Here is a 171,562-nt window from a genome sequence, read left to right as displayed (position 1 = left end):
TCCTCGGCGTCGAACGGCCTCCAGCCCGTCGCGGTGGCCGCGGCGAGAAGGCGAGCGGGGTCGTGGACGTGCACCTCCAGCAGGCTGATCGTGCGGACGACCGGCCCGGGGAAGGCGTCGAGGCGGGCGTCGCCCGGCGTGCGGCTCTCGAGGTCGTCACCGAGGCCGGCCGAGCCGCCGCGGCCCCGCCGCAGGGACTCCCACGTGGCGGCCAGCTCGGGAGCGTCGGCCCAGGTCCCGTTCACGACGTCGGTCAGCGTACGACGGAAGGAGGCGGCGGGCGCGTCGGGCAGAGCCGCCGCGATCCGCTCCGACTCAGCGCGGGCGGCGGGGCCCAGGCCGTTCTCCAGCACCGAGGAGAGAAGGTAGGCGGCGTGCTGAGCGAGGGCGGGATCGGTGCAGGTCAGTACGGCATGCAGGGTCGCGGGCCGGCCGCAGCGCTCGACGAGGGCGTACACCCTGCTCTTGGCGCGGGTGTGCTCGCAGTGGAAGCGCGAGGAACGGCAGAGGTCATGACGGGTTCTCCAACAACGTGAGGTACGTGGAAAACCGCTGGTGGGCGCGGTACGGCCACGCCCCCTGACGGAGAAGTCCTGCCCGCTGGTGCTGCTGGTACGGCCAGCTGCCCGGTTCGATGTACGCATCGCACCGCTTGGGTGTCGTTTCGGGCGCTAACCGCCCGTCGGGGGTGCGTCCGAGCGGAGGGCCTTGCTTTTCTATGCGCCCCAGGAGTGGTTGAGGTGGGTGGCTACTGCGGCTTGGGCGGCTTCTGCTGGGCCGGTGGCTATTGCGTTCAGGAGGTCTCGGTGTTCGGTGATCAGGCGGTCGCGGTCCTTGTAGACCTCGCGTAGGCGGACCACTCCGAGCTGGGTTTCGGCGGCCAACGCGCTGTAGAGGCGTTCCAGGCGGGGGCTGCCCACCGCCTCTATCAGTGCCTGGTGCAACGCCATGTGTTCGGCCACTATCGCGGACCACGGGGCTTCTTCCGGGAGGGATTCCAGCCTTGCCAGCGCTGAGTCCGCGGCCTCCACTCTTCGGCCGGCCAACGCTCTGGCCATCAGGTCTTCCAGCGGGCGGCGGACGTACATGAGGTCGCTCAGATCCTCCAGGGTTACCAGGCGGACCTGGGCGCTGCGGTTGCGTTCGCGGCGGAGCAGGCCCTCGTGGACCAGTACGGCCAAGGCCTCGCGGACCGTCGGGCGGGCCACGCCATAGGTGGCCGCGATCTCCTGTTCGGGGAGGGAGGTGCCGGGTTCCAGCTCGCCGGACAGGATTCGGCCGCGTAGCGCTTCGGCCAGCGCGTCGACGGTGGACACGGGTCTGAACGGCACCATGGCACTCTAGCGGCTCACCGTACGGGGTTCGGGAAGGGCTACGGTCACCAGGCTGATCGCCAGCAGGGCGAGGCCGAGGATGGAGAGCAGGGCCAGGTGTTCGCCCAGGACCACCACGCCCAGGAGTGCGGCCACGGCGGGTTCGGCCAGTGCCAGGGTGGCGGCTATGGCGACGGGGGTGGTGCGCAGGCCTCTGCCGTACAGGAAATAGGCGAATGCGGTGGTGCCGAGGCCCAGGTAGAGGACGGCCGCCAGGTTGGCCGGGGTGGTGAGCCAGTCCACGCCTTGCCACAGGAGGACGGGGAGCATGATCGCGGCTGCGCCGCCGAACAGGACGCCCATCACGGCGTTGGACGGCAGGCCGCGGGAGATGGCTCGGGCGGCGGTGACCGCGTAGTAGGCGTAGAGGAGGCCGCCGGCCAGGGCGAACAGGATGCCGGAGAGCACCTGCCCGCCGGCCTGGGCGTCGCCGCCGCCGGCGATCAGGGCCGCGCAGCCGGCGATCGCGGCGGTCGTGGCGGCTGACCAGCGTGCGCTGGGGCGTTGGCCATGGAGCAGCCAGGACAGCAGGCCGGTGAAGACGGGGCCGCTGCCGATGGCGACGACGCTGCCGATCGCGACGCCGGTGCGGCTGATGGCCGCGAAGAAGCACAGCTGGTACGCCGCCACCGCCACCGCGCCCAGCAGAAGGCTTGGGCGCAGGGCGGATCTCAGCTCCGATGCGGCCAGCAGGGCCAGCGCCGCGCCGCCGATGACCAGGCGGGCGGCGGCCAGCGCCACCGAGTCCGCGGAGACGAGGAGGCCGGCGGTGCCTGCCGTACCCCAGAGGACGGCGGCGCCGACGACGGCGGACGGACCATTGCGCATACCAGGATTGTCTGACAAACAGACAATCCTGTCCAGGGGATCAGGTGGCGGGAGTGACGTCGCTGATCTACGCTCAGGTGCGTGGACAGCGAGAGTCTGGCCGCGGCCGCCCTGCTCTCGGCGCTGAGCCGGGCCGCGGGAACCCTCGCCGAGCTGCGTCATCCGTTCGTGCGCAGCGCCCCGTTCACCTACCTCGCCCCACCCGCCGGCGCGGTCGCGGGCACCGTCTTCACGCTGCCCGACGGGCGGGAGGTGCGCTTCGCCGTCTCGGTCGCGGTGGCCGACGGCGCGTACCGCGTGGACGGCGAGGTGATCGCGGAGGACGAGCCGCTGGTCGAGCTGCCGCGCACCAGCGTGCCGACGCTGGAGGAGGCGCTGGTCCTGCTCGATGAGTACACGATCGAGGTGGCCGGGCCCGCGGTGCGGCTGCTCGACCGGTTATTGGAGGATCTGCGCTAGTCGGTGGCCAGGCGGGCGTGGCGTTCGACGTCGTAGCGGACGCCGTCGTAGCTGAGCTTGGCGCGCTCGATGCCCTCGGCCGGGAATCCGGCCTTGAGGGCGACTTTGCAGGAGGCGGGGTTGTTGACGCGGTGGCCGAGTTCGAGGCGGAACAGGCCGCGCTCCTTGAACGCCCACTCGGCCAGCATGGAGGTGGCGATGGCGGCCACGCCCCTGCCGCGGGCCTCGGGGATGGTCCAGTAGGAGACCCAGCCGTTGAGGTGGCGGTCGATGCCGGTGACGGCGACGTTGCCCGCGACCTGGCCGTCCAGTGTCACCGCGAACGCGTGCCCGACTCCTTCCCAGGCGGCGATCCAGCCTTGGGCGTCCTTGAGGGTGACCATGGGCCACGGCGCCTGCCTGCGCATGTCCTCGGACTGGAAGGCTTGGAGTACCACGGGGGCGTCCGCGTCCCGCCACTCTCGCAGCTCTATCCCTGTCAAGAAATATCCCCCCTACTACCGACTTATACGGATATACCCCATCACAGGCGTTGACTTGAGCGGTCGCTCAGCCCCATCTACCCTGGGAAACCCAACGAGGAGACCGATGTCCACCACCACCCGCGCCAAGCTGCTCGACGCGGCCCTCGCGACGCTGCGCGCCCAGGGCATCGCGGGCGTCTCCGCCCGCACGATCGCCGCCACGGCCGGAGTCAACCAGGCGCTGGTGTTCTACCACTTCGGCAGTGTCGACCAACTGCTCGCCGAGGCGTGCGAGAACGGCTCCACCGAGCGGGTGGCCCACTACCGCGAGCGCTTCGCCGCCGTCACGACCCTGACCGAACTGCTCGAACTCGGCCGCGCCATCCACGACGAGGAGCAGGAGTCCGGCAACATCGCCGTGCTCGCGCAACTGCTGGCCGGCAGCCAGACCGACGACAAGCTGGCCCCCGCGACCGCGGCCGGACTCAACCTGTGGGTCGTGGAGCTGGAGCGGACGCTGGAGCGGGTGCTGCGCGAGACGCCGCTGGCCGAGCTCGTGGACGTGTCCGGGCTGGCGCGCTCGGTCGCCGCCGCGTTCATCGGGCTGGAACTGTACGAGGGGGTCGACGCCGACGGCGCCGCGAAGGCGCTGGACTCGCTCGAACAGCTCGCCGTCCTGGTGAGCGTCCTGGACGAGATGGGCCCTCTGGTACGGCGGGCCGTACGCGGCCGGCTGCGCAAGGCGGCGACCCGCGGATGATCGTGCCGGAGGTCCGCCGCTACCTCTCGCTCGCCGATCGCCTGCTCCCTGGCAGGATCACCGGCTTCTACGTGGTCGGATCCACCGCCCTGGGCGCCTTCCGCCGGGGCCGCAGCGACATCGACTTCGTGGCCGTCACCGAGGGCACGATCAGCCTGCCCCGCCTGCGCGCCCTGCAGTGGACGGCCAACACCCCGGGCGGCCTGCGCCAGCTGGCCCGCGGAAACTGGGCGATCCCGGGCACCGTCAACGGCGTGTTCGTCCCTCGCGAGGAACTCACCCGGCCCGTCACCCAGATCAGGCCCGTCGCCTCCCACAGCGGCTCCGACTTCAGCGCCGGCGCCGCCTTCGACGTGAACCCGGTCACCTGGAAGACCCTGCGCGAGCACGGCATCGCGGTGCGCGGCGCCGAGCCGGCGGAGCTGGGCCTCGACCCGGAGCCCGCGCGGCTGAAGGAGTGGAACCTCGCGAACCTGCGCGGCTACTGGAAGGGCCTGGCGGAGCGGACGGCCCGCCGCGCGAAGCCGTCGCTGATCGGCCGGAGGACGGGCATGGCCTGGACGGCGCTGGGGCCGCCCCGGTTGCACCACACGATCGCCACCGGCGAGGTGATCTCGAAGGAGGCGGCCGGCGAGTACGCGCTCGACGTCTTCGACGCCCGCTGGCACCCGTTCCTGCGCGACGCCCTCGCCTACTGGCGCGGCGGCCCGCCCGCCGCCGTGCGCCCCCGCGAGGCCGCGGGCTTCGTCCTCGACGTGATCGCCGACGCCGAGCGGCTGTCGAGCGGCGGCTCGGGGCTCGGGTAGTCCTTCAGCTCGATGTCCGTGGCCGCCCGGTCGCCGATCTTCGTCATGGCCCGCAGCAGGAAGCGGTACTTGAAGATCCAGTTGCGCATCCTGATCCCGCGCCTGGTGGTCGGCGCCAGGAAAGTACCGGCGTTGCCGTCGCGCGCGATCTTGGCGTAGCCGAGGAAGGCGTCCTCGTAGGCCTGGTAGGCGGCCCGGTACTCGCCGCCGGTCGCGGCCAGCTCGCCCGCCAGCACGTACGCCGCGACCATCGCCAGACCGGTGCCGAACCCGCCCAGCGTGTTGCCATAGGCGGCGTCGCCGATCAGCGCCACGCGGCCCTTGGTGTAGTGGTCGAGACGGACCTGGCTGATGGAGTCGAGGTAGACGTCCGCCGCCGCGGCCACGATCTCCGCGCCCCGCCAGCCGATCCCGCGGTAGGCCTCCACCAGGACCCGCTTCATGTCCTCGGCCGAGTGGCGGTCGAAGGACAGCTCACCGGCGGCGAAGACGAAGAACGCCCCCGCCTTCGGCCCGCCCGAGGCGATCATCCGCCCCGGCTCGTTGTACATCTGCGCCGGCCCGTCGAACCGCTCCGGCAGATCGGCCAGCGCGTAGTAGTGGCCGAGATGGGTGACATAGTCGGACTCGGGGCCGAAGGCCAGCCTGCGGACGTTGGAGTGGATGCCGTCCGCGCCCACGACCAGGTCGTAGGTGCGCGGCGCGCCCCGCTCGAAGGTGACGTGCACGCCGCCCCCGGTCTCGGTCAGCGAGGTGATGGAGTCGCCGAAGACGTAGCGCGCGCCGGCCGCCACGCTGATGTCGTACAGGATGCGGGACAGCTCGCCGCGCTCGATCTCGAGGTCGCCGCCGGTGAAGGAACCGGGTATCACCGCCAGCTCACGCCCGGCGGCGTCGACGATCTGCTGGTCGGTGCCGCCGGTCTGGTGCCGCGACACCTCCCGCAGGATGCCCGTGCGCTCCAGCACGAGCCGGTGCGTCTCGCCCTTGAAGTCGACGGCCTGGCCGCCGGGACGCAGCGCGGGCGACTTCTCCACGACGGTCACGTTGAAGCCGTAGCGGGCCAGCCAGTAGGCGAGGGCGGGGCCGCCGATGCTCGCGCCGGAGATGAGGACGTTGCTGTTCTTCATGTCCACGAGCTTCGGCGGGGGCGCTGACAGTCCGGCGACGGCCGGCTGACGGTCACGACAGCACTGTCAGCGCCTGGTCCCTGCTCAGCGCCGCGCCCTTCGCGTACTGCGCGGCGAACCGCTCGGCGCCGATCGCCCGCGTCGCCGCCGCGGCCACCTCGGCCACGGCGCGGTCGCCGGTGACCGCCGTGCCGCGCAGCGTCGCCGCCGCGCCCAGGAGGTAGGCGGCACGCTCCGCCCTACCGTCGAGAAGGGCCAGGTCGGCGTGGCCCTCGACCACGGTGGCCAGGTCGCCGGCGAGCGACCGCGAGATGCCCGTGAGCGCCTCGGCGTGCAGCGCGCGTGCTCGCGCGTGGTCGCCGTCGCGTGCGGCCAGGCGCGCGAGGGCGGTCTGCGCGTGCGGACGCAGGCCCTCGGTGGCGAAGACGCCGGGCTGGGCGACGGCCAGCGCCCTCTCGTAGTGTTCGCGGGCCGCGGCCGGGTCGCCGCGCCGCTCGGCCAGCTCGCCCAGCGTGAACTCCACGATCGCCGGCCGCCCGGTCACGCGCGCCAGCTCGGCGGCCCTGGCCAGGTCGGCGGCGGCGGCGTCCTGGTCGCCCTCGCGCAGCAGCCCGCCGGCCCGGCGGCACAGGATGTCCACGACCTCGTCGTCCGCGCCCAGCTCGCCGATCAGGTCGAGTGCCCGCTGCCACAGCTCGCGCGCCCGCGCCCACTCGCCGCGCCAGCTCGCCAGCGTCGCCAGCGACTCCAGGCCCTGCGCCATGCCCCACCGCTCGCCCAGGGCGGTGAAGCTGGCCAGCGCCGACTCCAGCCCGCGCTCGGCCTCGGGCAGCCGCCCGTCGAGCTGGTCGACCAGCGCCTCGCCGAGCACGGACACCGCCCTGCTCCACGGCTCGGGACCGAGCATCCGCCCCCGCCGCCTCCGGTCGACGCCGGGAGCGCCGGGCCCGGCGACCATGCCCCACAGGACGGTCCCGAACGGGTAGCGCAGCGTGCGGTCCAGCACGTTCATGATCGCCTCCGCCCGCGCCCACTGCTCCTGCCGCACATCCGGTACGGCCAGCAGCACGCACAGCACGTACTCCTCGACCAGCTCGGCAGGAGGCTCACCCACCCGGTCAAGCAGTTCCCGCGCCGACGCGGCGGCCTGCCCGCGCCGGCCGCTCAGGAACCAGTAGGCCGCCTGCGCCCCGACCAGCCGCAGCCCCGTTCCCGGATCGTGGCGTACGGCATGCCGCAGCGCCGCCTGGAGGTTGGCCTGCTCGGCGGAGAGCCGGGCCAGCCAGTCGAGCTGCTCGGCCCGCAGCAGCCAGGGGTCGGCTTCCCGCACCAGTTCCAGGAAATAGGCGGCATGCACGTCGCGGGCGGGATCGCCGGCCTCTTCCAGCTTCTCGGCGCAGAACAGACGGACCGTCTCGAACATCCGGTACCGCCCGTCGGCCGCCTCCACGAAGGACTTGTCCACCAGGTCGGCCAGCACCTCGCCGTCGCCGCAGACCCGCTCGACGGCCTCCAGCCCGGCCCCGCCCGCGAACACGCTCAGCCGCCTTGCCACCACCTGCTCCTCGTGGCTGAGCAGGCTCCAGCTCCAGTCGACGACGGCGCGCAGTGTCCGGTGCCTGGCCGCGGCGGTCCGGTCGCCGCGCGAGAGCAGCTTGAACCGGCCGTGCTCGGCCAGCCGCGCGGCGATCTCCGCCACGGTGAAGGAGCGCAGGCGCGCCGCCGCCAGCTCGATCGCCAGCGGCGAGCCGTCGAGCGCCGTGCAGATCTCCACGACCTCGGGCCCCGGCTCGAACCCGGGACGCACGGCCGAGGCCCGCTCGGTGAACAGCCGCACGGCCGGGGCCCGTGCCCACTCGCCCGGCTCCGCGCCGGCGGCCGGCAGCGCCAGCGGGGCCAGCGGGACCAGTACCTCGCCGGTCAGCCCGAGCGGCTCGCGGCTGGTGGCCAGGACGGACAGCTTCGGGCTGGCGTCGAGCAGCCGCCTGGTCAGCAGCGCGGCCGCGGCGACCACGTGCTCGCAGTTGTCCAGGACGAGCAGCAGGTCCCGGTCGGCCAGCGCGGACACGACCCGTTCGACGGGGTCCGGCGGCTGGAGCAGCCCCAGCCCGGTCTCGCGCACGCCCAGCGCGCCCATCACCGCGTGCGGGACCAGCCCGTCGTCGGCCACCGCCGACAGGTCGACGAAGCAGACGTCCCGGCCACCCCGGCGGGCGGACTCCACCGCCAGGCGCGTCTTGCCGGTGCCGCCCGGCCCGGTGATCGTGACCAGCCGGGCGTCGGCCAGGTCGGCGAGCCGGTCCAGCTCGGCCTCGCGGCCGACGAAGCTGGTCAGGGGAGCGGGCAGCCGGCGGCTCGCGCGGGGCGCGTCGGCGCGTAGCATCGCCACGTGGAGTCCGGCCAGCTCGGGTGAGGGGTCGGCGCCCAGCTCGTCGGCGAGCAGCCTGCGTCCCTCCTCGTAGACCTCCAGGGCCGCGGCCTGCTGGCCGCCCGCGTGCAGCGCGCGCATGAGCTGGCCGCGCAGCCGCTCGCGCAGCGGGTGCGCGGAGACGAGTTGCCTCAGGGAGCCGACGGAGGTGCCCGCGGGGAGGGCCAGTTCGGCCTCGATCAGGTCTTCCGTCGCGGCCAGCCGTACCTCGTCGAGGCGGGCGATCTGCGCGCCGGCGTGGGCCACTTCCGGCAGGGCGGGGCCGCGCCACAGCGCGAGGGCCTGCCGGAGCGTGGCGGCGGCGCGTTCGGGCTGGGCGGCGGCCAGTAGCGCGCGGCCCTCGGCGGCCAGGTGCTCGAAGCGGTGGGCGTCGACGTCGTCGGGGTCGACCGCGAGCCGGTAGCCGCTGCCGTGGAACTCGATCAGGTCGGGCGGGAGCTGCCGCCGCAGCCGGGAGACGTGGGCCTGGATCGCGTTGACCGCCCCGGCCGGCGGGTCCTCGCCCCACTGGCCGTCGATGAGACGCTCGGTGCTGACCAGCCTGCCCGCGTCCAGCAGGAGGAGAGCCAGCAGCGCTCGGGGACGGGGACCGCCGAGCGCGACGGGTTCGCCATCCTCGCCCCTGACCTCCAACGGCCCCAGGACTCCGAACCGGGGAGCCGACATGCCCCCAGCCTACTGACTGCTATAAATCCCCAATGGCGAAGTTCGGTGGTGTCGTGCGCCTCGGGTTGTTCCGTGTCGCCGCTCCCTGGCTCAAACGCGGACGCGCGGCACGCAAGGGCCGCCGCCCGCAGATGGCGGCCGGGCCGGGCCGGGTTCCTTCCAGGTCGCCGGGTCGTGGTCCCGTGCCGCTGGCGAACCTCCGCCCACGGCAGGTCGACGAGCTTGAGCGCGCCACGGCGCCGCTGACGGCCGCGCAGCAGGCCGGGATGCGCCAGGCGCACCAGGAGATCGCCCGTCTCCAGCGGGAGGCGGCCGGGAAGCCGTTGTCGTACATCAGGATCCGGCAGATGCTGCAGCACATCAACCCGACCAACAGCCGCAGAAACTGTCCCGAGACGGCCCTGGCCGTGGACGACGTGCTCGCCAGGCGGGTGGCGGTCGCTGGTCCGCTCCCGGGCTCGCCGATGCCCCAGGCACGGGGCATCTACCAGAGGAGGGCGATCGAGGGCACGACGCGGAACGACTCCCTCGACGCCGCGGAAAGCACGATCGCCGCCAACCCGGGATCGCGCGGCATCATCATGGCGAGCCGCGAGAACGGCAACGCGCACATCTACAATGTCGCCAACATCAACGGCAAGGTGACTTACCTGGACGGGCAGTACAAGCTGATGTCGCCGACGAATCCGCACACCCAGTTCAGCTCGTTCGAGTTCTTCCGCACCGCGTGAGGAGGCGGCCACCGATGATCAGCAGAGAGGCGGCCGAACGCGTCGCGCGCGACTTCGTCGCCAGGGAGTTCCCGGACCTGGAGGGCGCCGAGGAGGTCGCGGTCGACGACGCGGCCACGATCGAGAAGCCCTACGGGTGGCTGTTCACCTATACGACGGTGTCCTACCTGCGTACCCGTGACCCCGGCGAGGGTCTGGCCGGCGCCGGGCCGCTGCTGGTGCTGCGCGAGGACGGGCGGATCATCGACTTCCCGTCCTTCCACACCCGCGAGTCCGCGCTGGAGGCCTACGAGAGCGGGAAGGCGCCCTGAGCCTCAGCCGCCGATGACCCCGTTCATCGCGATGGTGACGCACAGGTCGAGCAGGCGGCCGGTGATCTCCATGATGATCGGCATGCGCGCCGTCGAGGCGCCCATCGTGGCAGGGGCCGCGGCGATGGCGATCTGGAGCTGGATGACGAGCTGGATCAGCTGAACGATGAAGTTGATCTTCAGGATGAGGACGATCGCGGCCAGGATCATCAGCCCGAGGCCGATGACGCCGGCGCCGGTCGTGCCGTCGCGCAGGTTGCCCTGGGGGGAGTCCTCGGCGTTCCACGCCTGGCGGAAGGCGGTGACGCCGTCGCCCTTCTGCTCCGTCCACACCCCGGCGGCCGGGGTCTCGCTCTTGTTCACCGCCGTGCCCATGTCCCGGCCCAGCGCCATCCAGGCGAGGCCGATCTTGAACAGGTACTCCTCGTCGGTCATCGGCCAGTGGCGGCCCAGCGAGTACATGACCTTGCCGAGCCCGGCCGGAGGCTGCATCCCCATGACGTCTACCCGAGCAGCTTCTTGACGTTGTTGACCTCGATGAGATTCAGTTCCTCGCCCATTTTCTGGTTCGCCCCCATGGTCTCGATGTCCGCGGCGACGGCCTTCAGATCGTCGGTGTTCTCGCTGTAGGAGCCGAACGCCATCTCGTGGATGGCCGCGTAGACGGCGCCGATGAGCATGCCGAGGTCGTCGCCGCCGAGTGCGCCGCCGTCGCCTTCGACCTCGCGGCGGAAGTTGTCCAGCTGCGCCCGCAGCTCGTCGGCCGAGGTGCCGACCTCGCCGGCGGCGCCCTGCGTCCGCGCGGGTCTGTGCAGGCTGTCTTCCACGGCCACCTCCTAGTCCGGACTCCGGACGCTGGACATGATGTCGCGCAGCGCCCGCGTGGCCCGGTGCATCTGGTCGAGGCTGAGGTCCTGGAGCTGGCGGGCCCGCTGGTCGAGGTCCTCGCGGTACACGCCGGTCGCCGCCTCGCTCTCGGCACGCTTGGCCCGCAGGTCGGCGAACGCCTCGTTGACGGCGGTTCGCAGGTGCTCGGCCAGCTCGTGCGTACCGGCGGACATCGCCTTCGCGCCGATCTCCAGTGCCTCCAGGCGGCCGTCGGCCGCGAGCGCGCGTACCTGGCCCTTGAGCGCGAGGCCCTCGCCGCGCGGCGGCTCGACCGGCCGCTGCTGTCCCTCGGCCGCCGTGTCCAGGAAGGTCTGGGCGAGTTCGAGGAGCTGGTCGAGGCCGAGGCTGCGCGCGTCCGCCGCGCCCTCAACCCGGGTACGGCCGTGCAGCTCGGCCATCGCCGAGGCGATGCCGCGGGAGATCGTGTCCATCTGGAACAGGGCCTCGTCGCGCGCCTGGCGCAACATCTGTGACATGGCCGCCAGATCGGGGACGTCCGGGGCGCTGCGGGCGCCTTGCACCTGCTCGATCGCCTCGTTGACGGTCCTGAGCACCAGCTCCGCCACCTCGCCCGGCGGCAGCCGGAGAAGGCGGGGGTCCAGCCTGATGTCCTCGACGGCGCCGCGTGCGACGGTCACGCGTACCCGGCCGTCCTCGCTCGTGCCTTCGCCGTACGGCGCCGCGCCCGCCGCACCCGTGCGCAACGAGTCGATCAATGCGCGGGTGTCGGCCGTCAGCCGATCGAGTTCCGTGTCGTCAAGAGGCTCCGGCACCGGACAGACAATACCTCAGCCTGACAAAGGCCGCTTCTCGCTCTCGATACGGCAAATGTCGGACGGCTCTGCTAGACCTGTTGGCATGGGCGTAACCGTTGACGAGTTCCTGGAGATGCTGCGGCGGCTGCCCGAGCACAAGCTCGGCGACGGCGGCGACTGGACCAGCATGAAGGTCCACGGACGCGGGTTCGGCTACCTGTGGGAGCGCACGGAGACGGTCGGGCTCAAGGCCACCATCGAAGAGCAGCTCGCGCTGGTGGCCGAGCGGCCCGAGGTGTTCGAGGTGCAGTTCACCGCGGGGCGGTTCGGCTGGGTCGTCGTGCACCTGGCCCGGATCGACGCCGACGAGCTGTGGGAGCTGGTCGCCGAGGCGTGGTGCCTGACGGCGCCGCAGGAGATGGTGACGGCGTTCGAGGCCACGCTGGGGCTCGTCGACAGCCCGTGATCGCCGGTACGCGGTTCACGGTGGTCCCATAAGCACCTATAAGCGCAGGCCCTTGCGGGACGTGGCCCCGAGTCGCGAGAATCGCGCCCATGCACGGCAACCCGATGCCGGACTCCTACGTGTACGTCACCGAGGAGGGCGTCACCCGTCACTACGCCGACGGCAGCGTCGAGGCGCTGGCGTGGGAGGACGTGGTCGAGGTGCGGGTTGTCACCGAGCCCGGGGCCGACGTCCTCTATATCCTGCTGGATCGCGACGGCGAGGGCTGCGTCGTGCCGAGGTCGGCGACCGACGCGACGTTTCTGGCGCGCCTGCGGTATCTGCCGGACTTCGATCTTGATCGGCTGGCCGTCGCGGCGGAGTCTGTGCAGGACGGGGTTGTGGTCGTGTGGCGCAGTCCGGATCCGCCGTCCGCATTGCCAGATCTTGAGTATGACTAGCTCCTGAATTCTGGCGCTATCGCTGGGTTTCCAGTGGTCAAACAGGCATTTCTCCTGTTCCTCGCTGCATCTTTGGATCGTTCCGTCAAGGTCAGAAATCTGCTCCCTGGCGTCCGATTGTGGACATAGTGCGTTATTCCCCAGCATGGAATCGATCTTTACTCTTTAGTGGGGGCCGCCGCCCTTGAGTTCATGTGGGATGTGGGTAAACCCATGCGCTTCAAGGAACGTCACGTTATTGCGGTGCCGAGAGTTGCAGGTGGGGTGTTATGAGGGTGGGGATAGGGGAGTCCGATGTCGTGCTCCTCCATGCCGTGCCGCGTCACGCATCCAGTATCTGGACGCGGGCGTATCTACGGCTCTTATTACTGGGCGACGTCGTCTGCGCGGTGGTCTGCTGTGCCTTCGTGTTCGGGGTGCGGCTCGGCTTCGGCGCGTACATCCCGGCGGAGGAGTTCGCGCTGGGCATCGGGCTGCTGGTGGCCTGGCCACTGGCCCTGATGCTGGGCGGCGCGTACCGTCAGCGAGCCCACGGCGAGGGCACTGACGAGTTCCGCGCGGTGTTCAACGGCGGTGTCGGGCTGATGGCCGCGGTGGCCATCGGCGCCTACGCCACCCAGACGGCCGTCGCCAGAAGTTTCGTCATGGCGACGCTGCCGCTGGCCGTCATGGCCACGCTGTACTTCCGCTACCGCATGCGCAAACGCCTGCACAGCAGGCGGGCGGTCGGCGACTACATGCGCCACGTCATCGCGGTCGGCCACCGGGAGGCGGTGATCGACCTGGTGGTGACCTTCCGCCGCCAGCCGCACCACGGCATGGTGGTCGTGGGCGCGTGCCTGCCGCCCGGCACGCTGGACGCCGATCTCGAGGGGACGCCGGTGCTCGGCTCCTTCGCCGACGTGGCCGACGTCGTGGCCGAGGTCGGGGCGGACGCCGTCGCGGTGCTGGCCTGTCCCGAACTCGACGGGACCACGCTGCGCAGGATGGCGTGGAGTCTGGAGACGGCCAAGACCGATCTGTTCGTGGCTCCGGCGCTCATGGAAGTGGCCGGGCCGCGCATCAGCATCCGGCCGGTCGCCGGGATGCCGCTGCTGCACGTGGAGCATCCGGAGTTCGGCGGGGCCAAGCGGGTGGTGAAGAACGCCTTCGACCGGGTGGTCGCGGCGCTCGCGGTGCTGCTGCTGTCGATTCCGCTGCTGGGCATCGCGCTCGCGATCCGGCTGACCAGCCACGGGCCCGCGTTGTTCCGCCAGACGCGGGTGGGCAGGGACGGCACGACCTTCAAGGTCCTGAAATTTCGGACCATGGTGGTAAACGCGGAGCAACTCAAGGACACGCTTCTCGACGAGAACGAGTTCGACGGCGTGCTCTTCAAGATTAGGAACGATCCACGGATCACCCGGGTGGGCGCCTTCCTGCGCCGATACTCCATCGACGAGCTGCCCCAGTTGCTCAACGTCGTCGCCGGGGACATGTCGCTGGTCGGCCCGCGCCCGCCGCTGCCGGAAGAGGTCGCCAAGTACGGCATAGACGTACGGCGGCGCCTGGTCGTCAAGCCGGGCATGACCGGGTTGTGGCAGGTCAGTGGCCGTTCCGACCTAACCTGGGAGGAGTCGGTACGGCTCGACCTCAGGTACGTCGAGAACTGGTCGCTCATTCTCGACCTGCAGATCCTCTGGAAGACCTGGTCGGTCGTCACCCGTGGAGAAGGGGCCTACTAGCCGTGAAAGCACTCGTCCTCGCCGGAGGGTCGGGGACCCGGCTCAGGCCGATCACCCACACCTCGGCCAAGCAACTGGTGCCCGTCGCCAACAAGCCGGTCCTGTTCTACGGGCTGGAGGCGATCGCCGCGGCGGGCATCCGGGAGCTGGGCATCGTGGTCGGTGACACGCACGCCGAGATCGAGGCGGCGGTCGGCGACGGCTCCGCCTTCGGGCTGGAGGTCACCTACCTGCGGCAGGAGGCGCCGCTCGGGCTGGCGCACGCGGTGCTGATCGCCCGCGACTTCCTGGGCGGCGACGACTTCGTCATGTACCTGGGCGACAACTTCCTCGTCGGCGGCATCAACGACATCGTGTCCGGATTTATGGCCAAAAAGCCGGACGCGCAGATCATGCTGACCCGCGTCGGCGACCCCCGCCAGTTCGGCGTCGCCGAACTCAATCCCGACGGCGGCGTCAAGAGCCTGGAGGAGAAGCCGCAGCACCCCAAGAGCGACCTGGCCCTGGTCGGCGTCTACCTCTTCACCGCCACCGTGCACGAGGCGGTGGCCGAGCTCAAACCGTCCTGGCGCGGCGAGCTGGAGATCACCGACGCCATCCAATGGCTCATCGACCGCGGCTACCACGTCGAGTCCACGACCGTCACCGGCTACTGGAAGGACACCGGCAACGTCGAGGACATGCTGGAGGTCAACCGGCTGGTGCTGGAGTCGATGGAGCCGACCGGGCAGGGAGAGGACGTACAGGGGGAGAGCGTGGACAGCGAGCTCATCGGCCGGGTGCGGCTGGAGGCCGGCGCCCGTGTGGAGCGCTCGCGCATCGTCGGGCCCGCCGTCATCGGCGCCGGCGCGCGCGTCACCGACAGCTACGTCGGCCCCTTCACCTCGATCGGCGCCGACTGCGTCATCGCCGACAGTGAGATCGAGTACTCCATCGTGCTGCCCAGAGCCTCCATCGAGGGCGTACGGCGGATCGAGGCCTCGCTCATCGGCCACGACGTCCAGGTCACCCCCGCCCCGAACACCCCCAGAGCCCACCGCCTCGTGCTGGGCGATCACAGCAAGGTCCAGATCAGCTCATGAAGATTTTGATTACCGGGGGTGCGGGGTTCATCGGCTCGGCGTACGCGCGCATGTGCGTGGACGACCGGGCCGAGATCACCGTCCTCGACAAGCTCACCTACGCCGGCGACCGGCGCAACCTCGACGAGGTGCGCCACACGTTCGTGCACGGCGACATCTGCGACGGCGCCCTGCTCGACGAGGTGGTGCCCGGCCACGACCTGGTGGTGAACTTCGCCGCCGAGTCGCACGTGGACCGCTCTATCGACGGCGCCGCCGAGTTCGTGCGCACCAACGTGCTCGGCACCCAGACGCTGCTCGACGCCTGTCTCAGAGCCGGTACGCGCAAAGTGGTCCAGGTCTCCACCGACGAGGTCTACGGCTCGGTGGACATCGGCTCGTGGACCGAGGACGCGCCGTTGCAGCCCCGCTCGCCGTACGCGGCGGCGAAGGCCGGCGGCGACCTGATCGCCCGCGCCTACGCCATCACCCACGGCCTGGACGTCTCCATCACCCGCTGCGGTAACAACTACGGCCCGCGCCAGTACCCGGAGAAGCTCATCCCGCTCTTCGTGACGAACCTGCTCAAGGGCAGGAAGGTCCCGCTGTACGGCGACGGCGGCAACGTCCGCGACTGGGTCCACGTGAGCGACCACTGCGCCGGCATCCGGCTCGTGGCGGAAAAGGGCGAGCCGGGCGAGGTCTACCACATCGCCGGCACCGCCGAACTGACCAACGTGGAGCTGACCGGACGCCTGCTCGACGCCTGCGGCAGGGACTGGGACATGGTCGAGTACGTGAGCGACCGCAAGGGCCACGACCGGCGCTACTCGCTCGACGACTCGAAGCTGCGCGCGCTCGGCTACCGGGCCGAGGTCGCCTTCGACCAGGGCCTGAAGGACACCGTCCGCTGGTACGCCGAGCACGGGGACCGGTGGAACGACTGATGCGCTGGCTGATCACCGGTGGCGGCGGCATGCTCGCCACCGACGTGCTGGAGCGGATCGCGCTCACCGGGGAGCCGGTGATCGCGCTCACCCGCGCCGACCTCGACCTGTGCGAGCCGCGCGCGGTGCGCGACTTCGTCTGCGCCTACCGGCCCAGAGTGGTGGTCAACTGCGCCGCCTGGACGGCCGTGGACGACGCCGAGAAACACGAGGACGAGGCCATGGCGGTCAACGGCAGGGCGGTCGAGGTGCTGGCCGCCGCCTGCGTGCGGGCCGGGGCGCGATTAGTGCAGCTTTCGACGGACTATGTCTTCGACGGGCGGTCGGCGCGGCCGTACCGGGAGGATGACGAACCGAACCCGCTCAACGCCTACGGGCGCGGCAAGCTGGCCGGCGAGGTCGCCGCCGCCGGTCACTACGTGGTCAGGACCGCCTGGCTGTACGGCTCGGCCGGCCGTAACTTCGTCAAGACCATGATCCGCCTGGCCGGTGAGCGCGAGTTCGTGAACGTGGTCGACGACCAGCGCGGCCAGCCCACCTGGACCGCCGACCTGGCCGACTACCTCGTCCGGCTGGCCCAGTCGGACCAGCCGCCGGGCGTCTACCACGGCACCAGCGCCGGCGAGACCACCTGGTACGGCTTCGCCCGCGAGATCTTCACGCTGCTCGGCACGAGCCCCGACCGGGTCAGGCCGATCACCACGGCCGACTACCCGATGCCCGCCGCGCGCCCGGCCAACAGCCTGCTCGCCTGCACCAGAGGCGAACCGCTGCGCGACTGGCGGGCCGCACTGCACGCCGCCTGGCCGGTGCTGGCCACGAGAGCTGGTCGTCAGTGCAGTCCCGCGTAGAACTTCTGGCACGCGACGTAGGAAGGCAGGAGCCCGGACTCCAGCGCCGCCTTCAGCGTGGGCGCGGCCGCGTCCTTGTCCGACAGCAGCGGCTCGTCCACCGGCCACGTGATGCCCAGGTCGGGGTCGAGGGGGTGGACGCCGTGCTCGCCGCCCGGGTTGTAACCGGAGGAGCACAGGTAGAGCACGGTGGCCTGCTCGCTCAGCGCGAGGAAGGCGTGGCCGAGCCCTTCGGCGATGAGCACGGCCCTGCGCTCGTCGGAGTCGAGCCGCACGGCCTCCCAGCGGCCGAAGTCCGGGGAGCCCTCGCGCAGGTCCACGACGACGTCGAGGATCGCGCCGGACACGCACATCACGTATTTCGCCTGTCCGGGAGGTACGTCGGCGAAGTGCACGCCCCGCAGGACGCCCGCCTTGGATACCGAGCAGTTGACCTGCACGGTGTCGAAGGGCCTGGGCAGGTCGGCGGTTCGGTACGCCTCCAGGAAGGCGCCGCGAGGGTCGGCGTGGACGCGCGGGGTGAACTCCCACGCACCGTCGATGCTCAGGGGCTTCATGGGGCGCAGCATCACACAAACACTCCTGAAAGGGCTAGGTCGAAATGACCACCGTCTCCTCCGCGGGCAGCAGTTGTAACGATCCGTCCGCCATGTCCGACGAACACGCGGGAGTGAGCTGACATGATCGTTTGCCGTCTGTGCGGGTCGGGTGCGATGGCCGGTGTCGTGGACCTCGGCGCGACGCCGCCGTGCGAGCTGTTCCTCACCGCCGACCGCCTCGACCAGCCCGAGCAGACCTTCCCGTTGCATCTGCGGGTGTGCACCGACTGCTGGCTGGCCCAGCTCCCGCCGCTGATCACCCCCGAGGACACCTTCACCGAGTACGCGTACTTCTCCTCCTACTCCTCCTCCTGGGTCGAGCACGCCCGCCGCTTCGTGGACGGGCTGACGCTCTGGCCGGACTCGTTCGTGGTGGAGGTGGCCAGCAACGACGGCTACCTCCTGCAACACGTGGTCGAGCGCGGGGTGCGCTGCCTGGGCATCGAGCCGTCGGCCAACGTGGGCGCGGCCGCGGTGGAGAAGGGCGTGCCGACGCTCACCGAGTTCCTCTCGCCCGAGGTGGGGCGGCGGGTGCGCGAGGAGCACGGTCCCGCCGACGTGGTCGTCGCCAACAACGTCTACGCGCACATCCCGGACGTGGTCGGCTTCACCCGGGGCCTGCGGGCGCTGGTGGCCGACGACGGCCTGGTCGCGATCGAGGTGCAGCACCTGCTCACGCTCATGGAGCTGAACCAGTACGACACGATCTACCACGAGCACTTCCAGTACTACACCGTCGCCTCGGCGCAGCGCGCGCTGGCCAGTGGCGGGCTGACGCTGGTGGACGTGGAGCTGCTGCCGACGCACGGCGGCTCGATCCGGCTGTGGGCGAAGCCGTCGGGAGAGCCGTCGGAGCGGGTGGCGGACGTCCTGGAGAGGGAGAAGGCCGCCGGACTGCATGAGATCTCCGGGTACGCGAACTTCGCCGCCCGCGTCGCCAAGGTCCGGCGCGACCTGCTGCGCTTCCTCATCGACGCCGCCGACGCGGGCAAGACCGTCGTCGGGTACGGCGCGCCGGGCAAGGGCAACACCCTGCTCAACCACTGCGGCATCCGGCCGGACCTGCTGGCGTACACGGTGGATCGCAACCCGTACAAGCACGGCAGGTTCACCCCCGGTAGCCGTATCCCGATCCTGCCCCCGGAGGCGATCGAGACCGACCGGCCGGACTACGTGCTGGTCCTGCCGTGGAACCTGCGTGACGAGCTGGTCGAGCAGCTCTCCTTCGTCCGCGAGTGGGGTGGCCGGCTGGTCTTCCCGATCCCCAGGCTGGAGGTCGTCGAGTGAAGGTCGTCCTGTTCTGCGGAGGGCGCGGCACGCGTATGCGGCACGAGGGCGTGGGCGGCGACATCCCCAAGCCCATGCAGCTCGTCGGGCCCCGGCCGCTGCTGTGGCATGTGATGCGCTACTACGCGCACTTCGGCCACAAGGACTTCATCCTGTGCCTGGGCTACGGTGCCCAGCACATCAAGGACTTCTTCCTGACCTACCAGTTCGCGCTGCGCGACGGCACGATCGAGATGCTGGAGACGGACATCTCCGACTGGCGCATCTCGCTGGTGGACACCGGCCTCGACTCGCCGATCGGCGAGCGGCTGCGCCGGGTGCGCGAGCGGCTGGACGGCGATGAGATGTTCCTGGCCAACTACGCCGACGTGGTGGCCGACGCGCCGTTACCCAAGATCATCGACAGTTTCGCCGCCTCCGGCGCCGGCGCGTCCATGATGGTGGTCCCGCCGACGTCCAACACCTTCCACGTCATCGAGATGGGCGAGGAGGGCCTGGTCGGCGGCATCACCCCGGTCAGTGAGATGCCGCTGTGGATCAACGGCGGCTTCTTCGTGCTGCGCCAGGAGATCTTCGACCACATCCCGGAGGGCGGCGACCTGGTCGCCGACGGCTGCATGGAGCTGGCCAAGCGCGGCCGTCTCCTGGCCTACCGGCACCGCGGCTACTGGCGCCCGAGCGACACCGTCAACCAGCGTCTGGAACTGGACAACTCGTGGAGCCGGGGCGAGCGCCCGTGGGCACTGTGGGAAGCATGATCGGACTCAGGCCGGGCCGTACCGGGCGGATCGTGGCACTCGGCGCCCATTGCGACGACCTCGCGATCGGCGCCGGCGCCACGCTGCTCACGCTGGGCGCGACCCGTGTGGACGCGCTCGTCCTGTCCGGCGGCGGCACGTCCAGGGAGGACGAGGAGCGGGCCGCGCTGAAGGCGTTCTGCCCGGAGGCCGAGGTGCACGTCACCGTCCTGGACATCCCGGACGGCCGGCTGCCCGCCCACTGGGAGCGCGCCAAGGACGCGCTGGAGGACCTGCGCGCCGCCACCGACCCCGACCTGATCCTGGCCCCCTGGACCGGCGACGCCCACCAGGACCACCGGGGCCTGGCCCAGCTCGTGCCGACGACGTTCCGCGACCACCTCACGCTCGGCTACGAGATCGCCAAGTGGGACGGCGACATGGGCCGCCCCAACGCCTACCATCCGATCGCGCCCGAGCTGGCCGAGCGCAAGACAGATCTGCTCCACCTGCTCTACCCCTCGCAGCGCCGGCGTGCCTGGTTCGACCGCGAGGCCTTCCTCGGCCTGATGCGCCTGCGCGGCATCGAGTGCAACAGCCGCTACGCCGAGGCCTTCCACGTGAACAAGCTGACGATCGACCTGGCTGGAGACTGACATGCGGGTACTTCTGACCGGACACCAAGGCTATCTGGGCACCGTGATGGCCCCGGTCCTGCGCGCGGCCGGCCATGAGGTGACCGGCCTTGACTCGGGCCTGTTCGCCGACTGCGTGCTGGGCCCGGCGCCGGACGACCCGCCCGGCCACACCGTCGACCTGCGTGACGCCGGGCCCGAGGTCTTCACGGGCATCGACGCGGTGGCCCACCTGGCGGCGCTGTCGAACGACCCGCTGGGCTCCCTGGCGCCACAGTTGACCTACGACATCAACCACCATGCCTCGGTACGGCTGGCCGAACTGGCCAAGGCCGCCGGCGTGCGCCGTTTCCTCTACGCCTCCACCTGCTCGGTCTACGGCGCCTCCGGCGGCGACGGCCTGGTCAACGAGGACGCCCCGCTGAAGCCGGTGACCCCGTACGCCGAGTCGAAGGTACGCGTGGAGGAGGACCTGGCCAAGCTGGCCGACGACGACTTCTCGCCGGTGTACATGCGCAACGCCACCGCCTTCGGCTTCTCGCCCAGGCTCCGGGCCGACATCGTGCTGAACAACCTGGTCGGGCACGCGTTCCTGACCGGGGAGGTGCGCGTGCTGTCGGACGGTACGCCCTGGCGGCCGCTGGTGCACGCCCTGGACATCGCCCAGGCCTTCGCCCTCGCGCTGGTCGCGCCGCGCGGGGCCGTACACGATCAGCCCTTCAACGTCGGCACCGAGCGCAACAACGTGACGGTGGCCGAGATCGCGCGGGAGGTCGCGGACGCGGTGCCCGGCTCGCGGCTGACGATCACCGGCGAGGCGGGCAACGACCCGCGCTCCTACCGCGTGGACTTCGCCAGGATCCGGCAGGCCATGCCCGGCTTCGACGCGGGCTGGACCGTGGCCGCGGGAGCCGCCGAGCTGGTCGAGGCCTACCAGCGGCACGGCCTGGACAAGCACGCCTTCGAGCGCCGCTTCACCCGTCTGGCCCGCCTGGCCGACCGGCAGGGCGCGGGGACGGTGGACGGGACTTTGCGCCCGTGAAAGACCTGGTTGAGCGCCTTTATCCGATCTGCCGCAGCATCACCGGCGACGGCGTCCGCGAGACGCTGGCGATCATCGGCGAACACCTGCCGCTGACGGTCTCCGAGGTGCCGACCGGCACCCAGGTGCTCGACTGGAACGTGCCGCAGGAATGGAACATCCGCGACGCCTGGATCAAGGACCGATCCGGCCGCAAGGTGGTCGACTTCCGGGAGCTCAACCTGCACGTGGTCGGCTACAGCGTGCCCGTGCGCGGCACGTTCACGCTGGAGGAACTGCGCCCGAGGCTGCACACGCTGCCCGGCCTGGTGCCCTACCGCACCAGCTACTACAGCCAGACGTGGGGCTTCTGCCTCACGCAGGAGACGCTCGACGCCATGGACGAGGGCCCCTACGAGGTGCTCATCGACTCCACGCTGAGCGACGGCAGCCTGACCTACGCAGAGCACGTCGTTCCCGGCGAGCTCGACGATGAGGTGCTGATCTCCTGCCACACCTGCCACCCGTCGCTGGCCAACGACAACCTGGCCGGCATCGCGGTCGCGGTCGAGCTGGCGAAGAGCCTGGTCAGCCCCCGCTACACCTACCGGTTCATCTTCGCGCCCGGCACCATCGGCGCGATCACCTGGCTGGCCCGCAACCGCGGGCGGACCGAGCGGATCAAGCACGGCCTCACCCTGGCCTGCGCCGGCGACCCCGGCCCGCTCACGTACAAACGCAGCAGGCGCGGCGACGCCCCGATCGACCGGGCCGTCGCCCACGTGCTGCGCGAACGGCCGCACACCCTGCTCGACTTCTCGCCCTACGGCTACGACGAACGCCAGTACTGCTCGCCCGGCTTCAACCTGCCGGTAGGCGGTCTGACCAGGACCCCGTACGCCGGCTACCCCGAGTACCACACCTCGGGCGACAACCCGGGCTTCGTCACCGAGGAGGCCATGGCCGACACCCTCGACACCCTCGAACAGGTGGTCGAGGTCCTGGAGGGCAACCGCGCCTACCTCAACCTCAGCCCGTACGGCGAGCCGCAACTAGGCCGGAGGGGCCTCTACGGATCACTGGGCGGAAGGAGTGACACGAAACAGGCCCAGATGGCGATGTTATGGGTGCTGAACCTCTCCGACGGCGAACACACCCTGCTCGACATCGCCGAGCGCGCGAACCTGCCGTTCTCGGCGGTGGCCCAGGCCGCTGTCGCGCTGCATGGCGCGAGCTTGTTGAAGGAGAAGACGTGATGGAGCTCCGGGTCGGGGACCTGGTGGAAGTTCGGAGCGAAGAAGAGATCCTGGCCACCCTGGACGATCGGGGCGAGCTGGACAGCCTGCCGTTCATGCCGGAGATGCTCAAGTACTGCGGGCAGCGCATGACCGTGCACAAAGTGGCGCACAAGCTCTGCGACACGATCGAGAAGGGACGCATGCGCAGGATGGAGCATGCCGTACATCTGACCGGGGCGCGCTGCGACGGCGGCGCGCACGGCGGGTGCGGGACGGCCTGCTCCATCTACTGGAAGCACGACTGGCTGAAGAAGGTCACGCCCGCGGATCCGGAGGGGGCGGCCAGGCCGGCGCCGAAGCTGCTGCCGCTGCTGGACGCCAACACGCTGAAAGGTCCCGACCGCTTCGCCTGCCAGGCCACCGAACTGCTGCGGGCGGCGCCGACCTGCGTGCGTTTCAGCGACGTCAGCCAGTACGTGACCGATGTGAAGACCGGCAACGCGGGCGTGCTCGCGACCGTGCGCACGATCACGGTCGGCCTGTTCAACCACTGGCAGCGCTTCTCCCGCAAACTGCCCAGGCCGCTACGCATCAAGAACGGCATCAACTGGGGTTTCGTGCCGCCGGGCACGCTCAAACGCACCCCGTCCGGCGAACTCGACCTCAAGCCGGGCGAGCTCGTACGGGTCCGGCCGAAGGCCGACATCCTCGCGACGTTGGACGCCAACCGTAACAACAGGGGCCTGGGTTTCGAAGAGGAGATGGCCAGGCACTGCGGCAAGGTGACCAGGGTCCGCTCACGGGTGGAGGTCTGCGTCGACGAGCGTACAGGCGAGTTGCTGACCATGAAGAGCCCGTGCATCACGCTCGAGGACATCGTCTGCGCGGGCGCTTACAGCGTCAACTGCCCGCGCGAGTTCGTGCCGTTCTGGCGGGAGATCTGGCTGGAACGTGTCAACGAGAGCGAGAACCATCCGTGACATCCATAGGTCAGCAGGCCGGGCGTGGCTTGCGCTGGGGCCTGGTCGGGAATCTGATCACCCGGGCCGGGTCGTTCACCATGGGCCTGGTTCTGGCCCGTCTGCTGACCCCCGAGGACTTCGGCGTGTTCGCGGTGGCCATGGCCGCCACCGCGTTCGTCATGACGGTCAAGGACCTCGGCATCATGGCCGCGGTCGTGCAGTGGCGTGGCAAGCTCGAAGACGTCACGCCGACCGCGACCCTGCTCTCGTTCGTCTCGGCGATCATCCTCTACGGGATCTTCTGGCTCGGCGCCCCCTACTACGCCGCCGCCTCCGGCGCGCCGGAGGCCACCGGCGTGGTCCGGCTGCTGACCGCGATCATCCTGGTGGAGGCGTTCACCGCGGTACGCAGCGCGGCCATGCTGCGCCGCTTCGAGCAGGACAAGCTGACCACCGCCATCGCGATCGGCTTCGTGGCCAACGCGGCCGTGGCCATCTCGCTGGCCAAGGCGGGCGCGGGGGCGTACAGCTTCGCGTGGGGCCAGGTCGTGGCGGCGGTCATCACCGGCGTGATCGTCTTCTTCTGGGCCAAGCTGCCCGGCAGGATCGCCTTCGACCGGCCGATCGCGGTCAAGCTGATGAAGTTCGGCCTGCCCTCCGCGGCGGGCGTCGGGCTGGAGAGCGTGCTGCTCAACGCCGGTTACATCGTGGTCGGCGCGGTCATGGGCCCGGACTGGCTCGGCTACTTCCTGCTCGCGTTCAACGTCTCCAGCTGGGTGCCCGGCCTGATCGGCAACGCGATCAGGAACGTGGCCATCCCCGGGTTCTCCCGCCTGGCCGAGGACGGCGGTGAACGCCTGTCCGACGGGGTACGGCGGGCCACCCCACTGCTCTACACCGCGATCCTGCCGTTCGCCGTGATCATGGCGACCCTCGCGCACCCGCTCATCGACCTCCTCTATGGCGAGAAGTGGGGCCAGTCGGCCGGCGTGCTGCGCTGGCTGGCGGTGGTCATGGTGGTGAGGATGCTGGTCGCGCTGACCTACGACATCCTCACCGCGCAGGGCGCCACCAAGGCGACCGTCTGGATGAACCTCGGCCACGCCTTCGTGCTGCTGCCCGCGCTGATCGCCGGCGCGCATCTGGACGGGATCAGGGGCGCGGCCATCGGCCAGGCGATCGCGTCGGTCGCCGCGGCGATGCCGCTGGCCGTGTTCTTCCTGCGCAGAGCGGGCGTGGACCTGGGCGGCATCCTGCCGTCGCTGCTGCGTCCGACGCTCGCGGCTGTGCTCGCCACCGCCACCGCGTACGTGATCGAGCGTTTGGTGAGTGCTCCTGCGGTGGTCGAGCTGATCACCGCCGGCGGCGCCGCCATGCTCGTCTACACCCTTGTCGTCGTGCCCGTTCTCAGGAAGATGCCCTCTTTCGGGAAGAAGGAAGTCGCGTCATGACCGTCTCCATCGGCCTGCCCGTCTACAACGGCGCCGAGCATCTGGCCGAGACCGTGCGATCGATCCTGGCCCAGGATCACACCGACATCCAGCTGGTCATCTCCGACAACGCCTCCACGGACGGCACACAGGAGATCTGCCGCGAGCTGGCGGCGGGCGACGAGCGCGTGCTCTACCACCGTCAGCCGCGCAATCTGGGGACCATCCCCAATTTCATGACCGCGATGGAGTTGTCGACGGGCGAGTACTTCCGCTGGATCGGCGACGACGACCGGATCGAGCCGAACTACGTCTCGCGCGTGCTGCGCGAGTTCGAGCGTGACCCGCGGGTCGTCCTGGTGACGCACCAGACCGCGTACACCACGGAAGGCGTGACCACCACGGCTCGCTACGAGGGCACCGAGCTGGGTTCCGACGACCCGGTCGAGCGTTTCGCCGAGCTTCTGCGGCTGCTGACCGAGAGCTACACGATCATCGACCCGCTGTACGGGCTCATGCGGCGCGACGTGGCGGTGAGCATCCCGCGGCCGATCCTGGTGCGCGAGGACGAGCTGGCGGCGGCCCGCTACGCCCTGGCCGGGCCGTGGGCGCACGTCAACGAGGTGCTGGCGGCCCGGATCTGGATTCCGGCCCGCATGGTGAAGATGTCCAAGCGGCACGAGCTGCCGACCTGGCGCGGCGTCTTCGCCAATGTGATCTTCACCCGCGAGCTGCTGCGCGCCGCCGAGGAGGCCGGGCTCGACGCCGACCAGCGCCGGCGGGCGCGGGCCGCGGTCTACAAGCACTACGCGGCTCGGCAGCGGATGTTGCTGCGCCGCCGTACGCGCCGTCTCATGCGCCTTATTCCGGGCATGTAACGGATCGCCCCATATTGCCGAGGTATATAGCAATTAATTGGGGCGGGGAGCACGAGAAAGTTCAACCCATGACGTCAGTCTTCTCCAGCAGCACTTTTGACGACGACGCTCGCCGGGATCTCATCTTCAAGGGGGAGATCTTCACCTTTCCGGCCACGGCGGCCTCGACCGAGCTGATCGGGTTCGCGCGAGAGCTGATCGACGAGGCCTTCGCGGGCCGGGACCCGGAGACCGCGCAGTTCGACATGCCCGTGGAGGAGTTCGCCGGACTGCTGTCCGATCTGAAGCCGCGGTTCATCCACCACCCGCGGTGCAAGGAGATCCTGCCCAGGATCTTCGAGGAGATGGGCATGAACCTGGAACGTACCTACTTCGACGTCCCCCGATTACGGACGTCCACCTCCGACCGCTACCTCGACTCGGGCATCTCCTACGCCTACCACGCCCACCGCGACTGCTGGTATTCGGCGCCCTTCAGCCAGGTCAACTGGTGGATCCCGGTGTTCGAGGTGGTGCCGGAGAACGTCATGGCCTTCCACCCGCGCTACTTCGACCGGCCCGTGGCCAACGGCAGCGCCCGCTACGACTACGGCGAGTGGAACCGCGTCGGCCGGCCCACGGCCGCGCGCCACATCCACTCCGACACCCGCGAGCAGCCCAAGCCGGAGGAACCGCTCGACCTGCAGCCCGAGATCAGGATCGTGCCCGAGCCCGGCGGGATCGTGATGTTCTCCGGCGCGCAACTGCACTCGACCGTGCCCAACACCTCCGGGCGCACCAGGTTCAGCGTCGACTTCCGGACCGTGAACCTGGACGACGTGCTGGCCGGAAGGGGCGCCCCGAACGTGGACGCCGAGTGCAGCGGCACCACGCTGGGCGATTTCATGCGGGCGAGCGACCTTGAGCGGATACCGGAAGCCGCGCGTGCTATGTAACGACAAGCCCCATTGGAACGATGAAATCGTGTTGGGGGCCTGCGTCCCGGGCACTGAGGGGGAGACCGGCACGTGAATTTCTGGAAGGCGCTCCTGCGCCTCCTCCTGCAGAAGCGCATTGGGATCCCAGTCGCCCTGGCCGCCGTAGGCGTCGCGGCGGCGACCTTCGCCGTCATCCCGGTCCGCTACATGTCGAGCACCATCATGATGGTGTCCCCGCCGGTCAACGGCGGCATCGTCAACCGCAACGCGGTCAACCCGGGCGGCGGCGGCAACCCGCTGCTCATCCAGACCGAGGGGCTCAGCACCGCCGTCGCCACGCTGGTGCTCGCGCTGAGCGTCGAGGAGACGCGGGCCGAGCTGGGCGCGCCCAAGGACGGGCCCACCGAGCTGGTCGTCAACGACGGCAGCACCAGCCCCCGGCTCATCGGCATGGACGGGCCGTTCCTCTACGTGGAGGCCACCAGCACCTCGGCCAGGGCGTCGGCCGACGTCGTGGCCAAGGCGCGTGAGCGGCTGATCCGCGAGCTCGACGGCCGGCAACGGGAGCTGGGCGCGCCGACGGCCACGTACGTGGTGCTCATGGACATCGTGCCGCCCACACCGCCCGAGTCGGACGCCATGGACAAGTTCATGGGCGCCGCGATGGGCTTCGTGATCGCGATGTTCCTCGGCATCAGCATCGTGTACGGGCTGGAGCGCCGTCGTGCCCGGCGGCGGGTGGCGCGGGCGCCGGCCGTACCGGAGAAGGAACTGGTGGTCCACGCGCAGATTCCGGACAGACGCCCGGAGCCCGTCGCGGACGAGGACGACATGCCGACCGACTCCTTCCCCGCCGTGGTCGCGGAGGAGACCTCCAACGGCAACGGCAAGGCCAAGGCGGAGGAGCCGGAGGACGACAGCGAGCCCGAGGACGCCGTGGCCACCGAGCGCGGCGGCTGACGGGAGCGCCATGGACTTCTGGAGCACGATCGGCGTGCTGTTCCGGCGCTGGTACGTGGTGCTGCCCGCGTTCGCGCTGGCGATCTTCGCCTCGCTCGCGGTCTACCGCACGGTGCCGGTGCAGTACGCGTCGAACGCCGTGATCGCCCTGACCCTGCCCAAGAACGGCGGGGTGCTGCCGTACAACCCCAAGGAGCCCAACCCGGAGCTCAACCCGCTGATCGTCACCGAGCGCGGGCTGACCGCCACGGCCTCGATCCTCATCGCCGCGCTCAACTCGCCCGACGTGGCCACCGAACTGGGCGCGCCCCCCGGTGGCGCGGTCGAGCTGAGCGTCAACAACGGCAGCAGCAACCTGGAGGCGATGGCCAACGGGCCGCTGGTGTACATCGAGGTGGAGAGCCCGTCGCCGGACCTGTCGCGTGAGCTGGTGCAGCGGGTCAGCGCCCGCGCGCGGGTGGAGCTGCGCGAGCGGGAGATGCAGGTCGCGGCCCCGGCCACGACCTACATCGTGGTCACCGACGTCGTGGCGCCCACCGCGCCTGAGCCCCGGCTGGCCCGCAAGTCGCGGGCCATGGTCGTGGCGCTGGCGCTCGGCGGCATGGCCGCGCTGACCTCCGCCTACGCCGCGGAGAGCTTCGCGCTGGCCCGGCGCAGGCGGGTGGCCAAGGACGCGGGCCTGCCCGAGGTGGTCATGCCCGAGCGGGTGCCCTGACCATGGCCATCGACTTCCGGCCCACCGGATTGCCCAGCCTCAACGGGCACCGGCCGGTGCAGGTGGCCGACATCGACGGGATGTTCGCCGGCCCGCGCGCCGACGGGGCCACGATCGCCTGCATCTACATCGTGATCCTGCTGACGACGCCGGCCGCGCTCATCGTGCGCGGGCTGCCGCTGTCGGTCACGCCGGCGGCGATCATCGGCATGATCGGGCTGGTGCTGTGGCTGATCACCCAGCTGACCACCACGCTCGGCGCGGCCAAAGGCCGCAACATGGCACGTTCCGGCCTGTTCCTGTTCTTCACCGCGAACCTGGTCAGCTACGGCTACGGCACCTACCACTGGCTGCCCTCCGACGAGCTGAACCTGGCCGACCAGAACCTCTTCCTGCTGCTGGCCAACCTGGGCATCGGGCTGCTGGTCTGCGACGGCGTACGCGGGATCGAGCGGCTGAACCTCGTGCTGAAGGCGGCGGTGGCCGGTGGCGCGATCATCGGCGTCATCGGCGCCATCCAGTTCGTGACCGGCTTCGACATCACGCGCTACCTGGTGCTGCCCGGACTCCGGCTGAGCTGGGAGGACCTGTACGTCTTCGAGCGCGGCTCGGTACGCAGGGTCGCCGCGACCACCGCGCACCCGATCGAGTTCGGCGTGATCAGCGCGATGCTGCTGCCGATCGCCGCGCACTACGCGCTGCGCGCCAAGGCCCTGGGCCAGCCGTACCTGCGCTGGTGGGCGTGTACGGCGATGATCGGGGCCGGGCTGATGTTCTCGGTCTCGCGCTCGGCGGTGCTGAGCCTGGTGGCGATCGGCGCGGTGCTGGTGTGCGGATGGACGTGGAAGCGGCGGCTGCGGGCGCTGGCCGTGCTCGCCGGCTTCCTGGCGGTGATGAAGGTGGCGGTGCCCGGCCTGCTGGGCACCTTCCTCGACCTGTTCGTCAACTTCTTCACCGACTCCAGCGTGCAGTACCGCACGCACGACTACGGCATCGCCATCGCCGAGATCGAGCGACATCTGTGGCTGGGGCGCGGCACCGGTAGCTGGTATTTCCCGAAATATCAGGTGTTCGACAACCAGTACATGCAGACCGCCATCGACCTGGGCCTGATCGGCACCGCCATCTACGTGATCATGATGGCGCTGGGCATCGCGGCCGGGCTATGGGCCAGAAGGCTCAGCAAGGACCCGCACGTCCGCGACCTCGGACTCACACTGGGCGGTGTCATGCTGGCCCCGATCGTGGCCTCGGCCACCTTCGACCTGCTCGCCTTCGCCACCGTGACCGGCCTGATGTTCCTGCTGATCGGGGCCTGCGGCGCGCTGCTGCGCGTCGCCAGGCAGGAGGCTCAGCCCATACAGTCCAGCGGCCCGACCACCCCGGTCACCCGGTAGGCGTCGTCGATGGTCACGAGCTTGTTGTCGCGCCAGTCGACGGTGGCGCACTCGACCTCCGCCGGTTTGTAGTCCCAGGTGTTGTCGACGAGCAGGTTGTTGCGGAAGATCACGTACCCGCCGATGTCCCAGAGCTGGATGCTGAACGTGCCGCCCATCAGCAGGTTGTTGGTCATCACGACGTTCTCCGCGTCGGGGTTCTGCGTGCGCGGGATGAAGATCGGCGCGTTGTGGTCGACGACGCCGCGCTGGTCGATGGTGTTGTGGTCGAAGAACAGGTTGCTTCTGCCGTAGTAGCCCTGGATGCCGTCGGAGTGGTCCTTCGGGTTGGAGCACAGGTCGATGAAGGAGTCCTGGACGACGATGTTGTCGCCGGAGAAGCGGATGCCGTCGCCGTGGTTGCGTACGTGCACGCGGACCGCGGTGAACTCGCCGTCCCCGATGCCGGGCAGGCTGTCGCAGCCCTGCTCGGGGCCGACCGTGCTGTCGCTGATCGTGAAGCGCTTGAGCTTCCTGTCCTTCTCGTTGAGTATGCGGCCGTCGATCACGCTGTTGGTGATCACCACGTCGTCGGCCAGGACGACCAGGTCGCCCTTGATGTGCACGCGGTCGAGCCGCCGCCCGGCCATGTCGACGCGGTGGGCCTGGCCGCTGTCGTTGAGCACGGCCTCGGTGAGCTTGGTGCCGGGCGGCACGCCGGTGCAGGCGGCCGTCGGGTGGTCGGGGCAGGCGCGCCCGTCGGGCGCGACGACCTGGCGCGGGCCCAGCGCGGTCGGCCTGCTCGTGGCCTTGGGCGTCGGCTGCGGCTTGCCGGTGCCGGTCAGCGGGGAGGCGCTCGGCGACGGGTTCGCCGAGGCGGTCACCGTGACGGTGACGGTCGGCCCGCCCCGCGGGGTCAGGGCCCCGCTCGACGGCACCTGGCCGCCCGCGGCCGTGCACGCCGCCGTCATCACCAGCGCGGCGAGCACGGGCAGGACCTTGAACAACCGTCGCATCGCAGCCACTCCTTCAGGTCAGGCGGTCGAGCAGTCCCGCCCACGATCCGGCGGCGAGGTCACGCGCGCTGACCGCCGCGGCGGGCAGCGGCCAGTCGATCTTGAGGTCCGGGTCGTCGTAGCGGACCGAGAGGTCCTCGGACGGGTCGTGCTCGCGGTCGATGCGGTAGCAGACGTCGGTCTGCTCGGTCAGGGCCTGGAAACCGTGCAGGAATCCAGCGGGCACGTAGAGGGTCACGAAGCTCTCGTCGTCGAGCGTGACCGCCTGGCTCCGGCCGAACGTCGGCGAACCCGGCCGGATGTCGACGAGCATGTCACGGACCGCCCCTCGCGCACATCTCACCAGTTTGGCCTCACCGCGCCCGGCCCGCCCGTGCATTCCGCGAATCGTGCCCCGGCGCGAGCGCGACTGGCTGTCCTGCACGAACGCGGCCGGGTCGATGCCGTGCTCGGCCGCGAGCACCGCGTCGAACGTCCGCGTGAACAGGCCCCGATCGTCACGGTGCGGTGTCGGAACGAACAGCAGGACCCCGTCCAGGGCGGTCCGCTCTACTCTCATGGTCGGCCTTCCGAAGGGAACGACAGGTGAATCCCGTCGCCAGCATCGTCATCCCCGCGCACAACGAGGAAGCGGTCATCGCGGCCGGACTCGACCGGCTGCTCGGCGGCGCGGCTCCGGGCGAGTTCGAGGTGATCGTGGTGGCCAACGCCTGCGCCGACGCCACCGTATCGGCCGCCGCGCGCCCCGGCGTGCGGGTGCTGGAGACGCCGGTTGCGGGCAAGGCCAACGCGTTGCGGATGGGCGACGCCGCCTGCGGCGCCTTTCCGCGGATCTACGCCGACGCCGACGTGGGGCTCGACGCGGACTCCGCCCGCGCGCTCGCGGCCGCGCTGGCCCGGCCGGGCGTGCTGGCCGCCGCGCCCAGGCCGGTCTGGGATCTGGAGGGCGCCACGTGGGTGGCCGGGCGGGTGCACCGCGTGCACGACGCGCTCGTGGCGCCGCACCGCGCACTGGCCGGCGTCGGCGTCTACGCGCTGGGCAAGGAGGGGCACGCCCGCGTCTTCCCGCTGCCCGACGTGCTGTCCGACGACGGCTGGGTGCACGCGAGCTTCGCGCCGCACGAGCGCGTGGTCGTGGACGGAGCGAGCTCGGTGGTGCGTCCCGCGCGCTCGGTCCGCGCGCACCTGCGCCGCCGCGTGCGGGTGCGGCTGGGCAACCGGCAACTCGCCGACCTCGGCCGGCCGGTCAACGCTGTGCCGCTGCGGCTGGGCGATCTGGGCGCGCTGCTGCGCGCCGGCCGGGTGAGCGTGCTCGACGCCGGCTGCTACCTCGCCGTCCTCCTCGCCGACCGTCTCCTGACCCGGGTACGGCGCGGCCGCCCCGCCGACTGGGGAACCGACGCCAGCAGCCGCTGAGCTCATGACGAGGCGACGGCGGCCTCGTAGGCGGCCAGCAGCGCGGTACGCGAGTTCGCCCAGGACAGCGGCCCCGACACCCGGGCCTGCCCGATCTCGCCCATCCTGCGGCGCTCGTCCGGGTCGTCCAGCAGCAGCGCGATCAGCTTGGCGAACTCCGACTCGTCGTTGGGCGGCGCGTACCGGGCCGCCTCGCCCGCCGAGACCCTGGCCTCGCGCAGGTCGAAGGAGACGATCGGCCGGGCCATCGCCATGTACTCCATGATCTTGTTCATCGTGGAGACGTCGTTGAGCGGGTTGAGCGGGTCGGGCGCCAGGCAGACGTCCGCCGTGGACAGATAGCGCAGCAGGTCCGCGTCGGGGATGCGGCCGGTGAACTCCACCACGTCCTCCAGCCCGAGCGTCCTCGACAGCTCGACCATGGCCTCGAACGTGTCGCCGCCGCCGACGAAGACCGCGTGCCAGTCGTCGCGGCCCAGCTCGTCACGGAGCTTGGCCAGGGCGCGCAGCGCGTAGTCGACGCCGTCCTGCGGTCCCATGACGCCCAGGTAGCACAGCAGGTGGGGGCGGCCCTTTTTCAGCTCGGGCTCGGGCGGTACCTGGTGGAAGCGCTCGACGACGGGGGCGCTGCGGACGACGAAGACGTCCTCCGGCCTCTTGCCGCCGCGGGTGAGCGCCACCTGCCGGTAGGACTCGTTGGTGGCGATGACGACGTCGGCGACCCGGTAGGTGGCCCTCTCCAGGGCGCAGACCGCCCGGTAGAGCAGGTCGCGGCCGCGGGTGAAGCGGGACTCGTACAGCTCGGGGATGAGGTCGTGCTGGTCGAAGACGTAACGGCTGCGCCAGCGCAGCTTGGCCAGGAGGGCGATGAGGAAGAAGAAGTCGGGCGGGTTGCAGCCGTGGACGACGTGGACCGGGCCCACGCGCCTGGACAGGCGTAACGTGTGCCACAGGGCGGTGCCGTACTCCTTGAGGTAGCCCTTGGGGCCGCCGGTCGCGGCGGTCAGCGGGTAGCGGTGGATGGTGATGCCGTCGATGACGGCGTACGGCTCGGTGTCCTGTTTGGCGCCCTGCGGGCAGATGACGTGCACCTCCCAGCCCGCGTCGCGCAGCGTCGTGCTCTCCTGCCAGACGCGCCGGTCCATCGGCACGGAGAGGTTCTCGACAAGGATCAGCGCTTTCCTACCAGCCAAGGCCCACGTATCCAGGTTCAGCCCGCCGCCGCTCGGCGTCGGGCAGGCGGACGAGGTCGATGACCGGGCGGTCCCCGGCGCGCGTGAGCACGTCGAGCACGGCCTGGTCCTTGCAGCCGACCACGCACACCTCGGCGTGGTCGAGCACCTCCTGCGCGGAGTCGGTGAGCAGGTCGGCCAGGTGCGGCAGGCGCTGCTCGACGTAGGCGCGGTTGGCGCCCATCAGCCGCGACAGGGTGACGTTCGCGTCGTAGATGCGCAGGTCGTAGCCCTTGCCGAGCAGGTGCTCGGCCATCTCGACGAGCGGGCTCTCGCGCAGGTCGTCGGTGCCGGGCTTGAACGACAGCCCGAACAGCCCGACCTTGCGCCGGTCGGCGCCGATGACCAGGTCGAGCGCGCGCCGCAGGTGCGCCTCGTTGGCGGGCAGCACGTGGGACAGCAGCGGTACGGAGACGTCGGCCCGGCGCGCGGCGTAGACCAGGCCGCGCAGGTCCTTGGGCAGGCAGGAGCCGCCGAAGGCGAAGCCGGGGCGCAGGTAGGCGGGGGAGACGTTGAGCTTCGTGTCGGCCAGGAAGATGTCCATGACACGGTGGGAGTCGATGCCGAGGGCCTGGGAGACGGCGCCGATCTCATTGGCGAAACCAATTTTCACCGCATGGAACGCGTTGTCGGCATATTTCGTCATCTCGGCGACGGGAATCGGGACGCGGAATACCTCACCCGGTAAATCCCGGTATAACGCGGCGACCAGATCGCCCGTCTCGCGATCGGATTCCCCGATCACCGTTTTCGGCGGGTCGAAGAAGTCGCGCACGCTGGTGCCCTCGCGCAGGAACTCGGGATTCACCGCCACCCCGAAATGTGTCCCCGCCTTCAGGCCCGAGGCGCGCTCCAGAATCGGGACGAGCAGGTCCGCGCAGGTGCCCGGCAGCATGGTGCTGCGGAAGACGACCGTGTGCCTGCGCGTCCCGTCGATCGCCCGCCCGATCTGCTCGGCCACACGCTCCAGGAAGGCCGTCGACAGGCTTCCGTTCGCCGCCGACGGCGTTCCCACGCAGATCAGCGAGAGGTCGCTGGCCGCCAGGGCCGCGACCGCGTCGGTGGTGGCGCGCAGCCTGCCATCCTGCACCACCTCCCGCGTGAGCTCGCCGATCCGCTCCTCCACCACGGGCGCGAGCCCGCGGGAGATGAGCTCGACCTTCTCCGGATTGACGTCCACTCCGACGACCTCGTGGCCCATCGAAGCGAGACACGCGGCCGAGACGCAGCCGACGTATCCGAGGCCGAAGACGCTGATCCTCATCTGCCCTCCAGACAAGCAAGGGCAGCGCATCCCCCCGCCCACGTCTCGGATATCGATACCTGCGCTTGGAACGTTACGAGAGGCGGCAGGTCGTGATATTTACGGGTGATGAGCGAGCTCGTAGTAACTCGCAAGAGGCTGGATTCACTGACCGGGTTACGGTGGATCGCCGCCTTCGCGGTCTTCGGTTTCCATATCCACGCGGCCGGGCTCACCAGCGACCCGGCGTTGAAGGCGGTGCTGTCCGCCCTTTTCTCCGCGGGCGCCGCCGGTGTCCCCTTCTTCTTTATCCTGTCCGGGATGGTGCTGACCTGGTCGGCGCGGCCCGGCACCTCCTCCGGCGTCTTCTGGCGGCGCAGGGCGGCGCGTGTCCTGCCCAACCACGTCCTGACCTGGCTCGCCGTCCTGGCGTTGCTGGCCGTCTCCGGCGCCGCCGTCTCCGCCGGTCCCGCGCTGAGCGGGCTGGTGCTGCTGCAGAGCTGGGTGCCGGTCGAGGCCTACTACTTCGGCGGCAACACACCCGCCTGGTCGCTGTCGTGCGAGCTCGCGTTCTACGCTGCCTTCCCGGTGCTGCTGCCGTTGCTGCGACGGGTGCCCGCGCATCTGCTGGGCTGGGTGGCGGGCGGGATACTCGCGGGCATCTGGGCGGTGCCGCTGCTGTCGCAGCCGATGGGTGACGAGATCGCCTACTGGTTCGTCTGGATCTTCCCGGTCACGCGGGCACTGGAGTTCGCGCTGGGCATCGCGCTGGCGTTGCTGGTCGCCTCCGGGCGCTGGCGGGGGCCCGGCCTGCCGGTCGCGGCGGTGATCGCGCTGGCCGCCTATGCCACGGTGCCGTTCGTGTGGGAGCGCTGGGGGTGGGTGGCCTGGACGGCGGGGCCGTTCGCGCTGCTGATCGCGGCCGCGGCGACCAGTGACAACCTGGGGGAGCGGGTCTCGTTCCTGGCCTCGCGGCCCATGGTGTGGCTGGGGGAGATCTCCTTCGCCTTCTACCTCGTCCACCAGCCGGTGATCAGAGTGGCGGGGCGGCTGGTCGGTGGCGACCGGCCGGTTCCCGTCGTGCTGCTGGCGGTGGCGGGCATGCTCGCGCTCGCGCTCGCCGCCTCGTGGGCGCTCTACCGGTATGTCGAACGGCCGCTGGAGCGGCGGCTACGTTAGGCGGCGCTTCATCCGGCTCAGCGTGGGCCTGACCCGCTCCAGGGCGGTGCGGGCGGCCCGCCGTACCGGATTGCGGGTGACCAGACCTTGACCTACGGTCGTCTCGCCCGTCTTGGCGCGGCGTTTGTACTCGTCGTCGCCGCGCCCGAGGTCGATGCGCTCCACGCCCAGGGACGGCGCCGCCAGCACCAGCTCACGCAGCAGGATCCAGCCCGGTGCCAGCTTGGCGTGGCCGGGGTCGTAGACGGGGAACCACCAGTGCAGCACCCCGCCCGACCTGATCCCGAAGTGCGCGGCCAGCAGGTGCGGGCCGGCGTGCAGGGTCGACAGGATGCCCGAGAAATCCGGCTCGCGCGTGTGCAGGAGCAGCTTGAGCAGGTCCGTGCGGCCGGGCTCGGCGAAGTAGTCGCGCGCGCCCGTCGCCCGGTACTGGGCCCGCTTCAGCTCGATCACCTGAGCCAGCGCGTCCTCGTCCAGGCTGTCGGCGGCGAAGCGCACCGGCCCCAGCTCGCGCCCGGCCTTGGCCGCGCGCCTGCGCGCCTGCCCCATGTTGTCCTTGCCCGCCTTCGACGCGCGCGCGAGGTAGCCGTCGAGCCCGCCCCCTACCTCCACGTACGGCGAGGCCCGCCGCGTGACCGTCCACCGCTCGAAGCCCGCCACCCCCTCCACCAGGTGGTCGAACTCGAACCCCGTCACCCCCTTGCCGAGCAGCCGCAGCGGCTCGAAGGCGGTCCCCGGCACCAGCAGCGGCCCCTGGAAGTCGGCACCCGGCCACCCGGCGGGACGCAGCGTCGAGCCGATCCGATGGCAGGCCAGCAGCGCGTCCTCGCCCACGGCCACGTGCACGGCCCGGCCGCTCGCGTGCACCGCCCCGGCGAAGCGCGGATGGAAGAAGGGACTGTCCAGCGCCGGATTGGCCGCGCGCAGCCCGTGCCAGGTGTCGAGCTGTTCCAGCGTGAGCTCGTGGAAGGGCAGCAGCCTCATTGCGGCAGGCTCTTCCAGCGCCGGGACGGCCGCAGCAGCCAGGCCACGCACTCGCGCGAGGTCCTGCGCCCGGTCAGCGCCCGCGCCGCCTCGCCGAGCAGCACGATCAGGAAGTACAGGCCCCCGGCCAGCGGGCCGCGCCGGCGCCGGAACAACGTCACCTTGTTGATCATCAGCAGCGCCGCCAGCGACGGGTTGACCGCCGAGTCGCCGCCGATGTGCTCGATCACCGACGCCGGCTCGTACCAGGTGGCCCAGCCGTGGTCGGCGGCGCGCAGGCAGTACTCGGTCTCCTCGCTGTAGAGCAGGAACGACTCCTCCCACGGACCGAGCTCGGCCAGCATCTTCGCCGACATGCACAGCGCCGCGCCGGTCGCCCAGGCGACCTCGCGCGCTTCGGCGTACTCGCTCGGGTGCGTCACCAGCTCGCCCAGCCTGCCCAGCCGGCCCGCCCTGATCCCGCCGATGGCCGCCTCCACCGCGGCCCGGCCGATCGACGGCATCCGCCGCAGCGACGGCTGCAGCGAGCCGTCCGGATTCACCATGTACGGCGCCGCGATCCCCCGCCAGGCCGCCTCAGCCAGCGGCAGGATGGACCCCGGCCGCAGCCGGCAGTCCGGGTTGATCAGGTAGACGGCGTCCAGTTCCCCCAGGTCGAGCGCGGCGACGGCGGCGTTGAAGCCCGCCGCGTACCCCGCGTTCGAGCCCACCTCCACCACCCGCGCCCCGCCCGCCTTCGCCAGCGCCACGCTGTCGTCCTTGGAGGCGTTGTCGGCCACCACCACGTCGATGAGCTTCACGCCCTCCGAACCCGCGACGATCGAGCGCAGGCAGCCGTCGATCACGTCGGCGCTGTTGTAGGTGACGATCACCACCGCGATCCGCTTCAACGGCGTGTCCTTTTGTAGAGGCGGGCGCCCAGATCGCGCAGCGACGTCCCGGCGTGCAGGACCCGCTCGATCCACGCGCTGTCCAGATCGTGCTTGAGGCTGGTGCGCGCCTGCAGCCAGCCGCCGGGCCTGGCCCGCCCGCCGTCGCTGGTGTACGCCCGGCTCACCCCCGCCCGCCGGAGCCTGGCCAGCACGCGGCGGTCGTAGGAGCCGAACGGGATCGCCACCCGCGACACCCGGCGCCCGGACACCTCGCTCAGCACCGCGTGCGCCTGGGCCAGTTCCTGCTCTGCCTCGCGCGCCGAGACGCGCCGCCAGTCGCGGTGCGCCCAGCCGTGTGAGCCCACCCGCATCCCGGAGGCCACCAGCGTCCGCACCCCGTCCTCGTCCAGGCGGCCCGGCTTGCCGAGCTCGCCGGCCAGCACGAAGAACTCCGCCTGCAGTCCCCGCTCCAGCAGCCTCGGCAGCGCGATCTCCAGGTCGGAGGCGTTGCCGTCGTCGAAGGTGATCCGCACGTCGGGCCGGCCCACCACCGCGTCCATGACCTGCTCGAACCGTTCCACGCTCACCCAGGTCAGATCCTCGCCCGGATCGAGCGCCCGGCGGGTCTCGCCGATGCCGTGCACGGTCAGGTTGACGACCGAATCCCCCACATGCCCCTCCCAGGTCAGCTTTAGGTAATCGGGCGGCGGATGGCCCCGTTACACCGCGGCCAGCAGTTTTTGCAGGTGCAGGCCCCTGTTCACGTCGATCTCATGGGGACGCCACTCGCGCACCGCCGCGGCGAACTCCGCGCGCAGCGCCGCCCTGGTCGGCCCGGAGTCGCCGGCCAGGTCGGCCAGGTCCAGGCGGAGCTCGCCGTGCGGGCCGTACATCTCGTAGACCGTGCGCTTGCCGACGCCCGGCACCTGGCCCGACAGCGTCAGCTGGCTGACCGCGCCGCCCTCGTGCAGGCAGGTCAGCATGTGCACGGCCGAGCCGGCCGAGCTGACCTCCTTGATCGTGCCGAGGGCGGCGTCGAGCAGGTCGAGGCCGTGCGGGCCGGTGTTGTACAGGACGCCGCCCCTGTCGCGCCATGGGCTGTGGGCGAACGTGCCGTCGCGGAACTCGTTGGTGAGCTGGCAGGCCCGCCCGCCGTACAGGCTGGTCCCGGCGCACGCGCGCAGGAAGGCGCGCACGCCGGGGCGGAAGCGGTTGGTGAGCGTCAGCATGCTCGGCACGCCCGCCCGCCCGACCTCCGCCGCCACCCGCTCCGCCGCCGCGACGTCGAGCGCGAGCGGCTTTTCCAGCAGTACGGCCCGGCCCGCCCGCGCCGCCAGGACCGCGAGCGTCGCCTGCACATCCGGGGGCACGGCGAAGACCACGGCGTCGCAACGTTCCAAAAGCTCGTCGAACGTGGCGAACACCGGCACGCCGACCCGCGCCGCGTTGCCGGGATCGCGCGACCACACACCCGCCAGCCGGGTTTCGGGACCCGCGGCGAACGTCGGCGCGTGAAACGCCCGCGCCCACGGCCCAGCGCCGGCCAGCCCGACCGAGACGGTCACGCCTTGATCGCGATCAGCGATTTGGTGAGCCCCGCCACCCTTTCGGCCCTCATCCGCGCGGTGGGGAAAAGCAGCGCCATTTCCGCGCGGCCGATCAGCTCGATTTCCAGCGCGTCCTGGAGCGCGGCCGGCCAGTCGGGGGACTTGGTGTGCACCAGCGGCCAGCGCCGGTTGATCCGGGCCCGGACGTTCAGCGGCAGGAATTGGTAGAAAGGAAAAAGCACATGCGGCTCGACCGGAAAGTATCTGTAGGGCGTCTGGACCCAGAACCGCCCGGCGAGCGAGTGCACCGCGTCCGCGAACGCCTGCCGCCTGGCGTAGCCGCCCACGTGCTCGATCACCGCGTTGGAGAAGACCAGGTCGTAGTCGTCGCCCAGAATGCGTTTGGGCAGGTCACAGGCGTCGCCCACTTCCGTCCTGAGCCAGCTCGGCAGCTCCTGGTCATCGTGCGCCAGGTTGATGACGTGGACGCTGGCCGGTTTGATCGGGGCGCGCATCCAGGCGGTGGCGGTGCCGCCGAGGTCGATGACGTTCATCTGTCCCAGGTCGGGAAAGCTTTCCGCCACCCACCGCCAGCGGCGCGCCCGCGCCTTTGCCGCGACGGAATTTGGACCGTCGACGAATAAATTCCGCAAGGGAGATCCCACCGCGTCATCTTCGCCTACGGGCTGCCACCGCGCCAGCGTTCTACCCAGGTAGGCCACCTTCGGCCACCTTGCTGTAGTTCTTTCCGAGCGGCCGGCCGGGGATCGGCTTGGCGATGAGGGCGACCGGAATGAAGAAGCAGATCTGGCCGATCGTGAGGATGAGCGTCCAGAGCGCCTTGTCGTCGTAGAGGGCCGCCGCCCTGGCGTACAGCTCGTCGGGGACGCGCTCCCCGGTCGGGTTCGGGGTGAGGACGGCCTCCACGAGTTCCAGCGCGACCCGCTCGGCGTCGGTGAAGTACGGGGCGTCCCGCCAGGACGGCAGGGCGGCGATGCGCTCCTCCGTCTCCCCGGCCTTGCGCAGCAGTTCGGTCTGCCGGACGGTGTGGTACGTGCTGCCGGCGATCTGCCCGGCGCGCAGCTGGACCAGGATGATGGTGAGGGCCGGGATCGCACCGTTGTGGGCGGCCTTGGACATGGCGCCGGCGACCGTTCCCACCTCGGGGAAGAACTGCATGGGGTCGGGCAGGCGGGACTCGATGGATGCGGACATGGGGCTTCTCCCTAGGATCGGCGGGTGTCTTGGAGGTCCGACGACACAGCCGCGGGGAATGTGAGGCCTCACATTTCGGCGGGCTGCGGCGTCGGACTCATGACAGATCCATCCAGCGCCGTCCTGGCCGTCGAGGAGTCACCCGTGTTTCTGCGTGTCGCGATCATCCTGCAAGCCGTGACCCTTTTCAGCGCCCCGATCACCGCCGGGTTGCTGCTGACCGCGCCCAGCGGACGGGCGCTGCACAGCGCCTCGGCGTACTCGGTGTTCGCCGCGGCGCTGGTGCACCTGGTCGCGGTGATCCTGGTGTGGCGGCGGGGCGGCGGCGCCGCCCGGCCCGTCCTGTACTCGGCCGGGTTCTTCGTTCTCGTCCTGGCGCAGATCGCGCTGGGCATCGCGCAGGCGGTGACCCTGCATCTCCCCTTGGGCGTGCTGTTGTTCGGCTACAGCGTCCTTCAGCTCAGCCAGCTGCCGTCGATGCGGCGGCTGGCGCCGGAGAGCGTCTGAGCGGTGGCAGGCCGGGGTCGCCGGTCTGCCACCCCTGATCAGGACTTTCGCTGCTGGTCGGCGTACCAGGCGATCGTGTTCTTCAGCCCGTCGACGAGTGAGGTTCTGGGCTGCCAGCCGAGTGTCGTCCCGGCGGGGCCGACGTCGGCGATATGGGCGCGGTCGAGCTGCCGGTCGGGCAGCGCGCCGTACTGGGGCGTGATCGGGCTGGCGGCCAGACGATGGAGCAGCTCGATCGTGTCCCTGATGGACACGCCCACCCCGCTGCCCACGTCGTACATGCCACCGGCGGCCTTCTCGCTCTCCGCCGCCGCGACGAACGCCTCGATCACGTCGTCGATGTAGACCCAGTCGACCAGCCGGGAGCCGCTGCCGATCCGGGCAGAACGTCCGTTGAGCAGCTCCGTGGTCACGTACGGCACCAGCTTGGCGATGTCCCGCTGGCCGGGGCCGTACACCATCGCGATGCGCAGCACGGACACGTCCACCGACCACAGATGGTGGAAGAGCCGGGCGTACACCGTGGCCGCGGACTTGGCCGCGGAGTACGGCGAGTGCGGCACGCTCTCCGCGGAGCGCATTTCCTCGATGGAACCGGCGAAGACCAGCTTCATGGGCTGTCCCGCCGCGGCCGTGAGCAGGTTGACCGCGGCGACCAGGTTGCCGTCCAGCATGGCTCTGACCATGCCGACGTCCCTGATCCCGGTGACCTCACTGGCCAGGTGGAAGACCAGGCCGGGCCGGATCGTGCCCAGGAGGTCGGCGGTGGGCGCGGCCTCGCGCAGGTCGCACTGGTGCCAGATCTCGGCTCCGACCTGCGGCTGCGGCTGCCTGCTCACCGCGTGCACCTCGGCGCCGAGCAGTTCGAGCCTGCGCGCGAGGTGCGATCCGATGAACCCGCTGGCGCCGGTGACCAGCGCGCGAGTTCCTTGCCATTGCGGCATTCTCTTTTCCCTCCTTCATGACATGTCGGAACGTGCCTGAACGGAGGGGCGGCGGCCCCCTCGGACTGGGCGGGGGGTGGCCGGGATGATGGGGATCGGGGTCGGGTCCCGCCCGTGCGAGGCGGCGGTGACTTCGCGCGCGGCGTCGCGGGACGTACCTGCGGATCTCCTGGCGCCGCCGTTGCGGGCGCGCGGCGGCGGTGGCCGTGGCGACGGGCGAGGAGCGCTTGGGCGAGCAGTGCGCGGGCCAAGCGTGCCGTGGAGTCCTGGTCAGGCGGCACGGGTGGCCGCCGCAGTCGGGTTCGACCGGCGCTTGCTCGGACTCCACGACGGTGACGTGCACGGCTACGACCGGCGGTGGTGCTACCGCCGGTAAGCCGAGAAAGGTGGCCGCCAAGAGCAAGACGGCAGACAGCACGCTCTTGGCAGCCAAGTGAGTCTCCGCGACAGAGGTTCCGCTACGGAGACATTGTCAGCTCGGCTCAGCCGATGCGCCAGGTGTCTCCGCCCAGCAGAAGCTCGCTGAGATCTCCCGGGCCCTTCCCGGCCGCCGCCTGCTCCAGCTGCTCGGCCATGAGCACGTCGTAGGCCGGGCGGTCCACCTGCCGGAAGATGCCGATCGGCACGTGCTCGAACGCGGGCTCGTCGAGCCTGCTGAGCGCGAACGCGAGCGACGGGTCCGGGTTGTGCGCGTCGTGGACGAGGATCTGGTCCTCGCTCACCGAATCGCGCGCGACCACCTCGATGCCGCCGTTGGCCGCCCTGACCACGGCCTTGGAGGTGCTCACGATCGGCTGGTCGTGCTCCATGCGCAGCGTGATGTCGTCGCGGACCTCGGGGTCCTTGAGCGGCTCGAAGGCGTTGTCGTTGAAGATGTTGCAGTTCTGGTAGATCTCCACCAGCGACGTGCCCCGGTGCGCGGTGGCCTCGCGCAGTACCGACTGCAGGTGCTTGCGGTCGGAGTCGATCGTGCGTGCCACGAACGAGGCCTCGGCGCCGATGGCCAGCGAGATCGGGTTGAACGGCTTGTCCAGCGAACCCATCGGCGTCGACTTGGTGATCTTGCCGACTTCGGAGGTGGGCGAGTACTGGCCCTTGGTCAGACCGTAGATCCTGTTGTTGAACAGCAGGACGTTCAGGTTGACGTTGCGGCGCAGCGCGTGGATGAGGTGGTTGCCGCCGATCGACAGCGCGTCGCCGTCGCCCGTGATCACCCACACCGACAGGTCGGGACGGCTGGCCGCCAGCCCCGTCGCGATCGCCGGCGCGCGGCCGTGGATCGAGTGGAAACCGTAGGTGTTGAGGTAGTACGGGAACCGCGAGGAGCAGCCGATGCCGGAGACGAAGACGATGTTCTCCCGCTTGAGCCCCAGCTCCGGCAGGAAGCTCTGCACCGCGGCCAGGATCGCGTAGTCACCGCAACCCGGGCACCAGCGCACCTCCTGGTCGGACTTGAAGTCCTTGAGCGTCTGCTTCACGTCGGTCTTGGGGATGAGGTTCAGCCCCTTGCCGTTGACCAGCTCGGTCATTTCTCAATCACGTCCTGAATGACTCCGGCCAGCTCCTCGGCCTTGAACGGAAGCCCGCGTACGCGGTTGTAGCTGATGATGTCCACCAGGAACTTCGCGCGCAGGAGCAGGGCCAGCTGTCCCAGGTTGATCTCGGGCAGCAGCACCTTGTCGTAGCTCTTGAGCACCTCGCCGACGTTGGCGGGCAGCGGGTTGAGGTGGCGCAGGTGGGCCTGGGCCACCTTGCCGCCGGCCTTCCTGATCCGCCGCACCGCCGCCGCGATGGGCCCGTACGTCGAGCCCCAGCCCAGCACCAGCACCTTGGTGCCGTCGTGGACGTCGTCGACCTCCAGATCGGGGACGTCGATCCCGTCGATCTTGGCCTGGCGCAGCCGGACCATGAGGTCGTGGTTGTTGGGGTCGTAGGAGATGTTGCCGCTGCCCTCGGCCTTCTCGATGCCGCCGATGCGGTGCTCCAGGCCCGGCGTGCCGGGGATGGCCCAGGCGCGGGCGAGCGTCTCGGTGTCCCGCTTGTAGGGCAGGAACTCCTCGTCGCCGTTCTTGACCGCGAACTCGGTGGAGATGTCCGGCAGGTCGGAGACCTCGGGCAGGCGCCACGGCTCGGAGCCGTTGGCCAGGTAGCCGTCGGACAGCAGATAGACCGGCGTGCGGTACTTCACCGCGATCCGCGCGGCCTCGATGGCCGCGTCGAAGCAGTCGCTCGGCGAACTGGGCGCCACGATCGGCACCGGCGACTCGCCATTGCGGCCGAACATGGCCATCAGCAGGTCGGTCTGCTCGGTCTTGGTCGGCATGCCGGTGGAGGGGCCCGCGCGCTGCACGTCCACCAGGATGAGCGGCAGTTCGGTCATGACCGCGAGGCCGACCGTCTCGCCCTTCAGCACGACGCCGGGACCCGACGTGGTGGTCACGCCCAGCGCGCCGCCGAAGGCCGCGCCCAGGGCGGCGCCGACGCCGGCGATCTCGTCCTCGGCCTGGAACGTCCGCACGCCGAACTTCTTGTGCTTGGACAGCTCGTGCAGGATGTCGCTGGCCGGGGTGATCGGGTAGGAGCCGAGGAACAGCGGCAGCTTGGCCTGCACGCTCGCGGCGATGAGGCCGTAGGCGAGCGCCTGGTTGCCGGAGATGTTGCGGTAGACGCCCGGCGCCAGCTTGGCCGGCTTGATCTCGTAGGAGACCGAGAACGACTCGGTCGTCTCGCCGAAGTTCCAGCCCGCCTGGAAGGCCGCGATGTTCGCCTTGGCGATCTCGGGTTTCTTCGCGAACTTCTGCTCCAGGAACGTGATCGTGTGCTCGGTCGGCCGGTGGTAGAGCCACGACAGCAGGCCGAGCGCGAACATGTTCTTCGAGCGCTCGGCGTCCTTCTTCGACAGGTCGAAGCCCTCCAGGGCCTTGACCGTGAGGGAGGTCAGCGGTACCGCGTGCACCCGCCACTCCGACAGCGTGTCGTCCTCGAGGGGGTTGCCCTCGTAGCCGACCTTCTGCAGGTTGCGCTTGGTGAACTCGTCGGTGTTGGCGATGATGTCCGCGCCCCGGGGAAGATCGCCGAGGTTGGCCTTGAGCGCGGCGGGGTTCATCGCCACCAGGACGTTCGGAGCGTCCCCCGGCGTGAGGATGTCGTGGTCGGCGAAGTGCAGCTGGAAGCTGGACACGCCCGGCAGCGTTCCTGCGGGGGCGCGGATCTCGGCGGGGAAGTTGGGCAACGTGGACAGGTCGTTGCCGAACTCCGCGGTGCCCGCGGTGAAGCGGTCGCCGGTGAGCTGCATGCCGTCGCCGGAGTCACCGGCGAATCTGATGATCACACGGTCGAGTTGCTGAACCTGCTTCGTCACGGCGCCTCCTTGGTCGGCGCGGTGTGCTCGCGGGTGCCCTCGCTACGCTCGGTCACGAGTCCTCCTCGACGCGCCATTGCGCGGGAGCGGGCGCGGTCTCTGTTTCCATGCTAGATCCTCGGGAGGGTCAAGACGTTTCCTCGCCGCACAATGCGGGTAAACGCGTTGAAAGTTAGGGGTGGCGGGGGAGAACGACTAAGGGTGACACAGCCCGGACGCGAGCCTGCCGAGATCGACGTGCAGGCGGGCGAAGAGGGTGGTTCGGGTCACGAGCGCCAACTATACGTCCCCCCAAAGCTCAGGCTACGTCAGGGGTTGCTTGCGTGAACCGCTCGCCCCCGACAGGTACAGGCGTCCGGCCTGCATCCCTGCAGAGCCGTACAACTCTGGAACGGTGACGAAGGTGTAACCCTTCCCGCGCAGTCTTTTGAGGATGTCCGGAACCGCCTCAACGGTCGTGCGATGAATGTCGTGCATCAGGATGATCGCCCCAGGATGCGCGCCCTTGACCGCCCGCTTGGCCACGACCCCCGCCTTCCTGTCACGCCAGTCGCGGGTGTCGACGTCCCAGTTGACCAGCGAGACCCCGAGCTCCTTCGCAACCGCCAGCACATCCTTGCTGACCGCCCCGTACGGCGGCCGGACCAGCGTCGGCCGCTCACCGAGCGTGGCCGTCAGCGTGTCCTCGGTCCGGATCAGCGAGTCGGCGATCTTGCTGCTCGACAGCTTCGACAGGTCCCGGTGCGCCCAGCTGTGGCTGCCCACCAGGTGTCCCTCGCCGCTCATCCGGCGCAGGAGGTCCGGCCGGGCCGCGGCGTTGACGCCGACCGTGAAGAACGTCGCGCGCGCCCCCGCGTCGCGCAACGTGTCCAGCAGCAGCGCGGTGTGCGGCCCCGGCCCGTCGTCGAAGGTGAGCGCGACGCACTTCGCCTTCGCGCAGTCGACCGTGCCCGCCTGGTTGCTGGTCGCCTCCGGGCTGTGCGTGGGCGTCACCTTCGGCGTGGTCTCCGGCGTCGGCGGCGCGGCCGCGCGGGCCGCCTCCCGCGCCCGCCGTCCCGCCGCCGACAGCAGCGGCTCCACCTCGGCAGCCGGTACGGCTTCCGCCACCCTCCCCAAGGAGCAGGCGCCGACCTGGCAGTCGTCGAACTCCACCACGAGATCCCCGTCGCGGTTGAAGGCCATCGAGTCGAACAGTTCGGGATTCGCCCCCACCCCGCCGGACCCGCGGGCCTCCAGCCGCCGGCTCACCTTCTCGGCCAGCCCGCCCAGCGCCGCCTCGCCGTCGAGCAGCCCGGTGGAGGGGAAGGCCTGCTTGGTCCGGCCGTCGTACCAGAACGTCCGGTTGGCGTTGCCCCAGTTGGCGCCGTAGAACTCGCCCGTGCGCAGCCGTACGGCGATGGCGGCGTCGGAGGCGACGGGCAGTTGCCAGTCCACGTTGAGCTCGGGCCGGGGGGCCGGTCCGTGCTTGACGGTGGACTCGCGGAAGGCACGCAGCTGGCGCTCCGCCTCCTGCCTGACCTTGTCGTTGAGCGGGCCGGCTCCCTTGATCTCGGGGTAGGTGATGTGCACGTACCGGCCGCTGCCGTCCCCCTCGCCGAGGGTCTTGGTGACGAGCCCGTTGACTGCCGACGGGGTCACGAAATCGATCTTCGTCGGCTCGGCGGGGACCTTATGGTCGCCCTCGGGGGAGGCGGTGGTCATGCCGCAACCGGCGACGGATACGGCAATCAGCGCGATTCCTCCGAAGAATCGCATTTTGTGCATGCGGGCCAGGCTATGGGTGCCCTTTGAGCGCTTTACCTTCCCTTGGGAATCTTGGAGTCGAGCCTTTAGTGGGGTATGTACGTAAAGGAGTTGCGTGCCTACGATGTGATGGGTGCGGGATCTAGGACCGTCTACGGGGTTCATCCAGTCGACCCTTCTTCAGCGCAAGCTCCATGACCTGGTGCCGGGCGGCGCGCACACCTACGCGCGCGGTGACGACCAGTACCCGGAGGGCATGGCGCCGGTACTCGTACGCGGCGCGGGCGCGCGGGTGTGGGACGCCGACGGCAACTGCTTCGTCGAGTACGGCATGGGCCTGCGCTCGGTCACGCTCGGGCACGCCTATCAACCGGTGCTGGACGCCGTGCGCGAGGTGCTCGACCAGGGCCTGAGCTTCAGCCGCCCCACCGAGCTCGAACTGCGGGCCGCCGAGGACTTCCTCGCCCCGCTGCCCGGCGCCGACATGGTGAAGTTCGCCAAGAACGGCTCCGACGCCACCTCCGGCGCCGTCCGCCTGTCCCGCGCCTACACCGGCCGCGACCTGGTCGCCGTCTGCGCGCAGCCGTTCTTCGCCACCGAGGACTGGTTCGTCGGCGCGCTGGAGATGAACGCCGGCGTGCCCGAGTCGACCAGGAAGCAGACCCTCCGCTTCGCCTACAACGACCTCGGCTCGCTGCGCGCGCTGTTCGACCGGCACCCCGGGCAGATCGCCTGCGTCATCATGGAGGCCGCCACCGCCCTGGCCGAGCCCGAGCCCGGCTTCCTCGAAGGCGTACGCGCCCTGTGCACGGAACGCGGCGCGCTCCTCGTCTTCGACGAGATGATCACCGGGTACCGCTGGGCCTACCCCGGCGCCCAGGAGTTCTACGGCGTCCGCCCCGACCTCGCCTGCTGGGGCAAGGCCATCGGCAACGGCTTCCCCGTCTCCGCGCTGACCGGCCGCCGCGAGGTCATGGAGCTCGGCGGCCTGCGTACCGACCGGGACCGCGTCTTCCTGCTGTCGTCCACCCACGGCGCGGAGACGGTGTCGCTGACCGCCCTGCGCGCGGTCATCCGCGCCTACACCGAGCACGACCCTGTCGGCGTCATGGAGGAACGCGGGCGCGCACTCGCCGACGGCGTCAACTCCGCCGCCCGCGAACTCGGCCTCGCCGCCCACGTCGCGGTCGTCGGCCGCCCCTCCTGCCTGATCTTCACCACCAAGGACGCCGAAGGGCAGCCGTCACAGCCGTTCCGCACGCTCTTCCTGCAAGAACTCCTGCGGCACGGCGTCCTGTGCCAGTCGTTCGTGGTCTCCGCCGCGCACACCCCCGACGACATCGAGCTCACCGTCGAGGCCGCGCGCGCCGCCCTGCTCGTGTACGGCAAGGCCCTGGAGGACGGCATCGGCCGCTTCCTCAACGGAGCCCCGGTGGCCCCCGCCCTCCGCAGCCGCGCCGCCCCTCGCCGGGTGCGCTGACGAAGGTTACGATCAGCCCATGGACGGCTACTACGGCAACTACGCTCTGGTCGCCGCGCTGCTGCTCATCGGCGTGGCCATCGTGGCCGGCGCGCTCATGGCCAACCGTCTCCTGCGCCCCACCCGCCCGACCGCGGAGAAGCTGACCACCTACGAATGCGGAGTGGATCCGGTGGGCGACGGCTGGGCCCAGTCCCAGATCCGCTACTACGTCTTCACCTACCTCTACGTGGTCTTCGCGGTCGACGCCGTCTTCCTGTTCCCCTGGGCCACGGTCTTCGCCGCCCCCGGCTACGGCATGACCACGCTCGTGGAGATGTTCGTCTTCCTCGGCTTCATCGCGCTCGGCATCCTGTACGCCTGGCGCAAGCGCGTCCTGACCTGGACCTAGCCCCAGATAAAGTGCCCCATGACCTCATGGCGGGACCGGCCGCGCACGCGGCCGGCAGAAGAGCTCCCCGACGAGGTCGGCGACGGTTCCGCCTCCGGCGGCCGCCTCGCCCGACTGGCCTCCTACGCCGCCGCGCTGCTGGTGCACCTGCTGACGCTCGCCCTCGTCGCCGCCGGGATCTGGCTGATCACGCGGCCCGGGTTCATCGGGATCATCCTCGGCGCCGGGGCGCTCGGGCTGGCCTGGCTCATGGCGCCGCGGCCGGGGAAACTGCCTGACGGAGTGGCGCTGGGCCGTACCGACGCGCCCGAGCTCTTCCGGCTCGTGGACGAGATCGCCACCGCGCTGCGCGCGCCCCGCCCGCACATGATCGTCGTCTCCGGCGAGGTCAACGCCGCCTACGGCACCTACGGCCCGCTGCGCAGGCGCTTCCTGGAACTCGGCTACCCCTTCTGGCTCGCGCTGACCCCGCAGGAGCGGATCGCGATGCTCGGGCACGAGGTCGCCCACTCGGTCAACCAGGACACTCGGCACGGGTTCGTCGTCGGCTCCGCGCTGGGCGCGCTGGCCGAACTGCACGAGACCACCAGGACGGACGGCGACCACCTCACCTTCGGCAAGATCGCCGTGGCGCCGCTGCGGCTGGTCGCCGGCGGGTTCCACACGGCGCTCGAACGCATCACCTACCGGGCCACGCAGCGTGCCGAATACCGGGCCGACCTCATCTCCCTGCGCGTGGCCGGATCGGAGGCCGCGCTCGCCGCGATCGACAAGGGGCTCTGGGCGCTGCCCCACCTCGCGGACTACCTCGGCACCCAGGCCCATCAGGTACGCGGGGACCTGTGGGACGCGGTCAGGGCCTACGTGGCCGAGATGCCCGAGGACGAGCGCGACCGGCGCCGCCTGGCCGCGCGGCGGCAGGAGGCGCGCGTGGACACCACCCATCCGCCCACCCACCTGCGCCGCGACCTGCTGGCCGGCCGGCCGTACACGGAACCGATGGTGCGCGCGCCACGGATGGAGCCCATCGACCGCGAGCTCGACGAGGCCGCGCGGCGGATCGCGAGCGAGATCGTCGACAACGCCCGCGCCGCGCTGTACATGTAGGGGGCTCTACTCTTCCGCCGCCACCCGCGCGAGAATGGTCACATGGCCGATCTTCCGATGCCCACCGTGGGGCCGATCTCGCGGCTGGCACCCAAGCCCATGCGGTTCATCCTCAACTGGGGGCGGCGCTACTCGCTGTGGGTGTTCAACTTCGGCCTGGCCTGCTGCGCGATCGAGTTCATCGCCACCTCGACCAGCCGCCACGACTTCATCAGGTTCGGCGTCATCCCGTTCGCCAACGGGCCCAGGCAGGCCGACCTCATGATCGTGTCGGGCACCGTCACCGACAAGATGGCGCCCGCCGTCAAGCGGCTCTACGAGCAGATGCCCGACCCCAAGTACGTGATCTCCTTCGGCGCCTGCTCCAACTCCGGCGGCCCCTACTGGGACTCCTACTGCGTCACCAACGGCGTCGACCAGATCATCCCCGTCGACGTCTACGTGCCCGGCTGCCCGCCCAGGCCAGAGGCGCTGCTCTACGGGATCATGAAGCTTCAGGAGAAGATCGCGGGGGAGAAGCTCAGCGACCGCTACATCTGGTCGCGCGCCCACAAGGAGGACGTGTGAGCTTCTCTTCCTGGGGCGAGCGGGCCCAGCTCAGCGAGTCGTACGGCGAGCACACCGTCGACGTCGCCGCCGCCGACTGGACCGAGGCCCTCACCTACGCCCGCGACGAACTCGGCTACGAGTTCTTCGACTGGCTGACCGGCGTCGACGACCCGCCGGAAGGCTTCACCGTCGTCGCCCACGTCTACAACCCCGCCGAACGCGCCCGGCTCCTGCTGCGCACCTGGGTGCCACGCGCCGAGCCGCGGCTGGCCTCGGCCGTCGGCGTCTACCGCGGCGCCAACTGGCACGAGCGCGAGACGTACGAGATGTTCGGCGTCACCTTCGACGACCATCCCTACCTCGTTCCGCTGCTCCTGCCCGACGGCTTCGAGGGCCACCCGCTGCGCAAGGACTTCATCCTGGCCGCCCGCGTGGCCAAGGCCTGGCCCGGCGCCAAGGAACCCGGCGAGTCCTCGCCCGGCCGCCGTAAGATCCTCCCACCCGGAGTACCCGCCGACTGGGGCACTGGAGGTTAGGCCACATGCTTGATGTGATCTTGCGCTTCGCCGTCATCCTCGCGGTGTTCCTGCTCCTGCCGCTCATCATCGGACAGACCGAGCACAAGGTCATGGCGCACATGCAGTCACGGCTCGGGCCCATGTACGCCGGGGGCTTCCACGGCTGGGCCCAGCTCATCGCCGACGGGGTCAAGTTCGCCCAGAAGGAAGACGTCATCCCGGCCGCGGCCGACCGCCGCGTCTTCATGATCGCCCCTGGTGTGGCGCTGGTGCCGTACCTGGTCGTGCTGATCGTCATCCCCATCGACAAGAACGGTTTCGGCGTCAACCTCGACCTCGGCCTGTTCTTCGTGCTGGCCGTCATGGGCATCGGCGTGCTCGGCTCGATCATGGCCGGGTGGGCCTCGGCCAACAAATACTCCGTGCTCGGCGGCATGCGCTCGGCCGCCCAGCTCATGTCGTACGAGCTGCCGCTCGTGCTGGCCGCCTCCTCCGTCGCCATGGCCGCCGGAACCCTCTCGCTGCCCGGCATCCTGGACCAGTGGCAGTGGTGGTGGCTGCCGTGGCAGGCCATCGGCGGCGTCGTCTTCTTCCTCGCCGGTCTCGCCGAGCTGCGCCGCCCGCCGTTCGACATGCCCATCGCCGAGTCCGAGATCATCATGGGCCCGATGACCGAGTACACCGGGATGCGGTTCGCCCTGTTCATGCTCGCCGAGTACGCGGGCATCGTCGTGCTCTCCTTCCTGACCACCGTGTTGTTCCTCGGCGGCTGGCACGGCCCCCTCCTGGCCGGGTGGATCTGGACGCTGATCAAGGTGTTCCTGCTGGCCTTCGTGGTGATCTGGCTGCGCGTCAGCTTCCCCCGGCTGCGCGAGGACCAGCTGCAGAAGCTGGCCTGGGTCGGGCTGGTGCCGCTGGCCCTGGTCCAGCTCGCGCTGACGGGTGTCGTGAAGGTGCTGCTTTGAGCGAGTTGCGCTCCGGTCTGACGGTCCTGTCCTGGTCCGCGGGCGAACTGCTCATCTCCCCTTCTCCGGTACGGCTCACGCCCGCCGCCCTCCTCCACTACCGCTACGAGCAGACGACCGTCGGCGCCGACGGCCTGCCCGCGTACGAGCGGACCGTGAGCGGGCTGGCGGTGCTCGACCAGGACGGGCTCGTCCTCGCCGACCTGCCCGGCGAATGGGAAGACGTCCTGGCCTTCGCGCAGGCGGGCGGTGTTCCGCTGCACGCGGCGCTCGACGCTCCCGCCGCCCGGGTCCGGGCTGCGCTGGCCGCCCGCGCGCCTGGGTGGAGGCGCATCGTCGGCGTTCCGCCCGCACCGGCCGCGCGCTGGCGTAAGCCGGTGGCGATCGGGCTGGGGGTGGCGGCCCTCGGGATCATGATCTACCTGACGTCGAACGGGTTCTGGTACGTGTGGCGGGGGTTCTCGGCGATCGGGCGGCTGCTGATCGATGTGGTCGAGGTCAAGTGGCTGATCTTCTTGTTCAGTCCGTTGTTGTTGTTTCTGGCGCCTGTGCGTGAGCGTCTTACGCGGCGGAGTGTGCGTAAGGGGGTGATGGTGGGGTCGGTGGGCGGCCTGCACCTCAGGCTGACGTCCGGCATCCTGTTCATCAACCGCGGCCCCCAAACCCTGACCGCCCTCCCCGTAACCCCCCACCCACCCCTCGCCCCACCCTCGACTTCCCCCACTTCTGCCCCACCGCCCCCACCCGCACCCTCCACGCCACCCCCACCCGCACCCTCCACCCCCGTGCCGTCCGCGTCCCCACCCGCGTCGTCCGCGCCCACGTCCCCACCCGTGCCGTCCGTGGCCTCCCCACCCGCACCCTCCACGTCTGCACCCTCCACCCCCGCGTCGTCCGCGTCCCCACCCGCGCCCTCCACGTCCGCGCCCACGTCCCCACCCGCAGCCCCCACCCCCGCGCCGTCCGTGGCGTCCCCACCCGCGCCCTCCAGGTCTGCACCCTCCACCCCCGCGCCGTCGGTGTCCGCGCCGTCCCCTCCCGCGCCGTCCCCTCCCGCGCCCGCTTCCCCTGCGTCTGCAGACCCGCTACCTTCTCCGGCCGCCGACCTGACACCCACTAGCGCGCCAGCGGCTCCCGCGCAGGCGGCCGACAACACGCAGCCTCCCGGGACGCCTACCCCGGCCCACCCGTCCCCGGCGGTCTCTGGCCCCGACTCCGTGGCGGTCCCACACCCCTCAAGCGCAGACCCGCCACCCACCCCTGCGGCCGCACCCGACACGCAGCCTCCCGGGGCGTCGAACCCCGTGGACAGGCCAGAGCCCGAGGGCAGGGCCGAGGGGTTCGCTGCCCGGCTGTTTCTCTACCGCTACCGGGACCTGGCCGGTCTGGTGGTCCTGGCCGCCGATGGGCACCCGGTCCACCACCTCCCAGGCCCCTGGTCACCCGAGCACGTCAACCTGTTCGCCGCCCGCCACAACCTCCCCCTGGAGATCCGCACCCTCACCCACGACGGATATCTGGCCCTGACCACGGAGTCCGCCGACGCCACCACGTAACCCGCTCACACCACCACAAGCACCAGGTCAGTGCACGATCGCCAGCATCACGTCAGACGCCGACGGCCGCTCATCGGGCTTCTTGTTCAGGCATGACCCGATGACCCCGCGCAACGCGGGCGGCAGCGGCGACAGATCCGGATGAACCGTGAGCACCCTGTTGAACACCGCCGGAACCGTGTCCTCACCGAACGCCGGACGCCCCGTGGCGGCGAACACCATCGTCACCGCCCAGCTGAACACGTCGGAAGCCGGGCCCACCGCCTCACCCGTCAGCTGCTCGGGCGACATGTACGGCGGCGTCCCGACCATCTTCCCCTGCGTCACCGTGACCTGATCCAGCGCCCTGGCGATGCCGAAGTCGATCACCCGGGGGCCGTCCGAGCCGATCAGGACGTTGCTCGGTTTGAAGTCCCTGTGGACGACGCCCGCCTTGTGGATGGCCGCCAATGCACCGGCTGTGGATAACGCGAGCCGTACCAGACTGTCCTGATCGCGCGGACCGTGCTTCTTGACCAGCTGTTCCAGGGACGGTCCCTCGACGTACTCGCTCACGATGTAGGCGTGCTGGCCGGTGATGTTGACGTCGAGCAGTCTGGCTGTGGAGAAGGTCGCCACCCTGCGCGCCGAGTCGACCTCGCGGGCGAACCGCGCGCGGGCCGTCTCGTCCACCAGATCGTGCAGGACCTTGACCGCGACCCGGTTGCCGTTGGGCGCGGTCGCCAGGTACACCGCGCCCTGGCCACCGCGGCCCAGCAGGTGCAGGACACGATACGGCCCGATCCAGCCGGGATGTCCTGGCCGGCTCTGGAAGCCGGTGTGGCCGGGCGGCGGATGGTAGGTGGGGGTCGTGACCCGCTGGTGAAGGTCCATCGGGGGTTTGACGCGGGCCTTGGCCATGAAGGGGACCAGGATGCCGCTGTGGATCACGCCGCCCAGCCAGCTGATGCCGAAGCCGATGGTGATCAGTGAACGCATCGGGTCGGGTATCTGCTCGAACTCCTCGTATCCCACGATGGTGATCAGGAACGAACCCACGAACACCGTGTAGACGACGGCGGCGATCGCGTGGAAGGTGCTGCGCAGCCAGAAGGCGGCGAAGCCGATGGTGAGCGGAGTGGCCAGGCCGCAACTGATGAAGGGGAGGATCGCCCAACCCACGAAGGCAGCCCAGATCCCGGCGCTGGGGCGGGCGGGGTGGGGGTGTGGCATGCCGGAACACTATCGGTCGGGGGTGACAGGGCGAGGTGGGGCGGCTCTCCTGTGGATAACTCGGGGACAGCCTGTGGATGACTGTGGAAAAACTGGGGACAACAGTCTGGCTCATTCACCTCAGACGCATAGTGCGTCATGATGTTGAACCATGGTGCGGATACCGGGAGTAGGGCTGGCAAAAGGGCTGTCCATCACCCTGCGCCACATGCTGCGCAGATCCGTGACGCGGCAATACCCCGAGGTCAAACCCGCCCTCCCGCCCCGCAGCCGCGGCGTCATCGCGCTGGTCGAGGAAAACTGCACCTCCTGCATGCTGTGCGCCCGCGAATGTCCCGACTGGTGCATCTACATCGACTCCCACAAGGAGACGCTCCCCGCACCGGAAGGCGGCCGCCCCCGCCAGCGCAACGTCCTCGACCGATTCGCGATCGACTTCGCCCTCTGCATGTATTGCGGCATCTGCATTGAGGTGTGCCCGTTCGACGCGTTGTTCTGGTCACCCGAGTTCGAATACGCGGAGGGCGACATCCGCAACCTTCTCCACGAGAAGGAGCAGCTCGGGACATGGGTCGAGACCGTCCCGCCGCCGCCCGCCCACGACGCGGGCGCGGAGCCTCCCAAGGAACTGACCGCGGCTCCACGCCGCCCATCCGGTACGGCAGGCCCCTCCGCCAGACCGGCGCCGTCCGACACCCCCACACCCCGCCGGACCCGCGACACCCCAGCCGGAAAGACACCCCCAGAGGGCACCAGCGGAGAAACGCCCGCAAAAGGCTCGTCCACCGCGGAAAAGCCCGCTGAGCGGACACCCAAAGCCGCAACGCCCACAGTCGCAACGCCCACAGAGGGCCCGGCCCCAGAGGCAACGCCCGCAGAGGGTTCACTCCCCAAGGCAACGCCCACGGAGGCTTCGCCCACCGAGGCAACGTCCACCGACGCGAAGCCCACAGGGGAACCACCCGCAGGCACGCCCGAGCCACCTCCCGGCGAAGCGTCCACCGGCGCGAAGGCCACAGACAAGACACCCGAGACACCTCCGGCCGATGCGTCCACAGGCGGCGCACCGGAGCCCGAGGGCGGGAAGTTGTCCACAGGCGAGCAATCCGGCGACGAGTTGTCCACAGGTTCGGGCGAGTCGTCGCGGCCGTCCGATTCGGGAGAGCAGACTTCTGCCGCGAGCCCGCGCAGGCGGCGGATGGCCGACCCACGGTCAATCCGTCCGCCTGGGCAGCTGCGACCCGACGAGACACAGGAGTCCGAGGAGGATTCGTGACCGAGGCGGCGCCCTTCCTGCCACCCACCACGCAAGAAGTCGTGTTCTTGCTCCTGGGCGCGGTGGCCGTCGGATCGGCGCTGCTCGTCGTCACCACCAAGCAACTCGTCCACGCCGCCCTCTGGCTAGTCGTCTGCTTCGGCGCGCTGGCCGGCGGATATCTGGTGCTGACCGCGGAGTTCGTCGCCTGGGTGCAGGTGCTGATCTATGTGGGCGCGGTGGTGGTGCTGCTGCTGTTCGGCATCATGCTGACGCGCGCCCCCATCGGACGCTCGGCCGACCTCGACAGCGGCAACCGCGTCGTGGCCGCCGTCGTCGCGCTGGCGACGGCCGCGATCCTGGTCACGGTCGTGATCGACGGCTTCCGCACGGCCTACGCGCCGCTGAAGCCGGGTGAGGGCGCGGCGGGCGAGCTGGGCGCGAGCGTGTTCAGCACGTGGGTGCTGCCGTTCGAGGCGCTGTCCGTGCTCCTGCTCGCGGCGCTGATCGGCGCCATCGTCCTGTCCCGCACCGACATCCGCGGCGCCCCGCCGTCCGCGGGCGAGGCCGGCGGGGATCAGGCTCCGGCTGAAGGTCCCGGGGGGCCCTAGTGCACATCGTGTACCCCGCGGTCGTCTCCGCGTTGCTCTTCTCCATCGGCGTCTACGGCGTGCTGGCCAGACGCAACACGATCCTCGTGCTGATGTCGGTCGAGCTCATGCTCAACGCCGTCAACATCAACCTGGTCGCGTTCGACATGTGGCTGGCCGACGTGCTCCACAGCGGTCAGGTGCTCACGCTGTTCATCATCGTGATCGCGGCGGCCGAGCTGGGTCTCGGCCTGGCCATCGTGCTCGCGCTCTTCCGCAACCGCCAGAGCGTCGACCTCGACCGCCTTCGCGACCTCGCCGAACCCGCCGACCCGGCCACCACCGCCGACGGCGACAACGGCGCGGGCGGCGACAACGGCGGGCGCGCCGACGACCACCAGCCCGCCGAACTCGGCACCGTCACCTCACCCCAGCTCACCGCACGCGGCAACGGCGCCTCCGACCAGGGCGACGGCGCCGGCCGCCCCGGTCACCCCGCCAGGCGAGGAGGCAACACATGAGCACGACGTCCTCGCCGTTCCCTCTGCTGATCGTGGCGCTGCCGTTTCTCGCGGCCTTCGCGGGCCTGCTCCTTTCCCGCTGGCCGAAAGGGCAGCAACCAGGCCAACCCGCCGAAGCGGGGCGGCCACACCGGGGCGGCAACCGGCGCGCGGCCTGGATCGCCGTCCTTCCCACCGCGGTCTCGGCCGCTCTGGCGCTGTGGCTCGCGGCCGCTCAGGGCTTCGCCTTCTTCGCCGAACGCGCGGCCGACCCCGTCGGCGCCGACTACGGCACGATCGTCACCGGTACGGTCCCCATCGCGCTGACCCTCCAGGTCGACGCCCTGTCCGGTGTCCTCGGCGTCCTGGTGACCCTGGTGGCGCTGGCCGTACAGGTCTATTCGGTGGGTTATCTCCACGACGACCGGCGCTACCCGTCCTACAGCGCCTTCATCAGCCTGTTCACCAGCGCCATGCTGCTCGTCGTCTACTCCGGCGACCTGCTGGTCCTGTACGTGGGCTGGGAGGTCATGGGCCTGTGCTCCTACCTGCTCATCGGCCACTGGTGGGAAGACCGGGCCAACTCCAGGGCCGCCGTGAAGGCCTTCCTGGTCACGCGCCTCGGCGACGTCGGCTTCCTGTTCGGCATCTTCGTGCTGGGCATCTCGGCGGACAGCTTCCGCATAGCCGTCGTGCTCGCCAAGGTGCCCGAGATGTCCACGGCCACGCTGGTCACGGCGACCATGCTGCTGCTGGCCGGGGTGGCGGGCAAGAGCGCCCAGGTGCCGCTGCACACCTGGCTGCCCGACGCCATGGCCGGTCCGACGCCGATCAGCGCGCTGATCCACGCCGCCACCATGGTCGCCGCCGGCATCTTCATCGTGGCCAGGCTCTTCCCCGCGTTCCTCGGGGCCAGGCCCACGCTCGACGTGCTGGCCGTTATCGCGGCGCTCGGCATGCTGGGCGCCGCCCTGGCCGCGCTGGCCCAGGACGACCTCAAACGTGTGCTCGCCTATTCGACGATCAGCCAGCTGTCCTACATGGCCGGCGGCCTGGCCGCGGGCTCCGACCACGCGGCCATCTTCCACCTGCTCACGCACGGCGCGTTCAAGGCGCTGCTGTTCCTGTGCGCGGGCGCGGTCATCCACCACGTCGGCTCCAACCTCATGAGCCGGATGGGCGGCCTGCGCCGTGAGCTCCCGGTCACGTTCGCCGCGACCACGATCGGCTTCGCCGCCCTCATGGGCCTGCCGCCGGCCAGCGGATTCTTCAGCAAGGACAGCCTCCTGCTGGCCATGGACGGGGCGGTCGGCGGCGCCGCCCTCACCGACGCCGCCGCGCTCCTGCTCTACGCCTGCGCCCTGGCCACCGTCGTTGTCACCGGCGCCTATTCGGCCCGCGCCTGGCTGCGTACCTTCTTCGGGCCCGCGCGGACCGTCGCCCTGCCCGAGCCGCAGCCCGGCACGGCGCACGTGGTCGACACCCGCGAGGCGCCGCCGACGATGCTGATCCCCATCGTCCTGCTCGCGGTCCCCGCCCTCCTGCTGGGCTTCGCCGGCGGCCTCCACCTCGACATCGGCGTGGCCACCATCAGCGTCGTCCTTGCGCTGCTCGGCGCCGGAGTCGTCTACGCCTTCTGGCGCGGCGATCCGGTCGCCGACCCCGCGCGTATCCTCGGGCCGTTCCGCGTCCCGTGCGAGCGCGCCTTCTACGTCGACTCCGTCTACGCGGCCCTGTTCGTCCGCCCGATCCTCGCGCTGTCCCGGCTGGTGGTCAGCACCGACGACCGGGTCGTGGACGGCGCGGTGCGCGGCTCCGGCCGCACGGCCCGTGGCCTGTCGGGGGTCCTGCGCCTCGCGCAGAACGGCAACGTGCAGCTCTACGTCAGCGGCGTACTCGCCGGTGTGCTCCTGATCGTCGTCGGGGCGGTGATGTTCGCATGAGCGGGCTCAGCTGGCTGCCTGTCGCACTGCTGGCCGTACCCCTGCTGGGTGCTCTTGTGCTGCTCGCACCCCCACCCGCGCTGCGGCGGGCGCTGCGCCTCTACGGCCTCGCGGTCTCGGGCGCGGTCCTGGTGCTGGCCGCGATCATGGTCGCGACCTTCGAGTACGGCCAGGCCGCCCGCATGCAGTTCACCCTCGACCTGCCGTGGATCCCCGGCCTGGGACTCAGGTTCCACCTGGGAGTCGACGGGATCTCGCTGCCGCTGGTCGCGCTGACCGCCCTGCTGACGTTCCTGTGCTTCGTCTACCTGGGTGTCGGCGACGGCCGCGGCCAGGGCCAGTTGCTCCGCCCCAGAGCGGGCGGCAGTCGGCCGAGGGCGCTGGTGTTCACGCTGCTGGTGCTCGAAGTCGGCATGATCGGCACCTTCCTGGCCCTGGACCTGCTGCTGTTCTTCGTGTTCTTCGAGATCGTGCTGATCCCGATGTACTTCCTGATCGCCGTCTGGGGCGGCAAGGCCCGCCGGGCGGCGGCGGTCAAGTTCATCCTGTACACCCTGCTCGGCTCCGTCGTCATGCTGCTGGGCCTGCTGCTCATCTGGGCGCAGGCGGGCACGCTCGACATGGTGGAGCTGGCCGCCGGGCACGGTGCGGGAATGTCCAGGGCGGTCCAGGTGGTCGCGTTCCTGGCGGTCGGCAGCGGCCTGGCGGTGAAGACCCCGATGTGGCCTTTGCACACCTGGCTGCCCGACGCCCACACCGAGGCGCCGACCGTCGGCTCGGTGCTGCTGGCCGGCGTACTACTCAAGATGGGCACCTACGGCTTCGCCAGAATCGCCATCCCGGTCCTGCCCGAGGGCGCCGCCGCCCTGGCGCCGTGGCTGGGCGCACTGGCCGTGGTCGGCATCATCTACGGCTCCCTGGCCTGCCTGGCCCAGCGCGACCTGAAACGGATGATCGCCTACTCCTCCGTCGGCCACATGGGCTTCGTCCTGCTCGGCTTCGCCACGCTGACCACCGTGGGCATCAACGGCGCCCTGTTCGCCAACGTCGCCCACGGCCTCATCACCGGCCTGCTCTTCTTCCTGGCCGGAGCGATCAAGGAGCGCTACTCCACCGCCGACATGCCCTCGATCACCGGCATGCTGGCCACCCTCCCGCACCTGGGCTCGGTGCTGACGTTCGCGGCCATCGCCTCGCTCGGGCTGCCGGGCCTGGCCGGGTTCTGGGGCGAGATGCTCGCGCTGCTGGGCGCCTTCGATCCGGCCGAGGCGCTCTCCCGGCCGCTGTTCCTGACGTTCATGGTCATCGGCGGCCTCGGCGCGGTGCTGACCGCGGCGTACTTCCTGGTCATGCTCTCCCGCGTGACCCACGGACTGCCGGGCGGCAAGGCCACGCCCGCACCCGCACCCGGCCCGTCCGACGAGCTCGCGGACACGCGCCTGGAGAAGTCCGGTGAGCGGATCGGCCTCCTGTCCCGCATGCCCGACATCCGCGGCTACGAGATGGCCGCCTGGGCGCCGCTGATCGTCCTGATCCTGCTGTTCGGCCTCTGGCCCGGCCTCCTGCTCTCGCTCACCACACCCGCCGTCGAGGCGCTGCTGGGGGTCGTGTCGTGATCCAGTCGATCGACTACTTCGCCATCGCCGCCCCGCTGATCCTGGCGCTGGTGGCGGGCCTGGTGCTGCTGCTCGACGCCTTCCTGCCCGCGACCCGCCGGGTACGCGCCGCGCTCGGCCTCATCACCATGACCGGCCTGCTCGCCGCCCTGGCGTTCGTGGTGGCCCAGGCCCCGGCGGCGGCCCAAGGCCTGTCCACGTTCTGCGTCCCGGAGGCCCTGAACACCGGCCCCACCCCCATGTGCTCCTTCGTCGTGGACCACTTCACCGTGGTCTTCGCCGGTCTGGCGCTGGTGGCCGGGGTCGTCGTGGTGCTGCTGTCGATGACCGAACTCGCGGGCGGTGGCATCCCGGTCGGCGAGTGGTACTTCCTGCTCCTCTGCACCCTCGTGGGCGCCGTCGCCCTCCCCGCCTCCCGCGACCTGATCATGCTCGTGGTCGCGCTCGAACTGGTCTCCCTGCCGGTCTTCGCCCTGACGGCGCTGAAACGCTACGACGGCCGCGGTTCGGAGGCGGCGGTGAAGCTGTTCGTGGTGTCCGTGGTCTCGACCGCCATCATGCTCTTCGGCGTCTCCCTGCTCTATGGCATCACCGGCACCGTCTACCTCAACCGCCTGGCCGCGACCCTGAGCGGCCAGCTCCCGGCCCCAGGCGCCCCCGGCGCGTTGCCCGCGGTCGTCGCGGTCGGCGTGGTCCTGGTGACGGCGGGCTTCGCGTTCAAGATCGCCGCCGTCCCGTTCCACTCCTGGGCGGCCGACGTCTACCAGGGCGCGCCCATCCCCGTCGCCGCCCTCCTGTCGGTCATCTCCAAGGCCGCCGGGTTCGCCGGCCTCATCCTCGTCCTCGTGGCCGCCCTGCGGGGCCAGGCGGCGACCTGGTCCCCGTTGATCGCGATCCTCTCCGCCCTGACCATGACCGCGGGCAACCTGCTGGCCATGCGCCAGCGCTCCGCCGTACGCCTGCTCGCCTGGTCCTCGGTGGCGCAGTCCGGCTACATCCTCGCCCCGCTGGCCATCGCCGCAGGATCGGGCGCCGCCATCACCGCGTCGATGGCCTATCTGGTCCTGTACGCCGCCATGAACCTGGGCGCCTTCGCCGTGGTCATGCTCGTCTCCCGGAGCGCCCCGAGCAACGAACTGGACGACTACCGGGGCCTGGCCTTCCGTACCCCGGTCGCGGGCATCGCCCTGGCCTTCTGCCTGATCTGCCTGGCGGGCCTGCCGCCCGGCCTGGCGGGGCTGTTCGCCAAGGTCGTGGTCTTCCGCGAGATCGTCGAGGGCGGCCTGGGCTGGCTGGCGGTGGTCATGGCCGTCAACACGGTCATCGGCCTGTACTACTACGTGGCCTGGACCGCCCGCATCGTCACCCCGGCCTCCGCTCCCGCCCACAAGCTCGCCCGCACCCACCCGGCCACCTGGGTCGCCGTCGCCGCAACGCTGGCAATCGCGGTCCTGTTCTCCGCGGCCCCGCAACTGGTTCTCACCCTGACCACGCTGACGGGCTGACACGCGAGCACAGGGCCGAATGGCCGACCGAAACCAAGGATCGCCGCGTGACAGGCCGACCATGATGATCACTCCGCGGCCGCCACGTCACGCCTGCTCAACTCGGTCGGCACGGGACCGCTCCATCGTCCGCGGTCTCACATGATGAGAAAGCGCGCCACGCCGGAAGGTATTTTTGAACGCGCCTCCCTTTTTCGGCGGGGTTTGCAAATGTGGCCGAACGGTTAATGGAAGTTTCAATTTGAAGTGAATTTCGCGCGGCTCCGCCTTCGGCCTGAATTTTGTGTCTTTCCAGGTGCTTGCTCGCCTGTTAACTTCGCTGTGGAATCCACGATCGCGGAGGAGAGGCAATGCTCCACATCGAACTCGACGTCTTTTCTGGACGTCCGAATCCGCACTGGAAGCTCACGGCACGCGAAGAACGCGAACTCATCGAACGCCTCAAGGCGAATCGTTCCGGGTTACGCTCGGTCAACGACGTCGAGTCCAAGCTGGGTTATCGCGGAATGGTCGTGACCGCCGATCGCTCAAGTCGGGAACGCCTCGCCGCATCCGGCCTGCCACCGAGCTTCCGCCTCAGAGAAGCCACCGGCCTGCGGGTGTCGGACGTCACGGAACGCTGGCTGTTACACACCCCCGGCGCACAGGCCACCATCTCGCCCGAGGTCGGCGACGTATCCGACCTCACCATAGGCACCCCGTCGGCACACCTGGAGTCGGGGGCCGCAGGCCAGATCGCGGCCTGCGCGACCTGGTCGTCCACCTGGGCGGACCTCAACACCTTCTGGAACGGCGCCCGCCGCCCCACCAACAACTGCTACAACTTCGCCTCCAGCCTCGCCACCGGCACCTTCGCGCAGCCCGGCCGCGGCACCGGCAGCGTCTTCACCTCGCTGACCATCGCCAACATCAAGGCGGCGGTGTTCCGCGACGGCTACACCAGCGCCTGCAACGACGACAGGTTCGTCAGCTATCTCTGCATCTGGCCGGGGGAGGACTTTCACTTCTACCACCGGATCGCCGATTACTCCGGCAGCCTCCAACGCTGGGCGCACAAACCAGGAAGCACACCGGCGACGAACGTCGACAATTCCGGGCTGGCCATTACCAATCCGGTGACATGCAACCGGGGTCCGTATACAGTGGACGGATCTCCGTACATCTATCCCCGGGTAAATCCGCGCTCCACTATCAACTAGTCAGGGAGTTCCAGTGGCTGTCCGGCTTGTTCTCGCGGTGCTCGGAGTTTCGCTGTCCATGTTCGCCTGCGGCAATTCCGGCGCCCAGGGCGGCTCGCCGAGCGTGGCGACAGTCGATATTTACTCCGGTCGGCCGAATCCGAGCTGGACCCTCGACAAGTCCGCACGCTCCGCAGTGGTGGCGGCAGTGGACGGCCTGCGGGTCGACGAGGGACTCAAGCCACCGGACGAGGGCAGGCTCGGCTTCCGCTGGATCGAGGTGACCGGCCTGGACACCTCGCACGGCCGCGTGGCACGGGCCAAGGTGGCCCCGCGCGTCGTCGCGCTGGAAATGTCGGCCGATCGGCGTACGGTCCTGCTGGCCGACCCCGAATCGCGCACACTCCAGGAACTCCTGCGGCACGCCGCGGGCCATGTTGACGCCGACGTGCTCAATCTCATCCGTCAACAGATCCGCTAACGGAGGACACTCATGTCCGAATCAGTCTCACGCCGTACGATCATCGCCGGCATCCTCGTGGGCGGCGCCGCCGCGTTCGCCCTGCAGTCGGAGGCACTCGCGGGGGCCCCCGACGGCACCGTCGAGTCCTGGCTGCTGACCACGGCCAAATTCTGACCAACAAGCGGCACCCAATGGATCCATGGCCAGGAGGGCGCCGCCCGGCAAGGCCATGACTCCGCCGAAAGCGAAGGGCCCCTGGTGCGCGTAGGCGCAGACCAGAGGCCCTTCGTACTGCGTGTGGCAGGTCCAGGGTTCGAACCTGGGTAGGCTAAGCCGACGGATTTACAGGGGACCGACGATTCAGTTCACCACAAGCGTCTGACCACGAGGGCCGGCCCCGAGCGCTCACCCGTTCAGAAAGATCATCCCGCGCATATCCCGGATCATGGGCGATGCAACTTCGAACAGCGTCCGGTAGCGTGCTGCGATGGCTTGTGCAGATGACGCCGTCACGCTCTGCCCCACATGTGCCCAGCCAATGACGGTTGGTGCCTTCTATCTGATGCACCGTGAGGACGATGGCAGGCGTACTTGCCGCGTTGGGTGGAGTTGTCCGACTGATCACCACTGGTGGCACTGGGCCGATCGACCCGACAGCCCTCTTGAAGCACTTCCTCGCGAAGTCTTGTAGAGCTTGAGGCCAGGCGCTGTCAGCTTGGGAATTGCAGGGATCTTGCCTTGTAGAGGTGTTGACCTGGTCTGAGGCCGGTCGTGAGTGACCGTGGTTGACCCCTCGCCACCGGGGTTAATGGCACGACGATCACCAGAAGCTCCTGCAATGGCGGCTGCGCAGGCGGTGCCCGGCGAATGCCTGGGGGTCCCACCGGGCGGGATGACCAGGCTTCCACCTCAGCTACCTACGAGCCTCAGGTCCCCGCAGTAATCATCCCGGAGCCGGAGATCCCCGCCGGAGGCTTATTCTCGCTTGGGCCTACCGCCCTGGTGCCAGAGGTGGTCCTTGTGTCGAAGGGCGTCAATCAGAGTCCGGCTGTAGCCGCTTGCTTGCACGACCTCGTCTATCTTCTCGGCGTGGGCATGCGGGGGAAGAAGCTGCTGGATGAGGCTGGCAATCTGGGCGCGGGTCCGCTGGAGCTCGACCGTCATGTATCGCTCTTCTTCGCCCAGTGCGCGAAGCTCGGCATATCGGCCGTCGGACGGGATGCTCTCGGACATGTCGATACTTTAAGGCTTGGCGACCGCGCGCAGCGGCGCAGCCGCCGCCTTGATTCCTATAGGGGCAATTCGGCAGTTGCGCTTACGGATTCGTGAGTCTGCTCAGCTCTTTGAGGGCCAAGGGCCATGGGTAGGAGTTCAGGATGCTTCCTCCTGTGCCGGCTGGATGGGGTTCGAACTGGCCGGGGCCGAGGAGGACGGGGATGCCTTCGGCGCGGAGTTGTTCAACACTCCGGAGCAGAGGTGCACGGCTGGCGAAGGCGGTGTTGATGAAGGGCAGGACGACCACGGGGATGCCGAGGCCGGGCGCTTCGGCGAGGACGTCCTGCTTCGGGTCTATGCGAAGTGCCTCGACGGCCACCAGAAGATCGCGAACAAGCGGATCGAGGACGCACTGGCAGCATGAGACGAACGAGAGCCCCGGCGGCGCACCGGGGCTTTTCGGCGTTCCTGGGGCCGATTTGATCCCGCAGGAGGGCCGAAATCCGGCCGCCGAGCAGGGAAAACGCGCCAAGATTCATCCCGCGCACATCCCGCGACCACCGACATTCGGCTGCTTCCGGTGGCCTACGGCTGCCTACCCCGGAAACGCAAAGAGGCCCCCGAAAGGGCCTCTGAGCTGCTTGTACTGCGTGTGGCAGGTCCAGGGTTCGAACCTGGGTAGGCTAAGCCGACGGATTTACAGTCCGCTCCCATTGGCCACTCGGGCAACCTGCCTTGTCAGACCCGCTTGCGCGGCGACAGGTAGAAGAATAGCGGACTTTCGAGGTGGACGTGACATCAGAATGTCCTGCTTGTGGTCGGGGGTCAGCGGCGCTTCGCGACGGTGAGGAGGACGGCTGAGTCCTCCACGGCCTCGACCGCGTGTACGGCCTGCGGAATGATCAGCAGGTCCCCGGTCATCCCGTCCCAGGAGACGCCGTCGGACAGGAGCCTGACCCGGCCGGACACGACGTACAGGGTGGCTTCGCCGGGATTGTTGTGGTCGTCCATGCGGGATCCGGCAGCCAGGGCGATCATGGTTTGGCGTAGGACCTGTTCGTGCCCGCCGTACAGGGTGGTGGCGGAGCGGCCGCTTGAGGCGACACGCGCGGTTTCGAGCTGGTTGCGGGCTACCGCGGTCAATGACTGCTTGTTCAAAGGTTCCACCTCTCACCATCCTGGTCGTGGGTATTCCCGCAGCTCACCCCCATCTCCCCGGCCAAGGCTCGGGTAAACGACATTTGACCGGCAGAGCGCCGCGCGCGGATGCTGGCTAGGCTTGTCAGGCCTATCAAGGACTATCGGGCCGCGGCGCCCGTGCGGGCTATCGAGAGTGAAGAAGGCCGAGTCCGCCGTGACTTGGCCCGTCTGAGAGGTTTCGGGCATTGGCAGACTCGTCATTCGACATCGTCAGCAAGATCGACCATCAGGAGGTCGACAACGCGCTGAACCAGACAGTCAAGGAGATCGGGCACCGCTTCGACTTCAAGAACACCGGCGCTTCGATCAGCTGGTCCGGCCAGCAGAACATCGAGATCAAGGCGAACAGCGAGGAGCGCGCCAACGCCGCCCTCGACGTGTTCAAGGAGAAGATCATCAAGCGGGGTCTCTCCCTGAAGATCCTTGACTCCGGCGAGCCGAAGCTGTCGGGCAAGGAGTACCGCATGATGATCGCCCTCAAGGAGGGCATCGACCAGGAGAACGCCAAGAAGATCTCCAAGCTGATCCGCGACGAGGGCCCCAAGGGCATCAAGGCGCAGATCCAGGGCGAGGAGCTTCGGGTCAGCTCCAAGAAGAAGGACGACCTGCAGGACGTCATCACCCTGCTCAAGGGTAAGGACCTCGACGTCGCCCTGCAGTTCGTGAACTACCGCTAGCGACGCTCGGGGCACGCCGTGCCCCGAGCCGCTCACCACCACCTTCAGAGGTACGGCGGGCATGTCCGCCAACTCGCACCCCGCGAGATCCCCGGGCCCCTGCGGTCCACCCAAGCACCACTCCCCGAGAAGCCGTGCCGCGCTGGGCGGAACCCGCCTGTCACGCGCGCCGCACCGCTCCGGCCAAGACCCCGCCCCGCGCCGGGCCATCGCGAAGCCACGCCCGCCTCGTGCCCGCCTCGTGCCGCGCCCGCCTCGTGCCGCTTCAGGTCGCCCCTGCCTAGCCGCCCCGCCTCGCCTCGCGCCGAGCCGCCCCACCTTTGCCGTGCCGCCCCGCCGCGCGCCGAGCCGCGCCGCCTCGTGTGGTGCCGCGCCGAGCCGCGCCTGGTGAGGCACCGGGCCGCGCCGCTTCGGGTGCGGATCGCGTTGTGCTGCTCTGGCCGAGGCACGTCCCTGCGGCTCCGGCCGAGCGATGCCCCTGTTGACAGGCCCCTTGACTGCTCGCCGTACCCCCTGACTGGGGGTTGGGTGCTTGTGGGGGTGTGGGTTTGCGCAGGTCAGCGTCCTTAATGTCCGGTCAAGTCCGGGAACGGGAGATTTCCGGAACGGCGTGCGGGATGGTGGGGCGGGAACGTTGGGGTGGGGGATGGACGTTGGAGCTGGTGAACCCAGACCACGGAAGGGGGAGCCTTGCGTCGCAATGGTGTGCGCACAGCCGTGCTACTTGGCGGATTGTCGGCAGGGATCCTCGTCGTGGGCACCTGGGTGGGTGGCAGGGTCGGGCTGCAGGTCGCGTTGCTGATGGCGCTGGGAAGCTCCGGGATCGCGTACTTCTTCTCCGACCGGATCGCGCTGTCGGCCATGCGGGCCCGGCCGGTCAGCGAGGTCGAGCAGCCGACGCTCTACAAGATCGTGCGCGAGCTGTCCACGGAGGCGCGGCAGCCGATGCCGAGGCTGTACATCTCGCCTACGGCCCAGCCGAACGCCTTCGCCACCGGCAGGAGCCCCAGGCGGGCGGCGATCTGCGTGACGTGGGGGCTGACGCGGCTGCTGGACGAGCGGGAGCTGCGCGGGGTCATCGGGCATGAGCTGTCACACGTGTACAACCGCGACATCCTCCTCTCGTCCGTTACGGCGGCGCTGGCCACGATGATCACGTGGGTCAGCTATGTCGCGGTGTTCTTCGGCGGCTCGGACGACGATGAGGGCCCCGGATTTCTCGGGGCGCTGCTGATGATGGTGCTGGGCCCGGTGGCGGCCGGCATGGTGCAGATGGCGATTTCCCGGACACGCGAGTTCCAGGCGGACGAGTCGGCCGCCCGGCTGACCGGCGACCCGCTGGCTCTGGCCTCCGCGTTGCGGAAGATCGAGATGGGCGCCCGGCGGCTGCCGTTGCCGGAGAACAGCCGGCTGACCTCGGCCTCGCACCTGATGATCGCCAACCCGTTCAGCGGATCGGGACTCGGCCGGATGTTCTCCAGCCACCCGCCCACCTCGCAGCGCGTGGCGAGGCTGGAGCGAATGGCGGGATATCGGCGCTGAGGTTCCAACCCGGTGGTGCACAATTGGATCATGGGGTTACGTATGCGGCTCAACGCGGCCGAGCAGCGTGTCTGGAAGGCCTTCGAAACGGGCGCCTGGACCGAGTTCGCCGACCCCATCACCGGCCCCGGCCGCATCGCCGGCGAGAACGCGCCCACGGACGGCGAGACGTGGGGCCCCGAGCGCACCGTGCGCGGCGAGGTGATCTCGGCCCTGCTCCTCGGCGCCCACGAACCCGCCGCGGGCACCGCCCCCGCCGTACGGCTGCGCGGCGCCCGCATCACCGGCCAGATCGCCCTCAGAGGGGCGAACACCGCATACGAGCTCGCGATCAGCGGCTGCCACCTGGACGAACCGGTCGACTGCGCGGGAGCGACGACCAAGACGCTGCGGTTCACCGACTGCCACCTGCCCGGCCTGCGGGGCAGCGGCATGCGGGTGGCCGGGCACCTGAGCTTGTCGGGTTCGGTCGTGACCGGCTCGGTCCGGGTGGCGCGGGCGGTGTTCGAGAGCGGTCTCTGGCTCGGCGGCACGAAGATCACCACCACGGAGGAGTGGGCGTTGTGGTCGGGCGCGATGGTGGTCGACGCCGGCCTCTACCTCAACAACGCCGACATCACCGGCGGCCTGCGCCTGGTCGGGGCGCGGCTCAACGGCGGCCTGTTCATGAGCAACGCCACCATCCGCAACCCCGGCAAGGACGCGCTGGCCGCCGACAACATCACGGTCGAAGACATCTTCGAGGGCGATTTCCAGGCCTTCGGGGTCGTACGGCTGCGCGGCGCCCGCGTCAACGGCACCCTGTCGATCACCGGCGCCATCCACAGCCCCGACACGCCGTACGCGCTGCACGCCAGCCACATGGAGGTCCGCGAACTCGTCCTGAAGCCCGCCGAGCCCATCGAGGGCGTCGTCAGCCTCGCCCACTCCCGCGTCGGCACGCTCCGCGACGACCCTGACACCTGGCCGGAGAAGCTCCGCCTGAACGGCCTGGTCTACGAAGCACTGCGCGGCAGCGGTGTCACCCGGCGCATCGACTGGGTCGGCCGGGATCCGGCGGGTTTCCGGCCGCAGCCGTACGAGCAGCTCGCCGCGTGGTGCCTGCGCGACGGGAACGAGCATCTGGCCCGCCGCACCCAACTGGCCAAGTTGCGGGCGCGACGCCGTACCTTCCCGCTCAGTGGCCGTATCTGGGGCAATCTCCTCGACATCACCGTCGGGTACGGCTACCGCCCCTGGCTGGCCTCGATCTGGTTCGTCCTGCTGCTGGTCGTGGGCACGGTCGTCTTCGCCATGAACCCACCCAGAGCGCTCAAGCCCTCGGAAGCTCCGGCGTTCGACGCGTTCGCCTACACCTTTGACCTGTTGCTGCCGATCGCGACATTCGGGCAGCGGGAGTTGTTCGATCCGGCCGGTTGGACCCAGGGGCTGGCGTACGGCCTGATCGCCGCCGGGTGGATCCTGGCCACCGCGCTGATCGCCGGAGCTACCCGGATTCTCCGTCCAGTGTGATCTTGCGAAGAATGGCCGGAAGGTCCGCGGGGAAGAAGGCCTCGTCGGTCGTCTCGAGTTCCTCCACGCTCCACCAGCGGTGTCCCAGCGTGGTGTCCTTCTCGATGTCCTCCATGTGATCGAACGAGACTTCCGCGCCGGTCACCCGGACCGCGAAGAACGTCTGGTCCTGCGTGATCGCGTACTCGCCGAAGTTGAACGAGATCGTCCCGGTCGCCAGCGGCCCGGTGAACTCTCCGGCGGGCGCCGTGATCCCGACCTCCTCGAACAGCTCCCGGACCGCCGCGTCCAGCAGCGTCTCGTCGTGCTCGGCCGCGCCGCCGATCGTGAACCAGAACGGCTGCTCCGGCACGGCCGGATCGAACCCGTGCAGCAGCAGGACCCGGCCTTCGTCATTGATGGGGAGCGCGCGTCCGGTGAACCGGCGCAGCGGGATCTTCGTCACGACCGACAGCTTAAGCCGCATTTCCCGCATAAGCCCTTCAAGGTCGGCGAACCGGGCGTCGCTGGGCGTGGGCAACTAGCCTGGCCTGGTGAAGGTCCTCTACGTCATCGTCTGCGCCGCCGCGCCCGCCTCGGACGTCGGCCGCCTGGTCGAACTGGCCCAGAACACCGGATGGGACGTCCAGATCGTCGCCACCCCGCAGGCCCTGGACTTCATCGACGTGCCCGCGCTGGAACTCCAGACCGGCCGGGCCGTACGCAGCCGCTACCGCAAACCCCACGAACCCAAGCCGCCCAGGCCCGACGCGATCATCGTCGCTCCGGCCACCTTCAACACCGTGAACAAGTTCGCCCAGGGGATGACCGACTCGTACGCGCTCGGCCTGCTCGCCGAGGCGCCTGGGCTGGGGATCCCGGTCGTGGTGCTGACCTTCGTCAACGCGGCGTTGTCGGCGCGGGCGCCGTTCATTCGGAGCGTGGAGAGCTTGCGGGCCGAGGGGGTCGTGGTGGTGGCGGGATCGGACGGCGAACAGCAGACCCAGCCCTGGGACCTGGCCCTGAGAGAACTCAACCAACCCCTATGACCCGGTACGGCCCGCCGCCCCAACGCGATGAGCCCAACGAACGGGCCGGTGCCCGGGGTGGTCACGACGTGCTTCCATGACGCCCGACAGCGGGGATCCGCGGGCCAGGGCCCGGATGGCCGCAGGGAGTTTGCGAGCGGGGCCGGGATGCCGGGTGGGGCTGGAGGAGGGGGAGGCGTTGAGCCCGGAGGGTGCCGCGTGGTTGGGGTGGAAATGCGACAAACCGGCGCCTCCGTGGAGGTGCCGGTTCGTGCGGTGTGGTGCAGGAGTGTCTGCCCTGCGGAGAACCCGGGCCGCGTGTGGAATCGCGGCTGAGGCGCGGTCGGCCGGATCGGGAGGTGGCCTGGCCGCGGCCGAGTGCTAGCGGGTCTCGCGGTGCGCGCGGTGGGTGCGGCAGTTGGGGCAGTACTTCTTCAGCTCAAGCCGATCCGGGTCGTTGCGCCGGTTCTTCCGCGTGATGTAGTTGCGGTGCTTGCACTCCTGGCAGGCCAGCGTGATCTTCGGCCTAACGTCGGTGGCAGCCACGTGGGAGTGCCTTTCTACGTTCGGGACATGGACATACCCGTGCCCAGGCCTGGTGACCTGAGAAGGGCCGTAGCGGAGGCCGGACTTGAACCGGCGACACAACGATTATGAGCCGTTTGCTCTGCCTGACTGAGCTACTCCGCCTGGAGCCGGGCGAAACAACCCGGACCCGTAGAGGATACCCGACCTCAGGAGCACATACGTACATCACCTGGTCAGGTGCGTTGACCTCATCTATGCTTCACCGCTGAACTCATAACAAAAGCCTCGACCGAAAACTTCCGGTGAGGCCTGGTGAAGCTGGAGCCCCCAAACGGAATCGAACCGTTGACCTTCTCCTTACCATGGAGACGCTCTGCCGACTGAGCTATAGGGGCCTGTCCGCAGGCGCTGTCTGCGTTGCGGACAGGTGTAACCATACACGGCAGTCAGCGATGATGCGAACTGGTTCCAGGCAATCTCAGGGTCACCTCGGCACCCGTGTCCGTGTTGCCGAACTCCAGGTCAGCACCCAGCATCCGGGCCTGCCCGGCGGCGATCGTCAACCCCAGCCCGACCCCCGTCCCGCGGGCGCTCGCACCGCTGGCGAACCGCTGAGGACCATGTTCTCGCAGTACGGCCAGCATGTCCGCGGGGAACCCCTGCCCATGGTCCGCCACCCGCACCGTCGTGCCGTCCACCGTGACCGTGACCGGCGGACGCCCATGACGTACGGCATTGGCCACGAGATTGGCCAGAACGCGCTCGACCCGCCGCGGATCGGTCTCCACCTCGACATCCCGCACCACCACCAGCCGCACCCCGTCCCCGGCGCCGCCACCCGGCGGGAGATCGTCGTCAAGGGAGTGGGCGGCGGTGATGGCCCGGCGGGTCAGGGCGCTCAGCAGGCGGCGCTCCAGGGCTGGCCGCTCCGTGTGGGCGTCCAGGCGGGCCACTTCCAGGATGTCTTCGACCAGCCTCCCGAGTACGGCGGCGCGGTCGCGGACCAACTCGGTGGGACGTCCGGGAGGCAGCAGCTCGGCGGCGGTCATCAGTCCGGTGACCGGGGTACGCAGCTCGTGCGCGATGTCGGCCGTCACGCGGCGCTCCGCCTCCAGCCTGGCCTGGAGCGCGTCGGCCATCCGGTCCAGCGCCCTGCCCACCGCCACGACCTCGTCCCCCCGCCGAGCGCCCCCTGCAACGGAAGACGGTCGCGCCACAGGCGGGGGCGGGAAGACGCGGGCGGTCAGGTCGCCGGACGCGATGGTGGCGGCGGTCCTGGAGACGTGGCGGATGCGGCGGCTCAAACCCGTCGCCACCGCGATCCCCGCCAGGCATGCCACCACCGTGGCCAGCGCGCCCGAGGTGAGCAGGGTGCGGTCGAGGGCGGCGAGCTGGGCCCGTTCGGGGTGGTAGGGGCGGGTGAGGGAGACGGTCTTGCCGCCCAGGGTGGTGGCGGCCCACAGGGTGCCGCCGTCCAGGTACGTGGCGCGCACGGGGCGGGTGGTGATCTCGCGGGACAGCGGCCCGGGGACGGGCCCGACGGTCAGGCCGGCGTCCTGACCCTCCGCCTGGCGGGCGAGGAGCGACTGGAACTGGGCGTCGAGCGTACGGCGCGCGGTGTCGAGCTGGGTGTCGGCGGTGCGCAGGTGAACGAGGAGCCCGATGGCCGTGGCCACCGCCACCGCGGTCAGTGCCAGCGACAGGGCGATCTTCAGGCGCAGGCTCATGAGCGCCTCAGCTTGTAGCCGAACCCGCGGACGGTCTCGACCCGGTCGTTGCCGATCTTGTAGCGCAGGCGTTGCACGTGTACGTCGACGACGCGGGTGTCGCCGTCCCAGGCGTAGTCCCAGACGTTCTGCAGCAGTGTGTCCCGGGACAGGACGATCCCGGCGTTCGCCGCGAACTCCAGCAGCAGCTTCAGCTCGGTCGGGGTCAGGGACAGGAGGGCGCCGTCCCGCCGTACCTCCATGGACTGGGTGTCGACCGTCAGGTCGCCGAACGTGAGGACGGCGGGGGCGCTCGCGGCGGCGGCGCGGCGCAGGACGGCGCGGATGCGGGCGTGCAGGACGCCCAGTTCGAAGGGTTTGGTGACGTAGTCGTCGGCGCCGGCCTCCAGGGCGTTGATCACGTCGATGGCGTCGGACCTGGCCGAGATCATGATGATGGGGACGTCGCCCTCCTGCCTGATGCGCCTGGCCAGGCTGACGCCGTCGAGGTGGGGGAGCATCACGTCGAGCAGGGCCACGTCGGGAGCCTGGCGCTGGAAGGCGGACAGGCCGGACAGACCATCCGATGCCGTGCGTACGGCCAGGCCGTGGCGTTCGAGGGCCAGCTGGGTGGCCTCGCGGATCACGGCGTCGTCCTCGACGAGCAGGACGTCGGTCATCGGGGCGGCACCTCCAGCTTCTGGTCGGTCAGGTCGTCCTCGATCTTGTGGCCGGAGGTGACGGTGAAGCGGGCGTAGTAGCCGGTGCGCTCCAGCCGCGTCAGGCCGCTGAGGGTGATCGTGGCCGGGTAGCCCTTGGTCGCGCAGCCGGGCAGGCACCAGGTGCCGCTCAGCTCGCCGGTGCCCACGGCGCGCTCACCGCCCCACGACTGCCAGCGCACGCCGTTCATGCTGCTGAACTCGGTGAGCGCGAAGTCCGACGGGCGTTGCAGGGCGTCGCCCATGTAGGCGACGACGTAGACGGGACCGCGGGACTCCGACGGCGGCGCCGGGCCCTCGACCCGGACTCCACCGGCGGTGCCGCAGGCCGCGGTCAGGGCGAGCGCGAGGAACGTCAGAGCCTGTTTTCGCATGTCAACGAGGGTAAGGCGGCGCCTGTGTCGGTTATCCTGCGGCTTTGTAACGGCGGTTCATCGGTAGCGCGATCACTTCGCACAGGTCGGCCAGATCCACATGCTTGGCGACGTCGGCCACGGACAGGCAGTCGGCGATCAGCCAGCCGTTGCGCCGGATCCGGAGCACCTGGCGGCCGGCCCGCGTGGCGGGGACGACCTCGTAGCCGCGGGGGCCCACCCATCGCCTGTCCATAGCGGCACAGAGTAGACCTCAGGACTCTCAATTTTCACGCAGCGACTCATGCCTCCTGGGCATCGTGCGTTCAGAACCGGTAGTAGCCGGCGAAGCCCTTCTTGTCGGCGATGTCGTCGATGCGGACCTCGGCGCCGGTCTCGGGGGCGTTCATCATCTTCCCGTTGCCGAGGAAGATCCCGACGTGGTGCGTCTTAACGCGCTTTTTCGTGATTTTTCCGAAGTAGACGAGGTCGCCGGGCTGCGGGTTCTTCACCCGGTACATGCGCCGCACGTGGTCGTCGGTGTTACCGGGACCGAGTACGTCGGAGCCGTGCGCCAGCGCGTACACCCACCTCGTGAACCCCGAGCAGTCCAGCCCCTTGGTCCTGGCGGCGGGACAGGGCCGGATCTTGCCCTTGTAGCCGAGGCAGGTGCCCTTGGACGGGCCCGGCTCGTCAGCGTGCCCGCCGCCCCAGGAGTAGGTGATGTCCTTGCGCTCGATCTCGTAGGCGAGCCTGACGATGTCCGGCGCCACCCACTCCCTGATGGGCGCGGAGGCGGTGGCCAGCAGCAGTACCAGGGCAAGGGCGGGCAGTAGTCCCCGCCGCAGCCGCCCCGACACCCGCCCACGCCTCCGTATTAATAGGGAAAGTCGGGATACATCCTCATGCAAAAGCCGCAAGATCGCGCGGCTCAGCGGGCCTTCAGGTCCAGTTCCACCGTTCCGACCGTGAACCGCATCCCCACGCTTCCCTTGGCCGGCGCCTTGGTGGTGAACGTCAGCCGCACCTTCTGTCCCCGGTTCAGCTTCGCCACCGTGCACTTCACGGCCGTGCCGCTGAACTTGCAGCCGGGCGCCTTGACGACCTTCTGCCCGCCGTACGCACGACCGGAGATCTTGATCGTGCCCGCGGGGTGCGGGCCGGTGTTGGCGATCGTGATCGTGTACGAGCGGCGGCCCTTCGCCTGGCCGGACACCGTCAGCTCGACCGCGGCGATGGCCAGCTCTCTGAGCTCGGACTCGCTGCCGTTGAAGGAGTTCTGCCCGCCGGCCAGCGTGCCCTTGTCGGCCGACTGCCAGAACGTGTGCCGCTCCCAGCTCTTCGGCAGCTCGCCCGGATCGGCGCCCCAGCGGGCCAGCCAGAGCGGGTTGGCCTTGAACTTGGCGGAGTCGCCGGTGCACGTCTTCCACCAGCTCGTCGTGGTGTAGATGATCGCCTGGCGGCCGGTGCGCTGGTGGTAGCGCTTCGTGAAGTCCTTGACCCACGTGACCATGTCCTTGGGGGACAGGCCGTAGCAGTTGTCCTTGCCGTTGCGGTCCTTGTAGGGGTTGTCCTCCAGGTCGAGCACGCCCGGCAGCGTGACGCCGTCGCCGGTCCAGCGGCCGCCGTTCTGCACGAAGTACTCGGCCTGGGCGGCGCCGTCCGACTCGTGCGGCTGGGCGAAGTGGTACGCGCCCCGGACCAGCCCCGCGTCGGCGGCGCCCTCGAACTGGGCGGAGAACGTGGGGCTGACGAAGTCGCCGCCCTCACTGGCCATCACGAACGCGAACTTCGCGCCGCCCGCCGCGACACTCGCCCAGTCGACCTCGCCGGTCCAATTGCTGACGTCGACACCGGGCACGCCGTCGACGGCCTGGGCGGGTAACGCGTTCGCGCCGTAACCGACCGCGGCCAGCGCCGCGGCCACCAGAACACGCTTCACGAGAGGTCCCCTTTTCACCGATGAGGGCAAGATTTTCGCGGAGTACGGAAGGGCCCGCAACCGCTCTTCGCGGCATAGTCGAAAATTTCTTGAAATCCCAGGTCGGAGCGCTATTTCGAACGACGGCTTACATAGCGTTTCCGCAGGTCAGCGCCGTATGTGAATGTAGTGTTCGCGTTTGCCTAAACCTCGCTGACCTGCGCAAGCTTGGGGAAATCCGCCCGCCTCCCAAGCAAGGGGCTGTTTGCCATGCCCATCATCAGCGCCCGGGGACTCACCCGGAGCTTCACACTGAAACGAAAAGAGATCGTCGACGCCGTACGCGGGATCGACCTCGACATCGAGGACGGCCAGCTGGTCGCCTTCCTGGGCCCGAACGGCGCGGGGAAATCGACCACCCTGCGTATGCTCACCACGCTGCTGCCGCCCACGAAGGGCAGCGCCACGGTGGCCGGGCACGACATCGCCACCGACCCGTCCGGCGTACGCGCCCGCATCGGCTACGTCGGCCAGAAGAACAGCGCGGGCGAGAACTACCGCGTCCGCGACGAACTCGTCGCGCAGGGCCGCTGCTACGGCCTGCACATCTCGCAGGCGCGCCGCCGCGCCGACGAGGTGCTCGACATGCTCGACCTCACCCATATGGCCAAGCGCCAGCCGGGCACGCTCTCCGGCGGCCAGCGCCGGCGCCTCGACCTCGCGATCGGCCTGGTGCACGAGCCCAAGCTGCTCTTCCTGGACGAGCCGTCCACCGGCCTCGACCCGACCAGCCGCGCCGAGGTCTGGTCGCACATCCTGCGCCTGCGCGAGGCGATCGGGATGACCATCTTCATGACCACCCACTATCTCGAGGAGGCCGACGCCATGGCCGAGCGGGTGATCATCATCGACAACGGCCGGATCATCGCCGACGGCACCGCCGAGCAGCTCAAGAACGACCTGGCCGGCGACCACATCATCCTGACCACCCCGGACGCCGCCCGCGCCGCCGAGCTGACCGGCGGCGAAGCGGACGGCGGCACCGTGAAGCTGCGCGTCGCCAACGCCCCGGCCGCGCTGCCCGAATGCCTCAGAACCCTCGACGCGCACGAGATCAAGGTCACCGCCGCCGAGACGAAGCGCCCGACCCTCGACGACGTCTTCCTCGCGCTGACCGGAAGGAGCCTGGCCGATGATGACGTTCCTGCGTGACACCGCGACGGTCTTCACCAGGGAGTTCACCCCGTCGCTTCGGCAGCCGACGAACCTGGTCTTCGAGATGTTGCAGCCGCTGCTGTTCCTGTTCCTGTTCGGATCGCTGCTGAAGGGGGCGACGGACACCACGTGGCAGTGGTTCGTGCCCGGCATCCTGGTCATGATGTGCCTGACCGGGCCGATGGGCTCCGGCTACAACCTGCTCACCGAGGCGATCGGCGGCTCGCTGGAGCGCCTCATGGTCTCGCCGCTGAACCGCACCGCCATGCTGGTCGGCCGGACGCTGAAGGAGATGGCCGTCCTGTTCCTCCAGGCCGTGCTGATCATCCTGCTGGCGCTGCCGCTCGGCTTCGAGCTGCACCTGGCCGGGGTGATCCTGGGGATCGCGCTGCTCATCGTGCTGGGGGTGGGGCTCGGGTCGCTGTCGTTCGTGCTGGCGCTCAAGTCGGCGCCGGACGGCACGATGTTCTATCTGGTCACGCAGTGGGCGTTGTTCCCGCTGCTCCTTCTGTCGGGAGTGCTGCTGCCCGTGGACTCCGGCCCGACGTGGTTGCGGATCGTCGGGTACGTGAACCCCGTCAAATATCTCGTCGACGCCCAACGTTCCCTCTTCTCCGGTCAGCTGGGTGATATCTCTGTCTTGTACGGCGCAGCGGCCGCCGGCCTGGTAGCCCTGATCGGCCTCTATGCCGGAAACAGGGCGATGCGCAAGGGCATCTAGACCCCGGAAGGGGTGACGACATGTCGAGCGAGCGCGACGACCTCGTCCAGACGCTGGACAAGCACCGCGGGTTCCTGCGCCACACGGTCCAGGGGCTCACCGACGAGCAGGCGGCCCGCACGCCCACGGCCAGCGCGTTGTGCCTGGGCGGCCTCGTCAAGCACGTCGCGAACGTCGAGGAGCGCTGGGCGCGCTTCGCCGTCGGCGGTGCCGAGCACATGGAGAGCGTGCCCGTCGACTGGGAGGGGCAGTTCAGAATGGACGCGGGCGACACGCTCGACGCCCTGCTCAAGCACTACGAGTCGGTGGCTCAGGCCACGAACGAGCTCGCCCGCACGCTCGACCTCGACACCTCGCACGCGCTGCCCACGGCGCCGTGGTTCGAGCAGGGGGCGCGCTGGTCGGTCCGCCGCGTGATGCTCCACATCATCGCCGAAACCGCCCAGCACGCCGGCCACGCCGACATCATCCGCGAGTCCATCGACGGCCAGAAGTCGATGGGATAAGCCTTTAAGAGCGCACTATCCGTTACGGCTCCGCCGCCCCACCCCCACCCGCCGCCGTGGGCGGGCGCCGATCGTGGGGATCGCTTCTCACGCCGGACGTGGTGCCCGCCGCAACGGCGCCACGTCAACCGGCCAAGTGGTCAACCCCCTCCAAACCGCCCTGGTGGTTGAAGCCTCCCAAGGTCGGTCAGGTCGTCGAGAAGGTCAAGGGCTGACTGCGAGGAACAGGAATGCGGCGAACAGCACCAGGTGAACGCCGCTCTGCAGCAAGGTGGCCCGCCCCGGCACCACGGTGAGGGTGGAGACGCCGACGGTGAGGGCGAGCAGGACCATGTGGGTGCCGCCGAGCCCGAGCACCAGCGGCCCGTCCAGCCAGATGGACGCCAGCGCGATGGCCGGGATCGTCAGGCCGATGCTGGCCATCGCCGAGCCGAGCGACAAGTTGAGGCTGATCTGGAGCTGGTCGCGCCTGGCCGCGCGTACCGCGGCGATGGTCTCGGGCAGCAGGACCAGCAGCGCGATCACCACGCCGACGACGGCGTGCGGCAGCCCGGCCTCGGAGACGGCGCTCTCGATGATCGGCGACTCGACCTTGGCCAGGCCGACGACGGCGACGAGGGCGATCAGGAGGAGGCCGAGGCTGGCGGTCGCGGTTCTGGTGGTCGGCCTGGGCGCGTGGGCGTCCGGGGGCATGGCCTGGCCGTCGTGGGTGACGGGGAGGAAGTAGTCGCGGTGCCGTACCGTCTGGGTGAGGACGAACAGGCCGTAGAGCGCGAGCGAGGCCACGGCGGCGAAGGCGAGCTGGCCGGGGGAGAATTCCGGGCCCTGGGCGCTGGTCGTGAACGTCGGCAGCACGAGGCTGAGCGTCGCGAGCGTGGCCACGGTGGCGAGCGCGCCGCCGGTGCCCTCGGCGTGGAAGGCCACGACCCGCCGCCGGAGCGTGGCGCTGAGCAGCGACAGTCCGACGATGCCGTTGCAGGTGATCATGACGGCGGCGAAGACGGTGTCGCGGGCGAGCGTCGCGGTCTTCTCGCCGCCGCTGATCATCAGGCTGACGATCAGCGCGACCTCGATCACCGTGACCGCGACCGCGAGCACCAGTGAGCCGAACGGCTCGCCGACGCGGTGCGCGATGACCTCGGCGTGGTGCACCGCCGCCAGCACCGCCGCGGCCAGCAGCACCGCGACGATGATCGCGACGGCCATCGGCGGTTCCCGTCCCCATGTCAGAGCCAGCGCCAGAAGTGCGAGGAGAGGGACGGCGGTGGTCCAGTTGAGGAAACGGCGCATGGTATAGATCATGCCCTAAGTGGAGTGTCTGTTCACTTCTGTCCGGTTGGGCAATCGGGCATCATCCGTGCTCAGGGTCATCGTGCGGCAATGCCGGGGCCGTCGTGGGTCCGGGCGGTTCATGATGGAGTCGAGACGGCGACAGCCGAACCTTGTTCTGTTACGGTCGGGTCAAAAGCTCAGGAACGCGTGAAGGGGCACGAATGGCCTTGAACCGTGATTTCGTGGGGCGGTCGTATGCGTCCGCCGCGCCGTACGAGGTCAGCCGGGTGAAGATCCGCGAGTTCGCGGCGGCGATCGGCGACCACAACCCGATCTACCGCGACCAGGACGCGGCGCAGGCCGCGGGACATCCGGACGTGGTGGCGCCGCCCACCTTCCCCATCGTGTTCAGCCTGCAGAGCGGCGGTGAGGCGCTGGCCGACCCCGAGCTGGGGCTGAACTTCGCGATGGTGGTCCACGGCGAGCAGCGGTTCGAGTACGCGCGGCCGATCTATCCGGGCGACGAGCTGGTCACCCGGTCGACGATCACCGACATCCGCAGCGCCGGGCGCAACGAGCTGCTCACGATCAGGAGCGAGGTCAGCACCGTCGCCGGCGAGCCCGTCTGCACCACCTACAACACCATCGTCGAGCGTGGAGGGGCGGCCTGAGATGACGGCGACGGTCAAGTACGACGAGGTCGAGGTCGGCCAGCAGATCCCCGCGGCCGACTACCCCGTGCGCCGGCTCAACCTGGTCATGTACGCGGGTGCCTCCGGCGACTTCAACCAGATCCACTGGAACGAGCGGTTCGCCAAGACCGTCGGCCTGCCCGACGTCATCGCGCACGGCATGTTCACGATGGCGCAGGCGGGGCGGTTCGTCACCGACTGGGCCGGCGATCCCGGCGCGGTGGTCGACTACGGGGTGCGGTTCTCCTCGATGGTGGTCGTGCCCGACGACGACGAGGGCGCGACGATCACCGTCAGCGGCGTCGTGGAGGAGAAGCTGGAGGACAAGCGGGTCGTCATCGCTCTGGTGGCCAAGTCCGCGGACGCCAACGTGCTGTCCAAGGCGCGCGCGGTGGTTCAGCTGTCCTGATAGAGGCGGCCTGTCCTGGGGTAGGGCGGTCGGTATGAGTGAAGTGCCGCACCACGTCATCGAGCTGGCGGAGCAGCGCGTGAAGGCGAGGGCGGAGCGCGACTACGCGCTCGCCGACGAGCTGCGCGCGCGGATCGAGCGCGCGGGGTGGCTGGTCAAGGACGCCCCCGACGGCTACACGCTGAGCGAGAAGCCGCCCTACACCATCTGGCCGACCGTCCGCTCGATCCCGATCAGCGCCGTCACCGACGCCCGCCCGCCCCGCCACCTCAACCCGCGGGCCGTCGCCCCCACCTCGGGCACCGGCCGCGACACGACCGGCGGCGACACGGGCTCCCACGCGGGCTCCGGAGCAGGCGCGGGGGCCCAGGAGGATCCCGCCGCCGAGCTGGGCTTCTCCGGCGACCCCGGGCCGAGCGGGACGCCAGAGGACGACATGCTCCACGCGCAGCGGATCTGGGACGCCAGCCTGGCCGCCAACCGGCTCGACGACGCCGGGGTCAACCAGGAGCGGCAACGCGCCGAGATCGCCGACGTCACCGTCTCGGCGGGGCTGATCGCCGACGGCCGGCCGGACGACGTGCGCGCCTGTGTGGAGGCGCTGCTGGAATACACCGACGCCGCCGTGCTCGCCCTCGACCTGGGCAACCGGGACGGCGCGGGCGACGTCCTGCACGAGTTCGCCGCCCGGCGGCCCGAGCGGGTGACCGTCTGGCACGTGGCCGAGCTGCCTCACTGGTTCGGGGGGTCGGCCGGGTGGGGCGCCTGCCGTACGGCATTGATGCGGTTGGACACCTCGGACGTGCACGTCCTGATGGAGACCTCCACGATCCTCACGGGCGACGCGCTCGCGCCGCTGACTGCGGCGATCCAGCACGGCGCGGTCGCGGCCGGGTGGAAGGGCGCCGACCCCGACGCGGACGGCCACACGTGGCACGAGGCCGGTCCGGGACGGGTCCGCGCGCTCATGGGCTACCTGATGGCGGTACGGCGGGCCGAGGCGCTGGCCGCCATGCCGCAGGACGCCCGCTACTACCGCAACGCGGACCTGGAGCTCTCGCTCGGCCTGGACGGCGAGCTCGTGGTGCCGCAGGAGACGCTCCCCGTGCACGGCCTGCGCCACCACGGCTACCACGACGTCGACCAGGACTACCGCGAACGCGAGTCCCGCCGCACCTACGACCGGGTCCTGCGCCTGCTGCGCTCCTCCTGACGCGGGCGCCGGGTGCCGCGCATCGCGGGGGGCTCATAAGCTAGGGCCCCATGGAGATGCTGGCGCCGTACACCACGCTGGGCCTGGGCGGCCCGGCCCGCGAGTTCGTCGAGGCCGGTACGGCGGAGCAGCTCGTCTCCTTCGTGGCCGAGGCCGACCGGGACGGGGTTCCCACGCTGGTGCTGGGCGGCGGCAGCAACCTGGTGGTGCCCGACGAGGGCTTCGACGGGCTGGTGGTCAAGGTCGCCTCGACCGGGGTGCGGGCCGAGCGCGACGGCGGGCAGGTGCTGCTCACGGTCGAGGCGGGCGAGGACTGGGACGCGCTCGTGGCCCGCGCGGTCGCCGAGGGCTGGTCCGGCATCGAGTGCATGTCCGGCGTTCCTGGCCTGGTGGGGTCCACGCCGATCCAGAACGTGGGCGCCTACGGGCAGGACGTGTCGCAGACCGTCCGTTGCGTGCGGGCCTACGACCGCAAGACCCGGCAGGTGGTGGACATCGAGGCGCGCCGGTGCGGGTTCTCCTACCGCGACAGCGCGTTCAAGCGGGACCTGTCGCGGCACGTGGTGCTGGGTGTCACCTACGTCCTGGACATCTCCGACCTGTCGGGCGAGGTGGCCTACAAGGAGCTGGCCGCGCGCCTCGGGGTGCCGATGGGCGAGCGGGTAGGACTCGCGGACGCCCGCGCGGCCGTCCTGGCCCTGCGCAGGAGCAAGGGCATGGTGCTCGACCCGGAAGACCCCGACACCCGCAGCGCCGGGTCGTTCTTCACCAACCCGATTCTGACCCCCGGCCAGGCCGCCGAGCTGGAGCTGCGCGCGCCCGGCCATCCTCGCTGGGACCTGCCCGACGGCACGGTCAAGGTGCCGGCGGCGTGGCTGATCGAGCAGGCCGGCTTCCCCAAGGGGTACCGCCGCGGGCCCGCCCGCATCTCCACCAAGCACACGCTCGCCCTCACCAACCCCGACGGCTCGGCCACCGCGGCCGACCTGCTGGCGCTGGCCAGGGAGGTGCGCGACGGGGTCGTGGAGAAGTTCGGGGTGCGGCTGGTCAACGAGCCGGTGATGGTCGGCTGTGAGCTCTGACACCCTCGCCCGAGGAACATTCGCCGGGTTCCGCCTGTTAAAGTTGCCGAGATATTCCGAAGGGGAGTAGTCCCGAATCACGTGATCGACACACTGGCGTCTCGACGCCCGGTCACGTGGGCCTTCACAGGCGGACGAGACCTTCGGCCTGGCTGTCATGCCGGGCCGAAGAGTCGTGCCCCCGCAGGCGCTCCGGTCCGGTTCGTAGGAATGAGGACCGTTGGAAGCGTTCTGGATCAGTCTTGTGGCCATTTTCGTGGCGGAGCTGGGTGACAAGAGCCAGCTGATGGCGATGACGTTCGCCACCCGATTCAAGGCCTGGCCGGTATTGGTCGGCATCACCATCGCCACGACCGTCGTGCACCTGTTCAGCGTGGCCGTCGGCGGGCTCATCGGCGACGCCCTGCCCACCACCGCGATCTCCGTCGCCGCGGGTATCGCCTTCCTCGGCTTCGCGTTGTGGACGCTGCGCGGCGACGAGCTGACCGACGAGGAGTCGAAGAAGGCCCAGCGCACCACCAGGAACGCGATCATCGCGGTGACGGTCGCGTTCTTCCTGAGCGAGCTGGGCGACAAGACGATGCTGGCCACGATCGTCCTGGCCACGCAGCACGGCTGGCTCGGCACCTGGATCGGCTCCACGGTCGGCATGGTCGCCGCGGACGCCCTGGCCATCGTGGTCGGGCGGATCCTCGGCAAGCACCTGCCGGAGAAGGCCATCCGCTACGGCGCCGCCGCGGCGTTCGCCGTCTTCGGCATCGTCCTGCTGGCCGACGCCATCTGGTAGCTCAGGACGACAACAGCGACAGCCGGTACGCGGCCGCGGCGGCCTCGCCCCGGCTGGAGACACCGAGCTTGGCCAGGATGTTGGAGACGTGCACGCTGACCGTCTTCGCCGAGATGAACAGCTCGGCCGCGATGTCGCGGTTGCTGCGCCCCAGCGCCACCAGCCGGAGCACTTCCAGCTCCCGGGGCGTCAGCAGCTCCGACGTCGCCGACGGCGCGGAGGCGCCGCCCACCCGCCGGCTGAGCATCTCGATCTCCTCCAGCAACGGGCTGGCCCGCAGCGCCTCGGCCAGCGGCTGCGCGACCCGCAGCCGCGTGGCGGCGCCCTCGCGGTCGCCCGACTGGGCGGCGATGGTCGCGGCGTGCAGGAGCGCCTTGGCCTGGGCGTGCGGGCGGCGCAGCCGTTCCCACGCGGCCGCGGCGGCGTCGAAGTCGCCGGTGTAGGTCAGGCGGTAGGCCTCGGCGGGCGGGCCCGAGATGCGTAGCGTGGCGGCGACCTCGGCGGCGTGGCCGCGTACGTGCTCGGACAGCGTAGGGTCGAGGGCCTCGGCCTGGTCGCAGACGTGGCTGATGAGGGAGAGCAGCCGCCAGCCGAGCGCCGACTTGCTGGACTGCGACGGCCGCGACAGCACCCGGTGGGCGACCTCCAGCGCCGACTCGGGCTCGCCCTTCAGCAGGTGCCAGCCCATGTGCAGGCGGGAGCTTGACGTGATGTCCTGGACGAAGTCCTCGGGACGTTCCTTGAGCACGCCCAGCTCGGACAGGTTGCTCTCCAGCGTCGACAGGTCGCCGCGCGACAGCGCGATGTCGGCCTGGACGCGCAGGATGTGGTGGCGGGTGCGCAGGCTGGGGCCGAACCTCAGCGAGCGTTCCGCGGTCTCCAGCGCCTCGTCCCAGCGGCCGAGAAGTTCGAGCGCCTCGGCACGGTTGTTGAGGATGAAGACGCCGATGGTCCTGATCAGGCCGTACTTCTTGGCCATGCGCTCGCCCTCGTAGGAGAGTTCGAGCGCCTCTTCCGAGCGGCCGAGGTCGTTGAGCGCGTCGATGTTGTTGCCGACGGAGCGCAGGATGAGGCGGGGCGAGTCGATGCGCTCGCCTATCGCGCGGGCGAGCTGGTTGGTCTCGTACTGCGCGATGCTGCCGCCGGCCATGGCCTGGCCGAGGGCGAGGTTCATGAGGAGCTCGCCCTCCAGGTGCTCGTCGCCGATGTCCCTGGCGATGAGCAGGCCCTCCTCGCACCTGGCGGTGCCCTCCTCGACCTCGCCCTGCAGCATCAGGTGCTGGCTGAGCTTCGTCAGCACCTCGGCGCGCGGGTGGCTGTGGTCGGGAACCAGCTCCAGGGCCTTGTGGAAGTCCTCGACGACGCCCATCTTGCCTTTGGCGATCTTGAACCCGGCCCAGCGCACCATGAGCATGGCCACGCGGTCGGGCTGGGTGACCTCGTCGAGCCCGGCGAGCGCCGCCCGCACGAACTTCACGCCGCGATCCACCTCGGCGCTGTTGGCCGCGGCCAGCGCGGCCTTCTCCAGCACGTAGGAGTGGTCGGCGTCGATGCGCCCGGCCGCGCCCGGCACCTTGTCCCAGAGCATGAGCACGCGTTCGAGCAGCGGGATCGCCTCGGCGTAGGCGAAGGCCTTCATCGACTTGCGGGCCGCCTCCCAGGCGGAGATGAGGGCCCATTCGTCGTCGCGCGCGCCGTACCAGTGGTGGGCCAGTTCGACGGCGGCGCGACCGGGCGGGACGAGCTTGCGGTCGCGGGAGATCTCCTCGGCGTAGCGCGCGTGCAGCCGCTGGTGCTCGCCGGGCAGAAGCTCCTCGTGTACGGCTTCGCGGATCAGCGCGTGCCGGAAGACGTAGGCCCGGTTGTCGGCGATCTGCAGCACGTTCCCCGCGATGGCGGGGCGCAGCGCGGACTCCAGTTCCAGGTCGGACAGGCCGCTGACGGCGGCGAGCAGGGCGTGGCCGATCCGGATGCCGCCGGCCGCGGCCACCCGCAGGACGCGCTGGGTCTCCTCGGGCAGGCGCTCGACGGCGCTGAGGATGAGGTCCTGCATGGAGTCGGGAAAGACGCAGTCGCCGTCGGGGTCGTCGAGCAGCGCCTCGACGAACAGCGGGATGCCCTCGCTGCGCTCGAAGACCTTCTCGACCCTGGCGTACTCGGGGGTCCGGCCCAGGATGCCGGTCATCTGCTCGGCCACCTCGTCCTGCGACAGGCGGGGCAGGTCGAGCCTGAGCACGCCCCTGACCCGGCTCAGCTCGGCCAGGACGGGGCGTAGCGGGTGCTGGCGGTGCAGGTCGTCGGATCGGTAGGTGAGCACGATCAGGACCTGGGCGGCGGCGAGGTTGCGGCTGAGGAAGGCGATGAGGTCGCGGCTGGAGCGGTCGGCCCAGTGGATGTCCTCGATGAACAGGACCGTGGGGCGGGACTCGGCGAGGCGCTCCAGCAGGGTGAGGAACTGCTCGAACAGCCGGGCGCGGCCGGTGTCGGTGTCACCGTCGACGGTGGGCTCGCCGAACTCCGGCAGGAGCCTGGCCAGGTCGCGTTCGGCGCCCTCCGGCAGGAGACGGGCGATCCTGGCGGTGCCCATCTCCCTGACGAGTTGCCTGAGCGCGGCGGTGAACGGCGCGTAGGCGAGGCCGTCGGTGGACAGTTCCACGCAGCCCCCGAAGAGCACGTGGGCGCCGTCCTGGGCGGCCCGATCGGCGAACTTCTGCACCAGCCGGGTCTTGCCCACACCGGCTTCGCCGCCGAGCAGCACGGCCGTGGCGGTGCCCTGCCTGGCCGCGTCCATGGCGTCGGCGAGGTGGGCGAGTTCCGCTTCCCGCCCGACGAAGACGGGACTCACCATACGTCCCAGCATGTCATCCAGCATGTCATGCCTTACCTGTAGCTTTCGCCGCATTTATGGAGGCGCTGACCAGAGGCGGAAGGGCTCTCGCGTCGTCCAGGCTTCGGCCGGAGGCGGCGGGGTTCGGGGGTGTTCTGGGAGACGTTCCCGTGGGGTCAAGGGGGGTGTGAGGCCCGGCCGCGAGGGAGGGTGCGGCCGGGCACTCTTGCGGGGGTCATGACGCGCGGTGCTTGCCGAAGACCGAGCGGCGCTCGGACTTGTTGCGGCGCTCCGCCTCACGTACCCTGCGGTGCTCGGCGGCGGCCCGCCGAAGCTCACTGGCCTGGCTCTTCATCAGCTGGAAGTCGAGCTCGGGGTTCATTTCCTTCTCCTTTGTCGTCTGCACCCCTAACACTCCTCCTAAGGCCCACCCAGCCACATCGGTCGGATGCCTTATCTCTTGCCGAACCATCGGCTTACCCCTACCTAGGACATGCCTGCCACCCGCCTAAGGCAGGCCACGATGATGGCCCATGAGACGCATCGCGATCGCCGCGCTGGCGCTGTTCTCGCTGGTGGCGGCGGCGCCCGCCGCGGCTCGGGAAACGGGCTGGCGGGTCTCCAGGACGGACGGGTCCCTGGGCGGCTATCAGGACGTGGGCGCCACCGCCGGAGACGACGCCTGGGTGGTCAGAACCGGGCAACCCCTGCTGCGATGGAACGGCAAAGCCTGGCGGAACACGGCGGGCGGGGCGGTGCCGTACCTGGTGACGGCGGCGGGACGGGATACGGCCTGGCAGTTCGTGCAGAGCCCGGCCCGGGTGGATGCCCGCCAGCTGACCGGCGGCAAGTGGTACGCGCGCCCGATCGAGGCCGAGGGCGCGCACGCGACGGCGGCGCTGGCCACGGGGCCGTCGGAGTGCTGGGCGGCGGGGCTGCGGCTCGGCCCGCGCGGGCTGCGCGACGTGGTGTGGCACTGGACGGGCAGGCGCTGGACGGAGGTGGCCGCCCCGCTGCCGATCACCGACTTCGCCGCCTCCTCCCCGAAGGACGTGTGGGCGCTCAGCAGCCTGGGGGCCGAGTCGCCCGCGCACGCCGCGTCGGTCCTGCGGCTGACGGACTCGGGGTGGCGGCGCTCGCCGGTGCCGTCGATCTCCCTGCCCAGCCGGTCGCGGGTCGGCGACGCCTACGCGGAACTGCACGACATCGTGGCGCTCGGGCCGGACGAGGCGTACGCCGTGGGCGGAATCTCCTTCATCATCGGCGAGGAACGGGTCATGCGTGAGGCCGTGGTGCTGCGCTGGAACGGCACCTCCTGGGTCCGGCTGGCCCACCGCCCGGCCGGGACCTCCTATACGAAGGTCGCGCCGGACGGCGCCGGAGGGTTGTGGCTGGCCACGAGGCGCCAGGACCTGCCGGACGTGCTCACCCATTACCAGGGCGGACGCTGGACGCGGACCCCGGTCGGCAAGGTCACGCTCAACGGCCTGGCCAACGTGCCGGGAACCAGGACGATGTGGGCCACGGCCGAAGCGCGTGAGGCTGGAGTGACGCGTCAGCTGATCCTCAGCTATCGGTGACCTGATCCGGTTTGGAGGTAGCCTGCCCGGTCGGCGATGCTGTGGGGGTGTCAACTGTGACTACCTCGCTCGCGGACGTGGCGGCATCCGCCACCACCCTGCGGGCCTTCCTGCACGGCCTGCCCGGTGTCGACCGGGTCGGCGCGGACCAGCGAGCGGCGATGCTCGGCACCCGATCCATCAAGACGACCGCGAAGGCGCAGGCCATCGACCTGGCCATCTCCATGGTCGACCTCACCACGCTGGAAGGCGCGGACACGCATGGCAAGGTGCGGGCGATGTGCACCAAGGCGATGCGTCCTGGTGGCGGCGCGCCTCGTGTCGCGGCGGTCTGCGTCTACCCCGACCTGGTGGCCGTCGCCGCCGAGACCGTCAAGGGCTCGGGGGTGAAGGTCGCCTCGGTGGCCACCGCCTTCCCGAGCGGGCGCTCCAGCCTGGAGGTCAAGGTCAGCGACACCGCGCTGGCCGTGGCGGCGGGCGCCGACGAGATCGACATGGTGATCGACCGCGGCGCCTTCCTGGAGGGCGACTACCTCAAGGTCTTCGAGGAGATCGTCGCGGTGAAGGCCGCCTGCGGCCAGGCGCACCTGAAGGTGATCCTGGAGACGGGCGAGCTGGCGACCTATGACAACGTACGGCGCGCGTCCTGGCTGGCCATGATCGCCGGCGCCGACTTCATCAAGACCTCCACCGGCAAGGTGGCCCCGGCGGCCACGCTCCCGGTGACGCTGATCATGCTGGAGGCCGTGCGCGACTTCCGCGACGCCACCGGCCGCCAGGTGGGCGTGAAGCCCGCGGGCGGGATCCGCACCACGAAGGACGCCATCAAGAACCTGGTCCTGGTCAACGAGACCGCGGGCGCGGACTGGCTGACGCCCGAGTGGTTCCGGCTGGGCGCCTCCTCGCTGCTCAACGATCTGCTGATGCAGCGAGAGAAGCTGGCCACCGGCCGCTACGCGGGCCCCGACTACTTCACCTTGGACTGACGATGGCCTTCGAATACGCGCCCGCGCCCGAGTCGCGCGATGTCGTCGACATCAAGCCGTCCTACGGGCTGTTCATCAACGGCGAGTTCGCCGAGGGGTCCGGCGCCCCCTTCAAGACGATCAACCCGGCCAGCGAGGAGAAGCTCGCCGAGATCGCCACCGCCACCTCCGACGACGTGGACCGCGCGGTCCAGGCCGCGCGCAAGGCGTTCGGCGTCTGGAGCGCGCTGCCCGGCTCCGAACGGGCCAAGTACATCTTCCGGATCGCCCGCATCATCCAGGAGCGGGCCCGCGAGCTGGCCGTGCTGGAGTCGCTCGACAACGGCAAGCCCATCCGCGAGTCGCGGGACGTGGACGTGCCGCTGGTCGCGGCACACTTCTTCTACTACGCGGGCTGGGCCGACAAGCTGGAGCACGCCGGGTTCGGCACCAAGCCGCTGGGCGTGGCCGGTCAGGTCATCCCCTGGAACTTCCCGCTGCTCATGCTGGCCTGGAAGATCGCTCCGGCGCTGGCCTGCGGCAACACCGTCGTACTCAAGCCGGCCGAGACGACCCCGCTGACCGCGTTGCTGTTCGCGGAGATCTGCCAGCAGGCGGACCTGCCGCCGGGCGTGGTCAACATCGTCACCGGCGCGGGCGAGACCGGCGCCGCCGTCGTGGCACACCCCGACGTCAACAAGGTCGCCTTCACCGGCTCCACCGAGGTCGGCCGGATCATCGCCCGCACCGTCGCGGGCACCGACAAGAAGCTCACGCTGGAACTCGGCGGCAAGGCCGCGAACATCGTGTTCGAGGACGCCGCCATCGACCAGGCCGTCGAGGGCATCGTCAACGGCATCTTCTTCAACCAGGGCCACGTGTGCTGCGCCGGCTCGCGGCTGCTGGTGCAGGAGTCGATCCAGGACGAGCTGCTGGCCGCGCTCAAGCGCCGCCTCGGCACGCTGCGGCTCGGCGACCCGCTCGACAAGAACACCGACATCGGCGCCATCAACTCCGCCGAGCAGCTGGCGAAGATTCGTGAAATGTCGGAAATCGGGGACTCGGAAGGCGCGGAGCGCTGGTCGCCGCCGTGCGAGCTTCCGGCCAAGGGGTTCTGGTTCCCGCCGACCCTCTTCACCGGCGTCGCCCAGTCCCACCGCATCGCCCGCGAGGAGATCTTCGGGCCGGTGCTGTCCGTGCTCACCTTCCGCACCCCGGCCGAGGCCGTGGAGAAGGCCAACAACACCCCGTACGGGCTGTCGGCCGGCGTCTGGACCGAGAAGGGCTCGCGCATCCTGTGGATGGCCGACCGGCTGCGCGCCGGAGTGGTGTGGGCCAACACCTTCAACAAGTTCGACCCCACCTCGCCGTTCGGCGGGTACAAGGAGTCGGGCTACGGCAGGGAAGGCGGGCTCGCCGGGCTGGAGGCCTACCTCGATGTGTGAGCACAAGCGTGGCAAACGCAGGGCCCGCCGCGGGCAGGCCACCCGGGGACACGCCTTCGCCAGGGCCGGGCGGCCCGGCCGTACCGGGTGGTTCGCGCACCGCTGCGGCGTCAGCAGGTGCGGTCAGATCTTCGCTCCTGTGCAACTGACCCAGGAGATCACGTGGAGGGGGCGCGGCGATGAGTAGGTTGGCCGTTCGCAAGACCTACAAGCTGTTCATCGGCGGGGCGTTCCCGCGCTCCGAGAGTGGAAGGTCCTACGTCGTGACCTCGGCCAAGGGCGAGTTCGTGGCCAACGCGGCGCGTGCCTCGCGCAAGGACGCCCGTGACGCCGTGGTGGCCGCCCGCAAGGCCTTCCCCGGATGGTCGGGGGCCACGCCGTACAACCGGGGGCAGATCCTCTACCGCGTCGCGGAGATGCTGGAGGGGCGGCGGGCGCAGTTCGCCGAGGAGCTGGGCGGGCCCAAGAAGGCCGCGGCCGAGCGGGTGGACGCGGCCGTGGACCGGCTGGTCTGGTACGCCGGTTGGTCGGACAAGATCGCCTCGGTGCGCGGGGCGGCGAATCCGGTGGCGGGGCCGTACTTCAACCTCTCGACGCCGGAGCCGACCGGGGTGGTCGCGGTCGTCGCGCCCGCCGACCCACTGCTCGGGCTGATCTCGGTGATCGCGCCCGTCATCGTCACCGGGAACACGTGCGTGGTGGTGGCCGCGGAGAACGCGCCGCTGCCCGCGATCACGCTGGCCGAGGTGCTGGCCACCTCCGACCTGCCCGGCGGGGTGGTCAACCTCCTCACCGGCCACCAGTCGGAACTGGCCCCGTGGCTGGCCGCGCACATGGACGTCAACGGCCTGGACCTCGGCGGGGTCGAAGATCCCGACCTGGCGCTGAAGTGCGAGCAGGAGGCCGCCGAGAACCTCAAACGCGTCTTCCGCCCGGCTTCCGAGGACTGGTCCGCTGACCCGGCGCTCACTCGCATGACCCGCTTCCTCGAAACCAAAACCGTCTGGCATCCCGTCGGGATCTGACTCTGCCTTAGGGCCTCCATCCGTTACGGCGAGCCCCCGCCCACGCCACCCTGTGGGGATCTGGCTCTGTCTTAGGGCCTCTATCCGTTACGGCGAGCCCCCGCCCACGCCACCCGCCGGCGTGGGCGGGCGCCGATCGTGGGGGTCGCTTCTCACGTCGGACGTGGTGCCCGCCGTCACGGCCCTTCGCTCGCCCCCTCGACCGGCCTACCGGGGAGGGATGTGGTGAGTGTGCCGGAACAGGTCGTTCGGGTCGTAGGTCGTCTTGAGATCCCTGAGGCGTTCGTATGCCTCTGGCTCGAAGGCCTTTTTCACGTTTTCTTCCGTCGCGTGGGCGGCGAACAGGAAGTTCAGCGCCTTTCCACCGGTCGACCAGGGGCGTAGGGCGGCTTCGGTCTGAGCGTGTTCCGGGGTTACCTCGTTGCCTCTGGAGACGATTCCGTAGAGAAACGACGCGTTCCGGTTGCCTATGGCGTTCGGTGTCGTCGGTGGGCGGGACAGGGCTCCGCCCAGGTGGCGGATCTCCACGATGGTGGTGGTCAGGGACCTTGCCGCCTCCACGGCCTGGGGTGGCAGTTCCCTCAGGAGGCTGTGGGAGGACTGGGAGGCCACCGGGTCGGTCGGGTCGTTGTGGATGACGCCCGATCGGGTGTAGGGGATCTCCTCCACCTTGTCCATCAGGCGCGGGCCGTACGCGCGCAGGGGTTCTATCAGGCGCTCGCCCTCCTTCGCGGACCCGAGATAGGCGATGCGGATGTGGGTTGCCCGGCGGGCGCGCAGGGGTTCGGGGACGAACGGGGCGTCGGGGAACGGGATGACGGCCACGGACGAGGTCATCTCCTCCGGGACGTTCGCCACCCATTCGCGCCAGGCGTGCACCGCTTCGAAGCCGTCGAAGAACATCGCGCCGCCGTACAACGTCTTCACCGGGAACAGGGCGATTTCCATGCCCGTGGCCACGCCGAGGTTGCCCCTGCCGCCGAGCAGGGCCCAGAACAGGTCGGGCTCCTTGTCGGGAGTGGCCAGGACGAGTTCGGCGTCGGCGGTCACCACCTCGATCGCCTTGACGTGGTCGGCGGCGTAGCCGTGCTTGCGGGCCATGAGGCCGATGCCGCCGCCGAGCGTGTAGGAGAGCGCGCCCACCGCCGGGGCGGCGCCGGACAGCGGGGCCAGGCCGTGCGGGGCGGCGGCTTCGATCACCTTCGACCACGGGGTGCCCGCCTCGATCCAGGCGGTCCTGGCCGCCGGGTCTACGCGGACGCCGTTCATCCTTCCCGTGGTGATGAGGACGCCGCCCTCACTCGCGCTCGCCAGTCCGTGGCCGGTGGCCTGGACGGCCACTCGCAGGTTGTGCGCGGAGGCGTGGGACACGGCGGCGCGGATGTCGGCGGCGTTCTCCGCGGCGAAGATCACGTCGGGGCGATGGCTCGCGGAGAGCTGGAAACCGGTCCGCTCGCTGTCGTACTGGTCGGAGTCTGCGGTGATGGTGTGAGCCATACGGCCATCCTGCCGAGGGGTTTTCCATAAGTCCAAGAGCTGGTTCTGCTCGTAGCTATAATCCACAGTTATGGAACTGCGGCAGCTCGAGTACTTCGTGTCGGTGGTCGAGGAGGGCGGCTTCACCAAGGCCGCGGCCAAGCTGCACGTGGCGCAGCCCGGTGTGAGCGCGCAGGTCAAGCAGTTGGAACGGGAGCTGGGGCAGCCGTTGTTCGACCGGTCGGGGCGCAGCGTGACGCTGACCGAGGTGGGACGGGCGGTGCTGCCCTACGCGCGGGCCGCGCTGTGGGCGGTGACCGGGATGCGTGACGTCGTCGACGAGTTCACCGGGCTGCTGCGGGGGAGGGTGGTCATGGCCGTGGTGACCGCGCCCTGGGCGCTGGATCTGGCCGGGCTCCTGGCGGGCTTCCACGCCAAGCATCCGGCTGTGGAGATCACGCTCAACGAGATGGATCCGGTCACGCTCGCCGAGGCGCTGGCGGCCGGGCAGGTGGACCTGGCCCTGCTCGGGCTCGGGGCGCCGCTGCCCGCCGGGGTGGAGACCCAGGTGGTCATCGACCAGGACGTCGTGGCGGCGGTCGGGCATGGGCACCCGCTTGACGGGCGGGACTCCGTCACGGTTTCGGAGCTGCGGGACCACACGTTGATCACGCTGCCGTCGGGGACCGGGTTGCGGTCCATCCTCGAGTCGGCCTGTGCCGGTGCGGGCTTCCGGCCCCGGGTGGCGTTCGAGGCCAGTGAGCCGTACTTCCTCGCCAAGCTGGCCGGGCACGGGCTGGGGGTGGCGATCCTGCCGCGGTCGGCCACTTCGCGGCATCGCGACCTGCACGTGCTGGAGATCCGGGAGCCCGCCATGCGGGGGCAGATGGGGCTGGCCTGGCGTACCGACCAGCCCGCTGGGCCGGCGGCCCGTGCGCTGGTCGAGCACGCCAGGGCGATGATGGGCGGGCCTGGTCAGCTCTGGGTCAGGTAGTCGCCGGTGCCACGGCCGCCGGTGCGCGGCGGTAGGTGGCCAGGGTGAACAGCACCGCTGCCACGCCCAGTCCGGTGGAGAGGATGATCACGCCGGCTCTGCCGTACCACTCCAAGGCCAGGCCGCCCGTGAGGCCCGCCACGAACAGGCCCGCGTACTGGGCCGACGAGAGCAGTCCCAGTCCGATCGGCACGCTGCCGGGGACCGCGGCGACCGTCCGGTACTGCTGCGCGGGGGCCATCAGCCAGCCCACCGTTCCCCACAGGAAGGCCCAGACCAGGGCGATCGGCAGCGACAGGTTCGCGACCGGGATCAGGGCGAGGAAGACGGTCGCGGCGACGAGGCTCAGGAAGACCATCCGGCGCGGGCCGTACGCGTCGGTGAGGCGGCCGCCGAGCTGATTGCCGATGATCCCGCCCAGCCCCCACGCCCACAACACCGCGGGGAGCGACAGGTCGAAGAGCGAACCGATGTAGGTGTAGGCGGTGAATCCCGCGGAGAACATCAGCAACTGGGTCATCAGCACCGCCGCCACGCCTCGGTCGGCCAGCGGGGCGAAGCGGTCGCGCAGCCGTCCGGAGGAGGGGATCACCACTTCTGGCACCAGTACGGCCACGCCGACCAGGCCCACGACGCCGAGCGCCACCACCAGCCAGATCGTCGAACGCCAGCCGCCGGCCCCGCCGAGCCAGGTACCGAGCGGCACCCCGATCGCCGAGGAGACGCTCAGCCCGCCCATCACCAGCGCCAGCGCGCGGCCCCGGCGTTCCGGCGAGGTCAGCGCGTTGGCGACGCCGGACGCCGTCGGCGTGAACATGGCCGCCCCGGCCGCCGCGATCACCCGCGTGGCGAGGATCAAGGGGTAGGTGGGGGCGATGGCGGTCAAGGCGTTGCCCAGGATGAAGACGGCGAGCGCGATCACCAGCAGGCGTTTGCGCGGCACCCTGGCCGTGAGCGCCGCCAGCACGGGCGAGAGGATGGCGTAGGCCAGCGCGAACACCGTCGCCAACTGCCCGGCCGCCGCCACGGAGATGTGCAGGTCACGGGAGATCGGAGGGAGAAGTCCCGCCGTGACGAACATGCCCGTCCCAACAGCGAAATTTCCCACAGCAAGTGGATAAAGCCTGGAATTCACTCCCACTACGCTGGCTTATAGTTGGATGGTTGTCAAACAATGGAACTGAAGTAGAGTGGCATCATGCGCCAGCTTCCGCACCCGGACGCCAAGGACATCCAGCTCACGGAGGTGCTGAGGGTTTTGGGGGATCCCGTGCGGCTGGAACTGGTCGTCAAGCTCGCCGACGGCCGCGAGCTGTCGTGCTCCAGCGCCGGGGACGACCTCGACATCCACAAGTCGACGCTGTCGCACCACTACCGCGCGCTGCGTGAGGCCGGCGTCACCAGGACCCGGCTGAACGGTCGTGAACGCATGCTCAGCCTGCGCAGGGACGACCTCGACGCCCGCTTCCCCGGCCTGATCTCCTCCATCCTCACCGCCGCCCACCCCGCCTGAACCCGTGCCCACCCCACCCCACAACCCCACCCCACCGACGAGCGCCGCGCCGCCCGAGCCAGGGCCTACACCCGGCCTGCCCACCCCCGGGACACCTGGGTCGGCGACACCTGCGCCGGGGGACGCCTCGGGCTCTCCGGCCACCGGTTTGTCGTCGGGGATGTCGGGCGCACCCGGCTTGCCTGTCGCGGCGGCGCTTGGGTCGGGGGACGCCTCGGGCTCTCCGGTCTCCGGTGTGTCGTCCGGGTTGCCGGGCGTACGCGGCTCGGCGGGGGTGGGGGATGGTTCTGGGTCTTTGGCCGCCGGTGGGGGTGGGTTGCCGATTGCTGGGGTGTTGGGGGAGTTGTCGGGGGTGCTCGGACGGCACGGCTGTGCGGTGCTCACCGCGCCCCCCGGCACCGGCAAGACCACGGTGGTTCCCCTCGCGCTGGCCGAGGAAGGGCTGCGGGTGCTGGTGGCCGAGCCGCGGCGGCTGGCCGTACGGGCGGCCGCGCACAGGATGGGTGTCAGCTACACGATCAGGGGCGAGCGCAAGGTCGGGCGCAACCCCATGGTCGAGGTCGTGACGACGGGCGTGCTGCTGCAACGCCTCCAGCGCGACCAGGAACTCCCCGGCGTGGACGTCGTCATCCTCGACGAGTGCCACGAACGCCACCTCGACGCCGACACCGCCCTCGCCTTCCTGCTCGACGTCCGCGAGACGCTCCGCCCGGACCTGCGCCTACTGGCCACCTCCGCGACCGCCGACGCCGCGCCCCTGGCCCGCCTGCTCGGAGACGCGCCGATCGTGGCCGCGACCGGCGCCCTGCACCCCGTCGAGACCGTGTGGGCGCCGCCGCCCCGCCCGCTCGCGCCGCCGCACGGGCTGCGGGTCGATCCCGCGCTGCTGTCCCACGTCGCCTCGACGGTACGGCGGGCGCTGGCCGAACGGCAGGGCGACGTGCTGTGCTTCCTGCCCGGCGTCGCCGAGATCGGCAAGGTCGCCAGGATGCTCGCCGACGAGGACGTGCAGGTGCTCCAGGTACACGGCCAGGCCCCCGCCCACGTCCAGGACGCCGTGCTCGCCCCCGCCACCGCCCGCCGGGTCGTGCTGGCCACGTCGGTGGCCGAGTCGAGCCTGACCGTGCCCGGGGTACGCGTGGTCGTGGACTCGGGGCTGGCCCGCGAGCCGCGTACCGACCACGCGAGGGGGCTCGGCTCGCTCACCACGGTCCGCGCGTCGAAGGCGGCGGCGGTGCAGCGGGCGGGACGGGCGGGCCGTGAGGCGCCCGGCGCCGTCTACCGCTGCTGGACCGAGGCCGAACACCAGCGCCTGCCCGACCACCCGCAACCCGAGATCGCCCTGGCCGACCTGACCGGTTTCGCTCTCCAGGCCGCCTGCTGGGGCACTCCGGACGCCACCGGCCTGCGCCTCCTGACCTCGCCGCCGCCGGCCGCGATGTCCGCCGCCGCGCGTACCCTCGAAACGCTTGGAGCCCTTGAATCCGGAACCTCGCGGGTGACCGGTCGTGGGCGGCGGATGGCGCAGGTGGGCGTGCACCCGCGCCTGGCCAGGGCGCTCCTGGACGCGGGACCGGGCGCCGCGGAGGTGGTCGCCCTGCTGTCCGACCAGCTCCCCAGGGACGCCTCCGACGACCTGGCCGAGGTCTGGCGCTCGGCCCGCCGCGGCGCGCTGCCCCGCTGGCGCAAGGAGGTCGAACGCCTGACCCGCGCCGCCGCGGCGACGGGCGGGCGGCGGGGCTCCGTCGACGCGGTGGCCGGGGTGACGGTGGCGCTGGCGTTTCCCGAGCGGGTGGCGCGGCGCAGGGGCGGGGCCTATCTCATGGCGTCCGGTACGCAGGCGCAGCTCGGCGAGGGGTCGCGGCTGGGAGAGGCCGAGTGGCTGGCCATCGCGGTGGCCGACCGGCCGGCGGGGTCGGCGACCGCGCGGATCCGGCAGGCCGTGGTGATCGACGCGGACACGGCCAGGCTGGCCTGCGAGGTCACGGTCGAGGACGAGGTGGCCTGGAAGGTGCCGCCCGGGGAGCGGCGCGGTGACGTGGTGGCGCGGCGGGTCGAGCGGATGGGCGCGATCGAGCTGGGGTCCAAGCCGCTGCGGGGCGCCGAGGTGCGGGAGGCTCTGCTGTACGGCCTGCGTACCGAGGACGTGCTCACCTGGACCCCCGAGGCCGTGGCCCTGCGCGAACGCATGGCCTTCTGCCATCGGGCGGCCGGCGACCCGTGGCCGGACATGGACGCGCTGCCCGACCTGGCCGAGCAGTGGCTGGAGCCGGAGCTGTCGCGGGCGCGCCGCCGTTCCGACCTGGAACGCATCGACGTGGCCACGGCGCTGCGCAGGCTGATTCCGTGGAGCCGGCGGCTTGAGGAGGTCGCCCCGGAGCGGATCGAGGTGCCGAGCGGGTCGCGGATCCGCGTCGACTACTCGGGCGGGCAGCCGGTGCTGGCGGTCAAGCTGCAGGAGCTGTTCGGCTGGGACGACGCCCCGAAGATCGCGGGAGTGCCGCTGCTCATCCACCTGCTGTCCCCGGCGGGCCGGCCGGCGGCGGTTACGGCGGACCTGGCCTCGTTCTGGCGTGAGGGCTACCGGGCGGTACGGGCCGAGCTGCGCGGGCGCTATCCCAAACATCCCTGGCCGGAGGACCCTTTGACGGCGAAGGCCACACGCCACACCAATGCCCGGATAATGGGGAAATGACCGACGAGAGGGTGCTGGCGGCGGCGCGCAACAACGCCGAGTGGTGCGACCTGATGTCACGGGCGCACGGCATCACCGGGCACTTCGGCCCCGCGGTGTGGAGCAGCGACCGCAGGACGCCGCCCTACTACCCCGACGCCGTCACCCTCGATCCCGCGGCCACCGCCGCCGACGTGCTGGACGGCATCGACGCGGGCCCGTGGGCCTCGGTGAAGGACAGCTTCGCAGCGCTGGAGCTGGACGGCGGGTTCGAGGTGCTGTTCGAGGCGAGCTGGATCCACCGGGAGCCGCCCGTGGACGTGGCCGTGCCGGGCGAGGTGACCTGGGAGCGTGTCGAGGACGCCGCCGTCCTGCGCGCATGGGAGCGGGCCTGGAGCGGCGGGCACGACAACGAGCTGTTCCTGCCCGCGATCCTGGACGGGGCCCGGGTGCTGGCCGGCCGGGCCGAAGGCGAGATCGTCTGCGGCGCGGTGCTCAGCGGCGATGAGCGGGTGGTGGGCGTCTCGAACGTGTTCGCCGCCGGTCGCGACGTGGACGAGGCCTGGGCGGGTGTGCTCGCGATGGCCGCCCGGCTGTTCCCCGGGCGGGCGCTCGTCGGGTACGAGAGCGATGTCGCGGCCGCGGCCCGCCACGGGTTCACCGCGATCGGGCCGCTGCGCGTCTGGCTGCGCGAGGGCTCGTAGCGGCCCGCCGTACCGCTAAGAAACGTTCGTTAGAGGGCGTCGCGCCAGGTGGGGTCGGCGAGGACCTCGGCCGGGCGGGCGCCCACGCCGAGGTCCTTGAAGCCGCTGGACGTCCCGACGCACACCACAGGCCCGTCGAAGGTACGGCCAAGCGCGCGGAAGGCGGCCAGGCCCGCGGCGCCGGAGAGCTCCTGCCAGATGCCCCGGTCGGCCAGCTCCCGCTGGGCGGCGCGCATCGCGTCGTCGCCCAGCGGCACCGCCCGGCCGCCGCTGTCGCGGACCGCGCGCACGCCGCGGTGCCCGCCGACCGCGCACAGGATGGCGTAGGCGTCGGAAGGGCCAGCCTCGACGATCGCGGCGGGTTCGCCGTCGGCCAGCGCCCGCGCGGTCGGGGCGCCGGCGGCCGGTTCGCCGGCGAACATGAGCGGCACGTCCGTCGTCGCGCCCGTGCGGCGCAGCTCGGTGAAGCCCTTCCAGACGCCGTAGAGGAGCTCGCCGTAGCCGGTCGGCGTGAACACCGCCGCCGGGACCCGGCCGAGCTGCGCGAACAGCTCGTAGGCGATGGTCTTGTAGCCCTCGGGGCCGTAGGGGTGGCCGGTGTGGGTGACGGTCTGGTTGCTGACCGGGTGGTAGCCGAGCTCGTCGACGATGTCGCGCAGCAGCGGCCAGCGTCTGTCCGCGTCCACGGTCAGGACCTTCGCCCCGTACGCGCGCACGAACGACTGCACGGCGGGCGGCGAGTCGGCGGAGGCGAGCACGACGGCCTTGAGCCCGGCGCGGGCGGCGTAGGCGGCGGCCGAGGCGCCGTGGTTGCCGGAGGAGGCGACGACCACGCCGGGGGCGCCGGCGGCGAGGGCGGCGCTGACGGTGACGCGGTTGAGCCGGTCCTTGTGCGACCAGGTGGGGTTGCGGGACTCGTCCTTGAGGTGAACGCCGCCGCCGAGGTCCAGCAGCGGGGTGCCGCCCTCGCCCAGGGTGGGCGCGTGGAGCGGCGGCAGCAGCGGCGACCACCGCGCGATGTCGGGCAGCGGCGCCTGCTCGAACAGCCCGGCGGGCACCCGGTCGTAGTCGTAGTCGACGTCGAGCGGGTAGGCCAGGGCGTCGGTGCTGGTCTTGGGGCAGCCGCGGGTGAGCGGGGGGACGAGGGGATAGCCGATCGAGGGGTCGCCCAGTGAGCGCTGGGCGACGGCAAGCGATGGAGCGGTCACGCGTTCGAGCCTAGTGGGCTATCATCGTGATATCACTTCGATAGCAAGGAGTCGCGATGGAACGACGTGCCTTCCGCCTCAACGGGTTCCTGGTCCTGATCGTGGCGATCGCGCTGGCCGTGGTGGCGGGGCTGACCCTGCTCAACAGCGGCCTGTCCGGGCTGGTGCTCGCGATCGTCCTCGGGCTGGTCGTGCTGCTCATCCTCACCGGGTTCGCCGTGATCAACCCGAACGAGGCCAATGTCGTGCAGTTCATGGGCCGTTACGTCGGCACGGTCACCGACACCGGCCTGCAGTGGGTGTTCCCGCTCACCACGAAGCGCAAGGTCACGCTCAGGGTCCGCAACTTCGAGACGGCCAGGCTGAAGGTGAACGACGCCGACGGCAGCCCGGTGGAGATCGCCGCCGTCGTCGTCTACAAGGTCACCGACGCCGCGCGGGCCGTGTTCTCGGTCGACGACTACGAGGAGTACGTCTCCATCCAGTCGGAGGCCGCCGTGCGCCACCTGGCCACCACCCATCCGTACGACTCGCACGAGGAGGCCCGCACCAGCCTGCGCGACGGCACCACCGTCGCCGAGGAGCTCACCACCGAGTTGCGCGAGCGCACCGAGCTGGCCGGGGTCGAGGTGCTGGAGGCGCGCATCACCCACCTGGCCTACGCGCCCGAGATCGCCCAGGCCATGCTGGTCCGCCAGCAGGCCGCCCAGGTGGTCGCGGCGCGGACGCGCATCGTCGAGGGCGCGGTGGGGATGGTCCAGCTCGCGCTGAACCGGCTCGCCGCCGAGGGCGTGGTCGACCTCGACGAGGAGCGCAAGGCGCAGATGGTCTCCAACCTGCTGGTCGTGCTGTGCGGCGACCGCGCGACCCAGCCGGTGGTGAACGCCGGCAGCCTCTATGCCTGACAAGAAGAAGCTCCTGCTGCGCCTGGATCCGGCCGTCTACGACGCCATCGCCAAGTGGGCGGCCGACGACCTGCGTAGCGTGAACGGGCAAATCGAGTTCGCGTTGCGCCTGGCCTTGAAGGAAGCCGGTCGGGAGCCTCGCACCGAACGCTAGAAACCTGCAGACTCTATGCATGTTGTGGGCAGGAAGGTCCGCCGTGGAGATCGCGGCAGCCGTACGGCATGGGGACGTCGCGCCGGAGATCGTCGTCGAGGAGCATCTCCAGGTGATCGCCGAGCGCGATCCACGGCTCGGGGCCTTCCGCCTGGTCAGGGCGCGCGCGGTCGAAGAGGCGCGGGCGGTGCGCAAGCGCCGCGACCTGGCCGACCTGCCGCTGGCCGGGGTGCCCGTGGCGGTCAAGGACAACCTGGAGGTGGCGGGCGAGGCGTGCCGCCACGGCTCGGCCGCCACGTCCGACGCCCCAGCGCGCGCGGACCATCCCGCCGTCGCCCGCCTGCGCGCGGCGGGCGCGGTCGTGGTGGGCCTGACCAACCTGCCCGAGCTGGGCCTGGTGGGCTTCGGCGACAGCGCCTACGGCACCGTCAGAAACCCCTGGGACCTCTCCCGTACGGCCGGCGGCTCCTCCTCCGGCGCCGCGGCCGCGGTGTCGGCCGGCATGGTCCCGATCGCCCTCGGCAACGACGGCATGGGCTCCCTGCGCATCCCCGCGGCCTGCTGCGGGGTGCTGGCGTTGAAGCCGGGTCCTGGCGTGGTCCCGCCGCCGGTCAACGACTGGCGGGGCCTGACCGAGAACGGGCCGCTGGCGTGGAGCGTGGCCGACCTGTCGCTGGCGTTGTCGGTGCTGGCCGCAGACCCGGGCCTGGCCGAGTCGTGGCGGACCGGTTCGCGGACGGAGCCGACGCGCCCGATGCTCCGCTCGGTCTGGGCCGACGACGGCGACGACCAGACCTGGGAGCACCGTCCGATCCGGCCGGACGCGAACGGCCCCTTCGACCTGCGCGTGGCCTACGCGCCGCAGCCGCTTCCCGCGGGCCTGTCCATGGACAGGGAGTTCCGGGCGGCGGTGGAGGCGGCGGCCGAGACGCTGCGGGTGGCCGGGCACACGATCGTGGAGCACGAGGAGCGCCTGCCCGCCTGGCTCGGACCCGCCACGATCGCCGCCTGGCTGGTCCGCTCCGGCGAGGCCGCCGACGGCCTGGACCGCGGCCGCCTGGAGCGCCGCAGCCGCGCGCTCGGCCGGGCCGGGCGGGTGCTGGCCAGGCTCTCGCTCGACGGCACGAAGGGCAGGGAACGCTGGAGTGGCTACGGCGCCGACCGCTGGTTCGGTGACGCGGACGTGCTCATCACCCCGACGCTGGCCGCGGTGCCGCCCCGCGCCGACGGGTGGGCACAGCGGGGCCTGCTCAGCAACGTGCTGGCCAACGCCAGGTACGCGCCGGCGACGGGCCCGTGGAACATGTGCGGCTGGCCGGCGCTGTCGGTGCCGATCGCCACCCACTCGACGGGCCTGCCGATCGCCGTGCAGCTCATCGCGCCACCCGGCGGCGAACCCCACCTGCTCGGCCTCGCCGCCCAGCTGACCACCGCGCATCCGGCGGTGCGCCCGCCGGGCTACTCGCTCTAGCTGTTCTAGCTGGGCATGGGCGAGATCCAGCCCAGCGCGATGCACAGGAAGATGAACGCCCCGAGCGCGATCCGGTAGATGACGAAGCCGGTGAAGCGGTGGGTGCTGATGTAGCGCAGGAACCAGGCCACGGCCGCGTAGCCGACCACGAACGAGATGATCGTGGCCAGGATCGTCGGGCCCCACGCGGGCGCCTGGCCCTCGCCGATCTCGGTCAGTTCCAGCAGGCCGGACGACAGCACCGCAGGGATGGCCAGCAGGAAGGAGTACTTGGCCGCGTCCTCGCGCCGGTAGTCGAGCAGGAGGCCGGCGGTGATGGTGCCGCCGGAGCGGGAGACGCCGGGGATCAGGGCGAGCGACTGGGCGAAGCCGTACACGATGGCGTGGGTGAAGCTGAGGTGCTTCTCCAGCGTGAGCTTGTTGCGGGCGGTGCGGTCGGCGAACCACAGGATGATCGCGAAGACGATGAGCGTGGTGGCGATGATGCGCAGGTCGCGGAAGACGGTCTCGATCTCGGTCTTGAACAGCAGGCCGAGCGCGCCGATGGGGAGCGAGCCGACGATGATGAACCAGCCCATCCGGGCGTGGAACTCGGCCCGCAGCGCGGGGGTCCACAGGGAGCGGGTCCAGGTGGAGATGATCTGCCAGAGTTCCTTGCGGAAGTAGATCAGGACCGCGGTCTCGGTGCCGAGCTGGATCACCGCGGTGAAGGCGGCGCCCGGGTCCTGCCAGCCGACGAGTTCGGAGACGACGCGGATGTGCGCGCTGGAGGAGATCGGGAGGAACTCCGTCAGGCCCTGGATCAGGCCCAGGACAACAGCTTCGAGCCAGCCGATCACGCGTATACCCTCCCACGCCCGTCTCTTTGACGAAGCGAGGTTATCGGTCGTTGGGGTTGGGTGGTGACAGCGTTGCTCATGGGGAGCAGGGATGGATCCGGAAATTTCTGGAAACGGGGGTCATCCGGTTGGGGTGGTCCAGACCGTAGTACCGGTGATGGACACTTTCGCCGAGTACGTGATGACGCGGTCAGCGCGGCTGCGCCGTACCGCCTATGCGCTCACCGGCGACTGGGACACCGCGGACGACCTCGTCCAGACCGCCCTGGCCAAGGCGTGGACGGCCTGGCGGCGGATCGACGGCGACCCGGATCCGTACGTCTACCGCATCCTCACCCACACCCACGCCTCCTGGTGGCGGCGGAGGTGGCGGGGCGAGGTGCCGACCGAGCGGCTGCCCGAGATCCCGGGCGGCGACTTCTCGGCCGAGGCGGAGGAGAAGGCCGCCGTGTGGTCGGCGATCCGGGAGCTGTCCGGGCGGCAGCGCGCGGTGATCGTCCTGCACTACTTCGAGGAACTGACGCTCCCGCAGTGCGCCCAGGTGCTGGGTTGTTCGCTCGGCACCGTGAAGACGCAGCTCGGCAGGGCGCTGGCCAAGCTGCGCGTACATCCGGGCATCCGGTCGGAGGAGGCGGCGCGATGACGTTCACCGAGGACGACCTGCGGGCGCTGCTGGACGAGCGCACCGCACCCGCACCAGAAAGGCCGACAGACGTGACCCAGATCGTACGGCGGGGCCGCCGGATGCTGATGATCCGGTGGGGGATGAGCGCGGTGCTGGCGGGGGCCGCCGCGCTGGTCGCGTTCCTGCTGATCCCCGGGCAGAGCCCGGACCCGGATCCGGCCCCGGTGGCCGCCGCGACCCCCTCGGGGACGCCGTCACGGACGGTCGAGCGGGAGCCTTCCCCCACTCTCGGCGGCAAGAACCGCTCCGACGGGCTCTACTCCGACACCTCGGCCGTCGGCTACGACCTGAAGCTCACCCCCAAGTCCGCCACCGTCGTGGTGCGGTGCGAGGAACCGGGCGCCTGGGTGGTCCTGTCGTTCAAGGACGGGGCCGCCCGGGATGGGGCCACGGCCCCGTGCGCCGGCCACGGAACCCGGTTCGAGCTGGCCGGGAAGGCCACGAGCGTGCGCGTCTGGGTGTTCCCGGCCAGCGCTCCGGTGGTGGACCGGCCGCTCAAGGACTGCGTGCTGGTCGACAAGGAGAAGGGGCTCTGCGACGGCAGGTACGCCGCCGCCGAGCTCGTCCGCTATGACGTCGCCCTCTCGCTCGCCGCCGACCTGGGCGTACAGCCCGGGGGCTGGTCGGCCGGGGTCTACGACCGGCCCTAGACCTTCCACGCCTGAGCCGCCTGCTTGGCGTACTCGGTGAAGTCGCGGGCCGGTCGGCCGAGGGCCTGCCGTACCCCGTCGGCGAGGCTTTCGTTACGGCCGTCGAGGACCTCGGCGAACAGCGCGTTGAGACCGTGGGCCTCGTCCTCGGGCACGCCGGCCGCGATGGCGCCGGCGGCGAACTCCTCCGGCGTGACCGAGACGTAGGCGACCTCGCGCCCGGTCGCGGCGCTGATCGTGGCGGCGGCCTCGGCGAAGCTGATCAGGCGGGGGCCGGTCAGCTCGTAGACCTTGCCGCCGTGGCCGTCCTGGGTCAGCGCCGCGGCGGCGACGTCGGCGATGTCCTCCACGTCGACGAAGGGCTCGGTGACCTCGCCGGCGGGCAGCGCGATGGTGCCGCTCAGCACCGGGTCCAGGAGCCAGCCCTCGTCGAAGTTCTGCATGAACCAGGAGCAGCGCACGACCGTCGCCTCGACGCCGGCGCCGAGGACGACCTGCTCGGCCTCCTGGGCGAGTTCCTCGTTGCGGCCGGACAGCAGGACCAGCCTGCGCACGCCCGCCGCGACGGCGATCTCGGTGAAGGTGCGGATCCGGTCGAGCGCGCCGGGGAAGGCGAGGTCGGGGTAGTAGGTGATGTAGACGGCGTGGACGTCGCGGACGATGGGCGCCCAGGTGGAGTCGTCCTCCCAGTCGAACGCCGGGCGCGAGCCCCTGCGCACGTCGAGGCCCATCGCCTCAAGCCGCTCGACCACGCGGCGGCCGGTCTTGCCGTTGGAACCGAGAACCAGTGTCGTGTTGTTCGTCATGCCTCATAGTTAAGCGGCCGCGAATGAGACTGGACATGGTTGAAACGCGCCATTCCATATGCGATCGTCTCAAGCATGGACCAGCTTGCCGCACTCCTCGACGGGCCGCGTGCCCGGGGCGCCTTTCTGCTGCGTGCCCTCCTGGATCCGCCCTGGTCGATGCGGGTGGAGGACCAGGCGCCGCTCACCGTGGTGGGGGTGGTCAAGGGGGAGGCGTGGGTGGTGCCGCGGGGCGGCGCGCCCGTCCGGATCAGCCCCGGTGAGGTGGCGATCGTGCGCGGGCCGGACGAGTACGTCGTGGCCGACCAGCCGGACACCACACCCCAGATCATCATCGGGGCCGACCAGCACTGCACCACGCTGGACGGCGAATCGCTCTACCAGTCCATGGACCTGGGCGTGCGTACCTGGGGAAACAGCGCCGACGGCGACACCACCATGATCGTCGGGACGTACGCGATGGAGACCGAGGTCGGCAGGCGGCTGCTGGAGGCATTGCCGAAGCTCCTCGTGCTCCCGGGCGGCCCGCTGATCGGCCTGCTCGGCGCCGAGATGGTCCGCGACGAACCCGGCCAGGAAGCCGTACTCGACCGGCTGCTCGACCTACTGCTGATCTCCACGCTGCGCTCCTGGTTCGCCGACCACGAGGCGCCCGCCTGGTACCGCGCCCAGAGCGACCCGATCGTCGGCAAGGCCATGCGCATGCTCCACAACAACCCCGCCCACCCCTGGACCGTCGCCTCCCTGGCCGCCGAGGTCGGCGTCTCGCGGGCCTCGCTGGCCAGGCGCTTCACCGAACTCGTGGGCGAGCCGCCGATGGCGTTCCTCACCGACTGGCGCCTCGCCCTCGCCGCCGACCTGCTGCGCGAGCCCGGCGCCACCATCGGCTCCGTCGCCAGGAAGGTCGGCTACGGCAGCCCGTTCGCCCTCAGCACCGCCTTCAAACGGGTACGCGGCGTCAGTCCCCAGGAATACAAGGTCGGATGAAACCCCTGGTGCTCGTCGACATCGACGGCGTGCTCAACCCGCTCGGCCGGCCGTCCGCGGACTTCCGGCGCTACCGGTGCGTGCTCGAAGGCGAGACCTACACGGTCCACCTCAACCCGCGGCACGGCACCTGGCTGCTCGAACTGGCCGTGCGGGCCGGCGCCGAACTTGTGTGGGCGACCACCTGGGAACACCACGCCAACGAATGGATCGCCCCCCGCCTCGGGCTGCCCACTTTGCCGGTCATCCGGGTGGCCCAGGATCGGCCCAGCGAGGTGGGGGAGATGTTCAAGACGCCGCACGTGGCCGCGTACGTGCGGGGGCGGCCGTTCGTGTGGTTCGACGACCTGCTGTTCTCCGCCGACGAGCACTATCTCAGGGACCACCCGGACGTCGGCGACTTCTTCCTCGTCCAGGTCGACCCGAAAAGGGGACTGACCAGGCAACATTTCGACCTCGCCGCCGAATGGCTCACCCTGTCAGGGTTTTCTCAGGGTCCATAGTGGAACGCGAATCACCTGGTTGTCCGTTTTACCAGGTGAGTTCGCAACCAACGGAGGAGCGAGATGTACCGCTCGAAGGAGCACAGGATTCTGGCCGGCGTCTGCGGCGGCATCGCGGACAAGCTCGGCTGGTCGCCCACTGTCGTGCGGGCGCTGTGGCTGCTGCTGTCGCTGCTGCCCGGCCCCATGTGGGTGCTTTACATCATTCTCTGGATCGTCCTGCCCAACGGCCCGCGGAGCTACGCTCACTAGTATGAAGTCGCGCCCGCTCACGCTCATCCAGGACGATCTCGTCGGCTACGACCAGGCGATGGACCGCATGACCGACCTGGTCGGTCAACGGCAGAGAGACGAGCGGCGCGACACGCTGTGGTTGCTGAGCCACCCGATGGTCTTCACCGTCGGGCGGCGCACGCCACTGGAGCACCTGCCCGACCCCGCCCGCGGGGTGCCGGTCGTGGAGACCGGCCGTGGCGGCCAGCTGACCTACCACGGCCCCGGCCAGCTCGTCGGATACCTCATCGTCAAGCTCGGCGAGGACGAGGGCATCGTCGACTACGTCCGCGAGGTGGAGCTCCGCCTCGTCGAGGCGCTGGGCAAGCTCGGCCTGCCCGCCGAGCGCCGCGACACCCCGCCCGGCCACGAGCTCCTGACCGGCGTCTGGACCAGCGAGACCAGCCGCAAGATCGCATCGATCGGGATGCGGCAGAGCCGCGGCGTCACCAGCCACGGCTTCGCCCTCAACGTCGACGGCGACCTCGAACCCTGGCACTGGGCGGTGGCGTGCGGCATGCCGGACGTCGACATGACCTCGGTCAAGCGCGAACTGGACGCCGCCACCATGACCGAGGTCCGCGAGACCGTCGCGACCGCCTTCGAAGCCTCCGCTTAGGGAGTGGGGATCTTGTCCACGGTACGGCGGGGCCCGGTGAACCAGCGCTTCGCCGACAACGTCCACCACAGGGCGATGCCCGCCAGCACCACGCCCACCGCGATCGGCGCGTAGTTGACCGCCGTCCAGGTGAACTCGGCGTTGCCCGGAACCCCCTTGGGCGAGACCGGCATGATGAAGTAGATCGAGATGACGATGATCTCGATGACGGCGATCCAGTTCAGGACCTTGTACTTCGAGCCCAGCGTCCACGGACCCGGCACGAACGCGGCGCCCTGCTTCAGCCGCAGCCAGATCGGGATCAGGAAGGCCAGGTAGAGGCCGATGACCGCGATCGACACCACCGCGAGGAAAGCCACCGGCGCGGCCGTACCGGGAGGGGCCCACAGGGCCGGGAGCGTGATCAGCAGGGCCACGCCGCAGCCGGCGAGGATGGCGTTGACCGGGGTGCGGTTGACGTTCACGCGCGACCACAACCGCCAGCCGGGCACCGCGCCGTCCCGCGAGAACGCGTAGGTCATCCGCGACATCGAGGTCACGCAGCTCATCCCGCAGAAGAACTGGCCGAGCGTCGAGATCGCCAGGATCAGCGTCGCCGGAGCCCAGTCGAGCGCGGTCGTGAAGATCGTCGCCACCGCGCCGCCGCTCTCGTTGATCGCGTTCACGTCCGTGGCCGCGAACAGGAACGCCAGCAGCACGATCCAGCCGCCGATCGCCGAGTAGAAGATCGACTTCCACAGCCCCTTGGCCGCCGACATGGCCGCGCCGTGGGTCTCCTCCGAGACATGCGCGCACGCGTCGAACCCGGTGATCGTGTACTGCGTCAGCAGGAAGCCCAGCGGCAGCACGTAGAACCAGAACGGCAGGCCGCCCGTCCCGTCGCCGAAGCCGGAGTTGTTGATCGTCTCGGTGAACACGAACGAGACCGACTGGTGCTGCTGAGGCAGGAACACCAGAAGCCCGACGACGACCGCGGCCCCCGCCACGTGCCACCAGACGGAGATGTTCTGCAGCACCGAGATCAGGCGGTGGCTGTAGATGTTGATCAGCGCGTGGAGAATGAGGATCACCGCGAAGAAGCCGAACACCCTGGCCAGGCTGGGTTCCCAGCTGGGAAAGAACTGGGTGAGCGTGAGGTCGAGGAAGGTGGCGCAGCCGTAGTCGACCGAGGCGGTGACCGCGATCAGGCCCACCAGGTTGAGCCAGCCGGTGAACCAGCCGTGGACGGGCTTGCCGAGCTTGGCCGCCCACCAGTAGATGCCGCCCGCCGTCGGATAGGCGGAGACGAGCTCGGACATGCAGAAGCCGATGATCAGGATGAAAATCGAGATCAGGGGCCAGCCCCAGGAGATGGCGACCGGGCCGCCGTTGTTCCAGGCTTGGTAGAAGGTGGTGAAGCAGCCGGCGAGGATGGAGATGATCGAGAAGGAGATGGCGAAATTGGAGAAACCGCTCCAGGTTCGTGCGAGTTCCTGCTTGTAACCCAGCTCGGCGAGTCGTTTGGAATCCTCATCCACAGTCATGTGGTCTCCTCGGGGGGTTCTTTGGTCTACCTCTAGACCAATTCGTTCCTCCGATCAAGCGGTTACACGAGAGTTTCAAGGTAGTAAGAGATCCTCTTGGTATTTCGACCCCACCCGACAAGCTCGGTCTTGCTTCGGTGCGCGCTTCGCGCGATGGGGGCAAGGCTGTGCTTCCAGTCGAGCCGGGGGCTCGACCCCGTGTCGGGCCTCGCTTCGCTCGGGCTGTCTTCCTGGGATTCCCGCCCGTTGCCCGGTTGGGTGGTTGGGCAGTTGGAGCCCACCCGACAAGCGAGGTGCTCCGCTTCGCTCCGCGCGTTCTCCCCGGCCCCCGCCCGTTGCCCAGCTTGGTGGTCAGGCGGTTGGAGCCCACCCGACAGGCTAGGTCTTGCGGTGGCGCGCACCCCGGCTCCACCCGCTGCCCAGCTAGGTGGTCAGGCCGCTGGAGCCCACCCGGCCAGCTCGCTACTGGGTGCGCGTTCCGCGCAGTGGGGCAAGGCCGTGCTACCGGTCGAGCCCAACCTCAACCCCCGAGGTACGGACAACCCGAAGCGCATACCCGGGGACAGCCCCGTTGGGGCACCAGGTCAAGGTCACCCGCCCCCGCCGCAGGACCCGGTGGCCATGTCAGGGTTCAGGGGAGATGGACACCGTCCCCCGGGTCACGAGCTCGCCGTTCCGGAGGAAGGCCGGTTCGAGGACATCGTCCTCATAGAAACGCATGTGCAAGGAGAGATCGAACGCCGACTCGCGCACCCTCCGGTCAAGCCATCGGATGAATTGTGTCGCCAGGTCGAAGTCGTCCGCGTGGATCTCCTGGCGTGAGGTCAACGCCCACCCAGGCCGCCGCTCATCTGGACCGCGACGCTCTAGCGCCGAGAAGAGCACCCCGCGGATTCTGGCGGCCGCCCCACGCTGGGCCAGCGCCGGGAGCCGTACCGCAGCCCAGTACCCTTCCCCGCTCGCCGCGACCCGGGGATCGTCAGGGTCGTCAACGAACTCCGCGGGAAAGTCGGTCACGATGGTGAACTCCTCCGGCTCCGGCCCAAGCCCGAGGTGCCATCGGAGTTCGGCCGCCTCGGTTTCGGAGAGGTCATCGGGGAGGTCGGCTGTCACCAGCAGTTCGTACAAGTCCGCCATGGCTGGAGATTTTTACATATGCGGTTCGGGCGCGAGGTGGTGATCTAGCATCCGGGCATGCCCGTCGTCCTCGTGAACGGCCTGCCCGGCTCGGGCAAGACCACGCTGGCCCAAGCGCTGGCCGGCGCCCTCGCGCTGCCTCTTCTCAGCAAGGACAGGGTGAAGGAGACGCTGGCCGACGTACTCGGCGCCGCCCCGCCCGGCACGTCCCCGGCCGAGTGGAGCCGCAGGCTCGGCATGGCCGCCGCCGAGACCCTCTGGACTCTGCTGGCCGACGCACGCGGCGGTGCCGTACTGGAGAGTCCTTGGTTGCGGGACCTTCGCCCGGTGGTCGTGGACGGGTTGCGGCGGGCGGGGGTGGCGGTTTCGCAGGAGGTGTGGTGTGACGTTCCCGCGGATCTCGCCCTGCGGCGGTATCGGGCGCGTGCCGGGCGGCACCCGATTCATCTTGACTCCCGGGTGGACGACGAGCTCTGGCGTCACTGGGTACGGCAGGCGGAACCGCTCGCGCTCGGGCCTGTGCATCGGGTGGACACCACGGGCCCGGTTGACGTCGCGGCTCTGGCCGGGCGGGTGACGGCGGCCCGCGTCAGGTGATCGTGTCTACCAGGGCGTGGCAGAACGCCTTGAGGTCGTCGGGTTTGCGGCTGGTGATCAGGGTGCTCGGGGCGTCGGTGTCCACCACGATCTCCTTGTCGACCCAGGTGGCTCCGGCGTTGCGCAGGTCTGTTCGCAGGCTGGGCCAGGAGGTCAGGGTGCGGTTCTGGACCACGTCGGCTTCGATGAGGGTCCAGGGCGCGTGGCAGATGGCCGCCACCGGCTTGCCGCTGTCGAAGAAGCCGCGGACGAAGTCGACGGCCTGCGGGACCGTGCGCAGGAGGTCGGGGTTGGCCACGCCGCCGGGGAGTACGAGGGCGTCGAAGTCGGCGGCGCTCACCTCGTCCACGGTGGCGTCCACGGCGAAGACGTCGCCCTTGTCGAGGTGGTTGAAGCCCTGGATGGAGCCGGGGGCGGTGGAGATCAGGCGCGGGGTGCCGCCGGCTTGTTTGACGGCCTTCCAGGGGTCGAGCAGTTCGATCTGCTCCACGCCTTCAGGGGCTGCGAGGAATGCGATCATCTTTCCCTGCATGATGATTTCTCCCTTTCTGAGCCCCCTTTCCGGGTGTTGTGGAGATATGCGAGAGGGCGATCAGCGCGTACCCGGCGATGAGGAACACGGCGCTGAATCCCAGCCCCGCCAGCACATAGTCGAACAAGCCGATCTCGGTCAGGTGCAGGTGGCGGCGGGCCATTCTGACCGGTAGGCCCGGGGCGGTGAGTAACACCAGTACCGCGTATCCCAGGGGGAAGGCCAGCCACTTGAACGGGTCGGCCCAGCCGGGGCGGCGGGTGTGGGTGAAGGCGGTCCAGTCGACCAGGACCATCAACGGCGTGACCCAGTGGAGCAGCAGGTTGCGGGCGGACTGGGGCAGGGGGAGGGCGAAGAAGGCGACGACTCCGGTCACGACCAGATACAGGGTGACGGCGCCGCGGACGGAGGGACCGCCTTCGCGACGGGCGGCCAGGAGCCACAGGTAGTAGGCGGCCAGCACGGTGTTGCTCTGCACCGTGAACGTCACCCAGGGATTGCGTAGTTCGACGAGTGCGAGTGCGACTCCGGTGAGTGCGGCGGTCACCAGCAGGATTCGCCATAAGGTACGCATGAACACCGGCCTTAGCGTCGCGCAATGCGGCGGATTGGTACAACCAATGGCCCGGCACTCACGCGTCGGCCCCGCCCCCTGAAGGCGCGCGGCGGAGGATGACGTGGTGGGCCGCCGCGGACAGGGTGGCGCCGGTGGCGTACCAGAAGAGGTCGGGTGGGTTGAAGGTGCTGCCGAGGAGTGGGCGCAGGGCGGTGGGGATGCCGGCGAGCTGGGTGAACTCGATGGACCAGCTCACGCCGCAGGCCAGCAGGGCGGCGGTCCAGGGGCGCACGTGCGGGCGGATGAAGACGATCACCAGGTAGATCAGCACGGTGTAGAGGGCGTCGCCGGAGTACTTGGCGAAGGGGCCGGAGAACAGTGCGCGTACGCCCAGGCCCGCGGCCACGGTGACGGCGGCGGCTACCGCGGTGGGCAGGCGGGACATTCCCCAGAGCCTAAATGGTTTCGACCGGGGCGCGCGCGGCTGGCTAGCATCAATGCACGTGAGCGCGACGATGGTAGTGAAGAATCTGGCGGCGGGGCACGGGGAGCGGGTGTTGTTCTCCGGGCTCGACCTGGTGGCGGGGCCGGGTGACGTGATCGGGCTGGTCGGCGCCAACGGCGCGGGCAAGTCGACGTTGCTGCGGATGCTCGCCGGGATCGACGCGCCGGAGGAGGGCGAGATACGGCTGAGCCCGGCCACGGCCGTCGTCGGCCACCTGCCGCAGGAGCCGGAGCGCCGGCCGGGGGAGACGGTCAGGGCGTTCCTGGCCAGGCGTACGGGCGTGACGAAGGCGCAGAAGGATCTCGACGCGGCCACTCAGGCCATCGTGGAGCAGGCCCCGGGCGCCGACGACGTCTACAGCGTCGCCCTGGAGCGCTGGTTGTCGCTGGGTGGCGCGGACCTGGACGAGCGGGCCGAGGAAGTGGCCGCTGAGCTGGGGCTGAAGATCGACCTGGATCAGCCCATGACGACGCTGTCCGGCGGGCAGGCGGCTCGGGCCGGGCTGGCGTCTCTGCTGCTCAGCCGGTATGACCTGTTCCTGCTCGACGAGCCCACCAACGACCTCGACCTCGACGGGCTCGACCGGCTGGAGACGTTCGTGCGGGGGCTGCGGGCGGGCACCGTGGTGGTCTCGCACGACCGTGAGTTCCTGGCCAGGACCGTGACGAAGGTGCTGGAGCTGGACCTGGCCCAGCAGCAGGTCAACCTGTACGGAGGCGGTTACCAGGCTTATCTGGACGAGCGCGAGGTGGCCCGCAGGCATGCGCGCGAGCAGTACGAGGAGTATGCCGACACCCGCGCCGGGCTGGAGGCCCGCGCGCGCACGCAGCGGGCGTGGATGGAGAAGGGCGTCAAGAACGCCCGCCGCAAGATGCCCGACAACGACAAGATCGGACGCAACGCCCGCATCGAGACCACCGAGAAGCAGGCGGCGAAGGCCAAGCAGACCGAGAAGATGATCGAGCGCCTGGACGTCGTGGAGGAGCCGCGCAAGGAGTGGGAGCTGCGGATGGAGATCGCCGTCGCCCCCCGCGCGGGCGCCGTCGTGGCCACGGTACGCCAGGGCGTGGTCCGGCGGGGCGGCTTCACCCTGGGCCCGGTCGACCTGGAGATCGGCTGGGCGGAGCGCGTGGCGATCACCGGGGCCAACGGCTCCGGCAAGACGACGTTGCTCGGCGCGCTGCTCGGCCGCGTTCCCCTGGACGAGGGCCACGCGGCGCTGGGTCCCGGTGTCGTGGTCGGTGAGGTGGACCAGGCCAGAGGGCTGTTCGTGGGCGAGGAGCCGCTGATCGACGCCTTCACCCGCGAAGCTGGGCTGGTTCCGGGTGAGGCGCGTACGCTGCTGGCCAAGTTCGGGCTGCGGGCGGGGCATGTGCCGCGCGCCGCCGCGACGCTCTCACCCGGCGAGCGGACCCGCGCGGCGCTGGCGCTTCTGCAGGCCAGGGGCGTCAACCTGCTGGTGCTCGACGAACCCACGAACCACCTCGACCTGCCGGCGATCGAGCAGCTGGAGTCGGCGCTGGCGAGCTACCCCGGCACGCTGCTGCTGGTGACCCATGACCGGCGCATGCTGGAGGCCGTGCAGGTGGATCGCCATCTCAAGGTCGACGCCGGGCAGGTCTTTGAAAATTAACACCGCTCCAGGAAACGAGAATGAAACAATTTTCCGCCACTCGTTGACACGCGACTACGGGATGGTGTGCCTTTCTCTACACAGGGAACCCCCCGCCTGAAGGTGAGGCACACATGAAGAGATGGCTCGCGCGCCTGTCGGCGCTGAGCGTGGCACTTGTCATAGCAGGTCAGGGTCAAATGGCCCTTGCTCAGGAACCGGCGGCGGGGAAGAAGATCGTCCGCGTTGGCGCGACCCAGGCCGTCGACTCGATGAATCCCTTTCTCGCGGTCCGGCTGATCTCGACCTCGGTTCACCGCTGGATGTTCGGCTTCCTCACGGTCCCCGACTCCAAGACCTTGAAGCCCAGCCCCGACCTGGCCGAATCGTGGACGTCGTCGCCGGACGGCCTCACCTGGACGTTCAAGATCCGGCAGGCGAAGTGGTCGGACGGCACGCCGATCACCGCCGACGACGCCGCCTGGACCTTCAACAAGATCATGACGGACGAGGCGGCCAAGACCGCCAACGGCCCGGCCGTCGAGAACTTCGAGAGCGTCACCGCCTCGGGCCAGGACCTCACCATCAAGCTCAAGGCCCCGCAGGCCTCGATGCTGGAGAACCCGATCCCGATCATGCCGAAGCATAAGTGGGAGAGCGTCGCCGACATCGCCAAGTTCGAGGCCGACCAGTATCCGACCGTCAGCAGCGGGCCGTACATCGCGACGGAACACAAGAAGGACCAGTACGTCAAGCTGAAGGCCAACCCCGACTACTGGCGGGGCAAGCCCAAGATCGACGAGCTGCAGGTCATCTTCTATGACAACCCGGCCGCCGCGATCGTCGGGCTGAAGAAGGGCGACATCGACCTCATCGGCCGCCTCGCTCCCTCCGACTTCCAGGCGCTCGCCGGTGACGCGAACATCGAGCAGTGGAACAAGCAGGGCAGGCGCTCGGCGTACCTGCAGATCAACCACGGCGCCACCACCACCGACGACAAGCCCGTCGGTGACGGCCACCCGGCGCTGAAGGACCCGAAGGTCCGCACCGCGCTGCACCACGCGATCGACAAGGCCAAGCTCGTCGCGGACGTGCAGAACGGCCTGGCCAAGCCGGCCGACGGCTCGATCGTGCCGCCGATGTACACGGACTTCTTCTGGGAGGCCGCCGGCGAGGAGAAGATCTCCTACGACCCGGCCGCCGCCAACAAGATCCTCGACGACGCCGGTTACAAGAAGGGCGCCGACGGCGTCCGCACGATGCCCGACGGCAAGAAGAAGCTCGAGTTCCGCTTCAGCATCCACACCGACACCCCCGTCGAGGACAAGCTGGCCGAGTACCTGACCGGGTTCTTCAAGGAGGTCGGCATCACGCTGACCACGAACCGGCTGGACTCCAGCAAGTTCACCGAGGAGACCGGCGTCACCGGCCTGTTCGACATCGCGATCAGCGGCTGGTCGGTCAACCCCGACCCCGAAGAGGTCCTGGCCACGCACCTGTGCAGCCGGCGGCCGAACGCGGCCGGCGAGGGCGGCGGCACCGAGTCCTTCTACTGCAACCCCGACTTCGAGAAGCTCTACCAGGATCAGCTGAAGGAGCTCGACCGCCCCAAGCGCGCCGAGATCATCAAGCAGATGCAGAAGAAGCTCTACACCGACGCCCCGGTGATCGCGATCTACTACCCGAACGACCTTGAGGGCTACCGCAAGAGCACGATCACCAGCGTCACCTCGATCCCCGAGGGCGACGGCATCATCTACGGCGGCAGCAGCTTCTGGCCCTTCTACACGCTGGACGCCAAGGCCACCGCGGCCGGCGCCTCCGGTTCTGGCGCGGGCGGCTCCAGCACCGGCCTGATCATCGGCATCGTGGCCGCGGTCATCGTGGTCGGCGGCGCCGGATTCTTCCTGGTCAGGCGGCGCAAGGGCGTCGCGGACGAACGCGAATGACAGCACCGCTCGAAGCCATCGAGCCCGCCGCCGAGCAGGCGGCGGGCCCCGGTGACGAGCGCCCCGCCTACCGGGGAACGCTGCGCTACGCGGCGGTCAAGGCGGGCGGGGCAGTGCTCAGCATCGGCATGGTGATCATCGGCACGTTCTTCCTGTTCCGGATGCTGCCGGGCGACCCGGTGCGGGCCCTGGCCCAGGGCAGGAACATGACACCGGCCCAGCTCGACCTCGAACGCCGCCGGCTCGGGCTCGACAAGCCGCTGTTCGACCAGTTCCTCGACTTCCTGACCGGCACGCTCCGGCTGGACCTGGGCACCTCCTACGAGTACAAGCGCCCGGTCCTCGACCTGATCTTGGACCGTCTGCCGGCCACGATCCTCCTGGCGGGCACGGCTCTGGTGGTCGCCGTCGGCCTCGGCGTCTGGCAGGGCACCAAGGCGGGCTGGCGGCGCGGCAGCCGCTTCGACCGCTTCTCCACCAGCACCTCGCTGATCTTCTGGTCGGTGCCGACGTTCTGGCTCGGGTTGCTGCTGATGATGGCGCTGGGCAACGGGATCGGCCCGATCCCGGGCATCTTCCCCACCCGCGGCATCGAGAGTGTGGACGCCCCCGACGGCTTCGCCTACGTCCTGGACGTCGGCATGCACATGGTGCTGCCCGTGCTCACGATGGTCGGCGTCGTCTACGCCCAATACCTGCTGGTCATGCGCTCGTCGCTGCTGGACGAGGTCGGTCAGGACTACATCACCACCGCACGGGCCAAGGGCCTGCGCGACGATCAGGTGCGGCGCCGCCACGCCGTGCCCAACGCCCTGCTCCCGACCGTGACGCTGGTCTTCATGCGCATCGGCTTCGTCGTGGGCGGCGCGGTCACGGTGGAGGCCATCTTCACCTGGCCGGGACTCGGGCAGCTGTTCTACCGGGCGATCAAGGTGCCGGACTTCACGCTGATGCAGGGCACGTTCATGCTGCTGTGCGTCTCGGTGATCCTGATGAACACGCTGGCCGACGTGGTCTATCACGTCCTCGACCCGAGGGTGAGGTCGGCATGACCACGGTCGCGTGGACGCGCAGGAAGATGGCGTTCGGCCGGTTCTGGACCATGTTCCGCCGGCAGCCGGCCGGTGTCGTGGGGCTGGGCATCCTGGTGGTCGCGGTGGTGCTGGCGCTGATCGCGCCGCTGTTCATCGACGACAGCGTGACCAGCGTGGTCTCGGGCACCGGGACGAGGTGGGGCGCGCCCGGCACGGACAGCGCGCTGGGCAACGACGAGTCCGGGCGCTCCATTTTGGAGCTGATCTGGTGGGGTTCGCGGACCTCGTTGCTCATCGGGTTCCTGGCCGCCGCGCTCGCCATGGTCATCGGCACCGTGATCGGGATCGCCGCCGGGCACTTCCGTGGCTGGATCGGCGCCACGCTGATGCGGGTCACCGACTGGTTCCTGGTGCTGCCGTCGCTGGTGACCGCGCTGGTGCTGGCCGCCATCCTGGGCGGCAGCATGACGACGATCATCGTGGCGATCGGGGTCACGGCGTGGCCGTCCACGGCGCGGCTGATCAGGGCGCAGACGCTGGCGGTGGAGGCGCGGCCGTACATCGAGCGCTCGAAGGCACTCGGCGCGGGGCACTGGCACATCATGACCAAGCACGTGCTGCCGAACGTGGCGCCCCTGCTGCTGGCCAGCACGACGCTGGAGGTGGCCAGCGCGATCGTCACCGAGTCCACGCTGGCCTTCCTCGGCGTGAGCTCCAACAAGACGTCGTGGGGGACCATGCTGCGCGGCTCCTACGACTGGAACGCCGCCTCCAACGGCGCCTGGTGGTACATCGTCATCCCCGGCCTGTGCATCGTCGCCGTCGTGATGGCGTTCACGCTGGTCGGCCGGGCCCTGGAAGCCGTGCTGAACCCGAGGTTGCGATGAGCCTGCTCGAACTGGACGACGTCTCCGTCACCTACCGGATCGCCTCCGGCGAGGTCCCGGCGGTACGCGGGGTCTCGCTGAAGCTGGCGGCGGGCGCGGCGCTGGGCGTCGCGGGCGAGTCGGGATCGGGCAAGTCGACGCTGGCCATGTCGCTGCTGCGGCTGCTGCCCGCCGACGCCCGCGTCACCGGCAAGATCCTGCTCGACGGCGAGGACGTGCTGACCATGAAGTGGGGCCGCCTGCGGGCGGTGCGCTGGGCGGAGGCGTCGATCGTCTTCCAGGGCGCGCAGCACGGCCTCAATCCGGTACGCCGCATCGGCGACCAGATCGCCGAGCCGCTGCTGGTGCACGGCCTGGCCAGGCCGGAGGGCGCGCGCAAGCGGGTCGCCGAACTGCTCGACCAGGTGGGGCTGCCGTCCTGGCGGGCGCGCAGTTACCCGCACGAGCTGTCCGGCGGGCAGCGGCAGCGGGTCATGATCGCGATGGCGCTGGCCTGCGAGCCCCGGTTGATCATCGCCGACGAGCCGACGACCGCGCTCGACGTGATGGTCCAGGCTCAGGTGCTGACGTTGATCAAGGAGCTGGTGGCCTCTCAGGACATCTCCCTGATCATGATTTCTCACGATTTGTCGGTCCTGGCGGATGTGTGCGGGGAGCTGGCCGTCATGTACGCCGGCCGCATCGTCGAGAACGGCCCCTCCCACGAGGTCTTCCACGACGCCAAGCACCCCTACAGCAAGGCGCTGGCCGCCGCCTTCCCGACCGTCGGCGACCCGGTCTCCCGCATGGCGCCCAAGGGCCTCGGCGGCGACCCGCCCGATCCGATGCAGTTGCCCGGCGGCTGCTCGTTCCATCCCCGGTGCCCGGTGGCGGTCGAGGCCTGCCCGACCCTGGACGTCGAGCTCTGGTCCGCCGGCGCCCGCCGTTCCGCTGCCTGCGTGCACGTGAAGGAGGCGTCATGACCGAGACCGAGACGCCCGTGGAACAGACGGCCGCCACCCGCACCACGCTGCTGGAGGCGCGGGACCTGCACGTGGACTTCGCCTCGCGCGGGCGGCGCGCCCGCGCCGTCGACGGCGTGAACCTGGCCATCGGCGAGGGCGAGATCGTCGCGCTGGTCGGCGAGTCCGGCTGCGGCAAGACCACGCTCGCGCGCACGCTGCTCGGCCTGGAGCGTCCGAGCTCCGGCACCGTCCGGTACGGCGGCGCCCCCCTGTCCTACGACTCCCGCTCGCTCAAGGCCTACCGGCGCGAGGTGCAGCTCGTCCTGCAGGACCCGACCGGTTCGCTCAACCCCCGCCACACCGTGTACGAGGCGGTCGCGGAAGGCCCGCGCATCCACGGCCTGCCCGACGAGGAGAAGGTTGTCGCCGAGGCACTGTCACGGGCCGGGCTCCGGCCGCCGGAGCGCTTCTTCCTGCGCTACCCGCACGAGCTGTCCGGCGGCCAGCGCCAGCGCGTCGTCATCGCCGGGGCGCTCGCGCTCAACCCGCGCGTCCTGGTGGCCGACGAGCCGGTGGCCTCGCTGGACGCCTCCGTACGCGGCGAGATCCTCGCCCTCATGCTCAGGCTCCGCGCCGACCTCGGCCTGTCGGCCCTGGTCGTCACCCACGACCTGGGCCTGGCGTGGAACATCGCCGACCGGGTGGCCGTCATGTACCTGGGCCGCATCGTCGAGTCAGGCCCGGTCGAGCAGGTCCTGACCGCGCCGCGGCACCCGTACACGCAGGCGCTGATGTCGGTGCTGCCCGAGTCGCCGGAACGCGTCATCCTGACCGGCGAGCCCCCGGACCCGACCCGCATCCCGGGCGGCTGCCGCTTCCACGCGCGCTGCCAGGTGCTGGCCTCGGGCAAGGCGGAGGAAGCCGGGGTGGCGGCCAGGTGCAGGACCGAGCCGCTGGAGATCCTGCCCGCCGTACCCACCGCTCAGGAGGCCTGCCACTACGCGGCGCTGACCCCCTGATCAGCCGAGGTCCGCGTCGTGGACCAGGATGGCGGCCTGGACCCGGTTGGTGAGGCCGAGCTTGGCCAGGACGCGGCTGACGTGGGCCTTGACCGTGGCTTCCGTCAGGTGGAGTTCGCGGCCGATCTCGGCGTTGGACAGGCCCCTGGCCAGGCAGCGGATGACGTCCTCCTCCCGGCCGGTGAGCAGGGCGAGCCGCTTGCGGGCCCGGTCCGCGCGTGAGGGAGCCCGGTCGACGAAGGCGGAGATCAGGCGTCTGGTCACCGTCGGCGAGAGCATGGCCTGTCCCGCGGCCACGGTGCGGACGGCCGCCGCCAGTTCCCTGGGCGGCGTGTCCTTCAGGAGGAAGCCGACCGCGCCCAGCCGGAGCGCCTCGTGGACGTACTCGTCCAGGTCGAACGTGGTCAGCATGACCACCTTCGGTGCTTGCTCCCCGGCCAGGATGCGGGCGGCGGCGGTCAGGCCGTCGGCGCCGGGCATCCGCACGTCCATGAGCACCACCTCGGGACGCAGCCGGGCCGCCGCGGTGACGGCCTCCTCGCCGTCGCGGGCCTCGCCGACGACCGAGATGCCGCCCGCCGCCTCCAGGATCATCCGCAGGCCGGACCTGACCAGTTCCTCGTCGTCGACGACCAGGACGCGGATCATGCCGGGATCCTGGCGCGTACCCGGAAGCCGCCGTCGGGTGCGGCGCCGGCCGCGAGCGTGCCGCCGATCAGCTCCACCCGCTCCCGCAGCCCGACCAGGCCCCACCCCGACGGCGCGAGCGCCGGGACGGTCGTGGCCGGGCGGGCGTTGTGTACCTCGATCTCCAGGTCTTCGCCGGCGAAGCGGAGGGTCACGGCCGTCGGCGCGCCGCCGCTGTGTTTGTGCACGTTGGTGAGGGCCTCCTGGACGATCCGGTACGCCGTCCGCTCCACCGCGTCACGCAGGGGACGGGGTTCGCCCTCGTCCCGGCGGGTCACCTCGATGCCCAGCTCGCGGGACTGGTCGAGCAGCCGGTCGAGGTCGGCGAGCGTGGGCTGCGGGTCGCGGGAGGTGTCGTGCCGCAGGACGCCGAGCACGTCGCGCAGGTTGGCCAGCGCCTCCCTGCCGATGCCGCCGATCAGCGCGGCGGCCCGCGCCGTACCGTCGTCGGGGGCGCGCATCTCCAGCGCGCCGGCGTGCAGGACCATCAGCGAGACGCGGTGCGCGACCACGTCGTGCATCTCGCGGGCGATGCGCGCGCGTTCGTGCGCGCGGGCCTGCTCGGCGCGCATGACCTGCTCCCGCTCCAGACGTTCCGCGCGCTCGCGGGCGGCGGCGCGTACCTCGGCCCGCGCCCGTATCCACAGCCCGGCCAGCAGCGGCACGACGATCGTGAGCATGGCCATGAAGAGCGCGTTGACCGGCGTGGCCGTCACCATCTCCCGCTCGCCGCCGATCGCCCGGCCGATCGCGACCGACAGCGCCACGACGAGAACGGCCGCGCCCAGGTAGGCGGCGACGTCACGGCCGCGCCGCAGCGTGGTGCCCGCGTAGTAGGAGGCCAGCATGATCGGCGGCCAGATCCCCAGCCCCGCGTACGCCGCCGCGCCCACGACGGCCAGCGGCCACCACGCGCGCGGGGCGTGCCAGGCGGCGACGGCCGCGACGCCGGCGACCGCGAGCAGCACCGGCAACGGCAGCCCGGAGGCCACGCCGAGCTGACCGGTGGCGGGCCCGAGCGTGAGCGCGAACATCGCGACGCCGAGGAGGACACGGGGCATGCTTCGAGGGTATGGCCGGTTGACCTGCGCGTATGACGACGAAAGTAGGGGGTGCCGGTCGACGTTCGCAGCGGGCGCGATCGGGCGGGCCGCCGCGAGTCTGGGGCCATGAAACGCACACTGATCCTGGTGACCGCCGCCGCGCTGACCCTCGTGAACGGCGCCGCCGCCCAGGCCGCCACCACGCCGGAGCTGCCGCGGCCCACCGGCGAGGCCCCCGTGGGCATGTCCACCCTGCATCTTGTGGACTCCTCCAGACCCGATCCGTGGAACCCGGCGGCCAAGAGCCGCGAGCTGCTGGTCTCGGTCTGGTATCCGGCCGGGAAGGCGGGCGGGAAGCCGGTGCGGTACCTGACCCCGCAGGAGTCGGCGCTGATCCTGAAGCCGTTCCCGGAGGTCCCGCCGGAGATCCTCGCGCGGACGAGGACGCATGCCACCACCGATGCCGTGCCCCGCGAGGGACGGCTGCCGCTGGTGCTGATGTCGCCGGGGTTCAGCTGGCCGAGGGCGACGATGACCACGCTGGCCGAGGACTTCGCCAGCCGCGGCTATCTCGTGGCCGCGGTCGAGCACACCTACGAGGCCGTCGCGACCTTCCCCGACGGCCGGACCACGACCTGCCTGGCCTGCGTCAAGGGCCAGGACCAGGCGAAGGTGGCGGCGAGCCGGGTGAAGGACGTCCGGTTCGTGCTGGACGAGGTGAAGAAGCGGTGGCGGGTGGGCGACGTCGCGATGGTGGGCATGTCGATGGGCGGCAACACCACCGCGCACGCGATGCGCGCCGACCGGCGGATCAGGGTGGGCGTCAACCTGGACGGCACGTTCAACCCGGTTCCCGGACGGATCGCGCGGCCGTTCCTGCTGCTGGGCAACCCCGCCTCGCACGAGCCGACCGGTAGGGACGAGACCTGGGGCCGGGCGTTCGCGAACATGAAGGGCTGGAAGCGCTGGCTGACGATCGACGGCAGCGTCCACGCGAGCTTCACCGACTACGGCGTCCTGCAGCCGCAGATCGGCCTGCCCGACTCCGAGATCGGCGGCGCCCGCGGGCTCCTGCTGACCCGGACATACGTAGGAGCCTTCCTGGACAGGCACCTGCGCGGCGAGAAGGCGCCGCTGCTGGACCGGCCGGAAGACTCCGTGGTGAAGCGCTGGAAGTAGGTGAGCGGGGGGCTCTCCGGAGAGAGCCCCCCGATGGCTCAGAAAGCGGCCGCGTTCTCCTGCGCCCACTGGGCGAAGGTACGCGCCGGGCGGCCGGTGACGCGCTCGACCGTGCCGACCACGGTGTAGCCGATCTCGGGGGTGTTGCCGAGGGCGTCGACCAGGAACTCGATCAGCTCGGGGCCCATGCCCTTGGCAGCCCACATCTCGCGCGCCCCGGCCTCGGTCAGCTCCTCGAAGGCGACCTCCTTGCCGATGGCCGCGCCGAGCTGGCGGGCCTTCTCCTCGGTGGTGACCGCCTCGGGGCCGGTCAGCACGAGCTCCTCGCCGTCGTAACCGCCGTCGACGAGGACCTTGGCCGCCACCGCGGCGATGTCGCGCTCGTGCACCATCGCGCTGAGCCGCCCGCCGAACGGCTCCTTGATGACCTCGCCGGCGCGGATCGTCTCGGCCCACCACTGCTTCGTGTTCGACATGAACTCGACCGGGCTGAGCAGCGTCCACTCCAGCTCGCTTCCGGTCAGCGCCTGCTCCAGGGGGCCGTCGGCGCGACCGCCGAGGACGGTGGCCCGCCGTACGCCGTGCTTCTCGGCCAGCTTGACGATCAGGTCGCCGTTCTCCAGCGGCTCGTAGTTGTCGCCGGCGAAGTTGATCAGATGGACGGCGGTGACGCCGGCGAAGGCGGCGTCGAGGGTCTCGGGCTGCGCGAGGTCGCCGGCGACGACCTCGACGCCCTCGGGCAGACCGGCCTTCTCGGGGTTCCTGGTCAGCGCCCGCACCTGGTGGCCGGCCTCGAGCAGCTCGGCGACGACGTTGCGGCCGACGGTACCGGTGGCGCCGGTGACGAGGAAAGTCATGGGAAGCTCCTTCTGAAGAGTGCGGAACGGAACGTTCTGATATCACTCTAACAGAACGGAACGCTTTATTCCACATAATTCTTGAGTGAGATGGCGTTGGCCGCCCGGCCGATGCCGCCCGCGATGCGGTCGATCATCGCGTCCTTCCAGGGCAGGCGGGGGAGCAGCTTGATCATCTTGAGCTGGAACCAGATCATGCCGGCCGACGCCAGGACGATGCCCTTGATGTTCGTCGGGCCGAGCTTCTGGTTCTCCTCGACGAAGTGCCGCATCTCGCGCTCGTAGCCCTCCAGCGAGCCGCCGGCCAGCTCGCCCGCCAGGACGTACGCGCCGACCAGCGCCAGGCTGGTCCCCTGGCCGGAGGCGGGCGAGGTGCAGTAGCCGGCGTCGCCGACCAGCACCACGCGCCCCTTCGACCAGGAGTCCATGTGGATCTGGGTGAGCGTGTCGCGGTAGAAGTCGTCCGACCGCCGCACCGCCTCCAGCAGCTTGGGCACCTCCCAGCCGACCCCGGCGAAGGCCTCGTGCACGTCCTGCTCGCCCGACCACATGAACAGCGCCTTGGCGTCGCCGTCCTGCTTGGTGCTGTAGACGTTGGCGGTACGGCCCGGCGCCAGGTGCACCGCCTCCTCGCGGTCCAGGCCCAGGTGGTTGGGCACGGTGGCGATCGCGATCTGGTAGCCGAGGTCGCGGGCGAACTGCTTCTCCTCGCCGAACGCGAGCCTGCGGACGTTGGAGTGCACGCCGTCGGCGCCCACCACGTAGTCGAAGCGGCGCGGGGCCGAGCGCTCGAAGGTGACGGTCCCGTCCTCGCCGATGGCGGTGATGGAGTCGTCGAACACGTACTCCACCTCGTCGCGGGTCAGCTCGTAGAGCAAATCGGTGAGGTCGCCGCGCATGATCTCGGCGTCGTCCTTCTGCCGGCCGCCGAACAGGTCGGCGTCCATGGTGGCCATGACCCGGCCGCGGGCGTCGTAGTTGGTCGCGATCGTCATCTCGGTGCTGTGCGCCCGCACGGCCTCCAGCAGCCCCATCCGCTCGATCACGGTGAGCCCGGCGCCCCGGATGTCGACCTTGTAGCCGCCCCTGCGGATCTCGGGGGCCCGCTCGACGACGGTGACGGTGAAGCCGTGGCGGCGCAGCCAGTAGGCGGTCGCGGTGCCGGCGACGCTGGCGCCGGAGATCAGGATGTTCGTCATGCCCTGAACGGTACATGCGTCTAAGACATATGTGCAAGACGTTCGTGCTAATCTTCCGCCATGGGAAATCGCGAGGAACTGCTGGCCGGTGCCAAGAGCTGTCTGCTGGAGAAGGGCTACTCGCGCACGACGGCGCGCGACATCGCCAACGCCTCGGGTGTGAGCCTGGCCGCGATCGGCTACCACTTCGGCTCGAAGGACACGCTCATGAACGAGGCGTTGTTCGAGGCCATGCGCGAATGGGGCGACGAGCTCGGGGCCACGCTCACCGCCGACCTCAAGCCGGACGTCACCCCGCTCGAACGTTTCGAGAGCGCCTGGGACCGGGTCGTGGAATCGTTCGAGCGCATGCGGCCGCTCTGGGTCACACAGTTCGACCTGCTCGGGCAGATCGACCATCTGCCGGAGGTGCGCGCCCAGCTGATCGGCGTCATGGGCGAGGCGCGTACGGGGCTGGCGGAGTTGTTCCAGGGCATCGACCCGGCCGCCGAACCGGAGCGCGCCCGCCTGGTCGGCACGTTCTACCAGGCCATGCTGACCGGGCTGCTGGGCCAGTGGCTGCTCGACCCCGCGAGCGCGATGAAGGGCCGCGACGTCGTCACGGCCCTTCGCTCGATCGTGTCCTAGAGATGCGCCGTCTCCTGGGCTGCCGTCGGCTTCGACGGCAGCCCAGGACTCCGGCGCAGTCCCGCCAAGTCCGCGGCGTACCGTGCGGCGCGCTGAGATCAGGGTGCGGACCTGCGACGATACCGGTCGTGATTTCCTCGATCATCGCCGTTGGCGCCACACTCGTCGTCTGGTCCCTGATGGCCCGGAAGTTCGAGCAATGGCGGCTCACCGCGCCCGTTGTCGCGGTGGTGGCGGGGGCGCTCGTGGGACTGACGGTTCGCGACAGCATCGGGGAGACGCTCAACACGCACGCGGCGTTGCGGGCGGCGGAGATCATTCTGGCGGTGCTGTTGTTCATCGACGCGGCCGACGTCCGGGACGGGATGTTGGGCCGCAGTCCCGGCGCGGCGCTACGGGTTCTGCTGATCGCGCTGCCCTTGAGCCTGGCGCTCACCGTGGCCGTGGGGTGGTGGTTGCTGCCGGAGGTGGCGTGGCCCGTGCTGCTGGTGATCGCGTGCGTGGTGATGCCCACCGACTACGCGCCCGCGCAGGCGATTCTGCGGGATCCGCGGCTGCCGGCGCGGGTGAAAGACGTGCTCAACGTGGAGGGCGGATACAACGACGGGGTCGTGTCGCCGATCATCCTCTTCGCGTTGGTCCTGGCGGGAGACGGCACGAAGACACAGACGCCGGGGGACGCACTGGGTTCGGCCTGGCCTTCGGCTGCGAAGGCGATCCTGGTGGGCCTCGCGCTGGGGGCGCTGCTGGGCTTCTTGGTGAGCCGCGCCGGACGGGCGGGGTTCATGAGCACCCAGTCGAAGCGGCTGGTCGTGGTCGCGGCGCCGTTGCTGACGTACGGCACCGCGGTGGCCATCGGCGGCAACGGGTTCGTCGCGTCGTTCGTGTGCGGGTTCGTCTTCCATGCCGTACGGCAGAACGAAGAGACGCGCCGGGAGATGGAACTGATCGACGACATCGGCTTTCTGCTCGGAGTCGTCATGTGGTTCGTCTTCGGGACGGCGGCCTTGTTCGCGCTGTGGGGAGGTGTGGACTGGAGGCTGCTGGTGTTCTGCGTGGCAGCGCTGACAGTGCTGCGGATCGCGCCGGTGATGTTGTCGCTCATCGGGTCCGGAGTGCCTGCCAAGGAAGGGCTGCTCATCGGATCGCTCGGGCCGCGTGGGACGACGTCGATCGTGTTCGGGCTCCTGGCCTTCAACGAACTGCACGACGACGTTTCCATTCCCGTGCTGACGGCACTGGTGATCACTGTGCTCGGCAGCGTCGTCCTGCACGGGCTGGGCTCGCCCGTCGCCGCCCGGAGGTATCGGCTCTAGCTCAGCCGGTGTCCGTTCGAGGGCCGTGGATCGGTCCATAGGCGAAAAATCGAAATCCGTCCTAGCATCCTCCGGGACAACGGAACCGCCGCGAACGCGGGCACGGGCGCGGCGGTTCCCCGGCAACCTTCAGGTAACCGCAGAGGAGTCTACGTGACGCTGTTGGTAACAGGTTCGAGCGGAAAAGTCGGCAGGAGGGTGGTCGCCGGGCTGGTCGGCGCCGGTCAGCGCGTACGCGCGATGGCCCGTGACTCGCAGGCCGCCGCGGCTCTGCTTCCGGCAGGGACCGAAGTGGTCCAGGGGGACTTCGAACGGCCGGAGACATGGGCGGCCGTGCTTGACGGGGTGGAGCGGGTGCATCTGTTCCCGTTCGCCGGCGGGAGCTTCGTCGAGGCGGCGGTCGCGGCGGGGACGCGCAGGTTCGTGGTCCACTCGGCGGTGGCCGCCGGCTTCGACCCGGCCCCGGCGCAGGGTCCCGGCCAACCGCATGGGTCCGCGCTGCGGCGCCACCTTGATGAGGAGCGCGACGGGCATCGCATGGTCGAGCTGGCCGTCGAGGCCAGTGGGGCCGAGTGGACGCATGTCCGCCCCGGTCTGCTGGCCAGTGGCGCGCTCGACTGGGCTGAGGAGATCCGCGGCACCGGTGCGGTGCGCGCGCCGTACCCGAAATCGGGCAGCGCGCTCGTGCACGAGGCCGACGTGGCGGAGATCGCGGTCGCCGCGCTGCTCACCGACGAGCACCTCGGGGCCGCGTACACCATCACGGGGCCGGAGAAGGTCACCCAGCTGGAGCAGGTACGGCTCGTCGGCGAGGCGATCGGGGAGGAGGTCCGCTTCGTGGAGCTGACGCCTGAGCAGGCGCGAGCGGAGTGGTACGACCCCGAGCAGGGCGTCGACCACGAGCTCCTGGACTGGGTGCTGGAGTTGCGAGCGGCCCTGGCCGACGAGCCGGAGCTGATACCCGCCACCGACACCTATGAACGCCTCACCGGACGGCCGCCCCGTACGTTCGCACAGTGGGCGCGCGACCACAGGGCGGACTTCCAGGTGAGCGGCAGGGAGGGCCGGCGATGACGGTACTGGTGACGGGAGCGACGGGCCGGGTCGGGCGCGGCGTCGTGGCCGAACTGCTGCGGGCGGGCGCACGCGTGCGGGCGCTGACGCGCCGCCCGGAGAGCGCCGGGCTGCCGGAGGGGGCGGAGGTGGTACGCGGCGACCTGGAGAACCCCGAGTCCCTGGCGGAGGCGCTCAAGGGTGTCGAGCGCATGTACCTGTTCCCGGTGGCGGAGACGGCCAGGGAGGTGGTCGCGATGGCCAGGCGGGCCGGGGTGCGGCGCATCGTCGTCCTGTCCGGAGCGCTGGCCGAGGAGGAGGCCGACGACGAGGAGGGCGGATACCGCGCGGTGGAGGTCGCGGTCCAGGAGTCCGGTCTGGAATGGACGCTCGTACGGCCCGGCGAGTTCGCCGCCAACTGGCTCGACTACGCCGCGGACATCCGGGAAAAGCGCGAGGTGCGACGGCCATTCGGCGAGGCGGTCACCAGGCCGACGCATGAGGCCGACATCGCGCTGGTGGCCGCTCGCGCCCTGCTCGAAGAGGGGCATGCCGGGCAGATCTACGTCCTCGCCGGCCCCGAGGCCCTGACAGTGGCCGAGCAGGTGCGGCTCGTCGGCGAGGCGATCGGGGAGGAGGTCCGCTTCGTGGAGCTGACGCCTGAGCAGGCGCGAGCGGAGTGGTACGACCCCGAGCAGGGCGTCGACCACGAGGTGATCGACTGGCTGCTGGACCTTTACGGCACGTCGTCCGGAGGGAGCGGCCGGGTCCCCGGCTCGGACGCCTTCGAACGCCTCACGGGCCGTCCGCCCACCTCGTTCGCCCGATGGGCGGCCGACCACGCCCACGACTTCCGCTGATCCGCACCGGCTCATCAACCAGATGAGCCGGTGACACCTGGCAGGGCTAGAAGGCGCTGATGGTGGCGGGCGCCCGCTCGGCCCTGCTCAGCGTGCGGATGACCGCCGTGGCCCCATGCCGGTGTACGGCCAGCCGCGCCAGCAGGTCGACGACCGGATCGATCACCGAATCCGGCAGCTCCGGCGTCTCGAGCCCCACGCTGGCCGCCAGGTCGTCGGAGTGCACGACGATCTCCATGAGCCGCGTGAGCAGGAAGTCGTCCAGCCGCAGCGACCAGCCGTTCCAGTCGAGGTGCACGACCCGGTCGGCCGGTTCCGCGGGCAGCGCCGCGGTGAGGTGGGCGAGCACCTCGGCCATCCGGCCGGCCAGCACGCCGGGACCGCAGGCGGCGATCGACTCGCCGCCCTGCCGGATGGTCAGGTTGCTCTCGTGGTCGAGCCCGGCCTCGACCCAGGGCGAACTGATGTAGTGCTCGATGAGCGCGATGGGCGGCTGGAGACCCGGTCGTGGCAGGACCTCGTCCACCCTGACCAGTTGGTGACCCAGATGTCCGGCCAGTCCGCGGACGCTGAACTCGGTCAGCGCGCTCGGCTTCTCCCACGCGGCGGCGACCGCGGGGTGGCCGAGCAGCGCGACCGCCGAGCCGGCGGCGATCAGGTAGGACTCCCGAATCTCACCCATGCGCATGCCTTTCGGAGGGGTCAGGTCGTTACTCGCGCCAACACTATCCCGCTGACTATCAGCGCCAGCGCCGCCATCCTGCCCACGGACACCGGGTCGTCGTTGAGCACGATGCCGAGGACGATCGCGCCCACGGCGCCGATGCCGGTGAAGACCGCGTAGGCGGTGCCGACGGGCAGCGTGTTCATGGCCAGCGACAGCAGGAACACCGCCGCCGCCATCAGCAGCAGGCTGACCAGGGTGGGGATGGGCCGGGTGAAGTTCTGGGTGGGCTTGATGCTCTGTGACCAGGCCACTTCGACCAGGCCGGCCAGGGCGAGGATGAGCCAGTTCACTTGGACGCCTCCTTGAGCGCGGCACGGCGCGACTCCTCGTGCTGCTCGCGCAGGTGCGACAGCCGCGGGTCGATCAGGGCGTTGGCCAGTTCGGTGCTGATGAAGGAGACGTCCTCCACGTCGAAGTGGCCCTTGAAGAAGTCGCGCAGGTAGCGCTCCTGGTAGTCCATGGGCTCGCGGACGGTCCCCGGTCCGTAGGCGCCGCCGCGAGCGGAGGTCACCACGAAGCGGCGGCCGCGCAGCGACATCTTCGGGAAGGTGATCTGGTCGAGCCAGGCCTTCAGCGACGACGGGATCGAGTAGTTGTACATCGGGGTCCCGATCAGCACGACGTCGGCGGCGACCACCTCGTCGAGCAGCGGCTTGAGCGTCTGCCAGGCCTCGTTCTGGGCGGGGGTGGAGACGGCCTCGCCGTACCGGGAGATGTCGGTGATCTCGTGCCGGAGCACGTGGTCGCACAACTCGGTCCAGGCCTCGGTGATGTGCGGGACCGGGTCGGCGGCCAGGTCGCGGTAGAGGTATCCGGCGCCGGGGTGGGCGGCGCGCCAGGCGTCGGCATAGGCACGCGACAGCTCACGGGAGAAGGAGGTACGGCGGGCGCTGGCGTCCAGGTGAAGCAGCATGGGACTCTCCGAGTTAAGTGGACGGACTGTCCGCTTAAACGGACGCACTGTCCGGATATATTCCTGGGTATGGAAAGAGCCGATGCCGCCCGCAACCGGGCCAAGATTCTGCGGGCGGCGGCGGAGTTGTTCGCCGGCCGGCCGCCGCAGGACGTCACCATGGACGAGATCGCCAAGGCGGCGGGCGTCGGGCGGGGCACCCTGTACCGCCGCTACCCCGACCGGGCCGCCATCGCCGTCGCGCTGCTGGACGAGCACGAGCGCGCGCTGCAGGAGCGGCTCATGCAGGGCCCGCCGCCGCTGGGCCCCGGCGCGCCGCCGGCCGAGCGGCTGGCCGCCTTCTACGCGGCGATGTGCGACCTGCTGGAGGACCACGCCCACCTGGTGCTGGGGACCGAGGTGGGCAGGCAGCGCTTCGAGACCGGGGCCTACGGCTTCTGGCGCGTGCACGTGCGCTCGCTGCTGACCGCCGCCGGCACGCCGGGACCCGACGCGCTGGTGGACGTGCTGCTCGCGCCGCTGGCCCCGGAGGTGTACACGTACCAGCGGCGCGAGCGCGGCCTGACCAAGAAGCAGATCGCCGACGCCCTGGCCAGGCTGGCCACCGCCCTGTAAGCGCCTCGCTCCAGGCGGTCTTCAGGCCAGCGTGCGGTGGATCGTGGCGCGGATGAACGAGCGGGCCAGCATCGCCCGGCGGGCGCGGCCGAGCTTGGGGCCGGGCGTGCCGTAGCGGCGGGCCCTGATGTCGGCCACCACCCGCTCCGGCGCGCCCAGCTCGGCCAGCACGTCGAACGCCTCCCGCTTGGTGATCAGGCGGTTGTCCCTGAGCGTGACGGTCGCCCTGGCCACCGTGATCAGGCCGAGGTCGACCCAGATGTCCTGCAGCCAGCGCTTGAAGCCATCGGTCTTGAGCAGCCAGAAGTCGGCCAGGTCGGCGCGGATGAACGCGTGCAGTTCGGCGTCGCTGACCTCGGGAAGCAGGTCCGGTACGGCGGTGCCGTACAGCTCGACGGGGCTGGAGTGCAGCTCGCGGCGGGTCACGGCCGTGACGGGGCGGTGGAACAGCTCGCCGTGCGCGGCGGTGAGGTGCTGCGCGGTCAGGTCGGGCAGCGTGTCGCGGACGATGTAGGAGCAGTGGAGCAGCTCGGGGAAGCCGCGGTGGATCTCCTCCAGGCGGGCCGGGTCGGTGACCGGGGATTCGACGACGGCGATCAGGTCGAGGTCGCTGCGGCCCGGCTGGTAGTCGCCGGCGCCGAGCGAGCCGTGCGCCCACAGGGCGAGCAGCGGGACCTCCCGCCTGATCTCGCCGAGGAAGCGCGTGAGCAGTTGGTCCGTCTCGGTGTGCATGTCAGGCGCCGAACAGGGCGCTGACCGACTCGCCCTCGTGGATGCGGCGCATCGCCTCGGCCAATGCGGGCGCGATGGACAGGACGGTCAGCTTGCCGCCGGACTTGTGGCCGGGCACGGTGTTCGTGCAGACGATCTCCTCGACCTCGGGCCGGTCGCCGAGCCGTTCGATCGCCCCGCTGGAGAACAGGCCGTGGGTGCAGGCCACGCGGACGCTGTTGACGCCGCGCTCCTTCAGCCGGTCGAGCAGCTCGATCATCGTGGTGCCCTTGGCGATCTCGTCGTCGAGCACGATCACGTCCTTGCCGGCGACGTCGCCGATCACCGAGCTGATCACCACGCGGTCGTCGCTGAAACGCTGCTTGGCGCCCATCGCGACGTCGGCGCCGAGCCGCCGGGCGAAGGCCGCCGCCTCCTTGGCGTTGCCCAGGTCGGGGGAGACCACGACCGTGTTGGACAGGTCGTTCCGCCGGAAGTGCGCGGCCAGCTCCCGCAGCGCGTGCAGGTGGTCGACCGGCACGCTGAAGAAGCCGTGAACCTGCGGCGAGTGGAGCGTCATCGTCAGCACGCGGCCCGCTCCCGCGGCCACCATGAGGTCGGCCACGAGCCGGGCGCCGATGGAGATGCGCGGGGCGTCCTTCTTGTCGGAGCGGGCGTAGGCGTAGTGGGGGAGGACGACCGTGATCCTGGCGGCCGAGGCGCCGCGCGCGGCGTCCAGCATGAGCAGGAGTTCCACCAGGTGTTCCTGCGTGGGCGGAACCAGGGGCTGGATCAGATACACGTCGCGCTCGCGGCAGTTGGCCTGCAGCTGCACTTCCAGGACGTCGTTGGCGAACCGTTTCACGCTGACCGGGTGCAAGGGCGTGCCCAGATGGGCGCAGATCTCCTCGGCCAGTTCGGGGTGGGCACTTCCGCTGAAGACAGTGATGTCGCGCACGCCACGCAGGATAATGGTCGGCGCGTTGACCACGCTTCGCTGTCGTGAGCTGCCATAACGTAGCGGCCATGCAACTGTCCCGTGGCCTGCGCCTGCTGATCGGCACCGCCGCCGCCGTCGTCGCGCTCGCCGGGATCAAGCACATGAGTCAGATCATCGGGCCCGCCTTCCTCGCGCTCACGCTGACCATCGCGGTCAGCCCGCTGCGCAGATGGCTGGCGCGCAAGGGCGCGCCCGGCTGGGTCACCGTGTTCGTGCCGCTGGCCACGGTCATCGTCGTCATGGGCGCCCTGGCGCTCTCCCTGGTGGTGGCGCTCGCCCAGCTCGCCGCGCTGGTTCCCACCTACGCCGCCAAGTACCAGGAGCTGCTGACGTCGCTCACTGCCGCGCTCGGGCGGCTCGGGATCACCTCGGAGCAGGCCAAGGCGATCTTCAGCGGGCTGGACATGGGCCAGCTCGTCAGAGCCGCGCAGGGCATCCTGACCGGGCTGCTCGGCGTGATGTCGGCAGTGGTGCTGATCGTGCTGCTGTTGTTCGGGATGAGCCTGGACGCGAGGTTCATGCACGGGGCGATCCAACGGCTGTCGCCGTCGCCGCTGGTCTCGGCGCTGGCCGGGTTCGCCAAGGGCACCTGCAACTACCTGGTCGTCTCGACGTTGTTCGGGCTGATCGTGGCCGTGCTCGACACGGTGGCGCTGGCGATCCTCGGGGTTCCGCTGCCGTTGCTGTGGGGACTTCTGGCCTTCATCACCAACTACATCCCCAACGTCGGCTTCATCATCGGGCTGGTGCCACCGGCGCTCCTGGCGCTGCTGGCGTCGGGCCCGTCCACCATGCTGTGGGTCATCGCCGTCTACTGCGTGCTCAACTTCGTGATCCAGTCGGTCATCCAGCCCAGGTACGCCGGAGCCTCGGCCGGGCTGTCGACCACGCTGACCATGCTGTCGCTGCTGGTGTGGGCCTACGTGCTGGGCGCGCTGGGCGCGATCCTGGCCGTGCCGCTCAGCGCGTTCGTCCGGGCCGTGCTGCTCGACGCCGATCCGGCGACCCGGTGGGCCACGCCCCTGGTCGCCGGGCGGGAGATCACTCCCCGTCCATGAGGCCGAGCTGCTCCAGCAGGTCGGCCGGGTCCCAGTACTGGCGGAAGTCGGCGATCTTGCCGTCCGTCAGCTCGGCGAAGATCGCGCCGCGCAGCTCCAGGCGGCGACCGGTGGGCTCGATCTCCAGGTCGTCGTCGAGCTTGAGCGGGCCGGTGTGCAGGGCGGTCATCGTCCACTCCGCCACCACCGGGCCGCCGGGGAACTCGACCGGCACCGCCCGCACCTGGATCTCCGACAGGGCGTCGCTCCTGCCGACGGCCTCGGCGATGAGGTCCTCGATCGAGGCGATGTCCTCGCCCGCGCTCCAGCCGATCACGTTGGGCGAGTAGAACCTCCGGATCGCCGAGGCGTCGCCGGTGGCCGACGCGTTGAGCGCGCCGAGCAGGATGTTCGTAGCTTGTGCCATAAGTGGGTTCTTATCCGGAAACGGGGCAAGGACCGCTCAAGTCCGGGTCATGGCATGACGTAATGGTGCATCACGGCCGGTTGGCCGGCGTTGTTCAGCCAGGTGGCCCGGGTGGTGGCGACGCGCCGCCAGCCGGTGCGCTCGTACAGGGCGATCGCGGCCACGCCCTCGTCGGAGACCTCCAGCGCCAGCGGGCCGTCCGCCTGCTCGCGTACGGTCGCCATCAGCTTCTCCGCCAGCCCCCTGCCCCGCCCGCCGGGCGTCACGAAGAGCCTGGCGACGGTCAGCGCCCGTGCGCTGCCGACGACCTCGGCCACGACGGGGTCCAGGTCATCGGGCACCAGGCCCACGTGGCCGACGACCGCTCCGGGGTCCACGGCGATCCACGCCCGGACCATGGACGGCGGAGCCAGCCAGCCCCGCGGATCCGCCGGCCACGAGACCGGGTAGCCGTCGGCTTTCTGGACCTCGGCCAGCGCCTCGACACACGCGTCCAGGTCCGCCTCAAGCCTGGGCCTGATCATCGGGTCACGGCGGCGGGCGTGAGGGCGTCCAGGTTCGGGAGCACCTTCCAGGCCAGCGCCAGCGCGTCGGCGGCGGGCGGGTAGACCGGGTGCGGGATGGCGAGCACCCGCATGCCGGCGGCGTGCGCCGAGCGCAGGCCGTTGCTGGAGTCCTCCACGGCCACGCACCGCTCGGGCGCCACGCCCAGGTCGCGGGCGGCGGCCAGGTAGCCGTCGGGAGCGGGCTTGCCGCGCTCGACCTCCTCGGTGGAGACGGTCGCCGCGAAGTGCGCGCCGAGCCCGGTCTCCGCCAGCACCGTGTCGATCAGCGCTCGCGGTGAGGAACTGGCCAGGCCCAGCGGCACGGCCGCGGCCATCCGCGCCACCGCCTCGACGGCGCCGGGCAGCAGGGGGACGCCCTTGTCGTGGTAGCGGGCCTTCATGTGCTCGATCACGCCGCGGGCGATCTCGTCGGGCGGGAGTCGTACGCCGAGTTCGTGCAGGTAGGCAGCCCATTCGCCGGTGCTCATGCCCATCAGCCTGGACTGGGTGTCGGGTTGCCAGGCGCCGCCGTGCTCGGCGACGAAGGCGCGCCGTACCTCCTCCCAGACGGGTTCGGAGTCGACGAGCACGCCATCAAGGTCGAATACACAGGCTTCCACCACATCAGGGTACGAGCAGGCCCCAGTAGACCCCCCACGGGATGAAGACGAGGCCGGCGGCGGCGGTCAGCCGTACCCGGAAGGAGGAGGCGCGCCACTGCGTGAGGCAGGTGAGCGCGGCGACCGCGGCCACGGCGGCGAGCAACTGGGCGGCGAGCCAGGTCAGGGGGCGGCCCATGAGCAGCGGACCGGCCTGCACGCCGCGCGAGGTCGACGACAGCAACAGCGAGATGAGCGTGTACGCGAACGCCACCAGCGACAGCGACCCGGCGATGGCGACCAGGCGGGCGGACCAGCTGCCGGGACCCAGCCGCCGGACGGTATAGGCGAGGAAGGCGAGCGACATCAGGGCCATGGTGCCAAGCTGCGGTTGCCACGACTCCCACCAGGCCGAGGGCGGTGTGTCGACGCTGCGCGGCTGGGCGGGCAGCGGCTCGGTGACGGCCGCAGGGACCCTGCCCGCGGCGACCTCGCGCACCCAGGAGCCCACGGCGTCGGCGTAGCCGGGGGTGAGCGCGCCCGAGCTCTGGTGCAGGGAGTGGCCGGCCCCGGCGAAGAACCTGACGTTGAGCCCGGCGGGGATGTTCGCCTGGAAACGTTGCGCGCTCTCGGCGGGCGGCACCTGGTTGTCGGCGGTACCCCACAGCGCAAGCACGGGTTGCTTGATCCGGCGCAGCTCGGGGGCCGGGTCGTGATAGGCCGAGGCGAACAGCCCGGCGTCTGCGGCCAGGCGGTGGAAGGTCCGGGCGTACGCGCTGCGCAGCGAGCCCTGGATTCCGGCGCGGTCGAGCTTGTTGGCCGCGTTCCACGACTGGGTGCGCAGCGGGCTGAGCCCGGGGCCGCCCACGGTGACCAGGAAGTCCACGGACGTGCTCCGGTTGGCGGCGATCGGTGCGACCCAGCCGCCCTCGCTGATGCCCCACAGCCCGGCCCGGCCGACCGAGGGGTGCTTCTTCAGCACCGCGAACGCGGCGAGGGCGTCGCCGGCCAGCTCGTGGTAGTCGCGGCGGGTCGAGCTGTAGCCCGCGTCGCGCTTGTCCGGCGCCAGGACCACCAGGCCCTGGCGGGCGAAGGCGTCCGCCTCCGCCTCCAGGTCCCGCCAGCCGTTGCCGCCGCCGGAGCCGTGCACGAGCACCAGCCCCGGCAGCTTGCCCGTGGTTGCGGCGGGCTCGAAGACGCGGCCGCCGAGCTTCTGGCCGTCCCGCGTGGTGAAGGTGATGTCGGTGGTCTTCACCTCCGCCGGCGCGGCCGGGGTGTGCAGGGACAGGGCCAGCAGGGCCGTGGCGACGAGTTTCATGAAGTCCAAGTCTTGAAAAATCGGGCTTGGGGGGCATCGCCGGTGCGGGCGATCTCGGTACTCGGTCGCGCGGGGGATTTCGGTGCCCGTCCGCAAGGGGATACTGAGGCCTTGTGTCCGAAATGTTCCGTAGCTGGGAGCGGCGGGGCGCCGCCTGGCTACGCGGGCTGCCGCCCCTCGTCGTCGACTTCGCCATCGCCCTGCTGGTGCTGATCGGGCAGAGCGTGCCCTTCTTCTACGCCACGCGAAAGCTCGGCCCGGAGCCGTGGAGCATGGTCGAGTACTGGCCGGTCCTGCTCGGGGTGGTGCCGCTGCTGGTACGCCGCCGGTACCCGCTGACCGTGCTGACCCTGTGCGTCGCCTCCGCGGCCATCTACTCGCTGCGCGACCCCGACCTGCCGCCCCAGCCCATCTGGTACGGCTGGCTGGTCGCGCTCTACACCGTCGCCGCGCTCTCACCCCGCTGGAAACGTTCGCTGGCGATCCTGCTCAGCATCGCGCCGGCCATCGGCGTCTCGCCGGTGACCTTCATCCGCGGCGTGCTCACCGCGCTGGGCGCCTACGCGCTGGGCCGGGCCACGGTGCACTACCGCGAGCGCGCGGCGCTGCTGGAGGAGCGTGCCGTCGAACGGGAGCGGGCCAGGATCGCCCGCGACATGCACGACATCCTGGCCCACGGGATCAGCATCATGATCGTGCAGGCGGAGGCGGGACCGCTGGCCGTACGGGCCGCTCCCGAACGCGCGGAGAAGGCCTTCGAGGCGATCGGCGCGGCCGGACGCGACGCGCAGGCGCAGTTGCGGCGGATGCTCAACCTCCTGAAGGAGGAGGAGGGTCCGCGCGCCCCGCAGCCCACGCTCGCCGGCCTGGCCGGCCTGGTCGCGCGGGTCTCGGAAGCCGGCCCCACGGTACGGCTGGCCGTCACGGGCACCCCGTCCCCGCTCCCGGCCGACGCCGAGGTGGCCGTCTACCGGATCGTGCAGGAGGCGCTGACGAACATGGTCAAACACGCGCAGGCCACCATCGGCGTGGTCCGGCTCGACTGGAAGGACGACGAGCTGCTGATCACGGTCGCCGACGACGGCCGCGGCCCGGCGCCGGGGACGGGCGGCGGCCACGGGCTGATGGGCATGCGCGAGCGGGCCGCCGCGTACGGCGGCGCGGTGGCCGTGACACCGGATATTTCGGGATTTGAGGTTGTAGTGAGCTTGCCGATCGGAGACCAGCAGTGACCATCACCGTCGTCGTCGCGGACGACCAGGAGCTCGTCAGGAGCGGGTTCGCGCTCATCGTGGACTCCCAGCCCGACATGTCCGTGGTGGCGGAGGCGGCCAACGGGCGCGAGGCCGTCGAGGCCGTCCGCGCGCACGCCCCCGACGTGGCCCTCCTCGACATCCGCATGCCCGAGCTCGACGGCATCGAGGCCGCCAGGATCATCTGCGCGCAGACGCCGGCGAAGGTCATCATGCTCACCACCTTCGACCAGGACGACTACGTCTACGACGCCCTCCAGGCGGGCGCGAGCGGCTTCCTGCTGAAGGACGTGCGCAGGGACGACCTGGTCCACGCCGTACGCGTGGCCGCCGGCGGCGAGGCCCTGCTCGCGCCCGCCGTCACCCGCCGCCTCATCGACGACATGGTCCGGCGCAACGCCCGCCCCGGCCCGCCGCCGCGCTCGCTCGACCCGCTCACCGACCGCGAACGCGAGACGCTCACCCTGCTCGGTCGCGGCCTGTCCAACGCCGAGATCGCCGCCACGCTCGTGGTCAGCGAGCACACCGTGAAGACGCACGTCAGCAACGTGCTGAGCAAGCTCGGCCTGCGCGACCGGGTCCAGGCCGTCATCGCCGCCTACGAGAGCGGCCTGCTGCGCCCCGGCACGTCAGGGGTGCAGTGACAGGCCCTTGAGCAGCTTGTCCACCAGGTTGCGCGGGCCGTAGACGGCCAGCCCGACCAGCGCCAGGTCGTCGGCCGCGACGGCGCGGACCGCCGCCCGGTTGTCCGCGTCGTGCCCGGTCTTGAACATCTCCTCGATGAACACGGCCGTCCCCACACCCTTGGCCACAGCCTTCTCCCTGACCGGCCCCAGGTCGTCGGCGGCGTAGACGAGCACCGGCTGGCGGAACAGGGCCAGATAGCCGTTGCCCGACGCGTCGGCGTAGGGCTCGCCGATCGTCTCCGGGTACGCGCCCGCGACCGCCCCGGCCAGGAACGCGGTCACGTTGAGCTTCTGCCAGGTGGCCAGGCCGGAGCGGACCACGATGGCTATCTTTGTATCGAAACGCATGCTCGTGAGCATGGCCCCGCCGTACCGGAGACGTCTTGAAGGCTCGTGCGCAGGACTGGTCGAGCTACTGGCGCGCGCCCGATCGCCCGCTGGAGGCGATGCACGCGCACTTCGTCGAGCACGTCTACCACCGCCACAGCCACGACAGCTACTCCTTCGGCGTCACCGAGGACGGCGCGCAGTCCTTCAGCTGCCGCGGCGCCGCCCACACCAGCGCCGCCGGCATGATCATGGCCTTCAACCCCGACGAGCCCCACGACGGGCACTCCACCACGGAACTGGGCTTCACCTATCGCATGGTGCACATCGGGCCGAGCCTGGTCGAAGGAGCCCTCGCCGACCTCGCGGGGGACCGCGCGGGCCTGCCGCTGTTCGCGGCGCCGGTGGTCGCCGACCCTGTGCTCGCGGGCGGGCTGCGGCGCCTGCACACCGCGCTGCTCGACGACCGCGCGAGCGCCCTGCGCCGCGACGAGCTGCTCGCCGTCACCCTCGCCTCCCTGGTACGGCGGGCCGCCACCACCGCCCCCCGCCTCATCGCCGCGGGAGCCGACGACCGGGTCGCCACGCTCGTCCGCGACCGCCTGCACGAGGCGTTCCTCGACGACCTGACCGCCGACGACCTGGCCGGGGCGGCCGGCCGCAGCCGGTTCGCCGTCTACCGCGCCTTCCACGCCAAGTACGGCATGCCGCCCAGCGACTACCAGCGCCAGTTGCGCCTGCGCGAGGCCCGCCGCCTGATCGCCGGCGGCCTGCCCATCAGCGATGCCGCGATCGCGGCCGGCTTCTCCGACCAGAGCCACCTGACCAGGTGGTTCACCCGTGTCTACGGGCTGACCCCGGGCGCGTACCAGCTGTCAAGCACTCTGGCATAACGTGATGCTGGGACCAGATGTTATGGTCCGGCCACCGCCGTTCACCGGATCTTCAATCATGAGCTTCACCTGCGGAAACGCTCATTCTCCCGTGCTGCCATAACGCGCTGTTCCTAACAGGTTGATATGCCCGGAAAGGCGACTTTCCCCTTTACGTTGACGGCGCGCCCCCCAATTCGAGGAGAGAAACCCCATGCTCCGCAGGCACGTCGTGGGGATGAGCGTCGCGCTCGCCCTCACCCTGGCAGTCGTCCCGGTGGTGGCCTTCGCCGCCTCGGCCGGCGAACCCCCCAACCCCTATGCGCAGGCGCGCGAACAGGCCGCCGTCGTCGCCAACCCCGACCCCAAGGTCGTCGCCGCCCTCCAGCGCGACCTCGGCCTGACCGCTGACCAGGCGCTGGCCCGGCTGGTCAACGAAGCCGCCGCCGCCCAGGTCGAAGCGGACTACTCCGCCCGGCTGGGCACGAACTTCGGCGGCCTCTGGGTGACCGGGCCGACCGCCGAACTGGTCCTGGCCACCACCCAGTCCGCCGGCTTCTCGGAGATCACCGAACTGGGTGCCAAACCGGTGCTGGTGTCCCACTCGGTCAACGATCTGAAGGCCGTGACCGCCCGCTTCGACAAGCTGGCCCGCCGCATGCCCGCCGGCGTGCACGTCTGGTACGCCGACATCACCGCCAACAAGGTCGTCCTCCAGGCCAAGGACCTTGTCGCCGCGCAGAAGTTCGTCGACTCGAGCGGCGTCAACACCGCGCTGGTCCAACTGCAGAAGTCGGAAGAGCAGCCCAGGCCGTTCTACGACGTACGCGGCGGCGACGCCTACTACATCGGCAGCAGCAGCCGCTGCTCGGTGGGCTTCGCCGTGAACCGGCCGGGCAGCCAGGGTGGCTTCGTCACCGCCGGCCACTGCGGCAACACCGGCGCCACCACGACCGGCTTCAACCGCGTCGCGCAGGGCACCTTCCGCGGTTCCTCCTTCCCGGGCAACGACTACGCCTGGGTCGAGGTCAACAGCCAGTGGACGCCCACCAACCTGGTCAACGGCTACAGCCAGGGCAACATCACCATCACCGGATCGACGCAGGCCGCGGTCGGCGCCTCGATCTGCCGCTCCGGCTCGACCACCCAGTACCACTGCGGGACGATCGGCGCGCACAACACCAGCGTCACCTACCCGCAGGGCACGATCACCGGCGTCACCCGCACCTCGGTCTGCGCCGAGCCCGGCGACTCCGGCGGCTCCTTCTTCTCCGGCAACCAGGCGCAGGGCGTCACCTCCGGTGGCTCCGGCAACTGCTCCAGCGGCGGAACGACCTTCCACCAGCCGGTGAACGAGATCCTGCAGACGTACGGGCTCACGCTGCCCGGCGGCACCGGAACTCCGACCTCCACCCCGACCTCGACCCCCACCGGGACGCCTCCCGGCGGGACGTGGGCACCGTGGACCGCGTACTCGGCGGGCGCGACCGTCACCTATGACGGCGCCTCCTACCGCTGTCTGCAGTCCCACACCTCCCAGCCTGGCTGGACACCGCCGGTCGTCCCTGCCCTCTGGCAGCGGATCTAGTCCGGTAGGCGAGCGCCCCCGGAGCGGCGGCTCCTGGGGGCGCTCGATCATTGTTTGGCCAGGGTGACAGTTGCCATGCTCACCCCGTCAGGGCTGGCAACTTCCCCATCTAGGCCATATCCCACCTGCGAATTAGGCTCCGCATTTGGCATGTCACCCGCGGGGCGGGGCGTCGAGGTGACACACCTCCCGGCGGGTACTCACGCAGCCCTTCAGGGAGGTTTCTCAGTGCCGAGCAATCCCCGTTTATCCGTCGCCGGACGCTTAGCCGTGGGCACCGCTGCCCTCGCACTCGTCCTGACCGCGGCGCCGCCCGCCATCGCGGGCCCGACACCCACACCGGTGGACAAGTGGCGCGTCACGCCGCTCACCGGCGGCCAGCTCGTCGACGGCGACAAATCCGCCACCGGCAAGCTCGCCAAGAACGACGCCGCGCTGCTCAGCGCCACCAGCGCCGGTGAAGTGAACGTGATGGTCAAGCTCGACTACGACGCGCTCGCGGCGTACCGAGGCGGGCTCAAGGGCCTGCCCGGCACCAGCCCGTCGGTCACCGGCAAGTCGCTCGACGTGCGCGGCACCGACGCCAAGAAGTACGAGACGCACATCACGAAGATCGAGAACGACTTCCTCGCCGCCCTCGCCAAGACCGTCCCCGCCGCCAAGGCAGGACAAAAGCTACGGGTCGTGTACGGCGGCATCGCCCTGCGCCTGCCCGCCAACCAGGCCAAGAACCTGGTCAAGCTGCCCGGCGTCGCCGCAGTCCAGTCCGACGCGCCCGAGCGGCTGCTCACCGACTCCAGCCCCGCCTTCATCGGCGCCCCCGCCATCTACAACAAGCTCGGCGGCGCGCCCAGCTCCGGCAAGGGCGTCAACGTCGGCATCCTCGACTCCGGCGCCTGGCCGGAGCACCCGTCCTTCGCCGACCCCGGCACCCTGCCGGCGCCCGGCCCCACCAAGGACGGCACGCCGCGCATCTGCGACTTCGGCGACAACCCGCTCACGCCGGCTCCCGACGTCTTCGCCTGCAACAACAAGCTGATCGGCGGCGGGCCGTTCCTGGACACCTACAACGCCGTCATCGGCGGCGAGGTGTACGGGGACTCCGCGCGTGACTCCAACGGCCACGGCACCCACACCGCCACCACCTCCGCGGGCGGCCCCGTCGCCGACGCCAACCCGCTCGGCATCAGCCGCGGCCCCATCCACGGCATCGCGCCCGCCGCTCAGGTGTCGGTCTACAAGGTCTGCGGCGCCGAGGGCTGCTTCCCCTCCGACTCCGCGCAGGCCGTCGGCCGGGCCATCCTCGACGGCGTCCGGGTGATCAACTTCTCGATCTCCGGTGGCACCGACCCCTACAGCGACCCGGTCGAGCTGGCCTTCCTCGACGCGTACGCCGCCGGCGTGCTGGTGTCGGCCTCGGCCGGCAACGACGGACCCGGCGCCGCCACCGTCAACCACGTCAGCCCGTGGGTGACCACCGTCGCCGCCTCCACGCAGACCCGGACGTTCCGCTCCACGGTCTCGCTCAAGGGCACCGGCACCAACACCGCCACGGTCTCCGGGTCCACGGTCACCGCGGGTGTCGCCACTCCGGCGCAGGTGGTGCTCGCTTCGGCGCCGCCGTACTCGAACGCGCTGTGCACCACTCCGGCCCCGGCCGGACTGTTCACCGGGAAGATCGTCGCGTGTGAGCGCGGGCCGAACCGCGTGCTCAAGGGCTTCAACGTCAAGCAGGGCGGCGCCGCCGGCATGCTGCTCTACAACTCGACACCGCTCGACATCATGACCGACAACCACTGGCTGCCGACCGTCCACCTGGACAAGCCCGACGGTGACGCGCTGCTGGCGTTCCTCGCGGCCAACCCCGGCACCACCGCCACGTTCGCGCAGGGCACGAAGACCACGTGGCAGGGCGACGCCATCACCACGTTCTCCTCGCGCGGCCCCGGCGGCGACTTCCTCAAGCCCGACGTCACCGCGCCCGGCCTGCACATCCTCGCCGGAACGACGCCGACGCCGGAGAGCCCGCTCGAAGGCCCGCCCGGCAACCTGTACCAGAGCATCGCCGGCACCTCGATGTCCTCGCCGCACGTGGCCGGCTCCGCCGCGCTCGTCTTCGCCCTCAACCCCGGCTGGACGCCCGGCCAGGTCAAGTCGGCGCTGGAGAGCACCGCGACCACCAAGGTCACCAAGCAGGACCGGACCACCCCGGCCGACCCGTTCGACTTCGGCGGCGGGCGCATCGACCTCACCAAGGCCGGCGACCCCGGCCTGACCATGGACGAGAGCGCCGCCAACTTCGTGGCCGCCGAGACCGACACCCTCAACCGCATCGACCTCAACCTGCCGTCGGTGAACGCGCCCACCATGCCCGGTGTCATCACCGCCAAGCGCACGCTCACCAACGTCACCAACAAGACGCTCACCTTCACCGCCGGCGGCACGACCGTGAACGGCGCGCACATCGCCGTCCTGCCGCCGCTCGTGGTGGTCAAGCCGGGCAAGAGTGCCAAGATCGAAATCGTGATCGCCGCGCCCGAGCTGCCCGACGGCCAGTACTTCGGCCAGGTCAACCTCAAGCAGGTCGGCGGCTCGCGCAACCTGCACCTGCCGGTCGCGTTCTTCCGCAAGGAAGGCGCCGTCCCGATCGACCAGAGCTGCGCCCCGGCCGCCATCCCGCGCAACACCGGCGAGTCGGTCTGCACGGTCTCCGTCCAGAACAACACCCTGCAGGACGCCGAGGTCACCGCGCTCAGCACGCTCGACGGCAAGCTGCGGCTCAACTCGGTCACCGGCGCCACCAAGGTCGGCAGCCAGATCGCCACCACCAAGCAGACCCTGGCCGCCCGTCAGCCCGACCGGCCCGGCATCGCCCCCGGCACCAGCCCGGCGGGCTACCTGCCGTTGTCCGACTTCGGCATCACGCCCGTCCCCATCGGTGACGAGCAGGCGCTCAACTTCACCGTCCCGCCGTACGTCTACGCGGGCAAGACGTACAACCGCATCGGCATCGTGTCCAACGGCTACAGCGTGGCCGGTGGCACGAGCGGCAGCGAGGACATCTCCTTCACGCCGCAGACCCTGCCCGATCCGGCCCGTCCGAACAACGTCCTGGCACCGTACTGGACCGACCTCGACGGCACCGGCGCCCCGGGCATCTACGCCGCGACCCTCACCGACGGCGTCAGCACGTGGCTCGTGCTCGAATGGCGGGTCAACCTCTTCGGCACCACGGCGCAGAAGGTCTTCCAGCAGTGGATCGGCGTCAACGGCACCGAGGACATCAGCTTCACCTTCGACCCGGCCAACCTGCCCGGTGACCCGCCGGCCGGCTTCGGCCTGACGGTCGGCGCGGAGAACGACGAGGGTACGGCCGGCGGCCAGATCACCGGCCCGCCCACCACCGACCTCCGCGTCACCAGCACGCCCGGCGCGCCCGGCGGAACCCTCACCTACACCATGAAGGTGAAGGGTGTGGTCAAGGGAGTCGGCTCGGTCACCACGGCCACCTCGACCCCCCAGGTGAAGGGCATCACCGTGGAGGTGGACAAGATAACCGTCCAGTAATCCTTGGCTAGGAGGGGCCCGGCCGTGTGCCGGGCCCCTCATCCATGTGCCGAGGCTTCTCCTTGCGGACCCACACCACCCCCGGCACCGCGCTCACGACCACCTCGGGCCCGTCGGCCACCACGACCACCTGGCCGGGCCGAAGCTCCCTGAGCACCCTCAACCCGGCGACCTCCGCGACGACCGCCCGGAACTCCGCCGGAGAGCAGTCGATCCCCACGACGTACGCGACCTTGGCCATCTCCTCACGCTACTTGCGGAGCGCTCCGCTCCGCTTTAGAGTTCTTATCGGAGCGAATCGCTCCGATAAGAAGGGATGTTGACATGGAAGACGCGATCCGTCAGCTGGTGGCCGACGCCTCCCGCCACCAGAACGACCCCGAGCCGTTCCTGGCCCTGCACGCCGACGACACGAGCCTCGTGAACTTCGGCGGACGCCGCGTGGTGGGCAAGGACGCCGTCGAGCAGGCCATGAAGGCCGCGTTGGCGACACCGCTGGCCAAGGTGGTGACAAGTGTGGAGGTGGCCGACATCCGGTTCGTACGTCCTGACGTGGCGATCGTCGGCGTTCTCAAGCGGGTCTCCGACGAGCGCGACGGCGACGACGACCCGCTGCACGCGACCGAGGGCTGGCTGACCTACGTGCTCGTGGAGAACGACGGGAGGTGGCAGATCGCCTCCGCCCAGACCACCCCGATCCTCAAGCCTTAGTCTCACGGTCGTTCCGCATGTTGAGCAGGATGAAGGTGGCCGGCGGCACCGCGGTGACGACGGCCAGGGCGAACACCCCGCACCGCTCGACTCGCCCGTTGACCACTTGTGCGTTACTCTGAGAATCTCTCCGCGAGGAGCTCCGCGAAAGTTGCGGTCGTCGTGGTCCTCGGGAAGGTGATGGGGAAGCCTCTCGCTGGGACTGAATAGTCCGATCGAGGAACAGGCGGCTTGGTGACCCGGGTCAGCAGCATTGCGCGACATCGTCTGCTCGCCACAGAGTTGCGGCGGCTGCGGGTCGAGGCCGGCTTGTCCGGTCCGAGTGTGGCCAAGGCACTCATGTGGTCGGCCGCCAAGTTCTCGCGGATCGAGTCGGCGCTCGTCAGGCCGTCGCGAGCGGACATGTTGGTGCTGCTGGACCACTATGGCGTGACGGAGCCCGCGCGCGCCGAGCTGCTTCTGCTCGCGAATCAGGCCACACAACGAAACTGGTGGGACGCCCACGCGAAGGCTCTGCCGAGCGCCTACCTCGAATACATCGGTCTCGAGTTCGAGGCCGTGAGCGTGGTCAACTGGGAAAGCTCGGTACTGCCCGGCCTGCTTCAGATCGACGAGCTGGTGGGCGCCATCAACAGCGCGGGCGAGGACTTCTTCGCGGTGCCGCCGGGCGCGGTGAGACTGCGCAACCAGGTGCGGCTGACCCGGCAGAAGCTGCTGACCGACCCCGATCCGCTGGCCTTCACCGCGGTCATCGACGAGGTCGTCCTGCACCGGACCGTGAGCATGCTCATGGACGTGGGGGGTCCTCAGCTTGTCCGAAAGCAGTTCGCGCACCTGATCGAGCTGGCGGAACTCGAGAACGTGACCATTCACGTGATCGATCTCTGGAAGGCGTACCCGCTCGTCGCGACCTCGTCGCTGATCCGGCTGTCGTTCGCGCCGGTGTCCGCCGGGCTCGTCCACCCCGACGTCGCCTACGTCGAGTCGGTCACCGGCGGGTCATTGGCTTTCGGGGAAGAAGAGGTCTACCAGTTCGATCGTCTACTGAAATATCTCACCAAGAAATCGCTCAATCCCCAGGAATCGATTCGCTTGATCCATCGCATCGCCGATGCTGTCGAGGGTTAGGTCCACGGATTGACCGTTCAACCGGAGGTAGTCATGGAATCGCTTGGTCAGGTGCCGCCGCGCTGGTTCAAGAGCAGCTACAGCGCTACCAACGGCGCATGTGTCGAGGTGGCGGCGCTGCCTGGTCAGCGGGTGGGTGTCCGTGACACCAAGAACCGGTCGGGGGGAACGCTCGTGCTGTCGTCGGATCAGTGGATCGCGTTGGTCAGCGCCATCAAGTCAGGCGATCTGGAGTGAGCATCTTCCGGTGTGCGTCCTTCCGGGGGAGGGCGCACACCGGTCACGTCACCCCCGGATCTCCAAGAGCACCAGATGGCTCCATCGCCCGTAGGTGCTGATGGCGACGCCCGTGGCGAAGCAGGCCACTTTGATCTCGTCGTGGTAACTCTCGAACAGGGCCTGGCTCATCCCCGACCGGCACCAGACGACCATCGCCACTCCCCTCCCGCTGTGCGCGGTCCGGATGACCAGGGGAAGCCTGCCGCCGGGTGAGCGCAGCGAGGTCCTCAGGCAGAGCCCCTGGAACCGGTGCCGGACCATGAGCGCACGGAGGCCGCCCGCGACGCGCCGCCGCACGTACGGCACAGCGACGCACACGGCCATCGCGGACGCGGACCACCACCAGGCGACCTGCCCGAGCACCGCCGCCCCCACCGCCACCGAGCCGAGCTCGATGCGCCACCGCCAGATCCGGCCCAGCGTCGCGGGCCAATCCCTGCTCACCGGGATGCGGGGATGATTGCGGGGGTGGCCGTCACCCGGTCCGAAAGAATGACGCGCCGGCTCACCTATGCTGAGGGCCGGCCTCTCGGCGGGAACCTGATCGAAACGAGGGTCCCGGTAGATCCTCTTGTGCCACTTCGCCACGCGGACCTGGAGTCCGGCAGACTGGGCGGAGTCGTCGACCGCCTGCCAGAGCAGGCGCTCCCATAAGGCCTGCAGCCGCTGACGGAACCTTTTCATAGAAACATCCCTGGGTTGGAACTGCCGTGGCCGGCCGGGTCCGGCTCCTTTCTCCCCGTCCTCCTTCCTCTGCTGAGATACTCTGAGAATCCCTCTGCGAGGCGATCTCTGCAATTTTCTTCGCAACTACATATGGCATGTTCCAGGGAAGATGTTTGGGACTTTTCAGTGACAACCAGGGAGAAAGCCTGGTTGTGCCGTTGAAACGACAGGAGACAGCAGTGAGCTCAGGGGAACATCTTGCGAACTGGCGCAGGAGCAGTTACAGCGCGGCGAACGGGGCCTGCGTGGAGGTGGCGGGACTGCCCGGTCGGCAGGTGGGCGTCCGCGACTCCAAGAATCCGGCCGGAGATGTGCTGGTCTTCCCGGCGGTCGAGTGGGGCAGGTTCGTGAGCTCCATCCAGGCCCAATCGGGCCGGTAAGCCGCTACGCCAGGGACAAGATCCTGAATGCGTCGGTCACGTCGCCGACCACGTGATCCGCTCCGTGGCCGGCGTCGGGCCGGTTGCCGTGGTCCACCCAGATGGTCCGGAGTCCCGCTCCGCGGCCGCCCCCGATGTCGGCGACGAGGTTGTCGCCCACCATCCACCCGCCGTCGGCCGGCGACGCACCGCATCGATCCGCGGCGATCTCGAACAACCGCCTGTCCGGCTTGCGGATGTTCTCGGCTCCGGACACGGCGTAACCATCCACCGCGTCGGCCAGGCCGGTCCGGCGGATCTTTCCGAGCTGATTGTCGGCCATGCCGTTGGTGACGATGCCGAGCTTCCAGCCGGACTCGCGCAACGCCGCGAGACCGTTGAGCACCTCCGGCCGGCAGGTGACGAGGTACGGCATCCGCCGCCGGTAGCCGGTCCACAACGTCTCGACCGGCTCGGCCAGGCCGAACCGGTCCCGCACGAGACCGAAGAAGACGTCACGGCGCGGCCGACTCTCCCGGTCGAGCCCGACCAGCACCTCGACGCCGTCCGCGCCGAGTCCCCGCGTTCCGGCGAACTCCTCGGCCCAGGCCCGGAAGGCCAGGTCACGATCGATGAGGGTGTTGTCCAGGTCGAAGAGTGCAAGTCGCTGCATGTTCAGAGATTGCGGGAGATGACCAGGCGCTGGATCTGGTTGGTGCCTTCGAAGATCTGCATGATCTTGGCTTCTCGCATGTAGCGTTCGACCGGGAAATCGCGCGTGTAACCGTAGCCGCCGAACACCTGTACGGCGTCCGTGGTCACCTTCATGGCGGCGTCCGTTGCCACCAGTTTGGCCACTGATGCCTGCCGGCTGTACGGGAGGTCGGCGTCGCGGCGGCGGGCGGCGTCGAGGTAGGTGGCGCGGGCGGCGTCCACCGCGGCGGCCATGTCGGCCAGGACGAAGGCGAGCCCCTGGTGGTCGATGATTTTGCGGCCGAAGGTGGTGCGTTCCTTCGCGTACGCCACCGCCGCGTCCAATGCCGCCTGGGCGAGGCCCGTGGCGCAGGCGGCGATGCCGAGCCTGCCCGAGTCCAGGGCGCTGAAGGCGATCTGCAGGCCCTGGCCTTCGGTGCCGAGGAGGCGGTCGGGCTCCAGGATGGCGCCGTCCCAGTGGGCCGTGGTGGTGGGGATGGCGTGCAGGCCCATCTTCTCCTCGGGACGGCCGAAGGTGAGGCCGTCCACGGCGCCGGGGGCCAGGAAGCAGGAGATGCCCCGGTTGCCCTCGCCGGTCCGGGCGAACAGGGCGTAGAAGTCGGCGATGCCGCCGTGGGTGATCCAGGCTTTGGTGCCGGTGATGCGGTAGCCGTTCTCCACCTTCTCGGCTTTGCAGGTCAGGGCTCCGGCGTCGGATCCGGCCTGGGGCTCGGACAGGCTGTAGCCGCCGATCTGGCGTCCGGCCAGCATGTCGGGCAGCCATCGGTCGATCTGTTCCGGCGTGCCGTACTGCTTCAGGGGGAAGCAGGCGAGCGTGTGGACGCTGACGGCGACCGCCACGGCGGCCCAGCGGGCCGCCAGCTCCTCCAGAACCTGCAGATAGACCTCGTACGGCTGGCCGCCACCACCCAGCTCCTCGGGGTAAGCCAGGCCCAGCAGCCCGACTTCGCCCAGTTTCGCGAACAGGCCGGTGGGATAGGTCTCGGCCCGTTCGTGTTCCTCCACGCGGGTGGCGAGTTCCTTGTCGGCCAGCGTGCGCGTGAGGTCGAGCAGGTCGTGCGCGTCCTGGTTGGGCAGGAGGCGGGATACGGCCACGTGTCTGTCTCCGATCTCAGAGTCCGGCCAGGGCCTTGCGGGCGCGCTCGCGGAATTCCGCGACCCGGGCGAGCTTGATGTCCTCGTATCCGCGGATCATGTCAGGCAGCGCGGCGATCTCGGCGACCGCCTCTGCGCTCGTACCCGCTGAGAGGGCGTCACGCACCAGGGTGCGGTATTCGTGGATGAGCTCGCGCTCGACTCGGCGCACGTGAGCGTAGCCGAAGGGGTCGAGGGCGGTGCCGCGCAGGAAGCGCGCGGCCCGCAGCGTGCGGAACACCGGCTTCGCGGTACGGCGCAGCTTGATCTTCCGCTTCATGCCCAGTGCGCGCAGGATCGGCGGGTGGAGCATGACCGCGACCTTGTCCTCGGGGGCGAACTCGGTCTCGAGGTGGAGCCGGGCGACCTCGTACTCGTCCTTGTAGGCCATGAGCTTGTACAGGCCCTTGGCGTAGGCGATGGCGACGCCTTCGTCGTCGGCGAGTTCGGCGATCTGGTGGACGTCGTCGGAGTAGGTGCGGGCGTAGTCGGCGTTCTGGTAGCCGGTGAGGTCGTCGGTCCTGATCGCGAGGATCTCGGCGAACGACTGCGTCTTCTCCTCGCTCGGCCGCTGGAGCGCGGCGGCCCGGCCGTGGGCGAAGGCGGCGAGGTTCTTCTCGACGGCGGCGCCGTTCAGGCGGATCGCGCCCTCGATGGCCGTGGCGCTGATCGGCAGGCAGCCGTGCTGGTACGCGGCCCCGACGAGCAGCATGTTCGCCGGCATGTGGTCGCCGAACAGTTCCTCGGCCAGCGCCTGCGCGTCCAGGTAGAGGTTGTCGTCGGAGCGGGTGGCGGAGCCGATGCGGTCGACCGCGGCCTGCGCGCCGGGCACCACGGCCCGGCCGGTGACCATCTCGGCGGTCGGCACCACCGCCGTGTTGATCACCGCGACGGTGTGGTCCTTGGCGAGCACGCCCAGGTTGCCTTCCGCCGCGGCGCCGAGCACGTCGAAGCCGATCAGGACGTCCGCCCTGGTGGCCTTGACCGCGCCGGTGATCGGCTCCGGCGAGACGCGTACGTCGCTGATGACCGGGCCGCCCTTCTGCGCCAGCCCGGTCTGTTCGAGACCGGCGGCGTGCAGGCCGTCGAGGTGCGCGGCCATCTGGAGGATCTGCGAGACGGTCACGACGCCGGTGCCGCCGATGCCGGGCATGCGCAGCGTGACCGCGCCGGTGAAGCGGGGCGTGGGCTCGGGCAGGCCGGCGGGCGGCGGCGGGAGCGGCTTGCTCTTGCGCGGACCCGGCTCGACCAGCAGGAACGACGGGCAGTCGCCCTTCAGGCAGGTGAGGTCGGAGTTACACGAAGGCTGGTGAATGCGGGTCTTGCGCCCGAACTCGGTCTCCACCGGCTGAACCGACAGGCACGTAGACTTCTCCCCGCAGTCGCCGCAGCCTTCGCAGACCCGCTCGTTGATGACGACCAGCTCGGCCGGGGTGGGCAGTTTGCCGCGCTTGCGCAGCCGGCGCTCCTCGGCGGCGCACCGGTCGTCGTGGATGAGCACGGTGACGCCGTCCACCTTGGCGAGTTCGCGTTCGGTGTCGGCGAAGTCGTCGCGGTGCCGTACGGTCGCGACCGGGTCGAGCCGCACCCCGCGATAGGAGGAGGGGTCCGCGGTCGTGATCACCACGCGGCGCACGCCCTCGATGGCCAGCCACCGCGTGAGCTCGGGGATGGCGAGCCGGCCCTCGGCGCGCTGGCCGCCGGTCATGGCGACCGCGTCGTTGTAGAGCAGCTTGTACGTCATGGACACCCCGGCGGCCACCGCGGCCCTGATCGCCAGCGAGCCGGAGTGGTGGAAGGTGCCGTCTCCGAGGTTCTGCACGAAATGCCGGTCCTCGGTGAACGGCGCCAGCCCGATCCACTGCGCGCCCTCGCCGCCCATCTGGGTCAGTCCGAGCTGGGTGCCGCGGCCGTCGCCGTCCAGCGCGATCATGGCGTGGCAGCCGATGCCGACGCCGACCAGCGTGCTGTCGTCGGTGCGGGTGGAGAGGTTGTGCGGGCAGCCCGAGCAGAAGTACGGCGTGCGAGCGGCGACCACCGGCAGCATCCGCGACTTCCGGGCGCCCTTACCCGATCCGAGGCCGAGCGCCTTGGCCACGTCGGCCGCGCCGACCGTCCCGCGCAGCGGCAGCAGCCCGCGGACCTTCGGCGCGTGCGCGCTGCCGTACAGCACCGCCTTGAGGTGGTTCTCCAGGAACGGCACCTTGTCCTCGACGATCAGCACCTCCTCCAGGCCGTCGAGCATGCCGAGCAGGTCGTCGCGGTCCAGCGGGTACGGCATGCCGATCCGGACCAGCCGGATGCCCCGCTCCTCCAGGTCCACCCCGGCGTCGGCCAGGGCGCGCTGGGCGGCGGCGAGAGCCGTACCGGAGGCGACGATGCCCAGTTTGGCCTGGCGCGCGCTGAACAGCACGCGGTTGAGGCCGGCGGCGCGCGCGTAGGCGCGGGCGAGGTCGAGGCGGCGGGTGAGCAGGTCGTACTCGGCGTCCAGCGCGGCCGGTCCCACCAGCGTGGGCGGCTTGGTCTCGGCGCGGTCGGGGACGGGCAGCTCGGGGCGGAGCGCGTCCAGGTCGACGGTGGCGGAGGCGTCGGCCACGTCCGCGACGATCTTCAGCCCGACCCAGAGGCCGCTCGCCCGCGACATCGCCACCGCGTGCAGCCCGAACTCGACGATCTCCGCGACCGAGCCGGGCACCAGCAGCGGCATGAACATGCTCTGGCACATCGGCTCGCACGAGCTGGGCACCGTCGAGGACTTGCAGCCCGGGTCGTCGCCGATCCACGCGACCGCGCCGCCCTTGGCGGCGGTGCCGGCGATGTTGGCGTGCCGGATGGCGTCGGCGGCGCGGTCGAGGCCGGGGTTCTTGCCGTACCAGAACCCGGTGATGCCGTCGTGCTTGCGCCCGGGCGCCAGGCCGAGGAGTTGGGTGCCGGCGACGGCCGTGGCCGCGAGCTCTTCGTTGAGCCCTGGCCTGAAGACGACGCCGGCAGGATCGAGGTACCTGGAGGCGCGGGCCATCTCCAGGTCGACACCGCCCAAGGGCGAGCCCTGGTAGCCGGAGACGAAGACGCGCGTGTCGAGCCCGCGCTCCTCGTCGATGCGACGCTGTTCCAGCGTGAGCCGTACCAGAGCCTGAATGCCCGAGAGCAGCACGCGCCCGTCGAGAGCCGTGTACTTGTCTTCCAACGCCACCATGCGCCAAGTGGAGCAATCCCGGCGGTCCTTGCACAAGTATCAGGGGACATAATGCGATAAAGACGCAAATTGTTTGCGAGGCCTGGCTCTTCGTGTGGCCTGGTTTGCGTGAGGAGCGCCAGTGAGCGAGATCGACGAAATAGACCACCGGCTGCTACGGCTGCTGCGCGAGGACGGCCGCCGGACCTTCTCCGAGATGGCCACCGAGGTGGGCCTGTCCGTCGCGGCCGTCAAGCGGCGGGTGGACCGGCTGCGCGAGGCCGGCGTGATCACCGGCTTCACCGTGCAGGTGGACTACGCCAAGCTCGGCTGGGGCATCGAAGCCTTCACCGAGGTTCGCTACTCCGGCGCGACCCCGGTCAGCGAGATCCTCCGCTCGACCACCGCCGTACCGGAGATCCAGGCCGTCTTCACGATCGCCGGCGACCCCGACGCCCTCATCCACCTGCGGGTACGCGACCTGGACCACCTCCAGCAGATCATCGACGGCCTGCGCAGAACCGGCAACGTCACGGGCACCAAGACCCTGATGGTGCTCGGCTCCTGGACCCGCGACGCGCTGCGCACCCCCCGCCGGGGCGGCTAGAGCAGCCGCCTGATCTCGCCGTAGGCCCGGTAGAAACCGCCGCGGCCGGCCGAACGCACGCCGTCGACCACGTACCTGGCGCCCGCCTCGCGCACCGTCTTGGGGAACTGCACGTTCCACGACTCGTAGCCCGGAGTGACCACGCGCACCCGCAGCCGCTCGCCCTCCTGGACGCACTCCACCACGACGCCGTCGCCCGCCCCGGTCTCCAGCACGGTCTCCAGCACCGCCGACGGCTCGACCACCTCCAGCGACGCCGCCGCCTTCACGTCCACCGGCTGCGGCACGTCGCCCGCGCGGGCCGCCGCGATCGCCGCCTCGCTGGCGTCGATGCAGGCCAGCGAGCCGTCCGTGGTCACGATGTAGAGGCGGTCGTCCAGGAACTGCATCGAGAACGCCGAACCGCACCCGGTCCCGAGCTTCCACAACCGCTCGCCGGAGGCGTCGAAGCAGTAGACGGAGGAGTGGTTGTCGCCGGCGAACACGTGGCGGCCGCCCGGCGAGGTGGCGCAGGAGTAGACCGCGCCGTCGCACTGGTAGACCGCCTCCACCCGGCCGTCGCCCTTGGCCAGGCGGTGGACGGTACGGTGGGCCGTACCGGCGTAGACCGAGTGCTCCTCCTGCCAGCCGAACAGCACGTTGCCGGCCGTCTTGTTCTCCCAGACGAGCGTGCCGTCCGCGGTGTCGTAGCGGGCGACGCCGTTGGAGTGGCCGTGGTAGACGGCGTCCTCGTCACACCTGACCATCCAGGCGGAGTCGCCGCTGCCGGAGCGGGCCCACTGGAACTCGTCCTCGTAGTCGATCGTGGTGATCCGGCCCGCCCGGTCGGAGACGCCGAGCACGCCGTCGTTGATGTCCAGCCAGTAGATGTCGACGTCCGCGGCGATCTCGTAGGCCGACCTGGGCACCTTGCCGCTCAGGTCGTACACGCGGCCGTCGTCGCAGCCGGCGTAGATCCAGAAGTCGTCGGCCACGATGCACTTGACGCCGTCGGGCAGCCGGAAGCGGCCGGTCACGGTGCCGGAGTGGGTGACGGTGTAGACGTCGCCGCGCTGGTTGCCGACCCAGCAGCGCTCGCCGTCCACGAAGATCCCGAACGCGGCCGCGCCGCTGTCGAAACGCCACAGCACCGGGGCCTGCTGGGCGGTCGAGCGGGTGCTGGCCATGGCCCTGCGCGTGATGGCCCGGCGCTGGCGCACGCCGCGTACGGCAGGGGCGTACCCCTTCCGGGTCTTCTCCCCGATCTTCTTCGCCGCCGCCGTCTGGGCCTTGGCTTCGCTGGGGAAGGCGGTGACCTTGGTCTGACCTGACTCGCCGATGCGCCCGTAGGTGATGGTGACCTGCGTGCCCGCGACGGTCACCTCGTAGTACTTGTGCGCTCCGCCGCCGTCTTCAGACAGCTCCAGATAGGTCATGTGCGCTTCTCCAGGTTTGCCAGGACTTGATCCATTTGTCGGGAGACTAGAGCAAGCAGACGACAGATTCCGCTAGATCAAGTAGGCGAGGCCGGTGTAGAGGACGATGCTGAACGCGACCAGGCCGAGAACGAAGGCGAACACCCAATCGGTGAAACGCCAGCTCGCACCGGACAGCCTGGCGTAGACCTCAAGCCCGATCGGAATGACGACCACCTGCACCAGCGACACCACCAACCCCAGGTGAAGCAGGGTTACTTCCCAGGAGGGCACGGACTTTCCCTGGGCGGCGGCCAGGGCCACGATTTCGGCGCGCCCCAGCCAAATCATGCAGGTGCCATTGATAATGATGAAACCCAGCGCGTCCACGGGCCCCAGGCCGGTCTTTTCCCTGCTGCCCGTCTTGCGGGCGGGGCGGGACCATCTGACGACGGCCGTGGACCTGTTCGTCCAGGTGCGACGCTTCCGTCGGGGAATATAGGTGCGCGGGCTGAGCACGGCCCGGAACAAGTCGAGGAGCCGGAACTTCTCCGGAATTCCAAACCTGACCCACTCTTCGCGGGCGACGGTCAGAATGGCCCGCGTCTCCAGGAGAAGCGCAAGAAGAAGGACAGGTACGACCTGGGCGACTAACGAGGCGTACTCCTTGGTCATCGCCCAAAGGTAGCGTGGCCCGCATGGGCTTCCGCGCCGGCCGGGCGGATCATCCACCGGTCGATGGGGTCCTGGGCGTAGGCGGTGAAGCCGTGGCGTTCGTACAGGCGCTGGGCCGGGCTGTCGCGCAGCACGATCAGCCGGAACACCTGCGTCTCCGTCAGCACCGTGCGGAGGATGGCGCCGCCCACGCCGCGTCCCTGCGTGGACGGAGACAGGTAGAAGTGCTCCAGCCAGACTCCGTCGTCGGCCGGTCGCAGGGCGATGCTGCCGGCGAAGGCGCCGTTCACCTCGACGATCGACGTGTGCTCGGGGAGGAAGGCGTCCTTGAAGCGCTGTCTCACCCGGTTCGGGTCGAAGCGGCCGAGGCGTTCCAGGTCCGGGCGGAGCACGACGGCGCGGAGCTCGGCGATCGGGTCACTGTCAGCGGGTACGGCGGGGCGCAGCGACCAGCCGTGCTCAGAGGTCAACGGAGAACTCCACCTGGATCAGCGGCTTGCCGTCGCCGAAGTCGTGGTCGCGCGTCGCGCCCGTCTCCGCGAAGCCGCTCTTGGTGTAGAAGCGGCGGGACTGCGGGGTGTCGCGCAGGGTCCACAGGTGGGCGCGGGTGAAGCCGTCCTCCTTCAGCTGGGCGAGGGTGGCGGCCATCAGGGCGGGGGCGACGCCGGTGCCCCAGCCGTCGGGGTGGGCGTAGAAGCCGTGGACCTCGGCGATGCCGTTCACCGTCTGGGAGGGGCCGAACCAGGACAGCGCCAGCGGGCGGCCGTCACCCTCGGCGAGGTAGATCGTGTCCTTGAGCGGGGAGAGCCGGGCGTGCCAGCGGGTACGGCGGCTGCTCACCTGGCCGGCGGCGAAGGCCGGGTCGAAGAACGGCGCGTAGGCGACGGCCCAGGAGTCGGCATGGATCTCGCCGAGGACCTCCCCGTCTTCGATCGTCGCGTGTCTGATGGTGATGACCACTGTGCAACTCTAGCCAAATGCGGACAATTCTCATCATCGGCACCGTGGGTGCGGGCAAGACGTCGGCGGCCGAGGAGGTCGGCGAACTGCTGGCGGCCGCCGGCACGCCGCACGGCGTCATCGATCTGGACGCGCTGTCGCGCGGGTGGCCGCCGCCCGCGGGGGACCGGTTCAACTTCGGGCTGACGGTGCGGAACCTGCGGAGCCTGGCGGCGAACTTCCGTGACACCGGCGCCGAGTGGCTGGTGCTCGCGGGGGTGGCCGAGAACGGTGAGCACCGCGAGAAGATCGCGGAGGCCGTGGGCGGCGAGCTCACGGTCTGCAGGTTGCGGGTCGACCTGGCCACCGTCAGGCAACGGCTGGCCGGACGGCACGTGGACGACCCGGAAGGGCTCGGCTGGCACCTCAAGCGCTCCGGCGAACTCGACCGGATCCTGCGCGAAGCCCAGGTCGAAGATGTCGTCGTGGACGGCTCCGGCCCGGTGACCCGGGTGGCGGAAGAGATCCTGAAAGCGGTCGGCTAGTCCCATAGCGGCAGGCGGGTGCCCGCGGCCCTCGCGACCGCCGCGCGATACAGGGCCTGCGCGGCGGCCACGTCCTGGCATTCAGGCTCCCACGGTGCCGTCGACCGCTTCGCGCAGGAAATCGGCGTGCCCGTTGTGCCGGGCGTACTCGTGGATCAGGTGGAGCATCACCATGCGCAGCGACACCTCGGCCTCCCAGCGGGCGTTGTAGGCGGTCAGGTCCAGGGAGGCGGCCGCGCGTTCGATCCGGCGGGCGTGCCCGACCTCGGTCTCCCAGGCGCCGAAAGCCGCCTCGCGGGTGGCGCCGGTGTCGTCGTAGGCGGTCTGGAAGTCCCACAACGTCGCCGACCACACCATCGGCAGGTCCTCACCGTTGACCACCCGGCGGAACCAGTGCCGCTCCACCTCGGCCATGTGCCGCACCAGCGCCATCAGCGACAGCGTGGACGGCGGCATGGACCTGCTGCGCAACTGCTCGTCGGACAGGTCGTCGCACTTCATGGCCAGGGTGGCGCGGTGGAAGTCCAGATAGGACCGGAGCATCTCGCGCTCGCCGGCGATCAGCGGAGGTCCCACACGCTCGGTCGTCATCCCGAGAGGCTACCGAGGCCTTGACGCTGCGTGCCAAGCCGAGGAGACTCCATCACATGTCGCTATAGTATTTTATTTCGAGGAGCACCCCCATTCCATGAGCGCCATCCTCGCGCTGGCCGCGTTCATCGCCGTCATCGTCATCTGGAACCTCGCCTTCAAGCGCAACATCGCCGAGTCCATGTTCGTCGGCTTCCTGGCCTGCACCGCCTTCGCCGGCCTGGGCGCACCCGCGCTCGCCTGGGAGAGCCTGATCGAGGGCATGAAGTCCGAGGTCACGTACGCCGCCCTGACCTTCGTCTTCGTCAGCGAACTGCTGACCAGGATCGGCCTCATCGGCCGGCTGATCGACATCCTCAGCTCGCTGCTCGGCCGGCGCCGCGGCGGCGCGCTCTACGCGGCCACGGTCGGCTCGGGCGCGTTCGGCGCCGTGGCGCACAACGGCGCGGCCATCGCCGCCACCATCGGCTCCATCGCGATCCCGTGGATGAAGCGCTCGAAAACCAGCGGCGACACCGCCGCCCTGGTCATCTCCGGCAACGCGGGCGTCGGCGCCGTCTTCCCCTTCAGCGGCGCGTTCTTCCTGCTGCTCGCCGCCCCGACGGTCGCGCCGGTGCTGAACGCCGACCAGATGATCGTGCCGATGTTCGTGGTCGCCGCGTGGACCGTCGTGATGCGGCTGGGCATCGCGTACGTGATCGTCCGGCGGCGCGGCGTCGACCGTATGGACCCGGACGACGTGCACCCGCTGGCCGCGACCCTGCGCGCCGGCTGGCCCTCGCTGCTGGTGCTGGCGGCGGTCGCGCTGCCCATCCTGGCCACCGCCGGCGCGGGCGCGCAGTGGGTCGTCGGCCGGATCGGCGAGGACGCGGCCGACACGATCCCCGTGCTCTTCTGGCTGCCCATCTTCATGCTGGTCGTCGGGGTGATCGTGGGGTGGCGACGGCTGCCGCGCCGTACCGGCGAATGGTGGGAGATGCTCGGCGAGATCAGCCCCAAGTTCGCCGTCGTGGGGCTGACCATGGTCTCGGCCTTCGCCGCGTCCGCCGCGCTGTCCACGCTCGGCCTGGGGGAGCAGCTCGCGCCGCTCATCCAGCGGATGCAGGGCGTGCCGGCGCCGGTCGTGGTGGTGGTCGTCGGCCTGGTCGTCCTGCTGGTGTCCGGGCCGCTGAGCACGACGGCCACGATCGCGGCGGTGGGCTCGGTCGGGTTCCTGGCGCTGACCGGCGCCGGCATCGAGCCGCACCTCGCCTACGCCGCGCTCATCGTGTGGGCCAGCGCGGAAGGCTGCTCCCCGCCCGGCGCGGCCCCGCTCTACGTCGCCGCCGGGATCGCCGGCAGCGACCCGGTGAAGATCTTCCGGCCGGTCATCGGCTACTACCTGGTCCCGTCCTTCGTGGCCGGGATCGTGGTCGCGCTGAGCCTGCTGTGGATCCCGTTCTAAAGGAGGAAGTCCCATGTACGCGCTGCTGCTCACCGTCTTCAGGCTGCTGCTGATCACCTTCGTGCTCGGCGGCGTGGCCGTGACGTTCTTCCAGGTGGCGGGCATCCTGATCGCCAGCCCCGGCCTGACGTCGTTCTTCGGCGGCGACTTCGCCGACTGGACCTGCGTCGTGGCCGCGCTGGCGGGGATCGTCTCGTTCCTGCAGCTCTACACGAAGGACGCGAAGGACACCGAGGAGCTCGTCTAGCCGGTCGCCGCGACGGGCCGCTGCTTCCTGCGCCGGTTGGCATTCTGCAGATGTTCGCGCATCCGGATCGAGGCGATCTCGGGGTTGCCCTCCGCCAGGGCCTCGTAGATCGCGCGGTGCTCCCTGGCCGCGTGCCCGGCGCCGGTGTTGCCCAGCCGCGAGAAGAGGCGGAAGCGCTGCACCTGGCCGTTGAGCGAGCGGTAGGCGGTCTCCAGGAACGGGTTGTCGCACTGCTGGGCGATCAGGCCGTGGAAGCGGTCGTCGGCCGCCCAGTAGGAGCGGAAGGAGCTCGACTCGGTGTCGGCCAGGCCCACCGAGCGGTCGAGCTCCTCGACCGCCTCCAGCAGTTCCTCCAGGAACTCCGGCGTGGTGCGCCGGCAGGTCTCGTAGGCCAGCGCCGGCTCCAGGACCAGCCGGGCGTCCATCAGCTTGCCGATCTCCCTGTCGGTGAACATCGGCGCGACCCGGTAGCCCTTGAGCGCCTCGCGGACCACCAGGCCGGTGTGCTCCAGCCGGGCGAGGGCCTCGCGCAGGGGGGTCTGGCTGACGTCGAGTTCGCGCGAGAGGGCGCCGATGTTCAGGGGGGAGCCGGGAGTCCGCTTTCCGGTCATGAACTGGTCGAGAAGCACCTCGTACATCTGGTCGGCAAGGGGCTGCTTCTTCTTGCGGGCCTCGGACATCACGTTCCTCTCGTCGAGCCGATTATCCCAGGCGATCGACTCTAGGATTTATCGCTATAGTATAGTTTTAATGGAAAGGATCTTCCTCATGCGTGTCCTCGTGACCACTGCCTGGCTCCAGCCCGGCGATCAGGTCGACCGGCTGCTCCGGGAGGAGGGCTTCGAGGTCGTCCACAAGCGCTCCGGCCGGCTCGTGGACCTCGTCCGGGAGGTGGACGGCGTGGTCGCCGGCACGGACGCCTTCACCGCCGAGGTCCTCGCCGCCGCGCCGAAGCTCAAGGTCATCGGACGCACCGGCGCCGGCTACGACAACATCGACACCGAGGCGGCCACCGAACGCGGCATCGCCGTATGCCCGACTCCGGGCGTCAACCGGCGCGCGGTCGCCGAGCACACCCTCGCCCTGATGCTCAACTGCGCCCGGCTGCTGCCCCAGAACATCCGCTCGGTCAGGAGCGGCGGCTGGGAGCAGCCGAGCGGCCGCGAGCTGGCGGGGGCGACCCTGGGCATCGTGGGTCTCGGCGCCATCGGCAAGTCGGTGGCCGAGCTGGGCAGCCTGCTCGGCATGGACGTGCTCGCCTACGACCCCGACCTCGACCTCGACTTCGCCGCCCGCACCGGCGTGCGCGCCGTTCCGCTGGCCGAGCTGCTGCGCCGGTCCGACTTCGTCAGCCTCCACATCTTCCTCGACGCCTCCACCCGCCACCTGATCGACGCCGCCGCGCTGGCCACGATGAAGCCCACCGCCTACCTGATCAACACCGCCCGCGGCGGCGTGATCGACGAGGACGCGCTGGCCGACGCCCTCGAACGCGGCGAGCTGGCCGGCGCCGCGCTCGACGTGGTCGAGGTCGAGCCGCTGCCCGCTGCCAGCCGCCTGCGCGAGCACGACAACGTGATCGTCACCGCCCACGTCGGCGCCGCCACCGCCGAGTCCCGCGCCCGCTCGGGCCGGATGGCCGCGCAGGCGGTCATCGACGTCCTGAACGGCCGCGCCCCCGCCTTCACCGTCAACCCCCCGAAGGTGTCCTGACATGCGCTTCGACGCGAACCTGAAGTGGTTGTTCACCGAGCTGCCGTTCGAGGCGCGCTTCGACGCCGCGGCCGCGGCCGGTTTCGAGGGCGTCGAATACCCCGACCCCTACGCCCACGACCCCGCCGGCCTCGTCCGCCGCCTGCGCGAAGCCGGGCTCGAACAGGTGCTCATCAACACGCCGCAGGGCGCCGACGCCTGCCGCGCCGCCGGCTTCCGCGAGGGCTTCGACCGGGCGATGGAGTACGCGCTCGCGCTCGGCGCCGGCCTCGTCCACGTCCGGGCCGGCACCCGGCCCGAGGGCGTCGTCCGCGAGCGCGCCGAGGCCCGTCTGGTCGCCAACCTCGCCTGGGCCGCCGGCCAGTCGCGCGGCAGCGGCGTACGCCTCGTGCTGGAGGCGCAGAACCACCGCGACAGCCCCGGCCGCGTCCTGCGTACCCAGGCGCAGGCCGCCGCCGTGGCCGAGGCGCTCGACGCCGACCACGTGGGCGTGCTGTTCGACCTCTACCATGCGCAGGTCGACGAGGGCGATCTGATCACCAAGGTGCGCGAGCTGGCGCCGTACACCTTCCACTACCAGGTCGCCGACCCGCCCGGCCGGCACGAGCCCGGCACCGGCGAGATCGGCTGGCGCGCGGTCTTCGCCGCCATCCGCGAGAGCGGCTACCGAGGCTGGATCGGCTGCGAGTACCAGCCCCAGGGCCGCACGCTCGACGGCCTCGGCTGGATCGAGGAGTTGGCCGGATGACCCGCGTCGCGCTGATCAGCGCCACTCCCGCCGCGATCGCCCCCGCCGTCGCGGGCCTGGCCGACGCGTTCCCCGAGGCCGAGCCCTGGAACCTGCTCGACGACAAGCTCCTCGCCGACGCCCGCGCGGGCGGGCCGAGCGCGCGCATGTCCGCCCTCATCGGCTACGCGGTCGACGCGGGCGCGCACGGGGTGCTGCTGACCTGCTCCCTGTACGGCGAAGCCGCCCGATCGGCCGCCCGAGGAGTCCCCGTCCTGGCCCCCGACGACGCCGCCTTCACCAAGGTGGCCGAGTCCGGATACCGGCGCGTCCTGACCGTGGCCAGCCTGGAGGAAGCGCTGGCCGACTCGGTCGCCCGCCTGACCGGGGCGGCGCCGGGAGTGGCCGTGGACGGCGTGGTCAGCCCCGCCGCCTTCCAGGTCAGCGACGGGCGGGCGCTGGCCCGAGCCCTCCACGACACCTGCGCGCCCTGCACGAACGGGGTGGAGGCGGTGGTGCTCGCCCAGTACTCGCTGGCCCCGGCCGCCGCGGAACTGGCCAGGTCGCTCGGCCTCCCGGTGATCTCCGGCCCGCACACCGCCGCCGCCGCGCTCCGGCGCGCCGTCCTGGGCGGCGAGCGGCCGTGATCGGCGCCATCGCCGACGACGTCACCGGCGCCACCGACGTCGCGGTCGCGCTGCACCGGCACGGCCTGCGCACCCTGCTCTTCTTCGGCACTTCCGCCGCCGAGGCCGCTCTTCCTCCGCACGACGCCGTCGTCATCGCGCTGAAGACGCGCACGGCCCCCCGCGAGCGGGCCGTCGAGCAGTCGCTCGCCGCCCTGGACTGGCTGCGCGCCCACGGCGTCGGCCAGGTCTACTTCAAGTACTGCTCCACCTTCGACTCCACTCCGGACGGCAACATCGGCCCGGTACTCGACGCCCTGGCCGACGCCCTCGACGCGCCGCTGGTCGCGATGACCCCGAGTTCGCCCGAGCACGGCCGTACCCAGTACCTCGGCTACCTGTTCGCGGGTGAGCGGCTGCTGTCGGAGTCGCACATGCGCGACCACCCGCTCACGCCGATGACCGACTCCTACCTGCCACGCGTCCTGGAGGCCCAGTCCGCGCACCGGGCCGGGGTGGTCCCGCTGGAGACGGTACGCGGCGGACCGGCGGCCATCGGCAGGCGGCTGGAACTCCTGCGGCGCGAGGGCGTCCGGTACGCCCTGGTGGACGCGGTCGAGGACGGCGACCTGGTCGCGGCCGGGCAGGCGCTGGGCGGCCTGCGCCTGGTCGCGGGGGCGGCCGGGCTCGCCGCCGGACTCGCCCTGGCCCACGAGGTCGGCAAGATCCACGAGGCCGCGGGGGACCCGCCCGCGCGCGTGCCGGAGGGGCGCGCGGCCGTACTGGCGGGGAGTTGTTCCGCGCGCACGCTCGAACAGGTCCGCGCGGTGATCGAGCACGGCCGGCCCGCCCACCGCCTGGACGCCCTCGCCGAGCCCGACCCCGAGGCGCTCGCCGCGAACGCCCTGGCCTGGTACGACGCCCAGCGGCCCGAAGACGGCGCCCCGCTGATCTACTCCAGCCTGCCCCCGGCCGAACTGCGCGAGGTCCAGCGCGTGCTGGGCCGCGAGCGGTCGGCCGGGCTGCTGGAGTCCGCACTGGGCCGGATCGCCCGCGGCCTGGTCGAGCGGGGTGTCACCCGGCTGGTCGCGGCCGGTGGCGAGACCTCGGGCGCGGTCGTCCGCGCGCTCGGCGTCACCGGCGGCGTGATCGGGCCCGAGGCGGCCCGGGGCGTCCCCTGGATCTTCACCCCGTCCCTCAGCCTTCTCCTCAAGTCGGGCAACTTCGGCGAGCCCGGCCTGCTGCTCGACGCCTCACGATCGGAGACCCCATGAAGTTGTTCAGCACCTTGGCCGTGAAGAAGGCCTTCGACGACGTACTCCTCGCGGAGTTCACCGGCAGGACCGGCATCGCGGTCGACGGCGTCTACGACCCGACCACGCAGCTGATGGCCCGCATCCGGGCAGGTGAGCGCCCCGACGTGATGATCGCCGTCACCTCCTCCTTCGACGAGCTGAACGGCAGCGCCGTCCTCGACCTGTCCACGAGGACGGCGATCGCGAAGACCGGCGTGGGCCTGGCGGTGCCGCCGGGCGCGCGGCTCCCGGACCTCACCACGCTCGAGGCGTTCAAGGCGGCCCTGCTCGACGCCCGCAGCGTGGCCTACTCGCGCACCGGCGCGAGCGGCATCTACTTCGCCCGGTTGATCGAGGAACTCGGCATCGCCGAGGAGGTCAACGCCCGCGCCACCGTGATCGACAAGGGCTTCATCGCCCACGCCGTGGTGGACGGGCGTGCCGACGTGGCGATCCAGCAGCTCAGCGAGCTGCGTTTCGTCCCGGACGCCCGGATCGCCGGGCCGTTCCCCGCCGAGGTGCAGCACTACAGCGAGTTCTCCGCCGTGGCCGCCACGGCGGAGAACGGCGAGACCGCCGCCTTCCTCGCCTTCCTCACCTCCGACGAGGCCCGGCGAGCCTACGAGCGGACCGGCCTGGAGCTGCCCTGACCGAAATCCAAGGGGTGCGGGCGCGCCCGCCCGCACCCCTCGCGCTCAGTTCACGTTGATGGTGAACGTCGAGGTCGTGTTGCGGATGTCGGTGTGGTTGCCGCTGAAGCGCAGCCCGTTGAACGTCACCGAGCCCACCGCAGGACCCTGGCCGGGCTCCGGCAGCTCGTTCGCCCACAGGCCGAAGCCCGACTTGGCGTCGAAGGCGTCACCGGACTTGCGCGCGCCGCTGATCGAGATGTCGGTGAGGACCGTGTCGGTGATCGGGTTCACCGGCCGGCCGCCCAGATACTGCGTCTGGAACATGATCCCCGAGTACGTCGGATCCACGATGTCCACGTCGCTGATCCTGATGCCCTGGAACACCTTCGACGCGGAGAACAACCAGATCGCCGGGAACGTCTGCTGTCCCCAGAAATGCCCGCCCGCCCGGACGATCGAGATGTTCTCGAACCGGGTCGGCGTGGGGCCGAAGCCCCGCATCTGGATGCCGAAGTCCAGCGAGCTGACCGTGATGCCGGAGTAGACGAGCGTGTCGGCGATGTAGATGTTCCTGAACACGTTGTCCTGCCCGCCGTACACGGCCACGCCGGCTGCCCGCCAGGTCAGGGTCGAGGTCAGGTTCTCGTAGACGTTGCCCGTCTGGTCGGCGTTGTTGATGTCGATCGCGGCGAACAGCGCGAAGCTGTCGTCGCCGGTGCCGCGCGCCTCCACGTTCCTGACCGTGTTGTCCGAGCTGCCGTTGGTCAGGTTGATCGCGTCGGCGAACGTGTCACGCACCCGCGAGTTCGTCACGGTCAGGTTGCGCATGTTGGTGCCCCAGAGCATGCACATCTGGTGCTCGACCCACACGTTGTCGATGGTGAGGTTCGCGACGCCGTTGAGGTCCCAGACCTTGCCGGGGCCGTCGTTGCGGATCACGTAGTTGCCGAACGAGGCGAACCCGCTGAACGACGAACCGCCCGCCGAGCTCTGCACGTCGAACCCGACGTTCGTGTTCTCCTGCCCGGAGGGCGACAGGAACCTGGTGAACCACGGGCCGGCGCCGGTGACCTTGACGGCCTTGCCGTACACCTGGAACTTCTGCGCGGTCGGGTAGTCGCCCGCGGGCAGGTAGACGCCCACGAGCGCGGGGTCCTGGCGGGCGCGGTCGAGCGCGCTCTGCACGTCCTGGTGCGTGAATCCAGCCGGTACGGCATAGCGAGCCGGATCCGGGTTGCCCTGCGGCGTGGCCTGCTCCAGGTTGATGAAGTCGATCGCGAACGTGCCGCCGTTGGCCGCGTCCTTCTGCAGTTTGATCTTGCTGCCCTGCGGCACGGTGGTGCCGAGCGTCACGTTGGCCTCGTCGTAGATGTGGCGGGGCGGGCCGGCGCCGGGCGAGTTGCTCGGGTTGGCCTCGTCGCCGTAGAGCCAGGCGTACTTCGAGGTCAGGTTGATCGCCTTGAGGAAGGTTCCGTTGACGTAGACGTTCAGCGTCGAGGTGGTGCCGTCGGGGATGGAGTAGCGGGTGACCAGCGTGTTCGCCGGCGCCCTGGTGGTGAACTCGACCGAGGCGCCGGTGGAGTTCAGCAGGACCGCGCGCCGTCCCGAGGCCTCGCCGGCCGGGTCGCCGATGGTGCGGTTCGGGCCCACGAGCTGCGCGCCGCCGGCGGGCACGCCGTCCTCGGCCTCGTACATGTCGTAGGGCAGGTTGGCGCCCCTGCCCACGAACAGGGTCTGCGTGGTGGTGTTGTTGGCCCGCTTGACCGGCAGCTCGTTGGCGTCGTCCGCGATGACGGTCTTGACGGTGTACTTGCCGTTGGCCGCGGTCCAGGTGCCGAGCGTGGTCGGCGGGGCGGTGGCGCCGGCGTTGATGACGCCGGAGTGGGAGCCGGTCAGCGTGCGGATGACGGTGCCGGACTCGTTGGCGACGGTCAGCGTGACCCCGTGCGCGCCGCCGGCGGAGGCGAGGTTGCCCTGGTTCTTGATCGCGACGGAGAACGTGACCGTGTCACCGGCCGCCGGGTTGCCCGGTGTCCAGCCGACCGGCGCGGCGAACAGGTCGGAACTGTCCACGGGCCGGACGGTCAGCGGGTTCGGGTGGTTGTAGGTGTTGTTGCCCTCGTTCTGCTCGATGACGGAGTCGCCCTCGTCGACCTTCGCCGACAGCGGGTACGAGCCCGCGGGGCGGGTGCCGATGTTGGCCGACACCGTGGCCGAGGCTCCGGCGGCCAGTGCGGCCACGTTCGCGGTGCCCGCCTTGGCGGTGCCGAGGTACAGGTTGACGTCCGTGGCGCCGGAAGGCTCGGTGCCGATGTTCTTGACGGTGGCCGACAGGGTGACGGCGTCGCTTTCCACCGGGTTCGCGGGGGAGGCGGACATGCCGGTGACGGTCAGGTCGGGGTTCGGCGCCGGGGTGCCGATCACCTGGAACTCGGCCACCTGGCCGTTCGGCGCCCCCGTGTTGGCGCTGAACGACAGCCGCACGCCGGCCAGGCGCGCGTTCAGGGGGATCGTCACCGTGTTGCCGGAGGCCGGGTTGAAGGTGTAGGCGGCGCTCTCCTTCCTGACGGTGTAGCCGGAGGTGTTCTGGTCGCGGCCGAGCACCTGGAGGGTCTGCGTGCGGGTGGCCCAGGCGGCGTCGGGGTTGAGCTTGAGCACGAGGGCGGAGACGTCGGCGTTGGCGCCCAGCTCGACGGTGAGCGTGTTCGGGTACCCGCCGCCGCCTTCCCAGTAGGTGGCGAGGTTGCCGTCATTGGCGTTGGCCGGGACGTAGACCCAGGTGGAGCCGCTGGCGGTGATCGGCTTGTTCAGGGCGAGGTTGGTGCCGCCGCCGCCTGACCGGGTGACCGTGTCGCTCTCGGGGGAGCGGTTGCCGGCCGCGTCCTTGGCTTTCACGTAGTAGGAGATGGTGGTGGTGGGCGGCTGACTATCCGTATACGCCAGGATATTTCCGCCTACTGTGGCCCTTAGGGCGTTGTTTGCGTAGATCTCATATCCCGTCACCCCGACGTTGTCGGTGGAGGCCTGCCAGGTCAGCCTGATCTGGCCGCTCGCCGGCTCGGTGAAGGCCAGGTTGCCCGGGGCCGTCGGGGGTTGGGTGTCGGGGCCGGTGGCCGGGCCGTACACCTCGAACTCCGAGATCTGACCCGCCGGCCAGCCGGTGTTCGCCGTGATGGACAGGCGCACGTAGCGGGTGCTGACCGCGGTGAGGTCGATGGTCGCCGTGGGGCTGAACGTGCGGGTCGCCTGGGCGCCGATGGTGGTGAAGGTCGTCCCGTTGGTACTGCCCTGCACGGTCATCGTCTGGGTACGGCTCGGCCAGGTGGTGGGCAGCTTGAGCACCAGCTGATCGACCGTGACGGCGGCGCCGAGGTCGACCTGGATCCATTGGGGGAAGGCGTTGTTGGCCGACTCCCAGTATGTGGACTGGTCGCCGTCGGTGGCTCTGGGGGCGGGGTAGACGTCGGTGAAGCTGCTGGCCGAAGCGGGCTTGCCGAGGGCGAGGTTGGGGCCTGCCTGGGCTTGGGCCGGGTGGGGCGTCAGAACGAAGGATAAGGCGAGTGCGAGTAACGCAAGCATGCGTCTCATGGGCGGGCCCTTCGTGACGGGGGGTGGCCAAACCATAAGATGACGAACAAATGACCGCAATATTTCGACTGGATTGCGCAAATTCTCGACAAGGCGATGGGAGCGTTCCAAGGCCTGTTGGGCTGGCCAGATGAGCCGGGAATTCCCTGAGCCCGCGCGCAAGGGCTTACGTCACACCCCCGCAAGCCCACGCAAACCCATGACGTGGTTTTGCGCCCCGCACTCACCCGCCCCGCGCCCCTGGCCGCGCCTCACTCCGCGCCCACACGCCATACGCGGCTTCCGCGCTGCGCGCCACCCGCCCGGCACCCATGCCCTGCGCCGTGCGCGGCTCCTGTGTGCCGCGTGGTTTCCACGCCCGTGCCCGTGCTGTTTCCGCGTCTCTCCCGTCCCGGTGTCCCTGGCCCGCGCCTGCTCACCATGCGCGGCTTCCGCGCCGCGCTCCACCCGCCCGGCCCACTGTTCCGGGTCTCGCGTTCCGCGTCTCGCGTTCCGCGTCTCGCGTTCCGCGTCTCGCGTTCCGCGTCTGTGGGTTCTCGCCGGCCAGGGGTGTGCCGTCGTGGTCTGCGCGGGGCGGAGCGGGGTGTGTCGGGTTTGTAGGGCTGGATGGGTGCGAGGTGGGGTATGGGCTGCTTGTGCTTTATGTCTTTGGGTTTGAACAGACCGGTGTCGTGCTGAGCGACCTCTACTTCATCGACCCGAAACCCGCCAAAGGTCAAGAAGGCCCCGAGCATGGCGTCCGTCTGGAGGTCAGGGAACTCGAACGGGGCGCGCTCAAAGGGACGATCTACTCGGCCCAGCCCATCGCCGTAGGCCGGCCCATCTGGCGGGTGGACCTGCTGGAGTCGGTGGATGGTACGCCAGGCAGCTTCGACCGGACCCACCACCATCCGGAGTTCACCGGATGGGATCCGAGCTCACGCGTCTTCGACCGGGCGCTCACCGCCGACCCGTTGGGTTGGCTGAGCGACCGGCTCACCGAGGCCGCCGGGCCGCTGGCCGTGCTCGACGAGGCGGATCGGGGCGCGCTTCGCCGGGCCGTACCGGAAATCGTGGAGGCGGCGGGGCGGCTGCTCGACGGCGTGCGCGCAGGCACGCTCGGCACCGCCCCCTCCTCCGGCGCGCCCCTGGCGGACGCGCGGGCCGGTTGGCTGTAGCTCAGAGCTTGACGAGCTTGGCGTACGGCACCGTGATGCGAAGGGTCTCCGTGCCGAAATCAACGACAACGGCGACATCCTTCTCCACCCGGATGACCGAGCCCAACCCGTATTTGTCATGGCTGACCAGGTCCTGCACCTCGAAGTCGGGCATCGGAGGCGCAGGGGCCTGAGGGACGTTGAAGGGACTTCCTGGCAGGGGACGCCGGACCGCGGCTGTTCTGGGTTTCATTACGGTAAGTATGAGCCCATTTGACACGCGGCGGGGGTTTTCTGGATATCAATCCGTACTCGGCGCCGCTCACCGGCCCGTTTTCCTCGCCCAGCACCCGGCTGCGGCCACAAAAGATCTACGCGGCCGGGACCGTAACCGGCCAGGTCAGGGGCGGGACGAACACGAGCATACGGCAGACACCCCCGCCGGATACCTCAGAACGCTTCCACCACTCCGGCCTCATCCGAAAGGTGTGCTCCGCACAACGGACAAGAGCCGGCAATCTACGCGGTACGCCGCCGGTGGAGCAGGGCCTCGACCATCGAGGTGAGCAGGAATCCCATCGCGACCAGGGCCAGGCCGTGCTCGACCCATTGGGCGGCCGGCCCCCACTTCAGAGACTCGGCCAGCAAACTCTGCGGCACCCCGGTGGCCAGGCCGATCACGTGGGTGAGGACCACCCAGCCCGCGACGACGCTCATCGCCCACAATGCCCACTGGGGGTATCGGTCGACGGACAGGGAGTTGCCGAGTCGGATCGCCGCCAGAGCGCGGTTAATGGCCATATGAGCCACTATGGCACTTCGCGGTTTGCCCTGACGCCGGTGTCAACGTTCTAGCCTCCAAGACCATGAAGTTCGGCATCAGCTACAGCACGCCCTACTACGGCGTCGACCCCCAGAAGATCGTGGCCTTCGCCCAGCTCGCGGAGGAATGCGGCTTCGAGTCGATCTACCTGCCCGAGCACATCGTCCTGTACCCGGGGGCCAAGGTGGGGACGTTCGAGATACCACCGGCGCTGCCGTACCTGGACCCGCTCGACTGCCTGTCCTTCATCGCCGCCGCCACCGAGCGCATCCTGCTCGGGACCGGGGTACTGCTGCTGCCGTACCACCACCCGGTGATCCTCGCCAAGCGCCTGGCCACGGTCGACGTCCTGTCCGGCGGCCGCATGCGCCTGCTCACCGTCGGCCTCGGCGCGCTGCCCGGCGAGGCGGAGGCGCTCGGCGTCGACTTCGCCACCCGCGGCCGCCGCGCCGACGAGGCCATCGACGTCCTACGCCTGCTGTGGGCAGGCGGCGAAGAGGGCGTCAGCCACTCCGGCGAGTTCTTCACCTTCACCGACCTGGT

The 171,562-nt window shown here is 70.3% G+C and carries 181 protein-coding genes, 3 tRNA genes and 2 pseudogenes (1 of these 186 cut by a window edge); 106 read left to right on the top strand and 80 right to left on the bottom strand.

The features are described 5' to 3' along the window. From ACFWYW_RS21290 to ACFWYW_RS21280, 3 genes and pseudogenes are all read right to left on the bottom strand, one after another. Nucleotides 1-458, bottom strand: a pseudogene (locus tag ACFWYW_RS21290) (hypothetical protein); the annotation flags it as partial. A 258-nt stretch (nt 459-716) separates the two neighbouring features. Then, on the bottom strand, nt 717-1,316 hold the full coding sequence (locus tag ACFWYW_RS21285) for a GntR family transcriptional regulator (protein WP_379615445.1): 600 nt from the start codon (nt 1,314-1,316) through the stop codon (nt 717-719). 24 nt (nt 1,317-1,340) lie between these two features. Then, the gene (locus tag ACFWYW_RS21280; RefSeq protein WP_379615443.1) at nt 1,341-2,201 is read right to left on the bottom strand and encodes an EamA family transporter; all 861 of its coding nucleotides are present in this window, start codon (nt 2,199-2,201) and stop codon (nt 1,341-1,343) included. Nucleotides 2,202-2,282: 81 nt separating this feature from the next. Between ACFWYW_RS21280 and ACFWYW_RS21275 the strand changes: the two genes are divergently transcribed. Continuing rightward, nucleotides 2,283-2,660, top strand: coding sequence for a hypothetical protein (locus ACFWYW_RS21275; RefSeq protein ID WP_379615441.1), 378 nt, complete (start codon nt 2,283-2,285; stop codon nt 2,658-2,660). On the opposite strand, the gene ACFWYW_RS21270 is transcribed toward ACFWYW_RS21275, so the two are convergent. Then, nucleotides 2,657-3,142: a GNAT family N-acetyltransferase gene (locus ACFWYW_RS21270; protein ID WP_379615439.1), complete on the bottom strand. Its 486-nt coding sequence runs from the start codon at nt 3,140-3,142 to the stop codon at nt 2,657-2,659. The two genes, ACFWYW_RS21275 and ACFWYW_RS21270, sit on opposite strands and share 4 nt — an antisense overlap. A gap of 106 nt (nt 3,143-3,248) precedes the next feature. Between ACFWYW_RS21270 and ACFWYW_RS21265 the strand changes: the two genes are divergently transcribed. Both ACFWYW_RS21265 and ACFWYW_RS21260 read left to right on the top strand, forming a co-directional pair. After that, a complete protein-coding gene (locus ACFWYW_RS21265; protein WP_379615437.1) occupies nt 3,249-3,884 on the top strand; it encodes a TetR/AcrR family transcriptional regulator in 636 nt (211 codons plus the stop codon). After that, nucleotides 3,881-4,690 carry an aminoglycoside adenylyltransferase domain-containing protein gene (locus ACFWYW_RS21260; protein WP_379615435.1) on the top strand — a complete coding sequence of 270 codons (810 nt, stop codon included), beginning with the start codon at nt 3,881-3,883 and terminating at the stop codon, nt 4,688-4,690. The genes ACFWYW_RS21265 and ACFWYW_RS21260 overlap by 4 nt, the downstream gene beginning before the upstream one ends. On the opposite strand, the gene ACFWYW_RS21255 is transcribed toward ACFWYW_RS21260, so the two are convergent. Then, the gene (locus ACFWYW_RS21255) at nt 4,576-5,820 is read right to left on the bottom strand and encodes an FAD-dependent monooxygenase (protein ID WP_379615433.1); all 1,245 of its coding nucleotides are present in this window, start codon (nt 5,818-5,820) and stop codon (nt 4,576-4,578) included. The two genes, ACFWYW_RS21260 and ACFWYW_RS21255, sit on opposite strands and share 115 nt — an antisense overlap. A 52-nt stretch (nt 5,821-5,872) precedes the next feature. Then, the gene (locus tag ACFWYW_RS21250) at nt 5,873-8,914 is read right to left on the bottom strand and encodes a BTAD domain-containing putative transcriptional regulator (RefSeq protein WP_379615431.1); all 3,042 of its coding nucleotides are present in this window, start codon (nt 8,912-8,914) and stop codon (nt 5,873-5,875) included. A 32-nt stretch (nt 8,915-8,946) separates the two neighbouring features. Here ACFWYW_RS21250 and ACFWYW_RS21245 point away from each other — a divergent pair, with 32 nt between their 5' ends. Together ACFWYW_RS21245 and ACFWYW_RS21240 are read left to right on the top strand one after the other, a co-directional pair. Continuing rightward, nucleotides 8,947-9,645, top strand: a complete 699-nt coding sequence (locus ACFWYW_RS21245; RefSeq protein WP_379615429.1) for a toxin glutamine deamidase domain-containing protein — start codon at nt 8,947-8,949, stop codon at nt 9,643-9,645. Nucleotides 9,646-9,659: 14 nt separating this feature from the next. Then, a complete protein-coding gene (locus tag ACFWYW_RS21240; RefSeq protein ID WP_379615427.1) occupies nt 9,660-9,956 on the top strand; it encodes a YrhB domain-containing protein in 297 nt (98 codons plus the stop codon). Nucleotides 9,957-9,959: 3 nt separating this feature from the next. On the opposite strand, the gene ACFWYW_RS21235 is transcribed toward ACFWYW_RS21240, so the two are convergent. The 3 genes from ACFWYW_RS21235 to ACFWYW_RS21225 are packed head-to-tail and all read right to left on the bottom strand — an operon-like array spanning nt 9,960 to nt 11,617. Then, a complete protein-coding gene (locus ACFWYW_RS21235; RefSeq protein WP_379615425.1) occupies nt 9,960-10,454 on the bottom strand; it encodes a hypothetical protein in 495 nt (164 codons plus the stop codon). A gap of 5 nt (nt 10,455-10,459) precedes the next feature. Next, the gene (locus ACFWYW_RS21230) at nt 10,460-10,783 is read right to left on the bottom strand and encodes a hypothetical protein (RefSeq protein ID WP_379615423.1); all 324 of its coding nucleotides are present in this window, start codon (nt 10,781-10,783) and stop codon (nt 10,460-10,462) included. A gap of 9 nt (nt 10,784-10,792) precedes the next feature. Continuing rightward, entirely contained in the window at nt 10,793-11,617 is an 825-nt protein-coding gene (locus ACFWYW_RS21225; protein WP_379615421.1) for a YbaB/EbfC family nucleoid-associated protein, read from the bottom strand. An 85-nt stretch (nt 11,618-11,702) separates the two neighbouring features. On the opposite strand from ACFWYW_RS21225, the gene ACFWYW_RS21220 reads away from it, so the two are divergent. The 6 genes from ACFWYW_RS21220 (at nt 11,703) to rfbD (ending at nt 17,088) form a co-directional block, all read left to right on the top strand. Next, nucleotides 11,703-12,065 carry an MmcQ/YjbR family DNA-binding protein gene (locus tag ACFWYW_RS21220; RefSeq protein ID WP_379615419.1) on the top strand — a complete coding sequence of 121 codons (363 nt, stop codon included), beginning with the start codon at nt 11,703-11,705 and terminating at the stop codon, nt 12,063-12,065. Nucleotides 12,066-12,154: 89 nt separating this feature from the next. Then, complete coding sequence (locus ACFWYW_RS21215) at nt 12,155-12,505, top strand: hypothetical protein (protein ID WP_379615417.1); 351 nt, start codon at nt 12,155-12,157, stop codon at nt 12,503-12,505. Nucleotides 12,506-12,774: 269 nt separating this feature from the next. Beyond that, nucleotides 12,775-14,229 carry a sugar transferase gene (locus ACFWYW_RS21210; protein ID WP_379615415.1) on the top strand — a complete coding sequence of 485 codons (1,455 nt, stop codon included), beginning with the start codon at nt 12,775-12,777 and terminating at the stop codon, nt 14,227-14,229. Nucleotides 14,230-14,231: 2 nt separating this feature from the next. Continuing rightward, nucleotides 14,232-15,311 (top strand): glucose-1-phosphate thymidylyltransferase, encoded by a 1,080-nt coding sequence (locus ACFWYW_RS21205; RefSeq protein WP_379615413.1) that lies wholly within the window; start codon nt 14,232-14,234, stop codon nt 15,309-15,311. Further along, nucleotides 15,308-16,237, top strand: a complete 930-nt coding sequence (gene rfbB, locus ACFWYW_RS21200; RefSeq protein WP_379615411.1) for a dTDP-glucose 4,6-dehydratase — start codon at nt 15,308-15,310, stop codon at nt 16,235-16,237. Before ACFWYW_RS21205 ends, rfbB begins: the two co-directional genes overlap by 4 nt. Beyond that, nucleotides 16,237-17,088, top strand: coding sequence for a dTDP-4-dehydrorhamnose reductase (gene rfbD, locus ACFWYW_RS21195; protein ID WP_379615409.1), 852 nt, complete (start codon nt 16,237-16,239; stop codon nt 17,086-17,088). The genes rfbB and rfbD overlap by 1 nt, the downstream gene beginning before the upstream one ends. Here the strand turns inward: rfbD and ACFWYW_RS21190 are convergent. Further along, nucleotides 17,070-17,645 (bottom strand): dTDP-4-dehydrorhamnose 3,5-epimerase family protein, encoded by a 576-nt coding sequence (locus ACFWYW_RS21190; RefSeq protein WP_379615407.1) that lies wholly within the window; start codon nt 17,643-17,645, stop codon nt 17,070-17,072. The two genes, rfbD and ACFWYW_RS21190, sit on opposite strands and share 19 nt — an antisense overlap. Before the next feature lie 123 nt (nt 17,646-17,768). Here ACFWYW_RS21190 and ACFWYW_RS21185 point away from each other — a divergent pair, with 123 nt between their 5' ends. From ACFWYW_RS21185 to ACFWYW_RS21130, 12 genes are all read left to right on the top strand, one after another. Beyond that, nucleotides 17,769-18,974 (top strand): methyltransferase domain-containing protein, encoded by a 1,206-nt coding sequence (locus ACFWYW_RS21185; protein ID WP_379615405.1) that lies wholly within the window; start codon nt 17,769-17,771, stop codon nt 18,972-18,974. Then, nucleotides 18,971-19,732, top strand: coding sequence for a glucose-1-phosphate cytidylyltransferase (locus ACFWYW_RS21180; RefSeq protein WP_379615403.1), 762 nt, complete (start codon nt 18,971-18,973; stop codon nt 19,730-19,732). Before ACFWYW_RS21185 ends, ACFWYW_RS21180 begins: the two co-directional genes overlap by 4 nt. Continuing rightward, nucleotides 19,729-20,367, top strand: coding sequence for a PIG-L deacetylase family protein (locus tag ACFWYW_RS21175; protein WP_379615401.1), 639 nt, complete (start codon nt 19,729-19,731; stop codon nt 20,365-20,367). The genes ACFWYW_RS21180 and ACFWYW_RS21175 overlap by 4 nt, the downstream gene beginning before the upstream one ends. A 1-nt stretch (nt 20,368) precedes the next feature. Beyond that, complete coding sequence (locus ACFWYW_RS21170; RefSeq protein ID WP_379615399.1) at nt 20,369-21,388, top strand: NAD-dependent epimerase/dehydratase family protein; 1,020 nt, start codon at nt 20,369-20,371, stop codon at nt 21,386-21,388. Beyond that, complete coding sequence (locus ACFWYW_RS21165; RefSeq protein ID WP_379615397.1) at nt 21,385-22,623, top strand: DUF4910 domain-containing protein; 1,239 nt, start codon at nt 21,385-21,387, stop codon at nt 22,621-22,623. The genes ACFWYW_RS21170 and ACFWYW_RS21165 overlap by 4 nt, the downstream gene beginning before the upstream one ends. Then, nucleotides 22,623-23,585 (top strand): hypothetical protein, encoded by a 963-nt coding sequence (locus ACFWYW_RS21160; RefSeq protein WP_379615458.1) that lies wholly within the window; start codon nt 22,623-22,625, stop codon nt 23,583-23,585. The genes ACFWYW_RS21165 and ACFWYW_RS21160 overlap by 1 nt, the downstream gene beginning before the upstream one ends. Then, nucleotides 23,582-25,018, top strand: a complete 1,437-nt coding sequence (locus ACFWYW_RS21155) for a lipopolysaccharide biosynthesis protein (protein ID WP_379615395.1) — start codon at nt 23,582-23,584, stop codon at nt 25,016-25,018. The genes ACFWYW_RS21160 and ACFWYW_RS21155 overlap by 4 nt, the downstream gene beginning before the upstream one ends. Further along, nucleotides 25,015-25,875, top strand: a complete 861-nt coding sequence (locus ACFWYW_RS21150) for a glycosyltransferase family 2 protein (RefSeq protein ID WP_379615393.1) — start codon at nt 25,015-25,017, stop codon at nt 25,873-25,875. Before ACFWYW_RS21155 ends, ACFWYW_RS21150 begins: the two co-directional genes overlap by 4 nt. Before the next feature lie 68 nt (nt 25,876-25,943). After that, a complete protein-coding gene (locus ACFWYW_RS21145; RefSeq protein ID WP_379615391.1) occupies nt 25,944-26,810 on the top strand; it encodes a hypothetical protein in 867 nt (288 codons plus the stop codon). A gap of 72 nt (nt 26,811-26,882) precedes the next feature. Beyond that, nucleotides 26,883-27,752, top strand: a complete 870-nt coding sequence (locus ACFWYW_RS21140; RefSeq protein ID WP_379615389.1) for a hypothetical protein — start codon at nt 26,883-26,885, stop codon at nt 27,750-27,752. Nucleotides 27,753-27,762: 10 nt separating this feature from the next. After that, nucleotides 27,763-28,467, top strand: a complete 705-nt coding sequence (locus ACFWYW_RS21135; RefSeq protein ID WP_379615387.1) for a hypothetical protein — start codon at nt 27,763-27,765, stop codon at nt 28,465-28,467. 2 nt (nt 28,468-28,469) lie between these two features. Further along, nucleotides 28,470-29,864, top strand: coding sequence for an O-antigen ligase family protein (locus tag ACFWYW_RS21130; RefSeq protein ID WP_379615385.1), 1,395 nt, complete (start codon nt 28,470-28,472; stop codon nt 29,862-29,864). Here the strand turns inward: ACFWYW_RS21130 and ACFWYW_RS21125 are convergent. Continuing rightward, a complete protein-coding gene (locus tag ACFWYW_RS21125; protein WP_379615383.1) occupies nt 29,819-30,859 on the bottom strand; it encodes a hypothetical protein in 1,041 nt (346 codons plus the stop codon). The genes ACFWYW_RS21130 and ACFWYW_RS21125 overlap by 46 nt on opposite strands. A 13-nt stretch (nt 30,860-30,872) precedes the next feature. Beyond that, the gene (locus ACFWYW_RS21120) at nt 30,873-31,418 is read right to left on the bottom strand and encodes a dTDP-4-dehydrorhamnose 3,5-epimerase family protein (RefSeq protein WP_379615381.1); all 546 of its coding nucleotides are present in this window, start codon (nt 31,416-31,418) and stop codon (nt 30,873-30,875) included. 26 nt (nt 31,419-31,444) lie between these two features. Here ACFWYW_RS21120 and ACFWYW_RS21115 point away from each other — a divergent pair, with 26 nt between their 5' ends. Further along, the gene (locus ACFWYW_RS21115) at nt 31,445-32,275 is read left to right on the top strand and encodes a glycosyltransferase (protein ID WP_379615379.1); all 831 of its coding nucleotides are present in this window, start codon (nt 31,445-31,447) and stop codon (nt 32,273-32,275) included. A gap of 2 nt (nt 32,276-32,277) precedes the next feature. Here ACFWYW_RS21115 and ACFWYW_RS21110 read toward each other — a convergent pair whose 3' ends face one another. Both ACFWYW_RS21110 and ACFWYW_RS21105 read right to left on the bottom strand, forming a co-directional pair. Then, on the bottom strand, nt 32,278-33,468 hold the full coding sequence (locus ACFWYW_RS21110; protein WP_379615377.1) for a glycosyltransferase family 4 protein: 1,191 nt from the start codon (nt 33,466-33,468) through the stop codon (nt 32,278-32,280). Then, a complete protein-coding gene (locus tag ACFWYW_RS21105) occupies nt 33,458-34,771 on the bottom strand; it encodes a nucleotide sugar dehydrogenase (RefSeq protein ID WP_379615375.1) in 1,314 nt (437 codons plus the stop codon). The genes ACFWYW_RS21110 and ACFWYW_RS21105 overlap by 11 nt, the downstream gene beginning before the upstream one ends. Nucleotides 34,772-34,879: 108 nt before the next feature. Here ACFWYW_RS21105 and ACFWYW_RS21100 point away from each other — a divergent pair, with 108 nt between their 5' ends. Then, nucleotides 34,880-35,929 carry an acyltransferase family protein gene (locus ACFWYW_RS21100; protein WP_379615372.1) on the top strand — a complete coding sequence of 350 codons (1,050 nt, stop codon included), beginning with the start codon at nt 34,880-34,882 and terminating at the stop codon, nt 35,927-35,929. Here the strand turns inward: ACFWYW_RS21100 and ACFWYW_RS21095 are convergent. Genes ACFWYW_RS21095 through ACFWYW_RS21070 form a run of 6 tightly spaced genes read right to left on the bottom strand, consistent with a single transcriptional unit; the run spans nt 35,921 to nt 40,547 of the window. Beyond that, nucleotides 35,921-36,913, bottom strand: coding sequence for a GNAT family N-acetyltransferase (locus ACFWYW_RS21095; protein WP_379615370.1), 993 nt, complete (start codon nt 36,911-36,913; stop codon nt 35,921-35,923). The two genes, ACFWYW_RS21100 and ACFWYW_RS21095, sit on opposite strands and share 9 nt — an antisense overlap. Next, nucleotides 36,910-37,803: a glycosyltransferase family 2 protein gene (locus ACFWYW_RS21090; protein ID WP_379615368.1), complete on the bottom strand. Its 894-nt coding sequence runs from the start codon at nt 37,801-37,803 to the stop codon at nt 36,910-36,912. Before ACFWYW_RS21090 ends, ACFWYW_RS21095 begins: the two co-directional genes overlap by 4 nt. Beyond that, the gene (locus ACFWYW_RS21085; RefSeq protein ID WP_379615366.1) at nt 37,800-38,456 is read right to left on the bottom strand and encodes a polysaccharide deacetylase family protein; all 657 of its coding nucleotides are present in this window, start codon (nt 38,454-38,456) and stop codon (nt 37,800-37,802) included. The genes ACFWYW_RS21090 and ACFWYW_RS21085 overlap by 4 nt, the downstream gene beginning before the upstream one ends. A gap of 48 nt (nt 38,457-38,504) precedes the next feature. Then, nucleotides 38,505-39,350 (bottom strand): Gfo/Idh/MocA family protein, encoded by an 846-nt coding sequence (locus ACFWYW_RS21080; RefSeq protein ID WP_379615364.1) that lies wholly within the window; start codon nt 39,348-39,350, stop codon nt 38,505-38,507. Continuing rightward, complete coding sequence (locus ACFWYW_RS21075; protein ID WP_379615362.1) at nt 39,347-40,054, bottom strand: hypothetical protein; 708 nt, start codon at nt 40,052-40,054, stop codon at nt 39,347-39,349. The genes ACFWYW_RS21080 and ACFWYW_RS21075 overlap by 4 nt, the downstream gene beginning before the upstream one ends. Further along, entirely contained in the window at nt 40,038-40,547 is a 510-nt protein-coding gene (locus ACFWYW_RS21070) for a carboxymuconolactone decarboxylase family protein (protein WP_379615360.1), read from the bottom strand. Before ACFWYW_RS21070 ends, ACFWYW_RS21075 begins: the two co-directional genes overlap by 17 nt. Nucleotides 40,548-40,646: 99 nt before the next feature. On the opposite strand from ACFWYW_RS21070, the gene ACFWYW_RS21065 reads away from it, so the two are divergent. After that, entirely contained in the window at nt 40,647-41,054 is a 408-nt protein-coding gene (locus ACFWYW_RS21065) for a hypothetical protein (protein ID WP_379615358.1), read from the top strand. Between the two features lie 38 nt (nt 41,055-41,092). Here ACFWYW_RS21065 and ACFWYW_RS21060 read toward each other — a convergent pair whose 3' ends face one another. The 5 genes from ACFWYW_RS21060 to ACFWYW_RS21040 all read right to left on the bottom strand — a co-directional run bounded on the left by ACFWYW_RS21060 (nt 41,093) and on the right by ACFWYW_RS21040 (nt 47,123). Further along, entirely contained in the window at nt 41,093-41,998 is a 906-nt protein-coding gene (locus ACFWYW_RS21060; RefSeq protein ID WP_379615356.1) for an NAD-dependent epimerase/dehydratase family protein, read from the bottom strand. A gap of 482 nt (nt 41,999-42,480) precedes the next feature. Continuing rightward, nucleotides 42,481-43,527: a 2-oxoacid:ferredoxin oxidoreductase subunit beta gene (locus ACFWYW_RS21055; RefSeq protein ID WP_379615353.1), complete on the bottom strand. Its 1,047-nt coding sequence runs from the start codon at nt 43,525-43,527 to the stop codon at nt 42,481-42,483. Continuing rightward, the gene (locus ACFWYW_RS21050; RefSeq protein WP_379615350.1) at nt 43,524-45,359 is read right to left on the bottom strand and encodes a 2-oxoacid:acceptor oxidoreductase subunit alpha; all 1,836 of its coding nucleotides are present in this window, start codon (nt 45,357-45,359) and stop codon (nt 43,524-43,526) included. The genes ACFWYW_RS21055 and ACFWYW_RS21050 overlap by 4 nt, the downstream gene beginning before the upstream one ends. A 195-nt stretch (nt 45,360-45,554) precedes the next feature. Then, nucleotides 45,555-45,629, bottom strand: coding sequence for a putative leader peptide (locus ACFWYW_RS21045; protein ID WP_376773454.1), 75 nt, complete (start codon nt 45,627-45,629; stop codon nt 45,555-45,557). 33 nt (nt 45,630-45,662) lie between these two features. After that, nucleotides 45,663-47,123, bottom strand: coding sequence for a polysaccharide deacetylase family protein (locus ACFWYW_RS21040; RefSeq protein ID WP_379639453.1), 1,461 nt, complete (start codon nt 47,121-47,123; stop codon nt 45,663-45,665). Nucleotides 47,124-47,235: 112 nt separating this feature from the next. Here ACFWYW_RS21040 and ACFWYW_RS21035 point away from each other — a divergent pair, with 112 nt between their 5' ends. Genes ACFWYW_RS21035 through ACFWYW_RS21005 form a run of 7 tightly spaced genes read left to right on the top strand, consistent with a single transcriptional unit; the run spans nt 47,236 to nt 53,668 of the window. Then, nucleotides 47,236-48,582, top strand: coding sequence for a glutamate-1-semialdehyde 2,1-aminomutase (locus ACFWYW_RS21035; RefSeq protein ID WP_379615346.1), 1,347 nt, complete (start codon nt 47,236-47,238; stop codon nt 48,580-48,582). A 19-nt stretch (nt 48,583-48,601) separates the two neighbouring features. Continuing rightward, a complete protein-coding gene (locus tag ACFWYW_RS21030) occupies nt 48,602-48,973 on the top strand; it encodes an NADH-quinone oxidoreductase subunit A (protein WP_379615344.1) in 372 nt (123 codons plus the stop codon). Nucleotides 48,974-48,991: 18 nt separating this feature from the next. After that, nucleotides 48,992-50,080: a M48 family metallopeptidase gene (locus tag ACFWYW_RS21025; protein ID WP_379615342.1), complete on the top strand. Its 1,089-nt coding sequence runs from the start codon at nt 48,992-48,994 to the stop codon at nt 50,078-50,080. 57 nt (nt 50,081-50,137) lie between these two features. Beyond that, complete coding sequence (locus ACFWYW_RS21020) at nt 50,138-50,647, top strand: NADH-quinone oxidoreductase subunit B (RefSeq protein ID WP_379615455.1); 510 nt, start codon at nt 50,138-50,140, stop codon at nt 50,645-50,647. Beyond that, a complete protein-coding gene (locus tag ACFWYW_RS21015; protein WP_379615340.1) occupies nt 50,644-51,165 on the top strand; it encodes an NADH-quinone oxidoreductase subunit C in 522 nt (173 codons plus the stop codon). The genes ACFWYW_RS21020 and ACFWYW_RS21015 overlap by 4 nt, the downstream gene beginning before the upstream one ends. A gap of 5 nt (nt 51,166-51,170) precedes the next feature. Beyond that, nucleotides 51,171-52,112 carry an NADH-quinone oxidoreductase subunit H gene (locus ACFWYW_RS21010; protein ID WP_379615338.1) on the top strand — a complete coding sequence of 314 codons (942 nt, stop codon included), beginning with the start codon at nt 51,171-51,173 and terminating at the stop codon, nt 52,110-52,112. Continuing rightward, on the top strand, nt 52,109-53,668 hold the full coding sequence (locus ACFWYW_RS21005) for a hypothetical protein (protein WP_379615336.1): 1,560 nt from the start codon (nt 52,109-52,111) through the stop codon (nt 53,666-53,668). Before ACFWYW_RS21010 ends, ACFWYW_RS21005 begins: the two co-directional genes overlap by 4 nt. A gap of 27 nt (nt 53,669-53,695) precedes the next feature. Here ACFWYW_RS21005 and ACFWYW_RS21000 read toward each other — a convergent pair whose 3' ends face one another. Beyond that, a complete protein-coding gene (locus ACFWYW_RS21000) occupies nt 53,696-54,880 on the bottom strand; it encodes a serine/threonine-protein kinase (protein WP_379615334.1) in 1,185 nt (394 codons plus the stop codon). 208 nt (nt 54,881-55,088) lie between these two features. On the opposite strand from ACFWYW_RS21000, the gene ACFWYW_RS20995 reads away from it, so the two are divergent. From ACFWYW_RS20995 to ACFWYW_RS20955, 9 genes and pseudogenes are all read left to right on the top strand, one after another. After that, nucleotides 55,089-56,156 carry a 4Fe-4S binding protein gene (locus tag ACFWYW_RS20995; RefSeq protein ID WP_379615332.1) on the top strand — a complete coding sequence of 356 codons (1,068 nt, stop codon included), beginning with the start codon at nt 55,089-55,091 and terminating at the stop codon, nt 56,154-56,156. Next, on the top strand, nt 56,153-56,746 hold the full coding sequence (locus ACFWYW_RS20990) for an NADH-quinone oxidoreductase subunit J (protein WP_379615330.1): 594 nt from the start codon (nt 56,153-56,155) through the stop codon (nt 56,744-56,746). Before ACFWYW_RS20995 ends, ACFWYW_RS20990 begins: the two co-directional genes overlap by 4 nt. After that, nucleotides 56,746-57,030, top strand: a pseudogene (gene nuoK, locus ACFWYW_RS20985) (NADH-quinone oxidoreductase subunit NuoK); the annotation flags it as partial. The gene ACFWYW_RS20990 and the pseudogene nuoK, both read left to right, overlap by 1 nt. Before the next feature lie 212 nt (nt 57,031-57,242). Next, nucleotides 57,243-59,168, top strand: coding sequence for an NADH-quinone oxidoreductase subunit L (locus tag ACFWYW_RS20980; protein ID WP_379615328.1), 1,926 nt, complete (start codon nt 57,243-57,245; stop codon nt 59,166-59,168). After that, the gene (locus ACFWYW_RS20975) at nt 59,165-60,784 is read left to right on the top strand and encodes a NuoM family protein (protein ID WP_379615326.1); all 1,620 of its coding nucleotides are present in this window, start codon (nt 59,165-59,167) and stop codon (nt 60,782-60,784) included. Before ACFWYW_RS20980 ends, ACFWYW_RS20975 begins: the two co-directional genes overlap by 4 nt. Further along, complete coding sequence (locus ACFWYW_RS20970) at nt 60,781-62,289, top strand: NADH-quinone oxidoreductase subunit N (protein ID WP_379615324.1); 1,509 nt, start codon at nt 60,781-60,783, stop codon at nt 62,287-62,289. The genes ACFWYW_RS20975 and ACFWYW_RS20970 overlap by 4 nt, the downstream gene beginning before the upstream one ends. Before the next feature lie 350 nt (nt 62,290-62,639). Further along, the gene (locus ACFWYW_RS20965; RefSeq protein WP_379615322.1) at nt 62,640-63,488 is read left to right on the top strand and encodes a hypothetical protein; all 849 of its coding nucleotides are present in this window, start codon (nt 62,640-62,642) and stop codon (nt 63,486-63,488) included. A 13-nt stretch (nt 63,489-63,501) separates the two neighbouring features. Then, nucleotides 63,502-63,948, top strand: a complete 447-nt coding sequence (locus ACFWYW_RS20960; protein WP_379615320.1) for a hypothetical protein — start codon at nt 63,502-63,504, stop codon at nt 63,946-63,948. A 12-nt stretch (nt 63,949-63,960) separates the two neighbouring features. Next, nucleotides 63,961-64,104 carry a hypothetical protein gene (locus tag ACFWYW_RS20955; RefSeq protein ID WP_379615318.1) on the top strand — a complete coding sequence of 48 codons (144 nt, stop codon included), beginning with the start codon at nt 63,961-63,963 and terminating at the stop codon, nt 64,102-64,104. A gap of 801 nt (nt 64,105-64,905) precedes the next feature. On the opposite strand, the gene ACFWYW_RS20950 is transcribed toward ACFWYW_RS20955, so the two are convergent. Further along, nucleotides 64,906-65,163, bottom strand: a complete 258-nt coding sequence (locus tag ACFWYW_RS20950; protein ID WP_379615316.1) for a hypothetical protein — start codon at nt 65,161-65,163, stop codon at nt 64,906-64,908. A 166-nt stretch (nt 65,164-65,329) separates the two neighbouring features. Between ACFWYW_RS20950 and ACFWYW_RS20945 the strand changes: the two genes are divergently transcribed. Continuing rightward, a complete protein-coding gene (locus ACFWYW_RS20945) occupies nt 65,330-65,569 on the top strand; it encodes a hypothetical protein (RefSeq protein WP_379615314.1) in 240 nt (79 codons plus the stop codon). Nucleotides 65,570-65,798: 229 nt separating this feature from the next. On the opposite strand, the gene ACFWYW_RS20940 is transcribed toward ACFWYW_RS20945, so the two are convergent. Beyond that, nucleotides 65,799-65,880: transfer RNA gene (locus ACFWYW_RS20940), tRNA-Tyr, on the bottom strand. Between the two features lie 90 nt (nt 65,881-65,970). Beyond that, nucleotides 65,971-66,312: a cupin domain-containing protein gene (locus ACFWYW_RS20935; protein ID WP_379615312.1), complete on the bottom strand. Its 342-nt coding sequence runs from the start codon at nt 66,310-66,312 to the stop codon at nt 65,971-65,973. Nucleotides 66,313-66,530: 218 nt separating this feature from the next. Between ACFWYW_RS20935 and ACFWYW_RS20930 the strand changes: the two genes are divergently transcribed. The 3 genes from ACFWYW_RS20930 to ACFWYW_RS20920 all read left to right on the top strand — a co-directional run bounded on the left by ACFWYW_RS20930 (nt 66,531) and on the right by ACFWYW_RS20920 (nt 70,076). After that, nucleotides 66,531-67,022: a YajQ family cyclic di-GMP-binding protein gene (locus ACFWYW_RS20930; protein WP_184958497.1), complete on the top strand. Its 492-nt coding sequence runs from the start codon at nt 66,531-66,533 to the stop codon at nt 67,020-67,022. 690 nt (nt 67,023-67,712) lie between these two features. After that, nucleotides 67,713-68,564 carry a zinc metalloprotease HtpX gene (gene htpX, locus ACFWYW_RS20925; protein WP_379615309.1) on the top strand — a complete coding sequence of 284 codons (852 nt, stop codon included), beginning with the start codon at nt 67,713-67,715 and terminating at the stop codon, nt 68,562-68,564. A gap of 30 nt (nt 68,565-68,594) precedes the next feature. Then, nucleotides 68,595-70,076 carry a hypothetical protein gene (locus tag ACFWYW_RS20920; RefSeq protein ID WP_379615307.1) on the top strand — a complete coding sequence of 494 codons (1,482 nt, stop codon included), beginning with the start codon at nt 68,595-68,597 and terminating at the stop codon, nt 70,074-70,076. Here ACFWYW_RS20920 and ACFWYW_RS20915 read toward each other — a convergent pair. Beyond that, the gene (locus ACFWYW_RS20915; protein ID WP_379615305.1) at nt 70,051-70,521 is read right to left on the bottom strand and encodes an NUDIX hydrolase; all 471 of its coding nucleotides are present in this window, start codon (nt 70,519-70,521) and stop codon (nt 70,051-70,053) included. The two genes, ACFWYW_RS20920 and ACFWYW_RS20915, sit on opposite strands and share 26 nt — an antisense overlap. Before the next feature lie 88 nt (nt 70,522-70,609). Between ACFWYW_RS20915 and ACFWYW_RS20910 the strand changes: the two genes are divergently transcribed. Further along, nucleotides 70,610-71,104, top strand: coding sequence for a flavoprotein (locus ACFWYW_RS20910; RefSeq protein ID WP_379615303.1), 495 nt, complete (start codon nt 70,610-70,612; stop codon nt 71,102-71,104). A 360-nt stretch (nt 71,105-71,464) separates the two neighbouring features. On the opposite strand, the gene rpmG is transcribed toward ACFWYW_RS20910, so the two are convergent. The 9 genes from rpmG to ACFWYW_RS20865 all read right to left on the bottom strand — a co-directional run bounded on the left by rpmG (nt 71,465) and on the right by ACFWYW_RS20865 (nt 76,331). Beyond that, complete coding sequence (gene rpmG, locus ACFWYW_RS20905; protein ID WP_101786011.1) at nt 71,465-71,629, bottom strand: 50S ribosomal protein L33; 165 nt, start codon at nt 71,627-71,629, stop codon at nt 71,465-71,467. Between the two features lie 70 nt (nt 71,630-71,699). Further along, a tRNA-Met gene (locus ACFWYW_RS20900) sits at nt 71,700-71,773 on the bottom strand. A 157-nt stretch (nt 71,774-71,930) separates the two neighbouring features. Continuing rightward, a tRNA-Thr gene (locus tag ACFWYW_RS20895) sits at nt 71,931-72,006 on the bottom strand. A 51-nt stretch (nt 72,007-72,057) separates the two neighbouring features. After that, complete coding sequence (locus ACFWYW_RS20890) at nt 72,058-73,338, bottom strand: ATP-binding protein (RefSeq protein ID WP_379615300.1); 1,281 nt, start codon at nt 73,336-73,338, stop codon at nt 72,058-72,060. Continuing rightward, the gene (gene cseB, locus ACFWYW_RS20885) at nt 73,335-73,997 is read right to left on the bottom strand and encodes a two-component system response regulator CseB (protein ID WP_379615298.1); all 663 of its coding nucleotides are present in this window, start codon (nt 73,995-73,997) and stop codon (nt 73,335-73,337) included. The genes ACFWYW_RS20890 and cseB overlap by 4 nt, the downstream gene beginning before the upstream one ends. Then, nucleotides 73,994-74,410 carry a hypothetical protein gene (locus tag ACFWYW_RS20880; RefSeq protein WP_379615295.1) on the bottom strand — a complete coding sequence of 139 codons (417 nt, stop codon included), beginning with the start codon at nt 74,408-74,410 and terminating at the stop codon, nt 73,994-73,996. The genes cseB and ACFWYW_RS20880 overlap by 4 nt, the downstream gene beginning before the upstream one ends. 31 nt (nt 74,411-74,441) lie before the next feature. Continuing rightward, entirely contained in the window at nt 74,442-74,645 is a 204-nt protein-coding gene (locus tag ACFWYW_RS20875) for a transposase (protein ID WP_379615293.1), read from the bottom strand. 70 nt (nt 74,646-74,715) lie between these two features. Beyond that, entirely contained in the window at nt 74,716-75,249 is a 534-nt protein-coding gene (locus ACFWYW_RS20870) for a C40 family peptidase (protein ID WP_379615291.1), read from the bottom strand. Between the two features lie 71 nt (nt 75,250-75,320). Then, entirely contained in the window at nt 75,321-76,331 is a 1,011-nt protein-coding gene (locus ACFWYW_RS20865) for a GH25 family lysozyme (RefSeq protein ID WP_379615289.1), read from the bottom strand. A 255-nt stretch (nt 76,332-76,586) separates the two neighbouring features. Here ACFWYW_RS20865 and ACFWYW_RS20860 point away from each other — a divergent pair, with 255 nt between their 5' ends. The 3 genes from ACFWYW_RS20860 to ACFWYW_RS20850 are packed head-to-tail and all read left to right on the top strand — an operon-like array spanning nt 76,587 to nt 78,752. After that, complete coding sequence (locus ACFWYW_RS20860) at nt 76,587-77,522, top strand: ATP-binding cassette domain-containing protein (protein WP_379615453.1); 936 nt, start codon at nt 76,587-76,589, stop codon at nt 77,520-77,522. Further along, the gene (locus ACFWYW_RS20855; RefSeq protein ID WP_379615287.1) at nt 77,503-78,246 is read left to right on the top strand and encodes an ABC transporter permease; all 744 of its coding nucleotides are present in this window, start codon (nt 77,503-77,505) and stop codon (nt 78,244-78,246) included. Before ACFWYW_RS20860 ends, ACFWYW_RS20855 begins: the two co-directional genes overlap by 20 nt. Before the next feature lie 20 nt (nt 78,247-78,266). After that, nucleotides 78,267-78,752, top strand: a complete 486-nt coding sequence (locus ACFWYW_RS20850) for a DinB family protein (protein WP_379615285.1) — start codon at nt 78,267-78,269, stop codon at nt 78,750-78,752. Nucleotides 78,753-78,956: 204 nt separating this feature from the next. Here ACFWYW_RS20850 and ACFWYW_RS20845 read toward each other — a convergent pair whose 3' ends face one another. Further along, a complete protein-coding gene (locus ACFWYW_RS20845) occupies nt 78,957-80,042 on the bottom strand; it encodes a calcium:proton antiporter (RefSeq protein WP_379615283.1) in 1,086 nt (361 codons plus the stop codon). Between the two features lie 203 nt (nt 80,043-80,245). Here ACFWYW_RS20845 and ACFWYW_RS20840 point away from each other — a divergent pair, with 203 nt between their 5' ends. The 5 genes from ACFWYW_RS20840 (at nt 80,246) to ACFWYW_RS20820 (ending at nt 84,207) form a co-directional block, all read left to right on the top strand. Then, nucleotides 80,246-80,695 (top strand): MaoC family dehydratase N-terminal domain-containing protein, encoded by a 450-nt coding sequence (locus tag ACFWYW_RS20840; RefSeq protein WP_379615281.1) that lies wholly within the window; start codon nt 80,246-80,248, stop codon nt 80,693-80,695. Nucleotide 80,696: 1 nt separating this feature from the next. Then, complete coding sequence (locus ACFWYW_RS20835) at nt 80,697-81,125, top strand: MaoC family dehydratase (RefSeq protein WP_379615279.1); 429 nt, start codon at nt 80,697-80,699, stop codon at nt 81,123-81,125. Nucleotides 81,126-81,159: 34 nt separating this feature from the next. Next, nucleotides 81,160-82,338: a hypothetical protein gene (locus ACFWYW_RS20830; protein WP_379615277.1), complete on the top strand. Its 1,179-nt coding sequence runs from the start codon at nt 81,160-81,162 to the stop codon at nt 82,336-82,338. 50 nt (nt 82,339-82,388) lie between these two features. Next, nucleotides 82,389-83,420, top strand: a complete 1,032-nt coding sequence (locus ACFWYW_RS20825) for a UDP-N-acetylmuramate dehydrogenase (protein WP_379615275.1) — start codon at nt 82,389-82,391, stop codon at nt 83,418-83,420. A 220-nt stretch (nt 83,421-83,640) separates the two neighbouring features. Further along, the gene (locus tag ACFWYW_RS20820) at nt 83,641-84,207 is read left to right on the top strand and encodes a TMEM165/GDT1 family protein (protein WP_379615273.1); all 567 of its coding nucleotides are present in this window, start codon (nt 83,641-83,643) and stop codon (nt 84,205-84,207) included. Between the two features lies 1 nt (nt 84,208). Here the strand turns inward: ACFWYW_RS20820 and ACFWYW_RS20815 are convergent, their stop codons facing one another. Both ACFWYW_RS20815 and ACFWYW_RS20810 read right to left on the bottom strand, forming a co-directional pair. Beyond that, complete coding sequence (locus ACFWYW_RS20815; RefSeq protein ID WP_379615271.1) at nt 84,209-87,067, bottom strand: AAA family ATPase; 2,859 nt, start codon at nt 87,065-87,067, stop codon at nt 84,209-84,211. Nucleotides 87,068-87,269: 202 nt separating this feature from the next. Continuing rightward, the gene (locus ACFWYW_RS20810) at nt 87,270-87,416 is read right to left on the bottom strand and encodes a hypothetical protein (RefSeq protein WP_379615269.1); all 147 of its coding nucleotides are present in this window, start codon (nt 87,414-87,416) and stop codon (nt 87,270-87,272) included. 151 nt (nt 87,417-87,567) lie between these two features. On the opposite strand from ACFWYW_RS20810, the gene ACFWYW_RS20805 reads away from it, so the two are divergent. The 4 genes from ACFWYW_RS20805 to ACFWYW_RS20790 all read left to right on the top strand — a co-directional run bounded on the left by ACFWYW_RS20805 (nt 87,568) and on the right by ACFWYW_RS20790 (nt 92,049). Then, nucleotides 87,568-88,614: a hypothetical protein gene (locus tag ACFWYW_RS20805; RefSeq protein ID WP_379615267.1), complete on the top strand. Its 1,047-nt coding sequence runs from the start codon at nt 87,568-87,570 to the stop codon at nt 88,612-88,614. A gap of 56 nt (nt 88,615-88,670) precedes the next feature. Then, a complete protein-coding gene (gene deoC, locus ACFWYW_RS20800) occupies nt 88,671-89,600 on the top strand; it encodes a deoxyribose-phosphate aldolase (RefSeq protein ID WP_379615265.1) in 930 nt (309 codons plus the stop codon). A gap of 2 nt (nt 89,601-89,602) precedes the next feature. Beyond that, the gene (locus ACFWYW_RS20795; RefSeq protein WP_379615263.1) at nt 89,603-91,024 is read left to right on the top strand and encodes an aldehyde dehydrogenase family protein; all 1,422 of its coding nucleotides are present in this window, start codon (nt 89,603-89,605) and stop codon (nt 91,022-91,024) included. Nucleotides 91,025-91,203: 179 nt separating this feature from the next. Continuing rightward, complete coding sequence (locus ACFWYW_RS20790) at nt 91,204-92,049, top strand: aldehyde dehydrogenase family protein (protein ID WP_379615261.1); 846 nt, start codon at nt 91,204-91,206, stop codon at nt 92,047-92,049. A 207-nt stretch (nt 92,050-92,256) separates the two neighbouring features. Here ACFWYW_RS20790 and ACFWYW_RS20785 read toward each other — a convergent pair whose 3' ends face one another. Next, nucleotides 92,257-93,546: an FAD-binding oxidoreductase gene (locus ACFWYW_RS20785; protein ID WP_379615259.1), complete on the bottom strand. Its 1,290-nt coding sequence runs from the start codon at nt 93,544-93,546 to the stop codon at nt 92,257-92,259. Nucleotides 93,547-93,616: 70 nt separating this feature from the next. Between ACFWYW_RS20785 and ACFWYW_RS20780 the strand changes: the two genes are divergently transcribed. After that, on the top strand, nt 93,617-94,519 hold the full coding sequence (locus ACFWYW_RS20780; protein WP_379615257.1) for a LysR family transcriptional regulator: 903 nt from the start codon (nt 93,617-93,619) through the stop codon (nt 94,517-94,519). On the opposite strand, the gene ACFWYW_RS20775 is transcribed toward ACFWYW_RS20780, so the two are convergent. Continuing rightward, entirely contained in the window at nt 94,512-95,627 is a 1,116-nt protein-coding gene (locus ACFWYW_RS20775; RefSeq protein WP_379615255.1) for an MFS transporter, read from the bottom strand. The genes ACFWYW_RS20780 and ACFWYW_RS20775 overlap by 8 nt on opposite strands. 90 nt (nt 95,628-95,717) lie before the next feature. Here ACFWYW_RS20775 and ACFWYW_RS20770 point away from each other — a divergent pair, with 90 nt between their 5' ends. The 3 genes from ACFWYW_RS20770 to ACFWYW_RS20760 all read left to right on the top strand — a co-directional run bounded on the left by ACFWYW_RS20770 (nt 95,718) and on the right by ACFWYW_RS20760 (nt 99,410). Next, complete coding sequence (locus ACFWYW_RS20770; protein WP_379615253.1) at nt 95,718-96,032, top strand: ArsR/SmtB family transcription factor; 315 nt, start codon at nt 95,718-95,720, stop codon at nt 96,030-96,032. 235 nt (nt 96,033-96,267) lie between these two features. Then, nucleotides 96,268-98,727, top strand: a complete 2,460-nt coding sequence (hrpB, locus tag ACFWYW_RS20765; protein ID WP_379615251.1) for an ATP-dependent helicase HrpB — start codon at nt 96,268-96,270, stop codon at nt 98,725-98,727. After that, nucleotides 98,724-99,410 (top strand): hypothetical protein, encoded by a 687-nt coding sequence (locus ACFWYW_RS20760; RefSeq protein WP_379615249.1) that lies wholly within the window; start codon nt 98,724-98,726, stop codon nt 99,408-99,410. Before hrpB ends, ACFWYW_RS20760 begins: the two co-directional genes overlap by 4 nt. Before the next feature lie 29 nt (nt 99,411-99,439). Here the strand turns inward: ACFWYW_RS20760 and ACFWYW_RS20755 are convergent, their stop codons facing one another. Further along, a complete protein-coding gene (locus ACFWYW_RS20755) occupies nt 99,440-100,618 on the bottom strand; it encodes a pyridoxal-phosphate dependent enzyme (protein ID WP_379630376.1) in 1,179 nt (392 codons plus the stop codon). Nucleotides 100,619-100,674: 56 nt separating this feature from the next. Here ACFWYW_RS20755 and ACFWYW_RS20750 point away from each other — a divergent pair, with 56 nt between their 5' ends. From ACFWYW_RS20750 to ACFWYW_RS20740, 3 genes are read left to right on the top strand one after another with little or no spacing between them, the layout of a single operon-like run. Next, a complete protein-coding gene (locus ACFWYW_RS20750; protein ID WP_379615245.1) occupies nt 100,675-101,523 on the top strand; it encodes an SPFH domain-containing protein in 849 nt (282 codons plus the stop codon). Further along, entirely contained in the window at nt 101,516-101,677 is a 162-nt protein-coding gene (locus ACFWYW_RS20745) for a hypothetical protein (protein WP_184958437.1), read from the top strand. Before ACFWYW_RS20750 ends, ACFWYW_RS20745 begins: the two co-directional genes overlap by 8 nt. Before the next feature lie 43 nt (nt 101,678-101,720). After that, nucleotides 101,721-103,148, top strand: a complete 1,428-nt coding sequence (locus ACFWYW_RS20740) for an amidase (protein WP_379615243.1) — start codon at nt 101,721-101,723, stop codon at nt 103,146-103,148. 5 nt (nt 103,149-103,153) lie between these two features. Here the strand turns inward: ACFWYW_RS20740 and ACFWYW_RS20735 are convergent, their stop codons facing one another. Continuing rightward, a complete protein-coding gene (locus tag ACFWYW_RS20735; protein WP_379615241.1) occupies nt 103,154-103,987 on the bottom strand; it encodes an undecaprenyl-diphosphate phosphatase in 834 nt (277 codons plus the stop codon). Nucleotides 103,988-104,144: 157 nt separating this feature from the next. On the opposite strand from ACFWYW_RS20735, the gene ACFWYW_RS20730 reads away from it, so the two are divergent. After that, entirely contained in the window at nt 104,145-104,630 is a 486-nt protein-coding gene (locus ACFWYW_RS20730) for a SigE family RNA polymerase sigma factor (protein WP_379615451.1), read from the top strand. Then, nucleotides 104,627-105,322, top strand: a complete 696-nt coding sequence (locus ACFWYW_RS20725) for a hypothetical protein (RefSeq protein ID WP_379615239.1) — start codon at nt 104,627-104,629, stop codon at nt 105,320-105,322. The genes ACFWYW_RS20730 and ACFWYW_RS20725 overlap by 4 nt, the downstream gene beginning before the upstream one ends. Here ACFWYW_RS20725 and ACFWYW_RS20720 read toward each other — a convergent pair. Further along, nucleotides 105,319-106,128, bottom strand: coding sequence for an NmrA family transcriptional regulator (locus tag ACFWYW_RS20720; RefSeq protein WP_379615237.1), 810 nt, complete (start codon nt 106,126-106,128; stop codon nt 105,319-105,321). The two genes, ACFWYW_RS20725 and ACFWYW_RS20720, sit on opposite strands and share 4 nt — an antisense overlap. A 75-nt stretch (nt 106,129-106,203) precedes the next feature. Here ACFWYW_RS20720 and ACFWYW_RS20715 point away from each other — a divergent pair, with 75 nt between their 5' ends. From ACFWYW_RS20715 to lipB, 4 genes are all read left to right on the top strand, one after another. Further along, nucleotides 106,204-107,115, top strand: a complete 912-nt coding sequence (locus ACFWYW_RS20715) for an AraC family transcriptional regulator (RefSeq protein WP_379615235.1) — start codon at nt 106,204-106,206, stop codon at nt 107,113-107,115. Next, entirely contained in the window at nt 107,112-107,618 is a 507-nt protein-coding gene (locus tag ACFWYW_RS20710) for an HAD domain-containing protein (protein WP_379615233.1), read from the top strand. The genes ACFWYW_RS20715 and ACFWYW_RS20710 overlap by 4 nt, the downstream gene beginning before the upstream one ends. Nucleotides 107,619-107,681: 63 nt before the next feature. Continuing rightward, nucleotides 107,682-107,870, top strand: a complete 189-nt coding sequence (locus tag ACFWYW_RS20705; RefSeq protein WP_379615231.1) for a PspC domain-containing protein — start codon at nt 107,682-107,684, stop codon at nt 107,868-107,870. Nucleotide 107,871: 1 nt separating this feature from the next. Further along, entirely contained in the window at nt 107,872-108,510 is a 639-nt protein-coding gene (lipB, locus tag ACFWYW_RS20700) for a lipoyl(octanoyl) transferase LipB (RefSeq protein ID WP_379615229.1), read from the top strand. Here the strand turns inward: lipB and ACFWYW_RS20695 are convergent. Further along, a complete protein-coding gene (locus tag ACFWYW_RS20695) occupies nt 108,507-110,033 on the bottom strand; it encodes an amino acid permease (RefSeq protein WP_379615227.1) in 1,527 nt (508 codons plus the stop codon). The two genes, lipB and ACFWYW_RS20695, sit on opposite strands and share 4 nt — an antisense overlap. A 624-nt stretch (nt 110,034-110,657) precedes the next feature. Beyond that, nucleotides 110,658-111,170 carry a hypothetical protein gene (locus tag ACFWYW_RS20690; RefSeq protein WP_379615225.1) on the bottom strand — a complete coding sequence of 171 codons (513 nt, stop codon included), beginning with the start codon at nt 111,168-111,170 and terminating at the stop codon, nt 110,658-110,660. Nucleotides 111,171-111,227: 57 nt separating this feature from the next. Here ACFWYW_RS20690 and ACFWYW_RS20685 point away from each other — a divergent pair, with 57 nt between their 5' ends. Further along, nucleotides 111,228-111,767, top strand: a complete 540-nt coding sequence (locus tag ACFWYW_RS20685) for an AAA family ATPase (RefSeq protein WP_379615223.1) — start codon at nt 111,228-111,230, stop codon at nt 111,765-111,767. On the opposite strand, the gene ACFWYW_RS20680 is transcribed toward ACFWYW_RS20685, so the two are convergent. Genes ACFWYW_RS20680 through ACFWYW_RS20670 form a run of 3 tightly spaced genes read right to left on the bottom strand, consistent with a single transcriptional unit; the run spans nt 111,760 to nt 113,300 of the window. After that, the gene (locus tag ACFWYW_RS20680) at nt 111,760-112,287 is read right to left on the bottom strand and encodes a type 1 glutamine amidotransferase domain-containing protein (RefSeq protein ID WP_379615221.1); all 528 of its coding nucleotides are present in this window, start codon (nt 112,285-112,287) and stop codon (nt 111,760-111,762) included. The genes ACFWYW_RS20685 and ACFWYW_RS20680 overlap by 8 nt on opposite strands. Beyond that, the gene (locus ACFWYW_RS20675; RefSeq protein WP_379615219.1) at nt 112,262-112,873 is read right to left on the bottom strand and encodes a Pr6Pr family membrane protein; all 612 of its coding nucleotides are present in this window, start codon (nt 112,871-112,873) and stop codon (nt 112,262-112,264) included. Before ACFWYW_RS20675 ends, ACFWYW_RS20680 begins: the two co-directional genes overlap by 26 nt. Before the next feature lie 58 nt (nt 112,874-112,931). Beyond that, nucleotides 112,932-113,300 carry a DUF2809 domain-containing protein gene (locus tag ACFWYW_RS20670; protein ID WP_379615217.1) on the bottom strand — a complete coding sequence of 123 codons (369 nt, stop codon included), beginning with the start codon at nt 113,298-113,300 and terminating at the stop codon, nt 112,932-112,934. Between the two features lie 58 nt (nt 113,301-113,358). On the opposite strand from ACFWYW_RS20670, the gene ACFWYW_RS20665 reads away from it, so the two are divergent. The 6 genes from ACFWYW_RS20665 to ACFWYW_RS20640 all read left to right on the top strand — a co-directional run bounded on the left by ACFWYW_RS20665 (nt 113,359) and on the right by ACFWYW_RS20640 (nt 120,805). After that, the gene (locus ACFWYW_RS20665) at nt 113,359-114,993 is read left to right on the top strand and encodes an ABC-F family ATP-binding cassette domain-containing protein (protein WP_379615215.1); all 1,635 of its coding nucleotides are present in this window, start codon (nt 113,359-113,361) and stop codon (nt 114,991-114,993) included. Between the two features lie 113 nt (nt 114,994-115,106). Continuing rightward, nucleotides 115,107-116,921, top strand: a complete 1,815-nt coding sequence (locus ACFWYW_RS20660; protein WP_379615213.1) for an ABC transporter substrate-binding protein — start codon at nt 115,107-115,109, stop codon at nt 116,919-116,921. Next, a complete protein-coding gene (locus ACFWYW_RS20655) occupies nt 116,918-117,973 on the top strand; it encodes an ABC transporter permease (RefSeq protein ID WP_379615211.1) in 1,056 nt (351 codons plus the stop codon). Before ACFWYW_RS20660 ends, ACFWYW_RS20655 begins: the two co-directional genes overlap by 4 nt. After that, on the top strand, nt 117,970-118,842 hold the full coding sequence (locus ACFWYW_RS20650) for an ABC transporter permease (protein WP_379615209.1): 873 nt from the start codon (nt 117,970-117,972) through the stop codon (nt 118,840-118,842). The genes ACFWYW_RS20655 and ACFWYW_RS20650 overlap by 4 nt, the downstream gene beginning before the upstream one ends. After that, entirely contained in the window at nt 118,839-119,804 is a 966-nt protein-coding gene (locus ACFWYW_RS20645) for an ABC transporter ATP-binding protein (RefSeq protein WP_379615206.1), read from the top strand. The genes ACFWYW_RS20650 and ACFWYW_RS20645 overlap by 4 nt, the downstream gene beginning before the upstream one ends. After that, the gene (locus ACFWYW_RS20640) at nt 119,801-120,805 is read left to right on the top strand and encodes an ABC transporter ATP-binding protein (protein ID WP_379615204.1); all 1,005 of its coding nucleotides are present in this window, start codon (nt 119,801-119,803) and stop codon (nt 120,803-120,805) included. Before ACFWYW_RS20645 ends, ACFWYW_RS20640 begins: the two co-directional genes overlap by 4 nt. Here ACFWYW_RS20640 and ACFWYW_RS20635 read toward each other — a convergent pair whose 3' ends face one another. Together ACFWYW_RS20635 and ACFWYW_RS20630 are read right to left on the bottom strand one after the other, a co-directional pair. Continuing rightward, the gene (locus ACFWYW_RS20635) at nt 120,806-121,453 is read right to left on the bottom strand and encodes a response regulator (protein WP_379615202.1); all 648 of its coding nucleotides are present in this window, start codon (nt 121,451-121,453) and stop codon (nt 120,806-120,808) included. It abuts the gene before it with no gap. Continuing rightward, nucleotides 121,450-122,553, bottom strand: a complete 1,104-nt coding sequence (locus ACFWYW_RS20630; protein WP_379615200.1) for a sensor histidine kinase — start codon at nt 122,551-122,553, stop codon at nt 121,450-121,452. The genes ACFWYW_RS20635 and ACFWYW_RS20630 overlap by 4 nt, the downstream gene beginning before the upstream one ends. 108 nt (nt 122,554-122,661) lie before the next feature. Between ACFWYW_RS20630 and ACFWYW_RS20625 the strand changes: the two genes are divergently transcribed. Further along, nucleotides 122,662-123,714, top strand: coding sequence for an alpha/beta hydrolase family protein (locus ACFWYW_RS20625; protein ID WP_379615198.1), 1,053 nt, complete (start codon nt 122,662-122,664; stop codon nt 123,712-123,714). Between the two features lie 38 nt (nt 123,715-123,752). Here the strand turns inward: ACFWYW_RS20625 and ACFWYW_RS20620 are convergent, their stop codons facing one another. Both ACFWYW_RS20620 and ACFWYW_RS20615 read right to left on the bottom strand, forming a co-directional pair. After that, nucleotides 123,753-124,571 (bottom strand): NAD(P)H-binding protein, encoded by an 819-nt coding sequence (locus ACFWYW_RS20620; protein WP_379615196.1) that lies wholly within the window; start codon nt 124,569-124,571, stop codon nt 123,753-123,755. Between the two features lie 65 nt (nt 124,572-124,636). Then, nucleotides 124,637-125,770 carry an FAD-dependent monooxygenase gene (locus ACFWYW_RS20615; protein ID WP_379615194.1) on the bottom strand — a complete coding sequence of 378 codons (1,134 nt, stop codon included), beginning with the start codon at nt 125,768-125,770 and terminating at the stop codon, nt 124,637-124,639. 60 nt (nt 125,771-125,830) lie between these two features. Here ACFWYW_RS20615 and ACFWYW_RS20610 point away from each other — a divergent pair, with 60 nt between their 5' ends. The 4 genes from ACFWYW_RS20610 (at nt 125,831) to ACFWYW_RS20595 (ending at nt 129,626) form a co-directional block, all read left to right on the top strand. Further along, complete coding sequence (locus tag ACFWYW_RS20610) at nt 125,831-126,397, top strand: TetR/AcrR family transcriptional regulator (protein WP_379615192.1); 567 nt, start codon at nt 125,831-125,833, stop codon at nt 126,395-126,397. Nucleotides 126,398-126,525: 128 nt separating this feature from the next. Next, nucleotides 126,526-127,713, top strand: coding sequence for a cation:proton antiporter (locus ACFWYW_RS20605; protein ID WP_379615191.1), 1,188 nt, complete (start codon nt 126,526-126,528; stop codon nt 127,711-127,713). Nucleotides 127,714-127,866: 153 nt separating this feature from the next. Further along, nucleotides 127,867-128,787: an NAD(P)H-binding protein gene (locus ACFWYW_RS20600; RefSeq protein ID WP_379615190.1), complete on the top strand. Its 921-nt coding sequence runs from the start codon at nt 127,867-127,869 to the stop codon at nt 128,785-128,787. After that, nucleotides 128,784-129,626 carry an NAD(P)H-binding protein gene (locus ACFWYW_RS20595; RefSeq protein WP_379615189.1) on the top strand — a complete coding sequence of 281 codons (843 nt, stop codon included), beginning with the start codon at nt 128,784-128,786 and terminating at the stop codon, nt 129,624-129,626. Before ACFWYW_RS20600 ends, ACFWYW_RS20595 begins: the two co-directional genes overlap by 4 nt. A gap of 46 nt (nt 129,627-129,672) precedes the next feature. On the opposite strand, the gene ACFWYW_RS20590 is transcribed toward ACFWYW_RS20595, so the two are convergent. The 3 genes from ACFWYW_RS20590 to ACFWYW_RS20580 are packed head-to-tail and all read right to left on the bottom strand — an operon-like array spanning nt 129,673 to nt 131,266. Further along, on the bottom strand, nt 129,673-130,308 hold the full coding sequence (locus ACFWYW_RS20590) for a maleylpyruvate isomerase N-terminal domain-containing protein (RefSeq protein ID WP_379615188.1): 636 nt from the start codon (nt 130,306-130,308) through the stop codon (nt 129,673-129,675). Between the two features lie 20 nt (nt 130,309-130,328). Further along, nucleotides 130,329-130,643 (bottom strand): DMT family transporter, encoded by a 315-nt coding sequence (locus tag ACFWYW_RS20585; RefSeq protein WP_379615186.1) that lies wholly within the window; start codon nt 130,641-130,643, stop codon nt 130,329-130,331. Next, on the bottom strand, nt 130,640-131,266 hold the full coding sequence (locus tag ACFWYW_RS20580; protein WP_379615184.1) for an FMN-dependent NADH-azoreductase: 627 nt from the start codon (nt 131,264-131,266) through the stop codon (nt 130,640-130,642). The genes ACFWYW_RS20585 and ACFWYW_RS20580 overlap by 4 nt, the downstream gene beginning before the upstream one ends. Nucleotides 131,267-131,335: 69 nt before the next feature. Here ACFWYW_RS20580 and ACFWYW_RS20575 point away from each other — a divergent pair, with 69 nt between their 5' ends. Then, a complete protein-coding gene (locus ACFWYW_RS20575) occupies nt 131,336-131,881 on the top strand; it encodes a TetR/AcrR family transcriptional regulator (protein WP_379615182.1) in 546 nt (181 codons plus the stop codon). A gap of 21 nt (nt 131,882-131,902) precedes the next feature. Here the strand turns inward: ACFWYW_RS20575 and ACFWYW_RS20570 are convergent, their stop codons facing one another. Beyond that, entirely contained in the window at nt 131,903-132,613 is a 711-nt protein-coding gene (locus ACFWYW_RS20570; protein WP_379615180.1) for a nucleotidyltransferase domain-containing protein, read from the bottom strand. A 1-nt stretch (nt 132,614) separates the two neighbouring features. Then, on the bottom strand, nt 132,615-133,550 hold the full coding sequence (locus tag ACFWYW_RS20565) for a ribose-phosphate diphosphokinase (protein ID WP_379615178.1): 936 nt from the start codon (nt 133,548-133,550) through the stop codon (nt 132,615-132,617). Nucleotides 133,551-133,618: 68 nt separating this feature from the next. Between ACFWYW_RS20565 and ACFWYW_RS20560 the strand changes: the two genes are divergently transcribed. Further along, nucleotides 133,619-134,650: an AI-2E family transporter gene (locus ACFWYW_RS20560; protein WP_379615176.1), complete on the top strand. Its 1,032-nt coding sequence runs from the start codon at nt 133,619-133,621 to the stop codon at nt 134,648-134,650. On the opposite strand, the gene ACFWYW_RS20555 is transcribed toward ACFWYW_RS20560, so the two are convergent. From ACFWYW_RS20555 to ACFWYW_RS20540, 4 genes are read right to left on the bottom strand one after another with little or no spacing between them, the layout of a single operon-like run. Further along, nucleotides 134,634-135,056 (bottom strand): ester cyclase, encoded by a 423-nt coding sequence (locus ACFWYW_RS20555; RefSeq protein ID WP_379615174.1) that lies wholly within the window; start codon nt 135,054-135,056, stop codon nt 134,634-134,636. The two genes, ACFWYW_RS20560 and ACFWYW_RS20555, sit on opposite strands and share 17 nt — an antisense overlap. Before the next feature lie 47 nt (nt 135,057-135,103). Continuing rightward, a complete protein-coding gene (locus ACFWYW_RS20550; protein ID WP_379615172.1) occupies nt 135,104-135,580 on the bottom strand; it encodes a GNAT family N-acetyltransferase in 477 nt (158 codons plus the stop codon). Continuing rightward, entirely contained in the window at nt 135,577-136,221 is a 645-nt protein-coding gene (locus ACFWYW_RS20545) for an HAD family hydrolase (RefSeq protein ID WP_379615170.1), read from the bottom strand. Before ACFWYW_RS20545 ends, ACFWYW_RS20550 begins: the two co-directional genes overlap by 4 nt. Before the next feature lie 4 nt (nt 136,222-136,225). Continuing rightward, nucleotides 136,226-137,518 carry an alpha/beta hydrolase family protein gene (locus ACFWYW_RS20540; RefSeq protein WP_379615168.1) on the bottom strand — a complete coding sequence of 431 codons (1,293 nt, stop codon included), beginning with the start codon at nt 137,516-137,518 and terminating at the stop codon, nt 136,226-136,228. A gap of 122 nt (nt 137,519-137,640) precedes the next feature. On the opposite strand from ACFWYW_RS20540, the gene ACFWYW_RS20535 reads away from it, so the two are divergent. Both ACFWYW_RS20535 and ACFWYW_RS20530 read left to right on the top strand, forming a co-directional pair. Beyond that, on the top strand, nt 137,641-138,750 hold the full coding sequence (locus tag ACFWYW_RS20535) for a sensor histidine kinase (protein WP_379615449.1): 1,110 nt from the start codon (nt 137,641-137,643) through the stop codon (nt 138,748-138,750). Further along, nucleotides 138,747-139,415 carry a response regulator gene (locus ACFWYW_RS20530; protein WP_379615166.1) on the top strand — a complete coding sequence of 223 codons (669 nt, stop codon included), beginning with the start codon at nt 138,747-138,749 and terminating at the stop codon, nt 139,413-139,415. Before ACFWYW_RS20535 ends, ACFWYW_RS20530 begins: the two co-directional genes overlap by 4 nt. Here ACFWYW_RS20530 and ACFWYW_RS20525 read toward each other — a convergent pair. Next, nucleotides 139,401-139,805: a DUF2000 family protein gene (locus ACFWYW_RS20525; protein WP_379615164.1), complete on the bottom strand. Its 405-nt coding sequence runs from the start codon at nt 139,803-139,805 to the stop codon at nt 139,401-139,403. The genes ACFWYW_RS20530 and ACFWYW_RS20525 overlap by 15 nt on opposite strands. A gap of 35 nt (nt 139,806-139,840) precedes the next feature. Here ACFWYW_RS20525 and ACFWYW_RS20520 point away from each other — a divergent pair, with 35 nt between their 5' ends. The 3 genes from ACFWYW_RS20520 (at nt 139,841) to ACFWYW_RS20510 (ending at nt 145,811) form a co-directional block, all read left to right on the top strand. Then, the gene (locus tag ACFWYW_RS20520) at nt 139,841-140,677 is read left to right on the top strand and encodes an AraC family transcriptional regulator (protein ID WP_379615162.1); all 837 of its coding nucleotides are present in this window, start codon (nt 139,841-139,843) and stop codon (nt 140,675-140,677) included. Between the two features lie 193 nt (nt 140,678-140,870). Then, nucleotides 140,871-142,244 carry a carbohydrate-binding protein gene (locus ACFWYW_RS20515; RefSeq protein ID WP_379615160.1) on the top strand — a complete coding sequence of 458 codons (1,374 nt, stop codon included), beginning with the start codon at nt 140,871-140,873 and terminating at the stop codon, nt 142,242-142,244. A gap of 270 nt (nt 142,245-142,514) precedes the next feature. Next, entirely contained in the window at nt 142,515-145,811 is a 3,297-nt protein-coding gene (locus ACFWYW_RS20510; RefSeq protein WP_379615158.1) for a S8 family serine peptidase, read from the top strand. A gap of 7 nt (nt 145,812-145,818) precedes the next feature. On the opposite strand, the gene ACFWYW_RS20505 is transcribed toward ACFWYW_RS20510, so the two are convergent. Continuing rightward, nucleotides 145,819-146,052, bottom strand: a complete 234-nt coding sequence (locus ACFWYW_RS20505; protein ID WP_379615156.1) for a hypothetical protein — start codon at nt 146,050-146,052, stop codon at nt 145,819-145,821. Between the two features lie 83 nt (nt 146,053-146,135). Here ACFWYW_RS20505 and ACFWYW_RS20500 point away from each other — a divergent pair, with 83 nt between their 5' ends. From ACFWYW_RS20500 to ACFWYW_RS20490, 3 genes are all read left to right on the top strand, one after another. Then, nucleotides 146,136-146,522, top strand: coding sequence for an SgcJ/EcaC family oxidoreductase (locus ACFWYW_RS20500; RefSeq protein WP_379615154.1), 387 nt, complete (start codon nt 146,136-146,138; stop codon nt 146,520-146,522). 234 nt (nt 146,523-146,756) lie between these two features. Next, nucleotides 146,757-147,650 carry a helix-turn-helix domain-containing protein gene (locus ACFWYW_RS20495; RefSeq protein WP_379615447.1) on the top strand — a complete coding sequence of 298 codons (894 nt, stop codon included), beginning with the start codon at nt 146,757-146,759 and terminating at the stop codon, nt 147,648-147,650. 33 nt (nt 147,651-147,683) lie between these two features. Beyond that, nucleotides 147,684-147,887 (top strand): DUF397 domain-containing protein, encoded by a 204-nt coding sequence (locus ACFWYW_RS20490; protein ID WP_379615152.1) that lies wholly within the window; start codon nt 147,684-147,686, stop codon nt 147,885-147,887. A gap of 48 nt (nt 147,888-147,935) precedes the next feature. On the opposite strand, the gene ACFWYW_RS20485 is transcribed toward ACFWYW_RS20490, so the two are convergent. Then, nucleotides 147,936-148,613, bottom strand: coding sequence for a hypothetical protein (locus tag ACFWYW_RS20485; protein WP_379641030.1), 678 nt, complete (start codon nt 148,611-148,613; stop codon nt 147,936-147,938). Between the two features lie 221 nt (nt 148,614-148,834). Between ACFWYW_RS20485 and ACFWYW_RS20480 the strand changes: the two genes are divergently transcribed. Next, nucleotides 148,835-149,035: a DUF397 domain-containing protein gene (locus ACFWYW_RS20480; protein ID WP_379615148.1), complete on the top strand. Its 201-nt coding sequence runs from the start codon at nt 148,835-148,837 to the stop codon at nt 149,033-149,035. 4 nt (nt 149,036-149,039) lie between these two features. Here ACFWYW_RS20480 and ACFWYW_RS20475 read toward each other — a convergent pair whose 3' ends face one another. Genes ACFWYW_RS20475 through ACFWYW_RS20465 form a run of 3 tightly spaced genes read right to left on the bottom strand, consistent with a single transcriptional unit; the run spans nt 149,040 to nt 154,058 of the window. After that, the gene (locus ACFWYW_RS20475) at nt 149,040-149,687 is read right to left on the bottom strand and encodes an HAD family hydrolase (protein ID WP_379615146.1); all 648 of its coding nucleotides are present in this window, start codon (nt 149,685-149,687) and stop codon (nt 149,040-149,042) included. A 2-nt stretch (nt 149,688-149,689) separates the two neighbouring features. Further along, on the bottom strand, nt 149,690-150,823 hold the full coding sequence (locus ACFWYW_RS20470) for an acyl-CoA dehydrogenase family protein (protein ID WP_379615144.1): 1,134 nt from the start codon (nt 150,821-150,823) through the stop codon (nt 149,690-149,692). A 16-nt stretch (nt 150,824-150,839) separates the two neighbouring features. Beyond that, on the bottom strand, nt 150,840-154,058 hold the full coding sequence (locus ACFWYW_RS20465) for an indolepyruvate ferredoxin oxidoreductase family protein (RefSeq protein ID WP_379615142.1): 3,219 nt from the start codon (nt 154,056-154,058) through the stop codon (nt 150,840-150,842). Nucleotides 154,059-154,179: 121 nt separating this feature from the next. Between ACFWYW_RS20465 and ACFWYW_RS20460 the strand changes: the two genes are divergently transcribed. Next, nucleotides 154,180-154,644, top strand: a complete 465-nt coding sequence (locus ACFWYW_RS20460; RefSeq protein ID WP_379615140.1) for an Lrp/AsnC family transcriptional regulator — start codon at nt 154,180-154,182, stop codon at nt 154,642-154,644. Here ACFWYW_RS20460 and ACFWYW_RS20455 read toward each other — a convergent pair. The 4 genes from ACFWYW_RS20455 to ACFWYW_RS20440 all read right to left on the bottom strand — a co-directional run bounded on the left by ACFWYW_RS20455 (nt 154,641) and on the right by ACFWYW_RS20440 (nt 157,673). Further along, the gene (locus tag ACFWYW_RS20455) at nt 154,641-156,059 is read right to left on the bottom strand and encodes a WGR domain-containing protein (RefSeq protein WP_379615138.1); all 1,419 of its coding nucleotides are present in this window, start codon (nt 156,057-156,059) and stop codon (nt 154,641-154,643) included. The two genes, ACFWYW_RS20460 and ACFWYW_RS20455, sit on opposite strands and share 4 nt — an antisense overlap. Before the next feature lie 72 nt (nt 156,060-156,131). Then, entirely contained in the window at nt 156,132-156,713 is a 582-nt protein-coding gene (locus tag ACFWYW_RS20450; RefSeq protein ID WP_379615136.1) for a hypothetical protein, read from the bottom strand. Beyond that, the gene (locus ACFWYW_RS20445; RefSeq protein ID WP_379615134.1) at nt 156,710-157,183 is read right to left on the bottom strand and encodes a GNAT family N-acetyltransferase; all 474 of its coding nucleotides are present in this window, start codon (nt 157,181-157,183) and stop codon (nt 156,710-156,712) included. The genes ACFWYW_RS20450 and ACFWYW_RS20445 overlap by 4 nt, the downstream gene beginning before the upstream one ends. Continuing rightward, nucleotides 157,173-157,673: a GNAT family N-acetyltransferase gene (locus tag ACFWYW_RS20440; RefSeq protein ID WP_379615132.1), complete on the bottom strand. Its 501-nt coding sequence runs from the start codon at nt 157,671-157,673 to the stop codon at nt 157,173-157,175. Before ACFWYW_RS20440 ends, ACFWYW_RS20445 begins: the two co-directional genes overlap by 11 nt. A gap of 17 nt (nt 157,674-157,690) precedes the next feature. On the opposite strand from ACFWYW_RS20440, the gene ACFWYW_RS20435 reads away from it, so the two are divergent. Further along, nucleotides 157,691-158,197 (top strand): hypothetical protein, encoded by a 507-nt coding sequence (locus ACFWYW_RS20435; protein ID WP_379615130.1) that lies wholly within the window; start codon nt 157,691-157,693, stop codon nt 158,195-158,197. A gap of 81 nt (nt 158,198-158,278) precedes the next feature. Here ACFWYW_RS20435 and ACFWYW_RS20430 read toward each other — a convergent pair whose 3' ends face one another. Further along, a complete protein-coding gene (locus ACFWYW_RS20430) occupies nt 158,279-158,788 on the bottom strand; it encodes a DinB family protein (RefSeq protein ID WP_379615128.1) in 510 nt (169 codons plus the stop codon). A gap of 97 nt (nt 158,789-158,885) precedes the next feature. On the opposite strand from ACFWYW_RS20430, the gene ACFWYW_RS20425 reads away from it, so the two are divergent. Both ACFWYW_RS20425 and ACFWYW_RS20420 read left to right on the top strand, forming a co-directional pair. Further along, nucleotides 158,886-160,232 (top strand): TRAP transporter large permease subunit, encoded by a 1,347-nt coding sequence (locus tag ACFWYW_RS20425; RefSeq protein ID WP_379615126.1) that lies wholly within the window; start codon nt 158,886-158,888, stop codon nt 160,230-160,232. Between the two features lie 13 nt (nt 160,233-160,245). Continuing rightward, the gene (locus ACFWYW_RS20420) at nt 160,246-160,479 is read left to right on the top strand and encodes a hypothetical protein (protein ID WP_184958363.1); all 234 of its coding nucleotides are present in this window, start codon (nt 160,246-160,248) and stop codon (nt 160,477-160,479) included. Here the strand turns inward: ACFWYW_RS20420 and ACFWYW_RS20415 are convergent. After that, on the bottom strand, nt 160,476-161,159 hold the full coding sequence (locus ACFWYW_RS20415) for a GntR family transcriptional regulator (RefSeq protein WP_379615123.1): 684 nt from the start codon (nt 161,157-161,159) through the stop codon (nt 160,476-160,478). The genes ACFWYW_RS20420 and ACFWYW_RS20415 overlap by 4 nt on opposite strands. A gap of 88 nt (nt 161,160-161,247) precedes the next feature. Here ACFWYW_RS20415 and ACFWYW_RS20410 point away from each other — a divergent pair, with 88 nt between their 5' ends. From ACFWYW_RS20410 to ACFWYW_RS20390, 5 genes are read left to right on the top strand one after another with little or no spacing between them, the layout of a single operon-like run. Further along, entirely contained in the window at nt 161,248-162,192 is a 945-nt protein-coding gene (locus tag ACFWYW_RS20410) for a phosphoglycerate dehydrogenase (protein WP_379615121.1), read from the top strand. A 1-nt stretch (nt 162,193) separates the two neighbouring features. Then, nucleotides 162,194-162,940, top strand: a complete 747-nt coding sequence (locus ACFWYW_RS20405) for a hydroxypyruvate isomerase family protein (RefSeq protein WP_379615119.1) — start codon at nt 162,194-162,196, stop codon at nt 162,938-162,940. After that, nucleotides 162,937-163,566, top strand: coding sequence for a hypothetical protein (locus ACFWYW_RS20400; protein ID WP_379615117.1), 630 nt, complete (start codon nt 162,937-162,939; stop codon nt 163,564-163,566). Before ACFWYW_RS20405 ends, ACFWYW_RS20400 begins: the two co-directional genes overlap by 4 nt. Further along, on the top strand, nt 163,563-164,819 hold the full coding sequence (otnK, locus tag ACFWYW_RS20395; protein ID WP_379615115.1) for a 3-oxo-tetronate kinase: 1,257 nt from the start codon (nt 163,563-163,565) through the stop codon (nt 164,817-164,819). Before ACFWYW_RS20400 ends, otnK begins: the two co-directional genes overlap by 4 nt. Continuing rightward, nucleotides 164,816-165,490 (top strand): molybdate ABC transporter substrate-binding protein, encoded by a 675-nt coding sequence (locus ACFWYW_RS20390; protein ID WP_379615113.1) that lies wholly within the window; start codon nt 164,816-164,818, stop codon nt 165,488-165,490. The genes otnK and ACFWYW_RS20390 overlap by 4 nt, the downstream gene beginning before the upstream one ends. A 45-nt stretch (nt 165,491-165,535) precedes the next feature. Here ACFWYW_RS20390 and ACFWYW_RS20385 read toward each other — a convergent pair whose 3' ends face one another. Further along, nucleotides 165,536-169,060: a discoidin domain-containing protein gene (locus ACFWYW_RS20385; RefSeq protein WP_379615111.1), complete on the bottom strand. Its 3,525-nt coding sequence runs from the start codon at nt 169,058-169,060 to the stop codon at nt 165,536-165,538. A gap of 671 nt (nt 169,061-169,731) precedes the next feature. Between ACFWYW_RS20385 and ACFWYW_RS20380 the strand changes: the two genes are divergently transcribed. Then, the gene (locus ACFWYW_RS20380; RefSeq protein ID WP_379615108.1) at nt 169,732-170,217 is read left to right on the top strand and encodes a hypothetical protein; all 486 of its coding nucleotides are present in this window, start codon (nt 169,732-169,734) and stop codon (nt 170,215-170,217) included. Between the two features lies 1 nt (nt 170,218). Here the strand turns inward: ACFWYW_RS20380 and ACFWYW_RS20375 are convergent, their stop codons facing one another. Beyond that, entirely contained in the window at nt 170,219-170,371 is a 153-nt protein-coding gene (locus tag ACFWYW_RS20375; RefSeq protein WP_246508322.1) for a hypothetical protein, read from the bottom strand. 344 nt (nt 170,372-170,715) lie between these two features. Continuing rightward, a complete protein-coding gene (locus tag ACFWYW_RS20370) occupies nt 170,716-170,997 on the bottom strand; it encodes a hypothetical protein (RefSeq protein WP_379615106.1) in 282 nt (93 codons plus the stop codon). A gap of 65 nt (nt 170,998-171,062) precedes the next feature. On the opposite strand from ACFWYW_RS20370, the gene ACFWYW_RS20365 reads away from it, so the two are divergent. Then, nucleotides 171,063-171,562, top strand: partial view of an LLM class F420-dependent oxidoreductase gene (locus tag ACFWYW_RS20365; protein ID WP_379615104.1) — the 5' portion only. Its footprint extends 340 nt past the window's final position; 500 of the gene's 840 nt are visible here — the first part of the coding sequence; its start codon is at nt 171,063-171,065; the stop codon falls past the right edge of the window.

Origin of the sequence: Nonomuraea sp. NPDC059023 (assembly GCF_042740095.1) — a bacterium.
Taxonomy (GTDB): domain Bacteria; phylum Actinomycetota; class Actinomycetes; order Streptosporangiales; family Streptosporangiaceae; genus Nonomuraea.
The sequence above is the reverse complement of the archived record's forward strand: the minus strand, read 5'-3'. Positions and strand labels throughout refer to the sequence as shown.

Excerpts from the sequence above, each read along its gene's own strand:
- cseB (WP_379615298.1), bottom strand. The coding sequence starts at position 73,997 with ATGACCGACGTCCTGCTCGTCGAGGACGACGCCGTGATCCGCGAGGCC.
- ACFWYW_RS21130 (WP_379615385.1), top strand. The coding sequence starts at position 28,470 with ATGGCCATCGACTTCCGGCCCACCGGATTGCCCAGCCTCAACGGGCAC.
- ACFWYW_RS20370 (WP_379615106.1), bottom strand. The coding sequence starts at position 170,997 with ATGGCCATTAACCGCGCTCTGGCGGCGATCCGACTCGGCAACTCCCTG.
- ACFWYW_RS20415 (WP_379615123.1), bottom strand. The coding sequence starts at position 161,159 with ATGTCCGAGGCCCGCAAGAAGAAGCAGCCCCTTGCCGACCAGATGTAC.
- rfbD (WP_379615409.1), top strand. The coding sequence starts at position 16,237 with ATGCGCTGGCTGATCACCGGTGGCGGCGGCATGCTCGCCACCGACGTG.
- ACFWYW_RS20475 (WP_379615146.1), bottom strand. The coding sequence starts at position 149,687 with ATGCAGCGACTTGCACTCTTCGACCTGGACAACACCCTCATCGATCGT.
- ACFWYW_RS20790 (WP_379615261.1), top strand. The coding sequence starts at position 91,204 with ATGAGTAGGTTGGCCGTTCGCAAGACCTACAAGCTGTTCATCGGCGGG.
- ACFWYW_RS20410 (WP_379615121.1), top strand. The coding sequence starts at position 161,248 with ATGCGTGTCCTCGTGACCACTGCCTGGCTCCAGCCCGGCGATCAGGTC.
- ACFWYW_RS20590 (WP_379615188.1), bottom strand. The coding sequence starts at position 130,308 with ATGGGTGAGATTCGGGAGTCCTACCTGATCGCCGCCGGCTCGGCGGTC.
- ACFWYW_RS20430 (WP_379615128.1), bottom strand. The coding sequence starts at position 158,788 with ATGACGACCGAGCGTGTGGGACCTCCGCTGATCGCCGGCGAGCGCGAG.
- ACFWYW_RS20630 (WP_379615200.1), bottom strand. The coding sequence starts at position 122,553 with ATGCCCCGTGTCCTCCTCGGCGTCGCGATGTTCGCGCTCACGCTCGGG.
- ACFWYW_RS20825 (WP_379615275.1), top strand. The coding sequence starts at position 82,389 with ATGGAGATGCTGGCGCCGTACACCACGCTGGGCCTGGGCGGCCCGGCC.
- ACFWYW_RS20815 (WP_379615271.1), bottom strand. The coding sequence starts at position 87,067 with ATGCTGGGACGTATGGTGAGTCCCGTCTTCGTCGGGCGGGAAGCGGAA.
- ACFWYW_RS20855 (WP_379615287.1), top strand. The coding sequence starts at position 77,503 with ATGATGACGTTCCTGCGTGACACCGCGACGGTCTTCACCAGGGAGTTC.
- ACFWYW_RS20785 (WP_379615259.1), bottom strand. The coding sequence starts at position 93,546 with ATGGCTCACACCATCACCGCAGACTCCGACCAGTACGACAGCGAGCGG.
- ACFWYW_RS20920 (WP_379615307.1), top strand. The coding sequence starts at position 68,595 with ATGGGGTTACGTATGCGGCTCAACGCGGCCGAGCAGCGTGTCTGGAAG.
- ACFWYW_RS20525 (WP_379615164.1), bottom strand. The coding sequence starts at position 139,805 with ATGCGTTTCGATACAAAGATAGCCATCGTGGTCCGCTCCGGCCTGGCC.
- ACFWYW_RS21265 (WP_379615437.1), top strand. The coding sequence starts at position 3,249 with ATGTCCACCACCACCCGCGCCAAGCTGCTCGACGCGGCCCTCGCGACG.
- ACFWYW_RS21025 (WP_379615342.1), top strand. The coding sequence starts at position 48,992 with ATGACCTCATGGCGGGACCGGCCGCGCACGCGGCCGGCAGAAGAGCTC.
- ACFWYW_RS20995 (WP_379615332.1), top strand. The coding sequence starts at position 55,089 with ATGCTGCGCAGATCCGTGACGCGGCAATACCCCGAGGTCAAACCCGCC.
- ACFWYW_RS21120 (WP_379615381.1), bottom strand. The coding sequence starts at position 31,418 with ATGAGAGTAGAGCGGACCGCCCTGGACGGGGTCCTGCTGTTCGTTCCG.
- ACFWYW_RS20830 (WP_379615277.1), top strand. The coding sequence starts at position 81,160 with ATGAGTGAAGTGCCGCACCACGTCATCGAGCTGGCGGAGCAGCGCGTG.
- ACFWYW_RS21055 (WP_379615353.1), bottom strand. The coding sequence starts at position 43,527 with ATGACCGAGCTGGTCAACGGCAAGGGGCTGAACCTCATCCCCAAGACC.
- ACFWYW_RS20730 (WP_379615451.1), top strand. The coding sequence starts at position 104,145 with ATGGACACTTTCGCCGAGTACGTGATGACGCGGTCAGCGCGGCTGCGC.
- ACFWYW_RS20405 (WP_379615119.1), top strand. The coding sequence starts at position 162,194 with ATGCGCTTCGACGCGAACCTGAAGTGGTTGTTCACCGAGCTGCCGTTC.
- ACFWYW_RS20500 (WP_379615154.1), top strand. The coding sequence starts at position 146,136 with ATGGAAGACGCGATCCGTCAGCTGGTGGCCGACGCCTCCCGCCACCAG.
- ACFWYW_RS21040 (WP_379639453.1), bottom strand. The coding sequence starts at position 47,123 with ATGCACAAAATGCGATTCTTCGGAGGAATCGCGCTGATTGCCGTATCC.
- ACFWYW_RS21150 (WP_379615393.1), top strand. The coding sequence starts at position 25,015 with ATGACCGTCTCCATCGGCCTGCCCGTCTACAACGGCGCCGAGCATCTG.
- ACFWYW_RS20425 (WP_379615126.1), top strand. The coding sequence starts at position 158,886 with ATGAGCGCCATCCTCGCGCTGGCCGCGTTCATCGCCGTCATCGTCATC.
- ACFWYW_RS21070 (WP_379615360.1), bottom strand. The coding sequence starts at position 40,547 with ATGTCCGCATCCATCGAGTCCCGCCTGCCCGACCCCATGCAGTTCTTC.
- ACFWYW_RS20660 (WP_379615213.1), top strand. The coding sequence starts at position 115,107 with ATGAAGAGATGGCTCGCGCGCCTGTCGGCGCTGAGCGTGGCACTTGTC.
- ACFWYW_RS20890 (WP_379615300.1), bottom strand. The coding sequence starts at position 73,338 with ATGAGCCTGCGCCTGAAGATCGCCCTGTCGCTGGCACTGACCGCGGTG.
- ACFWYW_RS20485 (WP_379641030.1), bottom strand. The coding sequence starts at position 148,613 with ATGAAAAGGTTCCGTCAGCGGCTGCAGGCCTTATGGGAGCGCCTGCTC.
- ACFWYW_RS20695 (WP_379615227.1), bottom strand. The coding sequence starts at position 110,033 with ATGACTGTGGATGAGGATTCCAAACGACTCGCCGAGCTGGGTTACAAG.
- ACFWYW_RS21125 (WP_379615383.1), bottom strand. The coding sequence starts at position 30,859 with ATGCGACGGTTGTTCAAGGTCCTGCCCGTGCTCGCCGCGCTGGTGATG.
- ACFWYW_RS21170 (WP_379615399.1), top strand. The coding sequence starts at position 20,369 with ATGCGGGTACTTCTGACCGGACACCAAGGCTATCTGGGCACCGTGATG.
- ACFWYW_RS20400 (WP_379615117.1), top strand. The coding sequence starts at position 162,937 with ATGACCCGCGTCGCGCTGATCAGCGCCACTCCCGCCGCGATCGCCCCC.
- ACFWYW_RS20835 (WP_379615279.1), top strand. The coding sequence starts at position 80,697 with ATGACGGCGACGGTCAAGTACGACGAGGTCGAGGTCGGCCAGCAGATC.
- ACFWYW_RS21280 (WP_379615443.1), bottom strand. The coding sequence starts at position 2,201 with ATGCGCAATGGTCCGTCCGCCGTCGTCGGCGCCGCCGTCCTCTGGGGT.
- ACFWYW_RS20615 (WP_379615194.1), bottom strand. The coding sequence starts at position 125,770 with ATGACGAACATCCTGATCTCCGGCGCCAGCGTCGCCGGCACCGCGACC.
- ACFWYW_RS20570 (WP_379615180.1), bottom strand. The coding sequence starts at position 132,613 with ATGCACACCGAGACGGACCAACTGCTCACGCGCTTCCTCGGCGAGATC.
- ACFWYW_RS20465 (WP_379615142.1), bottom strand. The coding sequence starts at position 154,058 with ATGGTGGCGTTGGAAGACAAGTACACGGCTCTCGACGGGCGCGTGCTG.
- ACFWYW_RS20880 (WP_379615295.1), bottom strand. The coding sequence starts at position 74,410 with ATGCGAAAACAGGCTCTGACGTTCCTCGCGCTCGCCCTGACCGCGGCC.
- ACFWYW_RS20455 (WP_379615138.1), bottom strand. The coding sequence starts at position 156,059 with ATGACCTATCTGGAGCTGTCTGAAGACGGCGGCGGAGCGCACAAGTAC.
- ACFWYW_RS20845 (WP_379615283.1), bottom strand. The coding sequence starts at position 80,042 with ATGCGCCGTTTCCTCAACTGGACCACCGCCGTCCCTCTCCTCGCACTT.
- ACFWYW_RS20640 (WP_379615204.1), top strand. The coding sequence starts at position 119,801 with ATGACCGAGACCGAGACGCCCGTGGAACAGACGGCCGCCACCCGCACC.
- ACFWYW_RS20515 (WP_379615160.1), top strand. The coding sequence starts at position 140,871 with ATGCTCCGCAGGCACGTCGTGGGGATGAGCGTCGCGCTCGCCCTCACC.
- ACFWYW_RS20375 (WP_246508322.1), bottom strand. The coding sequence starts at position 170,371 with ATGCCCGACTTCGAGGTGCAGGACCTGGTCAGCCATGACAAATACGGG.
- ACFWYW_RS20980 (WP_379615328.1), top strand. The coding sequence starts at position 57,243 with ATGAGCACGACGTCCTCGCCGTTCCCTCTGCTGATCGTGGCGCTGCCG.
- ACFWYW_RS21175 (WP_379615401.1), top strand. The coding sequence starts at position 19,729 with ATGATCGGACTCAGGCCGGGCCGTACCGGGCGGATCGTGGCACTCGGC.
- ACFWYW_RS20745 (WP_184958437.1), top strand. The coding sequence starts at position 101,516 with ATGCCTGACAAGAAGAAGCTCCTGCTGCGCCTGGATCCGGCCGTCTAC.
- ACFWYW_RS20750 (WP_379615245.1), top strand. The coding sequence starts at position 100,675 with ATGGAACGACGTGCCTTCCGCCTCAACGGGTTCCTGGTCCTGATCGTG.
- ACFWYW_RS20710 (WP_379615233.1), top strand. The coding sequence starts at position 107,112 with ATGAAACCCCTGGTGCTCGTCGACATCGACGGCGTGCTCAACCCGCTC.
- ACFWYW_RS20950 (WP_379615316.1), bottom strand. The coding sequence starts at position 65,163 with ATGTCCGAGAGCATCCCGTCCGACGGCCGATATGCCGAGCTTCGCGCA.
- ACFWYW_RS21135 (WP_379615387.1), top strand. The coding sequence starts at position 27,763 with ATGGACTTCTGGAGCACGATCGGCGTGCTGTTCCGGCGCTGGTACGTG.
- ACFWYW_RS20975 (WP_379615326.1), top strand. The coding sequence starts at position 59,165 with ATGAGCGGGCTCAGCTGGCTGCCTGTCGCACTGCTGGCCGTACCCCTG.
- ACFWYW_RS21100 (WP_379615372.1), top strand. The coding sequence starts at position 34,880 with ATGAGCGAGCTCGTAGTAACTCGCAAGAGGCTGGATTCACTGACCGGG.
- ACFWYW_RS20625 (WP_379615198.1), top strand. The coding sequence starts at position 122,662 with ATGAAACGCACACTGATCCTGGTGACCGCCGCCGCGCTGACCCTCGTG.
- ACFWYW_RS20770 (WP_379615253.1), top strand. The coding sequence starts at position 95,718 with ATGCGCCAGCTTCCGCACCCGGACGCCAAGGACATCCAGCTCACGGAG.
- ACFWYW_RS20490 (WP_379615152.1), top strand. The coding sequence starts at position 147,684 with ATGGAATCGCTTGGTCAGGTGCCGCCGCGCTGGTTCAAGAGCAGCTAC.
- ACFWYW_RS21105 (WP_379615375.1), bottom strand. The coding sequence starts at position 34,771 with ATGAGGATCAGCGTCTTCGGCCTCGGATACGTCGGCTGCGTCTCGGCC.
- ACFWYW_RS20945 (WP_379615314.1), top strand. The coding sequence starts at position 65,330 with ATGGGGTTCGAACTGGCCGGGGCCGAGGAGGACGGGGATGCCTTCGGC.
- ACFWYW_RS21240 (WP_379615427.1), top strand. The coding sequence starts at position 9,660 with ATGATCAGCAGAGAGGCGGCCGAACGCGTCGCGCGCGACTTCGTCGCC.
- lipB (WP_379615229.1), top strand. The coding sequence starts at position 107,872 with ATGAAGTCGCGCCCGCTCACGCTCATCCAGGACGATCTCGTCGGCTAC.
- ACFWYW_RS20505 (WP_379615156.1), bottom strand. The coding sequence starts at position 146,052 with ATGGCCAAGGTCGCGTACGTCGTGGGGATCGACTGCTCTCCGGCGGAG.
- ACFWYW_RS20645 (WP_379615206.1), top strand. The coding sequence starts at position 118,839 with ATGAGCCTGCTCGAACTGGACGACGTCTCCGTCACCTACCGGATCGCC.
- ACFWYW_RS20450 (WP_379615136.1), bottom strand. The coding sequence starts at position 156,713 with ATGACCAAGGAGTACGCCTCGTTAGTCGCCCAGGTCGTACCTGTCCTT.
- ACFWYW_RS20670 (WP_379615217.1), bottom strand. The coding sequence starts at position 113,300 with ATGTCCCGCCTGCCCACCGCGGTAGCCGCCGCCGTCACCGTGGCCGCG.
- ACFWYW_RS20675 (WP_379615219.1), bottom strand. The coding sequence starts at position 112,873 with ATGCGTACCTTATGGCGAATCCTGCTGGTGACCGCCGCACTCACCGGA.
- ACFWYW_RS21210 (WP_379615415.1), top strand. The coding sequence starts at position 12,775 with ATGAGGGTGGGGATAGGGGAGTCCGATGTCGTGCTCCTCCATGCCGTG.
- ACFWYW_RS21000 (WP_379615334.1), bottom strand. The coding sequence starts at position 54,880 with ATGCCACACCCCCACCCCGCCCGCCCCAGCGCCGGGATCTGGGCTGCC.
- ACFWYW_RS20650 (WP_379615209.1), top strand. The coding sequence starts at position 117,970 with ATGACCACGGTCGCGTGGACGCGCAGGAAGATGGCGTTCGGCCGGTTC.
- ACFWYW_RS20685 (WP_379615223.1), top strand. The coding sequence starts at position 111,228 with ATGCCCGTCGTCCTCGTGAACGGCCTGCCCGGCTCGGGCAAGACCACG.
- ACFWYW_RS20805 (WP_379615267.1), top strand. The coding sequence starts at position 87,568 with ATGAGACGCATCGCGATCGCCGCGCTGGCGCTGTTCTCGCTGGTGGCG.
- ACFWYW_RS21145 (WP_379615391.1), top strand. The coding sequence starts at position 25,944 with ATGACGTCAGTCTTCTCCAGCAGCACTTTTGACGACGACGCTCGCCGG.
- ACFWYW_RS21260 (WP_379615435.1), top strand. The coding sequence starts at position 3,881 with ATGATCGTGCCGGAGGTCCGCCGCTACCTCTCGCTCGCCGATCGCCTG.
- ACFWYW_RS20385 (WP_379615111.1), bottom strand. The coding sequence starts at position 169,060 with ATGAGACGCATGCTTGCGTTACTCGCACTCGCCTTATCCTTCGTTCTG.
- ACFWYW_RS20955 (WP_379615318.1), top strand. The coding sequence starts at position 63,961 with ATGTCCGAATCAGTCTCACGCCGTACGATCATCGCCGGCATCCTCGTG.
- ACFWYW_RS21190 (WP_379615407.1), bottom strand. The coding sequence starts at position 17,645 with ATGAAGCCCCTGAGCATCGACGGTGCGTGGGAGTTCACCCCGCGCGTC.
- ACFWYW_RS21250 (WP_379615431.1), bottom strand. The coding sequence starts at position 8,914 with ATGTCGGCTCCCCGGTTCGGAGTCCTGGGGCCGTTGGAGGTCAGGGGC.
- ACFWYW_RS20620 (WP_379615196.1), bottom strand. The coding sequence starts at position 124,571 with ATGACTTTCCTCGTCACCGGCGCCACCGGTACCGTCGGCCGCAACGTC.
- ACFWYW_RS21095 (WP_379615370.1), bottom strand. The coding sequence starts at position 36,913 with ATGAGGCTGCTGCCCTTCCACGAGCTCACGCTGGAACAGCTCGACACC.
- ACFWYW_RS20390 (WP_379615113.1), top strand. The coding sequence starts at position 164,816 with ATGAAGTTGTTCAGCACCTTGGCCGTGAAGAAGGCCTTCGACGACGTA.
- ACFWYW_RS21185 (WP_379615405.1), top strand. The coding sequence starts at position 17,769 with ATGATCGTTTGCCGTCTGTGCGGGTCGGGTGCGATGGCCGGTGTCGTG.
- rfbB (WP_379615411.1), top strand. The coding sequence starts at position 15,308 with ATGAAGATTTTGATTACCGGGGGTGCGGGGTTCATCGGCTCGGCGTAC.
- ACFWYW_RS21020 (WP_379615455.1), top strand. The coding sequence starts at position 50,138 with ATGCCCACCGTGGGGCCGATCTCGCGGCTGGCACCCAAGCCCATGCGG.
- ACFWYW_RS20535 (WP_379615449.1), top strand. The coding sequence starts at position 137,641 with ATGTTCCGTAGCTGGGAGCGGCGGGGCGCCGCCTGGCTACGCGGGCTG.
- ACFWYW_RS20965 (WP_379615322.1), top strand. The coding sequence starts at position 62,640 with ATGCTCCACATCGAACTCGACGTCTTTTCTGGACGTCCGAATCCGCAC.
- ACFWYW_RS20810 (WP_379615269.1), bottom strand. The coding sequence starts at position 87,416 with ATGAACCCCGAGCTCGACTTCCAGCTGATGAAGAGCCAGGCCAGTGAG.
- ACFWYW_RS20610 (WP_379615192.1), top strand. The coding sequence starts at position 125,831 with ATGGGAAATCGCGAGGAACTGCTGGCCGGTGCCAAGAGCTGTCTGCTG.
- ACFWYW_RS20875 (WP_379615293.1), bottom strand. The coding sequence starts at position 74,645 with ATGGACAGGCGATGGGTGGGCCCCCGCGGCTACGAGGTCGTCCCCGCC.
- ACFWYW_RS20550 (WP_379615172.1), bottom strand. The coding sequence starts at position 135,580 with ATGATCAGGCCCAGGCTTGAGGCGGACCTGGACGCGTGTGTCGAGGCG.
- ACFWYW_RS20435 (WP_379615130.1), top strand. The coding sequence starts at position 157,691 with ATGCGGACAATTCTCATCATCGGCACCGTGGGTGCGGGCAAGACGTCG.
- ACFWYW_RS20580 (WP_379615184.1), bottom strand. The coding sequence starts at position 131,266 with ATGCTGCTTCACCTGGACGCCAGCGCCCGCCGTACCTCCTTCTCCCGT.
- ACFWYW_RS21220 (WP_379615419.1), top strand. The coding sequence starts at position 11,703 with ATGGGCGTAACCGTTGACGAGTTCCTGGAGATGCTGCGGCGGCTGCCC.
- ACFWYW_RS21235 (WP_379615425.1), bottom strand. The coding sequence starts at position 10,454 with ATGGGGATGCAGCCTCCGGCCGGGCTCGGCAAGGTCATGTACTCGCTG.
- ACFWYW_RS21065 (WP_379615358.1), top strand. The coding sequence starts at position 40,647 with ATGACAGATCCATCCAGCGCCGTCCTGGCCGTCGAGGAGTCACCCGTG.
- ACFWYW_RS21060 (WP_379615356.1), bottom strand. The coding sequence starts at position 41,998 with ATGCCGCAATGGCAAGGAACTCGCGCGCTGGTCACCGGCGCCAGCGGG.
- ACFWYW_RS20575 (WP_379615182.1), top strand. The coding sequence starts at position 131,336 with ATGGAAAGAGCCGATGCCGCCCGCAACCGGGCCAAGATTCTGCGGGCG.
- ACFWYW_RS20690 (WP_379615225.1), bottom strand. The coding sequence starts at position 111,170 with ATGGCGGACTTGTACGAACTGCTGGTGACAGCCGACCTCCCCGATGAC.
- ACFWYW_RS20555 (WP_379615174.1), bottom strand. The coding sequence starts at position 135,056 with ATGGCACAAGCTACGAACATCCTGCTCGGCGCGCTCAACGCGTCGGCC.
- ACFWYW_RS20760 (WP_379615249.1), top strand. The coding sequence starts at position 98,724 with ATGACCGACGAGAGGGTGCTGGCGGCGGCGCGCAACAACGCCGAGTGG.
- ACFWYW_RS20840 (WP_379615281.1), top strand. The coding sequence starts at position 80,246 with ATGGCCTTGAACCGTGATTTCGTGGGGCGGTCGTATGCGTCCGCCGCG.
- ACFWYW_RS21245 (WP_379615429.1), top strand. The coding sequence starts at position 8,947 with ATGGCGAAGTTCGGTGGTGTCGTGCGCCTCGGGTTGTTCCGTGTCGCC.
- ACFWYW_RS20420 (WP_184958363.1), top strand. The coding sequence starts at position 160,246 with ATGTACGCGCTGCTGCTCACCGTCTTCAGGCTGCTGCTGATCACCTTC.
- ACFWYW_RS20595 (WP_379615189.1), top strand. The coding sequence starts at position 128,784 with ATGACGGTACTGGTGACGGGAGCGACGGGCCGGGTCGGGCGCGGCGTC.
- ACFWYW_RS20780 (WP_379615257.1), top strand. The coding sequence starts at position 93,617 with ATGGAACTGCGGCAGCTCGAGTACTTCGTGTCGGTGGTCGAGGAGGGC.
- ACFWYW_RS20795 (WP_379615263.1), top strand. The coding sequence starts at position 89,603 with ATGGCCTTCGAATACGCGCCCGCGCCCGAGTCGCGCGATGTCGTCGAC.
- ACFWYW_RS21255 (WP_379615433.1), bottom strand. The coding sequence starts at position 5,820 with ATGAAGAACAGCAACGTCCTCATCTCCGGCGCGAGCATCGGCGGCCCC.
- ACFWYW_RS21215 (WP_379615417.1), top strand. The coding sequence starts at position 12,155 with ATGCACGGCAACCCGATGCCGGACTCCTACGTGTACGTCACCGAGGAG.
- ACFWYW_RS20725 (WP_379615239.1), top strand. The coding sequence starts at position 104,627 with ATGACGTTCACCGAGGACGACCTGCGGGCGCTGCTGGACGAGCGCACC.
- ACFWYW_RS20720 (WP_379615237.1), bottom strand. The coding sequence starts at position 106,128 with ATGACGAACAACACGACACTGGTTCTCGGTTCCAACGGCAAGACCGGC.
- ACFWYW_RS21030 (WP_379615344.1), top strand. The coding sequence starts at position 48,602 with ATGGACGGCTACTACGGCAACTACGCTCTGGTCGCCGCGCTGCTGCTC.
- ACFWYW_RS20540 (WP_379615168.1), bottom strand. The coding sequence starts at position 137,518 with ATGAAACTCGTCGCCACGGCCCTGCTGGCCCTGTCCCTGCACACCCCG.
- ACFWYW_RS20715 (WP_379615235.1), top strand. The coding sequence starts at position 106,204 with ATGGACCAGCTTGCCGCACTCCTCGACGGGCCGCGTGCCCGGGGCGCC.
- ACFWYW_RS20560 (WP_379615176.1), top strand. The coding sequence starts at position 133,619 with ATGCAACTGTCCCGTGGCCTGCGCCTGCTGATCGGCACCGCCGCCGCC.
- ACFWYW_RS20680 (WP_379615221.1), bottom strand. The coding sequence starts at position 112,287 with ATGATCGCATTCCTCGCAGCCCCTGAAGGCGTGGAGCAGATCGAACTG.
- ACFWYW_RS20655 (WP_379615211.1), top strand. The coding sequence starts at position 116,918 with ATGACAGCACCGCTCGAAGCCATCGAGCCCGCCGCCGAGCAGGCGGCG.
- ACFWYW_RS20850 (WP_379615285.1), top strand. The coding sequence starts at position 78,267 with ATGTCGAGCGAGCGCGACGACCTCGTCCAGACGCTGGACAAGCACCGC.
- ACFWYW_RS21160 (WP_379615458.1), top strand. The coding sequence starts at position 22,623 with ATGGAGCTCCGGGTCGGGGACCTGGTGGAAGTTCGGAGCGAAGAAGAG.
- ACFWYW_RS21010 (WP_379615338.1), top strand. The coding sequence starts at position 51,171 with ATGCTTGATGTGATCTTGCGCTTCGCCGTCATCCTCGCGGTGTTCCTG.
- ACFWYW_RS20705 (WP_379615231.1), top strand. The coding sequence starts at position 107,682 with ATGTACCGCTCGAAGGAGCACAGGATTCTGGCCGGCGTCTGCGGCGGC.
- ACFWYW_RS20635 (WP_379615202.1), bottom strand. The coding sequence starts at position 121,453 with ATGATCCGCGTCCTGGTCGTCGACGACGAGGAACTGGTCAGGTCCGGC.